General features: G+C 55.1%; 188 protein-coding genes, 2 tRNA genes, 1 other RNA gene and 2 pseudogenes. 94 read left to right on the top strand and 99 right to left on the bottom strand.

What is annotated here, in order from left to right; all coding sequences use genetic code 11:
• Positions 1 to 1,258: 1,258 nt before the first annotated feature.
• A complete protein-coding gene (locus EKL30_RS17660) occupies positions 1,259 to 1,735 on the bottom strand; it encodes an Lrp/AsnC family transcriptional regulator (RefSeq protein WP_126708563.1) in 477 nt (158 codons plus the stop codon).
• A gap of 147 nt (positions 1,736 to 1,882) precedes the next feature.
• On the opposite strand from EKL30_RS17660, the gene hppD reads away from it, so the two are divergent.
• Both hppD and EKL30_RS17650 read left to right on the top strand, forming a co-directional pair.
• A complete protein-coding gene (gene hppD, locus EKL30_RS17655) occupies positions 1,883 to 2,995 on the top strand; it encodes a 4-hydroxyphenylpyruvate dioxygenase (RefSeq protein WP_126708562.1) in 1,113 nt (370 codons plus the stop codon).
• Positions 2,996 to 3,095: 100 nt separating this feature from the next.
• Positions 3,096 to 4,064: a nucleoside recognition domain-containing protein gene (locus EKL30_RS17650; protein ID WP_126708561.1), complete on the top strand. Its 969-nt coding sequence runs from the start codon at positions 3,096 to 3,098 to the stop codon at positions 4,062 to 4,064.
• 9 nt (positions 4,065 to 4,073) lie between these two features.
• Here EKL30_RS17650 and EKL30_RS17645 read toward each other — a convergent pair whose 3' ends face one another.
• Positions 4,074 to 4,424 (bottom strand): c-type cytochrome, encoded by a 351-nt coding sequence (locus EKL30_RS17645; RefSeq protein WP_126708560.1) that lies wholly within the window; start codon positions 4,422 to 4,424, stop codon positions 4,074 to 4,076.
• A gap of 107 nt (positions 4,425 to 4,531) precedes the next feature.
• Here EKL30_RS17645 and lgt point away from each other — a divergent pair, with 107 nt between their 5' ends.
• Entirely contained in the window at positions 4,532 to 5,317 is a 786-nt protein-coding gene (gene lgt, locus EKL30_RS17640; protein WP_126708559.1) for a prolipoprotein diacylglyceryl transferase, read from the top strand.
• Position 5,318: 1 nt separating this feature from the next.
• Here the strand turns inward: lgt and EKL30_RS17635 are convergent, their stop codons facing one another.
• Positions 5,319 to 6,242, bottom strand: coding sequence for a LysR family transcriptional regulator (locus EKL30_RS17635; protein WP_126708558.1), 924 nt, complete (start codon positions 6,240 to 6,242; stop codon positions 5,319 to 5,321).
• An 87-nt stretch (positions 6,243 to 6,329) separates the two neighbouring features.
• Between EKL30_RS17635 and EKL30_RS17630 the strand changes: the two genes are divergently transcribed.
• The 5 genes from EKL30_RS17630 to EKL30_RS17610 all read left to right on the top strand — a co-directional run bounded on the left by EKL30_RS17630 (position 6,330) and on the right by EKL30_RS17610 (position 11,181).
• On the top strand, positions 6,330 to 7,304 hold the full coding sequence (locus EKL30_RS17630) for a hydroxyacid dehydrogenase (protein ID WP_126708557.1): 975 nt from the start codon (positions 6,330 to 6,332) through the stop codon (positions 7,302 to 7,304).
• Between the two features lie 17 nt (positions 7,305 to 7,321).
• Positions 7,322 to 8,014: an RraA family protein gene (locus EKL30_RS17625; protein WP_126708556.1), complete on the top strand. Its 693-nt coding sequence runs from the start codon at positions 7,322 to 7,324 to the stop codon at positions 8,012 to 8,014.
• A gap of 65 nt (positions 8,015 to 8,079) precedes the next feature.
• On the top strand, positions 8,080 to 9,060 hold the full coding sequence (locus EKL30_RS17620) for a tripartite tricarboxylate transporter substrate binding protein (protein ID WP_158618438.1): 981 nt from the start codon (positions 8,080 to 8,082) through the stop codon (positions 9,058 to 9,060).
• 91 nt (positions 9,061 to 9,151) lie between these two features.
• The gene (locus EKL30_RS17615) at positions 9,152 to 10,351 is read left to right on the top strand and encodes a CaiB/BaiF CoA-transferase family protein (protein ID WP_126708554.1); all 1,200 of its coding nucleotides are present in this window, start codon (positions 9,152 to 9,154) and stop codon (positions 10,349 to 10,351) included.
• Positions 10,348 to 11,181 (top strand): citryl-CoA lyase, encoded by an 834-nt coding sequence (locus EKL30_RS17610; protein WP_126708553.1) that lies wholly within the window; start codon positions 10,348 to 10,350, stop codon positions 11,179 to 11,181. Before EKL30_RS17615 ends, EKL30_RS17610 begins: the two co-directional genes overlap by 4 nt.
• A gap of 40 nt (positions 11,182 to 11,221) precedes the next feature.
• On the opposite strand, the gene EKL30_RS17605 is transcribed toward EKL30_RS17610, so the two are convergent.
• From EKL30_RS17605 to EKL30_RS17590, 4 genes are all read right to left on the bottom strand, one after another.
• Complete coding sequence (locus EKL30_RS17605; protein ID WP_126708552.1) at positions 11,222 to 11,953, bottom strand: SIMPL domain-containing protein; 732 nt, start codon at positions 11,951 to 11,953, stop codon at positions 11,222 to 11,224.
• A 51-nt stretch (positions 11,954 to 12,004) separates the two neighbouring features.
• A non-coding RNA gene (ssrS, locus tag EKL30_RS17600) (6S RNA) lies at positions 12,005 to 12,187 on the bottom strand.
• 49 nt (positions 12,188 to 12,236) lie between these two features.
• Positions 12,237 to 12,557, bottom strand: coding sequence for a cell division protein ZapA (locus EKL30_RS17595; RefSeq protein WP_126708551.1), 321 nt, complete (start codon positions 12,555 to 12,557; stop codon positions 12,237 to 12,239).
• A gap of 6 nt (positions 12,558 to 12,563) precedes the next feature.
• Complete coding sequence (locus tag EKL30_RS17590) at positions 12,564 to 13,037, bottom strand: hypothetical protein (RefSeq protein ID WP_126708550.1); 474 nt, start codon at positions 13,035 to 13,037, stop codon at positions 12,564 to 12,566.
• A gap of 264 nt (positions 13,038 to 13,301) precedes the next feature.
• On the opposite strand from EKL30_RS17590, the gene EKL30_RS17585 reads away from it, so the two are divergent.
• The 3 genes from EKL30_RS17585 to EKL30_RS17575 all read left to right on the top strand — a co-directional run bounded on the left by EKL30_RS17585 (position 13,302) and on the right by EKL30_RS17575 (position 16,323).
• Complete coding sequence (locus EKL30_RS17585; RefSeq protein ID WP_126708549.1) at positions 13,302 to 13,763, top strand: tripartite tricarboxylate transporter TctB family protein; 462 nt, start codon at positions 13,302 to 13,304, stop codon at positions 13,761 to 13,763.
• Between the two features lie 13 nt (positions 13,764 to 13,776).
• Positions 13,777 to 15,282, top strand: coding sequence for a tripartite tricarboxylate transporter permease (locus EKL30_RS17580; protein ID WP_126708548.1), 1,506 nt, complete (start codon positions 13,777 to 13,779; stop codon positions 15,280 to 15,282).
• A 132-nt stretch (positions 15,283 to 15,414) separates the two neighbouring features.
• Positions 15,415 to 16,323 (top strand): NAD(P)-dependent oxidoreductase, encoded by a 909-nt coding sequence (locus EKL30_RS17575; RefSeq protein WP_126708547.1) that lies wholly within the window; start codon positions 15,415 to 15,417, stop codon positions 16,321 to 16,323.
• A 9-nt stretch (positions 16,324 to 16,332) separates the two neighbouring features.
• Here EKL30_RS17575 and EKL30_RS17570 read toward each other — a convergent pair whose 3' ends face one another.
• The 3 genes from EKL30_RS17570 to EKL30_RS17560 are packed head-to-tail and all read right to left on the bottom strand — an operon-like array spanning position 16,333 to position 19,063.
• Complete coding sequence (locus EKL30_RS17570; protein ID WP_126708546.1) at positions 16,333 to 17,835, bottom strand: sensor histidine kinase; 1,503 nt, start codon at positions 17,833 to 17,835, stop codon at positions 16,333 to 16,335.
• Between the two features lie 3 nt (positions 17,836 to 17,838).
• Positions 17,839 to 18,516, bottom strand: coding sequence for a response regulator (locus EKL30_RS17565; protein WP_126708545.1), 678 nt, complete (start codon positions 18,514 to 18,516; stop codon positions 17,839 to 17,841).
• Positions 18,497 to 19,063, bottom strand: a complete 567-nt coding sequence (locus EKL30_RS17560; protein ID WP_126708544.1) for an RNA pyrophosphohydrolase — start codon at positions 19,061 to 19,063, stop codon at positions 18,497 to 18,499. Before EKL30_RS17560 ends, EKL30_RS17565 begins: the two co-directional genes overlap by 20 nt.
• Before the next feature lie 65 nt (positions 19,064 to 19,128).
• On the opposite strand from EKL30_RS17560, the gene EKL30_RS17555 reads away from it, so the two are divergent.
• The 11 genes from EKL30_RS17555 (at position 19,129) to EKL30_RS17505 (ending at position 29,108) form a co-directional block, all read left to right on the top strand.
• A complete protein-coding gene (locus tag EKL30_RS17555; RefSeq protein ID WP_126708543.1) occupies positions 19,129 to 20,862 on the top strand; it encodes a proline--tRNA ligase in 1,734 nt (577 codons plus the stop codon).
• A 96-nt stretch (positions 20,863 to 20,958) separates the two neighbouring features.
• Positions 20,959 to 21,384: a tol-pal system-associated acyl-CoA thioesterase gene (ybgC, locus tag EKL30_RS17550; protein WP_126708542.1), complete on the top strand. Its 426-nt coding sequence runs from the start codon at positions 20,959 to 20,961 to the stop codon at positions 21,382 to 21,384.
• Positions 21,385 to 21,386: 2 nt separating this feature from the next.
• Entirely contained in the window at positions 21,387 to 22,064 is a 678-nt protein-coding gene (gene tolQ, locus EKL30_RS17545) for a protein TolQ (protein ID WP_126708541.1), read from the top strand.
• The gene (gene tolR, locus EKL30_RS17540) at positions 22,064 to 22,507 is read left to right on the top strand and encodes a protein TolR (protein ID WP_126708540.1); all 444 of its coding nucleotides are present in this window, start codon (positions 22,064 to 22,066) and stop codon (positions 22,505 to 22,507) included. Before tolQ ends, tolR begins: the two co-directional genes overlap by 1 nt.
• 48 nt (positions 22,508 to 22,555) lie before the next feature.
• Positions 22,556 to 23,812: a cell envelope integrity protein TolA gene (gene tolA, locus EKL30_RS17535; protein ID WP_126708539.1), complete on the top strand. Its 1,257-nt coding sequence runs from the start codon at positions 22,556 to 22,558 to the stop codon at positions 23,810 to 23,812.
• Positions 23,813 to 23,827: 15 nt separating this feature from the next.
• A complete protein-coding gene (gene tolB / locus EKL30_RS17530; RefSeq protein WP_126708538.1) occupies positions 23,828 to 25,138 on the top strand; it encodes a Tol-Pal system beta propeller repeat protein TolB in 1,311 nt (436 codons plus the stop codon).
• Positions 25,139 to 25,172: 34 nt separating this feature from the next.
• Positions 25,173 to 25,673: an OmpA family protein gene (locus tag EKL30_RS17525; protein ID WP_126708537.1), complete on the top strand. Its 501-nt coding sequence runs from the start codon at positions 25,173 to 25,175 to the stop codon at positions 25,671 to 25,673.
• Positions 25,674 to 25,746: 73 nt separating this feature from the next.
• Positions 25,747 to 26,439, top strand: a complete 693-nt coding sequence (gene ybgF / locus EKL30_RS17520; RefSeq protein WP_126708536.1) for a tol-pal system protein YbgF — start codon at positions 25,747 to 25,749, stop codon at positions 26,437 to 26,439.
• Positions 26,439 to 27,485 (top strand): iron ABC transporter permease, encoded by a 1,047-nt coding sequence (locus tag EKL30_RS17515; RefSeq protein WP_126708535.1) that lies wholly within the window; start codon positions 26,439 to 26,441, stop codon positions 27,483 to 27,485. Before ybgF ends, EKL30_RS17515 begins: the two co-directional genes overlap by 1 nt.
• Positions 27,486 to 27,488: 3 nt before the next feature.
• Positions 27,489 to 28,286 carry an ABC transporter ATP-binding protein gene (locus EKL30_RS17510; protein WP_126708534.1) on the top strand — a complete coding sequence of 266 codons (798 nt, stop codon included), beginning with the start codon at positions 27,489 to 27,491 and terminating at the stop codon, positions 28,284 to 28,286.
• Between the two features lie 3 nt (positions 28,287 to 28,289).
• A complete protein-coding gene (locus tag EKL30_RS17505) occupies positions 28,290 to 29,108 on the top strand; it encodes an alpha/beta fold hydrolase (protein WP_126708533.1) in 819 nt (272 codons plus the stop codon).
• A gap of 89 nt (positions 29,109 to 29,197) precedes the next feature.
• Here the strand turns inward: EKL30_RS17505 and EKL30_RS17500 are convergent, their stop codons facing one another.
• Together EKL30_RS17500 and EKL30_RS17495 are read right to left on the bottom strand one after the other, a co-directional pair.
• Complete coding sequence (locus EKL30_RS17500) at positions 29,198 to 29,764, bottom strand: copper chaperone PCu(A)C (RefSeq protein ID WP_158618437.1); 567 nt, start codon at positions 29,762 to 29,764, stop codon at positions 29,198 to 29,200.
• A gap of 53 nt (positions 29,765 to 29,817) precedes the next feature.
• Positions 29,818 to 30,261 carry a hypothetical protein gene (locus EKL30_RS17495; protein WP_126708531.1) on the bottom strand — a complete coding sequence of 148 codons (444 nt, stop codon included), beginning with the start codon at positions 30,259 to 30,261 and terminating at the stop codon, positions 29,818 to 29,820.
• A gap of 98 nt (positions 30,262 to 30,359) precedes the next feature.
• Between EKL30_RS17495 and EKL30_RS17490 the strand changes: the two genes are divergently transcribed.
• A complete protein-coding gene (locus EKL30_RS17490) occupies positions 30,360 to 30,785 on the top strand; it encodes a PaaI family thioesterase (protein WP_233583232.1) in 426 nt (141 codons plus the stop codon).
• A 40-nt stretch (positions 30,786 to 30,825) separates the two neighbouring features.
• On the opposite strand, the gene EKL30_RS17485 is transcribed toward EKL30_RS17490, so the two are convergent.
• On the bottom strand, positions 30,826 to 31,743 hold the full coding sequence (locus EKL30_RS17485) for a LysR family transcriptional regulator (protein ID WP_126708529.1): 918 nt from the start codon (positions 31,741 to 31,743) through the stop codon (positions 30,826 to 30,828).
• Between the two features lie 136 nt (positions 31,744 to 31,879).
• On the opposite strand from EKL30_RS17485, the gene EKL30_RS17480 reads away from it, so the two are divergent.
• The 4 genes from EKL30_RS17480 (at position 31,880) to EKL30_RS17465 (ending at position 36,307) form a co-directional block, all read left to right on the top strand.
• Entirely contained in the window at positions 31,880 to 32,869 is a 990-nt protein-coding gene (locus EKL30_RS17480; protein WP_126708528.1) for a hydroxymethylglutaryl-CoA lyase, read from the top strand.
• A gap of 14 nt (positions 32,870 to 32,883) precedes the next feature.
• Positions 32,884 to 34,152: a CaiB/BaiF CoA transferase family protein gene (locus EKL30_RS17475; RefSeq protein WP_370246284.1), complete on the top strand. Its 1,269-nt coding sequence runs from the start codon at positions 32,884 to 32,886 to the stop codon at positions 34,150 to 34,152.
• Between the two features lie 64 nt (positions 34,153 to 34,216).
• Positions 34,217 to 35,203, top strand: a complete 987-nt coding sequence (locus EKL30_RS17470) for a tripartite tricarboxylate transporter substrate binding protein (RefSeq protein WP_126708527.1) — start codon at positions 34,217 to 34,219, stop codon at positions 35,201 to 35,203.
• 96 nt (positions 35,204 to 35,299) lie between these two features.
• On the top strand, positions 35,300 to 36,307 hold the full coding sequence (locus EKL30_RS17465; protein ID WP_126708526.1) for an aldo/keto reductase: 1,008 nt from the start codon (positions 35,300 to 35,302) through the stop codon (positions 36,305 to 36,307).
• A 55-nt stretch (positions 36,308 to 36,362) separates the two neighbouring features.
• Here EKL30_RS17465 and EKL30_RS17460 read toward each other — a convergent pair whose 3' ends face one another.
• The 5 genes from EKL30_RS17460 to EKL30_RS17440 are packed head-to-tail and all read right to left on the bottom strand — an operon-like array spanning position 36,363 to position 41,167.
• Positions 36,363 to 37,454, bottom strand: a complete 1,092-nt coding sequence (locus EKL30_RS17460; protein WP_126708525.1) for a BMP family ABC transporter substrate-binding protein — start codon at positions 37,452 to 37,454, stop codon at positions 36,363 to 36,365.
• Positions 37,455 to 37,462: 8 nt separating this feature from the next.
• Positions 37,463 to 38,380: an ABC transporter permease gene (locus EKL30_RS17455; RefSeq protein WP_126708524.1), complete on the bottom strand. Its 918-nt coding sequence runs from the start codon at positions 38,378 to 38,380 to the stop codon at positions 37,463 to 37,465.
• Entirely contained in the window at positions 38,380 to 39,441 is a 1,062-nt protein-coding gene (locus tag EKL30_RS17450) for an ABC transporter permease (protein ID WP_126708523.1), read from the bottom strand. The genes EKL30_RS17455 and EKL30_RS17450 overlap by 1 nt, the downstream gene beginning before the upstream one ends.
• A complete protein-coding gene (locus tag EKL30_RS17445) occupies positions 39,434 to 40,969 on the bottom strand; it encodes an ABC transporter ATP-binding protein (RefSeq protein ID WP_126708522.1) in 1,536 nt (511 codons plus the stop codon). The genes EKL30_RS17450 and EKL30_RS17445 overlap by 8 nt, the downstream gene beginning before the upstream one ends.
• Positions 40,970 to 40,975: 6 nt before the next feature.
• Positions 40,976 to 41,167 (bottom strand): YqaE/Pmp3 family membrane protein, encoded by a 192-nt coding sequence (locus EKL30_RS17440; protein WP_126708521.1) that lies wholly within the window; start codon positions 41,165 to 41,167, stop codon positions 40,976 to 40,978.
• A 73-nt stretch (positions 41,168 to 41,240) separates the two neighbouring features.
• Here EKL30_RS17440 and EKL30_RS17435 point away from each other — a divergent pair, with 73 nt between their 5' ends.
• Positions 41,241 to 41,777, top strand: a complete 537-nt coding sequence (locus EKL30_RS17435; RefSeq protein WP_370246285.1) for an MgtC/SapB family protein — start codon at positions 41,241 to 41,243, stop codon at positions 41,775 to 41,777.
• A 42-nt stretch (positions 41,778 to 41,819) separates the two neighbouring features.
• Here EKL30_RS17435 and EKL30_RS17430 read toward each other — a convergent pair whose 3' ends face one another.
• The 3 genes from EKL30_RS17430 to EKL30_RS17420 form a co-directional block, all read right to left on the bottom strand.
• Complete coding sequence (locus EKL30_RS17430; RefSeq protein ID WP_126708519.1) at positions 41,820 to 43,922, bottom strand: AsmA family protein; 2,103 nt, start codon at positions 43,920 to 43,922, stop codon at positions 41,820 to 41,822.
• A gap of 108 nt (positions 43,923 to 44,030) precedes the next feature.
• A complete protein-coding gene (locus EKL30_RS17425) occupies positions 44,031 to 45,017 on the bottom strand; it encodes a diaminopimelate dehydrogenase (RefSeq protein WP_126708518.1) in 987 nt (328 codons plus the stop codon).
• Between the two features lie 61 nt (positions 45,018 to 45,078).
• Entirely contained in the window at positions 45,079 to 46,569 is a 1,491-nt protein-coding gene (locus EKL30_RS17420) for an acetyl-CoA hydrolase/transferase family protein (RefSeq protein WP_126708517.1), read from the bottom strand.
• A gap of 208 nt (positions 46,570 to 46,777) precedes the next feature.
• Here EKL30_RS17420 and EKL30_RS17415 point away from each other — a divergent pair, with 208 nt between their 5' ends.
• Entirely contained in the window at positions 46,778 to 47,689 is a 912-nt protein-coding gene (locus tag EKL30_RS17415) for a LysR family transcriptional regulator (RefSeq protein WP_126708516.1), read from the top strand.
• On the opposite strand, the gene ahpF is transcribed toward EKL30_RS17415, so the two are convergent.
• The 4 genes from ahpF to EKL30_RS17395 form a co-directional block, all read right to left on the bottom strand.
• The gene (ahpF, locus tag EKL30_RS17410; RefSeq protein WP_126708515.1) at positions 47,690 to 49,285 is read right to left on the bottom strand and encodes an alkyl hydroperoxide reductase subunit F; all 1,596 of its coding nucleotides are present in this window, start codon (positions 49,283 to 49,285) and stop codon (positions 47,690 to 47,692) included. It lies immediately after the preceding gene.
• 121 nt (positions 49,286 to 49,406) lie between these two features.
• Positions 49,407 to 49,970, bottom strand: coding sequence for an alkyl hydroperoxide reductase subunit C (ahpC, locus tag EKL30_RS17405; protein WP_126708514.1), 564 nt, complete (start codon positions 49,968 to 49,970; stop codon positions 49,407 to 49,409).
• A 228-nt stretch (positions 49,971 to 50,198) separates the two neighbouring features.
• A complete protein-coding gene (locus EKL30_RS17400; RefSeq protein ID WP_126708513.1) occupies positions 50,199 to 50,975 on the bottom strand; it encodes a TorF family putative porin in 777 nt (258 codons plus the stop codon).
• Positions 50,976 to 51,213: 238 nt separating this feature from the next.
• Entirely contained in the window at positions 51,214 to 52,383 is a 1,170-nt protein-coding gene (locus EKL30_RS17395) for a PHB depolymerase family esterase (protein ID WP_126708512.1), read from the bottom strand.
• Positions 52,384 to 52,540: 157 nt separating this feature from the next.
• On the opposite strand from EKL30_RS17395, the gene EKL30_RS17390 reads away from it, so the two are divergent.
• Positions 52,541 to 52,990 (top strand): DUF2214 family protein, encoded by a 450-nt coding sequence (locus tag EKL30_RS17390; protein WP_126708511.1) that lies wholly within the window; start codon positions 52,541 to 52,543, stop codon positions 52,988 to 52,990.
• A 76-nt stretch (positions 52,991 to 53,066) separates the two neighbouring features.
• Here EKL30_RS17390 and EKL30_RS17385 read toward each other — a convergent pair whose 3' ends face one another.
• Both EKL30_RS17385 and EKL30_RS17380 read right to left on the bottom strand, forming a co-directional pair.
• Positions 53,067 to 54,116, bottom strand: coding sequence for an NADP-dependent oxidoreductase (locus EKL30_RS17385; RefSeq protein ID WP_126708510.1), 1,050 nt, complete (start codon positions 54,114 to 54,116; stop codon positions 53,067 to 53,069).
• 30 nt (positions 54,117 to 54,146) lie between these two features.
• On the bottom strand, positions 54,147 to 55,376 hold the full coding sequence (locus tag EKL30_RS17380) for an MFS transporter (RefSeq protein WP_126708509.1): 1,230 nt from the start codon (positions 55,374 to 55,376) through the stop codon (positions 54,147 to 54,149).
• 216 nt (positions 55,377 to 55,592) lie between these two features.
• Between EKL30_RS17380 and EKL30_RS17375 the strand changes: the two genes are divergently transcribed.
• Together EKL30_RS17375 and EKL30_RS17370 are read left to right on the top strand one after the other, a co-directional pair.
• Complete coding sequence (locus tag EKL30_RS17375; RefSeq protein WP_126708508.1) at positions 55,593 to 56,216, top strand: sigma-E factor regulatory protein RseB domain-containing protein; 624 nt, start codon at positions 55,593 to 55,595, stop codon at positions 56,214 to 56,216.
• A 3-nt stretch (positions 56,217 to 56,219) separates the two neighbouring features.
• Entirely contained in the window at positions 56,220 to 56,699 is a 480-nt protein-coding gene (locus EKL30_RS17370) for an SRPBCC family protein (RefSeq protein ID WP_126708507.1), read from the top strand.
• Between the two features lie 21 nt (positions 56,700 to 56,720).
• Here the strand turns inward: EKL30_RS17370 and EKL30_RS17365 are convergent, their stop codons facing one another.
• Entirely contained in the window at positions 56,721 to 57,164 is a 444-nt protein-coding gene (locus tag EKL30_RS17365; protein WP_126708506.1) for a universal stress protein, read from the bottom strand.
• A gap of 125 nt (positions 57,165 to 57,289) precedes the next feature.
• On the opposite strand from EKL30_RS17365, the gene purT reads away from it, so the two are divergent.
• Positions 57,290 to 58,495 (top strand): formate-dependent phosphoribosylglycinamide formyltransferase, encoded by a 1,206-nt coding sequence (purT, locus tag EKL30_RS17360; protein WP_126708505.1) that lies wholly within the window; start codon positions 57,290 to 57,292, stop codon positions 58,493 to 58,495.
• Here purT and queD read toward each other — a convergent pair.
• The 5 genes from queD to EKL30_RS17335 all read right to left on the bottom strand — a co-directional run bounded on the left by queD (position 58,492) and on the right by EKL30_RS17335 (position 61,185).
• Positions 58,492 to 58,935, bottom strand: a complete 444-nt coding sequence (gene queD / locus EKL30_RS17355) for a 6-carboxytetrahydropterin synthase QueD (RefSeq protein WP_126708504.1) — start codon at positions 58,933 to 58,935, stop codon at positions 58,492 to 58,494. The genes purT and queD overlap by 4 nt on opposite strands.
• Positions 58,928 to 59,638 carry a 7-cyano-7-deazaguanine synthase QueC gene (queC, locus tag EKL30_RS17350; RefSeq protein WP_126708503.1) on the bottom strand — a complete coding sequence of 237 codons (711 nt, stop codon included), beginning with the start codon at positions 59,636 to 59,638 and terminating at the stop codon, positions 58,928 to 58,930. The genes queD and queC overlap by 8 nt, the downstream gene beginning before the upstream one ends.
• Before the next feature lies 1 nt (position 59,639).
• Positions 59,640 to 60,272: a 7-carboxy-7-deazaguanine synthase gene (queE, locus tag EKL30_RS17345; RefSeq protein ID WP_126708502.1), complete on the bottom strand. Its 633-nt coding sequence runs from the start codon at positions 60,270 to 60,272 to the stop codon at positions 59,640 to 59,642.
• A 116-nt stretch (positions 60,273 to 60,388) separates the two neighbouring features.
• On the bottom strand, positions 60,389 to 60,736 hold the full coding sequence (locus EKL30_RS17340) for a cupin domain-containing protein (RefSeq protein ID WP_126708501.1): 348 nt from the start codon (positions 60,734 to 60,736) through the stop codon (positions 60,389 to 60,391).
• Positions 60,737 to 60,777: 41 nt separating this feature from the next.
• Positions 60,778 to 61,185, bottom strand: a complete 408-nt coding sequence (locus EKL30_RS17335) for a cytochrome c family protein (RefSeq protein ID WP_126708500.1) — start codon at positions 61,183 to 61,185, stop codon at positions 60,778 to 60,780.
• A 147-nt stretch (positions 61,186 to 61,332) separates the two neighbouring features.
• Between EKL30_RS17335 and EKL30_RS17330 the strand changes: the two genes are divergently transcribed.
• Both EKL30_RS17330 and EKL30_RS17325 read left to right on the top strand, forming a co-directional pair.
• A complete protein-coding gene (locus tag EKL30_RS17330) occupies positions 61,333 to 62,679 on the top strand; it encodes a sorbosone dehydrogenase family protein (RefSeq protein ID WP_126708499.1) in 1,347 nt (448 codons plus the stop codon).
• A gap of 28 nt (positions 62,680 to 62,707) precedes the next feature.
• The gene (locus EKL30_RS17325) at positions 62,708 to 63,022 is read left to right on the top strand and encodes a DUF3303 domain-containing protein (protein ID WP_126708498.1); all 315 of its coding nucleotides are present in this window, start codon (positions 62,708 to 62,710) and stop codon (positions 63,020 to 63,022) included.
• Between the two features lie 60 nt (positions 63,023 to 63,082).
• Here EKL30_RS17325 and EKL30_RS17320 read toward each other — a convergent pair whose 3' ends face one another.
• Genes EKL30_RS17320 through EKL30_RS17310 form a run of 3 tightly spaced genes read right to left on the bottom strand, consistent with a single transcriptional unit; the run spans position 63,083 to position 66,604 of the window.
• On the bottom strand, positions 63,083 to 63,478 hold the full coding sequence (locus EKL30_RS17320; protein ID WP_126708497.1) for a VOC family protein: 396 nt from the start codon (positions 63,476 to 63,478) through the stop codon (positions 63,083 to 63,085).
• Positions 63,479 to 63,499: 21 nt separating this feature from the next.
• The gene (locus EKL30_RS17315) at positions 63,500 to 64,846 is read right to left on the bottom strand and encodes a hypothetical protein (protein ID WP_126708496.1); all 1,347 of its coding nucleotides are present in this window, start codon (positions 64,844 to 64,846) and stop codon (positions 63,500 to 63,502) included.
• A gap of 33 nt (positions 64,847 to 64,879) precedes the next feature.
• A complete protein-coding gene (locus EKL30_RS17310) occupies positions 64,880 to 66,604 on the bottom strand; it encodes a S8 family peptidase (protein ID WP_126708495.1) in 1,725 nt (574 codons plus the stop codon).
• A 270-nt stretch (positions 66,605 to 66,874) separates the two neighbouring features.
• Between EKL30_RS17310 and EKL30_RS17305 the strand changes: the two genes are divergently transcribed.
• On the top strand, positions 66,875 to 67,261 hold the full coding sequence (locus EKL30_RS17305) for a VOC family protein (protein ID WP_126708494.1): 387 nt from the start codon (positions 66,875 to 66,877) through the stop codon (positions 67,259 to 67,261).
• Between the two features lie 101 nt (positions 67,262 to 67,362).
• Here EKL30_RS17305 and EKL30_RS17300 read toward each other — a convergent pair whose 3' ends face one another.
• Positions 67,363 to 69,837: a beta-glucosidase gene (locus EKL30_RS17300; protein ID WP_126708493.1), complete on the bottom strand. Its 2,475-nt coding sequence runs from the start codon at positions 69,835 to 69,837 to the stop codon at positions 67,363 to 67,365.
• A 310-nt stretch (positions 69,838 to 70,147) separates the two neighbouring features.
• Here EKL30_RS17300 and EKL30_RS17295 point away from each other — a divergent pair, with 310 nt between their 5' ends.
• Both EKL30_RS17295 and groL read left to right on the top strand, forming a co-directional pair.
• A complete protein-coding gene (locus EKL30_RS17295) occupies positions 70,148 to 70,435 on the top strand; it encodes a co-chaperone GroES (RefSeq protein ID WP_126708492.1) in 288 nt (95 codons plus the stop codon).
• A gap of 30 nt (positions 70,436 to 70,465) precedes the next feature.
• A complete protein-coding gene (gene groL / locus EKL30_RS17290; RefSeq protein WP_126708491.1) occupies positions 70,466 to 72,115 on the top strand; it encodes a chaperonin GroEL in 1,650 nt (549 codons plus the stop codon).
• Between the two features lie 114 nt (positions 72,116 to 72,229).
• Here the strand turns inward: groL and EKL30_RS17285 are convergent, their stop codons facing one another.
• Complete coding sequence (locus EKL30_RS17285) at positions 72,230 to 73,195, bottom strand: tripartite tricarboxylate transporter substrate binding protein (RefSeq protein ID WP_126708490.1); 966 nt, start codon at positions 73,193 to 73,195, stop codon at positions 72,230 to 72,232.
• A 107-nt stretch (positions 73,196 to 73,302) separates the two neighbouring features.
• Positions 73,303 to 74,319, bottom strand: a complete 1,017-nt coding sequence (locus EKL30_RS17280; RefSeq protein WP_126708489.1) for a LacI family DNA-binding transcriptional regulator — start codon at positions 74,317 to 74,319, stop codon at positions 73,303 to 73,305.
• 161 nt (positions 74,320 to 74,480) lie between these two features.
• On the opposite strand from EKL30_RS17280, the gene EKL30_RS17275 reads away from it, so the two are divergent.
• Positions 74,481 to 74,879 carry a diacylglycerol kinase gene (locus tag EKL30_RS17275; RefSeq protein WP_126708488.1) on the top strand — a complete coding sequence of 133 codons (399 nt, stop codon included), beginning with the start codon at positions 74,481 to 74,483 and terminating at the stop codon, positions 74,877 to 74,879.
• 35 nt (positions 74,880 to 74,914) lie between these two features.
• Complete coding sequence (pyrF, locus tag EKL30_RS17270; RefSeq protein WP_126708487.1) at positions 74,915 to 75,730, top strand: orotidine-5'-phosphate decarboxylase; 816 nt, start codon at positions 74,915 to 74,917, stop codon at positions 75,728 to 75,730.
• On the opposite strand, the gene EKL30_RS17265 is transcribed toward pyrF, so the two are convergent.
• Genes EKL30_RS17265 through ribBA form a run of 6 tightly spaced genes read right to left on the bottom strand, consistent with a single transcriptional unit; the run spans position 75,714 to position 79,962 of the window.
• The gene (locus EKL30_RS17265) at positions 75,714 to 76,220 is read right to left on the bottom strand and encodes a CinA family protein (RefSeq protein WP_126708486.1); all 507 of its coding nucleotides are present in this window, start codon (positions 76,218 to 76,220) and stop codon (positions 75,714 to 75,716) included. The genes pyrF and EKL30_RS17265 overlap by 17 nt on opposite strands.
• Positions 76,217 to 76,741 (bottom strand): phosphatidylglycerophosphatase A, encoded by a 525-nt coding sequence (locus EKL30_RS17260; protein ID WP_126708485.1) that lies wholly within the window; start codon positions 76,739 to 76,741, stop codon positions 76,217 to 76,219. Before EKL30_RS17260 ends, EKL30_RS17265 begins: the two co-directional genes overlap by 4 nt.
• Before the next feature lie 28 nt (positions 76,742 to 76,769).
• Positions 76,770 to 77,729, bottom strand: coding sequence for a thiamine-phosphate kinase (gene thiL / locus EKL30_RS17255; protein ID WP_126708484.1), 960 nt, complete (start codon positions 77,727 to 77,729; stop codon positions 76,770 to 76,772).
• 18 nt (positions 77,730 to 77,747) lie between these two features.
• The gene (gene nusB / locus EKL30_RS17250; protein ID WP_233583230.1) at positions 77,748 to 78,248 is read right to left on the bottom strand and encodes a transcription antitermination factor NusB; all 501 of its coding nucleotides are present in this window, start codon (positions 78,246 to 78,248) and stop codon (positions 77,748 to 77,750) included.
• The gene (ribH, locus tag EKL30_RS17245) at positions 78,235 to 78,777 is read right to left on the bottom strand and encodes a 6,7-dimethyl-8-ribityllumazine synthase (RefSeq protein ID WP_126708482.1); all 543 of its coding nucleotides are present in this window, start codon (positions 78,775 to 78,777) and stop codon (positions 78,235 to 78,237) included. The genes nusB and ribH overlap by 14 nt, the downstream gene beginning before the upstream one ends.
• A 15-nt stretch (positions 78,778 to 78,792) precedes the next feature.
• Positions 78,793 to 79,962: a bifunctional 3,4-dihydroxy-2-butanone-4-phosphate synthase/GTP cyclohydrolase II gene (gene ribBA / locus EKL30_RS17240; RefSeq protein ID WP_126708572.1), complete on the bottom strand. Its 1,170-nt coding sequence runs from the start codon at positions 79,960 to 79,962 to the stop codon at positions 78,793 to 78,795.
• Positions 79,963 to 80,061: 99 nt separating this feature from the next.
• Between ribBA and EKL30_RS17235 the strand changes: the two genes are divergently transcribed.
• The 6 genes from EKL30_RS17235 (at position 80,062) to EKL30_RS17210 (ending at position 86,178) form a co-directional block, all read left to right on the top strand.
• Positions 80,062 to 80,880, top strand: coding sequence for an IclR family transcriptional regulator (locus tag EKL30_RS17235; RefSeq protein WP_126708481.1), 819 nt, complete (start codon positions 80,062 to 80,064; stop codon positions 80,878 to 80,880).
• A 94-nt stretch (positions 80,881 to 80,974) separates the two neighbouring features.
• Entirely contained in the window at positions 80,975 to 81,970 is a 996-nt protein-coding gene (phnD, locus tag EKL30_RS17230; protein ID WP_126708480.1) for a phosphate/phosphite/phosphonate ABC transporter substrate-binding protein, read from the top strand.
• 6 nt (positions 81,971 to 81,976) lie between these two features.
• Positions 81,977 to 82,747: a phosphonate ABC transporter ATP-binding protein gene (phnC, locus tag EKL30_RS17225; RefSeq protein ID WP_126708479.1), complete on the top strand. Its 771-nt coding sequence runs from the start codon at positions 81,977 to 81,979 to the stop codon at positions 82,745 to 82,747.
• Positions 82,735 to 83,613 (top strand): phosphonate ABC transporter, permease protein PhnE, encoded by an 879-nt coding sequence (gene phnE, locus EKL30_RS17220; RefSeq protein ID WP_126708478.1) that lies wholly within the window; start codon positions 82,735 to 82,737, stop codon positions 83,611 to 83,613. The genes phnC and phnE (EKL30_RS17220) overlap by 13 nt, the downstream gene beginning before the upstream one ends.
• Entirely contained in the window at positions 83,610 to 84,428 is an 819-nt protein-coding gene (gene phnE / locus EKL30_RS17215) for a phosphonate ABC transporter, permease protein PhnE (RefSeq protein ID WP_126708477.1), read from the top strand. Before phnE (EKL30_RS17220) ends, phnE (EKL30_RS17215) begins: the two co-directional genes overlap by 4 nt.
• Before the next feature lie 145 nt (positions 84,429 to 84,573).
• On the top strand, positions 84,574 to 86,178 hold the full coding sequence (locus EKL30_RS17210) for a CYTH and CHAD domain-containing protein (RefSeq protein ID WP_126708476.1): 1,605 nt from the start codon (positions 84,574 to 84,576) through the stop codon (positions 86,176 to 86,178).
• A 64-nt stretch (positions 86,179 to 86,242) separates the two neighbouring features.
• On the opposite strand, the gene ftsY is transcribed toward EKL30_RS17210, so the two are convergent.
• On the bottom strand, positions 86,243 to 87,502 hold the full coding sequence (gene ftsY, locus EKL30_RS17205) for a signal recognition particle-docking protein FtsY (protein WP_126708475.1): 1,260 nt from the start codon (positions 87,500 to 87,502) through the stop codon (positions 86,243 to 86,245).
• Between the two features lie 57 nt (positions 87,503 to 87,559).
• On the opposite strand from ftsY, the gene rsmD reads away from it, so the two are divergent.
• The 3 genes from rsmD to EKL30_RS17190 all read left to right on the top strand — a co-directional run bounded on the left by rsmD (position 87,560) and on the right by EKL30_RS17190 (position 89,093).
• Positions 87,560 to 88,228 (top strand): 16S rRNA (guanine(966)-N(2))-methyltransferase RsmD, encoded by a 669-nt coding sequence (gene rsmD, locus EKL30_RS17200; RefSeq protein ID WP_126708474.1) that lies wholly within the window; start codon positions 87,560 to 87,562, stop codon positions 88,226 to 88,228.
• The gene (gene coaD / locus EKL30_RS17195) at positions 88,225 to 88,737 is read left to right on the top strand and encodes a pantetheine-phosphate adenylyltransferase (RefSeq protein ID WP_126708473.1); all 513 of its coding nucleotides are present in this window, start codon (positions 88,225 to 88,227) and stop codon (positions 88,735 to 88,737) included. Before rsmD ends, coaD begins: the two co-directional genes overlap by 4 nt.
• 104 nt (positions 88,738 to 88,841) lie before the next feature.
• Complete coding sequence (locus EKL30_RS17190; protein WP_126708472.1) at positions 88,842 to 89,093, top strand: YfhL family 4Fe-4S dicluster ferredoxin; 252 nt, start codon at positions 88,842 to 88,844, stop codon at positions 89,091 to 89,093.
• Positions 89,094 to 89,127: 34 nt separating this feature from the next.
• On the opposite strand, the gene EKL30_RS17185 is transcribed toward EKL30_RS17190, so the two are convergent.
• Entirely contained in the window at positions 89,128 to 89,511 is a 384-nt protein-coding gene (locus tag EKL30_RS17185; protein WP_126708471.1) for an MOSC N-terminal beta barrel domain-containing protein, read from the bottom strand.
• Positions 89,508 to 92,183 (bottom strand): AsmA family protein, encoded by a 2,676-nt coding sequence (locus EKL30_RS17180; RefSeq protein WP_126708470.1) that lies wholly within the window; start codon positions 92,181 to 92,183, stop codon positions 89,508 to 89,510. The genes EKL30_RS17185 and EKL30_RS17180 overlap by 4 nt, the downstream gene beginning before the upstream one ends.
• A gap of 267 nt (positions 92,184 to 92,450) precedes the next feature.
• Here EKL30_RS17180 and EKL30_RS17175 point away from each other — a divergent pair, with 267 nt between their 5' ends.
• Positions 92,451 to 93,728: a bifunctional O-acetylhomoserine aminocarboxypropyltransferase/cysteine synthase gene (locus EKL30_RS17175; protein ID WP_126708469.1), complete on the top strand. Its 1,278-nt coding sequence runs from the start codon at positions 92,451 to 92,453 to the stop codon at positions 93,726 to 93,728.
• A 52-nt stretch (positions 93,729 to 93,780) separates the two neighbouring features.
• Here EKL30_RS17175 and EKL30_RS17170 read toward each other — a convergent pair whose 3' ends face one another.
• Positions 93,781 to 94,194, bottom strand: a complete 414-nt coding sequence (locus tag EKL30_RS17170; protein ID WP_126708468.1) for a YidB family protein — start codon at positions 94,192 to 94,194, stop codon at positions 93,781 to 93,783.
• Between the two features lie 129 nt (positions 94,195 to 94,323).
• On the opposite strand from EKL30_RS17170, the gene EKL30_RS17165 reads away from it, so the two are divergent.
• Genes EKL30_RS17165 through EKL30_RS17155 form a run of 3 tightly spaced genes read left to right on the top strand, consistent with a single transcriptional unit; the run spans position 94,324 to position 97,192 of the window.
• On the top strand, positions 94,324 to 95,442 hold the full coding sequence (locus tag EKL30_RS17165; RefSeq protein WP_126708467.1) for a Re/Si-specific NAD(P)(+) transhydrogenase subunit alpha: 1,119 nt from the start codon (positions 94,324 to 94,326) through the stop codon (positions 95,440 to 95,442).
• On the top strand, positions 95,442 to 95,759 hold the full coding sequence (locus tag EKL30_RS17160; protein WP_126708466.1) for an NAD(P) transhydrogenase subunit alpha: 318 nt from the start codon (positions 95,442 to 95,444) through the stop codon (positions 95,757 to 95,759). Before EKL30_RS17165 ends, EKL30_RS17160 begins: the two co-directional genes overlap by 1 nt.
• Entirely contained in the window at positions 95,756 to 97,192 is a 1,437-nt protein-coding gene (locus EKL30_RS17155) for an NAD(P)(+) transhydrogenase (Re/Si-specific) subunit beta (RefSeq protein WP_126708465.1), read from the top strand. Before EKL30_RS17160 ends, EKL30_RS17155 begins: the two co-directional genes overlap by 4 nt.
• A gap of 48 nt (positions 97,193 to 97,240) precedes the next feature.
• Here EKL30_RS17155 and EKL30_RS17150 read toward each other — a convergent pair whose 3' ends face one another.
• Positions 97,241 to 98,746: an aldehyde dehydrogenase family protein gene (locus EKL30_RS17150; protein ID WP_126708464.1), complete on the bottom strand. Its 1,506-nt coding sequence runs from the start codon at positions 98,744 to 98,746 to the stop codon at positions 97,241 to 97,243.
• Between the two features lie 163 nt (positions 98,747 to 98,909).
• Here EKL30_RS17150 and lhpI point away from each other — a divergent pair, with 163 nt between their 5' ends.
• The 3 genes from lhpI (at position 98,910) to EKL30_RS17135 (ending at position 101,950) form a co-directional block, all read left to right on the top strand.
• The gene (gene lhpI / locus EKL30_RS17145; RefSeq protein ID WP_126708463.1) at positions 98,910 to 99,839 is read left to right on the top strand and encodes a bifunctional Delta(1)-pyrroline-2-carboxylate/Delta(1)-piperideine-2-carboxylate reductase; all 930 of its coding nucleotides are present in this window, start codon (positions 98,910 to 98,912) and stop codon (positions 99,837 to 99,839) included.
• A 95-nt stretch (positions 99,840 to 99,934) separates the two neighbouring features.
• On the top strand, positions 99,935 to 100,696 hold the full coding sequence (locus EKL30_RS17140) for a flagellar brake protein (protein ID WP_126708462.1): 762 nt from the start codon (positions 99,935 to 99,937) through the stop codon (positions 100,694 to 100,696).
• Positions 100,697 to 100,975: 279 nt separating this feature from the next.
• Positions 100,976 to 101,950, top strand: coding sequence for a quinone oxidoreductase (locus EKL30_RS17135; protein WP_126708461.1), 975 nt, complete (start codon positions 100,976 to 100,978; stop codon positions 101,948 to 101,950).
• An 11-nt stretch (positions 101,951 to 101,961) separates the two neighbouring features.
• Here EKL30_RS17135 and EKL30_RS17130 read toward each other — a convergent pair.
• The 6 genes from EKL30_RS17130 to EKL30_RS17105 form a co-directional block, all read right to left on the bottom strand.
• Positions 101,962 to 102,036, bottom strand: a tRNA-Val gene (locus EKL30_RS17130).
• Positions 102,037 to 102,111: 75 nt separating this feature from the next.
• The gene (gene dnaQ, locus EKL30_RS17125; RefSeq protein WP_126708460.1) at positions 102,112 to 102,819 is read right to left on the bottom strand and encodes a DNA polymerase III subunit epsilon; all 708 of its coding nucleotides are present in this window, start codon (positions 102,817 to 102,819) and stop codon (positions 102,112 to 102,114) included.
• A gap of 49 nt (positions 102,820 to 102,868) precedes the next feature.
• A complete protein-coding gene (locus EKL30_RS17120; protein WP_126708459.1) occupies positions 102,869 to 105,943 on the bottom strand; it encodes an efflux RND transporter permease subunit in 3,075 nt (1,024 codons plus the stop codon).
• Positions 105,944 to 105,957: 14 nt separating this feature from the next.
• On the bottom strand, positions 105,958 to 107,061 hold the full coding sequence (locus tag EKL30_RS17115; RefSeq protein ID WP_126708458.1) for an efflux RND transporter periplasmic adaptor subunit: 1,104 nt from the start codon (positions 107,059 to 107,061) through the stop codon (positions 105,958 to 105,960).
• Positions 107,062 to 107,110: 49 nt separating this feature from the next.
• Entirely contained in the window at positions 107,111 to 107,581 is a 471-nt protein-coding gene (gene rnhA, locus EKL30_RS17110) for a ribonuclease HI (RefSeq protein WP_126708457.1), read from the bottom strand.
• 52 nt (positions 107,582 to 107,633) lie between these two features.
• Positions 107,634 to 108,392: a class I SAM-dependent methyltransferase gene (locus tag EKL30_RS17105; protein ID WP_233583228.1), complete on the bottom strand. Its 759-nt coding sequence runs from the start codon at positions 108,390 to 108,392 to the stop codon at positions 107,634 to 107,636.
• Positions 108,393 to 108,410: 18 nt separating this feature from the next.
• Here EKL30_RS17105 and gloB point away from each other — a divergent pair, with 18 nt between their 5' ends.
• Genes gloB through fabI form a run of 3 tightly spaced genes read left to right on the top strand, consistent with a single transcriptional unit; the run spans position 108,411 to position 111,405 of the window.
• Entirely contained in the window at positions 108,411 to 109,199 is a 789-nt protein-coding gene (gene gloB, locus EKL30_RS17100; RefSeq protein ID WP_126708456.1) for a hydroxyacylglutathione hydrolase, read from the top strand.
• 7 nt (positions 109,200 to 109,206) lie between these two features.
• Positions 109,207 to 110,592 (top strand): transglycosylase SLT domain-containing protein, encoded by a 1,386-nt coding sequence (locus tag EKL30_RS17095; RefSeq protein ID WP_126708455.1) that lies wholly within the window; start codon positions 109,207 to 109,209, stop codon positions 110,590 to 110,592.
• 30 nt (positions 110,593 to 110,622) lie between these two features.
• Complete coding sequence (gene fabI / locus EKL30_RS17090; RefSeq protein WP_126708454.1) at positions 110,623 to 111,405, top strand: enoyl-ACP reductase FabI; 783 nt, start codon at positions 110,623 to 110,625, stop codon at positions 111,403 to 111,405.
• A gap of 71 nt (positions 111,406 to 111,476) precedes the next feature.
• Here fabI and EKL30_RS17085 read toward each other — a convergent pair whose 3' ends face one another.
• The 4 genes from EKL30_RS17085 to EKL30_RS17075 all read right to left on the bottom strand — a co-directional run bounded on the left by EKL30_RS17085 (position 111,477) and on the right by EKL30_RS17075 (position 115,489).
• Entirely contained in the window at positions 111,477 to 112,163 is a 687-nt protein-coding gene (locus tag EKL30_RS17085) for a glutathione S-transferase (protein WP_126708453.1), read from the bottom strand.
• A 30-nt stretch (positions 112,164 to 112,193) separates the two neighbouring features.
• Positions 112,194 to 113,213 (bottom strand): rhodanese-related sulfurtransferase, encoded by a 1,020-nt coding sequence (locus tag EKL30_RS17080; protein WP_126708452.1) that lies wholly within the window; start codon positions 113,211 to 113,213, stop codon positions 112,194 to 112,196.
• Between the two features lie 63 nt (positions 113,214 to 113,276).
• Positions 113,277 to 113,444 carry a hypothetical protein gene (locus EKL30_RS18875; RefSeq protein WP_158618436.1) on the bottom strand — a complete coding sequence of 56 codons (168 nt, stop codon included), beginning with the start codon at positions 113,442 to 113,444 and terminating at the stop codon, positions 113,277 to 113,279.
• A gap of 200 nt (positions 113,445 to 113,644) precedes the next feature.
• Complete coding sequence (locus EKL30_RS17075) at positions 113,645 to 115,489, bottom strand: phosphoenolpyruvate carboxykinase (GTP) (RefSeq protein ID WP_126708451.1); 1,845 nt, start codon at positions 115,487 to 115,489, stop codon at positions 113,645 to 113,647.
• Positions 115,490 to 115,695: 206 nt separating this feature from the next.
• Here EKL30_RS17075 and EKL30_RS17070 point away from each other — a divergent pair, with 206 nt between their 5' ends.
• From EKL30_RS17070 to EKL30_RS17060, 3 genes are all read left to right on the top strand, one after another.
• On the top strand, positions 115,696 to 116,475 hold the full coding sequence (locus EKL30_RS17070) for a FadR/GntR family transcriptional regulator (RefSeq protein WP_233583226.1): 780 nt from the start codon (positions 115,696 to 115,698) through the stop codon (positions 116,473 to 116,475).
• Between the two features lie 187 nt (positions 116,476 to 116,662).
• Complete coding sequence (gene kdgD, locus EKL30_RS17065; RefSeq protein WP_199748600.1) at positions 116,663 to 117,580, top strand: 5-dehydro-4-deoxyglucarate dehydratase; 918 nt, start codon at positions 116,663 to 116,665, stop codon at positions 117,578 to 117,580.
• A gap of 263 nt (positions 117,581 to 117,843) precedes the next feature.
• Complete coding sequence (locus EKL30_RS17060; RefSeq protein WP_126708450.1) at positions 117,844 to 118,824, top strand: tripartite tricarboxylate transporter substrate binding protein; 981 nt, start codon at positions 117,844 to 117,846, stop codon at positions 118,822 to 118,824.
• Positions 118,825 to 118,980: 156 nt separating this feature from the next.
• Here EKL30_RS17060 and EKL30_RS17055 read toward each other — a convergent pair whose 3' ends face one another.
• Positions 118,981 to 121,389, bottom strand: coding sequence for a S8 family serine peptidase (locus tag EKL30_RS17055; protein ID WP_126708449.1), 2,409 nt, complete (start codon positions 121,387 to 121,389; stop codon positions 118,981 to 118,983).
• A gap of 329 nt (positions 121,390 to 121,718) precedes the next feature.
• Here EKL30_RS17055 and EKL30_RS17050 point away from each other — a divergent pair.
• The 6 genes and pseudogenes from EKL30_RS17050 to EKL30_RS19505 all read left to right on the top strand — a co-directional run.
• A pseudogene (locus EKL30_RS17050) lies at positions 121,719 to 121,844 on the top strand (transposase); the annotation flags it as partial.
• Between the two features lie 825 nt (positions 121,845 to 122,669).
• The gene (locus EKL30_RS19515) at positions 122,670 to 122,945 is read left to right on the top strand and encodes a DUF4224 domain-containing protein (RefSeq protein ID WP_126708448.1); all 276 of its coding nucleotides are present in this window, start codon (positions 122,670 to 122,672) and stop codon (positions 122,943 to 122,945) included.
• Positions 122,946 to 123,057: 112 nt separating this feature from the next.
• Positions 123,058 to 123,249, top strand: a complete 192-nt coding sequence (locus EKL30_RS17040) for an AlpA family transcriptional regulator (RefSeq protein ID WP_126708447.1) — start codon at positions 123,058 to 123,060, stop codon at positions 123,247 to 123,249.
• Between the two features lie 91 nt (positions 123,250 to 123,340).
• Complete coding sequence (locus EKL30_RS19510; protein WP_126708446.1) at positions 123,341 to 123,643, top strand: DUF4224 domain-containing protein; 303 nt, start codon at positions 123,341 to 123,343, stop codon at positions 123,641 to 123,643.
• A 12-nt stretch (positions 123,644 to 123,655) separates the two neighbouring features.
• Positions 123,656 to 123,853 (top strand): DUF4224 domain-containing protein, encoded by a 198-nt coding sequence (locus tag EKL30_RS17030; RefSeq protein WP_126708445.1) that lies wholly within the window; start codon positions 123,656 to 123,658, stop codon positions 123,851 to 123,853.
• A gap of 78 nt (positions 123,854 to 123,931) precedes the next feature.
• On the top strand, positions 123,932 to 124,156 hold the full coding sequence (locus tag EKL30_RS19505) for a helix-turn-helix domain-containing protein (protein WP_126708444.1): 225 nt from the start codon (positions 123,932 to 123,934) through the stop codon (positions 124,154 to 124,156).
• A gap of 132 nt (positions 124,157 to 124,288) precedes the next feature.
• On the opposite strand, the gene EKL30_RS17020 is transcribed toward EKL30_RS19505, so the two are convergent.
• Positions 124,289 to 124,675, bottom strand: coding sequence for a hypothetical protein (locus EKL30_RS17020; RefSeq protein WP_126708443.1), 387 nt, complete (start codon positions 124,673 to 124,675; stop codon positions 124,289 to 124,291).
• A gap of 236 nt (positions 124,676 to 124,911) precedes the next feature.
• Positions 124,912 to 125,556, bottom strand: a complete 645-nt coding sequence (locus EKL30_RS17015) for a hypothetical protein (RefSeq protein ID WP_126708442.1) — start codon at positions 125,554 to 125,556, stop codon at positions 124,912 to 124,914.
• Positions 125,557 to 125,716: 160 nt separating this feature from the next.
• Here EKL30_RS17015 and EKL30_RS17010 point away from each other — a divergent pair, with 160 nt between their 5' ends.
• From EKL30_RS17010 to EKL30_RS17005, 3 genes are all read left to right on the top strand, one after another.
• Positions 125,717 to 126,349: an ATP-dependent Clp protease proteolytic subunit gene (locus EKL30_RS17010; protein WP_126708441.1), complete on the top strand. Its 633-nt coding sequence runs from the start codon at positions 125,717 to 125,719 to the stop codon at positions 126,347 to 126,349.
• A 269-nt stretch (positions 126,350 to 126,618) separates the two neighbouring features.
• Positions 126,619 to 126,747: a hypothetical protein gene (locus tag EKL30_RS19345; RefSeq protein ID WP_255414713.1), complete on the top strand. Its 129-nt coding sequence runs from the start codon at positions 126,619 to 126,621 to the stop codon at positions 126,745 to 126,747.
• A 41-nt stretch (positions 126,748 to 126,788) separates the two neighbouring features.
• Positions 126,789 to 127,283, top strand: a complete 495-nt coding sequence (locus EKL30_RS17005) for an SOS response-associated peptidase (RefSeq protein ID WP_233583224.1) — start codon at positions 126,789 to 126,791, stop codon at positions 127,281 to 127,283.
• Between the two features lie 187 nt (positions 127,284 to 127,470).
• Here EKL30_RS17005 and EKL30_RS17000 read toward each other — a convergent pair whose 3' ends face one another.
• The 3 genes from EKL30_RS17000 to EKL30_RS16990 all read right to left on the bottom strand — a co-directional run bounded on the left by EKL30_RS17000 (position 127,471) and on the right by EKL30_RS16990 (position 129,104).
• On the bottom strand, positions 127,471 to 127,893 hold the full coding sequence (locus EKL30_RS17000) for a hypothetical protein (protein ID WP_126708440.1): 423 nt from the start codon (positions 127,891 to 127,893) through the stop codon (positions 127,471 to 127,473).
• Positions 127,894 to 127,982: 89 nt separating this feature from the next.
• Complete coding sequence (locus EKL30_RS16995; protein ID WP_126708439.1) at positions 127,983 to 128,369, bottom strand: hypothetical protein; 387 nt, start codon at positions 128,367 to 128,369, stop codon at positions 127,983 to 127,985.
• Between the two features lie 489 nt (positions 128,370 to 128,858).
• A complete protein-coding gene (locus EKL30_RS16990; RefSeq protein WP_126708438.1) occupies positions 128,859 to 129,104 on the bottom strand; it encodes a hypothetical protein in 246 nt (81 codons plus the stop codon).
• 14 nt (positions 129,105 to 129,118) lie between these two features.
• On the opposite strand from EKL30_RS16990, the gene EKL30_RS16985 reads away from it, so the two are divergent.
• The gene (locus tag EKL30_RS16985) at positions 129,119 to 129,343 is read left to right on the top strand and encodes a hypothetical protein (protein WP_126708437.1); all 225 of its coding nucleotides are present in this window, start codon (positions 129,119 to 129,121) and stop codon (positions 129,341 to 129,343) included.
• Positions 129,344 to 129,764: 421 nt separating this feature from the next.
• On the opposite strand, the gene EKL30_RS16980 is transcribed toward EKL30_RS16985, so the two are convergent.
• From EKL30_RS16980 to EKL30_RS16970, 3 genes are all read right to left on the bottom strand, one after another.
• Positions 129,765 to 130,490 (bottom strand): hypothetical protein, encoded by a 726-nt coding sequence (locus tag EKL30_RS16980; protein WP_126708436.1) that lies wholly within the window; start codon positions 130,488 to 130,490, stop codon positions 129,765 to 129,767.
• Between the two features lie 191 nt (positions 130,491 to 130,681).
• Positions 130,682 to 130,993, bottom strand: a complete 312-nt coding sequence (locus EKL30_RS16975; protein ID WP_126708435.1) for a hypothetical protein — start codon at positions 130,991 to 130,993, stop codon at positions 130,682 to 130,684.
• A 27-nt stretch (positions 130,994 to 131,020) separates the two neighbouring features.
• On the bottom strand, positions 131,021 to 131,302 hold the full coding sequence (locus EKL30_RS16970; protein ID WP_126708434.1) for a hypothetical protein: 282 nt from the start codon (positions 131,300 to 131,302) through the stop codon (positions 131,021 to 131,023).
• Between the two features lie 122 nt (positions 131,303 to 131,424).
• Here EKL30_RS16970 and EKL30_RS16965 point away from each other — a divergent pair, with 122 nt between their 5' ends.
• A complete protein-coding gene (locus EKL30_RS16965) occupies positions 131,425 to 132,378 on the top strand; it encodes a site-specific integrase (protein WP_199748599.1) in 954 nt (317 codons plus the stop codon).
• A gap of 100 nt (positions 132,379 to 132,478) precedes the next feature.
• Here the strand turns inward: EKL30_RS16965 and EKL30_RS16960 are convergent.
• The 7 genes from EKL30_RS16960 to tyrS form a co-directional block, all read right to left on the bottom strand.
• A tRNA-Ser gene (locus EKL30_RS16960) sits at positions 132,479 to 132,569 on the bottom strand.
• Between the two features lie 106 nt (positions 132,570 to 132,675).
• Positions 132,676 to 133,299: a riboflavin synthase gene (locus tag EKL30_RS16955; protein ID WP_126708432.1), complete on the bottom strand. Its 624-nt coding sequence runs from the start codon at positions 133,297 to 133,299 to the stop codon at positions 132,676 to 132,678.
• Between the two features lie 48 nt (positions 133,300 to 133,347).
• Complete coding sequence (gene ribD / locus EKL30_RS16950; protein WP_199748598.1) at positions 133,348 to 134,493, bottom strand: bifunctional diaminohydroxyphosphoribosylaminopyrimidine deaminase/5-amino-6-(5-phosphoribosylamino)uracil reductase RibD; 1,146 nt, start codon at positions 134,491 to 134,493, stop codon at positions 133,348 to 133,350.
• Positions 134,490 to 134,951 (bottom strand): transcriptional regulator NrdR, encoded by a 462-nt coding sequence (nrdR, locus tag EKL30_RS16945; protein WP_126708431.1) that lies wholly within the window; start codon positions 134,949 to 134,951, stop codon positions 134,490 to 134,492. The genes ribD and nrdR overlap by 4 nt, the downstream gene beginning before the upstream one ends.
• A 39-nt stretch (positions 134,952 to 134,990) precedes the next feature.
• A complete protein-coding gene (gene glyA / locus EKL30_RS16940; protein WP_126708430.1) occupies positions 134,991 to 136,235 on the bottom strand; it encodes a serine hydroxymethyltransferase in 1,245 nt (414 codons plus the stop codon).
• A 124-nt stretch (positions 136,236 to 136,359) separates the two neighbouring features.
• Positions 136,360 to 136,995, bottom strand: coding sequence for a YbhB/YbcL family Raf kinase inhibitor-like protein (locus tag EKL30_RS16935; protein WP_126708429.1), 636 nt, complete (start codon positions 136,993 to 136,995; stop codon positions 136,360 to 136,362).
• A 26-nt stretch (positions 136,996 to 137,021) separates the two neighbouring features.
• Positions 137,022 to 138,251 (bottom strand): tyrosine--tRNA ligase, encoded by a 1,230-nt coding sequence (gene tyrS / locus EKL30_RS16930; protein WP_126708428.1) that lies wholly within the window; start codon positions 138,249 to 138,251, stop codon positions 137,022 to 137,024.
• A 248-nt stretch (positions 138,252 to 138,499) separates the two neighbouring features.
• Between tyrS and EKL30_RS16925 the strand changes: the two genes are divergently transcribed.
• A complete protein-coding gene (locus EKL30_RS16925) occupies positions 138,500 to 139,873 on the top strand; it encodes a M23 family metallopeptidase (protein ID WP_126708427.1) in 1,374 nt (457 codons plus the stop codon).
• 18 nt (positions 139,874 to 139,891) lie between these two features.
• A complete protein-coding gene (locus EKL30_RS16920) occupies positions 139,892 to 140,998 on the top strand; it encodes an anhydro-N-acetylmuramic acid kinase (protein WP_126708426.1) in 1,107 nt (368 codons plus the stop codon).
• A 7-nt stretch (positions 140,999 to 141,005) separates the two neighbouring features.
• Here the strand turns inward: EKL30_RS16920 and erpA are convergent, their stop codons facing one another.
• The 7 genes from erpA to pmbA form a co-directional block, all read right to left on the bottom strand.
• On the bottom strand, positions 141,006 to 141,374 hold the full coding sequence (gene erpA, locus EKL30_RS16915) for an iron-sulfur cluster insertion protein ErpA (protein ID WP_126708425.1): 369 nt from the start codon (positions 141,372 to 141,374) through the stop codon (positions 141,006 to 141,008).
• Between the two features lie 59 nt (positions 141,375 to 141,433).
• Positions 141,434 to 142,147, bottom strand: coding sequence for a DUF6776 family protein (locus tag EKL30_RS16910; protein ID WP_126708424.1), 714 nt, complete (start codon positions 142,145 to 142,147; stop codon positions 141,434 to 141,436).
• Positions 142,148 to 142,279: 132 nt separating this feature from the next.
• Positions 142,280 to 143,344 carry an N-acetyl-gamma-glutamyl-phosphate reductase gene (gene argC, locus EKL30_RS16905; RefSeq protein WP_126708423.1) on the bottom strand — a complete coding sequence of 355 codons (1,065 nt, stop codon included), beginning with the start codon at positions 143,342 to 143,344 and terminating at the stop codon, positions 142,280 to 142,282.
• Between the two features lie 150 nt (positions 143,345 to 143,494).
• Positions 143,495 to 143,887, bottom strand: coding sequence for a 30S ribosomal protein S9 (gene rpsI / locus EKL30_RS16900; protein ID WP_126708422.1), 393 nt, complete (start codon positions 143,885 to 143,887; stop codon positions 143,495 to 143,497).
• Between the two features lie 9 nt (positions 143,888 to 143,896).
• On the bottom strand, positions 143,897 to 144,325 hold the full coding sequence (gene rplM, locus EKL30_RS16895; RefSeq protein WP_126708421.1) for a 50S ribosomal protein L13: 429 nt from the start codon (positions 144,323 to 144,325) through the stop codon (positions 143,897 to 143,899).
• Positions 144,326 to 144,560: 235 nt separating this feature from the next.
• Entirely contained in the window at positions 144,561 to 145,661 is a 1,101-nt protein-coding gene (locus tag EKL30_RS16890) for a TRAP transporter substrate-binding protein (RefSeq protein WP_126708420.1), read from the bottom strand.
• 139 nt (positions 145,662 to 145,800) lie between these two features.
• The gene (gene pmbA / locus EKL30_RS16885; protein ID WP_126708419.1) at positions 145,801 to 147,168 is read right to left on the bottom strand and encodes a metalloprotease PmbA; all 1,368 of its coding nucleotides are present in this window, start codon (positions 147,166 to 147,168) and stop codon (positions 145,801 to 145,803) included.
• Between the two features lie 60 nt (positions 147,169 to 147,228).
• Between pmbA and yjgA the strand changes: the two genes are divergently transcribed.
• Together yjgA and EKL30_RS16875 are read left to right on the top strand one after the other, a co-directional pair.
• Positions 147,229 to 147,789 carry a ribosome biogenesis factor YjgA gene (gene yjgA / locus EKL30_RS16880; protein ID WP_126708418.1) on the top strand — a complete coding sequence of 187 codons (561 nt, stop codon included), beginning with the start codon at positions 147,229 to 147,231 and terminating at the stop codon, positions 147,787 to 147,789.
• Positions 147,786 to 148,457 carry an alpha/beta hydrolase gene (locus EKL30_RS16875; protein ID WP_126708417.1) on the top strand — a complete coding sequence of 224 codons (672 nt, stop codon included), beginning with the start codon at positions 147,786 to 147,788 and terminating at the stop codon, positions 148,455 to 148,457. The genes yjgA and EKL30_RS16875 overlap by 4 nt, the downstream gene beginning before the upstream one ends.
• Positions 148,458 to 148,461: 4 nt before the next feature.
• On the opposite strand, the gene EKL30_RS16870 is transcribed toward EKL30_RS16875, so the two are convergent.
• Positions 148,462 to 150,933, bottom strand: a complete 2,472-nt coding sequence (locus EKL30_RS16870) for a GNAT family N-acetyltransferase (RefSeq protein WP_126708416.1) — start codon at positions 150,931 to 150,933, stop codon at positions 148,462 to 148,464.
• 108 nt (positions 150,934 to 151,041) lie between these two features.
• Here EKL30_RS16870 and gltX point away from each other — a divergent pair, with 108 nt between their 5' ends.
• A complete protein-coding gene (gene gltX, locus EKL30_RS16865) occupies positions 151,042 to 152,451 on the top strand; it encodes a glutamate--tRNA ligase (protein ID WP_126708415.1) in 1,410 nt (469 codons plus the stop codon).
• A gap of 4 nt (positions 152,452 to 152,455) precedes the next feature.
• Here gltX and EKL30_RS16860 read toward each other — a convergent pair whose 3' ends face one another.
• Positions 152,456 to 152,953 carry a hypothetical protein gene (locus EKL30_RS16860; protein ID WP_126708414.1) on the bottom strand — a complete coding sequence of 166 codons (498 nt, stop codon included), beginning with the start codon at positions 152,951 to 152,953 and terminating at the stop codon, positions 152,456 to 152,458.
• Positions 152,954 to 153,217: 264 nt separating this feature from the next.
• On the opposite strand from EKL30_RS16860, the gene EKL30_RS16855 reads away from it, so the two are divergent.
• Positions 153,218 to 153,658 (top strand): CopD family copper resistance protein, encoded by a 441-nt coding sequence (locus tag EKL30_RS16855; protein ID WP_126708413.1) that lies wholly within the window; start codon positions 153,218 to 153,220, stop codon positions 153,656 to 153,658.
• Here EKL30_RS16855 and EKL30_RS16850 read toward each other — a convergent pair whose 3' ends face one another.
• Positions 153,659 to 154,111, bottom strand: a complete 453-nt coding sequence (locus tag EKL30_RS16850) for an Lrp/AsnC family transcriptional regulator (RefSeq protein WP_126708412.1) — start codon at positions 154,109 to 154,111, stop codon at positions 153,659 to 153,661. It abuts the gene before it with no gap.
• Positions 154,112 to 154,222: 111 nt separating this feature from the next.
• Here EKL30_RS16850 and EKL30_RS16845 point away from each other — a divergent pair, with 111 nt between their 5' ends.
• From EKL30_RS16845 to EKL30_RS16825, 5 genes are all read left to right on the top strand, one after another.
• Positions 154,223 to 157,711, top strand: coding sequence for an indolepyruvate ferredoxin oxidoreductase family protein (locus EKL30_RS16845; protein WP_126708411.1), 3,489 nt, complete (start codon positions 154,223 to 154,225; stop codon positions 157,709 to 157,711).
• A 292-nt stretch (positions 157,712 to 158,003) separates the two neighbouring features.
• A complete protein-coding gene (locus tag EKL30_RS16840) occupies positions 158,004 to 160,931 on the top strand; it encodes a ribonucleoside-diphosphate reductase subunit alpha (RefSeq protein ID WP_126708410.1) in 2,928 nt (975 codons plus the stop codon).
• Between the two features lie 19 nt (positions 160,932 to 160,950).
• Entirely contained in the window at positions 160,951 to 162,060 is a 1,110-nt protein-coding gene (locus EKL30_RS16835) for a ribonucleotide-diphosphate reductase subunit beta (protein ID WP_126708409.1), read from the top strand.
• Between the two features lie 152 nt (positions 162,061 to 162,212).
• Positions 162,213 to 162,974 carry a histone H1 gene (locus EKL30_RS16830; RefSeq protein WP_126708408.1) on the top strand — a complete coding sequence of 254 codons (762 nt, stop codon included), beginning with the start codon at positions 162,213 to 162,215 and terminating at the stop codon, positions 162,972 to 162,974.
• Positions 162,975 to 163,142: 168 nt separating this feature from the next.
• A complete protein-coding gene (locus EKL30_RS16825) occupies positions 163,143 to 163,706 on the top strand; it encodes a YggT family protein (RefSeq protein WP_126708407.1) in 564 nt (187 codons plus the stop codon).
• A 143-nt stretch (positions 163,707 to 163,849) separates the two neighbouring features.
• Here EKL30_RS16825 and EKL30_RS16820 read toward each other — a convergent pair whose 3' ends face one another.
• The 9 genes and pseudogenes from EKL30_RS16820 to EKL30_RS16785 form a co-directional block, all read right to left on the bottom strand.
• The gene (locus EKL30_RS16820) at positions 163,850 to 164,350 is read right to left on the bottom strand and encodes a glycine zipper 2TM domain-containing protein (RefSeq protein ID WP_126708406.1); all 501 of its coding nucleotides are present in this window, start codon (positions 164,348 to 164,350) and stop codon (positions 163,850 to 163,852) included.
• 58 nt (positions 164,351 to 164,408) lie between these two features.
• A complete protein-coding gene (locus EKL30_RS16815) occupies positions 164,409 to 165,350 on the bottom strand; it encodes a carbohydrate kinase family protein (RefSeq protein ID WP_126708405.1) in 942 nt (313 codons plus the stop codon).
• Positions 165,351 to 165,358: 8 nt separating this feature from the next.
• Positions 165,359 to 166,231: a DUF3426 domain-containing protein gene (locus EKL30_RS16810; RefSeq protein ID WP_233583222.1), complete on the bottom strand. Its 873-nt coding sequence runs from the start codon at positions 166,229 to 166,231 to the stop codon at positions 165,359 to 165,361.
• A 231-nt stretch (positions 166,232 to 166,462) separates the two neighbouring features.
• Positions 166,463 to 166,567 (bottom strand): annotated as a pseudogene (locus EKL30_RS19500) (MJ0042-type zinc finger domain-containing protein); the annotation flags it as partial.
• A 24-nt stretch (positions 166,568 to 166,591) separates the two neighbouring features.
• Positions 166,592 to 167,524 carry a 50S ribosomal protein L11 methyltransferase gene (gene prmA, locus EKL30_RS16805; protein WP_126708404.1) on the bottom strand — a complete coding sequence of 311 codons (933 nt, stop codon included), beginning with the start codon at positions 167,522 to 167,524 and terminating at the stop codon, positions 166,592 to 166,594.
• A gap of 69 nt (positions 167,525 to 167,593) precedes the next feature.
• Positions 167,594 to 168,940, bottom strand: a complete 1,347-nt coding sequence (accC, locus tag EKL30_RS16800; RefSeq protein WP_126708403.1) for an acetyl-CoA carboxylase biotin carboxylase subunit — start codon at positions 168,938 to 168,940, stop codon at positions 167,594 to 167,596.
• Between the two features lie 3 nt (positions 168,941 to 168,943).
• Positions 168,944 to 169,381 (bottom strand): acetyl-CoA carboxylase biotin carboxyl carrier protein, encoded by a 438-nt coding sequence (accB, locus tag EKL30_RS16795; protein WP_126708402.1) that lies wholly within the window; start codon positions 169,379 to 169,381, stop codon positions 168,944 to 168,946.
• A gap of 82 nt (positions 169,382 to 169,463) precedes the next feature.
• Positions 169,464 to 169,898: a type II 3-dehydroquinate dehydratase gene (gene aroQ / locus EKL30_RS16790; RefSeq protein WP_126708401.1), complete on the bottom strand. Its 435-nt coding sequence runs from the start codon at positions 169,896 to 169,898 to the stop codon at positions 169,464 to 169,466.
• Between the two features lie 146 nt (positions 169,899 to 170,044).
• Positions 170,045 to 170,575, bottom strand: coding sequence for a TlpA disulfide reductase family protein (locus EKL30_RS16785; RefSeq protein WP_233583220.1), 531 nt, complete (start codon positions 170,573 to 170,575; stop codon positions 170,045 to 170,047).
• Positions 170,576 to 170,698: 123 nt separating this feature from the next.
• On the opposite strand from EKL30_RS16785, the gene mpl reads away from it, so the two are divergent.
• The 8 genes from mpl to EKL30_RS16745 all read left to right on the top strand — a co-directional run bounded on the left by mpl (position 170,699) and on the right by EKL30_RS16745 (position 179,187).
• Complete coding sequence (gene mpl / locus EKL30_RS16780) at positions 170,699 to 172,063, top strand: UDP-N-acetylmuramate:L-alanyl-gamma-D-glutamyl-meso-diaminopimelate ligase (protein ID WP_126708400.1); 1,365 nt, start codon at positions 170,699 to 170,701, stop codon at positions 172,061 to 172,063.
• A gap of 9 nt (positions 172,064 to 172,072) precedes the next feature.
• A complete protein-coding gene (locus EKL30_RS16775) occupies positions 172,073 to 172,672 on the top strand; it encodes a YqiA/YcfP family alpha/beta fold hydrolase (RefSeq protein WP_126708399.1) in 600 nt (199 codons plus the stop codon).
• Between the two features lie 58 nt (positions 172,673 to 172,730).
• Positions 172,731 to 174,617 (top strand): ribonuclease catalytic domain-containing protein, encoded by a 1,887-nt coding sequence (locus EKL30_RS16770; RefSeq protein WP_126708398.1) that lies wholly within the window; start codon positions 172,731 to 172,733, stop codon positions 174,615 to 174,617.
• A 24-nt stretch (positions 174,618 to 174,641) separates the two neighbouring features.
• Positions 174,642 to 175,523, top strand: coding sequence for an energy transducer TonB (locus tag EKL30_RS16765; protein WP_126708397.1), 882 nt, complete (start codon positions 174,642 to 174,644; stop codon positions 175,521 to 175,523).
• Positions 175,520 to 176,371, top strand: a complete 852-nt coding sequence (aroE, locus tag EKL30_RS16760) for a shikimate dehydrogenase (RefSeq protein WP_126708396.1) — start codon at positions 175,520 to 175,522, stop codon at positions 176,369 to 176,371. Before EKL30_RS16765 ends, aroE begins: the two co-directional genes overlap by 4 nt.
• On the top strand, positions 176,340 to 177,098 hold the full coding sequence (gene mtgA, locus EKL30_RS16755) for a monofunctional biosynthetic peptidoglycan transglycosylase (RefSeq protein ID WP_370246283.1): 759 nt from the start codon (positions 176,340 to 176,342) through the stop codon (positions 177,096 to 177,098). Before aroE ends, mtgA begins: the two co-directional genes overlap by 32 nt.
• A gap of 77 nt (positions 177,099 to 177,175) precedes the next feature.
• Complete coding sequence (gene lptG / locus EKL30_RS16750) at positions 177,176 to 178,354, top strand: LPS export ABC transporter permease LptG (protein WP_126708395.1); 1,179 nt, start codon at positions 177,176 to 177,178, stop codon at positions 178,352 to 178,354.
• Complete coding sequence (locus EKL30_RS16745; RefSeq protein WP_126708394.1) at positions 178,351 to 179,187, top strand: symmetrical bis(5'-nucleosyl)-tetraphosphatase; 837 nt, start codon at positions 178,351 to 178,353, stop codon at positions 179,185 to 179,187. Before lptG ends, EKL30_RS16745 begins: the two co-directional genes overlap by 4 nt.
• A gap of 50 nt (positions 179,188 to 179,237) precedes the next feature.
• Here EKL30_RS16745 and EKL30_RS16740 read toward each other — a convergent pair whose 3' ends face one another.
• The 4 genes from EKL30_RS16740 to EKL30_RS16725 are packed head-to-tail and all read right to left on the bottom strand — an operon-like array spanning position 179,238 to position 181,224.
• Complete coding sequence (locus EKL30_RS16740) at positions 179,238 to 179,996, bottom strand: 1-acyl-sn-glycerol-3-phosphate acyltransferase (RefSeq protein ID WP_126708393.1); 759 nt, start codon at positions 179,994 to 179,996, stop codon at positions 179,238 to 179,240.
• 28 nt (positions 179,997 to 180,024) lie between these two features.
• Positions 180,025 to 180,429: a Holliday junction resolvase RuvX gene (gene ruvX / locus EKL30_RS16735; protein WP_126708392.1), complete on the bottom strand. Its 405-nt coding sequence runs from the start codon at positions 180,427 to 180,429 to the stop codon at positions 180,025 to 180,027.
• Positions 180,422 to 181,015, bottom strand: coding sequence for a YqgE/AlgH family protein (locus EKL30_RS16730; protein ID WP_126708391.1), 594 nt, complete (start codon positions 181,013 to 181,015; stop codon positions 180,422 to 180,424). The genes ruvX and EKL30_RS16730 overlap by 8 nt, the downstream gene beginning before the upstream one ends.
• Positions 181,016 to 181,059: 44 nt before the next feature.
• Positions 181,060 to 181,224, bottom strand: a complete 165-nt coding sequence (locus EKL30_RS16725) for a rubredoxin (protein WP_073102607.1) — start codon at positions 181,222 to 181,224, stop codon at positions 181,060 to 181,062.
• A 128-nt stretch (positions 181,225 to 181,352) separates the two neighbouring features.
• On the opposite strand from EKL30_RS16725, the gene EKL30_RS16720 reads away from it, so the two are divergent.
• Entirely contained in the window at positions 181,353 to 182,168 is an 816-nt protein-coding gene (locus tag EKL30_RS16720; RefSeq protein WP_233583214.1) for a bifunctional hydroxymethylpyrimidine kinase/phosphomethylpyrimidine kinase, read from the top strand.
• Positions 182,168 to 182,815 carry a thiamine phosphate synthase gene (thiE, locus tag EKL30_RS16715; protein ID WP_199748601.1) on the top strand — a complete coding sequence of 216 codons (648 nt, stop codon included), beginning with the start codon at positions 182,168 to 182,170 and terminating at the stop codon, positions 182,813 to 182,815. The genes EKL30_RS16720 and thiE overlap by 1 nt, the downstream gene beginning before the upstream one ends.
• The last annotated feature ends 1,116 nt before the right edge of the window (positions 182,816 to 183,931 follow it).

Genomic DNA, 183,931 nt, shown 5'->3' with positions numbered 1-183,931 from the left:
AAGGTTGCACACTCATTCCAAGCGCCCACACTTATCGGCTGTTAAATTGTTAAAGAGCGGGTGACATCAAACGGTAACGTCTGGCGTCGATACTGCGTATTCGGTACTACGGGTACTGCCTATCTGGTACCGCTGCTTCGCTGTGTGAGCCGAGCCTGCCAGTGTACCACAGTTTTGTCACTGCGGGTGGGGCGTAACCTAAAAACCGGTGCTGCCCTGCCTGCGGTGTCTGCAGAGAAACGAGATTATGAAGGAGTTCGTGGGGCTTGTCAAACCGGGGGGAGGCCTAGACCGCACCGCCAACCTGCCACTTACCGCCCTGCCTTCACTGCTCTTTTCCTGCCCTTCGCTACCCTCCAACATCCGGGTAAACCCGAGTGCGTTGTGCGGCGAAGAACGAAACTATAGCACAGGTTTTTTACGCCGTGCAAGCGGCTTTGGGGCAAAATCGGTCAGCGGTGCGCGCCAAACGCAGAGCCGCGCGCCTAAGCCATTGAAACAATGCTGAAATATAAATACCGCCCCCACAAAAATAAATTGGCGACGTCGCCGCTTTGAAAGCGAAACGTCTGAAAACCTAGACGAACCCGCGATTCTTTTTCGTTTAAAACGGATTACAACCCCCAGATCATGCATTCCCAGGAGATTCATCAGCTTGCTGCTGGGATTCTGCGTGCCGATATAAACTCAGCGGCATTCGGGACAGTTCCACATCTGAAAAGACGAAGCCTTTCGCGCATCTATATAGAACCTCTATAGTTAGTCAGGCACGAACTTATAGGCTTGGCTTTGCCCCGGTCCTATAGCGAAGATCTTAGGCACATAGATTTGTTATTTCTGTGCACTATATTGAAGTGTTTCGCGCACAACGATATATCCGCCTCTATATATATATAAGCGGGGCGTGTAGAAGTTAAGCGCCCCGCCCTGCAGGCTAGGTGCATTCCCGGTCTCTCTATATAGATACCAAGCATGACGAAACGCATGAAAATCAGCAGCTCTCTATTGATCGCCCCGACTAATAATAAAAAGGAGACGTATATATAGAGAGAGAGGAGACGGCGAAGCAGTTCGCTCTTTTCGACGTAGATGTCTTGCCTATAGCAAACCGATTCTAAGTAGACAGGCCGCAGTCCGCACACACGGTCCGAGTTGGCCCCCCAATACCTCTCTATGTACTCTATATATATAGAGAGAGACCACAAACACGAAAACAGAATGCTCGCACACCGCGGCGGCCTCACCTGATGTCAGCTCGTCATACCGAAAGCTCGGTCGTCTCTTTGATTCGCTGCAATGTAAAGCTGGAGCGCATATCGACCACTGCGGGATGCTGCATTAGCTTGTCCATTGCGAAGCGCGAAAATTGCGTTAAGTCTTCTACCTGTACCCGCAACAAATAGTCCATGTCTCCGGACATTGCATAACACTCCACCACCTCAGGCCAGGCTTGCACATCTTGAGCGAAGTCCGAAATGGGCGCATGGCTTGCTCGGTGTATTTTATTCAGCCTTATCGTTACGTAAGCGAGCAACTTAAGGCCCACTTTCTCAGGATTGACCAAGGCGACATAATTCCGGATATAGCCTTCCTCTTCCAGGCGCCTGACGCGGCGCAAGCAGGGGCTGGGGGACAAGGCAACCCGGTCAGCGAGATCCTGATTACTGAGGCGTCCGTTGCGCTGAAGTTCCATAAGAATTTGTTTGTCTATCCTGTCGAGCTCATTTTGGGCCATTAAGCACTCCAAATTTATGAATAATAGGCATTAGATTGCGCAACGGGCAATATATCAAGCATAGTTTGCAATCTAATGCCAAGCGTTTTTACTTAGAATCTGCTATTGCAATGTCTATCAACAAACACTGTTCAGTCCGGAGTCAATATGAGCGCAAACGTCCAACCTTGGGACAATCCCATGGGTACCGCAGGTTTTGAATTTATTGAATACACAGCACCAGACCCGCAGGCGCTGGGCAAGGTATTTGAATCGTTGGGCTTCAAGGCCATTGCTCGTCATCGAAAGAAGGATGTCACGCTTTATCGTCAGGGTGGCATCAATTTCCTGATTAATGCGGAGCCGGACTCGTTTGCCCAACGCTTTGCCCGGCTGCATGGGCCTTCTATCTGTGCCATCGCGTTCCGGGTAGAAGACGCCGGTAAAGCGTACAAGCGTGCCCTGGACCTCGGCGCCTGGGGTTTCGATTCGCACAGCGGCCCTATGGAGCTGAATATTCCTGCCATCAAAGGTATAGGCGATTCGCTTATTTATCTTGTTGACCGCTGGCATGGAAAACAGGGTCATGGCGGTATCGGCGACATCAGCATATACGACGTCGACTTTGAGCCCATTGATACGACGACAGCCCAGACCGACGTCAACCATATCGGCGCGGGCCTGACAATAGTTGATCACCTTACCCATAACGTGCACAAAGGCCGCATGGAAGAATGGGCTGAGTTTTACGAGCGTCTGTTCAATTTCCGGGAGGTGCGCTACTTTGACATAGAAGGCAAGGTCACAGGAGTGAAGTCCAAAGCCATGACGTCTCCTTGCGGCAATATACGCATTCCGATCAATGAAGAAGGCACTGAAGAAAAAGGCCAGATTCAGGAATATCTGGATCTGTATCGCGGCGAAGGCATACAGCATATTGCTTTGGCGACCAACGACATTTACGCAACGGTGGAACAGCTAAAGAGCTCTGGCTTGCAGTTTCTTGATACCCCGGATACCTACTACGAACTGCTGGACCTCCGATTGCCCAATCACGGCGAAGATGTGGACCGCCTGAAGGCCAACAAAATTCTGCTCGATGGCGCAGCAGAAGGCGGCTTGCTTCTTCAGATTTTTACCGAAAATCAGATCGGCCCGATTTTCTTTGAAATCATTCAGCGCAAGGGCAACGAGGGCTTCGGTGAGGGCAACTTTAAGGCTCTGTTCGAATCCATCGAGCTCGACCAAATGCGGCGCGGCGTGCTCAAGAATGTTGATTAAACCGGCTCGGCTTCCTAGCGTGCCGACCAGGGTGCCAATGTAAAAGCGTTAGACACAGGAAACCGATAGAATCGCTTCATTTATCGTTCAGAGAAGCGCAATGCTATCGTATCCTGTGGTCATGCTGCGGCGCAGCTGGAGAATGTTTGCTACGGTAAGCAAGGTTATGCTGCCCGTCATGATTCTTGTGCAGATCGCACAAGTGTTCGGGCTGGTCGAGCTTGCCGGACGCCTCCTTGCTCCAGCAATGTCCTTACTGCATTTGCCGCCCGAAGCGGGAATTATCTGGGCCACCACCCTGCTTATCGGCATATACGGGGGCTTGGCGTCGTTAAGCAGTCTGGCAGGAACGATGGACATGAGCGCCGGGCAGCTAAGCGCCCTTTGCGCCATGATGCTTTTCGCACATAGCTTGCCTGTAGAACAAGCTATCGTACGACGCGCTGGCGCTGGGTTCTGGGCAACGGCAGCGCTACGAGTCGGAACCGCGCTCGCATACGGCGCCGCGGTGTCATGGACCTGCTATTTGACGAATACTTTGTCCGAGCCGGTATCCATGGAATGGCTGCGTGGGCCTGATGGCATCGGGAGCAGCACGGCGAACCCCTATTTCGCATGGATACAGGCGACCGCGTTTTCGCTGGCGCTGACTTTCGTGATCATTGCCGTGCTCGTGGTCGCGCTCGACGCTCTCGATCGACTCGGGATCACGCGGCGCATCACCGACGCCATGATGCCGCTGTTGCGGGCATCAGGCCTAAACGCCCAAGTTGCGCCCGTCACAACCGTTGGTGTATTGCTCGGACTTACCTATGGTGGAGCACTGATCATCGAGGAAGCCACAAAGCAGAATTTTTCCGCACGAACGCGCTTTCTGGCGTTATCGTGGCTGTCGTTGTCGCATTCGCTGATCGAAGACACGCTTTTGCTGATAGCTTTGGGCGCCGACGTATGGGTGGTGCTGGTGGGACGTGTCCTGGTGACGCTGGCTATTGTGGCGGCTCTAGCCAAATTAACGGATCGCGGTAACTGGAGCACGCGCCCCGTGAGCGCCGCTGAACGCGTGTAGCAACGGGTGCTATTTGGTTTCCGGAGCCTTATTATTAGCAAGGGTAAGGATCCATGCCGCAATAAGCTGCGCATTTGCCGGGCTCACTTGTGGCTGGGCAGGCATGGGCACAGCACCCCAGCGGCCGCGCCCGCCTTGCCGAATAGTGGTGGCCAAGTAGTCCAGAGCCCCGTCTTGATTGGCGAACCGTTGTGAAATGAGCTTGAATGACGGACCTACGCGCTTCTGATCTATTTGGTGACAGGCCAAGCAATTATTACTTCGTGCCAGATCGACGCCTATGCTATCGGCGGCAGCAAGTGTGCTGAAGCTAATACCAAGCACACTTGCTAAAGAAGCGAAGAAAAAACGAAAAGACATAAAACCGTACCTGACCCCGTATAAAAAAAGACGCCATTGCCAAGGCCGGTTTGCTTGGCGGCATATCGCGGTATTATCGGCGATATTTCATCAACGTAGAAAAAGACATGCTTCACTATCCACAGATCGATCCCGTCGCGCTGCAAATCGGCCCGGTGGCCATACATTGGTATGGGTTGATGTACCTGATAGGATTCGCCCTTGTATGGCTGCTTGGCCGGTGGCGGATTCAACATGGTGAAACCGACCTAAGCCTGCGCGATCTTGAAGATATTATCTTTTATAGCGTGCTAGGCGTGGTCGCGGGTGGACGGCTTGGCTATGTCCTGTTCTATAAGCCCGCCGAATACCTGGCTCATCCGATAGAAATCTTCTACCTATGGCAGGGCGGCATGTCATTTCATGGCGGCCTTATTGGCGTGATCGTCGTGCTGCTGATTTTTGCCCGCAAGCGGCAAAAAACTTTACTCGAAATTGGCGACTTTGTTGCGCCGCTCATTCCGCTAGGCTTGGCGGCGGGGCGTATGGGCAATTTTATTAACGGTGAACTATGGGGTCGCCCCACTACTTTGCCATGGGGGATGGTATTTCCACAAACCGCGGATGGAATCGCGCGCCACCCATCCCAACTATATGAAATGGGCCTGGAGGGCTTCGCGCTGTTTGCCCTGGTATGGTTGTTCGCGCGCAAGCCCCGCCCTATCGGACAAGTCAGTGCCATGTTTCTGATGGGTTATGGGGTGTTCAGATTTCTGGCCGAGTTCACCCGCGAGCCTGATACCTATCTTGGCCTGCTGGCTGGTGGATTGTCCATGGGTCAGTTGTTATCTATGCCCATGATCTTAGCGGGCATCCTTATCTATGCGTGGAGTTCAAACAAAGCCGTTCGGTAGTTCACGCACTATCGCCGCGCGGCCCAGACGAATGGTACTCATCCAACAATTCAATAAGTCGCAGAGTCGCCGGCGTCAGGGACCCGTGCGGATAGGTAATCCCTAATTGCCGCGTCATGGTCGTTTCTTCGAGCGCAACCTCCTGCAGAAGGCCGCGGGTCTTCGGGTGCTCCAGCGTTAATCTGGACAGGAAGCACAACAGATCCGTGCTCCCTATCAGATCGTGAATCGAAGGAAGGGAATTCGTTTCAATGTGCGCCGCCGGTTTCGCAAGCTTGCGCGATGCAAAGGCATTATCCAGCCATTTTCGGCTCTCGACCGGCGGTGTCGGCAGAATCCAGTGGTAGTTCAAAAGATGCTCGAGACTCAAACGCGGCATATCGAACACTGGATGCCCTTTACGTGCCGCAACCACGACGATATCGTCAATAAATGCCTGACTGACGAACTCGTTGTCGTCTGACACGACGCCAACGATCAGATCCAGCCTCTCTTGCCGAATTTGTTCTTTCAGAACGTAATTGGTGCCAATCATAATTTCCAGCGCTACATTCGGGGCATGCTTCAAGGCGAGATTACAAATGATGGGCAGCAGGTAGTCTGCGGTAATTGGGCCGCATCCGACTCGCACTTTACCCGTCGATCCTTCGATAAAGCCCTTCATGTCGCTTAAATAGCGGTCGTTGGTTTCGCAAATTTTCTTCGCTCGCAGATAAAACTCCTTGCCCACCGCAGTCAGCTCCAGCCCGCGGCCCTTGCGTTCGAACAGAGCGGCCCCTAGCTCGTTCTCTAGCCGCTGCACGCACTTGGTAAGCGCCGGTTGGCTGCGATGCAGCACTTCGGAAGCCTGGCCCAGGTGCTTAAGTTCCGCGATAGTTTCAAAATAGCGCAGATCGCGTATCTCAATGTTTAATTCATTACTCACAGGAATCGTTTGATCAATATTATTGAATAGACGGTTATATCAACAATTGCGTTTAATGACAAACATCGACCCTGACTATCGCCTCATATGCCTTACACAATCTTTGTTACCGCGCGCACCTTAAGCCCTGAAGGCATGTTCTTGCTTGAAAACGAGGGTTGCAACGTAGTATTCCTGAAAGGTAATGCAGACAGCGCCGAGGTAGAGGAGATACTCGGGTCGGAAAATATCGACGCAGTTATTTCCCGAACAACAACGTTGTCAGCCCGGGCGATAGCATCTTGCAGCACCCTGAAAGTCGTTTCCAAGCACGGAGTGGGCGTGAGCAATATCGATGTCCAGGCTTGTACGGATCGCGGCATCCCTGTCTTTGTGACCCCCGGAGCCAATGCCCAGTCGGTCGCCGAAATGACCCTCGGTTTGATGCTCGCTACCGCCAGGAACATACCGTACATGGACAGCGAAATAAGGGCTGGGCGCTGGTCGCGTTTGCAAAATGGACTGGAGCTTAAAGGCAGGACGGTGGGCCTGGTGGGGTATGGGCAAGTAGGCCGGCTGGTGGCTTCCTTCTGCAATGCCCTCGGCATGCAGGTGCTGGTTTACGACCCCTACGCTAATGCCGGTCAGATGCAAAAGGACGTCCGGCTGCTGACCGATCTGGACACCATGCTTCGCAGATCCGACATATTAAGTCTGCATATACCGTTGACCGCCGAGACACATGCGCTGATTGGAGCAAAGCAATTGGCGCTGTTGCCCGACGGGGCAATTCTAATTAATACGGCTCGTGGCGAAGTAATCGATGAACCGGCACTTATCGAGGCATTGGTCAGTAGGAAGTTGGCGGCGGTGGGGCTCGATACGATGGCCGAAGAACCCCTCGCAGCGTCTAGCGCGCTGCGCAGTATGAACAATGTCGTCCTGACCCCTCATGTAGGCGGCTCCACTTCGGCGGCGCTAAGCGCAATGGCGGTGGCGGCGGTAAACAACATTCTGGCTTATCTAAAGAATGGGACTCTACCCCTCGACAAAGTAATCAATATCAGCGGTTTGCATCAATGACATCACCAGGAGATTAAATGTCTAGTACCCGTGAATGGCCGCAGGGTTATCGCATCAACGAGATGCCGAGGAAGCTTCAAGACAGTTTGATTCGCTCGTTTACAGACGTTCCGGTGGCGGTCGCCGGCGACTGCATGGGTCGTTCGTTGGGCGCCATGGGTTTGAAGGCCTACCATAACAATCTGCAGCAAGGCCTGTGCGGCCTTGCGCTAACCGTGCAAGTCCGACCTGGCGATAATTTGATGATACATAAAGCGTTCATGATGGCGCAGCCGGGCGACATTATTGTGATCGACGGAGGAGGAGATGTCACCCAAGCACTCATCGGTGGCTTGATGCGCACAACGGCGCTCACAAAGAAAATCGGCGGCTTTGTTATCGACGGAGCAATCCGGGATTTGGTCGAATGGGCCGATGGCAAAGTGCCCGTATTTGCAAAAGGTCATACCCATAGAGGACCAAGCAAAGAAGGACCCGGGCAGATTAATGTGCCCATAGCGTGTGCGGGCCTTGTTGTGCGGCCCGGAGACTTGATGCTGGGCGATGCGGATGGCGTGATTTGTATTCCCTCTGAAGAGGTTCAAGCTTTGTTGCCCCGCGTGCAAGCGCATTTAAAAAAGGAAGAGTTGATTCGTTTATCGAACGAGCAAGGTAGCTCGGATCCCGAAAGGTTCAACGCAGTATTGCGGGCAAAAGGCTTACCTGTTTAGTGGTTGCCCCAATGGGCGTCTATATCTTTATCTTTAAGCATAAACATAATAAATCAGGAGATATCATGATTAACTTGCGAAAATTCGTTGCCGCGACGTCGGTGATGCTGGCTGTTATAGCCGTGGCGCCAGCAAGCCAGGCAGCCGATGCCTATCCCACCCAACCTATCAGGCTCCTGGTGCCTTTCCCCCCAGGCGGTGGCACTGACACCATGGCTCGTTTTGTAGCAAACGCCCTGACTGACAAGTTCAAATGGAACATTATCGTCGAGAATCGACCTGGCGCAGGCGGCACTGTTGGCATGGGAATACTTGCCCGCTCAGCGCCTAATGGCTACAACATAGCCTTGGGTCAAACGTCTAACTTATCGATTAATCCCTATCTTTACGACAATATTTCGTACGACGTCGCCAAAGATTTCGCGCCGGTGGTCTCGATCGCATCGCAACCCATGGTTCTGGTGGTTCGCTCGGACCAACCATATAAATCGGTAGCCGAATTGGTCCAATACGCCAAAGCCAATCCGGGAAAATTGACAGTAGGCAATGCCGGCACAGGCACCGTGGGCGATATCGCCGGCCGCTTTTTCGCGAGCGAGGCCGGAATCGAAGTATTAAATGTCCCGTACAAAGGGGCAGCGCCTGCCATGAACGATCTGCTGGGCGGGCAGGTCGACGCCTTTTTTGCATCGACTCCCGCAGCAATATCGCAGTTGAAAAATTCCAAGATCAATATGTTGGCGATTACAACCTTGGAGCCGATCCCCCAGCTGCCGAACGTGCCTCCGTTAGCAGAGACGCTGCCTGGTTTCGAGGCGGCGTCCAAGACTGGCATTCTGACACCGGCCGGCACGCCTAAAGGGATTATCGAGGTATTGAACAAGCAAATTAATGAAGTTCTCAAAACGCAGGATTTGCGCGAAAAAATCATGGAAGAAGGCAACGTGGTCCTTGGAGGGACGACCAAAGAATTCAACGAACTTATCTCCAATGACTCCGCCAAATGGTCAAAAATTATCAAAGACGGCAATATCAGCATCAAGTAACAAATCAAAGTCCTTGCTTATCAAACACAGGGTGGCGGCAACGCAAATAGCGGTAGCTTGGCCGGCTCCCTGGCATTCGAAATATCGCTTCATGGACAAACCACTAAAAGAAATACGAGTGCTTGATCTGACGAATGTGCTGGCCGGGCCATTTTGCTGTCATCAGCTTGCGCTAATGGGAGCCGACGTCATCAAGGTAGAGACACCCGGAACTGGCGACCTGGCCCGTCAGCTTGGCGCCGATCCAGAGTTGAATATTGGCTTGATGGGCCTTTCCTTCCTGGCGCAGAATGCAGGGAAACGCTCGATCACGGTCAATCTAAAAAGCCCTAAAGGTAAGGAGATCTTCCTCCGCCTCCTGGAAAGCGCCGACGTGGTGGTAGAGAATTTCCGGCCAGGCGTGATGGATCGCCTGGGGCTGGGCTTTGAGGTTTTGCGTCAACATCAACCCCGTCTGGTGTACTGTGCTATTTCAGGCTTTGGTCAAGAGGGACCGCTCAAAGGCTTGCCTGCGTACGATCAGATCATTCAAGGCATGTCGGGAGTCATGAGCATTACAGGCGAACCTGAAACAGCTCCTTATCGTGTCGGGTACCCGATTGCCGACACCATCGGAGGCTTGACCGCAGCTTTTGCGCTGACCGCGGCACTGGCCGATACGTCCCGCACAGAAGCACGTTTTATCGACGTATCGATGCTGGAGTCCGTTATTGCCACAATGGGATGGGTTACGTCGAATTATCTGAATGCGGCCCATGCGCCCTGCCCCATGGGTAATGAGAATTTTACGGCGAGTCCGTCAGGCACATTCAAAACAGGCAGCGGTCTGTTGAATATTGCGGCCAACAAACAAGAGCAATTCGAGGCCTTGTGCCACCTGCTTGAAAGACCCGACCTGATTACAGACGGCCGTTTTTCCAAACGTCAATCGCGCTTGCAAAATCGAGGCGCGCTAAAGGAACAACTGGAACTGGCGCTGGCAACGCGCTCAGCCCCAGACTGGTGGCCGCTGCTGACGGCGAAGGGGATCCCATCGGGGCCTGTTTATTCCGTACCAGACGTGCTGGCGCACCCGCAAATACGTGATCGTGGACTGATCTCCAATTTCGTAGCGGTACCCGGAGTAGGGCGCGATATCGAGATGGTACGCAGCGGCTTCAAAGTCAATGGCACGGCTCCGGGAGTAGACCTCCCACCTCCCATGCTGGGCCAGCATACCGACGAACTACTAACACAACTCGGCTACGACGACGATGAAATAATTCAATTGAAAAAAGAGGGAGGAGTATGACCGAGACCAAAACGGACGACGGCACAGCCAGCAAAAATTGGTGGCACACCGAAATCATTGATATGAAACCGGGCAGCATCCGATATCGTGGCTACGCTATTGAAGACTTGATCGGCAATCTTGGATTCGCCGAGATGGTATGGCTGATGCTCCGAGGAGATCTACCTGAGCCCGGTCAGGGCGCCTTACTCGAAGCCGCCCTGGTGTCGGGGGTTGATCACGGTCCTCAGGCGCCAAGCGTCGCCATCGCCCGTATGGCCATTACTTGCGGAGTTGGATTGAACAACGCCATGGGGTCGGCGGTAAACGTATTGGGTGATGTACACGGCGGCGCGGGACAGCAGGCTGTCGGCTTGTACCAGGACGTTGCCGGCTACATCAACGCAGGCATGAGCAAAACCGATGCAGTGCGAAAGGGTTTGGACGAATTTATTCAAGAACACGGCAAATACGTAGCCGGTTTCGGTCATCGTTTTCACCCCATCGACCCCCGTGCTCCGCGTTTGCTTGAGCTGGTCGATAAAGCGACGGACCAAGGCGTTGTATCGGGCAAATATGCGGCGATAGCCCGAGCGATAGAACGCGAACTAAACACCGGAAAAGCAAAGCCCATCCCCCTGAACATCGACGGAGCGACGGCGATCATTTATGCTGAGCTCGGCTTTCCAGCGGCGCTGGCTCGCGGCCTATTTTGCCTTTCGCGATCGGTCGGCATCCTTGCCCACGCCTGGGAGCAGTCACAACAAGGAGGACGCAATAAGGGCCCAATACCGCGCCAGTATCTACCCACGTACGAAGGCCATTCCCCGCGCGAATTTCCCCTGCCTTAAGCGCGATTCAGCCTGCCAGGCAGGCGTAGGCTCTCCACTCTTATTGCGAGGACTGCAAAAAAATGGAGCCGCGAATCAACACACTGACGCGTTCGGTACCGCCTTCCAGTGGCACACTGGCCTTATCGGCAGCCATGGACATCATCCGGGGAGCCGATTCGTATCGCGCACCAGCTCCGCCCAGATCGATATTGCGTACGGTGTAAGTGGCGAAACCGAAGGCTTTGGTCAACGCTTCAGCGCGGTCTCGGAATGCCTGGGCAGCCTCTGATAACAAGGCCTCTTCCTGTTTGGCCCTTGCCTGCGGCGACACCGAGAAAGCCAGATTGGCAATAGGCATGCGATCGCTTAATTTGCCGGCCAATTCAGACGCGGCAGCGAAATCTTGGGACTCGAGGAAGATTTCGCCTCGTCCACGCCAGTTCGTTATTTTTCCCTGTTCGTTATTCATGGGCCACACGTGATAGTTGCCGCTACTGACCTTGACGGCGGGGTCACCCTTCGCGTCTTTCATGACACTATCGAGCGTCTTCGAAAGGGCTTTGGCCACCGCCGTCTGGCTCGTGTCGCTCATTTCGGATGCCAAGGTGATCTTGACCGTATCCTGAGAGATTTCTGCGCCTGCTTCGGCCTGCAGGCTGGCCTGAGGCCACTTTCCGCCACGGACTTCTGTACTATCAAGGGGCTGCGCCATTGCCGGCAGCGCCATAGCGCTCCCTACACATAGAACGAGTGCCGAGAACCATTTCCGCTGTTGCTGGGAAAAATTCATTTTTTCGGTCCTATAAAAGAACAAAGCTCGTCCGAAGACGAGCTTTGAAAAAATTGCCCCGCCTGTGCCGTCAAGGCCGGCATCCTGGAACCGAGGGTTCAAGGTGGTCGCCTTCAGTCAAGCTTCGGGTTGTCCATAAATGGAAAGCACACCTACTTGTCAATCCAGCAACCTGCATGCCATAAGCATTGGTTCAAGGAATGTATGGCCAAGTCACGAGCACGGCAGGGACTAACTGTTGAATATTGAAAAAAACAATACTCGAAAACTTATACAAAAAAACTTACCGGACATTTTGGTTTTGACTTGCTGGCCCAACGACCTCATCCAGCATATCGTTCATGTCATCAATTTTACGCTTGAAATCGCCCAACGCAAGGTTACTTAATGGTCCGTCGGGGGCTCGCATGGATAAAAGCTCGATTGCGATCTGAATTGCGGCCATGACGGCGATGCGCTCATTACTTGCAATCTTACCTGATCCTTTGACGCCCAGCATACGCTGATCTACGTGACGTACAGCTGCCAACAATGCTTCTTTCTCGGCGGGCATACACGCCAGTGAATAATCTCGCCCCAAAATGGATACGTCGATACGTTCCATAATACTCTACTCCTGCGATGCGCCGGGCAGGCGCATTAATATTGAATCGATACTGTCCCGCGCTTTGTCGGCAACCACGCGCAGGCGATCGGCGTCGGCCTGACTGACGGCCAGCCGCTGCCTGATGCTTTCACATTCAGACTTGTACTGGGTCGCTTCGATCTGAAGCGTGGCTTGGCTGGCCTCGGCTTCGGCCCGCACGGCCTGGAGCTCGGCTTCGTGGATCGCGATGCGCTCGTTCATTGACGACGAGTCGGCCTCGCGGCGCATGAGCTGATCGCGCAGCGCATCGCGCTCTTGCTCGAGATTTTTCAGGCGAGCCTGCAAGGCAGTGCGTTCAGTCTGGAGTTGACGAGCGAACTGCACCATTTGCCCGATACGGGCAGCGAGAGAATCAAGATCTTGCAACATGGGCGTTATCGTAAACCATCCAGCCATCAACTGGATAGGGAAAAATGAAATCCGATCATAACCTTTCACCGCTCTTTCCAATACCTTTCATTTTTCTTTCAAAACGATGAAAAACGAGGTGACAGGAGTGCTTAAATATGTAAAAAGTGGCCTCCTCTAGGGTAAACCCCAGACCACCAAGGGCAAATCGGGGTTTTCAGTCGAGGCTTCGTCTATTACGATGCTTCACCTTTGGTAGTTAGGGCTTTGAATCGTTATGGCTTCTCGCGAAGCTGCAGCAACCCGGGCCTTTAACTATCAGTTTTATCATGCTGTCAGGGAGATTTCGTCAACATGCAGCTCAGAAATAAGCAGGACTTTTGGTCCGGTATTATGTTCGTCGCCTTGGGTGTCGGATTTGCGTTGGGCGCTACCAACTACTCAATGGGCACGGCGGCTCGAATGGGCCCCGGGTACTTCCCCTTCTGGTTAGGCGTGTGCCTGGCCGGGCTAGGAGCAATCGTTGCGCTAACGGCCTTATCGCCTAAAGCACACGAGACCCATGTAGAAAAATTCGATTGGAAGATTGCCTTCGTCATCGTTGGGTCAGTTGCCCTCAGCGGAAGCGTCATGGATTTCCTGGGTGTTTATATCTCGGTATTTCTCTTGGTCGTTATCAGCAGTTTGGCAAGCCACGTATTCAGCTGGAAGGTTGCAGTCGCCAATGGCATATTTATGGTCCTGTTCGTCTGGCTGGCATTCATCAAGGGTTTAGGTTTGATCTTCCCCTTGTGGCCTAGCTTTCTAGGCAATTAAAGGAGAAGCTGAAATGGAACTATTCGAACACTTGGCGCTAGGGTTCTCCGTAGCCTTTACGCCCGAAAATTTGGCGTATTGTCTACTTGGCTGCGTCCTTGGCACCCTGATTGGCGTATTGCCTGGCATTGGCCCTGTACCTACCATTGCCATGCTGCTGCCTATTACTTATGTGCTGCCACCCGTTGCTGGCCTGATCATGCTTGCCGGTATCTATTATGGCGCTCAATACGGAGGGTCCACCACTGCGATCCTTGTGGCGCTTCCGGGCGAAACATCGGCGGTGGTGACCGTCCTCGACGGGCACCAGATGGCCCGAAACGGCCGGGCCGGCGCTGCACTGGCAATCGCGGCACTGGGTTCTTTCTTTGCGGGTTGCGTCGCCACCGTCTTGCTGGCGGGCTTTGCTCCTCCTTTGGCTGAAGTGGCCTTCAAGTTCGGTCCTGCGGAATACTTTTCTCTGATGGTATTGGGCCTGATCGGCGCGGTTGTATTGGCGTCGGGTTCCTTGCCCAAAGCAATCTGCATGATCTTGCTTGGCCTGTTGCTCGGCATGATCGGTACTGACGTTAACTCTGGCGTGGCTCGTTTCGACTTTGGTGTTCCAGAGCTTCAAGATGGCATCGACTTTGCCGTTGTGGCCATGGGCGTGTTCGGCTTCTCCGAAATCATGACCAATCTGGAACTGAAAGACCAACGCGTCGACATTACTGGCAAAGTTGGCTCGCTATACCCCAACAAGCAGGAATTCAAGGAAGCGTGGCCTGCAGTCGTTCGTGGCACGGCCTTAGGCTCGGCTCTGGGCATCCTGCCCGGCGGCGGCGCGGTGCTGTCATCTTTTGCCTCGTATACGCTCGAGAAAAAGATATCCAGGAATCCCGAGCGCTTCGGCAAGGGCCACCCGGCGGGTCTTGCGGGTCCGGAATCCGCCAATAACGCGGCTGCCCAGACATCGTTCATTCCATTGCTTACACTGGGTATTCCGGGTAATGCGGTTACGGCGCTGATGATTGGCGCCATGACCATCCACAACATTCAGCCTGGCCCTCAGGTCATGACCAGCCACCCAGAGCTGTTCTGGGGCCTGATCGTGTCGATGTGGATCGGCAACATGATGCTGGTTATTTTGAACCTGCCGCTGGTTGGTTTGTGGATCAAACTGCTTAAAGTGCCATATCGGATTCTGTTTCCGGCCATTCTGGTATTTTGTACGATCGGTGTGTATTCATTGAACTACAACGTATTCGATATCTGGATGACAGCAGCATTTGGCTTTATCGGCTATGTATGGGCAAAACTCAAATGCGAGGGCGCGCCATTGTTGCTGGGTCTGGTGCTTGGACCAATGATGGAAGAAAACTTCCGTCGTGCCTTGTTGCTGGCTCGAGGTGATTACACCACCTTCGTAACCCGCCCCTTGTCCTTATCGCTCCTGATTGGTGCAGCCATTCTGGTTGCTATCGTAGCGCTACCTTCGATCAAGAAGAAACGCGAAGAAACCTTCGTCGAAGAAGGCTAAGAATCCCGGGTCTCGCAGTACGAAAAAGGCGCCTTTCGGCGCCTTTTTCCATGGGCGCTCGCAGACATGGCTTATGAGGTAATCTATTGCCCGGAGCAATGTATAACCCATTAAATTTCGGAGAATAACGATATGCCTTCAATCAACGCCCGGCCTTATGATTCACACCCCTCCACCCGTGTAGCCTTTCTGGGCCTGGGCGTAATGGGGCACCCCATGGCTGGGCATTTGGCCAAAGCCGGCCACACCGTTTCGGTCTACAACCGCACATTCGAAAAGGCGGAAGCATGGGCTGCCGAGTTCGGCGGCGAAGCGCACAGAACACCCAAAGAGGCCGCACAAGGGGCCAGCATCGTTTTCAGTTGTGTGGGCAACGATGACGATCTGCGCAGCGTCGTACTCGGCGAGAACGGTGCTTACGCGGGCATGGCGGCCGGAACGATCTTCGTGGACCACACCACTGCCTCGGCAGACGTCGCCCGAGAACTATATAGAACAGGCAAGCAGCAAGACATCAGTTTCGTCGACGCGCCTGTCTCGGGCGGCCAGGCAGGCGCCATCAATGGCGCACTTACCGTCATGTGCGGCGGCGACCAAGCAAATTTTGACACAGCGAAACCGCTCATTCACGCTTACGCGCAAGCGGTCACTTTGCTGGGCGAATCCGGTGCGGGGCAATTATGCAAAATGGTCAACCAAATTTGCATCGCCGGGTTGGTGCAAGGTTTGTCCGAAGCCATTGCGTTTGGCCAGGCAGCCAAGCTCGACATGAAGCAGGTTCTCGGCGTTATCAGCAAGGGTGCCGCCCAAAGCTGGCAGATGGAAAACCGCGGCACCACCATGATCGACGATAAGTTCGACTTTGGCTTCGCGGTGGACTGGATGCGTAAAGATCTGGGGCTGGTGCTGAACGAAGCGAAACACAACGGTGCCCGTCTTCCGGTAACGGCGCTGGTTGATCAGTTTTACGCCGACGTTCAGCAAATGGGCGGCAGCCGTTGGGATACATCCAGCCTGATCAAACGTCTGCGAACTAAATAATTGCCAGGCTTAGGCTGGCGCCGAACTTCTAGGCATTTGCAGTACCGCGCACAGCCCGACCCCGCCATGCAACGAGGGGTCGCCGTCTTTCAAGACTATCGTGCCGCGATTGCGCTCAGCATAGGCGAGCGCAATCGCGAGCCCCAGCCCGGAGCCACTGCCGCGCGAACCTTTGCGAGCCGTACCGCCCCGGTCGAATCGTATAAATACGCTCTCGCGTAACGAAGGGTCCAGACCCACCCCATTGTCGCGGACGCTTACCCAAGCCCGGTCGTCGGTCACTCCGGCGGACACAGTGATCGTGCTACCGTTGCCGGAGTGATTGATCGCGTTATGAACCAGGTTCGCAATCGACTCATGGATTTCGGCATCGCTGCCCAGGACCCACGGCCTATGAGCCTGGACGTCGTTGTCACCTTCGCTACTGTCCGCCCAGCCAAGATCTTGGTGTTTTTCGCGCGCTAACGGCAAGTACAGCAGCACCACCTCACGCGCCAAAGTATTCAGATCGACTTGCGCCTGTGGTGCAATATCGTTGCGGCTTGCATGCGCAAGAGATAATAACTGCTCCGTCAAGCGCGATGTTTGGCCGAGTTGACGAATAATCGCAACAAGGGTTTCACGCATGCGCACGATATCGGGCTCACGTCTGGCGTACTGCGCCTGCGTACGCATGATCGCCAACGGCGTGCGTAGCTGATGCGATGCATCGGCCAGGAATCGTGCCTGCTTGTCGAGGACCTGGCGATATAGATCGATGTGGTGATTGATCGCCTTGACTAGCGGAACGACCTCGCGGGGAACGTGATTCTCATCGAGTGGCAACAGGTTATCTACGTCGCGAGCCCTGATTTCGCGCCTCAGTTCGCTTAGCGGCCGCAAGGCCAGTTGCACACTAAACCAAACGAGCAAGGCGGCCAATATCAGCATTCGTCCATCGCGAAACAGGCCTTCCCGCCAGGCGTGCTGTTGCGTGCGCAAACGCAGGTCTATGCTTTCGCCAACGAGCACAATTACCTGACGGTGCACCCCTTCATAATAAAGATCGCGCCACAACGCCACCATACGCACTTCATCATTACGATACATGGCGTTATAAAAGACGGGCATGCCCTCGTTGTCGGCCAGGGTTGGCGGGCGCGGCAGCCCCTGCATACCCAACAAAACCTTCCCTTCCAAATGTTGCGCGCTGGATCCGGCCAGACTAGATGTTCCTGACACGACCTCCTCGACGCGAAAATATTTCCGATTGCCTGCGCGAGACTCGAGCATGACCTGCGCATAAAACGGCGGATCGATACGCAAAGTGCCATCGGAATTGAATTCAACGCTGTTCTCGAGAACTTTGGCCGGTTCCAGCAGTGCACTATCGTAGACTTCCTGCGTAACGATATTCAGGGCTTGATAATCGCTGCGACCATCGACAATTAATAACGTCACGACGCCCGGAATCAGCATCACAAGCAACCAAAACCGGATACTGCCGCGATATTTTTGAGTTAGTAGCGCCATGTATCAGGCTTCATTGAGGATGCTTTCGAGCATATAACCTAAGCCCCTGACGGTCACAATATGCACATCGCTACCCGCCAGCTTTTTTCGCAAGCGGTGTAGAACGACCTCGATGGCGTCTGGACTGGAATCGCTATCGTGCTCGAACACCCTCGAGAATAAATGACTTTTTTCAACCGGCACGCCACTTCGCGTAACGAGCACCGCTAACGCAGCATGCTCGCGCGGCGTCAGATGCAGGATAGCGCCGTCTAATGAGAACGCGCGGCTTTCGCTGTCGTAGACCAGCGTTCCGCATTCTATTCGAGGCGGCTTGCGTCCCCTGCTGCGCCTTACTAGCGCAGCCAGGCGCGCCTCGAGCTCCTCGAGCGCGAAAGGTTTGGTCAGGAAATCATCGGCACCCAGGTTCAGGCCCCGCACGCGATCCTGCAAAGCGCCCTGCGCCGTCAGAATAAGGACCGGGGTGACGTCGCCACGAGTACGCATTTCGCGTAGCAAAACGAGCCCATGCTTGTCAGGCAGGCGCAAGTCCATTACTACAGCGTCGTATGACGAGCTTGCCAACATGTGCTCGGCGGTTTGCGCATCGGGCGCGTGCTCGGGTTCAAAACCACTTTGAGCCAGCGCCCGCTCGAGCCATGCTGCCATTTCACGTTCGTCTTCAACCAGAAGTATGCGCATGACCCTTGTTTTCCGTAGACTGCACGCCGCGGTGACTTTGCACGCGCTGACGTAAATAGCGGGTTTCTTGCCCCCTTTTGAATAAAATCGCTGCCAGTTCGTTGAGTGCCTGCGTATAGACATCGCGCTTGAACTCAATGACAGCATCCAGTGGAACCCAATATTGGCTCCAGCGCCAAGCGTCGAATTCCGGACTATGGCTGGCACGCAGACACACGTCAGAATCGCGCCCGACCATTCTCAACAAAAACCAGATCTGTTTTTGCCCTTTATAGTGACCGCGCGAATCGCGCCGAACAAAATTGCTCGGGACGTTATAACGCAGCCAATCACGTGTCCGACCTAATATGCGAACATGTTCGGGCCGTAACCCCACCTCTTCGTGAAGTTCACGGAACATGGCCTGAACAGGGCTTTCCCCATATTTAATGCCACCTTGTGGGAATTGCCATGCATGTTCCCGAATACGTTTACCCCAGAAAACCTCGTTTTTTTGATTTACGAGGATAATGCCGACATTAGGACGGTAGCCTTCACGGTCTAACATGGGCCACCCCAAAGCGAATTCAATACAATTACCGTTGATTATACGTATCTGTCGAGATCCTCACCATGCATGCAAGCAAGTATCACATCAATACCCTTAAAGAAGCACCTGCGGAGGCCGAAGTAACGAGCCACCAGCTTATGACCCGGGCCGGCATGATCCGCAAGGCTGCCGGTGGAATCTACACTTACATGCCTTTAGGACTAAAGGTTCTGCGCAAGATCGAAGCGATTGTGCGAGACGAAATGGATCGCGCCGGCGCGATCGAATTGTTGATGCCCGTGGTACAGCCCGCCGAACTTTGGGTTGAATCGGGCCGCTGGGAACAATACGGCGCTGAACTGTTACGGATGAAGGACAGACATGGCCGTGATTTCGTATTGCAACCCACGTCCGAAGAAGTCATCACCGATATCGCTCGTAATGAAATTCACAGTTGGCGCCAGTTGCCGTTGAATTTTTATCATATTCAAACCAAATTTCGCGACGAACGACGCCCACGTTTTGGATTGATGCGGGGCCGCGAATTCACAATGAAAGACGCCTATTCGTTTGATCGCGATGAAGCGTCGGCACAGGCCAGCTATGACACCATGTTTGATGCCTATATGCGGATTTTCTCGCGCCTGGGCCTTGAATTCCGAGCCGTCGCAGCCGACACCGGTTCAATCGGAGGTTCACGCAGCCACGAGTTCCAGGTCATTGCCGACACCGGTGAAGACTTGATTGTCTATAACCCTGACTCGCAATATGCTGCGAACATCGAACTGGCCGAGGCACCGTGCTTACTCGCAGAACGCGGTCCTGCTAGCAATGTGCTCGCTAAAACCGCCACGCCCGATGCACCCAAGTGCGAAATTGTTGCACGTCAGCTGAATAAGCCGCTGACAGATACCGTCAAATCGATTGTGCTGGTTACCGAGGCTGAAGGTCAACCTGCACAGTCCAAAGTATGGCTGCTGCTTTTGCGTGGCGACCACGAATTGAATGAAGTCAAAACTGGCAAGCTACCTGGCTTTGAAAACGGCTATCGTTTTGCAACGGAAGACGAAATTCTGGACAGCTTTGGTTGCGTGCCGGGCTACCTGGGCCCAGTCAGCCCCCTGAAGCCAATCACCATCATCGCCGATCGCACCGTCGCAAATATGAATAATTTCATTTGCGGCGCTAATGAGGAAGGCTTCCATTACACCGACGTTAACTGGGGACGTGACCTGCCCGAACCAACAATTGCTGACTTGCGCAATGTTGTGGCGGGCGACCCTGATCCACTAGGCGGACAACTGGCGATTCAGCGAGGCATTGAAGTAGGTCACGTATTTTTCCTGGGCGACAAATACTCCAAATCCCTGGGTGCTACTTTCCTGGAAAACGATGGCAAGCCCGCCATGCTGCAAATGGGCTGCTATGGAATTGGTATCAGCCGCATCGCCGCTGCGGCCATCGAGCAGAACCACGATGACAAAGGCATTATCTGGCCCAGATCTATCGCTCCATTTGAAGTGGTCATTTGTCCGATGGGCTTCCATAAAAGTGAAACAGTCCGCAACGCTGCGGAATCACTCTACGCAGAACTGAAAGCTCACGGAGTAGACGTAATGCTGGACGATCGTGACACCCGGCCCGGCATCATGTTCGCTGACTGGGAGCTGGTGGGCGTGCCCGTGCGTGTGACGATAGGCGACCGGGGACTGAAAGAAAACATCATCGAAATCCAGACACGGCGACAGGACGCCGCCAATAAGGTGCCGTTGTCGCAAGCGCTCGCCCACACGCTTGAACAGTTAAACTCAATGTAAGGCAGTGACGCTGCCGGCTGCTTCCAGGTATCGTGCGGCCATCATTCCCCCCATGCCGCCGCGCTGGTGGGAATGTCACACCACTTAACGAAAGACATGGCGATTGAAACACCCACACCATTATCCACCCTTGATATTCGCGTATATTACGAGGACACTGACGCCGGCGGCGTTATGTACTATGCCAACTACTTGAAGTTTTTTGAGCGGGGCCGAACAGAATGGCTACGACGACTAGGTGTAAACCAATCAGAACTTGCCGCCAAAGAACATCGGCTATTCGTTATCAAGAAGGTTGAAATACAATACCGTATACCAGCAAGGCTCGACGACTTGCTTTCGATCCACAGCAGGATTACCCGGCTTGGCCATGCGTCGATCACTTTCGACCAATCGGCCCTGCGCGGTAATGAGCTGTTGTGTCAAAGCGGTATTCAAGTCGCATGCGTTGACGCACGTACCTATCGTCCCGCCGCGCTTACTCACGAACTTAGAACCCTACTGGAAAAGGCTCAGAACTAACCATGCAAGCCTCTAGCGACCTGTCGCTGATCACCTTACTCATCGATGCCAGCATTCCCGTACAAGTGGTCATGCTTGTGCTGCTAGGCATTTCAGTTTTGTCGTGGACTTATATCTTCAGCAAACGCGCTGCGCTCAAGCGTGCCAATGAACAAACCCGTCGATTCGAAGACGACTTCTGGGCAGGCGGAGACCTTTCTGTCCTGCAGCAGGCCGTCGCGACACGACGCGCCGAACATGGCGCACTGGCTCGTATTTTCGACGCCGGCATGACCGAATTCGTAAAGGCCCGGCGCAACAGTGGCGGTGGTGGCGACGCAATGCTCGACGGCCCACGCCGCGCCATGCGTGCCACTTATCAGCGGGAAATGGACAGTCTGGAATCGCACTTGAACTTTTTGGCGTCGGCCGGTTCAGTCAGTCCCTATATCGGTCTACTGGGCACGGTATGGGGCATCATGCATGCTTTCATTGGTTTATCGTCAATGCAGCAGGCCACACTTTCCGCCGTTGCGCCAGGTATCGCCGAGGCCCTGATTGCCACAGCCATCGGTTTGTTTGCTGCGATACCAGCCGTAGTGGCCTACAACCGCTACACCAACGAAATCGATCGCCTATCGATACGCTTCGATAGCTTCATCGACGAATTTCTGAACATCTTGCAACGGCAGGTCCGCTAATGCCTTCTGCTCGCGGTAGCAGCCGCACCCGTCGCCTGAAGAATGAAATCAACGTCGTGCCGTACATCGACGTCATGCTAGTGCTGCTGGTCATCTTTATGGTGACCGCACCGATGATCACACCGGGCTTGATCGAACTTCCTTCCGTCGGAAGCGCTTCTGAAGTCACAGCCAAGCCCGTAGAAGTCGAAATCGCCGAAGACGGAGCCATTTCATTGCGCGTACGCGATGCTGGCAACGGTTTCCAGAAGATCAACAGCGAAAACCTGGTCTCCGAGGTCAAATCCCGTATTTCCGCCGACACCCCGGTTGTCATTGCCGCCGATGGACGAGTTCCTTATGACCAGGTCATGAGGGTTATGGACCAATTGCGCAGCAATGGCGTCACCCGGCTTGGATTGCTGGTGGATCAAAAGTCCAGCACGGAACCGTTAAAAAAATAGGCATCACCCCGCCTCGTGGCGGGGTGATGGCCAACCTTGCGCAACTTGATGAAGCAAAAAAAACACCACATTAGCAACGCAGCAGAACGCACCCCAGAGCAGCAGGACGAGCGGCGAGGGTTAACCTATGCCGTTGCCATACATGTCCTGTTATTCCTGTTCATGGTGATCGGGTTCATTGCCGCTCCCAGCCAACCCAATCCAGTGCAGGTAGAGCTTTGGACCGATGGCACGACGCCGACCGCTGCCGAGCCCGAAGCTGAACCCGAAACGGCCGACGAGCCCCAGGAAACGCCACCCGAACCTGAGCCTGAGCCGCAACCTGAGCCCGAGCCGACCCCGGCGCCCGAGCCACCGCCTGCGCCTGAACCCCCGCCTCCCCCACCGCCGCCACCCGCCCCTCAGGCGCCTCCGGTGGCCGAACCTCAACCCGAAATAGATCCCGACATCGCAATCGAAAAGGCTCGTAAAGAACGCGAGCAAAAAGAGCAGGCTGAGAAGGCCGCGCAGGAAGCAGCTCAGAAGGCGGCGGCCGAAAAAGCGGCCGCAGAAAAGGCGGCCGAAGCGAAGAAGGCCGAGGAAAAAAAGAGGGCTGACGAAAAGGCTGCGGCTGACTTGAAGGCTAAGGAAGAAGCGGCTAAGAAAGCCGAGGCCGCGGCTGAACAGAAGGCCAAAGAACGGGCTGCCGAAAAAGCTGCCGCCGAACAGAAAGCCCAGGAAGAAGCCCAGCGCAAGGCAGTAGCCCAAAAGGCGGCCGCCGAAAAAGCAGCCGCCGAAAAGGCTGCTGCCGCTGCCGAGCAGAAGGCAAAAGAAGCGGCTGAAAAAGCCAGTGCCGAAAAAGCAGCTGCGGAAAAGAAAGCAGCTGCCGAGAAAAAAGCTAAAGAGGACGCCGCCAAGAAAGCCGCTGCGGAAAAAGCCGCAGAAGCCAAAAGGGACGCCATACGCGCCGCCATGCGTGGGGATGCGCTGGGTGCAGCAGGTCTGCCCGGCGGCAGCGCCGATCGCAATCAGGCAGGCGGCGGAGGCAATGATAACGGCTACGCCTCGAAGGTGCGTGCCTGCATACGGCCACGCGTAATTTTCAATGTGCCCCCACGCCAGGGTCGCGCTAACCCGACAGTACAATACAGAGCTAATCTCAGTTCTGATGGTACCGTTGAGAAAGTCCTTGTGAAAGGCTCTTCAGGCGATTCCCGCTTTGATGAAGCCGTGAAAAAAGGGATCGAAGCCTGCTCCCCATTCCCTAAACCGCCTAGCGGCAAATACCCGTCCTATATTGACGGTGATTACCGAATGTACGACTAACAGGAGATCACAGATATGACAGCCGTCACTCCAGCCATAACCACCGTACCGACCACATTACGCGTATGGGCTTTCGGAACGATTGTGCTGGCCGTCAGCCTTGTCGCTGCCCGGCCGGCCGATGCTCAATTGCGTGTCGATATTTCGGGTGTAGGCGCCACCCAGTACCCGATCGCTACTGCCGACTTCACCGGTGACGCCAAGGGACAGGCCATTGCGGAAGTTATCCGCGCCGACCTGACCCGTTCCGGACAATTCCAGTTGATCAATGCCGCCGGTGCAAATCTGAGCACTGAAAGCTCGATCGCCTACGACGAATGGCGAAACAAGGGAGCGGACTACCTCGCGTACGGTTCCGTCACACATTCCGGGGGGCAATACAGCGTCAGCTATCGTCTGGTTGATTCGGTGCGAAAGACTCAGTTAGACGGGGTGGCATTCACCGGCACCGAAAAAGAGCTACGACGCGTATCCCACCAAATAGCCGATCGTATTTACGAAAAAATCACCGGGGTGCGCGGCGTATTCTCGACCCGCATCGCCTATGTGTTGCAAACAGGCAACAACTATGAGTTACAAATTGCAGATGCCGACGGCCAGAATCCCCAGGTAATGTTGCGGTCGAAACAATCGATTATTTCACCCGCATGGTCTCCTGACGGTAAGCGTTTGGCCTATGTCAGTTTCGAAGCCAACAAGCCAGTCGTCTATGTTCAGACCCTGGCAAGTGGCCAGCGCGTCCCCATTGCCAATTTCAAGGGCAACAACAGCGCGCCGGCATGGTCGCCCAACGGCCAGCAATTAGCTGTCGTGCTGTCACGTGACAGTATCTCGCAGATATATACCATTAACGCCGATGGATCCGGCCTGCGCCGTATCATGCGTTCGCCCTTGATCGACACCGAACCTCACTACACTCCAGACGGTTCATCGCTGGTATTTACAAGCGATCGGGGCGGTAGCCCGCACATTTACAAGGTGCCTGTTTCGGGCGGTGATGCGCAGCGAGTCACCTTCAATGGTAGTTACAATATCTCACCGGCCATGTCGCCAGACGCAAATAACCTGGTGTACGTTACACGAAGAGATGGTGCATTCCGTATTGCAATACAAAACATGGGGTCCGGATCTGAGCAATTATTAACCGCCGGTCCCGATGATGAGTCACCAAGTTTTGCACCGAATGGAATGCAAATCCTATATAGTTCCGTACAAGGTGGTCGTAGCGTTTTGGCTGTTACTTCTGTTGACGGCCGCGTCCGCCAAACACTGTCAGCGCTTAACGGCAAAGTACGCGAACCTACCTGGGGACCATTTACTAATTAATTTTCAGTGTGACTCTTTTTTCAAAGGAACTTAAATGAGCTCGCGCATCGCAAGACGCCTCACAATAGCCGCTCTTGTTGCCACGTTGGCAGCATGTAGCTCTGTACCACTCGACCAGTCCGGCGCCGGAACTGGTGGTAGTGGCGCAGGTTCGGCCAGCTCGGGGCAAATCATGGACCCGTTTAACCCGCAAAGCCCACTCGCTCAACAGCGTTCGGTCTATTTCGATTTCAACAGCTTCACAGTCCCTGACCAATACCGTAGCTTGGTCGAAATGCACTCCACATATCTTACTGGCCACGGCCAGCAGAAGATCCGCATCGAAGGCAACGCCGATGCACGTGGTGGCTCTGAATACAATCTGGCTCTTGGCCAGCGCCGCTCCGACGCAGTTGCGCGTATGATGACCCTGCTAGGCGTCAACAGCAACCAAATCGAAGCGATCAGCTTCGGCAAGGAAAAACCCAAAGCCATGGGTAATACCGAAGCCGACTACGCTGAAAACCGTCGTGCGGATATTGTTTATCAACAATAATATCTGATCACTCAGACTGTAACGCCGTGGCGGCATCCCGCCGCGGCGTTTTTTTATTTCAACGGAGCCTGAAATGAGCGTTTACTCCATGCCTTTGCGCGCCGCCGTACTGGCCACGACACTCTCGCTGTCTGCCCTGTTTGCGGCCCCCGCACAAGCCTTTTCCGATGACGAAGCGCGTCGCGCGATCCTAGAGTTGCGCGAACAAATCAAGCAGCTGACCGAACAAAATCGCCAGGCGCGGCTTCAGCTAGCAGACCAGCTTGAGACCATACAGCATGAGATGGCAAGCATGCGCGGGCAGATGGAACAGCTCAACATGAAAGCGGAACTCCAAAGACGTGCGAACCAGGATAAATCAGGCAGTACCACTGACACCAAAGTGGCTGATCCCCAGGAACAAGCCGCTTATGAGGCAGCCATGGAACTATTCCGCGGCGGGAAATATAAAGAAGCGGCCGGTAGCCTCGCCACTTTCATCCAAACGTATCCGAACAGCGCACTGACTCCCGAAGCACGGTTCTACCGCGGTAGCAGCATGTACGCCAGTAAAGACTTCAAGGGATCCATACAAGGACTCCAAGGCCTGATCAAGGCAAGCCCAGACGACCCGCGGGCACCCGATGCACTGCTTGTCATCGCGGCCAGCCAGATCGAACTCAACGATATGGCCGGCGCAAAGACTAGCCTGCAAAAAATCGTTAAAGATTATCCTCAGGCAAATGCCGCCGAGACGGCCAAAAGCCGCCTTAAGCTGCTGCAGTGATGCCGACACGTGCGCTGGCCAGCACGCTTGCCTACGAACGCACGTGGCGCCAAAGAAAGCTTTTCCTGGCCATATTGCTGGCTGCCATCCTGGCGCTGGTCTGTATCGACCTGGTGCTGGGACCCGCGGAAGTGGGTTGGGCCGCCTTATGGCGCACCCTATCGGGGTCTTCGCCGGCTGATCCAACGCTTGACGTCATTGTCTGGCAGATCCGCTTGCCTCAAGCCTTGATGGCGATTATGGTGGGCGCCGCACTGGGGTTAGCCGGAGCTGAAATGCAAACCGTGCTTAACAACCCGCTCGCCAGCCCTTTTACCCTTGGCGTATCATCCGCGGCAGCACTGGGAGCCGCCCTTACACTTGTATTTGACTGGCACCTTCCCATGGTCCCGATGCAATACGTGCTGGTGATCAATGCGTTTATCCTCGCTCTGCTTTGTGTGTACATGCTCGATGCCGTCGCACGCCGAGCCCGGATAGGCACCGCGGGCATCGTACTTTTCGGCATCGCCCTGGTATTTACGTTCAACGCCTTGCTGTCGCTGGTTCAGCTGACTGCCAGTTCAACGGCATTGCAAGACCTGGTGTTCTGGATGATGGGAAGTCTGGAACGCAGCGACTGGACAAAGTTGGGCCTGATGGGCGTGGCGCTACTCGTGGTCTTTCCCTTTGCCTTGCGCAACGCGTGGCAGCTTACCGCGCTGCGATTCGGCGACGATCGTGCGGCCAGTTTTGGGGTCGATCCGCACCATGTGCGGCGAGGCGCGCTGCTTCGAGTCAGCATTCTGGCTGCGCTGGCAGTTTCATTGGTGGGGGTGATCGGCTTTATCGGCCTTGTTGCGCCTCATATTGCCAGAAAGCTTTGGGGTGAAGATCACCGGTGGTATTTGCCCGCCAGCGCCTGTATTGGCGCCGCGATATTGATCGCTGCATCGGTTGCAGCCAAACTGCTTAGCACGCACACGGTTATCCCAGTGGGTATCGTGACTACGCTAGTGGGCGTACCCTTTTTCATCATCACATTGATGCGACGAACCGTACAATAATTCATGGCGACCGAAATACCCAGAACCACTTTGACGGTACGAGGTATCAGCTGTACGCTCGGTACTAATAAGGTGCTGCGCGCGGCGACCCTGCCAGCATTGCATGGCGGCCAACTTGTAGCCCTGCTAGGCCGCAATGGCAGCGGCAAATCGACATTGCTGCGCAGCATTGCCGGACTAGTACCGGTGCGTGCGGAGTCCCTGATGCTCGACGAGGTTGATCTAACCGAACTTACCGCGCGCGCCCGAGCCGAGAATATTCGCTACCTGCCCCAAAACCTGCCCGACTTCGTTCACCTTACCGTTACCGAGGCTGTTCTGGTAGCGTTGAAAGCCCGCAAACCTATCCGTACCTCGACGGCCCTGCAAAAGGTTGCCGGTATCCTGAGCAGCCTGGGCATCGAGCATTTAGGCGCCTGCTTCCTTGACGAGCTTTCCGGCGGGCAAAAACAACTCGTCGGTCTGGCGCAAGCCTTGGTACATGAACCCAGCGTGCTGCTTCTTGATGAACCCTTGGCATCGCTCGATCTGAACTACCAGCACCATGTCATGCAAATGCTGAACGGACTCGCACGCGACAGAGGGCTGCTGATTATTATTGTTCTGCATGACTTGAATATTGCGCTGCGCTATGCCAATGCGGCCCTGCTTTTGCACAATGGTACGCTGCTGGCCAGCGGAGCCCCGCAGTCAGTCATCACGCCCGAGCATTTGGCACAGGCTTTCCTGATCCGGGCCCGTGTCGAGCACTGCAGCCTGGGCCAGGCCAGTGTACTTGTCGATGACCTTATTCAACTCTAACTCATGCCGTCTACTCACACGCTTGCGCCCTTTCAGACCCGGATTGCGGATTCGTCGGTTCACTACACCCAGGCAGGCAGCGGCGAGCTTCTTCTGCTTATACATGGCTCTTTGTGCGACTACCGTTATTGGCGCTGGCAGATTCCTGCATTAAGCCAACACATGCATGTCGTCGCTCCCAGCTTGCGCGGTTTCTGGCCGCAAGCCTTTGACCGCGAGGAATCGTCATTCAGTGTGGCTCAGCATACGTGCGACATGATCGCCTTCGCCCAACAACTTGCCGACGGCAAGCCCCTGCACCTACTGGGGCATTCGCGTGGCGCACAGATCGCGCTGGAGCTGGCTTGTGTGGCGCCAGAGCTCGTGCGCAGCCTGACCTTGGCGGACCCCGGCTTCAGAATAGGCGATGAACCGCCGAATTCCCCCTTCCACATGAACGTCGCCACGTTGCTCGAGCAAGGCAAGGTGGAAGAAGCATTGTCGCAGTTCATCGATACGGTGAACGGTGCGGGAACCTGGCGCCAGATGGTGGGATGGTTCAAGGCTATGGTCACTGACAACGCATACACCTTGCTCTCACAAGTCCGGGAAATTAATCGTCCAGTCGACCTTGAGCGAGCCAGCCATTTGAGATGCCCCATCCTTTTAGTCGGCGGAGCCAATAGTCCGGCGCGCTATGGCAGCCGCATCGATATTCTGGAACGTGCGTTTACCGATGTATCACGGGTTTCGATACCCTTGGCATCGCACGGAATGAACCTCGCGAACCCAAAAGCGTTCAATCAAGCCCTTCTTAGCTTTCTTACTAAGACAAGCCGCTGACCAACCCGCCGCTAATAATGACTCGACCCCAAAACGGGTGACGAGGTCGAGTCAACGCAACATCGGCAAGAACTGGCTTGGCGATGTGCTTAGTGAGACATCGGCGCCTGCGTATTGGGCGCCTTGATCTCGCAGTCCGCCGACGCTTTTTCACCCGAGTCAAACACAAAGTCCATCTTGACCTTGCTGCCGATTGCCGGAACGTTTGCAGGATTTTCCAGCATGGCGTGATAGCCGCCCGGCTTGAACTCCAGCTTTCCGCCCGCCGGAATGGCAATATCGTGCGTGGCTGACATCCTGCTCATCCCGCCTTGATGGGTTGTTTGATGCAGCATCACCATGCCGTAAGCAGTTGATGACGCACTTTGCAGCTTGGCTTCTTTGGACCCGCTGTTTTCAATAACGAAATAGCCGCCCGAGGGTGCGGGTAGGGGTAAAGACCGTATCCAGCAGCCGGAAACCACCAGCGTGCTCGACACTTTAGCGTTTGCGGCGTTGTCGGCGACTGCCTGCTTTGCGTGGGAAGGCGTACCGTGATCATGTCCCGCGTGGGCCAGTAATACGGTAGGCTCAGGCAGAGCATTGGCATGGCTGACGGAATTTGCCAGCGCCGCGCCCGTGAATGACATGATGCCGACGATAACTATGTTTTTCATGAAGTACCCCAAAATGATTGTCTGGTTATTAAATCGATAGAATTTCAGCACAATCAGAAAGGTGGAGCTCGCGATCCTAAAGGAGGTCCACGCACCGCGAGTTGCACGGTCTCGACCGCCGTCAGCCATAGTGCGAACTGCAGATCAGCAACGACGGAAATAAAAGCAGGCGCTGCCGTGAACGACAAGGCCGCCTGACTAGTTACGAAGCCCACAGCGCAATCAAGCATCTGCGGTTCAGTTTGACGCTTCTCTTCGAGAGCCAGAATTCTTTTGGTGCTGGCCGATAAGCCTTGCACACAAATAGTCATGCCCGGCAGGCTGCCGCCCTTGACCAGGAAGTGCGCTGGCATGTAGCCCGCGGGAATCACGGCGCGCACTAGGTATACAAGCAACAGCACGCCCGACAGGGCACGCCAGTATGTCGCAGAAAAGTGTAGCGGTAAGCGCCTATTCATGGTGGGCAAGTGTACTACGCTGTCGCCTGCGGCCAGCATGATCCTTCGCAAGCAATAGTCCCTGTGGCACACTAGCCGAACTTCCTGCAAACGTTACATTTTGCCACTTCATCACCTTGCGAGCTATGGAACCTATTGTGCAGAACACACTGCCTAAAATCAGCGTAAGCGAATTCAACCAGTTGCTGGCAGACCAGCACCCGTTTGCCTCGCTGCTCGAGATCGAAGTCGTCAGTATTGGCCACGGCTCTGCCGTTTTGCTATTACCAAACCGCAGCGCGCATCAACGACTAGGCGGCATCATCGCCGGCCCGATGTTAATGGGCCTGGCCGATCTGGCTTTGTACGCAGCGATTGTCGGAGCCACAGGCAATCCCGAAGCGGTGACAGCCAGCCTAAGCATAAACTTTCTGCGCAAAGCGCCTCCCGGAGGAGTTCTTGCACATGCCACCATTCTAAAAACAGGGCGGCTAGCATCTGGCGATGTGTTGCTGGTCCCGGCGGTGGGCGGCAATCCTGTAGCGCAGGTCATCAGCACATGGTCCTTACCGCGCGAAAAGTAAGAAAAGTCCAGGGCACCATTGCAAGCCCCAATAGCCAGACCTATGGCTCCCGACTATCAGGCCGCGCAAACGCCGCCAGATGATCAACCAGCAAACGAGCCGCGGGCGACAGCGAGGATTCACCTCGAAAGCAGATGGCAAAACGCCGCTGAGCCCAAGTATCTGTCAAGGGAATCACACGCAGTCCTTTGGCGTCGGCATAAACCTGCGCCACCTCGATGGGTACTACGCTAATGGCCAGATTTGCCAGCACCACCCGTAATACTGCATTTAGGTTAGACACGAATATGCGTTCGACAAGTTGGCGCCCCGCCAGAGACGCCTGGCGTTTCAGTATGATTTGTACCGCACTTGCCGACGACAAGCTGACATGCTCGTAATCCAATGATGCTTCGAAAGCCATCGTCTTCAGAGACGCCAAAGGATGATCGGGGTGAACCACCACGGCCAGACGATCGGTGCGATACGCCCGGGTTTCAAGGCCCTGAAAATCGGCTAGGTCCCAGCATATTCCCACCGAAGCCACGCCTTCTTTGATGCCCCGGACGACATCAAGGCTTAGACGCTCTTCGATGTCGATCTGGATATTTCGATAGTCCGGCTTTTGGAGAAACGCCGCGAGGTCTTCGGGTAGAAATTCTGCCAGCGAAGAAGCCGTCGCCAGTATTCGGACTTGACCCCTGACTCCCGTTGAATACGCTGCCATATCCCGCCGTATGCGCTCCGCGCTTGCCAGCATGGCGCGAGCATGTTCCAACAGCGTTTCGCCTGCCGCAGTTGGACTCACCCCGTGGCGCCGGCGTGTAAGGAGGCTTACGCCGACGTTTTCTTCGAGAGCAGCAAGACGCTTGCTGATCGCCGAACCGACAATATTGGATTGTTCGGCCGCGCGTGCAATGCTGCGCATCTCGCATACCGTAACGAACATTCGCAGCGTCGTGAGATCGAGGTCACGCATTTTTAGTTATACCGCCAGTGGTCGGAGACCAGATCATGATATTCCATTCGGGAAGCGTCAAGCTTCTAAAATTGAATCATATCCGTTTCTGGAATATCTAAAATGGGCAAATAGTATTTCACATGGTGAATTCAATATGTCGGTATCTCTCTCCGAATCGGCAAACTGCTCAAGGCAGCCGTGGCCAGAAAAGGTCACGGTCCGCGAAGTAGGCCTGCGCGATGGCTTGCAAAGCATTACACGTACACTACCCACAGCAAACAAGCTAGACTGGATTCGCGCGGCCCATGCCGCTGGCCAACGCGAGATCGAAGTGGGCTCGTTCGTACCGGCGCGTCTACTGCCGCAACTGGCCGATACCCGCGAACTCGTCCGCTTTGCCAAGACCCTTCCCGGTCTGTTTGCGTCAGTGCTCGTGCCAAACCTGAAAGGCGCGGAACATGCAGTCGAGGCAGGTGCCGACCTTATGATTATTCCACTTTCGGCCAGTCACGCACACAGTCTGGCAAACCTGCGCAAGACACCTGATGAGGTCGTCGCCGAGGTCGCCAGAATACGTAGCATGCGCGACGCGGCGGGCTCCAAGATTGTTATCGAAGCCGGCATTGGCACCGCATTCGGATGCACCTTGCAAGGCCATGTTGAACCCGGCGAGGTATTGCGTTTAATGCAATCACTACTCGATGTCGGGGCCGATCGGGTCAGTCTCGCCGACACAGTTGGCTACGCCAATCCGGCCACCGTCGACAGCCTCTTTTCCCAAGCACTGAAAATTGCCGGAGATCGGCTGCGCGTGGCACATTTTCATGACACAAGAGGACTGGGCCTTGCCAATGTGGTCGCAGTGCTGAGACTGGGCGTTACCTCGTTTGACGCCTGCCTGGCTGGTATAGGCGGGTGCCCTCACGCACCTGGCGCGAGCGGTAATGTCAGCACCGAAGACCTGGTCTTCATGCTTGAAGACATGGGTATCGCCACCGATATCGACGTCAGTCAATTACTGACGTTGCGTAATAAGTTGGCCCAATGGCTGGACGGCGAGACCTTGCACGGAACGCTCTGGCGTGCCGGCCTGCCCAAGACGTTCAAACCGGCATCAACTCTGCATTCTCTTTCTATCCAATAAGGTTTGAAATCCACATGCCCACTGACATGAATGGCGTGGCAAGCGATGCCATCGCGCAACCGCCTGCCCAGAATTTGACGACAAGCGCAAAAGCGGGCCGGCGCCTTCCGTTAACTGGACTGCGCGTCGTCGAATTCACTCATATGGTGATGGGGCCCACCTGCGGACTGGTGCTGGCTGACCTGGGTGCCGAGGTAATAAAGGTGGAGCCCGTCGAGGGTGACCGCACGCGACATTTACTGGGCGCTGGCGCAGGCTTTTTCCCCATGTTTAATCGCAACAAGAAGAGCATCGCCATTAATCTCCATACTCCGGAAGGGGTGGCAATAGCGCATAAACTGGTCAGTAGCGTCGATGTCGTGGCTGAAAACTTCCGCCCCGGAATGATGGAAAAATACGGCCTGGATTACGCCAACTTGAGCATTGAAAATCCTCGCCTGATCTATGCCAGCCTTAAGGGATTTCTGCCGGGCCCCTATGAGCTGCGGACCGCATTGGACGAAGTGGTGCAAATGATGGGAGGCCTTGCTTACATGACCGGTCGCCCGGGCGACCCCCTACGCGCGGGCACTAGCGTGAACGACATTATGGGCGGCATGTTCGGCGCTATCGGCATCATGGCCGCCTTGATTGAACGCGGCATTACAGGTCAAGGCCAGGAAGTGCAGTCTGCCCTGTTCGAAAATAATATTTTCCTGGTCGGACAGCATATGCTTCAGTATGCCATCACAGGCGAGGCGGCTGCGCCGATGCCAGAGCGCATCTCAGCCTGGGCGCTTTATGACGTGTTCACCGTCAAGAATGGCGAACAGATATTTCTTGCCGCCGTCAGCGATGCGCAATGGAAGGTGTTCTGCAAGGCAATGGGGTTTGCCGACCTGCTGACACGCCCGGAACTCGCCACCAATAACGAGCGTGTTCGCGTCCGCGCGACGCTTCTGGCAGAGCTTCGGCCCCGACTGGCCACTTATACCGCAGCAGAGCTCGCCGCCATTTTTGAAAAGCATGGCCTGCCGTTCGCCCCTATTGTGAAGCCAGAGGAATTGTTTGATGATCCCCACCTGCAGGCGACCGGCGGCTTGGCCGAAATAAGGCTTACCGACGGCGAGCGTGCCGGGCAAACCGCACGGGCTGCCCTGTTGCCTCTTACCCTGACCGGCGAACGATTGGGAGTTCGGATACATCCTCCGAAACTTGGGGAGCACACTAAGGAAGTGCTGGAAAGCATTGGCTATGACGATGCAGAGATTGGAGAACTGTTGAAGCTTAAGGCAGTCGGATAGTAAGTTCGGGACGCGTAACGATTCGCGATTGGCAATCTACATTATAAAAACTCAGGAGACATCCATGACAACGTTCAATACCAGCACAACTCGGCGCCACTTTTTAGCGGCACTAGGGGCAGCCGCTGTAAGCAAACCGTTCTCGGTATTTGCGCAAAACGACCGACCTATTAGCTTCATCCTTCCAGTGGGCCCGGGCTCCGGCGTTGATACCATCGTTCGTGCTGCTGGCCCAGCGTTGTCCAAAGCGCTCAAGCACACGGTCGTAATCGAAAACAAGCCGGGCGCCGGCGGAATTCTCGGGACGTCCGCGCTGGTGAAGTCAGTTGCCGATGGCTTCACGCTTAGTGTGGTATCGAACAACCACGTCATATTTCCCAGCGTCTACAAGTCGCTACCCTTCGACCCTATCGCCGATATCACGCCAATCTCGGTTATTGGTTCGACGCCCTTGCTGCTCGTGGTGAATCCCCGCAAATTGCCTGTCGCAAATGTCCAGGAGCTGATTGCAGCGTTGAAGAAGCGCCCCGGCGAATACAACTTTGCATCGTCCGGCAACGGTACCATTCTGCATCTGGCGGCCGAAATGTTCGTCGATCAGGCCAACGTACAGGCCCGCCATATTCCCTACAAAGGCGTCGGCCCCATGATCACCGATTTGTTAGGCGGCCAGGTCGACTTCGGGGTGCTGTCTTTGCCTTCAATCCTTGCCCATCTTCAGAGCGGTGGACTACGCGCGGTAGGCATGGGCAGCAAGACACGAGCGTCGGCAATGCCCGACTTGCCGACGCTCGCAGAACAAGGGCTGCCCGATTACGACATGGCGGGTTGGTTTGCCGTTGTCGGCCCCGCGGGTTTGCCTGAAGCGAAGGTCAAGGAAATTTACGCCGCCTTCACTGAGGCTTTCAATGCCCCGGATGTGCAAAAGAGCATGAAGACTCAAGGCAACACCATACAAATGATGCCGCCTGAGGACACTGCCCGGTATTTCCAATCGGAACTGAACAAATATGCCGCCGTTGTAAAAAGTGCCGGCATCGAACTGCAATAAGTCTCGCACCCGCTGGTTCTCATTGCACGGCAAGTTCCCTGGGCGGCTCTAACTAGGTAATATGTGTGCTCGACATCCTCATGCTTAGGGAACGCAATGCAATATCGACGCCTTGGTACCAGTAATTTAAAAGTCTCAGCCCTATGCTTGGGCACAATGATGTTTGCAGACCAGACCGACTTCGCCGAGGCACGGAATATTGTCGCTTCGGCAAGCGAACATGGTGTCAATTTCATCGATACGGCCGACGTCTATAGCAAAGGTCTCTGCGAAGAAATGGTTGGCAAGCTGATCAATGAAAAGCGGAACGACTGGGTACTGGCGACCAAGCTTGGAAATAGCATGAGCAAGGCCCCCAACCGCTCGCACTATTCGCGCCACTGGATGATGCGCGAGGTGGAAAACAGCTTGAACCGCCTCAGTACGGACCATATCGATATCTTGTATATGCACCGCGATTTCCATGAGGAAAATCTGGACGAAGCCGTGCGTACCATGGGCGACCTGATCCAATCGGGCAAAATCCGAGCGTTTGGCGTGTCGAACTTCAGGGGATGGCGTATTGCCGAGATCGTGCGTTTGTGCGAAAAGGCCAACGTGCCGCAACCTGTCGTATGCCAGCCGTATTACAACCTGCTGAATCGCGGCCCGGAAGTCGAAATTCTGCCGGCCTGCGCACATTATGGGTTAGGAGTGGTCCCGTACAGCCCGATCGCGCGCGGCGTGCTAACCGGGAAGTACCTACCCGGCCAGGCCCCGGCACAAGACAGCCGTGCGGGCCGTGGCGATAAACGCATCCTGGAAACAGAATTTCGTGAAGAATCGCTTGTCATCGCGCGAAAGCTGCAAGAGCACTGCGACGAAAAAGGAATAAAGTTGGGGCAGTTCGCAACAGCATGGGTTCTTGCCAATCCGCATATTTCTGCCGTTATTGCCGGACCAAGAACTTTGCTGCAGATGGAAGATTATTACCCCGCCGTCGCTATCGAGATTACTGCCGAAGAAGAGTCCATGGTCGATGATCTGGTAACGCCGGGGCATGCCTCTACCCCGGGCTACAACGATCCGACCTATCCCTTTTTTGGCCGGCCACGGCCAGCATAAATCCGGGCGAATCGCCCGCTACGAATTTACGTTGTCCCCGGCCGGCCGCCCTCTTTTACTTAGTGGGCAGCTTGCCAGCCACCCCTTCAACGTAGTAATTCATTTTGTTCAGGCCAGCATCATCCAGCACACCCGTCTGTAGTTGAACCTTGCCCTGATTGTCTTTAAGTGGGCCCGTAAATGGAGATAAGGTACCGGCGACGATTTCGGACTGCTTTTCCGCCACCAACTTTCTCAGGTCTTCCGGTACCGCAGATCCGAATCCTTCGAGAGCGGCCATCCCTTGCTTGATCCCGCCCCAGGTGCTATCCGGTTTCCACGTTCCGTCGAGAACCTCGCGTGCCTCTTGAGTGAAGTATTCGCCCCAGTGATGCGTAACCGCAGCCAACTGTGCGTTCGGGCCGAACTTCTTCATGTCGGAATGGTAAGCAATCGCATATTTTCCTTTCTCTTCGGCGGCTTGCACCGTCGCCGTCGAATCGGTGTGATGCGTGACCACGTCGGCGCCCTGGCCGATCAGCGCCAAAGCGGCATCACGCTCCTTGCCCGGATCAAACCAGCTATTGACCCAGATAACGCGTACTTCAGCATTTGGATTTACGCTGCGCATTCCTCGGGTAAAAGCATTAATGCCTTGTAAGACTTCGGGAATGGGAAAGGCGCCGACGTAACCGGCCACGTTCGATTTCGTCATTTTTCCGGCGATGATGCCCGACAAATAACGAGCTTCGTAAAAACGCGCATTGGTTGTCGCCACATTCGCAGCGGTTTTGTAGCCGGTGGAGTGCACGAACTTCACGTCAGGGAATTGCTTCGCCACTTTGAGGGTGGGGTTCATGAAACCAAACGAAGTCGTAAAGATGAGCTTGTTACCCTGCTGGGCCAAGTCACGAATGACACGTTCGGCATCGGCGCTTTCCGGGACATCTTCCACGTATTGGGTCTTGACCCGATCGCCCAGTTGCTTTTCCATTTCTTTGCGCCCCAAGTCTTGTTGCCAGGTCCAGCCGGCTTCACCGATGGGACTGACATAAACAAAACCCACTTTCAGTGGCTCTTTATCGGCCGCCATCGCGGAAGGCGACATTGCCATGGCGGGCATTACCGCCAATGCACATAATGCTTTGCGTATTGAATTTACAGACATGATGATCCTCAGGTGTCCGGGTTAAAGTTTTTGCCTAATGAAGCAGGCATGTTGAGCCTGATCCAGTTTGCATTTCGTGAAATCAGAACCAGCACCAGAATCGTCGCGAGATACGGCAGCATGGATAGAAGCTGGGAAGCGATAGGCACACCAAGTGCCTGCATATGATAGGAAAGAATGGTGATTCCACCAAACAGGTAAGCTCCTATCAGAACCCTGGCAGGCCGCCACGTGGCGAAGGTGGTCAGGGCAAGAGCGATCCAGCCGCGCCCGGCCACCATATCTTCGACCCACATCGGCGTGTAGACCAACGACATGAACGCGCCGGCAAGCCCGCAGCATGCACCGCCGAACAATAACGCTCCAAGACGAATGCGGCGCACGTTGTACCCGAGCGAGTGCGCCGAAGTGGGTGACTCGCCCACCGATCGCAAGATTAGGCCGGCACGCGTGCGGTTCAGCATCCAGGCAATGGCAATGCAAAGCAGCAATGAAAAATACACCATGGGGTGATGTTGAAACAGCGCCTCACCAAGGAAAGGAATGTCTTGCAGCAGTGGAATTCCGAATTTGTTTGCTTGCAGGCTCTTACCGGAATAGTCAATGCCCAGATAAGCAGATGCGCCCCCTCCGAATAGGGATAAGGCGAGGCCAGTGGCTACCTGGTTGGCACCCAGCCATACGGTAAGCCAGGCAAAAAAGCCTGCCAGGATCATGCCGGCGGAGGCACCCACCAGAAATCCGACTGCAACATTCCCGCTATGAATCGTTGCGGCGAACCCCAAGACGGCGGCTACCAACATCATGCCCTCAGAACCCAGATTGATCACGCCGGATTTCTCGTTAACGAGCAAACCCAGCGCTGCCAGCATAAGGGGGGTGCCGGCGATAATTGCGGAGGCAACAAGAGGAGCTAAAGCATCCATTATTTTCTCCAGCGCAATTTGTTATTGATCAGGACATCACAGGCCAGAAGCGAGAACAGTAGAATTCCCTGGAAGATGCCGGTGATAGCGCTGGGCATGCCCAAACGGCTTTGCGAGAGCTCTCCACCTATGTAGAGCAAGGCCATCACAAAGCTCGAGAATATGACGCCGATAGGGTGCAGGCGCCCCACGAACGCGACGATAATGGCGGCAAAACCGTAGCCGGGAGAAATAGACGGAGTCAACTGTCCGATGGGGCCCATGATTTCGGATGCCCCTGCAAGCCCGGCCAAGCCGCCGGACGCCAGCATGCAAGTCCAAAGCGACCGTCCTGCTGAAAACCCGGCGTAGCGTGCAGCTTGCGGAGCGAGCCCGCCGACTCGGAGTTTGTATCCGGAGAAACTGCGCGACAAATAAAGCCAGCCCAGAAAGGCGGTCAACAACGCCAACGCAATGCCAATATGCAGGCGAGTTCCCTGCACTATTATGGGCAGAAGAAAACCGTCTGAAAAAAGTCGTGACTGAGGAAACCCAAAGCCGTCAGGATCAATAAGCACCCCATGCACCAGATAGCTAAGCAGCAACTCCGCGACGTACACAAGCATCAATGACACCAGTATTTCATTGGCATTGAAACGATCGCGCAAACAAGCGGTAATGGCGGCCCAGAACATGCCACCGGCTACGCCCGCAAACAGGGCCAGCGATATCAGCCAAAAACCACCATTACTGCCATCATCGAAGTATAAGATCACGCTACCGGCGGCAATGGCGCCCACGACCAGTTGCCCCTCAGCGCCAATGTTAAAAACGTTGGCCCGGAAACACATCGCCAGACCAACGGAAATCAGCAGCAAAGGCGCCACTTTGACGCCGACTTCGGACCAGCCTTGCACGTCTTTAATCGGTTCCAGAAAGAACACGGCAAGGCTAGCCCAAGGGTCTTTCCCGACAGCAAGAAATAACAATATGCCGCAAGCCATCGTTAACAATACCGCCAGCACGGGCGAAAGCCACGACATCAATACCGACGGGGCCGGGCGTGGCTCCAGCTTAAACATGCAGTAGCTCCGGATTATCTGGCTGCCCGGCTGGCTCCCATAGGCCGCTCATCCAGCGTCCAATGAGGTCCAGGCTTGCCTGCGTCGCCTTTATGGAAGGCGACATCCGCCCTTTCGCCAAGACCACCAGACGATCTGAAATCTCGAACAATTCGTCCAGCTCTTCGGAAATCACCAGCAAGGCACAGCCTGCATCGCGTAAAGCGATGAGCTCGGCTCGTATCTGGGCAGCCGCGCCTACATCAACGCCCCAGGTAGGCTGAGCAACCAGCAGCACTTTAGGATGGCGCATGACTTCACGCCCAATAATGTATTTTTGCAGATTGCCTCCGGACAGGCTTGATGCAATGGCCTGTGGCCCCGGCGCCTTAACCTTGAAGCGGTGGATAATGTCGGCGGCAAGCTGCTGGATAGCGCTATTCCTGACGAAACCCTTGTTCACCGTGTTAGTGGTCTGATGTGACAGCAATATATTCTGCGCGAGAGAAAGCTCGGGGACAGCACCCCGCCCCAGGCGTTCTTCAGGCACGAAGCCCACGCCGTTAGCCCTGCGCCAAGACGTCGAACGATGCCCGATGGCTACGCCATCGAGCATAATCGCATCGCGATCTGCGCGGGTATCTTCGCCCGACAATACCGCCAGCAGCTCCTGCTGGCCATTACCCGACACGCCGGCTACACCCAGGATCTCGCCGGCCCTGACTTCGAAGTCGATATTACGTAGCGGCGTCGCGAAAGGATGCGACTTTTCCAGCGACAATCGTCGCGCCTGCAACATAGTCTTGCCGGGCGCCCGTTCGTGATGTGTTATCACAAGCGGCTCTGCGCCGATCATCATGCGCGACAGACTAGCCTCGGTTTCGGCGCGAGGGTCGCACACCCCCGTCACCTTTCCACCGCGCATCACTGTACAGGTGTGGCACAAGGCTCGTATTTCGTCGAGCTTGTGGCTGATATAAAGAATACTGCAGCCCTCGGCAGCCAAGACGCGCAAGGTATCGAATAGTGTATCGACGGCCTGCGGGGTTAAAACCGACGTAGGTTCGTCGAGTATCAGCAACTGAGGCTTGCCCAGCAAAGCCCGGACAATCTCAACGCGCTGGCATTCGCCGACCGATAGAGTATGCACGTGACGCTGCGGTTCAAGGTCGAGGCCATATTGCCGGGCGGTCTCGGCGATGCGCTGCTCGAGGTCGGCAAGACGGGTCTCGGCGGGCAAGCCCAAGGCTATGTTTTCCGCGACCGTCAGGGTGTCGAAAAGCGAGAAGTGCTGAAATACCATACCTATGCCCAATTGCCTTGCGGCAGCCGGGCTGGCAATATGGACGTCGTGCCCATTCCACAGCATTTGGCCGTGGTCGGGCTTGGTCACACCGTAAATGATTTTCATCAGGGTGGACTTTCCCGCCCCGTTCTCGCCAAGAATGGCATGAATTTCACCGGGCAATACGGTGAGATCAACATTATCATTGGCGATCACTGCCGGATAATGCTTGGTGATCTGTTTCAGCACAAGGCGACTTGTCATATTGGGCTAGCGTCGCCGCAAAGCGTTTTCTATTTTTTTATCAGTTTTATATTGACTTAAGGCATACACTGCCCAGATAGCGGCCGGCACCCAACCAATCAGCGTGATCTGCAAAATCAGGCAGACTATCCCTGCAATAGGCCGCCCTATTGTGAAAAATGTCAGCCAGGGCAATAAAAGCGCAATGATCAATCGCATTATGTAGAACCGCTTATTCGAAAATTCCGGAACCTGCTATTCTAACCTCTGCCCAGCTCGAAATTCGCAAATGATCGATACCGCCTCCAGTATCTGGACCACGATTGTTCTAGAGTTCTCCGATATACCGGATGTGGCCGAAGCCACGCGTGTTGTGTTGCGCCTGACTATGGCGACAATCCTGGGGGCCGCGATTGGCTTTGAACGCGAACTGCGGGGCAAGGATGCCGGCCTGCGTACCCACATGTTGGTGTCGCTAGGGGCAGCCATCTTCATACTGGTACCCCTTCAAAGCGGCATGGAAATCGACGATGCCAGCCGCGTCCTGCAAGGTATCATTGCCGGCATTGGTTTTCTGGGTGCTGGCGCGATTATCAAGTTTAGCAATCGCGGAGAAATCAAAGGCCTTACCACAGCAGCCAGCATCTGGGTCGCGGCCGGAATCGGCATTGCGGCCGGGATGGGCCGGGAAGCCACTGCCGTTGTCAGCACGCTGGCAGCACTCTTCATACTGGTCGTATTAAGGCGTGTAGAAGAGGATCTCAGCCCGCCGGACGATGCTAACGACGAAGATGATGATGACCAAGACTTCAATGACGGCAAGCGGTAAATTTGCACACTGAAGTTGCGCCGCAACCTTCAGTCGATATCATCAGGGATTAGGTTGGTTCGAGGGCCAGTTTTCACGTTCGCTGCCAGCCTTGCCATTCGCCCCTGATGGCGCCATTTCGATAGACTTACCTTTTTCGTCCTTCGCGACGGAGATTCTATTTTTTTTGGCCTTTTCTCCGAGCATCGGCGCGCAATCATTGCTTTCGTTACTGCCCACATTCAGCAATGGCAGTAGCGCGGCGAGCGGCGTCGCGACAACGCCCAATGCAACCGCAGCTCCGGCCCGGGCCGCAAGCGGACCCATCTGGACGCCCACTTCAGGATCCTTGAAAGTACCTTTTGCGTACAAGGGAGACCGCAAGGTAAAGATACGCACAGTCCTGTTTTCCGGACGTATATCAAGATCCATGACTTCTGTGCGCATGTTGATGGTGCCAGTAATGTCAACGGTAGTATCGTCTGTTTCCAGTTTGAATACCTTGGCCGTCATGAGCCCGTCGGTTACCGTAAAGTCTGTTGCGACACAGTTCAAGACCACTTGCTCGTCGCCGAACAACTTCGCCAAGACCATATTGGCGACGTTCAAGCCAGCGGCCTCTAGCAAAAACCGGCTGACTGTCCCGCGGCTTACCAGCGCCTTGAATTGACCATTTGAATGGCCCAATAGCTCGGCTATCGAGCTTCCTTGAGCTTTAAGATTCGCATCGCCGTGAAGTTCGCCAAAGCTGGCTTTCATGGTTTCGGCGCCGGGGAATAGTTTTTTAAGCTTGAGGTGCCGTGCAGCGATGACCATCTCGGCTTGCATCTTTTCACCCCGACCATCAAGAGTAATGGTATTGCTGAGCGTCCCGCCTGCGAAGCCGAAATTCAAGGGAACTAGCGAAAGCACACTGTCGTTCAACTTTATATGGGCGTCAATATTCTCTAATGGCAAGGCTTCGATCCGCAATATCTTTACCCCTCGAAACTTTACATCGGCATCCATCGCCCCCCAGACTTTGGTATTAATAGGCGCAACCGGCAGGGCTTTGCCGGGTGGCTGCTTCACTTTATCGTCTTTCGCCCCCGCGCCCTTCACGTCACTGGTATCGGCGCCGATGAGCGGGCCTAAATCCTTGAAACGCAAGAGTCTCGACTGGACGTCGCCAGTCAGCAGTGAGCGGGGTTTGCGCGCCAGGTATTCAACAGTGCCCTCGAGGTCGCTTTCGCCCATAACACCCTTGAATTCTTCATAGCGCCATTTGTCGTTGTCACCTTCAAGCAGACCAATAAGGCGCCCTTCAGTACTGTACGGCGGCGTCTGAGGCAGCGAGACACCTATCAAGGGAAACAAATCGGCCATGCTGTCGCCTGCCAAGGTCAAACGGACATCTAGCGAGGCAAGCTGTTGCGGCTTGGTAAGTGAGCCTTCTATGCCTATCGAGGTTTGTCCTACGCTGACCTTGCCTTGCAAGGGAAAGGGTTTACTGCTATCCCGCAATGACAGAATGTCGCCGGTTTGCCCTTCGCCGCTGATATCCGCCTTGTTGTAGCGGCCTTTTGCCTTGAAGGCGATGCCGTAACCTTCTTTGCTGGCTTCCTTCAAGCTGTCGAGCTCGGCATCAAGGGCCAGTTCGCTGGCCGCGTCGGCCACCTGCACCTTCACTTGCTCGAGCATCACCTTCTGGAGATCGAACTTCCAGTTTGACGGGGTTTTATCTGGGTCGTCTTTCTTCAACGTCCAGTTATTGGCGCCCTGTGCGTCACGATTCAGTAAGACATTAGCCTCTTGCACCTGCAATCGCGATATCTGGACAGTACGACCCAACAACGCCAACGGATTGACGACGGCCGTAAGGTTTTTGACCTCGGCCATATTACCTTGAAGTCCGCTGCCTTCGGGGTTTGCCACAATGATCTGGCCGGCGGAGATCTCGGGCCATGGCACCCAGCCGCGCCAGCCGTCCTGGTCTTGGGGTCGCAGCCATTTAACTGACAAGTCGCCCTGTATTTGCACCGGCCGATCCAGTAGTTCGGTCGCCTGCCGATTGATCCAAGGCCTCGCATAGTTCAAGTTGAATGTGCTTAGCAGCGCCACAACCAGAACCATTGCCATGAAAAGACCAAAACATACCCACAGAATTATCTTTACGTAACGTGGCATGTTCGTTCCCCTTGGTCCGACACCAGAATATCAAAACGATGGCAGCGTCATCAGCGCAGACAAATTGCAGTGTCCGCCGTAACGACGGACAATACGGTCAACGTTGGTTTACAGCAACTGCTCACGCAATTCAGCGGCTGTCTTAGGCGAGAGCAATCCGGGTGCCACGTCATAGACACTTTTAGCGCCCGCAATACCTTGTTGATTAAGTCGAAAGGCAGCCCGCGCGTAAGCAACCAGCACGCTGGACGTAAATTCGGGATTGCTATCCAGCTTAAGCGAGTATTCGATCACTTGTGCCGTACCCTTGGCCGTCGTACCGCTGCGTATCACAAAGCCCCCATGTGGCATGGCCGCATGATCGCGTTTTAGCTGTTCTTCAGTGATAAAGCTGACCGAGGTATCGTAGTCATCAAAATAGTCGGGCATCGTGATGATGGCATGCTTCACCGTTTCTCGGTCGACACCGGGTTCCAGCACAACGTAACAGTCACGCGTGTGTTTGTCGCGCGTCGATAATGCAGGAAGTTCGCCCCGACGTACGCGGTCTACGGCTTCGGGTACGGGTATCGTATATTGCACGGCGCCCTTGACACCGGCAACCCGCCGAATGGCGTCCGAATGCCCCTGACTAAGCCCTTTACCCCAGAATGTGTAGGTCTGACCCTGCGGCAGTATTGCTTCTCCGAATAGACGATTCAATGAAAACAAGCCAGGATCCCAGCCGACCGAGATCAGTGCGGTGTTGCCACCTGCCTCAGCCGCCTGATTAACTGCCTGAAAGTATTCGGGGATCTTCGCATGCGTATCAAAGCTGTCGACCGTGTTGAACATCGCTGCTAGCGCAGGACCTTGTTCAGGCAGGTCGTTCTTTGAACCGCCGCATAGCACCAGCACGTCGATATCGTCTTGATATTCGCCAACGGAATCCAGCGCGCGCACCGGCACGCTGGACTGCAGCAGTCTGAGACTGGCAGGGTCTCGCCGGGAAAACACGCCAACGAGCTCCATATCGGCGTTCTGCATAATGGCAGCTTCAACACCGCGGCCGAGATTTCCGTATCCGACGATACCAATTCTAATTTTTTTGCCCATCGCGAAATGCATCCCCATAATTAGAAAACGATGGGGAGATTGTACCCAGACTACGTACCGCTCAGGGCAACATGGACCGATTATGTTGATAACGCACGTGCCACGATAGGGCTTCTTCCAGTAAATGGGGAGTGTGCCCGCCACGCTTGCACGCCCGCGTGTAATAGCTGTTAAGCTCGTCACGGTAGTCGGGATGGACGCAGCGTTCAATAATCAATGCCGCCCGTTCGCGCGGAGCAAGGCCGCGCAAATCGGCCAAGCCCCATTCCGTGGCTACGACATCGACATCGTGTTCAGTATGGTCCACATGCGCGACCATAGGCACGATACTGGATATCTCGCCATTCTTGGCGACCGACTTGGTGACAAAAATGGATAAATGGGCATTGCGGGCGAAATCGCCGGAGCCGCCTATTCCGTTCATCATGTGTGTACCGCCAACATGCGTGGAGTTCACATTGCCAAATATATCGAACTCTAGCGCTGTATTGATGGCGATCAAACCGAGCCGGCGAACGACTTCCGGGTGATTGCTGATTTCCTGCGGCCGCAACACCAATCGTGAACGATAGCGTTCGATATTGTCCAGGAAATGCTGATGCATCTTCTCGGAAAGGGTAATGGACGACGCGGACGCAAAAGCCAATTGGCCGGAGTCCAGCAGTTCGAACGCGCTGTCTTGCAGAACTTCCGAATACATCGTCATGCCCTCGAATGGAGACTCGAGTAAACCGTGCAATACGGAATTGGCGATGGTTCCGATGCCGGCTTGCAAGGGCAACAGTGCTGGCGTTAGACGGCCAGCCTGGACTTCGTCAGCGAGAAAACTGATGACATGCCGAGAGATGGCCTGGGTGTCGGCGTCGGAGGGCAATATCGTCGACGGGCTGTCGGCAGAATTTGTAATGACAATACCGGCAAGACGCTCCGCGTCGAGCAAGATGGCGGGCGTGCCGATACGCTGATCCACCGCGAGGACAGGTATGGGCTCGCGACCAGGTCGCAGCTGGGGTACATAAATATCGTGCAAGCCCTCCAGCGACAAAGGCATGCCAAGATTCAATTCAATAATTACTTGCTTTGCCTGTTCAATGAAGCTGGCAGAATTACCAACCGAGGTGCTCGGCACGACGCCGCCGTCTTCTGTGATGGCAACCGCCTCGATGACGGCAATATCAATAGGCCGAAGATTGTGGCCTCGCAGCTGTTCTACCGTTTCTGACAGGTGTTGGTCGATAAACATGACCTCGCCAGCGTTAATTTTTTTGCGGAGGCTTGCGTCAGCCTGAAACGGCATACGGCGTGCAAGCAGACCCGCATCCGCCATAACGCCATCGCTGTCATTGCCCAGAGATGCGCCTGTGATCAAGGTCAGCTTCAGTTCTTCGCTCCTGGCGCGCTCGGCGAGCGCATCGGGCAAGGCCTTGCAGTCTCCGGCCTTAGTGAAGCCGCTCATGCCAACTGTCATTCCATTCTTGAATAATCGTGCCGCCTCTTGGGCCGACATTATTTTTCGTTCCAACCCGGGCTGCCGAATTCTGTCCTTATACATGTCTTTCTCGCTAGTTATGCACGTGCACGGCTTGGCAGTGGACCGCCTGAGCGCCTTCTACCGGTAACGCCTGGTTCTTGCCAATGCGAATCAACGGTACGTGCACGGTTTTGTAAGTGATATGTAAAGGTTATCATTGACAGTATGAATAAAAATCACTGCTTTCAGTCGTATTATTCATGTTCAGAGTCTATCGACAGGAGCTATTTTGGACATACGATCTTTACGGTATTTCGTGGAAACCGTTCAGCTAAACAGCTTCACGCAAGCGGCTGCATCGCTGCAAGTGACCCAATCGACTATCAGCAAAATGATCCGTCAACTGGAAGGGGAAGTCGGTGAAGCACTGCTGATTCGCGACTCACGTCAACTTGTCCTGACCGACACAGGACGTGTGATGTATGAGCGTGCTCAGGATGTATTGGGGGCCATGCGACGACTGACGACGGAAATTCACGACACACAGGCCTTGAATCGAGGCACGTTGCACGTAGGAATTCCGCCGATGATCAACCTTTTGTTTACACCGGTTCTAAAGATGTTCCGTGAAAAATATCCCCATATCAGCCTGACGCTGCATGAAGATACCGGTCAGGAAATTGAACGGCAAGTGGCGGCAGGGGAACTGGAAATCGGTATGAGCATAATGCCGACGGATTCCTCCCTGGACCTTGTCTCGGTGCAAGTAGCGTCCCACGACGTATGGGCCGTTGGAGCAGCCGGGACCTTCCGGCTTCAGAAAGACACCCTACGTTTGGAGGCTTTGCGCAACATGCCATTGGTACTGTTGAAAGATGATTTTGCGCTGACGCGCCGCTTGCAACGCGAATTCCGCCAGGCGGGCTTCGAACCGAATGTTGCGGCGCAAAGCAGTCAATGGGATTGGACCGTAGAAATGGCCAGGGCGGGCATGGGCGTAGCGCTGCTGCCCGAACCATTCGTCAAGAAGCTAAACCCCGAGGGCCTTGTGCTGGCAAGAATTGTCGATCCTGAAATCCCGTGGCAAGTGGCACATATTTGGAATGGCCGCTACTTATCGCATGCTGCCCAAGCGTGGATCGAAATATGCCAAGACATATTAGGGGGTCATTGGCTGGATGAGTCCAGCCACAGTCGTTAATCAAACTGTTGCGCTTTCAACCGCGACTGCCTGGTCTTCTTCATCGGATACCGAACTGCGTATCAGGTGATCGAAGGCGCTGAGCGCTGCCTTTGCACCATCACCCGCCGCGATAACGATCTGCTTGTAGGGCACCGTAGTAACGTCACCCGCGGCGAATACGCCCGGAAGCGAGGTCTGACCTTTGGCATCTACTTCGATCTCACCATGGCGTGATAAAGCCAATGTGCCCTTGAGCCACTCGGTATTAGGCACCAGACCGATCTGGATAAAAACCCCTTCCAATTCAACGTTCTTGATTTCGCCGGAGTCACGGTCTTTATAAGATAGACCATTCACTTTTTTGCCATCACCGTGAATTTCGGTGGTCAAAGCCGATTTGATCACGGTAACGTTAGGCAAACTGTATAACTTGCGCTGCAGCACCGCGTCGGCGCGCAAGGCATCACCGTATTCGATCAACGTTACATGCTTGACCAAGCCAGCAAGATCGATCGCCGCTTCGACTCCCGAATTGCCACCACCGATAACCGAGACGCGCTTACCCTTGAATAGCGGCCCATCGCAGTGTGGGCAATAGGCAACCCCGTTGTTACGGTATTCGCGTTCGCCTGGCACATTGATTTCGCGCCAGCGTGCACCCGTCGACAGAATAACGGTTTTGCTTTTCAGTACGCCGCCATTTTCGAGCTTTATTTCGATAAGCTTGCCAGGCACAAGACTGGTGGCCTGCTGCAAATTCATAATATCCACATCGTATGCCCTGACATGCTCTTCAAGGGCAGCGGCAAATTTGGGCCCCTCGGTTTCCTTCACGGAAATAAAGTTTTCGATCGCCATGGTGTCAAGCACCTGGCCGCCGAAGCGTTCACCCACCACACCCGTACGTATCCCTTTACGCGCGGCGTAGACCGCTGCGGCAGCGCCAGCAGGACCACCGCCAACCACCAGAACATCGTACGGTTCTTTGGCACTGAGTTCTTCCGCCTTGCGGCTGGAAGCGCCCGTATCAAGCTTGGCGAGTATCTCTTCGACACTGGAGCGGCCTTGCCCGAACACTTCACCGTTTACATACATCGTCGGAACCGACATAATTTGACGGGCTTCGACTTCGTCCTGGTACAAAGCGCCGTCGATCGCAACGTGCTGAATACGTGGATTGATGACCGACATGGTATTGAGCGCTTGCACGACATCTGGGCAATTCTGGCAGGACAGCGAGAAATAGGTCTCGAACTGGTAGTCGCCATCGAGATTGCGAATTTGTTCAATGACCGCTTCATCCAGTTTGATCGGATGTCCTCCAACCTGCAGCAGGGCCAACACTAGCGACGTGAACTCATGTCCCATTGGGATACCGGCGAACTGTACGCGGATATCGGTGCCACTGCGACTGATGCTGAATGAAGGCTTGCGTTCATTGCCGTCGTTACGTTCTGTTAGCGTGATCCGGTCAGACATCAGTTCGATCTCTTGCAGCAATTCGCGCAATTCGCGCGACTTGGCGCTATCGTCGAGCGAAGCGACGATCTCGATAGGTAGCGAGACCATTTCCATATAGGATTTCAACTGAGTTTTGAGATTTGTATCTAACATAGCGTATCGACCTTCATGATAAGAGGATTCGGGGAATATGCCACGCCACCGGCTCATGGCCAGGGCGCAGCGGGTACGTATTAACTACCTGCTTATCGCAAGCGGAATAGCTAAGTAACGCTTAGATTTTGCCAACAAGATCAAGCGAAGGAGTCAACGTTTTGGCGCCTTCTTCCCATTTTGCGGGGCAAACTTCACCTGGGTGAGCAGCAATATACTGAGCAGCCTTGACCTTGCGCAGGAGCTCGCTGGCGACACGGCCGATACCGTTGTCGTGCACTTCCATGACTTTGATCTCGCCTTCAGGGTTCACAACAAAAGTACCGCGAAGTGCCATGCCTTCTTCTTCGATCAGAACTTCGAAATTACGGGCCAGAACATGGGTGGGGTCGGCGATCATGGGGTACTGTACCTTCCCGATTGCGGCGGACGTATCGTGCCATGCTTTATGCGAGAAATGCGAGTCGGTGGAAACGCTGTAAATTTCAACGCCAATCTTTTGGAATTCAGCATACTGTTCAGCCAGATCTTCCAATTCTGTCGGGCATACGAAAGTGAAATCGGCGGGATAGAAAACGAACACCGACCACTTGCCAGCCACTGAGTCACTGCTTACGTCAACGAACTTGCCGTTGTGGAATGCGGTTGCTTTGAAAGGTTTGATTTGCGTATTGATCAGGGACATTATGTATTCCTTTTGGTGGTTAAAAACTGAGCACAACTGCAGTATAGGTCACAACTATCATTTTCCATAATTGATAGTTTTTATATACTCGATTGCTTTTGGCTATAAGCAACAAATAAAAAACCAAAAAGCCTACTGCCGCCATGCCACTATTAAAGTACATGAGGACTGCAGGCTAGTTTTCAACCAGAAGAAAGGAATACGGCCCTTTGAACGGGCCCGTTGAACTTAAAAACTCTTGGTCAATGTTAGCAGGGCCGTAGAGCTGCCAATGTATTTTCCCTTGGTGTTCGTATAGACGTTCCGCTTGGCATTGGTATCGATATAGGCTAGCGTGGTCGAGAAACCATGACCCCAATCCTTGCTGACACCCAACAGCCAATCGGTATATGAACCGTCGTCCAGGTTTCGCACCTTTTGATAGCCCACATGAGCGTTCACAGTCAGTCCCCACACCCCGGTATCAAACTTTCCGCTTAAATCGTAATATTGGCTGTTTTTGCTATCTGGTACGCCGAATAAGTTACTGAGCGAATGCGAATATTTTGCGGTGATGGGACCATAGCCCAGCGCCACGTAAAGTTCGGTGGTATCCGGGCTGGTATAACCGCCGGGATAGCTACCCGGGTAGTAGTACTGCAAGGCGCCAACATCAAATGTGAGGTCTTGCCCAATGGTGCCCTTATAGCCACCGTAGAAGTCCATTTCGACCGCCGCTGATACATCAGGATTTGAATCATCCAGCCAACTGATACTTGAATTCCAATTTCCTATGTAAAAACCACTAGAGTGTGCGACATCGAAACCACCTTGTATGGCGGGCTTATTATTGGTTTGCATAATGCCGCGATAGCGATACTGAGTGGCCAGGGTCACATTCGCGCTCACCGTAAAATCGGAGGCGGCAGCAGGATCGGGGCTTGTTTGGGCAAGCGCTGGATTTATCGCGGCGATGCCAAGACATGCGGTTACGATTCCAGATGCTAAAGGAGAACGCTTACTCATGGATCAAACTCCTGAAAGAAGGAAAGAGGTATCCACGCTTACGCAAAGTCCGTGCCAAAAAGCCGTACATCATTAGCTGCAAAATAGCAGCCGATACCCCGAGTTCTGCTTCGGTTTAGTGCACGGGCGATGCCTCTCGGCGGGGCGTTCGCGCAGTCGACGCTTATGTCCAAAATGGCCAGCCACAGGATTGTTGGCGTGCGCACCGTGCTTTTCAGCATTTAAGCCTATGCACGCGCTAGAGAAGGCGCTGGTGCATAGTGAAGAATTGCCAGATTACGGCGCTGGCTTTCGGGCCATCCTTGGCATGGAATTTCAATTTGCCGTCTCCACCACTCCAGGCATGCCCGACTGATTTAATCAAACATAACCGTACAATCGGTTTACGCCCGCGAATGTAATCTTCTCGCAGATATTCCCGTTCTGTACCTGCTGCCATCACGCCCTTCCTGGGCGGTGGGTCGACAAGGCCCAGCGCAGACACAGAACGACGCGGTATTCCTGTAGTCGGGACCAGCGGGTCATTCGTTAGCTGCCAGTTTATATGTACGAACTGTTGTGTCAGCTGACGTGCATTGCGTGGCGCCACCACACGATCTTGCTGGCCATGAAGAATCATGGCCGGCATTCCGGGAAAGCGAACGTGACCGTTAAGAATCTGCGGCGTTAGGCTTAACGGATCCTTGAGGGTTCCGCGTCGCATGGCTTGCAGTCCGGTTGCCGCGTTATGCGCTTCGCCCAGAACGGCGCCAGAATGCATTGCAACCGCTGCAAAAACATCTGGCCTGCGTAGTGCCGCCAGCGCTGCCATACCTGCCCCGGCCGATAATCCCGCCACATAAACCTTGCTGCCATCAAGCTTGTACCGTGCCACGATGTCGCTTGCCAGATCAGCGATGGCGTCGGCTTCGGCACAACCATGCGGACCATCTGGTTGAAACCAGCGCCAGCAACGCATGGCCTGAACTCGTTTACTTTGTTGTGGGTACAGCACCACAAAACCTTTACTGTCTGCCAACTTATTCATTCTTGACCCCATGGCCATTTCGTAGGCAGTCTGCTGACAGCCATGTAACATCACCACAAGTGGCATACCGGCGGTCGGTTGTATTGCTGGCCTATATAACGAATACGCCAGCCGCCCCAGCAGTTCAGTTGACGAGGGCAAGGTTTTGAAATTCAAGTTCTGCCATGTGCCGGATCCGGCTGGCACCTGCCCAGATGGCAGCCGGGTAGTGGTAGCGCGGGCCCGTTTGACGGGTTTTGCAGATTTGGCTTTCGCCGTCTTGACGACTTTCGCTTTCGCACGTTTGACGGGAGGCCGTATAGTCAGTTTCAGCGCTTGCCGCTGCATGCGCCCTATGCGTTTGACGGTAGAAAAAAATAGATTGCTCAGTTTTTTTGCCATATACCCTCTATACTGGCCCGCGTCCAAAGTGAATACACTATCCCATACATCGGGCAGTTTTTGACAATTTTGCGTGTTACCGAAATGAAACGAACTGTCCGACGCAAAGTCGATTTATATTGCAGAAGCGCGTCAACAATAACTAAGGAGGCTCGCCATGAACTCGTTGTTCGCCTTTCTGCATCATATTGCCGCCTTTACGCTGGTGGCGGCCCTGGCGATGGAGTTAGCGCTGATACGGGAAACTCTCTCCACCTCTATCGCTCGAAAGCTGCAGCGCGCCGATCTCATTTTCGGCCTGTCTGCCGCAGCGGTATTGGTCATAGGCTTATTGCGAGTGGTTTACTTCGGCAAAGGGGTCACGTATTACCTTAGTAACGTTCCTTTTATGGCGAAACTGACACTTTTCATTATTATTGGCGTCTTGTCGATTTATCCGACCCGCGAATTCTTGTCATGGAGGCACACGTTGAAAGCGGGCAGAATTCCCTATGTTGCTCCCGATAAGCTGCGAAAGCTTCGTGTCACCATTTATCTTGAATTGGCCGCATTGCCTGCCTTGATACTATGCGCCGCATTAATGGCACGAGGCGTCGGAAGCCTTTAGGCGGCATCAGCTTCTGACGCCGCCTTGCAAGCGTCGCTTCGGTGTAGCCACGAACGGTCGACGAAGGATTAGCCCGCTACGATGTGGGACTGTCGTCGGCCCCCACACGTATGACCACCTTGCCGAAATTCTTGCCTAGCAACATGCCTATGAAGGCATTGGGGGCGTTCTCCAGCCCCTCGGCCAGATCCTCGCGATACTTGATTTGGCCTGACGCAAGCCAGACCTTCATGTCCTGCGCGAATTCCTCGTAGCGCGACGCATAGTCTTCGAAAATAATGAAACCCTGTATTTTCAGCCGTTTGGTCAGAACAGTGCGCATAAACTGAGCCAGGCGATCTGGACCTTGGGGCGGCGACGTCATGTTGTAGTAAGAGATCAATCCACACACCGGAATTCGCGCCGAGGTATTCAACAAGGGAAGCACGGCGTCGAACACTTTGCCTCCGACATTTTCATAATAAACATCGATACCGCCAGGGCAGGCGTTGGCCAACTGCTCGGCGAAATCGTCCGCCTTATGGTCTACGCAGGCGTCAAACCCCAGCACTTGTATAGCGTGCCGGCATTTTTCTGGACCACCCGCTACGCCGACAACATGGCAACCCTTCAGTTTCCCGATTTGGCCAACCGTAGCGCCAACCGGACCGGTACATGCCGCGACCACAAGGGTTTCTCCACGCTTGGGTTGACCAATGTCTAGCAACCCCATATAGGCAGTGAATCCTGGCATGCCCAATATTCCTAACGCATAGGAGGGATGATCAGGATTGCTGCCCAGACGCGTCAGCCCAGCCCCATTCGAAATGGCATAGTCTTGCCAACCACCCGGCGCTACCACCCATTCACCAGCAGCATAATCAGCATGGTTCGAGGCGACAACACGGCTGACCGTCCCCGCGCCCATGACGGCACCGACCTGCACTGGTGCCGCGTAAGATGGTGCATCGCTCATGCGTCCTCGCATATAGGGATCTAGCGATAGGTAAACCGTGCGCAGCAATATTTCGCCATCTTTCGGTTGTGGAAGTGGAGCGTGTTCCAGCCGGAAGTTGTCTGCTGTCGGAACTCCGTGAGGACGCGATGCCAGGACAATGCGACGGTTAATTGTGTTGGATTGAGTCATACTTCGCCCTTTCAGTTAATAGCGGAATATTCAAGAACGCCGATGCGGCCTTACATAAGCAGCGCGGCCGGCCTGCCAACCACTCGCAGCCACCCCTAAACCGAGCGCTGCAAAAACCCACCCTGAAGCACTATACCCGCCAGTTATGCCGTGTAACAGCCCTATCAGTAAAGGCCCGGAGGCAGCGAGCAAATATCCGATACCCTGCGCCATTCCCGATAGTTGGGCGGCGACCATAGGATCTGGAGACCGCAGTACGATGACCGTCATTGCGATAGCGAAGAGTCCGCCCTGCCCTATGCCCTGCAAAATCGCCCAGGCCCACACCGTGGACAAGGGCGCAAAAAGCAAGCCGAGCAATGCCGTTGCGGCGATAACCGCCAGCACAACGTTGAAAATTCGTTGATCCTTGCAGCGAACGGCCAGCGGAGGAACGAGCAAACAGGTGACGACCTGCACCATAATGGACACGGAGACGATCAATCCGGTTGTCAGTCCATCAAGGCCACGATCTCGTAGAATTGGGGCCAGCCACCCCATAAGACAATACGCCAAAGCAGATTGCAAGCCCATGAAAAAAGTCACGTTCCATGCCAAGGGATCGCGCCACAAGCCGCCCGGTCGATGTGCGGCGCGACCTGGCCCCGGAGCGCTGCGCAGAGCCAGCGGTGCCCAGATTAGCGCCACCAAGGCAGCCGGGACGGCCCAGAAAGCAAGACCGACAGACAACGAGCCATTGAACAAATCTGAAACAGGCAGGGTAAATGCGGCGGCCGACGCGGCGCCCCCACATAAGGCCATGGTGTACAAACCGGTCATTAAGGCGGCATGCTTGGGAAAGTCGCGCTTTACAACACTGGGCAACAAGACATTCCCGATGGCGATGGCGCCGCCAGCCATGGCTGTTCCAGCGAACAGCGAATAGATGTCCCCCACGCCGCGCAACGCTGTTCCTGCCGTCAGAAAAACCAGTGCAATTAGCAAGGTGCGTTCAGGGCCAATGCGCCGCGCAAGCCTCGGAGCAAAAGGTGCAAATAGACCCAGACACAACACAGGAAGCGTGGTCAGGTAGCCCGCGCCCGACGATGACAGGTTGGTCTGCCGGATGACTTCGGGCAGCAATACCGACAGGCTGGGGAATACGGGCCGTAAATTAAAGGCAATAAGCATTAGGCTAAGACCAAGCAAGAGCTGTCCGGCCAGTCTTTTTTTGGCTGATGTGATGGGCGCCTTTTCGGCGCAATTTTCAGCGGGGATCATGTCGACATTCTTATAATTCTTGCTTCGATTGCAGTTACAGACTTCGTCGCAACTTTGGAAGCCCTATCATAGCCGGGCGTAAGTGCCGCTGCCCGGCACGAGGCTGCTGTGAACCTCACTTAGGACCGATGCTTGCTACGGGGACCATCATGCGGTGCTGCCTCCTCAGCCGACCGAGCCTCCGGTTCCGGTAGACATTCAGGACATCGAATAATTATGTTCGGAGAACTTTTGATGGTCTCGTTGTTTCTTTCGGGCGCCACCGATCCGCTCCAGAGCGCCGTCGAGCACTATCGGCGGGTCGATTCCTATCAAATGAAAGTACAGACCAGCAGTGGTAGCAGCACCGACGTCATGCTGTACTCCTTCAAGAAGCCTGGCTACGTCCGGGTCGATTTTGAGAAGCCCTTCAAAGGAGCGGTACTCATTTATGATCCGACCCAAAAAAAAGCCAAGCTTTGGCCGTTCGGCTTTCAACGCTTGCCAGTATTCACTCTGGATCCCGATAACCGCATGATCAAGAGTCCGTCGGGGCAGCGCATCGACCGATCAGATGTCGGCTACCTATTCGAGAATGCCAAGTTACTGGCGTCCCGCGGAAGCACAGAACGGGTCGGCACCCAGTCCATCGAGGGACAAAATGCCATACACCTTGTGATCAAAGGAGACGGCAAGTTTTCGTTGGGCGAAATACACCAATACCAGCTTTGGCTGGATTCGGCGACGGGTTTTCCCGTCAGGGTAGCGAGTTACAACGCTGGAGGGCGATTGCTGGAACAGGTCGAAATAAGCGGCCTGCTTGTCGACCCCGAGTTTCCTCTTGGCTTTTTTGACCTCTAGACCATGGCTGAATTTCGATTCATCACGATCTGGCGCATTGAAGCGCCGCTGGCACAAGTATCCGATGCCATTTTCTGCTGCTCCGAATGGCCAACGTGGTGGAAGAACGTCGAAAAAGTCGATGAAATCAACCCAGGCGACCCCGAGGGAATCGGCGCATTATGGCGCTTTACGTGGAAAGGCCATCTTCCATATCGATTGACATTCAACATCTGTGTACTGCGCGCGGTACCCCTGCAGGTACTGGAAGGACTTGCCACCGGGGAACTCGAGGGAACAGGCTGCTGGTATTTCGTCGATGAATCGCCTGTTACGGTCGTACGATATGAATGGCGCGTGCGCACAACTCGAACCTGGATGAATCTGCTCGGGCCTGTGGCAAGGCCACTGTTCACGTGGAACCATAATCAAGTCATGCGGCAGGGAGCCGAAGGCCTGGCTGTTCTACTGAAAACACGTCTAGTCGGCCTGACACACAGCTAAACCGCATAGGTCGACAGCGACCTACAATTCCCGGTAAACAAGCACAGGTATCCGACTATGAATCAATACCTTTTGCGTTTCGCTGCCTAGCAAAAGACCCTTGATCCCTTTTCGGCCGTGCGATGCCATGGTAATCAGGTCGCATTGATTATCTTTCGCTACCTGGATAATGGCGTCGTAGGGATCGTCGGATACGACATACATGGTGCTGCAGCTGACACCCGTCTTTTGGGCCATCTGATCAATCGATGACAGGATTTTCTTGGCTTCCAATTCGCTTTCCTTGTCATATCGAGCCCGGGTGTCTTCCAGCATTTCAGTCTTATAAGTAAACGTATGGAACTCCGGAATCACATACAGCCCGGTGATTTTGGCATTCAATTGCTGGGCGAGCTGGAAGCTCGCCTGGATGGCGGCTTCAGATGCCGTAGAGCCGTCGGTAGGCAAAAGAATATGCTTGTACATTGACATCTCCTTTCTTGGACTTATGGGTTTATCAGGCCGCCATGAAGAAACACGGTTTGATTGTAGATCGCGACTCCTAAGCTCCACGTACAATTTACACTTTCACCCGGCCTGGAGAGCGCCATATGACCACTATCGGAACCCCACTATCCCCTTCTGCCACCAAAGTAATGCTGCTGGGATCTGGCGAGCTCGGCAAGGAAGTGCTGATCGCACTGCAACGGCTCGGGGTGGAAACGGTAGCCGTCGACCGCTATTCGAATGCACCGGGGCACCAGGTCGCCCACCATGCCCGAACCATTGCCATGAGCGATCCTGCACAACTCACGGCGCTCATCACGACAGAAAAGCCAGATATCGTCGTACCCGAAATCGAGGCCATTGCTACATCAGTCCTTGAAACCCTGGAAGCCGCGGGACAGGTACGCGTCATACCGAACGCACGCGCCGCGCGCCTGACGATGGACCGTGAAGGCATTCGACGGCTGGCCGCTGAAACGCTGGGTCTTTCCACCAGCCCGTACCGCTTTTGCGATTCCATAAACGAGTTGCAGGCGGCCATTGACGATGCCATCGGCTACCCCTGCGTCGTGAAACCCGCCATGAGCAGCTCGGGCAAAGGTCAAACCAAGATCGATGGTCCCCAAGATGTTCAGGCTGCATGGGATTACGCAATGGCTGGCGGACGGGTCAGCGGCGCACGCGTCATCGTGGAAGGCTTCATCGACTTTGACTACGAGATTACGCTTCTGACCGTGCGGGCGCTTGGGCCGGATGGCCAGGTAGAAACTCACTTCTGCGAACCCATCGGGCATACCCAGGTCGCGGGCGATTATGTGGAAAGTTGGCAGCCCCATCCCATGCACCCCGCAGCTCTGCTTAAAGCGCAGCAAATCGCGCGGAGCGTAACGGATAACTTAGGCGGTCAAAGCATATTTGGGGTCGAGCTGTTCGTTAAAGGCGAAGAAGTCTGGTTTAGCGAGGTCAGTCCCCGTCCCCACGATACGGGTCTGGTAACCATGATCACCCAGTGGCAGAACGAATTCGAACTGCACGCCCGTGCCATTTTGGGCCTGCCCGTCAGTACCGCGCTTAAAAGCCCAGGCGCCAGCGCAGTGATATACGGCGGCCTCGACGCGCAGGGCGTCGTCTTTGAAGGGGTCGACGAAGCATTACGCGTTGCGCAAACTGAACTGCGCTTGTTCGGCAAGCCGGAAAGTTTCAAGAAGCGCCGCATGGGCGTTGCCCTGGCTTATGACGACGATGTAAACGCGGCCCGCGAACGCGCAAAAAAGGCGGCGCTATGCGTAAAGGTCAGGGCTGCCAGCTAGGCAACAACATCGACCCAGCAGTTGGGTGTTTCATACAACCGCACACGGCTTAGATGCAGATTACCGCCGAATTTATGGGCGTATTCGGGCGCAAGGGTATCGAAAGCCAAGTGCGCCAAATTTTCGGCGGTAGGTATGCTGTCGACGATAACGGTCTTGTGATTACCAAGCGATTCAAGAAAGTCGACCACCGCCGTATCGCCCCGAAATACCAGAAAGGCATGATCCCACCGGTCGACAATATGCTCCTTCGCAATTGCCTTGATTTCGGAGAAATCCATCACCATGCCGTTGTCGGATTCGCCAGGGGCCGCAATCACCTCGCCTTCCAGGGTAATTTCCAGGACATAGCGGTGTCCATGCAGATTCCTGCATTGGCTACGATGATCGGGTATGCGGTGGCCTGCGTCAAATTCCAGCTTGCGAGTAATACTAGTCATGGCTGGACCCACCCTGCGCAACGAACTGCTTGTAACCGCGTGCGCGCAGCTCGCACGCCGGACAGGTTCCGCAACCATAGCCCCAGTCGTGTCGGACGGAACGATCCCCGAGGTAACAGCTGTGCGTATATTCCTGCGTCAAGGCAATAAGTTTATTTCCGCCAATGTCTTCCGCAAGGCGCCATGTTGCGGCCTTGTCCAGCCACATCAGGGGCGTTTCAATACGGAAGTGTTGTTCCATTCCCAAGTTCAACGCCAGTTGCAGCGCTTGCATCGTGTTGTCACGGCAATCTGGATAACCGGAATAGTCGGTCTCGCACATTCCAGCCACTAAGGCATCGATACCACGGCGATAAGCCAGCGCTGCGGCATACGTCAGGAAAATCAGGTTGCGCCCGGGAACGAAGGTGTTGGGCAGTCCGTTGTCGGCAAAGGCTATTTCCTTTTCCGCGGTAAGCGCGCAGTCTGATAACTGACCCAGCAGACTAAGATCGAGCACATGATCATCGCCCAGACGCTCAACCCAGTCAGGGAATTGGCTTTTGAATTCACCCAGTACGTTCTGCCGGCATTCCATTTCAACGACATGGCGTTGACCATAGTTGAAGCCTACGGTTTCAACCTTCGAATACCGGTCCAGAGCCCAGGCCAAGCATGCGGTCGAATCCTGACCGCCAGAAAAAAGTACAAGTGCGCGGGACATACTATCGAATTCCGATTAATTTATGAGTTTGAATGCTCAAGCGCCAACGTGGGTGCGACAGGCAATATTCGATCGCCGCCTGGGTATTGGCCGCCTGATCGGGTCCGTCCATCGGTTGCAGCCAGAACTCATCGAAGGGCAGCTCTTCGAAATCGGCCGGATCGATGCCCGGCTGCGGAAAAACCAGCTTGAGTTCTTGCCCCTGACGAAGAATCCAGTCGGTGCCCGCCTTGGGGCTGGTGCAAAGCCAATCGATGCCAGGCGGCGGCAGAACCGTTCCGTTAGTTTCCACCGCGATTTCGAACTCGCGCTCATGAAGCGCATTTATCAATGACGTGTCAAGTTGAAGCAAGGGTTCGCCGCCAGTGAATACGACGAAGCGGTGTCTGGGATTCACCCCCCAAGTGGCCTGAATAAGGTCAGCCAGTTCATCCGCAGTTTTATATTTGCCGCCCAATGTGCCGTCTGTGCCGACAAAGTCAGTATCGCAAAATTGACATTGCGCCATGGCGCGATCCTGTTCACGTCCTGTCCACAGGTTGCAGCCTGAAAACCGACAGAAGACGGCGGGCCGCCCGGCCTGGGCACCTTCCCCTTGCAGGGTAAGAAAAATCTCTTTAACCGAATAAGTCACAGCTACTTTACCGTTTCAATCAAGCCTCGAGGGATGGGCTTGCCTTGATAACGTTATTGTATATGGCGATTCCGTAACCCGTTCCCGGGTGCTGCCGGATCGGACGGGTTACTGTGTCAGGATACGTGCTCACCGGCGAGGACGACTTGCCGGTGAACAGCCAGCCAGATCGTAGGACCATCATGCGACGTGCGAACGACACGATGCCTGCAACCGGTTGGCAACCAATAATGGTCGCCCGCCCTAAGCTGCGCCAAATTCTCCTTCCCTTCGATCTGTAGCGTGGCTTGCCCTTTCAAGACGATCACCCACTCATCCCAGGACTGTTGATACCAAAATCCCGGAGGACTTGCCTGGCCGTGAGAGACAATGCGTTCAATTCGCAAGCCGGGCACATTGAGCATTCCGTCGAAGGTCTCTTGTGACGTATCCAAGGGCAAATTATCAAACAAATTTACTAACATGATTCCCCTTAGGAAAAACTGTCGCACGGGCACCTGATTCGCTATTCCTTCTTACCAAGCGTATAGAAGAAGGCCGCCATGTCGCGCGCATCTTTTTCGGTCACGCCCAAGTCCGGCATCGCCGACAAAGGGGCGATGGCGCTGGGCTTCTGTATCCATTGCACCATATTAGCTGGCGTATTAGGCAGTACGCCGGCGATGTATTGGCGATCAGCAATACCACTGAGAGAGGGACCAATATGGCTATTTGCCCCCACGATTCCCGGGATTACATGACATGTTGTGCATAAGTACTGCTGCAGCGCCTGCCGCCCGGCCGCTATGTCGCCGAGTGGCTGATCCACCATCGGCGCTGTTGCCGGAAATTCGGGCGACCGCGCCGACACCGGAGCATGCCGTTTGTCCCAATCGGCGTAATCAGATGGCGACAAGCTTGGCAGGACTTTCATGAATGCCACCACGTCCCATATATGGGAAACCGATGCAGGTCCCAATCATCCGCCCGGTATTTAGCTTCAGCGAGTCGCACTACGAGTACGGCGAAGGAGCATGGCATGCAACCTGCTGCTTCAGACATCAAGATACCGGAGAAAAACATGAAAAAAGCACACGCGCTCTGGCAAACTCCGCGCACAGGATTGTGTACCTTAGTCGCCGTGACGGCTCTGACCGTACTGGGGGCTTGCGCGCAGACGTCGCGATTGCCAGAAAACGCCGGTTATGGTCCCGATCCTCAGCTTCCGGAGCCGCAGAGAGCCCTCATACCCACCGTCAACGTGGCCGAAGCTGTGGGTTGGCCGGAAGGAGCCGCTCCGCTACCTGCGCAAGGCCTGCAAGTCAGCCGATATGCAAGCGGCCTCGACCATCCGCGGTGGCTTTACGTCCTGCCTAATGGCGATGTGTTGGTTGCCGAAACCAATGCGCCCAAGCGCCCCGCTGAGGACGAAAAGTTCAAGCTCAAGATCATGGGCCACTTCATGAAAAAGGCGGGCGCCGGCACACCCAGTGCCGACCGCATCACACTGTTGCGCGATCAAGACGGCGACGGCCATGCGGAGATCAAGCAGCCGTTTCTGGAGAAGCTGACATCACCCTTCGGTATGGCGCTAGTCAAGAACCATTTATACGTCGCGAACACAGATGGAGTAGTCCGTTTCCCCTACACGGAGGGCGATACGCGCATCGACGCCGCTGGCGAAAAAGTGACCGATCTGCCAGCGGGGCCATTGAACCATCACTGGACGAAGAACATCGTTGCGTCATCAAATGGACAGCGGCTGTATGCGACAGTCGGGTCCAACAGCAACGTCGGCGAGAACGGTCTGGATCAAGAAGAGGGCCGAGCCGCCATTTGGGAGATCGACCTTCCAGGAGGAGAAAAGCGCCTATTCGCCACGGGACTCCGAAATCCTAATGGCATGGACTGGGAGCGGGAATCGAATGAGTTATGGACGGTCGTCAATGAACGAGACGAACTCGGCAGTGATCTGGTTCCTGACTATCTCACCTCGGTGAAAAAGGGTGTTTTCTACGGCTGGCCCTACAGCTACTACGGCAATATCGTTGATACGCGTGTGCAGCCGCAGCGGCCTGACCTCGTCGCGAAAGCCATAAAGCCAGATTATGCCCTGGGAGCCCACACGGCGTCGCTGGGTCTCGCGTTTTATAACGCGGAGTTATTTCCCGAACGGTATCGCGGAGGTGCTTTTATCGGCATGCACGGTTCTTGGAACCGAGAGCCGCCGAGCGGATACAAAGTCGTATTCGTACCCTTTAAGGACGGCAAGCCGAACGGCATGCCTCAGGACATTCTGACAGGCTTTCTCAACGGCGAAGGGAAAGCACAAGGCCGACCCGTGGGTGTGGCGATCGACAACCGAGGCGCCTTACTGGTCGCGGATGATGTGGGCAATGTCATATGGCGTGTCGCTCCAGAGCAATGAGTTGCCGCCACTAATTAGGAGAACACTAATGAAGTACATGATCAGTTGGTACGAACGTCCGCAAGGATCAGCTATGGAGTATGAGAATGCTCAACGGCGCATACTCGAAGTATTCACTCAATGGAAAGCACCGGACAGTTTCAAGATTGAGCTCTTCGTTGTGCGAGTGGGCGAGTGGGGTGGGCACATGTTGGTGGACTGTGACGATCCGTTGGCCGTTCATAAAGCCTGTTCCACCTGGCCCGCGTTTGAGTTCCAGGCACGACCGGTGATCCCCGTCGAGGATGCGGTGAGGGTCGAACTGGAAGCAATTGCCTGGCGCGATGGACTACAGCCTAAGTGAGCTTCGATAGGTGTGACCTCACGACATCAAGGTTCCAACCGGGCACAGCATTGAAGCCAGTTAACGATCTGCGGCTAGCGGTGTACGGCGCAGCGGCCGTGCAAAACTTAACTCATGCCCGTCGGGATCGTTAACGTGAAAGTAACGCTCTCCCCACGGTGCATCGCTCGGAGCAAATGCCGGCTTGAGCCCCAGAGCCAGCACCTTCCGGTATAACGCGTCCACATCCGAAACGTAGATAATCACCCTACCCCACCCATTGATCGGCGCGTGCGCTTGCGCGATCAGATTAAGGTAAGACGTGCCGATTTTAAATGAAGTGAATGCCTCGTTAGGGCCTCCGTATTCCATGGGAAATCCCAGCGCCCCATAAAAGCGCAGCGCCCGTTCCATGTCGCTCGTGACCAGCGTGATCGCGCTCAGCGCTTCAAAGCGCGGTTCCGATTCTGTTTCCATAGTAAACCACCAAACCGCGCCCTAAATGGCTTTTACTGCATTCAATACGGCATAAGCGACCGACTCGTTAGTAACATCGCCATGGTCGGTAATGATGTCGTCCGCGTTCAGGTTATAAACCTGGCCCGACACAAAAGCGTATTGCTGACCGGGCCTGAGCAATGTGCCGGCAATCGTTTCGGGCCCCATTTTTTGGGCTCCATTACGCCCCATCCCGCCGTAGGGATCGTTCTCATCGCCTAAAGCACTGGCCTGATCCAGCGAAATTCGCGACGCCAGCGGATAGGCAACGCCTACGGCGCGATCATTCTTGGTATGGGTAATGATGATGGGACCGGAGGCGCGTTTTTCAGCGACCAAGGCGCTAAATTGACCGTCATGTTTGTCATCGAATTTGGTTGCCAGACCATTATGCGAAAACGCGGCTTGCAGCAACGAAACGGAAACCGAAGGTGTGCCTTTGGGCAAGGCGTTTGCCGCGGCTGTCACAAGGCGCCCTCCAAAACTATGGCCGACAAAATGCACCTTAATATCTTTTTTTCGATCGCGAATGCGGCCTATTAATGGTGCGACGCCGCTTGACCCGACCAAGCCTGCACGCTGCTTCATTTCGTTGTAAGTGGCAAAGTTGGCGATTCGCCGCGCCGCGGCTTTAATGCCGCTGACCATATCCGCAATAGCGGCATCGCCGCCATGGGCGGGCCTCGCCGAGCCGACCACGGCTCTGGCACCACCGAATTCGGCGCTCGCAGAGAGCGGTGCCACACCATCCGAAAACGCCTCGAACAATTCCTCTGGCTTCAACGCAAAGAACTCCTTGGATCCATCATCGGTATGGGCAAATGACGGATCCTGAATGGAGCGCAGCAGCGTTACGAATTTGCTCCGCGCGCTCTTGTCGGTCTCCAATTTCGGCACCAGGGCCTGCGCCGCATTGATGGCGGTCACCCGCTTTTTGTTCGGCACGTGCTTGTCAGTTTTCCCAGGGCCGCCCAGGCGTGCCGGATCAGATTTCATACGTTCAAGGAAGACAATCAATGAATCGTCACTCTGGCGTATGGCACTGGCAGCGCCGCCGCCTGGTAGCAGATCCTCATCGGCGAACTTTTTGCTGGGCCAGAACAAGCGAATTACCCCGAACTTCCGTTCGGCTAGCCCTTCTACCGCCTTGATGTCGAGAAGCTGGTCAACGCTCTTGAAAAAATTTTCGTACAGCAGCCTGGCTTCCTGCATGTCGTTATTCCAGCCATGCGACACGACCAACAAGTCAGTGAAGTTCGGCAGGCTGGTTAGCACCGCATCGACCTGGGCGTTATCGAAGACGTTACCGTCCTTGGTGAACTCGACATCAAAGTGCGTAAACGACATATTGCCCCCCTATTTTGGATAGCTGTGCAAACCTTAAACCAGTTGAAGAGCCCGCATAAGATCAACAAGCCCATGCCCCTCGAAGTATCGTTCACGACCTAAAGGCGTGGCGCTATCAAGAAAAATTCGTTTCACCTCAAGTGGCTTACCGATAAACTCGCGCCGCACGGACAAAAATGCGGCGATCGCGCCAGAGACATGCGGGGCCGCCATGCTGGTGCCGCTATCGTCAACGTAATACGCCACGTTCCCGTTGATATCCCTTTTGCTGTCGACGAGCGCTTGAGCCAGTTTTTCACCTGCCGCACACGAGGTGATACGCTCCCCGGGCGCAACCAGGTCTGGCTTTAAGCGGCCATCGCCAGTCGGGCCTTTTGATGAGAAATACGATACGCCATACGTATGCGGCGAGTCGCGATGTGTCGAGCCCACAGTAATGGCTTGAGACGCATTCCCGGGGTCGTTGATGCTATTGGAAATGCCCAGGCTCGTCGTGTGTATCCCAACGGCAACCGTGCCGAAACCCGTATTGCCTGCCGCAACAACCACGACAACACCTTCTTGCACCAATCTATCAACAGCTACGCATAACGGGCTTTGCCCGGCGGCGAACATTTCGGGATCGAACTCGTACCCTACGCTTAAATTGACACCATGCACGCGCATGAGCTTTGGATTGTCATTTATTTTTTCACGTAGGTATTCAAGAGCCTGGATCACATCACTGGAACGGCCTTTTCCAAGTCGGTCCAAAACCCGCAAACTAATAATCTTGCATTTTGGAGCGACGCCCCGCGGTTTAGTGTTCGACAACGAACGCTCACCAAAGCTTTGCGACGCCTTGCCTCCCTCGGCATCCATCGTGTATTGGCGCTCGAGTGCACAAATGTCGATGCCGCCGCCGGGCGCCTCGCCAGCGATAATGCCCGCAACATGTGTACCATGCCCATAATGGTCGCTTAACGCCCACTTCCTGTGTTCGTCCATCAGTTTGTCGCGCTGATCGGCAGTCAAGGCGGGATCCCAATCCGGGCTCGCCAATACGCCTTTATCCAGGAAGCTGCCTTTGACTTCTTCGTGGATGCTGCTAAAACTGCGATGCAGATCGGCCACCTCTTTGGACAATAGCGCATGATTTTGACGATCCGGACCGCGATCGCCTCTGCCAAAATGCGGATGGCTGGCATCGACGCCGGAATCAATGACCGCCCAGGTTATTTGTTCGCCAGTCGCAGCAAATGACCTAAGGGCGGCATCCCCTTTAATTGTCGCAACGGATCTATCTGTGTTGGCTTTTACCGGAAAATCAGGCCATATTCTGTAGATCGCGCGCTCGGACATTGGCTTCTGCTCGTCGAGCCCGACAATGCGGCGCCACTCCTGCTCTTTGAAATCGCATCGAAAATAGGACTTGGCAATCTGAAGCGGCACCCGATTCCGAACGCCAGGTGAATTGGCCTTCGTCCTAGGTTTGCCCGGCCTTTCGTCGGGGCGAACAACGCGATCGTAGAGACCAATAAAATCATGGGCGGCTCCCGCCAAGCCCAAGGCGTGCTGTACATTTAACTCAATAATATATGAGCCGGTTTCGTCTGGGCTATCAAGGTCGGGTAGATTCCATTGAGCCCTTTTTATCGGATCATCGAGCTGGCGCGGCGCCGTAGTACGCGCTATCCGGTCGCCAATTCCATCGTCTGCCTGGAAAGCTTCCAATTTCTTCTTGGGTGGACGTCTTTTTGATTTCTTTTCAGTAACCATTACGACTCCTTGTTGAAGAAAAGGCGCCATTGCATTGGACCGCGTGTGCCCCGCCCAAATCTCTGCATATCAGCATAAATCCACTCGGCGATGTTACGCAACGTCAATTCGCCGCAGTGCTGAAAGCGGCTGGCCTGCGAGTGTTACCATCGTCGATAGCGGCCCCAAGCTCCTTTCAGGCCGGGCGGCCTGCGGCACCAGGTCCGGTTGTCAAGGTGTGAGGTCCACCCTTGGCAAACAGGATTCCCGCATTAATACGAGGAGAAATCTATGAAGATTGTTGTAACGAGTGTGCTCGTTGACGACCAGGCGAAAGCATTGGCCTTTTACCGGGACGTATTGGGCTTTGAAGTAAAGCATGACATTCCTATGGGCGAGCATCGGTGGATCACTCTGACTTCGCCTGGCGATCCCGATGGCGTTGAGTTGCTGCTAGAACCTGACGGTCATCCTGCTGTGAAACCGTTCAAGTCTGCGCTGAAGCAAGACGGAATTCCGTATACGTCCTTCGGCGTCGAAGATGTGCAAGCCGAATATGCCCGGCTTTGCGATGCTGGTGTTTACTTTACTCAGGCACCGATTGCCATGGGTTCGATCACCACGGCAATTTTCGACGACACCTGCGGGAATCTCATTCAGATCGCCCGGCAAAACTGAATTGTCGCGCGTACGGCAAGGCACTGACGGAGCCATCGTTCCTTACGAGCCCTGGCTTCGATCTTTAGGAGACGAACCGTCCACCCTTGCCGAATTTCCTGCTAGCGCTTGAAGGTTCCAGCGTTAACCAGACGGTCGGAGGCGTTGCCGACCCATACCGTATAGATGCCTGGCGGGATTACGAATGCCCTTCGCGACGCATCCCACACGCTCAGCGGATGGTGGCTGGCGGCTGGATCGATATTGATGCTTACGCGTTCGCTGGCGCCGGGCTCGAGCACGACCTTGCTGAAGCCGACAAGCCGCTTCGGTGGCTGCGGCAGGCCCGAGCCTGAAGGCACAGACAGGTAGACCTGTATCACCTCCGCGCCTGCACGGTCACCGGTATTGCGCACTGTCGCCTCGACGCGATAGGCAGCGTTTTGGCTAGTAGGCGCATGCAGCCGCGGCGCCTGGATCGCAAACGTGGTGTACGACAGGCCATGGCCAAAAGCGAACGCGGCCTGCTTTTTATTGGCGTCGTACCAGCGGTAGCCGATTTGCAGCCGTTCGCTGTAGTCGACATGGGGAATGCCTTTGCCGTCCATCACGCCGGGGTACTGGCTGGCGGAGATGGTCTCCATGAAACCCTGCCCCTCGATGGGAAACGTCACGGGCAATTTGCCCGAGGGGTTGTGGATGCCCAGCAGCAGATCGGCCACGATGTTGCCGTCCTCTTGTCCTGGGAACCAGACCTCGAGCATCGCTGGTCCGCGCGCGCCAAGCCAGCGTGCCGGTAAGGGAACGCCGGCATTGTCCTTGAGCACCAGTGCTGTCTTGACATGCATCGGGCGCGTGGTCGCAGATCTCGTTCCCAACAAGCGGTCGATCATCGCGATGCTGCGGCTGTCGCGGCCCGCATTGTCCCCGCCGTTATATGAAATCGCCTTGGGTATTGGCGCATACCAATCCAGGGAATCGCCTCGTGCGGTAAGCGTTGCGCCCGTCTTGTCACCGAAGCTGGCGCGGTCGGCGCCTTCTTCGGCGACGGTGCCAGCCATGATCACGACCGCGTCTGCGCTGGCCGCCGCCTTCAGCACATCGTCGAAACGGGCGGCTTTGCCATCAAGTGTGGCGCCGCGATTGGCGTCGTCCACCAATGCGAGTTGCACTTGAACCGATGCATTGCCGGACCGGGAAAAGACATTGCGTAGGCCTTCGACGGGCGTGACGGTGTAAAACGGTACAACATCAGAGCTGCCGCCACCGGCCCCCATCACCTTGCCTACCATTGATCCGCCGGCCACCGCCTGCTGTGCGTAGATCTGGCTCGACTTGCCGACCAGCAGCACCTCTCGCACATCGCGCGCTAAAGGCAGGGCGCCGTTGTTCTGCAGCAGCACTGCAGTCTGGACCCCCATGGCACGCCCCTTCCTGCCGCCGTCCTCGACGTCCAGCGACCGCTGCACGATCGGGCGGTCAAAGACACCGAACTTAAACATCTGCACGTACCGGCGCCGCAACGCGATGTCGATGTCGGCCATCGTTAGCTCACCGGCATCCAACGCGGCGCGCAGCTTGTCCGGCGCGAAAAACTGCGGCAATGGCATTTCGTGGTCGAGTCCAGCGCGCATCGCCTTGGCGGTGCTTTTGGCAGCGAAGAAGTCCGACTGCACGTAGCCCTGGAAGCCCCACTGGCGGCGTAGGATCTCGGTAAGCATCTCCGCGTTTTCGCAGGCAAACGCTCCGTTGAGCGCGTTGTAGGAGCACATGACGGCGCCGGTTTCGCCATCTTTCACCGCCATCTCGAAGGGCAGCAAGTACAGTTCATGCAGCACCTGCGGATGGATGCGCTCGGATACCGACATCCGGTTTACTTCTTGTTCGTTGCCGACGTAATGCTTGGCGACGGCAATGAGGCCCTTGCCCTGCACGGCGCGCGTCTCGGCCACGGACATGACGCCAGCCAGGTACGGGTCTTCGCCCTTGTACTCGAAGTTACGGCCAGCCAGCGGCAGGCGCGCCAGATTCATGCCGGGCGCCTCGAACACGTGCAGCGCCAGACGGCTGCCCTCTTCGCCGATCAGTTCGCCGAAGGCGGTGGCCACCGTCGGGTCGAAAGAGGCGGCTACGGCAATCGATGAAGGGACGGCTGTTGCCTTGGCCGAAGAGGCGTCGAAATAAACTGCTTCATCAACATGCAGGCCATTCAGGTAAACCATCCGGGGGGGCGTGTCGAGTGCGACGCAATCGTTCTGGCCGATACCGACCGGACCGTTAGTGATGCGCAGCGTAGGAATGTGCAAAGCAGGAATGCCCGTGACATGTCGCGCGCCTTTGCATTGGGGCAGTTCGGGAACGATCTCGGGCATTGCGCCGGTCAACTGTTGGGCCTTCTGCTCGAAACTCATGCCCGCAAGCAGCAAGTCGGCACGCTGCTCGGGCGCCAATGACTTTACCATCCACGGCACGGCATCGGGGGAAGTTGACAGTTTGCCATGGGGCACCGGACCGCTCGCGCACCCGGCTAAAGCGATCGCAGCAATGAACACTGCACCAGGAAACGCGCGCTTGCGGCATAGCGGGAAGGATCCCATAAGAGCTCCGGTCCAGGGCTTACGCGTCTGTGAAAGCGGCGCGAAATACGAGTCTAGCACCGGGCGCCGGAGACAAGTCGATATATTTTCTGACGTGCCGTAGGTCGCGCAGGCCGGCCTGGTTAACGCAGTATCTGGATTCGGCACTCAATGAAAATCAACCGAGGACTTGCATCAAAACGTAACAGATCGAGCTTACCCCCTTGAAGATCCCAACATCGTCCTTATAATTAGCACTCGAAGGGGTTGACTGCTAACACCCTGAACAACGCTTATTTTTCATCAATACATATAAAACAGGAGTTCCTTCATGGCACTGCGTCCTTTGCACGATCGCGTGATCGTCAAACGTCTGGACAACGAGCGGACAACCGCCTCGGGTATTGTTATCCCTGAAAGCGCCGCTGAAAAGCCCGATCAAGGTGAAGTCATTGCAGTTGGTCCCGGTAAAAAAACCGATGACGGCAAAGTGGTTCCAGTTGATTTGAAAGCGGGCGACAAGGTTCTATTCGGCAAGTACGCCGGCCAATCCGTCAAGATTGATGGCGAAGAGCTCCTCGTCATTCGCGAAGACGAAATCCTCGCCGTAGTCCTGTAATTACAAACGAATCAAGTAAGGAATTCTACAATGGCTGCTAAGCAAGTTCTATTTGGTGATGACGCACGTGTACGTATCGTCCGTGGCGTTAACACTCTCGCAAATGCTGTTAAGACCACATTGGGCCCCAAGGGTCGCAACGTAGTTCTGGATCGCTCTTTCGGCGCCCCTACCGTCACTAAAGACGGCGTGTCGGTTGCTAAAGAAATCGAACTCAAAGACAAATACGAAAACATCGGCGCACAGTTGGTGAAAGAAGTCGCTTCCAAGACTTCCGACGCTGCTGGCGACGGTACCACTACAGCTACTGTGCTGGCTCAATCCATCGTTGAAGAAGGCCTCAAGTACGTTGCCGCCGGCATCAACCCAATGGACCTGAAGCGCGGTATCGACAAAGCCGTTGCCGTGGCTGTTGAAGAGCTGAAGAAACTGTCGAAGCCTTGCACAACCAGCAAAGAAATCGCCCAAGTTGGCTCGATTTCGGCTAATAGCGATGCTTCGATCGGCGAAATCATTGCCAACGCAATGGACAAGGTCGGCAAAGAAGGCGTTATTACCGTCGAAGACGGCAAATCGCTGGAAAACGAACTTGACGTCGTCGAAGGCATGCAATTCGACCGCGGCTACTTGTCGCCTTATTTCATTAACAACCCTGACAAACAAGTTTCCGTGCTGGAAGACCCGTATGTTCTGATTTTCGACAAGAAAATCACCAACATCCGCGACCTGCTTCCTATTCTGGAACAAGTTGCCAAGTCCAGCCGTCCTCTGTTGATCGTTGCTGAAGACGTCGAAGGCGAAGCGTTGGCTACCCTGGTTGTGAACAACATCCGCGGCATCCTCAAGACTACAGCGGTTAAGGCTCCTGGTTTCGGCGATCGCCGCAAGGCCATGCTCGAAGACATCGCCATCCTGACCGGCGGCGTGGTTATCTCCGAAGAAACCGGCATGTCGCTTGAAAAAGCTACGCTGGCAGAATTGGGTTCGGCAAAACGCATCGAAGTGGCCAAAGAAAACACCACTATCATCGACGGCGCTGGCGACAGCAAATCGATTGAAGCGCGCGTTAAACAAATCCGCACTCAAATCGAAGAAGCCTCTTCCGACTACGATCGCGAAAAACTGCAGGAACGCGTCGCCAAACTGGCAGGCGGTGTTGCGGTGATTCGTGTCGGTGCAGCTACCGAAATCGAAATGAAGGAAAAGAAAGCTCGCGTTGAAGATGCTCTGCATGCAACACGCGCTGCTGTCGAAGAAGGTATCGTTCCTGGCGGCGGCGTAGCACTGATCCGCACACGCGCTGCTGTTGCTTTGGTCAAGGGCGACAACGCCGACCAAGACGCTGGTATCAAGCTGGTTCTGCGTGCTATTGAATCTCCATTGCGCACCATTGTGGCTAACGCTGGCGAAGAGCCAAGCGTGGTTGTCAACAATGTGGCCAACGGTACGGGCAACTACGGTTACAACGCTGCAACTGGCGAGTACGGTGACCTGGTTGAGCAAGGCGTGCTGGATCCTACCAAGGTTACCCGCACTGCGCTGCAAAACGCTGCCTCCGTTGCCAGCCTGTTGCTGACGACTGAAGTCGCTGTTGCCGAAATCGTGGAAGACAAGCCAGCAGGTGGCGGTATGCCCGATATGGGTGGTATGGGCGGTATGGGTGGTATGGGCGGCTTCTAAGCCAGCTTGTTCTACTCTCTGTCGGCCCGGTTCTAGTATCCGGGCCACCCAGAAAAAAGGCCCTCGATTCGTCGAGGGCCTTTTCGTTGCTCTTTTTTGTTGGACTAAATCCGCTTAACTCGGCTGTATGCCAGCCGACTCAATCACTTTTTTCCAGCGGGCCAGCTCTTCGGCCTGGAATTTTTCAAACTGCTCGGGTGTATTTCCCACAATTTCGAACCCGACTCCTAGAAGATTCGACTTTACCGTCGGATCGTTCATGGCTTCGACCACGCCATCGCGAAGCTTGTTCCGCACGTCAGCCGGCAATCCCTTGGGGGCCGCCATGGCTTGCCAGGAATTGACGACAACGTTCTTGACGCCGGCCTCTTCCATGGTCGGTACGTCGGGCAACAGGGGTGATCGCTTCTCGCTGGTTACAGCCAGCGCCTTCATTTTGCCACCGCGAATGTGCCCGATGACCGCGTTTAGATTCTGGAACGAGTAAGCCACTTGCCCGCCCATCAAATCGGCTTGCGCTGGAGCACCGCCTTTGTACGGTACGTTGACCCCTTTGGTGCCCGTTTCCTGCCAGAATAGCTCGGCAGTAAGGTGGTCAGAAGATCCATTGCCCGACGTCGCGAAAGTGACTTGATCGGGATTTTTCTTCATGTACTTGACCAGGTCTGCAACCGAATCCCCACCTTTGGCGGCAGGCCCTGCAACGAGCACGTTAGGCGCCTGCACCGCAACGGTGATCAAGTCGAAGTCTTTGGTGGGATCGTATTGCAAGGTCTTTTGCAAATGCGGGTTCACGACAAAAACCGACAGCGACGATACCAGCAACGTGTAGCCATCGGCTGCTGCGCGCTTTACCTGAGCTGCCCCGATGGCGCCTGTTGCGCCGGGTTTATTTTCGATGGGGAACGGCTGATTGAATTTGGTCGACAGCTTGGCTCCAATAATCCGGGCAATATTGTCAGTGGATCCGCCGGGTGGAAACGGCACCACTATCGTGACGGGGCGTGTAGGATAGTCGGCGGCGTGAGCCAGCCCGCTCGTTGCAAGCAGCAACGCACCGAAAATGTACCGTAGCTTCATGAGGTCTCCTCTCTATTGTTAACGTTAACATTTTCACTTATATTAACTTACCAACTTGAAACCTCAAGTAAAACCAGCCTATGGTTTTCCCTTATGCGAGAACGGCCTTAGCTGCTGTCCCGCTCCATGATCGAAAAACCAATATCAACAATGTGCCGCTCTGAATGCACGCCATCCGCACGAGCAATAATAAACCGCGCCGCCTGCTCGCCAATCGCTTTGCCGTCGATGCGCACGGTTGTCAATGCCGGATACAGGCTTGCCGCAAAGTCCAAGTCGCCAAAGCCGACGACGGACAACTCCTCGGGTACTTTCAGGCCTCGTGCCTGGGCTTCGGTCAACACGCCTAAAGCCAACATATCCGAACTGCAGAAAACACTATCGACATCAGGATGGGCGGTCAATAGTTCGTTCAGGCCGACCCGCCCTATCGCCAAGGTGGTCGGCGCCGGCAAAGCAATGAGGCGCACCGGCCCCATCCCCAACTCAGCGGCGCGGTGAATGAAAGCATCGCTTCGCCGCTGCGCGCGAGCGTCCTCGGCCGCCAGCAAACCCGGACGCTGGCGCCCCCGCTGGTGAAGAAATTCGCACACTTTTGCGCCAACCTGCTCATGTGAAAATCCGACCAGCATATCAATCGGATTGTCGCTCAGATCCCAGGTTTCGACGATGGGGATGCCCGATGCCTTAAGGCGCTTGCAGCCAAGTTGGGAGTGCAACACGCCAGTCAGTACGATGCCGTCGGGACGCCGGCCGATAAGTGCGTTCAACAATGCATCTTCCTGGGAATCGCCGTCGTAGCCGCTCTGGCCTAAGATCAATTGATACCCATGCTCGGTAAGTTTCTGGGTCAACGCCTGTATCGTCTCAGAGAAGATGGGTCCTGAAAGGGTTGGAATAAGGGCCGCCACCAAGCGTGTGCTTTTATTGGCATTGAGACCTTTGGCAAGCAAGTTGGGTACGTAGCCTGTTTCCTCGATCGCCTTGAGTACTCGCGCAAGGGTAGACGCCGAGAGTTGATCCGGGTTATTCAGAGCGCGCGACACGGTGATCGCCGAAACGTCGGCCACACGCGCTACGTCGTGCACAGTCACACTGTTCGTACTTCGATAAGGTCGTGTCATGGGCGCGGGACGCCGCAGCACCCCGATAACGCAAGGATGGCCGCCGGGGCTCTGGGTTGATCGCAAGCGGGCATCTTAGCATGCCGCATCACGGTAAAACCCCAGGTACGCGTTGCTGGCGTGAACCGGCAATTTCGGTTTAACAGGCATAATATCAATCCATGACTCCGAACGACTCTCCGTATAAAAGCAAAGGCGGCTTTGCCCGCGTGTTTAATGCCACACGCTATTCGGCCCAAGGGCTAGCCGCCGCATTCAAGCACGAAGCGGCGTTTCGCCAAGAGCTTCTGCTGGTGGCCTTGCTGCTACCAGTTGCTGTCTGGATCAGTCGCAGCATCGGAGAATTGCTTCTTCTTATCGGCGCCCTGCTTCTGATCCTCGTTATTGAACTATTGAATTCGGCGCTTGAAGCACTCGCCGACACGATCACCGTCGAACATCACCCGATGATAGGTCGAGCCAAGGATCTGGGCAGTGCCGCGGTAATGCTGTCTATCCTATTTTGCGGTCTCGTATGGTTGTGCGTTATTGCCTCGCATATCTGGCAAATGAAACTCTGATACCGTAGTCAACATACAATATTCTGCACGCACTCATGACTTTTATACAAAAACTCGAACACGCCTGGACATCCTCTCACTCGCTGCTGATGGTGGGCCTGGATCCCGACCCGCAGCGCTTTCCGGCAGAACTGCAAGGGCGGCCCGACGCGATATTCGAATTTTGTCGCGCTATTGTCGACGTCACCGCCCAGTATGCTTGCGGAGTCAAACCGCAGATCGCTTACTTTTCGGCGCAGCGGGCTGAAGACCAGCTGGAGGCATTGTGCGAATACATACGCGAATACCATCCCACCCTTCCGATCGTGCTCGATGCCAAGCGTGGCGACATTGGATCTACATCGGAACAATACGCCAGTGAAGCGTACGAACGTTATCAGGCGGACGCCGTAACCGTTAATCCCTATATGGGCTTTGACACGATCGAGCCGTACCTCGCCTGGAACACTAAGGGAGTCATCGTTCTGTGCCGCACCTCAAACAAAGGCGGCTCTGACCTCCAGTTTATCGAGTCCAAAGACAATGTCCCTTTGTACCTTCACGTCGCTGGGTTGGTCGCTGATAAATGGAATACCAATGGTCAGTGCGCGCTAGTGGTAGGCGCGACTTTCCCCGACGAGATCGCCAAAGTACGCGCACGCGTGGGCGATATGCCTTTACTGATCCCGGGCATTGGTGCGCAGGGCGGCGATATAACGTCCACCGTCCAGGCAGGCGCCAATAGTCGCGGAACCGGAATGATGATCAATTCCTCGCGGGCGATTCTTTATGCCAGCGGTGGCGACGACTGGCGTGAAGCGGCGGCGCTTGCTGCGCGCGCGACCCGAGACGCGATTAACGCTGCCCGATAAGTTCGATGGCAGTGCTCAGGGCGAAGGCGACGGCATCGTTGCGTATTTTTCTGCGATCGCCTTCGAATATTTTGGTCATGGCTCGGGTCGTTACCCCTTCCGACGTGCGCTGTGCAAAACCGAAACACACCATGCCGACTGGCTTGCCGGGAGTACCCCCGTCAGGGCCTGCAATCCCGGTGGTTGATATAGCCAAATGCGCGGCCTCGGCAACCGTTAGCACGCCCGAGGCCATTTCCATCGCGGTTTCTTCACTGACGGCACCAAAGCGCTCGAGCGTATCCTCGTTGACCAATAACTGTTCAACCTTGGCCACATTGCTATAGGTGATGAACCCACGGTCGAACCATTGGCTGGAGCCTGGAGTATCTGTCATGGCTGCTGCCAGCAAGCCCCCTGTGCAAGATTCAGCGCAGGCAAACATCCACCCGTGATCAACCAACAGTTTGCCCAGGACCGGCGCATGCATCAGAGAATCGTTACCGCTCATGTGAACACCTCGAGTCTGACCAAAATGGCGATTACCAGCAAGCTGTAGGCCGCTGCCACGATATCGTCCCACATGACACCAAAGCCATTCTTGAAGTGCCGATCGAAAAAATGAATAGGCGGCGGTTTCACGATATCGAAAGCGCGAAATAGGGCAAAGGCAAATAGCTGCGCTACAAAGGAATCAGGGGTAAGCCAAAGCACCAGCCAGAAGGCAACGATTTCGTCCCATACCATTCCGCCGGCATCCGGCCTGCCCATCTCCTTGCCGACATGGTGACATGTCCAGCAGCCGAGCACAAAAGCAGCAGGCAACAGTATGGCAATATAAATGTCCGGCAGACGCTCAACCAGCACAACCCAAAGCAGCCATCCCAGTAACGTGCCCCACGTGCCGGGAGCCGGTCGTATCAGACCGCTGCCAAAACCAAATGAAACGATGCGCGGGAAAGAACGGAAAACCCACGCAGCGGTAGGCGTAAAAGTCGACTGAGCGGAATGATCGGTATCAGTAGCCGGCATACAAGGATTGCATAAACGCTAGAAAGTTTCAGGAAAAATGGTCAAAACCACCATTGCCAACCGTTATAAGGGCTCCATCCGAAGCGCGCACGCGCAGACCTGGTTCGGCCACAATCTGGCCGACCCGTGCAAGCTGCACCGAGGCACGACCCGCTAATGCCATTATGCGCTGGCGGTCGGCCGCCGAGGCCGTAAAACAAAGCTGGTACACATCGCCTCCTGTGAGGACGGCGTCCTGTATCAACCGCGCATCCAAACCCAGCAGGGCCGGCGCAATCGGCAAGGCCTCGTAATTAATTTCGGCGCCACAGCGGCTTGCTTTCAGGATATGGCCAAGGTCCTGCACCAGACCATCCGAGATATCAAGGCCAGCGTGCGCGACACCTGCCAAATACTCACCGAAAGTCCAGGGGGGCAAAGGCTTTTCCAGTGCGCTACGAGTGTTAGCGAGCAAAGATGGGTTCGCGGGCAATTTTCCTTGCAGAAGCCGCAATGCAATGTCAGCAGCTCCCAACGTGCCGGTGATCCAGATATCGTCGCCAACCATCGCCGCGGAACGGCGCAAAGCCTCCTGCGGCCTGACCTGCCCCATTACCGTGACACTGATAACGGTCCCTGTCACACTGCGTGTCGTATCGCCCCCTATCAGCGGACACGCCGATTGGTCTGCCAGGGCGTAGAAGCCCTCGGCAAACGCAGCAAGCCAATGATGATCGACAGCAGGCAGGGACAGGCTTAGCAGGCAGGCGACCGGTTGAGCCCCCATGGCGGCCAAATCGGACAAATTAACTGCAAGGGATTTATGACCAAGGGCAGCCGGGTCTACATCGGCAAAAAAATGCCGACCCTCTATCAGAAGGTCGGTACTAGTGGCCAAGTGATATCCGGGCTTCACAGGAAACAGGGCACAGTCGTCACCCACTCCCAGGAAACCGGGCGGCGCCGGGCGCGAAAAATAGCGCGCGATAAGGTCGAATTCGATATTCAAAAGCCTCTCGCAGCGCGCTTAACGACGCGCAGCCGCCTGTACCTCGTGAGGTCGTACATCGGCGGCCATTTTATCGAGCACGCCATTGACGAACTTAAAACCATCAGTGCCGCCGAACGACTTGGCCAATTCCACGGCCTCGTTAATGGCAACTTTATAGGGCACCTCGGTGTGGTGCACAAGTTCGAAGCTTCCGATCAGCAAGATACCGTGCTCGATGGGGGAAAGCTCGTTAAGCGGACGATCGACATAGGGCATGAAGCTTTCCCGCAATGACGGGGCCTCGCGAAGGACCCCATGCAGCAAGGTCTTGAACCATACTGCATCGGCTTCGTGGAATTCTTCGTCGTCTCGGATATGGGCATCGATTGCGCCCGCTTCCTGCAAGCCGTCGTCGCCGCGAATTAACCATGAGTAAACGCCCTGCAGGGCGAACTCACGCGCACGCCGGCGTGCGCTGCGAGCGTTGACTCGGGAAGGAGCGCCCGCAGGGGCGCCCGGCGTTTTATTTGTTGTCAAAATCTTCGTCCTCGTCCTCATCTTCGTCGTCTTCGTCTTCGTCCTCGAAATCTTCATCGTCTTCGGTTTCGGGCTCGAGAGCGGCGACCAGATTGGCCATTTCTACAGCACTGCGTGCGCAATCACGACCCTTTTCGGTAGCGCGCGCCTGTGCCTGTTCGTCGGTGTCGGTCGTCAGGACGCCATTGGCGACCGGAATACCGGTTTCCAGCGCTACGCGGCTGATGGCGGATGCGCTTTCATTGCTGACGATCTCGAAGTGATACGTATCGCCACGGATGACTGCACCCAAGGCGATCAGTGCATCGAACTCGAAGGTTTCAGCCATTTGAGCTAAAGCAACGCCCAGTTCCAATGCCCCCGGGACCGAGACCAGCATGACATCACGCTCGTCAACGCCCAATTCGGCCAACTCGGCCAGGCAGGATTCCAGCTCGGCTTGCCCGATTGGCTCGTTGAAACGAGCCCGCACAATGCCTATATGCAAACCTTCCCCGTTTAGATCGGGAGACAAAGTATATGGGTTCATAGTCAGTAATTCCTGTTATGGGGTGGAAAGAGGTTCAGTATCGTAACCCGTTATGGTCAGGGAAAACCCTGTCATGCTTGGCATTTTTCGTGGACGCGCCAATAAACGCGCCCGCCCTACGTTCAGGTCGCGCATAATCTGCGCGCCGATGCCGTAAGTAAGGAGCCCATATCGGCTTTCCCGATCGGCGGCTTGTGCGCCTTGGCCAGGCGGCTGATTCCAGGACTCGAACTGATTGAACAGCAAATCGGAAGACCCCTGACAGTTCAACATCACAAGCACTCCGGAAGGCGCCGCCGTGATCGCTTTCAGGGCATCGGAGACGCTCCAGCTGTGCGTCGTAGCCCCGGTGAACAATACATCGAGCATCGTCGTAGGCTCGTGGACGCGCACCAGCGTTTCGGTGTCGGGCGTAATGGTGCCGTGAACCAACGCCATGTGCGGCGCTCCGGATGACAAGTCGCGATACGCCACCGCCTGGAATTCACCCCAGGGCGTTTGCATCGAACGACTGGCTAGCCGTTCGATCATGGATTCGTGCTCGCTACGGTATTGGATCAGGTCGGCGATGGTGCCGATCTTCAATCCGTGTTCGCGCGCGAAGATCTTCAGGTCGGGCAAGCGTGCCATCGTGCCATCGGGCTTGAGGATTTCACAGATGACGGCGGCCGGCGTCAGGCCGGCCAATGCAGTCAAGTCGCAGCCCGCTTCGGTATGCCCAGCGCGTACCAGCACACCCCCACGCACCGCTTGAACTGGAAAGATATGGCCGGGTTGCACGAGATCGGCAGGCTTCGCGTCGCGCGCTACTGCCGCCTGTATGGTGCGGGCGCGGTCAGCTGCCGAAATACCGGTGTCGACGCCCTCGGCCGCTTCGATGGACATCGTGAAATTGGTACCGAAGCGAGTGCCGTTGCGGCTGGCCATTAACGGCAGGTCAAGCAGACGACAGCGCTCTTCGGTAAGGGTCAGGCACACCAGTCCGCGCGCGTGAGTGACCATGAAATTGATGGCTTCCGGGGTGACGTATTCGGCAGCCATGACCAGATCGCCTTCATTTTCGCGATCTTCTTCGTCGACCAAGATAACCAACCGCCCGGCACGCAATTCAGCGACAATTTCGGTAACGGAAGAGATATCGGAAGATAGTGTTGGGTCGGAATCTACCGCGTGTGGCTTGCTCATGACTATAGGCTCAGTAAAAAGTTGAATCATTTTAACGCCTTCGCGAACTTGACCGTTTAAACACGGGTAACATCCTTCGAAAACATAACATGACTATCAATGCGCGAACAGAAAACAATGGCCAAACCTGAGAATGATGGGCGACGCAGCATCCAATCAGTAGAAACCGGATTCCCCTTGCTGGCGGCATTGGTCGATTCAGGCAAGTCAATGACTTTGCGCGACCTCGCTTCGAGCGCCGGCATGACTTCCGCCAAGGCACATCCTTACCTGGTCAGTTTCACCCGGGTCGGACTGGTTCAACAAGACGCCAGCACCGGGCAATACGAACTTGGCCCCTTCGCCCTGCAGATGGGACTCGTCAGCCTGCAAAGGCTGGATCCGGTCCGGGTTGCGATGCCCGAAGTCAATCAATTGGCAAGCCAGATCGGACATACCCTGGCCATTGCCGTATTGGGCTCACATGGCCCGACCATGATTCACATCTCAGAAGCCAGCTACCCCATACACGTCAATATGCGCAAAGGCACGGTCATGTCGATGCTGCATACTGCCACCGGCCACGTATTTGCGGCGTGGCTGCCGCCCAAAATCGCGCAGCACTATATAGAACGCGAAGCCGGCGATACGGCTGTCGTGACGAGTATCAGTCCTTTGCGGCCCAGCGCACAAGCATTGGCTGCGCAGCTGGATAAAGTCCGACAAGCAGGCATCGCTCAGGCGTTAGGCAACCCCCTGCCGGGAATCGATGCCCTCTCGGTCCCCGTCTTCGATCATTCCGGCAATATCGTCCTTGCCCTGACCAGCCTGGGGCCGGCCACGCTTTTTGATGCCAGTCCGCGGGGTACCATCGCCCATGCGCTAAAAAGCTGCGCCTCGGCCATCTCGGAAAAACTCGGGTATCGGTCCGACCGATAAACCGCTAAACTCCGCCAGCAAGTTACGTTTTTCCAGACCATGTCCAATCATGGCTCTTGCATAAATCAATAATTACCGTAATACGGGAGACAAAATGAAATCATCAAGCGTGCTCTTGGCGAGCGCATTCCTTGCCATTTTAGGTGCCTCATCGGCGACCTATGCACAAGACAGCTGCACCAATCGCGGCGATCTCGACAATATGTATTGCGACGCCAATAACGACCTCGTGGCTGACACCCCTACCGATCCAGCGAAACTAAAAACGCCGTCGACTATCGTATTTACCTACACTCCGGTGGAAGATCCGGCGGTGTACGCAGAAATATTCTCACCGTTCACCAAGCATTTGTCCGAATGCACCAAGCGCAAGGTGGTTTTTTATCAGGTACAAAGCAACGCCGCAGAAATCGAAGCAATGCGATCGAACCGGCTGCATGTAGGGGGTTTCTCCACCGGGCCCACCAACTTCGCCGTTAACCTGGCCGGGGCGGTACCTTTCGCCGTCAAGGGCGACGCCAACGGGTTCCAGGGCTATAACCTGATCCTTATCGTCAAGAAAGACAGCCCCTACAAGTCGATTGCCGACCTAAAAGGAAAAAAGGTTGCCCACACGTCGCCATCATCCAATTCGGGCAACATGGCGCCCATTGCCCTTTTCCCCAAAGAGGGACTGGTTCCCGGCAAAGACTACGACTTCCTTTACTCCGGAAAACATGATCAGTCCGTCATGGGCGTGAACTCGGGCGATTACGACGCTGCGGCAGTCGCCTCCGACGTGTTTTACCGCATGGCGGAACGGGGGCAAGTCAAAAAAGACGATTTCCGCGTTCTTTACACCAGCGAGAAGTTCCCTACGTCCTCGTTCGCCTACGCCTACGACCTCGAACCCACGTTTCGCGACAATATGCTGAAGTGCTTTTACGACTACCGGTTCCCGGCAGCAATGAAAGAAGCCTTTAACGGCGCCGATCGCTTCTATCCGGTTACTTACGAGAAAGACTGGGCGATTGTGCGCGATGTCGCCAAGGCGGGCGGCGAAAGCTTTACTCGCTCCGCGTACGACAAAGCCAGTAAAAAGGCGAATTGATCCGCCATGGGTGCATCTCTGCATATAAAAAATCTCGTAAAAGAGTACAAGGCGAGTCAACCCGTTCTGAAGGGCATTAATCTCGACCTCACCGATGAAGGCCTCACAGCCATCATCGGGCCTTCCGGAACGGGCAAAAGCACCCTGTTGCGATGCATTAACAGGCTGATCGAACCCACCTCGGGCAAGATCCTGCTCGAGGACGCAGGCGTATCGACCGACCTTGCCAATGTACGCGGCTCGGCGCTCCGGCAGGCACGCCGCCGTATTGGCATGGTTTTCCAGGAATACAACTTGGTGGAACGGTTGACCGTAATGGAAAACTTGCTGACAGGCCGGCTGGGGTACACCTCCGCGTTCAATGCATGGCGGCGCCACTTCGAACCCCGCGACATTCAGTATGCCTTCGAGCTACTGAAAACCGTGGGGCTCGGGGGCTTTGCCGATCAACGCGCCGACGCGCTCTCAGGTGGACAGCGCCAAAGGGTGGGCATTGCCCGGGCACTCATGCAGCGGCCTCAATTACTGCTCGCCGACGAGCCGACCTCTTCCCTCGATCCCAAAACGTCCGTCGAAATCATGGAACTGCTTATCGAGCAAGGCCATGCCTTTCATATCCCGGTCATCGTGAATATCCACGACGTCGAACTGGCCAGGCGATACGCTACGCGGATCATCGGCATGTCAGACGGCAGGGTCGTCTTCGATGGTCATTCAGACGCCCTAAGCACAGGCGTCCTGAAACAGATTTACGGAGGAGAATCGTGGCTGGAATAATTACCGCGAATCCGGCCGGTTCGGCCAAGCCTTTCGCCCTATCAGCCCGTGCGAAACTGGGTATTATTGTGGTTGTGGCCTACGCCATTTTTGCCGCGACACAACTCGGCTTCTCGTGGGACAGGTTTGAAGCCGGGCTCGGGCATGGCGCAAAATTCCTTTCACGCATGTTCCCGCCCAACATCGAACGCGGCGCCATGCTGTGGAAAGGCATCGCCGAAAGTCTGGAGATCGCCGTACTGGCCACCACCCTGGGAATCGCGTGCGCGCTGCCGCTCAGCCTATTGGGTGCACGCAACATGATGCCTGCATGGGTCAGTTGGCCCGCCCGCGCGATCATCTCTTTGTGCCGGGCGCTGCATCCGGTGATCGTAGCCATCATTTTCGTAAAAGCCGTAGGATTCGGTGCCTTGGCAGGGGTCTTGGCACTAACCGTTGCGTCCATCGGATTCATCGGCAAGCTGTTTACCGAAACCATCGAAGAGATATCACTAAAGCAGGTCGAAGCCGTGCGGGCAACTGGGGCGTCGTTTGCCAACGTTATTATTTTTTCCGTCATGCCCCAGGTCTTCGCCCGCTTCGTCGGTTTTTCAACGTATCAGCTCGATTCCAATCTGCGCAACTCGACCATGGTCGGCATCGTAGGGGCTGGCGGTGTCGGCGGCACGCTGTTTTCCGCATTCCAACGCTTCGATTACGATTTTGTCTGCTCTATTCTTATCGCGATCATTGCCATCATCATGCTAGGCGAACTGCTGGCTGGCGTCGTGCGCTCCATTTTGCTTGATAACGTGTCTCCTGCAGCGCTGTTTCGGCCGAAGGCATACGCAGCCAGGCCGCTGCGGCCCGTCGAGGACGACGCATGAACCAGTCCAGCATTCTGCCAGGTCATGCGGGTAAGACGTGGGTCAGGTACACGCCTGGACAGCGCCTGCTTCGCTTTGCCTTGTACTTTTTGTTCGTTTTGGCCATTGTCCAGTCGGCGCGTACGATCGATGTTATTCCAGAGTTCCTGTACGACGCTCCGGCGCAAATGGCCGACCTGCTAAACCGTATGTGGCCGGTTTCATGGCAAAGTTTCCAGGGTTCTATTCAACGAGCACTGATAGAAACCCTGCATATGGCTACGCTTGGTACGATTCTAGCTGTCATCATGGCAATCCCCATAGGGCTGCTTGCGTCCGGAAAACTTACGAAGAATAAGTTCATCAACTTCCTGGCACGATTAATTCTGGTGTCCAGCCGGTCCATCAATTCGCTTGTCTGGGCATTACTTTTTATCGCTATTTTCGGGCCCGGCCCGCTTGCCGGCACCATTGCAATCGCCTTTCGATCCATTGGCTTCATCGGCAAGCTGCTGGGCGAGGCGCTTGACGATGCGCAACCCGGTCCAATCGAAGCCATCATGGCCACCGGCGCCAGTACCGGCTCATTGATCGGCTATGCCTATTGGCCCCAGATCCGACCGGCGTTCTGGTCAATTGTGCTACTTCGATGGGACATCAACGTTCGCGAATCCGCCGTGCTGGGACTGGTCGGCGCAGGCGGAATCGGCATGGCCCTGAACAGCGCCATGGACTTGTTCCAGTGGGATAAGGTAGCCTTGATACTTATTTTGATTTTCGGCATTGTCATATTGGCTGAAATCATCATCACACGAGCGCGAAAGACATTGCTTTAGTAATGGAATATATACCGGTTCCACGGCTGACGATTGCGCCGCCGATCGTCAGCAATGGTTTCAATAACCCACCGGTGTCACAAAACAATCAAATTATTATGGAAATAAAACGGTAAGATCGGCCCATACACAGCAAAGGGTCAATATGCTAGAACGCGAACTTAAATTCCACGTACCGCTTCATAAGCGCGCGGCACTGGAAAAAGAACTGCGCCAATGGCATGCCACGCACGTTCCCTTGCATGCATGCTATTTCGATACTGAAGATCACGAACTTGCGACGGCCAAAATTGCGCTGCGCGTGCGTAAAGAAGGTGATCATTGGATCCAGACGCTAAAAAGCCCAGGTCCCGATGAACTCTCCCGTAACGAGATCAATCATCCACGTCCTGATCGCACGCTTGATCTAAGCCTGTACGAAGGGACCTCTGTTGAAAAAACGCTGACCAAACTGCAAGCGCCGCTGACGCTGCGCTATGAAACCGTGGTCGACCGCCTGGTACTGATCAGGAAAACCAAAACCTCTACGATCGAATTTGCTTACGACCAAGGCATCATTAAAGCGGGTGAGCTAGAACTTCCTATATGTGAGCTTGAGCTGGAATTGATGGCTGGCGGTACCGACCCGCTATTCGAGGAGGCCGAACAATGGCTCAGAAAATTCGGGCTGATACTCGATCTGCGCAGTAAAGCCGAGCGTGGTGATGCGCTTGCACGTGTGGCATCGTCAATCGACGCTACGGCGCCCCGGGTTCAATCGCTTTCCAGCGCTGTGCAATTCGCGCCACTATGCAAGCCGCGCCGCGCGGGCACGATCACGCTGGAGCCCGAACTGTCCATGCCAGCAGCCTATCGCCTATGCGCCAACGACTGTATGAATCAAATCATCCGCAATGCCACGTTTCTGGCTGGCGTGGATGCGTCCGATACAGCCGAAATCACGCGAGTTGAGTACGTCCACCAACTACGAGTAGGTATCCGTCGAATTCGATCGTGCTGGAGGTTCTTCAAAAAATGGGTAGACATCAATGAAGCGGAACTAGGGGCGGAACTACACCGCCATTTTCTGGTATTGGGGCAGGCGCGCGATGCCGATGTCGTCGAACTGGTTGTGACGCCTCGCTTGATAGCAGCGGGAATGCCTGCCTTGACCTTGCCGACTCACGACCTTATCGACCACACCCAAGCTCTTGCCGCCAGCGCCGATTTTCAAGCCATATTGCTGACTTTACTCAATCACCTTTTGGTGGTGGATGCCCCTGGCGGACTCCAGGAAAGCGTCGAGAGCCGTCTTCCGGTAGACCAGAAGATTCAAGACAAGGGCGAGACTGCAAAGCCCTCCCAAACAGAGTCAGGTAAAAAGCTAGGCAAAGAATTCAGCAAACGACTGAATAAACGGCTCGACGCCTTATGCCAACAAGGGATTCACTTTGTGCACCTGCCAATAGAAGGGCAGCATCGCTTGCGAAAACGAGTAAAGGGATTGCGCTACAGCATGGAATTCGCTGCAAGCCTGTTGTCGAATAAAAGCTTCAGTGCTTTGCGCGACACGCTTACCGACGCGCAGCACACAATGGGCGACCTGAACGACCTTTATATGGCAGAAGACTACTACCTGCGCCTTGCCGAATCTCAAACACAAGCGTTGTTCGCTGTGGGCTGGCTGCGCGCCATGCAGGAACAGAAAAAAGCCGAAGCCGAGGAAAAATTTATCCGTTTGTCGAAGGCGGGCCACTTCAAGAAAGCGTGATTTCGGCCGCCATAGTGCACAGTACCCATAACAGCGGCCCTTTACGTGACACCCAGCCAACCACCTAGTCGCCTATTAGCGCGGTTGCAAACTCACGTGCCACGAAGGGCTGCAGATCATTCAAACCTTCGCCTACGCCGATCCAATACACGGGCACCGGCCGCACGCCTTGACTACCGGCAGCTACTGCAGCCAGGGTACCGCCCTTTGCGGTGCCATCAAGCTTGGTTACGACCAAACCCGTAAGAGTGATTGCTGCATCGAACGCACGAATTTGAGCGATCGCATTCTGACCGGTATTACCATCGATAACCAGCAGAACCTCATGCGGCGCTGCTCCGTCCGCTTTGCCGATCACGCGTTTGATCTTTTTAAGCTCTTCCATCAAATGTAACTGAGTCGGTAAGCGTCCGGCCGTATCCACCATGACGACATTCGCTTCGCGCGCACGCCCGGCGTTCACAGCGTCGAAGGCCACGGCGGCAGGATCCCCGCCATCTTGCGCGATCACCGACACATTATTACGCGCGCCCCACTCCATCAACTGCTCACGTGCCGCCGCGCGAAAAGTATCGCCCGCCGCTAGCAATACCTTGGCACCTTGCGCCTGAAACGCATAGGCGAGCTTACCAATCGAGGTGGTCTTGCCTGCCCCGTTCACACCGGCAATCATGATGACCAGCGGCGAAGCCTTACCCAACGGAAAACTCTTCTCGAGGGGTGCCAGATGGTCAGCCAGAATATCGCGCAGCGCGGCCTTGACTTGCGCACCATCGGCAAGACGTTCTTTTCGCACCCGAGCTCGCAAGGCTGTTAATAGCTTTTCGGTGGCTTCGATGCCGGCGTCGGCCATAATAAGAGCAGTTTCCAGGTCTTCGAAAAGGGCTTCATCGACTTTGACGCCGACGAACAAACCGCCAATGCTCTGCCCAGTGCGCGATAGCCCCTTTTTCAGGCGTGTCAGCCATGAAGCTTTTTCTGTACCGGCAGGCGACGCAACGACAGGCTCGGCCTCCGCGTGCGTATGATCTGCTTGCGGTGCCTCAAAAGCTTCCGGCGCCCGTTCCGACACCGGTGATTCGAAATCCGGAATGTCGGCCACGACGTCTGGCAAGGGTTCGGTCGCCGCTAAACCGTCCACTGCATCTATGGTGGTAACAACAGCGTCCTTGTGATCGGCGGGAGTTGACGGCGCATGCTCGGCAGACTGTTGCGGCGCGGGCTCCGCATCGATCGCCTCTGCCCCGTGCTCGGTTGGCGCGGCATCAAGCTGCTCGTTGCTTTCGGCAGGTGAAGATTTCTTTCGTTTAAAAAAGCTGAACATACGTTTTACACTACCCGAATATATTGATTAACACCACTGACCGTTCCCAGACCGCGAATGAAAAAACATGTAGTACGTATTGTAGGCGGTGATTACCGCCGGACCCCCATACCGGTTATCGATGCCGAAGGGCTGCGCCCGACGCCAGATAGGGTGCGAGAGACCTTGTTTAACTGGCTGCACCATTTATGGGCAGGGGATTTCTCGCAAAAACGTGTACTGGACCTGTTTGCCGGAACCGGTGCTCTTGGCTTTGAAGCCGCTTCACGCGGAGTGGCGCATGTACAGATGGTTGAAAATAACCCGCAGGCCATTGCCTTATTGCGAAGCCTGCGAACTCGCCTGAAAGCAGACCATGTACGTATCCACGCCGGCAACGCTTTGGTGGTACTGGATCGACTCAACGACACCCCTTTCGACTTGATCATGGTGGATCCGCCATTTGATCAGGGCTGGCTCGAAAGGCTATGGGCCAAATTGCCCCTGGTTCTCAGACAGGACGGCTTGTTGTATATTGAATCAGAAGCGCCCGTACTGCCGCCCGAATCATTCGAAATTTTGCGTCAGTCTCGCGCGGGCCACGTGCACTTTCATCTGCTTCGGTTTGCTGCATTGCAAAAAACAGTCAATAATCGCGATATCAGTGAAAATAATAAGCTTAAGCGTGGCGATACCCAAGAGGGTGTGCCATTTACTACCCCTTTTGAAAATTCGGAATCCGCATGATTACTGCCGTCTATCCCGGAACGTTCGACCCCCTGACGCGGGGTCACGAAGACTTGGTGCGTCGCGCTGCCGGCCTGTTTGACCACGTTGTCGTGGGCGTAGCCCATAGTCATGCAAAAAAACCCTATTTTTCAGTCAACGAGCGTGTAGAAATCGCCCACGAAGTGTTGGGGCATTACCCCAATGTCGAAGTCAAAAGCTTCGCCGGCCTTCTTAAAGATTTTGTGCGCGAACAAAACGGCCGCGTCATCGTGCGAGGCTTGCGCGCCGTATCGGATTTTGAGTATGAATTCCAGATGGCCGGCATGAACCGGCATTTACTGCCCGAAGTTGAAACGTTGTTCATGACGCCATCGGACCAATATCAGTTCATCTCCGGAACCATCGTGCGTGAAATCGCCATTTTGGGGGGCGACGTAAGCAAGTTCGTCTTTCCGTCCGTCGAGCGATGGCTGCATAGCAAGGCGAAAGCCCGCCGCGAAGAGCAGGAACAGGAAACTTCCCGCTAGGGTTAATACGGCGCTTTGGGCGATTGGCTATTACACTAGTGCTTTGCCTTGTCATGTCGCTGACATTACAGGACTAGTGTTGTTTGTTTTAGCAGGAAGAAGCCATGGCTCTACGTATTACCGAAGAGTGCATCAATTGCGATGTTTGCGAGCCGCAATGCCCTAACAATGCGATCTCAATGGGGCTCGAAATTTACGAAATCGAACCATCGCATTGCACCGAATGTGTCGGACACTTTGATGAACCCCAATGTCAGGTCGTGTGTCCCGTCGAATGCATTGTGTTCGATCTTGATCAGCCGGAAGACCACGATATGCTATTGGCCAAGTACCAACGCCTGACCGCCAGCGCCTGATCAAAAAAGTGGCCTGCGACGCCGCGTGCGGCCGCTACGGCCATAGCACGGGGCCAAATTCCGGGTGTACCTTAACCAAGCGACATGATCGATTTAGGAATGTAGATACCCAGGTGGCGACCAGTTCGCCTTCGTCGACGACATCCACTTGCTGTCGGCCTACCATGACCTGCCGGCGCACACTATCGTCGTCCTCGAGCACATCTAGCGGGATATCCAGCCGCAGCATCCCGTCGGCTCGCATTACCAAACAGCCCATGCTGATGTCGACCTGAATTTCGGCCAATTTGTCGCAGTCGTCTTGGGAAAGCCAGTTGCCGGACTCGTCCACCACCAGCCACCGCTTGTCGTATTGGGCTGCTTCGGGCTTTGAGACGCCGCTGCAAGACGCAATAGGGAAATAGAGTACGGTATTCATTGTCCGAGAAGTCCTTTTAATGCATCGCCTATGCTTTTGACTGGATCCATCGGCTTTTTCGGGGGCGGAGGAATTGGGGAGGCAGGCGGCGGTTCTTCCAGCTTGATGCCAGCCTTGTTAGATAGCATATCAATTAATCCATCCCGCACGGCCGCTTTCACTGCCTTGCTACCGATATCCTTCCATTGAACCTGATAAGTCAGCTTATCGAAAGGGCCAGAAATCCGTACAGGAACCGTCGCGTTCTTCAGTTCGGCTAACTCTTTACCATCTTGCTCAGTAGATGTATTGACGACCCTTACATTGATGCTTAGATCCAATTGGTTATTAACGATATCCAGAGAGGCTGGCGTCCCCTGAGAGATACGTAGCAAGGGTCCCACCAGGCTGAGTCTCTTTACGGTACCCTGACCATGGTTGAAGTCGATGTCTGCGTCGAGCGTCGTGAAATCAGTCTGTCTGCCCAGATCGAATTCGGTCGCGACATCGGGCAACTGGCCGCTGAACATATTGCGTACGACGGCCGTGGCTTCCCGCAGGGTTTGGCTTACGTTAAGGCCTTTAACAGCGCCGTCACGTACTCGCGCCTGAACCGTACCGGTAAGGCCAGATTTTAGCGCGGGCACCGTCAGACCCTGGGAATTTACCAGGACGTTAACGCTGCCTTGGCCGGTCAGGCGATTCTCTTGGGCCAACCCCTGCAAGAAAGGACCCAGCGCAATATTTTGAAGCGATAGATCGGCGCCCACTTCGTTGTTCGACGTAGCCGTGATTTTTCCATCAAGCTTTCCATCGTATAAGTTAGCCGTGATCCCGCTAATAGTAAGTTCGCCATCCGCGGCACGAAGCGCTGCCGCAAACTGCCCGGCCTCAAGGTCCTTGACCTTGATCTCGCCAATGGCGATGTTGCCAATGATGTCTACCGAGTTCAAAAAAGATAGATCGAGTGTGCTTGCGGGGACAATGATGGGGGTACGCGCTGTCGTGGCTGCCGCCGCTTTTTGGGCGGGCTCGGCAGCCGGTTTTGTACCTTCCTTGACTGGCGTCTCAGTCGGTACCGCCTTAACGACTGGAGGCGGGAACATTGTGTTCAGGTCCAGTCTGTCGGCAGAGAGGTCGAATGCCACCTTGGGATTAGCAAGTTGCGTCGCCTTGACGCGAAAATTTAGCTTGCTGCTGCTGAGTACTGCATTAATTTCACTGACAAGCTCGTCTTTGATGAGATCAGTCTGCAGACTGCCAATGAACGGAACCTCGACAGTGCCGCCAGGCAGCGCCGCATCTTCTATCCTTACATCCCCCTTCATTGCAGACAGAGCCCCCTTTTTCTGCAACATATCCCAGTTGGCCGGTGACGTCATCTTAAGCTGCACTAGCCGGTCGCCCTGCTTCAAACCACCATCAACCTTCAGCTCTTTAAGCGTCAATTTCTGGGCATTGCCGCCGATGCCATTCAGACCGAGAGCGACCCCAAGAACTTTGTCCTTGCTGCGTAGCTTGACCGTACCCGATATGGGTTCGCCTTTGGCCGACCCAGGCGATACCGATAAACGCGGCGCATCGAAGGCGATGTCAAAATTATCATCAGGCCGGTTACCCTTCGCCCGGTAGGTCATTTTTTCGACTTGCAGTTCGGCCTGGCTGCGATCGATCTTGAGCTGAGGAACGATGAGGCTCGTTTCAAGGTTTTTGACGGGCTTATCGCCAACAAGCTCGCCCTGCACGAGGAATTCAACGTTGCTCGCGCTGAACATTTGAGAATACGCGCTATAAGCCAGGTTGCCCCGTAACGTTGCCGACTTGGCCTCAAGCTGACCGAGCTTGCCATTTACCAGCACATTGATTTTTTGAGCGGAATACGTTTGTTGCTCGGGATTGAACTTGACCACCGCCTGCCCTTCGAGCCGGGCATCGGCCACGGGAAAGTCACCGATAAGCTTACCTTTCAGGGCAACATCGAATGCCTGATCGTAGGTCATGCGGCCAGTATTGACGTCAAGCTGCACGACGCGCGCGACAGAGCCGGTAACCTTATCAAAGAGGTGGATCTCGCCATTCTTGAGGTCAAGTCCAGCGATGTCGATCTGAAAATCGGTGCCCGAGGCGGCGTGGCCGGAAAGCGCCGCCGGCATTTGCCTGGCAGCGGCGACAGGAACGGAGCCTGACGCCGATGCCGTGGATGGCGCCACAGTTGCCGAAGCGGCTGACGCTTCCGGCAGCACCGCCGCAGCAACGGCTGCAGCAGGCGCCAAAAGAGCCGCAACCGGCGAGCGCCGCTCGATCAGGTCGCGAAAATTGAAGTCACCCTGTTCATCTCGTATGAGCCAGGCTTTAAAACCCGTGACGGCAACATGGTCGACAACCAGACGATTAGACATTAGCGGCCAGATCGCCACGGCAAAGCGCGCACTATCGATAGAAGCGAAGGTGTCGGAGCTATCTCGATCAGACAGGGATACGCCTTGAACGGACAAGCCAATCCGGGGAAACAGCGATAACTCGATATCACCCTTGATCGACAAGGTGCGTTGATATCGGTCAAACACGATTTCCTCAAGCTTGCTTTTATAGGCGTTCGGGTCGAATGTCAGGAGAAAGATTGCAATTCCCACCAGCGCAACCAAAAACACCACGACGATACTTATTAGTATTCGTTTAAACCAGACTTTCATTTACGGCCTCTAGAACCACGGGAGAGCCCCCCGGCACAATACACTGCGAATATCATGAATGCTAACCCAACTTAGATGGATTGATCAGGACCAACAGTCTTTTGGGCAGTAAGCACACGTAAAGTTCTACGACTAGCACTGCGATCGGAGTTTTATTACTATGGGATATATGAAAATGAAACATAACTCTATCGGCTCGTCTGCCAAGGCCGGTACGATATACCCGTCGTTTCACGTCGATAAACTCTAAACTAAAAGACAATACACATGAAATTTGAAACACTTGCGATTCACGCCGGATACCAGCCAGACCCTACGACGAAGTCGGTCGCTGTACCCATTTACCAGACCACATCTTACGCGTTCGACAGCACGCAGCATGGGGCCGATTTGTTCGACCTTAAAGTGGCCGGCAACATCTACACCCGCATCATGAACCCTACGAATGCGGTCCTTGAAGAGCGCGTTGCCGCGCTCGAAGGCGGGGTCGCTGCCCTGGCTGTGGCGTCTGGCATGGCAGCAATCGCGTATGCCATACAGACAATTGCGCAGGTAGGCGATAACATTGTGTCAGTCAGCAAGCTATATGGCGGCACGTACAACCTGTTTGCCCACACTTTTCCACGCCAGGGAATCACCGTCAAATTCGCACCGCACGACGACGTCGCGGCGCTTGAGGCCCTGATCGACGAAAACACCAAAGCCGTATTTTGCGAAACGATAGGCAATCCAGCCGGTAATATTGTCGATATACAGGCAATCGCCGACGCCGCGCATCGCCATGGCGTGCCCCTGATCGTCGATAACACCGTCGCCTCGCCCGCATTATGCCGGCCGTTCGAGCACGGTGCAGACATCATTGTGCATGCACTGACAAAATATATGGGCGGCCACGGAACGACCATCGCTGGCGCCGTGGTCGATTCCGGGAAATTCCCCTGGGCCGAGAACAAAAAGCGCTTTCCCATGCTGAACGAACCCGACCCGTCTTACCACGGAGTCGTGTACACCGAAGCCTTCGGTCCTGCCGCTTTCATAGGGCGCTGCCGCGTGGTGCCGCTACGCAATACCGGCGCGGCTCTATCGCCATTCAATGCCTTTTTGGTCTTGCAAGGCATCGAAACCCTGTCGCTTCGCATGGAACGTCACACCGAGAATGCGCTGAAAGTGGCGCAATTTCTTCAGCAGCACGACCAGGTTTCATGGGTGCAATATGCCGGCCTCAGCGACCACCCAGAACATGCGCTGGCGCAAAAATATCTTAACGGCAAGCCCGCCAGCATTCTGTGCTTTGGCATCAAGGGCGGCAGCGCTGCCGGCGCCCGCTTTATCGACGCGCTTCAGCTGATCCTGCGACTGGTAAATATTGGGGACGCCAAATCGCTGGCATGCCACCCGGCATCAACGACCCACCGGCAGTTGAACCCCGACGAGCTGGCCAGTGCAGGGGTAGGCGAAGACATGGTCCGCCTGTCGATAGGTCTTGAACATATCGACGACATTCTTGATGACCTTACACAGGCATTGAACGCCAGCAAAATCTAACGGGTTTGAAGTCGATTTGCAGAATAGGGCCTTGTGCCCTTTTCGCAGTGCGCTACAGCTTGCCCAAAATTCCGGACAAGGAATTGATCAATGACGTGCCGCCATCCTGCGAGGCGTCTAACGCGCCGGCCGGAGTGGCCTGATCGACCAGGCTCGGCAACATTATGCTAAGGCTGTTTAATACCGTACTAGTGTCAAGGCCGGACCGCGTAGCCAAGGTATTGACCACATCGTCACCCAACACGGCATTCAGCTGCTTGGGCGATACCGGCTCGTTCTTCCCGCTGCTTACCCACGATGCAATGATTTCACCCAGGCCGCCTTGCTGGAATTTATCGATTAACCCCGGCAAGCCGCCTGGATAGCCTTTGACCAGTTCAATCAACGCCGGCAACAACGATGCCTGCGCGCGCGCCTGCGCATTGTCGCTTCCCATGGCGGAAACGATTGAATCTAACAACCCCATTTTTTGCCCCTCCAAACATTTGATCGCTTTAAGTCTAACGCTTTTCATTCAAATGACTGTAAAGCGCTGCCTGTAGTTCGGGTATAGTAGCTTTCATTAAAAATAGAATCATTATGGTGGAGAGGCTTTATGCTGATAGGAATCCCTCGGGAAAGCCTTGCCGGTGAAGCGCGGGTGGCGGCAACGCCCGAAACGGTAAGGAAGTACCTGGCTGGCAAACATACCGTTGTGGTCGAGCGCGGAGCCGGTGCCGGCTCGCACTATCCCGACGACGCTTATGCAGAAGCAGGCGCGCAACTGGTCGACAGCACTGAAGCGCTGGGCGCCGATATCGTGCTCAAAGTTCGCTCGCCCAACCATCTCGAACGCCAGCACATGAAAGCTGGCGCCGTGCTGGTCGGCATGCTGGATCCATTCGATCCGGCCGGTATCAGCGATCTGGCCGGCGCCGGCCTGACGGCATTCGCGCTGGAGGCCGCACCGCGCATTACGCGCGCGCAAAGCCTGGACGTGCTCTCGTCACAAGCCAACCTGGCGGGATACAAAGCCGTTTTGCTTGCCGCCGACCATTACGGCCGCATGATCCCCATGATGATGACAGCGGCCGGGACGCTCAAAGCGGCCCGCGTCGTGATACTGGGTGCCGGAGTCGCAGGCCTGCAAGCCATTGCCACCGCCAAACGGCTGGGCGCGGTGGTCGAGGCCTCTGATGTCCGACCCGCGGCAAAAGAACAAATCGAATCCTTGGGCGCCAAGTTTATCGACGTCCCCTTTGAAACCGATGAAGAACGCGAAATAGCGCAAGGCGTGGGGGGCTATGCGCGCCCCATGCCAGCGTCATGGATGGCGCGGCAGGCAACGCTGGTGGCAGAACGCTGCCGCCAGGCCGACATCGTCATCAGCACTGCTCTTATACCGGGGCGCCCGGCGCCCGTACTGATCAGCGCCGAAACCGTCCAAGCCATGAAGCCGGGGTCGGTCATTGTCGACCTTGCCGTCGAAAGGGGCGGCAACTGCCCGCTTTCGGAAAAAGACGTGATTGTTGAAAAGCATGGCGTCACCCTGATTGGGTTAAGCAATCTGCCAGCGCTCATCGCCACCGACGCATCGGCGCTATATGCCCGCAACGTACTTGACTTCATGAAACTCATCACCGATGCCGATGGTCAGCTGGCCATCAAGCAAGACGACGAAATCATCACTGCCTGCCTGATGTGCACAGACGGCAAAGTCTTAAGGAGCGCCTGATGGAAGCCGTAAGCCCTACCCTGATTAATTTTATTATCTTCGTGCTGGCTATCTATGTTGGCTTCCATGTCGTGTGGAACGTAACTCCCGCCTTGCATACTCCGCTTATGGCCGTCACCAACGCCATCTCGGCGATCGTGATCGTGGGCGCCATGCTCGCGGCCGCGCTGACCGAAAGCAGCCTGGCGCGCTACATGGGTGTATTTGCCGTAACGCTTGCCGCAGTGAACGTATTCGGCGGCTTTCTCGTCACCCGCCGCATGCTCGAAATGTTCAAGAAAAAAGACAAAAAACCCACTAGCGGAGGCGCGGCATGATCTCCATCAATCTGGTCACGCTGTTCTACCTGATCGCATCGGTATGTTTTATCCAAGCGCTCAAAGGCTTGTCCCACCCAACTACATCAAGGCGAGGCAATGCGTTTGGCATGGCCGGTATGGCGATCGCAGTCGTTACAACCGCCGCACTTATCGTTAGCCTGGCCACCGAAGGCAAAGCCGGAATAGGTTTGGGCTGGGTGCTATTGGGCCTCCTGGTTGGAGGCACCGTGGGCACCGTCATGGCCAAGCGGGTCGAAATGACCAAGATGCCGGAACTCGTCGCCTTCATGCACAGCATGATTGGTCTGGCCGCTGTGGCCATTGCCGTGGCGGTCGTCGCCGAGCCGCATGCCTTTAACGTGGCGGCGGTGGGTGCCCCAATCCCAGTGGGCAACCGGCTGGAACTGTTCATCGGCACCTTTGTTGGAGCCATCACGTTCTCGGGCTCGGTCATTGCGTTTGGCAAGCTCTCAGGCAAATACAAGTTTCGCCTTTTTCAGGGCGCGCCTGTGGTGTTTTCTGGCCAGCATATGGTCAACCTAGTGCTGGCGCTGACCATGCTGGGCTGCGGCCTGTGGTTCATGGCCACGCAAGAATGGCTACCGTTCATCATCATGACGGCCCTGGCCTTCGTGCTGGGGGTGCTGATCATTATTCCGATTGGCGGCGCGGACATGCCCGTGGTGGTATCCATGCTTAATAGCTATTCCGGCTGGGCCGCTGCAGGTATTGGGTTCTCTCTTAATAACCCCATGCTGATAATTGCCGGATCTCTGGTGGGGTCGTCGGGTGCCATTCTGTCCTACATCATGTGCAAGGCCATGAACCGGTCCTTTTTCAATGTGATCCTGGGCGGCTTTGGCGCCGAACCCGGCACTGGCGCATCGGCAGACCAGACGCAGCGCAACGTGCGCTCGGGCAGTGCCGACGACGCTGCATTTCTGATGAGCAATGCCGAAACAGTCACCATCGTCCCAGGTTATGGCCTGGCCGTGGCACGCGCCCAGCACGCCCTGAAGGAGCTGGCCGAAAAGCTCACTGCCAATGGCGTGACGGTCAAATACGCCATTCACCCTGTCGCGGGACGCATGCCCGGGCACATGAACGTGCTGCTGGCCGAAGCCGAGGTGCCCTACGATCAGGTATTCGAAATGGATGATATCAATAGCGAATTCGGCCAGACCGATGTCGTATTGGTGCTGGGGGCCAACGACGTGGTCAATCCCGCGGCGAAGAACGATCCGCAATCGCCTATCGCTGGCATGCCGATTCTGGAGGCCTACAAGGCCCGTACCGTCATCGTGAACAAGCGTTCCATGGCAGCAGGGTACGCTGGGCTGGACAACGAATTGTTCTACATGGATAAAACAATGATGGTCTTCGGCGACGCGAAAAAGGTCATCGAAGACATGGTAAAGGCGGTGGAATAAGAATAACCGGCATCGTTTTCCTGGGGCCCGCTTTGGGCCCCAATGCTTTTATGCGTCGATGCCGAATTTGATCCCCTGCGCCAAGGGTAATTCGCGTGAGTAATTCACCGTGTTCGTCGCCCTGCGCATGTACATCTTCCATGCATCCGAACCCGACTCACGACCGCCACCGGTTTCCTTTTCGCCGCCAAAAGCGCCCCCGATTTCGGCACCCGAGGTCCCAATATTGACGTTTGCGATGCCGCAGTCCGATCCTGCCGACGACAGGAAGAACTCCGCTTCGCGCAAATCATTGGTAAAGATGGCAGACGATAATCCCTGCGGTACATCGTTTTGCATCTGCACGGCGTCTTCGAAGTTTTCGTAACGCATCACGTACAGTATCGGCGCAAACGTTTCGGCGCTCACCAACCGCGTTTGCGCGGGCATCTGGACCAGCGCAGGCGCCACGTACCACGCATCGGGAAATTCGTCAGCCAATTGCCGCTGCCCACCGAAAACATCGCCGCCAGCGTCCTGGGCCGCCTTCAATGCCAGCTGCATAGAGTCGAATGCGGACTTATCTATCAAAGGACCCACCAGAGTGTCGGCATCCAGGGGATTACCGATGCGCGCGCTTGCATAGGCTTTCTTCAAGCCCGCCACTAACTCGTCGGCGATACGTTGATGCACGATTAGCCTACGTGTCGAAGTACAACGCTGCCCAGCCGTTCCCACGGCTCCAAACAGAATGCCGCGCATCGCCATTTCGATATCGGCGGTAGGAGTAACAATGATCGCGTTATTGCCGCCCAGCTCGAGCAACGACCGCCCAAAACGAGCCGCAACCCGGGGAGCGACGGCGCGGCCCATACGCGTGGAGCCAGTCGCCGACACTAGCGCTACGTGACAGTGATCGGCCAAGGCCTCACCTGCCTGACGTCCGCCGATCACAACCTGGGACAATCCTGGGGGAGCATCACCGAATTTTTTCACGGCCCGTTCGAACAAGGCATGACACGCCAAAGCGGTCAATGGCGTTTTCTCGGAAGGCTTCCAGACGACAGAATCACCGCAAACAATAGCCAGCGCCATGTTCCATGACCATACCGCGACCGGAAAGTTGAAAGCGGAAATCACGCCCACGACACCCAACGGATGCCAGGTTTCCATCATGCGATGACCAGGCCTTTCAGAAGCGATCGTCAAGCCATACAACTGTCGCGACAACCCGACCGCGAAATCGCAAATGTCTATCATTTCCTGAACTTCGCCTTCGCCTTCTGCCAGTATCTTGCCCGCTTCGACGGATACAAGTCGACCCAGCGCTCGCTTGTTGGCACGCAGTTCGTCGCCAAGTAAACGTACCAGCTCGCCGCGCCGCGGAGCTGGCACTGACCGCCACACCTTGAATGCCTCTTGCGCAGTATCTACCGACGCGCTCACCTCGGCCATTGTGTGTTCGTGCAAGTGCGCAATGATGGCCCCGTTAATAGGCGATCGCGCGAGCACGGTTCCGCCAGTCAATACAGAGGGGGCGATCCCAAGGGAGGCCAATAGTTCTTTAATGTCCATGGGTTTCCTGATCGAGTGCCGGGGCTGATTGACGCTGCCGGCACGATTCAATTCTGAGGTGTTCCGGCATGAGTTAACCTGTAAAGAAAAAGCGAATGCGCTATGGGTCATAGCATAATCTGATGCATGTGCCGATAGTTCAACCTCTTCAAAGCGAATTCTAATGACAACCCGTTCCATCCACGCTTTCAATGCTCAAGAAACTGCTGAACTGCTACCTTTTGCCGAACTGGTCACCGCGCTTGCCAACGCCTGCACTCAGTATGCCAACGGCGACATTTGCGCGCCCGAACGCCAGGTAGTGCCATTCCCGCTGGGCGGAGTGATGCTTTCCATGCCTGCCACGGCCGACGATATTGGCATCCATAAACTGGTCAATGTTGTCCCGAGCAATCGCGCATTGAACCTGCCCACAATACATGGCGTCGTGTCAGCCTACGATAGCCGCACCGGCCGGGCACTATTCATACTTGATGGCCCCACTGTTACGGCGAGACGCACTGCAGCAGTATCCATGCTGGGACTCAACGTATTCCTTCCATCAACCCCGCGCCGAATTGCCCTTATCGGTACCGGCACACAATCGGTGGGACACATCGAGGCACTTGCCGCGCTCTACCCAGGACTGCGTGTCACAGTGACTGGAACAAGCCTGGAAAAGGCGCAGGCCTTCGTGAAAACGCAGCAATGTCTGCCATTGCAATTAGAAGCCACCGCCATCCCCCCTGACGACGTCGATGCCATCATTACGCTCACCACCAGCGCAAGTCCCGTCTACAACAAGCCTGCCAATGCAGGCATATTGGTCATTGGCGTGGGCGCGTTCAAGCCCGAGCTTGCCGAAATTGGTCCCATTACGCTCGGCGGCAGCCGCATTTACGTTGACGACCCCGCTGGCGCGCGACACGAAGCGGGCGACCTTATACAGGCCAACGTGGACTGGTCCATGGTGCAGGCCTTGTCATCCGCCCTAGCGGAAGGCGTGAACCGCGATCGGCCTATCGTATTCAAGACCGTAGGATGTGCCGCATGGGACTTGGCTGCCGCACGCTGCGCGCTGCACATGGCCAGCATGCGTGAACTGGCCATTTAACGAGAATAGTCATGGAAACGACTCGATATTCGGGTAGACTATTCCGGCGCCGCTGTTCTATGCTCGCCTGTGTCCTTTAGTAATGATCTACATCAATGTCTACTGCCAACTTTAGCAACACCGATGACGAAGACGATCCTTTCCTGGTGACCTCTTCGCTGGAAATTCTGTCTGTCCTGCGTTCCATCGAATCCAGGCGCGCCCTGTTGCGCATGCACGTCGAGGGTCGGGAGGTCGCCATCATTACGACCATTCTCGAAATCGACGCAGCCAGCAACTCATTCATTGTGGACAATTCCGCCGACGAGGATTTCAACCGGCGCATTACGTCGGCAGAGCTTGTCAATTTTGACACGAACATCGATAAAGTTCGCATCCAGTTTTCCACCGCTCAGGTAACCGGCTGCATGCAAGACGGCATGCCCGCATTACGAGTACCTATTCCAGATTCGCTGCAGCGCATACAGCGGCGCGAATACTACCGGGTCGACATACCGGTAAGTAATAGGGCCTCGGCGACCTTTACCATAAGGGATGACAAGGGCGAACGAACCGTCAAGTTCGAACTTAAAGACATCAGCGCCGGCGGCATCTCGGTTTTCGACAACACCCACGTGCTGGATAATGCGCTGGGAACGTTATACAGAGACTGCAGAATCGAGCTGCCAGAAGCCGGCGTGGTGGTTACCGATCTCATGATAATGAGGTCGCTCGACGAGATCTTGCTCAACGGCAAGGAGTCACGACTGATTGGCTGCAGGTTTTTCGAGCTGTCCAACCCAATGAATTTCATCGTCCAGCAATACATAGGCAAACTTGAACGTAAGCTCAACGCGAAGCGTCGGGGTTTCGAATAGACGATTAGGGTGACCCCTTATGGTGCAGCGAAGGAAGCTGCGTTGCACCATGACCCATCAAAATAGCTCACGAAATAACGCCCTCGCGAGGGTGTTATTTTAAATATTCCTTCGCGATTAGCGCCCTACGAAGTAGCTGATCTACTGGCACAGCATTTGCGTTAGCTCTATTGATTCGTCGCTCAAGTGGGGGCCGACAATGGCGCCTAGCCCACCTTCGGTATTCCAACCGCGTTTCCATGCTATTAATGATGGTCCTTGATACGCGATTGGATTGCCATGCCTTCAGCCATTGTCCTGCATCAAGCCGGCCCGGCGGAGAACCTGAAATTTGAGCCGGTTGCGGTTCGAGCACCTTTACCCGGCGAGATCCGGCTCAGGCATACCGCCGTCGGCGTAAACTTCCACGACGTCTACGTCCGTTCAGGCTTGTATAAAACGTTGGCTCTACCCGGCATTCCAGGGATAGAAGGCGTCGGAGTCGTGACTGAGCTGGGGAACGAGGTCGAACATCTGAACGTAGGCGATCGTGTCGCATACATTCATGTTGGCTACGGCGCTTATTCAGAAGAACGGACGTTACCCGCCGAGGCAGCGATTCGACTATCTGCTGGCATTGACGACCACATCATCGCCGCCACCTTGCTCAAGGGCCTTACCGCGCAAGTTCTGGTGCATGAGGTTTACGCCGTCAAACCCGGAGACTGGGTGCTGGTTCATGCGGCCGCCGGGGGTGTTGGTTCCTTGCTGTGTCAGTGGGCCAGCCACTTGGGTGCCCACGTCATTGGCACGGTGGGCTCACTGCATAAAGTGGAACTGGCACAGCGCTATGGGTGCAACCATGTCATTCAATACCGGCAAGAAGATTTTGTCGCCCGGGTGAAAGACATTACGAACGGCGAAGGGGTGCAAGTGGCATACGACGCGGTTGGCAAAGACACCTTTTTCGGATCCCTGGCATGCCTGGCGCCGTGCGGACATCTGGCCAATTACGGACAGGCATCCGGGCCTGTGCCGCCGTTTGAAGTTTCCGCCTTGTTCGCCAAGTCTAATTCCTTGTCGCGGCCGAGCGTATTTCAGCACCTGAAGAAAGTCGAAAAACGGCAGGCTGCCGCGGCCGCGCTCTTTGAAGCGCTGAATGACCATGTCTTGCAGCCTGGCCACATTGCAACGTTCGGCCTTGCCAACGCAGCGCAAGCACATCACGAGATGGAATCAAGGTCGCGACAAGGGTCAGTGATACTGACGATATAGGGGGGGAGTTATGGTGGGCGGTACAAGGTTCGAACTTGTGACTTCCACCGTGTGAAGGTGGCACTCTACCACTGAGTTAACCGCCCGAAGTTGTCGTTCCCAAGCTTGAAGACAGCCTGCTTTACGACCAACTGCGAAGGCAAGAATTGTACACTAAACTATCATGCCTCGACGGCGCGCCACAAGCAAGGCTTGCCCGCCGTCTTGTCCAACGTTGTCAAATACGCGTCGTGCTCTTGAAGTTCCGCTTCATTGGCCAACAACACCGTCAAGACCGAGGCGTCGAAGCGTTCGACCCGCAGGCCGTTGGCATCCATGCCGCTGTCTTCCTCGAAATCCATTAGCAAGGCATCTTGCCCGCGCGTCATGGCCAGCCATACGTCGGCCAAAAGTTCTGAGTCGAGCAGCGCACCGTGCAGTGTACGGTGGGCGTTCGAAATTCCGTAGCGTTCGCACAGGGCATCAAGCGAATTGCGTTTGCCCGGGTGCAGTTCACGCGCATATAGCAAGGAATCGGTCACTTTGGCGCATAGCTTGTCGAATGATGGCAAGCCGACTCGTGCGAGTTCCGCGGTCAGAAATTTGGTGTCAAAGGCAGCGTTATGAATGATGACTTCCGCGTCTTTCACATAATCCACCAACTGTGCAGCAACGTCTTCGAAACGGGGATGCGAGGACAGGAAATCGGTGGTCAGGCCGTGTATAGCCAACGCTTCCGGATCACTGTCGCGGTCAGGATTCAAGTACAAATGCAGGTGCCGGCCGGTAAGACTGCGGTTCACCATTTCCACACACGCAAGCTCAACCACCCGGTGCCCCCTGGAAGGGTCCAGCCCTGTGGTTTCCGTATCCAGCATAATCTGACGCATAACTATTTTGTTCCTTTACTACTAATAACTATTTCCGGCCCGGCTAAGCTTAACGATCCAACGCCAGAGGCAATTCACCGGTTTCCTGAACGCCTTGGGTTTTGGTCTTGCGGGCAATCAGGGTATAGGCAACGGGCACCACGAACAACGTCAGCAAGGTGCCTAAGCTTAAACCACCAACCAGCACCCAACCGATTTGCTGTCGTGACTCCGCGCCGGCACCTGTGGCATAGGCTAAGGGCAAAACCCCCAATACCATCGCGCCCGTAGTCATAAGTATAGGCCGCAAGCGCAATACGCTGGCTTCGGTCACTGCCTCGAATAGCTCAGCCCCTTCGGCGCGCAATTGGGTCGCGAACTCAACAATCAGAATGCCGTGTTTCGTAATCAGCCCGACCAGAGTAATCAGCCCGATCTGGCTATATATCGACAAGGTGCCCCCCGACAGCCACAAGGCGAGCAAGGCGCCTGTCATGGACAAGGGTACCGAAAACATGATGATGAGCGGATTGCGCCAGCTTTCGAACTGCGCCGCAAGAACCAGGTAAATGAACACCAGCGCCATCAGGAAGACCAAATAGATACTCCCTGAAGAATCGCGGAATTCGCGCGACTGCCCGTCAAGGTCGGTCTGCACCGTATGCGGCAGCGTGTCGCGCGCAACCTGATTCATATGCTCGAGGACTTCACCAAGCGCATAGCCGGAAGCGATGGATGCCTGCACCTTGACCGCACGAAGGCGATTGAAGTGATTCAACGATTGCGGCGAGACGCTTTCGGAAACGGTAAGGAAATTGGACATCTGGACCATGCTGCCTTGCCGCGTGCGCACATAGATATCAGAAATATCGGCCGGGTCGGCACGGTCGGCTTTTTTGACCTGCACGATGACATCGTACTGCTCACCGCTGTCCTGGAAGCGAGTCACTTGGCGTCCGCCGAGCATGGATTCGAGTGTGCGCCCGACGTCACCGACGTCTACGCCGACATCTGCCAGTTTGTCTCTGTTGATCACCACTTTGAGCTCCGGCGTGTTCAGCCGCAAGTCGGTGTCGATATTCTGCAATCCAGGGTAGCCGCGCAGCTTGGTGACGAACTCATCCACCAGCCTGGCCATTTCCGGGTAGCTGGCCTGGCTCATGACGACAAAATCGACCGGTTTGGAGGTTGCCCGCTCTCCCAGTGAAGGCGGATTAGTGGGAAAGGCACGTACGCCTGGAAGCGCCGCAAACGTTGGTTGCAACGCGCGGGCAATGCTTTGCTGCGACTGATCGCGGTCGCCCCATGGTTTGAGCCGCAAGATGGCAATGCCGTCGGTCACCGTGGGAAAACCAATGATTGTTTGGTTCCCGCTCGATTCCGGAACTGATGCATACACCCCTTCAATCTGTTGCACGCTTTGAAGGGTGTAATCGAGCGTGGAACCTTCCGGCGCGCTGACCATGCCGTAAATCACACCGCGGTCTTCAATGGGTGCGAGTTCGCTTTTCACCGTCTTGAATAACACCACACTGCCGGCGGCGACTACGAGTCCAAGAAGGAGAACAATGACGCGATGACGCAGGGCGCGTGCCAGCCCATTTCGATAACGGTGGGTAAGCGACACCAGGAAATTCTCGACGAGGGTATAAAACCGCCCATGCCCAACTTCGTGTTTTAGCAATGCGGCGCACATCATGGGAGTGAGGGTAAGCGCGACAAAGCCCGATACCAGCACGGCACCGGCAAGCGTCAAGGCGAACTCAATAAACAGGCGCCCTGTCCGGCCCGTCGCGAACGCCAATGGTGCATACACCGCCACCAGGGTCAGCGTCATGGCGACAACCGCAAAACCGATTTCCTTGGATCCGAGCAACGCCGCCTCAAGCCGCGTCTTGCCTTCTTCGATGTGCCGGTAAATGTTCTCAAGCACAACAATAGCGTCGTCAACCACCAGACCGATAGCCAGCACCATGGCAAGAAGCGTCAATGTATTGATTGAGAAGCCGAACAAGTACATGATTCCGCAGGCGCCGATCAGCGATACGGGTATGGTGACAATCGGGATCAAGCTTGCGCGCCAATTACGCAAGAAAAAGAAGATCACCAGCACGACAAGCAGAATGGCCTCACCTACCGTGTGGTAAACAGACTTGATCGATTCCTGAATAAATACTGAACTATCGTATGCAATGGTCAGCTGCATGCCCGCCGGTAAATTTTCATTTATCAACGCCACTTCTTTGTGCGCTTCGCGGGACAAGTCCAGCGGATTGGCTGTCGACTGCTTGGTAATGCCAATGGTCAAGCTGGGCTGGCCATTGAATCGCGCCAGCACCCGGTCGTCCGCTGGCCCAATCTGGACATCGGCCACATCGCTCAAGCGTACTGGATACCCGTTTACGGTAGCGACAATGACCCGGTTGAATTGTTCCGTGGTTTGTAAATCAGTGGACGACACTACCGAAAACTCGCGGGCGCGAGATTCTATTCGCCCAGCCGGTATCAACACGTTTTGCTGGCGCAACGCCGATTCGACATCTTGCACGATCAGGCCATAGGCCGCCATTTTGGCGCGGTCGATGTAGATCCGCATGGATGGGAGGCGCTCGCCGAACACTCGCACCTCGGCGGCGCCAGGCAAGACGGACAGGCGCGTCTTGACGTATCGATTAATGTAGTCGGACGCCTGCAATTGCGAGTAATCGCCCACCCCGACACCGATGTAAATAATAGGCGTGGAATCGGCTTCCACTTTGCTGATAATAGGTTCGTCAATTTCGTCTGGCAAAAATCGGCGCGCCCGCGAGACCTTGTCGCGAACTTCTGCTGCCGCCGCATCGGGGTCGCGCGACAGGTTGAATTTGACATTAATGAGGCTGCGTTCGGAGCGACTTCGGGAGGTCATGACATCCACCCCTTCAATGCCGGCCAACTGGTCTTCCAAAGGTTTGGTCACCTGGGACTCGACCACTTCCGGCGAAGCGCCTTTGTAGACGGTTACCACTGACACCACCGGCTCGTCGATCGCGGGATATTCTCGCACCGAAAGCCGCTCGTACGAGATCAAGCCCACCAACACAATGATCAGCGACAGGACCGTCGCAAAAACTGGACGCTTGATACAGATTTCAGAAAGAATCATGGGAGCACCCGAAATCAGGAGGCTGCGGTTTTTTCGGCGGATGGCAAGATCTCGACGGCAACACCGTCGGCTACTTTTTGCAGCCCGGACACGACGATCTTGTCCCCTTCTTGCACGCCACTTGTAATTTCTACTTTCCCTTCGCGGCGCTGCCCAACTCCAACAGCCAGTCGCTTGACGCGACCTTGTTCGACACGGAAAACATACTGCGACTCGCCCGAGGGAACAAGTGCTGTTTCCGGTACGACAAGCGCCTGGTCATCGGCAAACTGCAACTGCACCCGTGCAAACATGCCGGGACGCAGGGCCCCATCGGTATTAGGCACATTGGCCCGCAACAATAAAGAGCGACCGCCCACGTCGACCAGCGGACTTATCGCCCCCACGACGCCCTCTCGGGTTTGACCCGGCAGCGCATCGAAACGCAAGGCAAGCTTGATGCCCTCGCGGACCTGCCCCAGGAAATGCTCAGGAATCCGAAAATCCACCTTAAGTGGATCGATTGACTCTACGGTGACCAGGTCGATACCCGGACTGACGTAGTCGCCCACCGACACATTGCGTAACCCTATAAGGCCGTCAAAAGGGGCACGTATTGCTGTTTTATCAAGATGAGCCTTGGCGAGGGCCGCCGCCGCTTGCTGCACCTTCAACTGGCTGGCAGCCTCATCGCGGGCCTGCTTGCTGATGAACCCCTGTTTACTAAGTTCGGTTGCCCGCCGGTACTGGCTATTTGCCAGGCTTAGATTGGCCTGCGCTTGCTGCAACTGGGCCTTTACAACGCTATCGTCCAGTTGAACCAAGACTTGGCCCTTGGTGACCTTACCGCCGTCGTTGAAGTTTATTTCGGCAATCCGTCCGGTGACCTCGGGGCGCAACATCACCGAGTTCTCGGATCGCAAGCTACCGACGGCCGACACGCCGCGCATCCAGGGCACGCGTACCACAGGCGCTACTTCGACCGCGATTTTTTTCTCAACCGGGGCTGTGGCCGCGGGAGCTGCGGTGGGAACTTTCGCAGATGAAGCATTTTGATTCGCAAGCCAATTTGCCCCGGCGGCGCCAAGTACTACGCCGGACACGAGAACCAGCACGAAACCTATGGTGGAGTTTTTCATCAAGTCTAGACGGATTCAGACACAATTTGTGACTGTAGCATTGGATTGTTCATCGCTGCATGCTTTTATTTGTCATCGCGGCACGCGCGTGCTCGACGCCCATATTGGCAAGTTCGTCAGCACGTTCGTTACCTGGGTCTCCGGCGTGGCCGCGAACCCACCGCCACGTCAATACGTGCTCGGCCACCAGGACGTCCAGCTCCTGCCATAAATCGGCATTTTTCACGGGTTTTTTGTCGGCCGTTCGCCATCCACGCCGCTTCCAGTTAGCAAGCCATTCGCTCATGCCTTTCTGAACATATTGAGAATCGGTATGCACCACTACGTCGCAGGGGCGCTTTAGAGCCTTAAGGGCCTCGATGACCGCCTTGAGTTCCATGCGATTATTCGTCGTGTCAGGTTCACCGCCATACAGCACCTTTTCGTGGCGTCCCTGGCGCAACAAAGCGCCCCATCCGCCCATTCCGGGGTTGCCTTTACAGGCACCGTCGGTCCATATTTCAACTTGACTGCTATTCATTGATTTGTTCTGCGCACGCAATGGCAAAATAAGTAATAGTGAAAGAACCGCCTCACGTCTTTAGACCGGAATGACGCCCCGTTACCACTGCCTGGCTGCGCACCCTTTTACTGGCCGTTTTCCATGCGGGCCCGACCAGGCGCAACGCGGTTACGTGCTTGACCGCAGAGACCACATAAACGGCACCGCATACCGGCCACCAGCGATCGCCTGCGGCCTCCATGAAAGACCACCTGTCCAGCCATACTTTATTGAGGCAAGGGGGCGCATAGCATCCGAAACGTCCTCGATCGAGCTCCAGCGACAGCAGCTTGAACCAATCTTTGAGGCGAGCGAGCGACACTTGCATGTGAGCCGGTACCGGCATAAGCGGATCAAGTCCCGGGATGCGTTCGCGTCCCCCCCAAAGGCTCCAAGGATTAAAACCGGATATCACCACACGCCCCTCGGGCATCAGCACGCGTTCGACTTCGCGCAAAATCTGGTGCGGCGCATTAGAACATTCAAGAACATGTGGCAGCACCAGCAGATCGATGCTTTGGGTATCGAAGGGCAAATATTCAGGATCGTTAATGACGACAGCGGATTGCCCGAGTGCATTTTCGAACGGACTGCAGCTGCGTCCCTTGAACGGTATGCGATTTGCTTGCAATAAATCCCAATGCGGCAGCCCAATTTGTATGGCATGATAACCGAACACATTGGTAACCATGCCGTCTATTTGTTTTTGTTCCCACGCTTGAACATACTGGCCCGGCGCAGTGGCCAGCCATTGGGCAAGCTCTACATTCAGTGGTTGTTCCGCCTGCACATCAACTCCCTTGGCTTTATGGTAAACATTAAACTAATCCCAATTCCTGCCCTGTCCGATAACTATATATGGATGGTGCACAAGAATGGCCATGCCATTGTGGTCGATCCCGGGCAGTCAGCCCCGGTGGAAGCAGCACTGGAGCACCATAATCTGGTGCTGGATGCCATTTTACTGACCCACCATCACGCCGACCATGTCGCAGGCGCGCCGGCATTACAACAGCGAACAGGGGCTATCGTCTATGGCCCGGCTTCCGAGCAGCTACCGGCTTGCGACCAGCGCCTTGCGGAAGGTGATACGGTACAACTGCCGCGCCTGGATTTGACGCTTACTGTGCTCGACATCCCCGGGCATACCGCCGGTCACATTGCGTATTATGGCTCATGCCGATCCGGGAAGCCCTTGCTTTTCTGCGGCGACACCTTGTTTGCAGCGGGTTGTGGTCGTTTATTTGAGGGCACGCCCGCCCAAATGGTCAATTCTCTGGGTAAACTAAGCGATTTACCGCTAGATACACTTGTGTGTTGCGGTCACGAGTACACTCTAGCGAATTTGCGTTGGGCGCTTCAGGTAGAGCCCGATAACCTGGCTTTGCAGCAACGGTGGGAAACGGTTTCGCAACTCCGTTCAGAAGGCGCGCCTTCTTTGCCCTCTACCATAGGTGCCGAGCACAAGACAAACCCGTTTTTTCGTACTTCGCAAGCTACCGTATTAAATGCTGCCTCGCGCTATGCGGGAAAGCCGCTGGATTCAGCTGTGGCCGTTTTTGCCAGCTTGCGCGAATGGAAGAATAACTTTAAATGAATTCCCGATGAACTGCCTACGACTATTCATTCTGCTAATCGTAGCAGTACTAGCGGGCTGTGCCACCAACACCTCCCAGAATCCTTACGCCCCGGCAAAGAAGTTCTACACTGCTGCCGAAACGTCGCGCACGATCGATCTTACCCACCCCCCACGCGATATGTGGGACCGCGTAAGGCGCGGGTTTGCCATACCGAACCTGGACAATGAATTAACTGCACGCTGGACCGAATATTACGCGTCCCACCCCGAGTCCGTTCTGCTCATGAGCAAGCGGGCCGGAAAATACCTGTATTACATTGTCGACGAGCTCAACCGCCGCGGGCTACCAACCGAACTCGCACTGCTTCCCTTCGTAGAAAGCGCCTACAACCCGACTGCTTATTCTCGCGCCAAGGCGTCTGGGTTGTGGCAATTTATTCCCAGCACCGGACTGCATTACAACCTTCAACAAGACGCATGGCGCGATCAGCGCCGCGACCCCGTGGCGTCTACGCACGCTGCCCTCGACTACCTGGCCTATCTGTACGACTTCCAGGGCGACTGGTATCTGGCGCTGGCCTCGTATAACTGGGGCGAAGGATCGGTTAAGCGGGCGATGGAGAAAAATGCAGCAGCGGGCATTCCTGCCGATTACGCAGCACTCAAAATGCCCGAAGAAACACGTAATTACGTACCTAAGCTGCAAGCGATCAAGAACATAATTACCAACCCTAAAAAGTATGGCATTACTCTGCCGGAAGTCAGCAATACGCCGTATTTCACCAAGGTTCAGAAAACTGACGACATCGATATCGAGGTGGCGGCCAAGCTTGCGGAAATGCCACTGGACGAATTCAAATTGCTTAACGCATCGTTCAACCGGCCTATTATTCTCGCCGAGCACCAGCCCGCCTTACTCCTGCCTTTGAATCGCGTTGACATATTCAACGCCAATCTGGAAGCTTACAAAGGCCGGCTGAGCGCATGGCGAACTTACAAAAGCCAGCCTGGCGAGTCATACGTGGACATTGCCAAGCAATACGGCATCAGCACTGCGCAGCTACGTGCCATCAATGGCCTGGGAAGCAAAGCGACCAAAGCCGTGGCACAGACACTGTTAGTGCCTGCCGAAGGCATGCAAGGCAGCATTCAGCTGGCCTCGCTTCAGGTGTCCGAAAGCCAGACTGACGCGCCCCGTTCCACGCCATCGCGTGGCAACAAGGATGTCGTCGTCATGCGCCGCAAGGCCAATGTCCGAACTCATACTGTCAAGGGCGGCGACACGCTGTTCTCCTTGGCTAAGCAGTACAACACCTCGGTTAACGAATTGCGCAAGCTGAACAATCTGAAGGACAGCAAGCTAAGCAAGGGTGACCGGCTGCGTGTTCCCGGAACGAGCATACGCGGCTAACTCTCATATATAAAAGAAAGGATTTTTCACATGGGTTTCCTAAACGGTAAACGCATTCTAATTACAGGCGTCATATCGAATCGGTCTATTGCGTACGGCATTGCGCAAGCCTGTAAGCAGCAAGGGGCGGAACTCGCCTTTACTTACGTTGGCGATCGCTTCAAAGATCGTGTCACTGAATTTGCCGCCGCGCTGGGCACCGATATTGTCATTCCCTGCGACGTCGCCGACGACGAGCAAATAGAAAACACCTTTACCGAGCTGCAGACGCGCTGGGACGGCCTTGACGGACTGGTTCATTCGATTGGATTCGCCCCACGCGAAACGCTGAGTGGCGACCTGCTCGAAGGATTCTCGCGCGAAGGCTTCCGAATTGCGCACGATATTTCGGCCTACAGCTTTGGAGCCTTGGCCAAGGCAGCATTGCCGATGCTGAAAGGCCGTAAAAGCTCCGTGCTGACCCTTACCTATATGGGCGCAGAAAAAGTTGTCCCGCACTACAACACCATGGGTCTGGCTAAAGCGTCGCTCGAAGCCAGCGTACGCTACCTTGCATCGGCTCTCGGTCCACAGGGCATACGCGCCAATGCCATTTCTGCTGGCCCTATCAAGACGCTGGCAGCCAGCGGTATCAAAGACTTCTCTTCGATTTTCAAATATGTCGAAGCACACGCGCCGTTACGCCGCAATGTCACCATCGAAGACGTAGGCAACGTGGCAGCGTTTTTGATGTCGGATTTGGCTGGCGGCATTACTGGCGAAATCACCCATGTTGATGGCGGATTCTCGACTGTCATTCCTGGAATGGAATAAGCGCGCTAAATAATAAATAGGAAGTCATTCATGCAGGCCCGCCGCGTTGCAACGCGGCGGGCCTGCTTCGTTTATTGCGCTATTTCAGCCAGACGGGAAGACGGGTCAGGGAACACTACTATCGAAGCACCGGGTTCCCAAGGTGGGTACTTATCCATAATACGATCGAATAAACTTGATTCGGACCACTGCAATAACCAAGCCTGTAGATGCGGCCACGACTGGCGCGCAAACCACTCCAGGTCGGTATGGGCAAACTGGCGCACGAACGGTGCAATGGCCGCGTCGGCCAGGCCCATGCGGTCGCCAAACAAAAAACGATGCGTAGCCAAGCGGGATTCCAGTTGCTCCAGCCATCGCCCCGCTTCGGCGCGATGCTCTTGGCCGTCGACATTCTCATAGCGCTGGGGGTACTTGTAGCGATCAAGGTGAAACTTAAACTCATCATCACACTCGCCGATCAACTTCAGCATGCCGGTCAGATCGCCTTGAGCTGGACGCAGCCACGCCAACGGATCATTTCGTTCCAGAGCCCACAACATGATATCGAGGCTTTGATCGATGACACGGCCTGCCACATTTACCAACACTGGCACCGACGCCTTGGGCGATGCGTCCAGCAAGGCTTGGGGCTTGTTTCGCAACACCACCTCGCGCAACTCGCACACCTGACCGCTGACAACGATTGCCGAGCGCGCCCGCATGGCATAGGGGCACCTTCGGAATGAATAGAGTACGGGATATGTTTGAGTCGTCATTTCGCTTGCCGAAAATCGGCGCCACGCCAACTACACGGTTGTAGCGGCGCCTTTCTTCTTCAGCTGCTGTTGCCGATGCGATTCTGCTTCGGCATCGGCTTTTTCCTTGGCGGCTTTTTTTAGCTCTACGCGCACACCAATGTGTCGTTCAGCGCGTTGCTTGGCCAATTCAACCTGTTTTTGCCGTTCGGCGAACCGCGCTTTTTGTTCATCGGTGTGCGTATCGTGGCAATGCGGGCAACTGACGCCCTCGACGAAATGCTCGGAAAGCTTGTCGTCAGCGCTAAGGGGCAAACGGCAAGCCCGGCAGAATTCGTAATGGCCAGGTTCCAGCCCATGCATTACCGATACACGCTCGTCGAAGACAAAACACTCGCCGTCCCAACGGCTATCTTCCTGCGCGACGGTTTCCAGATACTTTAGGATGCCACCTTCCAAGTGATAAACCTCGTCGAAACCTAGCGTGCGCATGTAAGCGGTTGACTTTTCGCAGCGAATCCCGCCAGTGCAGAACATGGCCAGGCGGGGCTTGTTATGCAAAAGACCGCCTTCCCCAGATTGTTCTTTTACCCACTGCGGAAATTCGGTGAAGCTTGTCGTTTGCGGGTTAACAGCGCGTTTGAACGTGCCAATCGAAACTTCATAATCGTTGCGGGTATCGACCACTATTACATCGGGATCGTCGATCAGTGCGTTCCAGTCCTCGGGCTTCACGTAGGTGCCTGCCATGGTTTCGGCCTGGACATTAGGCACGCCCATGGTAACGATTTCCCGCTTGAGCTTTACCTTCATGCGGTAGAACGGCATTTTCTCGGACCAGGATTCCTTGTGGACAAGGGAAGCCAATCGACGATCGCTGCGCAAGTAATCCAGCACAGCGTTGATCCCGTCAGAAGGTCCGGCAATCGTACCGTTGATACCCTCTTCAGCCAAAAGCAGCGTTCCCTTCACCTGGTTGACTTCGCAGCATGCCAATAAAGGCGCCTGCAACGCCTTGAAGTCAGGTAGGTGAACAAATTTGTATAACGCCGCAACCAAAAAATTTGCCATAATCGTTAAAGAACATTCTAGAGATCAGAATGTTCTATTTTAACGCTTATCGAAAAGGCCCTGTCAGCTTGGAGATTTGACGTGCTTCTTGCCATAGCGTTCGTTACCGACTCCGCTCATGCTGATAATATTTTTGGCCGACGCCTGTTTTGCGCGCTCTTCGTTGATGAGCTGCTGGGTATCCGACTGCAATGGTCGGAACGGTGTTGGCGTACGTGGTTTAACTAGCATACTGGCCTCACAATCAAAACTATCGTTGGAAACGATTTTCGAACTGGGTCATCCCTAATGAAAGAAAGGGTCAAAAACCCAGGCTACCCCTTTAAGATACCCTGTTTTGATGAAAGTTTCGCGAAAATAAGGGTATATGCTAATTAGGATTTCAATCACCCTCCCCTAATGAAGGCAAGATTCATGCCACGCGCCGACCCCTATGCGTTAAGGCGAGTCTGCAGACGCGCATGTAAAGCGGACAATTCTGATGGCAGGCGCTGCTTTAGCTTCTCGAACAGCTCAGCGTGCAATGCGAGCTCTGTACGCCACGCGGCTTGATCGATTCCCGTGATGCTGCGGTATTTCTCCGCGTCGAAATCCAGGCCATCCCACGTGATATCCTCGTAGCGCGGCGTAATGCCGAACAAATTGTCTTCGCCTTTGGCTTCGCCCGCGATGCGCTCGATCATCCATTTCAGGACACGCATATTTTCGCCGAACCCCGGCCAGATAAACTGCCCATCGGTATCGGTCTGGAACCAGTTGACGCAAAACACAGAAGGCAACCTTGCGCCCGTAGCGCTTAGTTTGCTGCCCATGTCGAGCCAATGAGCGAAATAAGAGCTCATGTTGTAGCCACAGAACGGCAACATGGCAAACGGATCGCGTCGCACTACACCCTGCTCTCCGGCTGCCGCCGCCGTGGTTTCAGATCCCATGGTGGCGGCCATATATACCCCTTCGAGCCAACTGCGAGCTTCCGTTACCAACGGAACCGTGCTTGAACGGCGGCCGCCAAAAATGAAAGCGTCAATCGGCACACCCTGTGGGTTGTCCCATTCGGGGTCTATGACGGGATTCTGTACTGCAGCCACGGTAAACCGGGCATTAGGATGCGCCGCTTTGCGTCCGCAGCCCGGGGTCCAATCCTTACCTTGCCAATCGATGCAGTGTTCAGGTTCCTGGCCCATTCCTTCCCACCAGACATCGCCCTCGTCGGTGAGCGCGACGTTGGTGAAAATAACGTTTTCGCGTAACGAAGCCATGCAGTTGAAGTTCGTCTTCTCATTGGTGCCGGGGGCTACGCCGAAATAACCGGCTTCCGGGTTAATGGCATGCAGGCGACCATCTGTTCCGGGCTTGATCCAAGCGATATCATCGCCAACGGTCGTGACCTTCCAGCCCGACAAAGATTCTGGAGGAATCATCATCGAAAAATTGGTTTTCCCGCAAGCCGAAGGAAAGGCCGCCGCCAAGTGCAATTTTTTGCCTTCCGGTGTGGTGACGCCCAGAATAAGCATGTGTTCGGCCAACCAGCCTTGATCAAAGCCCATCGTCGAGGCGATTCGTAAGGCCAAACACTTCTTGCCGAGCAGGGCGTTGCCCCCATAACCCGAGCCGAAAGACCATATTTCGCGCTTTTCAGGAAAATGCACAATGTACTTGGTGTCGTTGCAAGGCCAGGCAACATCGGCGACGCCCGCCTCTAGCGGCTTGCCCACGGAATGCACGCAGGGCACAAACTCGCCATCCCGCCCCAATACGTCGTAAACCTTCTTGCCCATACGCGTCATGAGCCGCATATTGACCACCACATAAGGCGAATCAGAGAGCTCTACACCAATATGAGCGATCGGTGAGCCAAGAGGCCCCATCGAAAAAGGTATCACGTATAAAGTACGACCGCGCATGCAGCCCGCGAAAAGCCCATTCAGGGTTTCGCGCATTACCGCAGGGTCCGTCCAATTATTGGTCGGGCCTGCATCATCTTCCTTTTCAGAACAGATAAACGTGCGGTCTTCCACCCGAGCCACGTCGCTGGGGTCAGACCAGGCCAGATACGAGTTGGGCCGCTTAGACGGGTTAAGTCGACGCAAGGTGCCCGATTCCACCATCAGATTACACAGCCTGTCGTATTCTTCTTGCGAGCCGTCGCACCACTCGATGCGGTCCGGCTGAGTAAGCGCTGCAGTTTCTTTCACCCAGGCCAGCAGGCGCGGGTGCTGCACCCAGCTGGGAGCATTCAGGTCGGCTAATAGATTGTGGCTGAGTACAGCATTCATGGGAAGTCATCTCCGTTATGAGCCATATCGCACCTTAAATGGTAGAGGCGCAGTCTATGGGCAGCGGCTTAGGATCGAAAAGCTGGATCCATGCGCGAGTAAGCGTTGTCAATGGGGCATTCTAAAGCCTAAATTCGAAGACGTCTGCTAGTGCGTTAGGCCGGGGGCTTGCTATGTCGTCAGACAAGCAGACAGGTATAATCGCAGTGTCTCCCTCTTTTTTATTAGCCATGGTCAACCTTCATCGTCCTTCCGTTTCAGTACAACGACCGCAAAGCCTATCCGTACAGGTTGCCAAAAGTCTCTCCGAGCGCATTGCACGCGGCGAATTAAAGCCCGGCGACAAACTGCCCAGTGAACACGAAATGGTGGCGTCGTATGGCGTCAGTCGGACGGTCGTGCGCGAAGCCGTCTCGAGCCTTAAAAGCTCCGGATTGGTAACGTCCCGGCAGGGCGTTGGCGTGTTTGTGCTCCAACCATCTACAGCAATGCCTTTTCGCATCGACGCCGAAGACCTAGGCACCGTGAACGAAATCATCAATTTGCTCGAGTTGCGTATCAGCCTCGAGTCTGAAGCCGCAGCCCTTGCAGCGGTACGTCGCACCGATGTGCACCTCCGCAATTTACGTGTGACTCTTGACCTAATGGCGCGCGGTATCGAGGCGCAGGAAGATGCCGTCGACGCGGATTTCCGCTTTCACCAGGAAATTGCGCAAGCGACCGGCAACCGCTATTTTATGGAGCTCTTTACTTATTTAGGCATGATGGCAATTCCGCGCGCGCAGATCGGAATGTTTAAAACTGACCCGCAGTCTCAAACGGCTTACCTGAACAATGTGCATCACGAACACAAAGCCATCTATCAGGCTATCGTTGCTCAGGATGCAGAGGTTGCTCGCGCAGCAATGCGAATGCACTTAAGTAATAGCCGGGCCCGTTTACAGACAGCAAGCGAAATAGCAACAAGACCAAAAGACGAACGCTAACGTGTCATCGCCTACAATCCAGTTCACTACGTACTTGTCTGACAACTGACAAGTGTTTATGATAGAAGCGGAGACGAATTCCCACGCGGTCCAGCGTCGGCCCACCATCGCTAGTGCGATACGCCACGAGCAAACACGTAGTACGCGGATCGCTGCTCTGTCAACCTCACTGCTTATAAGGAAACATATGCCAATTGACGCCCAAGAACTAAAAAAAGTGATCGGTTCGGGTTTGCTGTCTTTTCCATTGACGGATTTTGACGCCCAGCAAAACTTCAACCAGCCTTCGTATCAGAATCGGCTCGAATGGCTAAAGTCCTATGAAGCTAGCGCCCTTTTCGCCGCCGGCGGCACCGGTGAGTTCTTTTCCCTGGCCAAGGACGAGTATGCCAACATCATCGGCGCCGCAGTCGACGTCTGCCGGGGCGAAATGCCGATAATTGCCGGCACAGGCTATGGAACTCGCATAGCCATCGAATACGCTATAGAGGCCGAACGCCAGGGTGCTGACGGCATCCTGATTCTTCCCCATTACCTGACCGAAGCCGATCAAGAAGGTCTCCGTCGTCACGTCGTGGCGATCTGTAAATCCGTTTCGATCGGCGTCATCGTGTATAACCGCGGCCTGTGCCGCCTAAGTGCCGAAACCGTTGCGAAGATTGCGGACGAATGCCCCAACTTGGTGGGATTCAAGGACGGTTTTGGCGATATTGAACTCATGATGTCGATCCGCTCGCGCTTGGGCGATCGCCTGGCCTACATCGGTGGACTTCCTACGGCAGAAGTGTTCGCTTCGGCTTGCAAGGCCATGGGCGTCTCCACGTACTCGTCGGCTGTCTTTAACTTTATTCCCCGTACTGCTGTCGAGTTTTATAACGCGTCGATCAATCACGACAGCGCCACGATGGACCATTTGCTGAAGACCTTCTTTTTTCCGTACCTCGACATTCGTAATAGCGGGCAGGGCTATGCGGTCAGCATCGTCAAGGCCGGGGCGACCATAGTCGGAAGATCAGCGGGTCCGGTACGCACGCCGCTGTGCGATCTAAGCCCGGCGCAATGTGAACAGCTTGCTGCCCTGGTCGAACAGCTTGGACCCCAATGACAAGGCGCGTAGTATTGTCATGCCTTGATAGGTTGATTGCTGGCGCGGCGTCTGCGTAACGCAGCAGTTGGTCGCTGGTAAACAAGATGGCGCGACTGATTTGAACCCGATGGGTGAATGATCAGACGCACTAAAGAACTACGTGACCGGTGTCACGTAGAAATAAACTAACCAAAGGAGTTGGATCGCTAGCAGGTTATGCAGGTAGACCGTCAGCACCGAGTGTCTCTTGCCGAACCCGGGAGCGCCCAAAAAAGGACGACATGAAGCTTATAAAAACCGCTATCGCTGCTTGCTGCATTGCTGCCTTTGCCGTTCCGGCATTTGCTCAATCCGGCGCCGCAAACTTTCCGAACAAACCCATTAAACTCGTTATTCCCTTCCCCGCTGGAGGAACCTCGGATGTGCTGGGCAGGCTGGTCGGCGACAAATTAGGCAAAGCGCTGGGCCAAACCGTTGTAGTCGAAAATCGCGCAGGCGCCGGCGGGAACATTGGTGCTGATTATGTCGTGCGATCGCAGCCTGACGGCTATACGCTTGTGTTGCTCGATCTGGGCAACCTTACAATCAGCCCTAGTGTTTATCCCGCACTTCCCTTTGATCCTATCAAGGATCTGGCCCCCGTCTCAATGCTGGCTTATTCACCGCACTTGCTCGTGACCACGAACTCGCTGCCCGTCAACACACAGGAAGAGTTCGCCGCCTATGCCAAGAAAAACAATGGCAAAGTGAACTTCGCAGCCGCGGCCGGCATAGGAAGCGCGACGCACTTGGCCGGGGTATTATTCGCTCAGAAAAGCGGAATTGAATGGAACTACATCCCTTATAAGGGTGGAGCTCAGGCGTTAACTGACCTCGTCGGCGGACAAGTCGACGCCACGATGAATGGCATGGTCGCCACGTATCCACACGTCAAAAGCGGCAAAATAAAGCTATTGGCTGTCACGAGCAGCAAGCGCCTGGCGCAACTGCCCGATGTTCCGACCGTAAGTGAAATGATCCCCGGTTTCTTGACGGGCAGCTGGCAGGGTATTCTTGCGCCAGCCGGCACGCCAAAGCCAGTGATTGAAAAGCTACATACCGAAATAAGCAAAATAATCCAATTACCGGAAGTGCAGGAAAAGTTGACGACATTAGGCGCCGAGCCGATCGAGATGACGCCGGACGAATTCGGTACCTGGATGAAAACTCAGGTTGACGACTGGGCCAAAGTCGTGAAGGCCGCTGGCATCAAGATCGAATAAGGCAACGTTATAAGTCCGGGGTCAGACCATAGACTCGCCGTTCATGGCGACCCTTATTAGCCTAGTTGGTAGTACGACTCTGCAATGATAAAGACCCGCGATGCTGACAAGCATGCGGGTCTTGCACGTCTACCCGTTAATCGTTAATTCCTCGCCTCACGCCCACATGTCCGCGCTTAGTGCCACGATCTCCCGACCTTCGTGCACCCCATGGAGCAAGAAATGCTGCAGAGGATTCGCCTGAGCGGCAGCCACGTCGGGGTTTTCCGTCAGGTAGGCCGCCGTGTCCATCCAGGCCGACGGGTTTCGGCCTTCGGTCCAGCCCCAGGCTTGGAAGTGCTGGTAGCCGCTGACCAGCACGCCGCCGTTCACCGCCGCAGCGACGTCGGCGTTTGTCGCCAAGTATCCTTGTTCATCGAACAGGGCATTGGGATTGCGCCCTTCTGCGGCGCCCCACTGCGTGTAATGGTCGAAGCCGCTGGCCAGCCAGCTCGTCAGGACGGCGGCCTGGACGTCAGGGTTCTGCGCTAAGTACGAGGCTTCGTCGAAGAGGTCGGGCCCCAGATTCACCGGAGTGCGCGCCAGCACCACTTGGTCGGTGAAATGCAGCAGCTCAACGTTGTGCAGGACGTCCACACCGCCATCGGACAGCGTCTTGCTGCGCACGGATAGCACGTCGTCATGGCGTTCGATCCCGTAGTTACTCCGGTCGCCGATCAAGCGCACGACGTCCAGCCCGGCGCCGCCGTCCACGTGGTTGTTGCCGCGCCCGGCCATGAGGATGTTGGCCGCGCCGTTGCCGATCAAGGTGTCGTTGCCATCACCCGACACCAGATGCCGGAAGCCGCTGGTATCTCCCAGCGTGATTTCCGTGGCACCTATCCAGGATAGGCCGTTGGCCAGGTCGAAGCGCACGCTGCTTGTGATGGCCGCCGCGTTCAGGGTGGTGCCGTTAGCCGCATCCAGCATGACACGTTCGGATTGGGTATCCGAGAAGCGGGCAAATTCATCCGTGAAAATCTGGGTGCCGCCCCCCACGTTGCCGGCCGTGTAAGCCAGTATGGACCAGTCGTTCAGGCGGAGAGTGCCGGAGTCCGCGGTGTTGCCGATCTCCAGCGTCCATTCCCCACCCAGATCCGACCCCCAGTTCAGTACGGTATTGAAGGTGTAGTGCAGCGTGGTGTTGTCATCATCATCATCACCATCATCACCATGATCATCATCATCTGAATTGAACGGGGTCTTCATCAGCTGGCTAACCATGCCATTGGGCGAGATTAGTTTGATGACGATGCCGTCCAGGGAGTCCGCCTCGATGTCGACCGTCACCGTCATTTGCTCTACGCGGTAGTCCGGCGCGAAGCTGGCGGTCGCCGTGGCCTGCTGGCCCGCGCCCACCGTGAGGGAGTGCTGCGCGACCCGCCCCTGTTCCAGCACCAGATTCGAGACCGTGCCCAGCTTCATCCAGCTTTCCGCTAGTCTTACAGCCGCGAGGGCGTCGATGTGGCCATAGCCGAAATCGTGACTGGCCAGTAGCGCGCCGCCGTTCCAGTCGCGCGCGCCATTGAAGGCATGGTCGTATTCGCGGTTCAAGAAGGTCGCGCGCTTGGCGGAGTAGGCAAGGATCTCCTGCACATCGCGGTAACCCAGGCCTGCGTTGGCTTCCAGCATGAGGGCCACGACGCCGGCGGCCACCGGGGTGGCGGCCGAGGTACCGTTAAAGCCATGTGTGTAGTTGCCAGCTTCGCCAGGCGCCCGGTTGTATCCGTCGGTGCTCTGGCGATCCGTGGTCACCATGGAATTGTAGGGATCCAGCTCGTTGCCGAGCCCCGATCCGGGTGCGCTGATAAGGATGGACGCGCCCTCGGTAGAATAGGAGGCGATGCCGCCATTCTGATGACTGGCCGCGACGATGATGCCCCAAGGCGAGTTGTCGGTCGGGTCGTAGTTGGTGTTCATTCCCGTCGTACGGTCGTTTCCTCCGGCGAACAGCGCCACGATGCCCAGCCCGTCCCGCCCAGCTTCGGCCATGTGGCGGCCTACGGCATGGTACTTAGACAGAGTTTCCTGATCCAATAGGGGCCCCGGCCCCCAGCTGTTCGAGGAAATGTCGATACCGTCGGCCACCTTCTTTTCAGCCGCCTGCTGGAATTCAGAAAGAACTTTATGAGCGTCGGTGGCATGCAGATCCATGCGGTACATCGTGAATTCGGAACCCCAGGCAACCCCTACTCCCCCGATGCCGTTTCCCGTCGTCGCGGCGATCAGGCCCGATACGGCCACCCCGTGCGCGTCGCTAGGATTACGCACCGTGGCGCCAGGCTCGTTCAGCGAAACATCCCAGGCTAGATCCGAGCGGTAGTTCGCCAGAAGATCGGGGTGGGTATTGTCCATGCCGTCGTCCAGCACGCCGACCAGTACCTCCCGACCAGTGTAATCACGCCAGACCGGTATCACGTTGATGTCGTAGCCGGCCACGCTGCCCGGGGTATTGCCTAGATTGAGCAGATGCCACTGTATCGGGAACAGCGGGTCCGAGGGAATATAAACACTGGTTTTTTTCATTGCTGATTTATGTGAGGTATGGCCTGGAAACGCGAGAATGGTAACTAGATATATCGTAATTTACCAGAACAAACATAGATCAGAATCAGACTCCACCAGTCACTCGCGGTAGAAAGCGCAGAGTGACAGAGCTTTCGCGCAGCCCCCGCCCTCCAAAAATGCTAGGCATCGACGAGCGCTTTTTAGCCGTAAGCAGGGCTACGCCATGACGCTGGTGGACGTGAAGAATCACAAAGCGTTCAATATCGTGTTGGGGCGCTCCCAGCCCAGCCTGCGCCGGTATTTGAGCCAATTGTCGGGATGAGGCGGTTCTCGAATCCAACGGCACCACAGAAGGCTTCCACGCGAAGATGGAAATGATCTCGCGACGGGCGTATGGCGTTAGATACTTTGACAATTACCGCATGAGGGCCTTGGCCCTGTGCGGCTGGAACGGTGTGATTAACCGTTTTTGATGAGTGCCCATCCCTCGTTAAAGTGGAAGAGCCTATTAATTTTATTGAATTTCTTGGCGGACAGAGGGGGATTCGAACTCCCTCTGTAGCCTTATTCTATGCGGGTTACGTGACTTACCGTGGCGCAATCGTGTCATTCTTGGTTTTTGATCGTCAGCCAAGGCAACCCCAATCAGCCCCACCCCTCGCTTATTATTGATGCCGATAAGCTCGCTAAGCGGCGTGCATGACCCGGCATAGAAGCTGGCAATTAGAGTGAAAGATAAATGCATGATTACCGAATCATCCACGTTCGGCCAGGATGTGGCAATGGCTCGTGCCAGGGGAATTTTAATTGCCTGCGGGCGATCCTCCTTCTTTGTGAATATGAAGTCAAGCTTAGCGACGGGGCTTGGGGCGGTATGACTATCGCCTCATTTAAAGCTCCGCATCCCCTCCCAGACCATTTTGAAAAGCAGATTCTCTCGTTCTGCGTGCCGGGCAATACTAGTACTGACTATCTCGTAAAATGCAGCTGATTAGGACGGCCCTTCCATTTCATTACTAAGCCCGCAGCAAAACCGACCACGCACATCGACCATGAGCCCAATTTCAGCGATCTACGAAAATGAAGAGGTCGAATGACCCTTGAAGGTAACTACGCCAGAACAATTTTTCCAGTTGCCTGAGTCCGATCGTATCGGGAGTGAGCAGATCATTCGCGACATGATTAGCGGGAAGAGTTCGAAGCATTAAGGCGTATAAAATTGCCATAAACGCGATTCGCGAATCCGGCGCGCGACGACGGTTCAGCGGCTCAATGAGTGTCGCTAGATCTAGAGGAGGATGCCAAACATGGCCGAGTTCTTTTTAACCGATGAGGAAATATGCATTCTGACCGGCATATCAACCGGTCGCGACGGCAGGCGTCGCGAAGAGTTGCAATGCGAACACCTACGCAAGCAAGGCATCGCATTCTACATAAATGCTCGAGGTAAGCCGGTAGTCGTCCGCGAATCACTGTTGCCCTACAAGGCTACGCCAGCAACTAAGCCATCATGGCAACCAAAGGTATTGGAACCGGAGAGCCTGCAGCGGGCCCGTCGCACCCCGCCTCGCTAAGGTTGTGCGATGCTGAGCTAAGGAGTTTAGCTACATTTAGATATCTGCTTCAATCGGAATTGAGCGCGCAACGCGATCGCATCCCTTGCTTTATGCGGGGAGGTAACAAACGATGAAACCTGAAAAACTGGTGTACCGCATACACGAAGCGATGGAAACCCTTGGGGTATCTCGTACGACCATATACCGGCTGGTGAAGCGCGGAGAATTACGTCTAATTAAAATCGGCAGCACTACATCTAGCGGGATAACGGCCGCATCCATCAAGGCCATGATGGAGCGGTCAAGCGCGCCAGACCCATGAGCGTAGAAGATCGCTACAAGTGGATCGACACCGACGCCCTTCAACGCTCGTTGGGCGCCACGGCAGTGAACTCGAAATTAGAGGTGCAGCAATGATATCGCCCATAACTTCCCCCATCCTTTCGGATGAAGAAATCAGAATCATATGCGACCCGCTTCAGCAGCCCATCGCACAGATTCGATTCCTGCGCTCGCTTGGACTTCTAGTAAATCGCAAGCCAAATGGCCGTGCCCTTGTGGCCAGATCGGAGTTTGAACGGGTGCTTGGTGCGCAACGCTTCGCTCCCGATGACAGTGCACGCATCGGCCCAAATCTCGAAGCCATCCGCGAACGCTGGGCCAATAAGAAACGCCCAGCGCATACTATTAATGGTAAGAGCCTTCAAAAGGAGTAGGATTTGGGCCTCATGTTGACACCCGCTGACCTGGAAGAATTGACAGGCTATCGTCGTCCAGATCTGCAACGGCGCATGCTCGATGTGCACGGCATCCCATACAAGGCAATCGGACACCGCACTATTGTAATAAGTGCCCATGTGGTTGCCTGGGTTGAGGGCCGGCCGATAGGCCGCTTTTTGGAGCCGGACCTCTCGAAGGTTAGGTAGCCTGCGGGTAATGGACACCCATGCCTCGCATCTGCCGGCTGGACACTTTCCGTAGAATGAACCTTTTTCGGAGGTCGTATGATGTCCGTTCTAGAGGTGGTAAAGCATCTAGGGGTGTCGCGGCGAACGGTTTACGGCCTCGCCGCGCCATCCGGCCCGATCCCATGCTATCAGATAGGCCGCAGAGTTCTGTTCTCAGACGGAGACATAAAGGAATATCTCGAGAAGTGTAGATATACCAAAACGACAATCTACCTTCGTGCGCCCTCATACTCCGCGGTGCCATTGAAACGCAAGGCCTGAGATTTATTAGGCTACTTCCGCAAGCTTGGGGTCAATCCAAAAATGACACCTGGCGTCAACGCACCGAAGCGCGGGTCGAAGCGCACCGACATCCCAAAAAAATAGCCGCGCTAAGCGGCCATGGAAGTCCATCTAATTTTTAGGTGGGTACGAACTTCTCATTACAGTTTGCATTCCCCTATCTAGGCAGTCTCGATATTTCAATTCGACCTCCGCGCCGCTCAATGAATCGATTTGATACCCAAGTTTGATTGCGTCGATAGTTTCGGCCGACAAGTCGCTGCGAACCCTCTTAATAAGAACGTCCACTGGGATACCTTTTGCTTTCTCCTCCTGCGCGACCGAGGTCATTTGCACCATCTGGAAGCAATTTCTTGCTGACTGCACCATCGTAAGAAGCTGGAGGGTCGCTACCGTCCGGGCGGTGTCTTCCGAGTACATTACTTGAGAGGTCGCCACGCTAGGGAATGGCATCACCAATAAGGCTGCGGTTATCTTGATTATGAGTTTTCTCAACATTCCCAACTCCTATTACGATTCGTAATCAAGTTAACTAACCAGGCGTTTTGCATTCACTCGGCAAAACAGCCTACACCACGTTCATTAGGATCAATAGCCGCCGACTCCATGACCCGCGAATCAGAAAAGCCTAAGCGGACGCACTCATTTGACAGGCCTCACTCAAAAAATAGCCCCGCCGAAGCAGGGCTGCTGCCCAGATTACTCGCCAATAGCTATTCTTTGCGTGCCGTGACTTAAATCGGCTTTTTCGCGGAAGTGATCTCGTCCATTGGTCGCTCATAGGCAATTTCTGTCAAGCGGACATAAGCGCGATCAAACCAATATTGACTAGCTCTCACGTCTTGCTTATACACTGCGATAGGGTTCCCATCCTTGAAATTCGCCCCAACTATGGAGATCGTATTTTGGATTCCCTTTAAAGTCCTCACGCAGCGCGCTAGGTCAGCAGCCGACGCTTGTGATGCTTTGGATATTTCTCCCAAGCTCCAGCTCATAGCGACCTGGATCACTTTGGACACAGCATCATTGAGAGAAGCCAACGTTTCTGGGCGTCCCGCTCTGATGCCCGGGACGGAGTTCTCGGCGCCTTTTAGCGCACTGCTCACGGCCGTCATTTCTCCATTAATAATCATTACATAGAGCCGGGCGATTTCCTGCTCTTTTTTTCGCTCCGCCTCACGCCACCGAACCTCTTGCGCAGAAATCCTCAGCGTTGCGATGATAGCTCCAGCTGTAGCTATAGCGGCTGCTGCCTGCCAAAGCGTTCCCCATGAAAACTTACTGTTTTCTGGAAAAAAAGCAGTAAGGACGATGATGACCGCGAGCAAGAGAAGCGCAGCGATCATCCAGCCTGTACCCCAGGCGTCGTTTTTCTCCATCACTCATCCCCGTATCTTTTTGACACCGGATCATAGCAGGCAATAAAAAGGCGGCTCCGAAGTATCGCCCTCGCTGTGTTTTCGAACAGAAGGGTAAACGCCCAATGGCAGTTTCGCTTTGTTGCTGTATGTTTCGACGTCACTATTTATAAAGAAACCTATGGACACCCTGCAGCATCAGAGCCTTCAAAGCCACGCGACACAACCCCAAAATATTCCCGTAGAAACCGTACATGTCATCCACATGGCATGCCCTATAACTCCAGCCTCCATTCAGCAGCTGCATAACTGCACACTACTTGCACTGCAAGAAGGGGCGCAGCGCCTGGAGCTGCGCATTTCAAGCCTGGGCGGATGCCTTGCATCTGGCTTCGCTGCGTACGGATTGCTTCGCTCTCTGCCTGTCCCCGTTCGGACCCACAATAACGGCAACGTGGAGTCCGCCGCCGTTGTGATTTATTTAGCCGGCTCAGAGCGGACGGCGGCCACACATAGCCGCTTCGTCATCCACCCGCTTAATTGGGGCACTGGAAATGGCAGCGTCGACCATAATCGTATCGTCGAGTGGGCCGACAGCTTGAACTTTGATCGCGACCGGTACCGCACCATTTTCGATGAGGCAACGGATGGCGCGCAGATTCCCATTGATATTTTGAAGCACCTCAACCAAGAGGCGATCATTATTGGTCCCGCCGACGCCGAATCCGCCGGAATAACCACCAGGACAGTTGCCGCAGATACTCATAAGCTTCCCTTTCATAACGTAAGGCATTTATGGATTTCGGGGTTTTAGTCCAGCTGAGCTTTACTTGCAGTTTCGCCCGCCTGCGCATTCAGCCAAGCGTTATCCAACAATTCGAGCAAGGCCCCTCACACCAAGCGCGAGATCCGGCGTCAGCACGAAATCATCCTGGCTGCGGAACAGCTTCGGGAGACGATAGATCGAGCGTGGAAGGAAGAAAGCGGTAGCCAATTAGCAGGGCTGCATTCACTTCGCGCCCTGCTTCAGCCAGAGCTAGGCAAATTCGGGAAGGGGTAAGATAGCCATTCAAGGAGGCGGCTATGTGCGGACGAATACGGCAGGCTGGCGATGGCGAGCAATACGGGGAGACGCTGAACTGGAATCCCCGGTCTATCTTCGATGATCCGAAGGCGCCTAAATATAACGTGCGCCTGGTACCAGGCCACTGAAATTGCACCGGCTAGGCGATGGATCGGAGCAGGCGCAACGAATGTTTTGGGGATACAAGCCACCCTGGTACAAACGAGGCCCGGCGAGCAATGCGCGGCTCGATACCGTACTCAAAAGCTCGCCTTTCTGGAAACCGCTATTGACCAGGCGCATTCTCGTTCCCGCCGAGGGCTGGTACGAGTGGACCGGTGAGAAAGGAGCAAAGCAGCCTTGGTTCATCCAAGCGAAAGATGGTGCGCCAATTCTTATGGCCGGGATCGCAGGTTGGTATCCAGATGCAGAGATGGACGCGGCACGAGGGTTCGCGATCGTGACCGAAGATGCTGCGGGCGGAATGGTGGATATTCATGATCGGCGGCCAATATCGCTCGCCCCGGATGATGCGTTGGCCTGGGTCGATCCTGAGACGCCAGTAGAGGACGCGCTGGAGCTGCTGTCGACTTCCCGGCCTGGGTCGGCGTTCGTCTGGCATCAGGTGACGCCAGCGATGGGGAATAGTCGGTATCAATTGGCGGATGCTAGCGAGCCGATTTGACGTAAGCGGAAATCCCACAAGAGGACTTCGCCAAGTCGTGACAATATGCTTGAGCCAACTTAGTTGCCGGACTCGGCACCATGAGATGGCTAAAACACGCGACCGATCTTATCCGATTTTTCTATTGGGCATTCCGCTTATGGGAAGCTATACGTTAAGCGCAGCGTTGGCGGGTTGATTACGGTCTTCACGCATAACGCTGGTTGATGTAATTCAAGCTCACGAACATCGGATCAAACGATCCTTCTTTGGAGTCATGCAGCATCAGAAACCCTCTCCAATGCTTATTGCCCTGCGGCCCGAGATAGTCCTCGTTGTGTTCATAGCTGCTGCCAGCGATGATACTGGTGATCATGCTCCTATTCGCCTTAAATCCCGTAGCGATCTGCAGGCCCTGCTGATGCCCTGCGATACAGCTTTGATGCTTCTTATTAAGCTGCGCCTGCGCCGACGATGCCGGACGCCCCATTACGCCAGTCTGGAAGTAATGCGCGAAGGCGATACCGGCGATTTCCACCACCTCTAGGAACGGGTATACCTTCCAGCCGTAGCCCTCATAGCCTAAATCGTCTACAGACAAAACGCCGTCCAGCTTTGAGTCGTCATTCACAGCCCGATTGATTTTGTCCTCATGGTTGCCAAGGGTTAGTATCTTGATCGATCATAAAACTTTAAATAGATCACGGGCAGCGGTTAAGCTCAGTCCTCCCCGTCCTCGCTATCTTGGGTATCACCAATAACATCGTCAAGAAGCTCCGCCGCTTCGTCTTCAGTCAGCGGGCGGCCCGTTCGGATTGACGAGCGCAGCCAGTCATCACCGGCATGGTTCTTTACCGTAATCGACTTTGCCCCCCTCAGCGACTGAGCTGGCATGATTCCATATCCGCCGGTCTCGAGTTCCGGAAACAATATTCCCAAGTCTTCCATTTCTTGCTGTAAGCGCGCGACAAAGGACGCCTTAATCACCTTGCGAGCCGACACTAGCTCGAGCGTTTTCTTACTTATCCTCGCCCTTTTTTCTGCAGACCTCTGAAAGATTGCGGCAATTATCAATGCGGTTTGATCGGCTGGTCGATTTTTCTTCATAGCTGTTCCTTGGCGGCAGTTTAGGTAAAGCTATATTAATCCCTATACAACATTGTGTCAATCCCAATTTAGGATTATTTATCAACTGACATCTTATCTAATCGCTGAGGCTCTTTTGGCCCACTCCACCACCTCCATCACCACGCTATACCCCGATCAATGCCGCCCTACGATCTCGCAAGCGCCTATGCCTATCAGTAGACCGATGAATCCGTAGATCATTCGCTATCCTTCGTTTCTATAGCGCCGTGCTCTGCGACATACTGCCACGCGACCATTCGATCATCCGAGTAAGCGTCCAGATCTTCGTCGCAGTCGTCGTCGTGAAATGGGGTGCTGTCAGCCATCATTCATGGGCCGGCAGTAACCAGCTCCATCGATAGCGCCGCCGATACCTTCAATGCTCGCGTCGCCAATCATCAGTAGTCCCATGTATCAGTGATAGACCAAGGGCGAACATCATCAATGCTTGCGGCGGTATCCAAAGCCTTACTCCGGATGCCCGACCGTATCCGTAGGGGATAGCGTGCCGCCAACCGGAACAAGGTGGAATTTGCCGGCCACTTGCGCGAAGCCGTCGCCGGCATTCCTCGCCTCTGGAATGAATTCACATTCGACAGGAGGGGGTTTACTCGCATTCAGTGTCAGGACCAAGCGTGTAACATTCTGTGGCAGGCCAAGCACAGGGATCAAACTGTTGGCCAGCTCATTAGCTGGATTCATAGCTTTACTCATAAAGGCATCCTTAAATGACACGAAGAGAAGCGGTAGAGACATTCGCAGTTATCGACCCAAATGGCACGAGACTCCAAGCCAGGCGAGTCACCGTCTACGAGACGGGCCGGTTGATAGGCGGCGGTGAAATGCCCACGAGTACCAGCACAGAGCTGGCGAACGGCATGACCCTGACGGCAACGATCGAGGATGATAAGTTTCTAGACCTGAACACCGGAACCACCTATAAGCGAGGCTAGCGACCTAAAAAGTAAGCCCGCCAGTCTTGCGAGAGGCGGGCGACGGTAAAAATTGAAAGTCCTAAGTAGTAGTGCGGCAATAAACAATCCGATTAACACCGCGCAACTACAAGGCAACGAAGCCGTGAATAACGAAGTAACAACGCACATATTCCCCGTTCCACCAAAAGCACCTCTCATTCACCGACTGATACGAATGATCCAGAGAATTCGCTTCATGGAGTCGACGGGCTTAGCCCTATCGCTATGGGCGGCATTCGGCCAAACTGCTTGGGGTCTTCTGCTGCAGAAGTGCGGGCACTATTGGTTGTGTTGGTTCGCTGAAGCCTGTGTGTGGATATAGTCCACTTGCGTTTCACTACGCCAGGAAGCAGAGAAATATCGTCAGTCTATAAACAGGCGTCGCACCGGCAGCGAATATTTAAACCTGGGTCCGCGGGAATTCGTCCTTTAACCCCATGTAAAAGTAAGCGCTGTGGAGCTTCATTGCGTCGCCGAACCATTTCAGGAGATAGGCCGACGTCTGGACCGACCATTCGGCACAGCCATGCCCGAGGAGCTTATGTGGATAGAACGAGTTCCCTTCGCCGGTAAGCTTATTTTCGGCAATCTTGGACTGAAGATGATCTCTTACTCTTTTGATATCCTTTTCGCCCCCGTCGTCGTCCCCTCTGATCGTAAGCGGCCGGTAGTGCATTAAAAGATTACGCAGGTCCAGAAGACGCTTTACGTCCGCCCATTGGGTTTGCCTCGTAAAATTAGCGAACTGATGCCTTTCATGGTCGCCGCCGCATATGCGGATGACCGTTTTGTACTTCTCTATCGCGGACTGTCGCTCCAGATTATCCGGTCCGGTCCAAAGCAGACTCAAATCCTTTTTAGAATCTGACGACACGGGCTCATCCGAGTTGCTATAGCCATCTATAGCATCGCAACAAATCTCATTAATCGCTGCCTCAATCGCAGCCGCGCTCATAATTACAGCGGTTACAACGAATTGCTTATGCTCATCGAACCGGAATCGGTCCTTCTCGATGACCTCAATCGCGTACGCGCCCCGTGCCGCACGCGCTGCGGAGTCCGAATAAGTCGCTGAAAAATAGGTGCGCGACGAATGCGTCATCGAAACTTCGATGCCAGCGCTCAATGCACCTTCCAATTCGATATGCGCTATAACTAACCCCTTATATTCTTGGAGTTAAGCATTATGGCGGTATCGACGATGAACGGCACGCAAAATGAAACCCGCTCAATTTCTTGGCGGGTTTCTGTAGGCGCAATTACCAACGTGACTAATTAAGACGCATTGTTGCACTGTTTTTTCATACAGTCAATTTTTCATTGAATAAACCCACCAAGTCGCAATGTTTCTTCGGCTATTGCTAGAGCAATCACCTCCACCCCTTTAGGTAGCGCTGGTATCTTTTTCCCGGCAAGCACCTCTTCAGGCACTGCATCTGCGCGCAACAGCCAGTTAAGGGCGGTGCGCTTGTAATTCGTGCACGAGCCGAGCGACAGCCCCAGGTCTGTACCAATATCGGTTAACGCGACCTTGCGTTGCCCGTACTCTCGCAACAAGATCTCTGTCACGTACCGAACGTACAGCACGTCCAATCCTGTCAGGGCTCGGTACAGCATCATAAAGGTCATGTAAATCTTCTATTTGGATATCAACGCTCATTCCGTCGCCTCCCCGTTTTCAATACGCTTGTATGCCTTGACGGCTGTTTCCAATCGGCGCTTGGCGTTGTAGGTCGCGCGTTGGGCACGCGCAAGGACGGTGTACTCGCTGACGGTGGCCTCGCACATCTCATCCCATTCCGGGGTGTGTTTCGTCACGAAGTCGATGTCGTTACTCCGCTTGAAGCGGAGGTAAGCTAGTTCCACAATCGCTCGGGGCTCAGCTTCGGCCGCTTTAGCGTCATGCCATTCGATAGTCTTCTGCGCGATGGCCAGCATGGCGTTGAGTGTTTGACAGGCCGGCCGGTAAGTGCGACGCGCCTTCCTTTGGCCGGCAATGACGCGACATTTGATCCGGAGCCGCCGACCGACACAAGAACATGGATAGGGAGCGGCCACGCATGAGGATTCCCTACATCGTCATCACTATCGGCCTGGTGCTCATTACCGGGTGGTTGGTTTCGCGCAAGCGAGAACTTAAAGCATCCACTCATCAACGATATCGCAGGATAGTTGATAACTTGCTGATCCCTAAGTTCGGCAAGACCATGCTCGCCTCATGGAAACGCAAGGACGTGAAGGAATGGCTCGCGGGTTTCAATTGCACCAATAAGCGGCTGACAAATGTTCAAAACGTTATCCGCAAAGCGCTTGCAGACGCGGTGGATAGTGAGCTCATCGACGACAATTTTATAGTGGGCTGGAGCTACAAGATAAAGGAGGCACCCAGGCTAGAGAACGATATTGACCCATTCTCGCGGGAAGAACAGATAGCCATCCTAGCCAAATGCAGCCCTTCTATGGCAAACCAAGTGCAATTTTCATTTTGGACCGGTCTTCGGACGAGCGAGCTGGTAGCGCTTGACTGGGCTGATATAGATTTTGTGCGATCCAAAATCATGGTGCGCAAAGCAATGACCAGTGCAGCGAAAGGCAAGATCGAGGACACCAAGACTGCGTCGGGAAAGCGCGAGGTAAAAATACTTGCCCCCGCGATGCGAGCCCTTAAAGCGCAGAAGCCACATACGTTCCTGGCTGGTGATCCTGTCTTCAGGAATCCGAACACTGGCGAACGCTGGACCGGGGATCAGCAGATACGGGAGGCATGGGTGCGTGCACTAAAGCTTGCCGGTGTTCGATACAGATATCCATACCAGACTCGGCACACCTATGCGTCCATGCTACTGTCGGCTGGCGAACACCCAATGTGGGTTGCCAAGCAAATGGGGCACGCTGATTGGACGATGATTTCCAGAATTTATGGACGTTGGATGCCGTCTGCAGATACCGATGCTGGCGGCAAGGCTGAAGCGCTATTTGGTGTTGCCGAACCGGCAGCCAGCAAGGTCAGCTGATCGTGTCATTAAACGTGTCATTGTGGAGCCAAAACAGGCCCAAAACACCCCAATTTAATGACATGCCGACTTTTCAAGCCTTTGATTTCATTGATATTCTTGGCGGACAGAGGGGGATTCGAACCCCCGATACGCTATAAACGTATACACGCTTTCCAGGCGTGCGCCTTCAACCGCTCGGCCACCTGTCCTACTCTTCGACTTCTTACCAAAGCGAAGTCCGCTATTCTAACAGAAAGACAAGCATTTGGTTTTTAACGCTCAACCGAAGGTCGTTTTCTTTGGCGTGGCTACGCATCAGGCGATATTTCGATAGTTGAGCATACGCTCACAATAGCGAGCGATCGTATCGACTTCCAAATTTACACGGCAGCCCGACCTAAGATCTTTCAGCGTCGTCATCTTGACCGTGTGAGGGATCAGGTTGATGCTGATTTCACAACCATCAACAGAATCGTCCACCCGGTTCACGGTAAGGCTGACACCATTGACAGTAACCGAACCCTTGTACGCCAGATATCTGGCAAGGCTTGCCGGTACCTTGATGCGCAGCTCCCACGATTCGCCTGCGGGCTCAAACCGACTTACCTCGCCCAGCCCATCGACGTGGCCCGATACCAGGTGACCATCCAACGAATCGCCCATTCGTAGGGCATGTTCAAGGTTGACTTCTCCTACCGCATCCAGCCCGGCGGTGCAGTCCAGGCTTTCGCGCGAGACGTCGACACTGAAACGATCCGGGCCAAGCTGGACCACCGTCATGCAAGCGCCTTGTATGGCAATGGAATCACCAAGCTTGGTCGTCGGGCGCAGGAAATCCTCAACATGAATTTCAAGACGCACGCCGGAATCGGCCTGCCCCGCGTTGAATGGGCTGACACCTGCAATTTTTCCGATAGCGGCAACGATGCCTGTAAACATTTTTTGGTATCTCTTAATAGGGTTGGCCGTGAACAAACATAATGCGCTTCATGCCTGCCTGGGTTGCACCGCTCGCAATAGCGCCCGCCAGCGTTCCGTATGACGCGCACGTACGCGCAAGTCGGGCGTGACGGCCTGTGTTTCAACAAACTCAAATCGCTGAGCTAAGCCCAGCTGGTCCAGCGCCGGCATGGAAATCATGCCCATACCCTCGCCCAATAATAGCGGCGCAATATACAGCAATAATTCGTCAACAAGCCCGGCTTGCAGCATAGCTCCGCTAAGCCGGGATCCGGCTTCGACATGGACCTCATTGACATCGTGATCGCTCATCCATCGCATGACGAATCCCAAATCCACATGCTGCCCTGAAGCCGGCGCCTCGACAACCAGCACATTGCGGCTCGCGAGTCGGGCCGCCTTGGCTGAATCGTAGGCGCAAGTAAACACCCAGGTCCTCGTCCCGTCGAAAATTCGGGCATCTTCAGCGACTTCGAACCGCGTGTCGACCAGAGCCTTGATGGGCGGACGAGACGTATCGACATGCCGCACGCTCAGCAGAGGGTCGTCGGCCTTCACTGTACCCGAGCCCGTCAGCACCACACAACTGCGAGCACGCCAGTGATGGCCATCGGCACGCGCCGCCGGGCCGGTAATCCATTTCGACTGACCATTGTTCAGTGCAGTACGTCCATCAAGCGAGGCCGCGAGCTTCAGCCACACCCAGGGCGTCTTGCGCGTCATGCGTGCGACAAAGCCCGGGTTCATGGCCAGGGCCTCGTCTGCGCAGACCATGGCTTCGACCAATATGCCAGCCGCACGGAGCTTCGCGACGCCTTGGCCACCCACTAAAGGATTAGGGTCGTACATGGCGACCACGACACGAGCGGGGCGGGCCGCAATCAAGGCGTCGACACACGGAGGTGTGCGACCAAAATGACTGCACGGTTCGAGTGTCACATAGATCGTGGAGCCGGTGACATCGACATGGCGCTCGGCCGCCTGACGCAAGGCCATCACTTCAGCATGGGGACCGCCTGCGATCTGCGTGGCGCCCGAGGCGAGCAATTGACCGTTACGCACGATAAGGCAGGCTACGCGCGGATTGGGTGCGGTGATATACATCACGCTTTCAGCCAGCGTCAAAGCCTGACGCATCCAGCCTTCGTCGTCAGTCGCCGTACTGATCTTCACGGTTTCAGAGGCACCTGGATTTCGTCAATAGCCTTGACGAATTCACCTATGTCTTCAAAGCTTTTATAAACCGAAGCGAACCGCACATAAGCTACCTGATCGAGTTTCCTGAGTTCGCTCATGACCAGTTCTCCCAGGTAGCCAGTGCCGATCTCCCGCAAACCACTGACCAGCAAGCGTTCTTGGATCCGTGCCACCGCCGCATCGACGTCTTCAGTGCTGACGGGCCGCTTGCGCAAGGCAAGATTCAGGCTGCCGCGCATCTTGTTGACGTCGAATTCGACCCGAGTGCCATTTCGTTTCACTACGGTAGGCATGACGAGCTCGACCCGTTCGTATGTAGTAAAGCGCCGTTCACAGCCCGCGCAGCGGCGACGACGACGTATGGTGTCGCCCTCTTCCGAAACGCGAGAATCAATAACCTGAGTATCGAAGCTGCTGCAGAACGGGCATTTCATGGCTGGCAGGCCCCAGGCGACCCCGGGGCTGTCCCTGTATTAACGGTAAACCGGCAAACGTGCCGTCAATTCGTTGACACGCTTGCGAACATCGGCAATTGCGTCGTCATTGCGAGGGTTGTCGAGCACATCGGCGATCAGGTGCCCGGTGAGTTCGGCCTCGGCTTCTTTGAAGCCGCGAGTGGTCATGGCGGGGGTGCCAAGACGAATACCGCTAGTCACGAACGGCTTTTCAGGATCATTTGGAATCGCGTTCTTGTTGACCGTGATGTGGGCCTGGCCCAGCGCTGCCTCGGCTTCCTTGCCGGTAATGCCTTTGGACCGTAGGTCGACCAGCATCAAGTGGCTTTCTGTCCGGCCCGAAACAATGCGCAAACCGCGCTCGACCAGGGTACGAGCCAGCACGTCGGCGTTTTTGACGACTTGCGCAGCATAGGTCTTGAATTCAGGTGACAGTGCTTCTTTGAACGCTACCGCCTTGCCAGCGATAACGTGCATGAGAGGCCCGCCTTGAATGCCGGGGAAAATTGCCGAGTTCACGATTTTTTCAAATTCGGCTTTCATCATGATAACGCCGCCGCGAGGGCCGCGCAGGGACTTGTGCGTGGTCGACGTAACGAAGTCAGCATATGGCACAGGGTTCGGGTAGGCATCGCCGGCGACCAGACCCGCGTAGTGGGCAATGTCCACCATGAACAAGGCGCCGTTATCGTGCGCAATGCGGCCCATACGTTCAAAGTCGATACGAAGCGAGTAAGCGGAGGCGCCACCGACAACCAGTTTTGGCTTGTGCTGCTTGGCAAGGCTTTCAAGCTGGTCATAGTCGATTTCTTCGTTGGCATCCAAACCATACGAAATGAAGTTATACAGCTTGCCCGATGCGTTGACCGGCGAACCATGTGTAAGGTGTCCGCCTTCAGCGAGGCTCATGCCCAGAACCGTATCGCCCGGTTTGAGCACCGCCATATATACGCCCTGATTAGCCTGCGAGCCGGAGTTAGGCTGTACGTTAGCTGCCTCGGCGCCGAAAATTTCCTTCAGGCGGTCAATAGCCAACTGTTCGACGATGTCGACGTATTCGCAACCACCGTAATAACGCTTACCTGGATAGCCTTCGGCATACTTGTTAGTGAGCTGGGTACCCTGAGCCTGCATGACGGCGGGACTGGTGTAATTTTCAGAGGCAATCAGTTCGATGTGCTGTTCCTGGCGGACATTTTCTTTCTGAACGGCAGCCCAAACTTCGGCATCGACTTGATCAAGGGTACGTGAACAATCAAACATTAGCTATCCTGGTGTGTGATTTGGCAATGGGGACAAACGCTCCTATTCTAACGCGAATACGCGTTTTCCATGGAGAATAGACGGGGGCCGCACTGCCCGCGGCCAAGCCCCGATGGCCAGTGCGTCAGGATTGCTTCACAAGCCGCGGATTAAGGGTGTAAGTTCCGGTTATAGAGGCCTGCGCAAGAATATGGCCTTGCATGGCGTTGATGACATCGGCAGAAGTAAATTTTCCTTCGAACGGCAACTCGGCGATATCCAGGGCATACACGGTAAAAATATAGCGGTGCGGGATGGCATCATTCCAGGGCGGGCATGGTCCGTCGTACCCAAAGTAGTCACCATTCATGTCGTGGTCCGCAGCAAACCAGTTAGTGAAGTCGTTCACGCCTTGCCGGGTGCCATCGAGCGCAAGTGGCCCTGCTTTGCCGCGCGGCGTAATTCCATTGGAATAAGCGCCTTCGGCGATCTCTGTCGTGGTGGCCGGGATATCGATAAGCGACCAGTGATAGAAATCGACACGTGGAAGATCAGCGGGCACCTCGCGGTCTTGCTGATTGACGTCGTCGGGCTTGCTTGGCACGTCGGGGTCATGGCAGATGACCACAAACGACTGCGTGGCGTCCGGCGCATCTGACCAGGCCAGATGCGGGTTGGCATTGCCGGCCAGTGCGATATGGTTATGCCCATCGGGCTTGCCGAAAGCATTGCGTTCGGGAATGACCCCGTTGTCCGTAAACGACTGACTGGTAAGCTTCATAACTCACTCCTGCAAAGAATTAACGTTTAGCCTGTCAACGTGACGCGCGCGAACTTGCGCTTACCCACTTGTACGACATACGTGCCGGCTGGAAGTTGCAACGCCTTGTCTTCGATCCGGTCGCCGTCGACCCGGACACCGCCCTGCTCGACGTTACGTTGAGCCTCAGCACCCGAGGCTACCAGGCCGGCTTCGCGCAGGACTTTAAGTATGCCAAGGGGAGCTGCACCCAATTGAACCTCGGGCATTTCGTCGGGAATTGCGCCATCGCGAAAGCGCGCTTCAAAACCAGACAGTGCATCACGTGCCGCTTGTTGCGAATGAAAGCGCGCCACGATTTCCTGGGCCAATGCCACTTTAGTGTCACGCGGATTCATCCCTTCTTGTACTTGCTTTTGTAACTGAAGGATATCGTCCATTGAGCGGAACGAAAGCAGTTCAAAATACTTCCACATCAGCGTGTCGGAGATCGACATCAGCTTGCCGAACATGGATTCCGGTGATTCAGTAATACCGATGTAGTTAGCTTTCGATTTCGACATCTTGTCGACCCCATCGACGCCTTCAAGCAAGGGCATGGTAAGGACGCACTGAGGCTCCTGACCATATTCTTTCTGAAGTTCACGGCCGACAAGTAGATTGAATTTCTGGTCGGTTCCGCCCAATTCCAGGTCGGCCTTGAGGACAACCGAATCATAACCTTGCAATAAGGGGTACAGAAATTCGTGCACTGAAATCGGGACGCCGCCCTTGAAGCGCTTGGTGAAGTCGTCTCGTTCCATCATGCGGGCCACGGTGTAGCGGGAAGCCAGCTGGATCAGCCCGCGGGCTCCGAGAGGATCGCACCACTCAGAGTTATAGCGTATTTCGGTTTTAGCGGGATCAAGCACCAGGCTTGCCTGCGCATAATACGTTTTGGCATTGTCGTGAATCTGTTCGGCAGTAAGCGGCGGACGCGTAGCATTACGGCCGCTAGGGTCGCCGATCATCGAAGTGAAGTCGCCGATCAAGAAGATAACGGTGTGTCCGAGATCTTGCAGCTGCCGCATTTTATTCAGAACGACCGTATGCCCAAGATGGATGTCGGGAGCGGTAGGATCGAGCCCCAGCTTGATACGAAGGGGCTTGCCCGTTGCGTGGCTGCGCGCAAGTTTCCGGGTGAATTCAGACTCGACTAGCAGCTCGCTGCAGCCTCGCTTGGCGATCGCCAGATCAGCTTCGACTTGTGGGGTGATAGGGGCTTCGGTCGACGACATATAAATGCGCTTATAAGAATATATACAAAAAAAAGCTCGAAATTCCGGAATTAATACGCTAGCATAACGGGCGAGCGCGGTCCCCGCTAGTTGCGATGGCCACCAGAAAAGACGGATGGCGCCATCTTATCAGAGCGCTCGACCCTGTAAAACAGGCCTCGCGTTTTCTGGTCGCAACCTTATCAGCGGTTCTTTCCGGCCCGATACATTTTTAAAATACAGCAGCGCATTTCTAGGTTTCAGTTTTTATGTTCAAAAAAGGGACAACAGGCACGCCCTCGTTTCGTGACACCCTTCGCTCACATCGCAAACCTCACCACTTCATTCGCAATGGCGTCGCACTTGTAGCGCTTGGCTTGTTTGCAGGTGCTGGCGCGCTGGCAGTGGTTCAACCGCCCCCAGCCCCCATCGTTTATCAGGCACAACAGCGGCTTACGCTACCCGACCCCTTCCCTGCGCCCCTGTCCGAATCCACAGCGCCGTTCATCGCCGAAACCCAGATTCGCCGGGGCGACACTCTTGCAGCCCTATTGCAACGTCTGCGGATCCAGGAGCGCGGGTTGCAGCAATTTTTGGTCCAGAACGAAGATGCTCGTTCAATTTACAAGCTCTATCCCGGACGCACCGTCCAGGCAGCACTGGACAACGTCGGGAACCTGATCTGGCTACGCTACAACCATACCCCAGGCGTCACTGAAAAAGACGGCTACGTAAGCAAATGGTTGGAAGTGTCTGTTGATGGCAAAGGTGGTTTTCTAGCTTCAGAACATAGCACGGTTGCCGATACGCATGTCCGTATTGCCGAGAGCGAAATCAAAAGTTCATTGTTTGGCGCCGCCGACGACGCAGATATTCCCGATGCGATCACCATACAGATGACCGAAATCCTTGGCAGCAAGATCGACTTCATACAGGATCTGCGCAAAGGGGACCGCTTTCGCGTCATATACGAAACCTATTCGCACGACGGACGTGAAATCGGCGTCGGCAAGATACTGGCGCTGGAATTCATCAATAAGAGCAAGGCCTATGAAGCCGTCTGGTTTGCACCGGAAAAGTCCTCGGGCAGTTATTACGACTTCGATGGCAAGAATCTGAAGGGTGCCTTTTTACGCACAGCACTGAAATTCTCGCGCATCAGCTCTACTTTCGGTATGCGCAAGCACCCGGTGCACGGCGGCTGGCGCGGACACAAAGGCGTGGATTACGCCGCGGCTTCCGGCACACCTATCCATGCGACCGCAGACGGTCAGGTGGAATTCATCGGCCAGCAAAACGGCTATGGGAATACCATTATTTTGAAGCACCACGGCAAGTTCAGCACGCTGTATGCGCATCAAACCCGATTCGCCAAAGGGCTGAAAAAAGGCGATTCTGTCAAACAGGGCGAACTTATCGGCTATGTGGGCGCTACGGGTTGGGCCACAGGGCCGCATCTGCATTACGAGTTCCGAGTCGACAACAAACAGATAGACCCGCTCTCGGTCGACCTTCCGGTGGCCCGCTCGCTCGACGGACCGCAGCGCAAGATGTTTGAACAAACTGTCGCACAATACCGCGAGCACATCGATTTGCTGGCCACCCTGCAAACTAGCGACAACACCAAAGTCGCAAGCCGTTAAAGCGGCTTATTGCAGATCATGCCGCAGACACTGTTTATTGGATTGATGTCCGGCACCAGCACAGACGGGGTGGATGCTGTGCTGGCCGATTTTTCAACACCCGATCGGCCATGCATTTTGGCCTCTTCGTCTTTGGCCATGCCGGACGCCCTCAGACGAGAATTTCTCGCTTTGAACATTACTGGGCCGGACGAACTGCTGCGGTCGAGCTTGGCGGGCAACGCACTGGCCGAATTGTATGCCGGCGCTACCAGAACGCTCCTGACACAGGCAAACCTTGGCCCCGATAAAATTTGCGCGATCGGTGCGCACGGGCAGACTGTCAGGCATGATCCAGCGGCAGGCTTTACCATACAAATCAATGCACCTGCCCTGCTCGCTGAACGCACCGGCATTGCCGTAGTCGCCGATTTCCGGTCGCGTGACGTTGCTGCAGGCGGCCAGGGTGCACCCTTGGTGCCGGCATTTCACCATGCACTATTTTCCCATTCGGAAGCACGGGCTGTGCTCAATCTTGGCGGCATAGCGAACGTGACCCTATTAAGCCCCGACGGCGATATTCGCGGCTTCGATACGGGCCCCGCCAATGTTCTAATGGATTTATGGGTGCAGCATAAGACCGGCGTCGCGTATGACGCCCAAGGCTCGTGGGCAAGTACCGGTCAAGCCAACCAGACCTTGCTGGACTTTCTGCTGCGCAGCGAACCGTGGTTCGAGCTGGCGCCGCCCAAGTCAACCGGACGGGATTTATTCAACTGGAAATGGCTGATGCAGCGACTTGATGCGTTCGAAGGCCCACCGCTGGCCGATAACGACATTCAAGCAACCCTGCAGCAGCTGACAGCCGCCACGATTGCTCACGGAATCAAGCGTTACGCCCCGGATACCCGGGATGTACTGGTATGTGGTGGAGGTGCGCTAAACGATGGCCTGATACGAGACCTTCAACGCGTCCTGCCATGTCCTTTACGAACGACAGCCGATTTTGGCGTGCCCGTTCAGCTGGTGGAGGCGCTTGCTTTTGCCTGGCTGGCGTGGGCCCACGTTAATGGCTACCGCGCCGGGTTGCCCAAGGTAACGGGCGCCCGCCATGCCAGCATTCTGGGGTGCACATACCCCGCCTGACGGGATGTCAGGGCGAGAACGACGACCCGCACCCGCAAGTGGAATTGGCGTTAGGATTACGGATGACAAATTGCGATCCTTCCAGATCGTCTTTGTAGTCGATTTCCGCGCCCACCAGGTACTGGAAGCTCATGGGATCAACCAATAGCTGTACGCCCTCTTTGTCGATAGTGGTGTCGTCGTCGTTAATGGTTTCATCGAAGGTGAAACCATACTGGAAGCCCGAGCAACCACCGCCTTGCACAAACACCCGCAGCTTGAGCTCGGGGTTGCCTTCTTCGGCCAGCAAATCTTTGACTTTAGAAGCTGCAGCATCGGTGAAGAGGATAGGCGTTGGCGGAGCCTGCAGGTTTACTGATTCGGTAAGGGTATTCATATGGGTACTCCATGGCAGCCGTAAGGGCTGCCCAATAATCAACTATAACACTCAAGCCGCTATTCGGCGGCTGATACATTTACCGTGCGCGAAACTCGTACCCTGGTGCCTTCCAGCACATTCAGGGTGATCGTCTGTGGCAGGAACCCGTCAGGGATGCTCAGCAAACCTCCGCTGCGCTGGAATTGATCGAAGTTGAGCTCGAAGCCGCTTGTTAAGGGATCGACGTTAGCGGTAACAAGATTGCCAGGCAACTGGGGAGCCTGAAGAACGATTTTAACTGCTTTTCCCTGACGACTTCCTTTAGCGACAAACTGCATAAGGCCTTTAAAGGGCAGCTCTTCTGCGCTATTGCGCATTAACAACACCCTGTAATGCAAGTTGGGGCCTCGCTGCTCAATATCAAGAGCCCGTATGCTGACAGAGCCAGCAGGCCCCGGGGGAAGCAACTGATCAAAGAAAGCAACCTGGTCGCGCGCCAGGCCCAATTCAGCTTGTGCTTGCTGTAAAGAGGCCTCTAACCCTTTGCGGGTGCTTTCCTCGACGGTCAATTGGCCTTGCAAGGCGTCAATCCGGGCATGAGTCTGAAAAAGCTCCGCCCGCGTTTCAGTAAGCAGTACCGCAAGCGACTCTTGCGTGGCATCGTTGGCTCGCATAGCCTGACTGGCGACCCAGAGATGCACCGACGCCGCCCCTACTACCAGCCCCGCTACCAAAGCGAGCATAATCAGCACGTATGTGTTGCGCTGCGTAGTCGGCGGTACTGCAGGCACTGGCCAAGTCGACGAATTGCTTCCGTTTGGCTTTGGGGCGATGGCGGGTTCCCCAGCAGCAGATACTTTTCTCTTCATCGTTAAACAGACAAGTTTTGAAGCGAACAGTTCCGCAATGCTGACGGCCCACTGTTACGGCAAGATAGCGATCTGCTCGAGACCTGCCGACTCCGGAAAACCAAACATCAGATTCATGTTTTGCACGGCTTGGCCCGAAGCGCCCTTGACGAGGTTATCTTGCGCTACCAGAATAACCAGCTGATTGCCCCCATCAGGGCGGTGGATGGCGATCCGTAAATGGTTGGATGCGCGTACCGACCGGGTCTCGGGCAAGCTACCCGCGGGCATGACGTCGATAAACGGCTCGTTGGCGTAACGTTGCTCGAACAAAGCCTGAAAGTCGGTATCAAGGGCGTCAGGCAAAATGCGAGCATACAAGGTCGAGAACATACCGCGCACCATAGGCACCAGGTGCGGGACAAAAATAAGGCCGACAGGCCCGCCAGCGATCGTTTCAAGCTGCTCGGAAATTTCCGGGTGATGCCGATGCCCGGCGACACCATACGCCCTGAAGTTATCGCTCGCTTCTGAAAATAATGAACCGACCTCAGCCTTGCGGCCTGCGCCTGATACGCCTGATTTGCAGTCAGCAATTATATTTGACGTATCGATCAGCTTGCTTCCGCCTTCAAGTAGCGGAGCCAACCCCAGCAACACGGTGGTGGGATAGCAACCGGGATTACCGATGACTTTGGCACCCGCAATTTTTTCCCGATTGAGCTCGACCAGACCGTAGACCGATTGCTTGAGGATCGCTGGGCAGGAATGCGGTATTTTGTACCAGTGTTCGAATATGCCGGTGTCTTGCAAACGGAAGTCGGCCGCCAGATCAATGATGCGCACATTGTTCTTTAGCAGCGATTCGGCCTGGCTCATGGCGACCCCATGAGGGGTGGCGAAAAAGACCACATCGCATTCGTCGAGCGCCGCTTTCTCGGGTGTTTGAAATTGCAAATCGACACGGCCACGCAGATTGGGGTACATGTCCGCCACAGGCATGCCGTCTTCCTTGCGGGACGTAATCGCCGTAAGTTCTGCATTAGGATGCTGCGATAACAAACGCAAGAGCTCGACGCCCGTGTAGCCTGTACCGCCCACAATACCTACCTTGATCCGTGTTGCACCTGCCGAAGTCATAGTCATTCCCGAGAACATGTCATTAACAATAAGATTATGCAGCAAGCTTGACGCTTGCAGGCAATTTACCTGGACAATCCAGCCTTATAAAAACAAAACCCCGGCCATGGCCGGGGTTTTGTTGTCGCAAGGCCGAAGCCCTGTGCAGAATTAGCGTTTGCTGAACTGCTTCCGACGACGAGCTTTGTGGAAACCGACCTTTTTACGTTCGACTTCACGAGCATCGCGTGTGACAAAACCGGCATGCTTCAACGGCGACTTAAGTGTTTCGTCGTAGTCGATTAGCGCACGAGTAATACCATGGCGAATTGCACCTGCCTGACCGCTTTCGCCGCCACCATGGACGTTGACGTGAAAATCAAACGATTCCAGATGGTTTGTAAGCGCCAGAGGCTGACGTACAACCATGCGGCCCGTTTCACGAGCGAAGTATTCGTCAACAGGCTTGCCATTGACAACGATCTTGCCCGATCCTTTCTTCAAGAACACGCGAGCCACCGACGTTTTGCGGCGGCCTGTTCCATAATTCCAATTACCGATCATGACCTATCCTTAGAATTCCAGCGGTTTGGGCTGCTGAGCAGAGTGGGGATGCTCGGCGCCGGCATAAACCTTGAGCTTCTTGGCCATTGCATAACCCAGCGGCCCTTTGGGCAGCATGCCTTTAACGGCTTTCTGGATCGCACGACCAGGAAAACGCTGTTGCATTTTCTCGAAGGTGGTTTCAGTTATGCCACCAGGGTATCCCGAGTGACGATAGTATTTTTTGTCTTGTGCCTTGTTGCCAGTGACAACAATTTCCGATGCATTGATGATGACGATGTAATCGCCGGTGTCAACGTGGGGCGTGAATTCTGGCTTGTGCTTGCCGCGCAAACGACGTGCGACTTCGCTGGCCACACGACCGAGGACTTTGCCCTTGGCGTCAATCACGTACCAGTCACGTTGGACTTCATGCGGCTTGGCCACAAAGGTCTTCATGATGGTTCCTAAATATCAAAATAAGCCCGACGGAACATCCGTAAGGCAAATTTCTGGTGACAACAATGCCTAAGCGTTGTACTTCGCCCGTGCAAATCAGCCAGAAAAGCCCACAATCTTAGCATATCTTGTGATTTTTCAAAACCTTGAGTCCTTTGGCATCTGCTGCATGCTGCCGCCGACCAACAAAAAAGCCACCGATGGTGGCTTTTTTGTGGTTCAAGCAGCAATGAGCTTATTTCTTCTGGCCTGCCAGTGCAATACCCAGATAATTGTCATAGGAACCTTCGGCCACTCGGAACCATGGCACGATACCGTCGCGGAAGCCCATGTAATTATCGTAGATTTTCTTGAACATGGCGTTTTTGTCGCAAAATTCTTTATAGACTTCGTTCGAGGCCTTGAACGAGGCGTCCATTACGTCGCGCGGGAAGGCCTTAAGAATGGCACCGGCGCCGATAAGGCGGCGCAACGCGGCCGGATTATTGGCATCGTAGTCGCCCAGCAATTTGCCGCCAGCAGCACGCGAAGCAATATCAATGAGCGTCTGGTAGTGCTTGGGAAGCCCGTTGAAGGCTGCATCGTTGACGTACAGGGAAACCTGAGCGGAGCCTTCCCACCAGCCAGGATAGTAGTAATACTTGGCGACCTTCTGGAAACCTAGTTTCTCGTCGTCGACAGGACCCACGAACTCAACGGCATCGAGGGTGCCCTTTTCAAGCGATGGATAAATATCGCCAGGTGGGATTTGCTGAGGCACGACACCCATGCGCGACAGCACTTCGCCCGCAAAGCCGGCCGTACGCATTTTAAGACCTTGCAGGTCGGCGATGGACTTGATTTCTTTGCGATACCAGCCACCCATTTGTGTGCCGGTATTGCCCAATGGAAAATTAATGATGTGACGTGGCGCGAAAAGTTCGCGCATAAGCTTCATGCCATCGCCTTCGTACATCCAGGAATACATCTGGCGCGCGTTCAAGCCGAAAGGAACCGCGGTATCGAAACAGAAGGACGGGTCTTTACCGTAGTAATAGTACGAAGCCGTCTGGCCGCATTCGACCGTGCGGTTACTGACTGCATCCATGACGCCGAAGCCTGGCACAATTTCGCCCGCAGGATAGAGGCGTATCGAGAAATTGCCGTCGGAAGCCTCTTCGACCATTTTGCAGAAAGTCTGCGCCGTACTATAAAGCGGTGGTGTCGAAGGACCAAAAGTGGAAGTCATTTTCCAGCTGATCTTGGGATTGCTTTGTGCAAATACGGGGGCGGCTACGACGGCTGAACCCGCCATGGCGCCCAAGCCTGCTTTCTTTAAAAATGAACGACGCTGCATTACGAGTTCTCCTTTGGGCATTCGAATTTTTATTGCAATAAAATTGCTATCGTCGATATTACACTGTGTAGCAAGTCTTGTAACGCGGGTAAATCCCTTAGACCCGCGTGCTTTATTTATTGGCGTAACAACGAATGCTTTACTGGCCCGCGATCGACATTTGTTCTATCAAAATCGAACCGCTGGACTTTGAGCCCCGGGTGATGACGTCAGAGCCGACTGCGACGATCTGCCGGAACATGTCGGCCAGGTTGCCGGCGATGGTGACCTCTTGGACGGCATGTCGAATTTCCCCGTTCTCGACCCAGTATCCAAACGCGCCACGCGAGTAATCGCCGCTGACATAGTTGACGCCCTGACCTATTAATTCCGTTACCAGAAAGCCCGTGCCCATTTTTTTCAGCATGCCTGGAAAGTCGTCTTGAGCGCGCGTAAGGCGAGAGCCAAGATGCAAATTATGCGAACCGCCAGCATTCCCGGTCGTTTGCATACCTAATTTGCGAGCCGTATAGGTAGATAGGAAATACCCATTAAGCACCCCGGCCGCGACCAGTTCGCGCGCCTGGGTGCGGACGCCTTCGTTATCGAACGGCGAACTGCCCATGGCACCGGAGATATGCGGATTTTCCGAGATATCAATATGATCCGACATAATCTGCTTGCCAAGCGAATCAACCAGGAAGCTGGCCTTCCGATACAGGGCGCCACCACTGGTGGCTTGCACCAGCGCACCCAAAAGACCCACAGCCAGTGGAGCTTCGAACAGAACGGGGAAACGCCCCGTCTTGATGCGGCGTGCCGACATGCGCGACAGGGTACGCTCAGCGGCGTAACGCCCCACAGCAGCAGGATCCGACATATCAGACGCATCGCGAGCCGATGTGTACCAGTAATCGCGCTGCATATTGACACCACGGCCGGCGATGGGCGCTACGGATATGCTGTGCCGAGAGTAGGGATACCCGCCCATGAACCCGCGGCTATTTCCAAGTACAAAATGACCTTCATACGTATCAACAGAGGCGCCGTCCGTATTGGTGATCAGTGGGCTGATATCGCGCGCCGCCGTTTCAGCCTTGATCGCCAACGCGGCGGCGTCTTCGGCGGAAATATCCCATGGATGATGCAATTTCAGGTCTGGATAATCGTGGGCCAACTGGTCGGCCTCGGGCAGTCCGGCGGCGGGATCGGCAGCGGTATAACGTGCAATATGCCAGGCGGCCTCCACTGTCTCACGTAGCGCTTGTGCGGAGAAGTCGGAAGTAGATGCCGAGCCTCGACGTGTGCCGGCGAATACAGTAAGGTCCAGCGACCGATCGCGGGTTTGCTCGACGGTTTCGATATCTTTGTTGCGGACCGACACCGACAGGCCGCGACTTTCGGAAATCTCGGCAGCAGCGTCCGATGCTCCTAGCGCCTTGGCATGATTCAGTGCATCGTTCACCAGTTCGCGGAAGCGGCTTTGGTTTTCAGAGATAGGTAAATATGATATGGATTGCTCAGTCATTGCTGCTCTTTCAGGTTAGACGGTTATCATAGCTAATTAAAGAATACTTTTTCGACTTCCATGCCAAATACCCCAGAAAACGACTCAAACGAATTTGAAGACGATGGCTACGATAGGCCCAGCAAGTCGCAAATCAAGCGCGACATGCTTGTGCTGCAGGATCTGGGCAAACAACTTGTCGAGTTGTCTAACGACAGGCTCAAACAATTGCCACTGCCCGAGATGCTTTACGAAGCCATTCGGCAGGCGCAAAAGACCACCAGCCGTGAAGGTTTGCGCCGGCAAATCCACTATGTCGGCAAACTTATGCGCAATGTGGATCCTGACCCGATACGCACGCAGCTGGACATATGGGAGAACGGTTCACGCGAGCAAACCCTTGCCATGCACCGACTCGAAGCACTACGCGACTTGCTGCTCCGAGACGATGACGCACTGACAGGCCTGCTGAAAGAATATCCTGGCGCCGATATTCAGCAACTTCGTACCTTGATACGGGCCAGCCGCAAGGAAGCACAGAACAACGCTGCGCTGCATGCCGGGCAGGATCCCCAACGCAAACATTACCGCGCACTTTTTCAGGCCATCAAGGCGCTTAACGATTCCACGGAAGAAAAATGAGCTCTACCCTACTTGAATCCATCGAGATCGAAACCGGACCTCACCCGAGTCACGCCGTGATATGGCTGCACGGCCTGGGCGCCGATGGCAACGACTTTGCTCCTCTGGTGCCCGAGCTTAAACTGCAGGACGCTCCCGCGATTCGTTTCGTATTCCCCCACGCTCCCGTAAGGCCAGTCACTATCAATAACGGCATGTCGATGCGTGCTTGGTACGATATTTTCATGCCGCAAGGGGTTCTGCGCGAAGATGACGCGGGGCTGCGCGATTCACAGGCCGCCATCGAAGCCTTGATATCCCGCGAAAATGCGCGCGGGGTTCCGACCGAAAATATCGTCCTGGCAGGATTTTCGCAGGGCTGCGCCATGACACTCCAAACCGGCCTGCGCCTGAAGCAGAAACTGGCCGGGATGATGTGCTTATCCGGCTACCTACCGCTGGCTAGCCTGATCGATGCCGAACTGCATCCCGCCAACCAGCAAACGCCGATCTTTCTGGCGCATGGAACCATGGATCCTGTAATAGTCCTTGAACGGGCTCAGGCAAGCCAGCAAAAACTGATAGCGCTGGGTTATGACGTAAGCTGGAAGACGTATCCAATGCAGCATTCTGTTTGCTTTGACGAGGTCCAGGATATCTCAACATTCCTGCGTAAGGTTCTGGTGTAATGCTTTACGCCTGATGGGCTTCACCCAGATCCAGCCATACACGCCGCATGGTGGGGTCTTCGTTATCGGGATCATTCCGAAAACCCAGATGCGCCATAAGACTTAACATGGGGCGATTAGCCGCTAGAACGACGCCATCGATATAGGTCAAGCCTTGCAGCTGGGCGGCTTCAATCAAGCCTCGCATCAACTGTGAACCCAGACCTCGGCGCTGCCATGCATCGCCAATGACTAACGCATATTCTGCGCCGCGCCCATCTGGGTTACGAAGGTAATGAGCAAATCCAATGATTTGTTCGCGCGGGTGCCCGCGATGTTCAGGATTAGGCACTTGCACCGTTGCAATCAATGCAAGTTCGCGGTCGTAATCAATACGCGTGTAGCGCGCCAGCATGCGGGGAGTCAGTTCTCGCATCATGGAAATAAAGCGCATGTAGCGCGCCTCGTCGGAGAGGCCTCGCACGAACTCTTGTAAGGGCTCTGCATCTTCCGGACGTATAGGCCGCAACATCCAGGGATTGCCATCCTTAAATTTTTTAGTCTGCACCAGGCGTCGTGGATATGGATGAATCGCCATGTGCTCGTAGCGGGTCGTTTCGGGAAGCACCAGCATCGATTGAGTGGTGAGTTCGATCCGGACTGAATGTGCGACTAATCGCATGTCATCGGCAAACACGGGATCGATCAGCAAAGAATCCACGGAGGGCATTTCGCTGACCAGGCCAGAGATTCGTTCCAGTGACTCCTGAAGTATTGCGAATGCGGCTGGCGTCACTTGGCGTGACAACCCACGCTGCCACACCGCACTTCGTACCACTAGCTGCCGCGCCAGGTAACTATTAAGCGGAGGCAGCTGCAAGGCATTGTAGGGGTCCGAAAACGTGGCATCTTGCCCCCCGCGCCCAAACGTAATGTACGGGCCGAACTTAGCGTCGCGGCTTACCTTGATGAACATCGGAATGCCGTCGTCGTGCTCGCCTGGCGCAAGGCCTTCTTCGATGTCAGCGAAATGCATCGGCACATGAAAACAATCCAGCAATTGACGGCACTCTTCTAACGTAAGGCAAGTTCTACGCTGGCTTTGGGCTGCACGCACTAAAGCCCTGGCTTCGTCAAGTCGTGGCGGCTTGCTTAACGCTTCGGGGGGCAGGGTTTGCTGAGACAGCGTTTGGTTGTAGTGATAGGCGGCAAGAATTCCGAAAGCGTTGGCCGCTGACTCGGGTGTTCGAAATGCAGGCGTTCCAACGCTATCGAGAATGTGGCGCAAAGGTCGCATCGTCGCGTCGCCCATGAAGCACGTAATGATAGGTTTGCGCGAGTCGGGCGAGATGTCCGCCAGTTGTCGTGCGACGCTCTGCAGGTCGGAAAGAGGATCGGGCGCCAGCAGTACCAGCACCCCATCAACTCCGGGATCATCTACCAGAACAGTAACGATCTGACGGACCTTCTGTGGCGTAAGCGGCCCATACGTGACAACCGGGTTGTTATTGGCCGCGCCGTGTTCCATTAGCTCTTCCAGCAGCTTCACGGTAGGCAGAGCCAGATCGGCACGAAACACTTCAGCAGTGTCTCCCATGACGTCCAGGGCAAGCTTGGCTGCCCCGTCGCCATTGGAAAAAAGTGCAATCTTGCGCCCTCGGGGACGCCTGGTGTAGACCAGCACTTTGATGGCCGAGAACAGTTGAACAAAATAGCGTATGCGAACCGCTCCGGCGCGGCGCAATAAAGCGTTAAACACCGCGTCTTCGGCCGAAGCTGCATCGGCATTTTGGCCAACCTTCAGGACAATCACCGGCTTGACACTCGCGGCAGCACGCAAGGCACTGGTAAACCGCCGTGAAGATGAGGCTTCTTCCAGGTACAGCGCAATGCTGTCCGTGCGCGGATCCATGGCTAAATAATCGAGCACATCGGCGACATCGACCGTGCCCTCGTCCCCCAACGATACGACCGCCGAGAAACCCAGCCGGACGTCTTCCGCCCAGTCGAGCACCGATGCCGTTATGGATCTGGACTGTGCCACCAAAGCGACGCGCCCCCCCAGCCCTACGTGTGATTCATGAGTGAGGTTGATGCCCAGGTGAGGCCTTTGCACACCAAATGAGCGCGGACCGAGAATCAAGCAATCGTTGAGCTCGCCCCAAGTACGGCAGAAGAACATGTCTTCGATTGGATTGGCCGGCGGTATGCTGTGCGGCAAGATGGTCAAAATTCTGGGACGGCAGCTTTTAAGCGCAGCAAGCGCTTCATGCATGCGCCGGGGTGCCACGCAAACCAGGGCCTGATCTATACGAGACCCTGACGCCACCCCATTAAGGGTTTCAGGCAAGCGAATGGACGCGCCCTCGCTTGCGTCGACGATCGTTAATGTATCTTGCAGCGAGCGAGGCACGCTTTGAACGATGGGCAGAGGACGGTCGGACAACACTAAAAGCGTGTTCGGTTCAAACAATGCGGCAAGGCGGTGTCGCAGCATACTGTATCCGTTTCAAACGAAAATTATTGTGTACTCTAAAATAGACCATTGCTTCCAATTCTGTGCATGCTAGCTGAACCGGCACATGCCAAAGCCTAACGACTCTCAATGACCACGTCTACTCCTTCTGCAGTTCGCACACGTTTCGCACCCTCCCCTACGGGTTACCTTCATTTGGGCGGCGCTCGCACTGCCCTGTTTTCATGGGCTTTTGCGCGCCACCACAAGGGCATATTTGTTCTGCGCATCGAAGACACCGACGTAGAACGATCAACGCCCGAAGCAGTTCAGGCCATCTTAGACAGCATGGCCTGGCTAAACATGCAACCCGATGAGGGGCCGTTTTATCAGATGCAGCGTATGGACCGTTACCGGGAAGTCGTTCAACAGATGTTGGCCGACGGTACAGCCTACTACTGCTACAGCAGCCCAGCCGAAGTCGAAGCCATGCGCGAGAAGGCGCGCGCGGCCGGATTGAAGCCGCGCTACGATGGTACTTGGCGGCCGGAACCGGGTAAAAGCCTGCCCGCCGTGCCGACTGACCGCAAGCCGGTTGTGCGCTTCAAGAATCCATTGGACGGAGCCACTGGCTGGAACGACCTGATAAAGGGCCCCATCAGCTTCGACAATACCGAACTCGATGATCTGGTCATTGCCCGACCAGATGGCACTCCCACCTACAACTTCTGTGTGGTGGTCGACGACTGGGACATGAAGATCACCCATGTGATCCGTGGCGATGACCATGTCAATAACACGCCTCGCCAAATCAATATTCTGCGCGCGCTAGGCGCCACATTGCCCGAATACGGACATGTACCCATGATTCTTGGTCCTGATGGCGAGAAGCTCTCCAAGCGCCATGGCGCGGTCAACGTCATGGAGTACGACAAGGAAGGCTACCTGCCCGAAGCCATGGTGAATTACTTGGCCCGGCTGGGCTGGAGCCACGGCAACGACGAAATTTTTACAAGAGAGCAACTGGTCGACTGGTTCGATACCAGGAATCTCAGCAAATCGGCGGCGCAATGGGACCCCAAGAAGCTGAACTGGGTCAATGCCCATTACATCAAGAACAGCGACGATGCGGATCTAGCCGAACGCGTAGCGCCACGCATCGTGCAACGGTGTGGGAATCCACAGGCAGTCGATTTGACGGCCGTTATGTCGCTGCTTAAGGATCGCGCCGAAACGCTTAACCAGCTTGCAGATGGAGCCATGCTCTTCTGCGGACCTTACATCCCTGCCAATACCGAATTGCGTGCCGAGCATCTCGATGAACACGCGGTCGCATTGCTATCCGATTTTAAAAAGCAGGCCGAAGCGCTGTCAGACTGGACCAGCGCTTCGCTCGATGATCTGATCAAATCGATATTGGCCCAGCATGGCGTAAAGATGCCCAAACTGGGGGTACCCTTGCGCCTGGCTGTGACCGGTCAAAAGCAGACTCCCGCTATCGGCGCGGTTCTGGCCATTTTGGGCCGCGATCTGGTGCTGGAACGGCTGGGAGCGGTATAAAGCACTAAAACGGCAAGCGGTAACCAGGCGACATCCGCTTGGCCCTGATCGTTGTGCCATCCGAAGCTTTCAGCGTCATAACGTTGCCGCTGGCTGAAACGATGGTATAGCGGTTGGTGTAAATGGGGTCGTTCACATCGACCGGCGCGCCATTGGATTCTAGCGTTTGCAGAGTCAGAGCTTGTTGCTTGCGCTGCCAGCAACCGGTCTCTTCAAGGCCTTGCGATGGATTCTTGCCCCGTTTCAACTGTTCCGTATAAGACATTGCGCCATCAGCATGCAAAGTGAACAGCGTGCGGAGCTCTCCCGCCACGCCCTTCTGCTTGCGCACGTTGAGCCAATTGCCTGTGAGCGCTTCACCCGCAGCAGCAGCCTGACATTTCACCTCGGGTTTTGCGGGCGGTTTGGGCGGAGCCGTGACCGGCGCCACACAACCCGCAATGAACACCATAGTGGCGGCCGCCATCAATAGTGTGCGCTGACGGAGCAAGAAATCGTACATGAGTGGCCTTCCTATAAACTTGAAACGTGAACGATTTTAGCCGGATCGTAACAACTCATACGAATAGAATTTTTGGAAGCTGCGCAGATCCGACGGACCCTTGCCGGTTTCCTGCAAAACCACAAAGACATGATGTAGCGCAAGACCAGCAACCGGGGGGTGGGCCTACACTATCCGAGACCGTTGGTACTCGGTCGCCGGTATTGCCCGCCACGCATCACGCGGACAAATCTTTTTTTCGCTGCCCCAGGAGCCGCGCTTCTCATGAGCTATTCTGTCTTGATTACCTTGCATTTGTTCGCAGCACTGATATTTGTCGGGACGGTGTTCTTCGAAGTATTGATACTTGAAGGAATCCGCAAGCACGTAGGCCGGGAATCCATGCGCGAGGTCGAAACGGCAATCGGCAATCGCGCACGTCAGATCATGCCCTGGACGCTACTGGTGTTATATGGCGCCGGCATTGGTATGGCGTGGAATTATCGAACGATTCTGGCCCACCCACTCGCCAGCAGTTTCGGTACGCTGTTAACGATAAAAATCGTACTGGCATTGAGCGTGCTCGGCCACTTTATCACCGCCATGATATTGGGCAACAAAGGCCTGCTGAAAGGCCGCTATGTGCAGCGCATACACGTCAGCGTTTTCATTCATATGATAGGAATTGTGCTTTTGGCCAAGACCATGCTGTACCTTAAGTGGTGATCATAAGGGCAGCTTTATATCGTGTTTGATTTCACGTAGCGCAACGATGGTGCGGGTTTGCCGTATGCCGGGCAAATTGAACAGGAAACGATGCAGAAATTTATCGTAGGCTTCCGGACTGGCCACGACAATTTTCAGCAGGAAATCGGAATCGCCCGTTACGGCATAGCATTCCAGTATTTCCGGCGCATCACGCACTGAACGTTCAAAATTTTCAACAATGTCTGCCGAATGTCGTTCCAGACTGATTTGCGCGAACATACAGCCTTGCAGGCCCACTTTATTGCGGTCGACTTGAGCGTAATAGCCCTGTATGACGTGACTGGCCTCGAGCGCCTTGACTCGACGCCATACAGGCGCAGCAGACAGGCCCACCTTTTCGGACAGCTGCTGTGCCGATGAGCGCCCGTCTTCCTGCAGCTGTTTCAGGATTTTTATATCGGTTTTATCCATATTAGGCCCGTTTACGAAACGTTCATTTCGATAGTCAGGGATTTTACGTGATAACAACGCAATAAAAACACTGCGCTATCTGTCTATCATGATCCTGGAGGAGGCCCCACCATGCCCGCCACTACGATAGCCAGCCAATACCAACTTGCCGACAACCTGACCGCCACATCGGGTCGCATATTCCTGACCGGCACGCAGGCCTTGATACGCATGTTGCTTGCCCAGCGTCGCGCCGACCAGCAGCACGGTCTGAATACGGCTGGATTCGTCACCGGCTACCGCGGCTCGCCCCTGGCTGGAGTCGATCTGGCAATGTGGCGTGCCCAGAATCTGCTTAATGAAAAGAAAATTTCCTTTCTTCCCGCCATTAATGAAGATCTTGGCGCCACCATCGTGATGGGTACACAACAGGCAGGAGTACGTGAGGACCGCAGCGTCGATGGGGTATTTGCCATGTGGTATGGCAAGGGCCCAGGCGTGGATCGTGCAGGCGACGCATTGCATCACGGCAACGCCGCCGGCGCATCAAAGCAAGGTGGAGTCCTACTTATAGTCGGGGATGACCACACGGCGGCGTCATCTTCCATACCGCATGCCAGTGAGGCATCGTTGGCGGCATGGAGCATACCGATTGTGCACCCCGCATCCGTGGACGAATACGAACTTTTCGGCCTTTGGGGCTGGGCATTGTCGCGCTATTCAGGCGCTTGGGTGGCATTCAAAGCCGTAACCGAAACGGTCGAGAGCGGCCGCTCATTCATGCTGGAGCCTATGCCCGATTTGTCCAGCAACGAAGACGATCACTTCAATGGCGCGCTGGAGTACAGCGCGCGCGAATTCCTTACGCCAGGCATCGAAAACCGGATCGCTGAGCGCCTGCTGGCTGTGAATGCTTTCTCCCGCAAACACTCTCTGGACCGGATAGTGAATTCGGCCGACACAGCGAAATTGGGCATAGTAAGCACCGGTAAAGCCTACCTTGACACCCTGGATGCCCTCAAACTTCTGGCAGAGGACGGCCATGAGGAAGGCCTGCCGCCCTTGCGCCATTACAAGATAGGCCTGAGCTGGCCAATGGATCCAGCAGGATTTGCACGGTTCGCTACCGGACTGGAGCACATCCTGGTTGTTGAAGAAAAAGGACCGCTGATTGAAGGCCAGATTAAAGACCTGCTATTCAATCAAGCGGTGCGCCCCAGTGTCTCGGGCAAGCGCGATCTGGAAAACGCGATACTGGTTCCTGCAACCGGGCAGCTGCGTCCGGCCCTTGTAGCCAACTGTTTACGTCGCTGGCTTAAGCAAACGATCGGAATGGGCGACCTTGAATCGGCCAGCGAGCTGAAGCCTGCACTACCGGGACGGCCTGCAACGCTGAGCCGACGACCGTACTTCTGTTCGGGTTGCCCGCATAGCACTTCAACGAAAGTGCCTGAAGGCAGCCAGGCCTTGGCAGGCGTCGGCTGCCACTATATGGCTACCTGGATGAACCGGGAAACCAGCGGCCTTACACAGATGGGAGGAGAAGGCACCGACTGGATAGGCTTGTCTCGCTACATCCGCATGCCGCACATTTTCCAAAACATGGGCGAAGGCACTTACTTTCATTCCGGCTATCTGGCTATTCGCCAGGCCGTCGCGGCTAACGCCAACATTACGTACAAGATTCTATTTAATGATGCGGTTGCAATGACTGGGGGCCAGCCAGTAGACGGAACACTGTCCGTACCCCAGATTTGCCAACAAATGCTGGGCGAAGGCGTCAAGCGCGTAGTGATCACAACCGACGATCCCGCAAAATACCAGGACATCAAATTGGCCGATGGCGTCAGCGTGCACGAGCGGCATGAGCTTGACCGCCTGCAACGCGAGCTGCGCGAGATTGAAGGCGTTACGGTGCTGATTCACGACCAAGTCTGTGCTGCCGAGAAGCGCAGGCGGCGCAAGAAAAAATCGTTACCGGACCCTGCGCGCCGCCTGTTCATCAATACAGCAGTGTGTGAGGGCTGCGGCGACTGCGGAACACAGTCCAACTGCCTATCCCTTGTCCCAGTCGAGACACCGTTTGGAAGGAAACGCGCCATCGATCAGTCCAGCTGCAACAAAGACTACTCCTGCCTGGACGGATTCTGCCCCAGCTTTGTATCGGTGATAGGCGGCTCTCTTCGCAAGGGCAGCACAGCAAGCAAAACCATTGACCGTGATCGGGTTCGGGCCATGCTTTCCCAATTGCCCCCACCTGCCCGCGAAATCGGCGCGGCTGGCTGCAATATACTCGTGGCGGGCATTGGGGGCACCGGGGTGATTACGGTGGGCGCCATTCTGTCAATGGCGGCACACCTGGAAGGCCGGGCGGCCTCGGTTCTGGACATCACGGGCCTCGCGCAAAAAGGCGGCACGGTAATCAGCCACATTCGTTTGTCAGAAAGCGCGCAGCCGACCGGAGCGGTAAGGATAGACGCGCAACAAGCCGATGTCGCAATATTTTGCGATGCAGTCGCGGCAACAAGCGAGGAGGCATTGAAGACGTTGCGGCGGGATCAAACCGTGGTCGCGTTGAACACTTATCTGGCGCCGACAGCAGAGTTCACCCATAACCCACAAATAAACCTGGACGCCCGGCCCTTTATCGATACCGTACGTGCAACCGCCGGATCGGCGAACACCTGGTTGCTCAATGCACACAGCATCGCAGAACAACAATTTGGCGACAGTATCCTGGCCAATATGATGATGCTGGGCTTCGCCTGGCAGCGCGGTGGCATTCCCCTAAGTGAAGCGGCCATAATGCAAGCGCTCAGGCTGAACGGCGTTGCGGTCGAGCTTAACCAACAAGCCTTTTTAGTGGGACGCCTGGCCGCCTGGCAACCCGCCGTCCTGGACGTATCGGCTTCAGTCGACAAAGCCGCGGTGATAGCTATGCCTGAATCGCTGGAGACGATTGTGAAGCGATGTCGCGCAGCACTGACCGGCTATCAGGATGCCGCTTACGCGCAAGAATATACCGACGTGGTTGAGGCAGTCCTCGCCGCCGAGCAGACGCTGTGGGCGGGAACCAGGCCGCGTCTGGCCGTCAAGGTGGCGCAATCGCTTTACAAACTGATGGCCTATAAAGACGAGTATGAGGTCGCCCGGCTATTTACCAACGGTGACTTCCACAAAGAACTGCACGAGAAATTCGAAGGCGACTTCAGCCTGCGTTTCCATCTGGCCCCGCCACTGCTGGGCAGGCGCGATCCTGCCACCGGCGTGGTCAGAAAAATGACATTTGGTCCAGGCACCGAGAAAATTTTCAAGGTTCTTGCCCGGGGCAAGCTGCTGCGGGGCTCATGGCTCGACATTTTTTCGTATACTGCTGAACGTAAAATGGAGCGCCGGCTGATCAAGGAATATCGCTTAACCGTTCTGAATATGATCAGCGACCTCAGAGCAGATAACTTTTCCACAGCGCTCGAACTGGCGGAACTTCCGCAAATGGTTCGGGGCTATGGCCATATCAAGGCGGCGAACGTCGCACATTACGAACGTCAGCTGGCGCAGCTCCGATCGCAACTGAAAGCACCTGTAATGGACGTTAACCCTATTTCGCGCGCGAACGCTTAAGCAACACACGCTCTGCCCGCCTGACTGCCTCGCTTGGCATAGGGACATCGCCGACTTTCTGGCCGAAAACAGCAGGCGACAAAAAAATAAAGCGGCTTCAGCGCTTGATTCAACGTAAAAGCACTACTACAATTAGTGCCAACCCAAACATAAACCACAATATATAGTGGTTCTAAGAATAATACAGGCTTGCTTGACTCAAGCCGCTATCCACCTGCTATTTGCAGTCCACCATCACTAAGTTGCGGTTAAAACGTAGTTAACCGTAAGCTAATAACGCCCAGGAGCATTCATGCAAAGCCAACAGAACGCTGAAGCCAGGTCCGAATCCGCCCATCAAACGCCAACAGCCAACCCGACCGAAAATGCGGGCGAGTCCTCGCAATGGGATAGTTTCCATATCATCCGGCGCAATGGTGCCGTAGGTGGTTTCGAGCCAGGCAAAATCGCCATCGCCATGACCAAGGCATTTCTCGCCGTCAAAGGCGGACAGGGCGCAGCCTCAGCACGCATACGCGAACTGGTTGAAAGTCTTACTGAACAAGTCACCAATGGCTTGGTGCGCAACCGCCCCAGCGGCGGAACCTTCCACATTGAGGAAATCCAGGATCAGGTAGAGCTGGCGTTGATGCGATCTGGCGAACACGATGTTGCTCGCGCTTATGTGCTGTACCGCGAAAAGCGTTCACAGGAGCGCGCGCTGAAGGCCACCACCCAACCTGTTGTCGAACATCCCACCTTGAGCGTAAACGACAATGGCGTTAAGCGACCTCTGGATCTCGGCCGTCTACGCTCGACGATCGCCGAAGCCGGTAAGAACCTGCCGCACGAAATCGATGCCGACGCCATCCTGAAAGAAACCGTCAAGAACCTGTACGACGGCATTCCTGTCGACGAAGTGTTCAAGTCTGCCATTTTGTCAGCTCGGGCCATGGTCGAAAACGACCCTTCGTACAGCCAGGTAACGGCGCGGCTGCTGCTGCATACAATCCGCAAGGAAGTCCTGGGCGAAGAAGTCTCACATGCGGCAATGGACACTCGATATGCCGAGTATTTTCCGCAATTCATCAAAACCGGAATCGACGGCGGGTTGCTTGACGCCAAGCTCGAGCAGTTCGACTTGGCGAAACTTGGCAATGCCCTGAAGGCAGAGCGCGATCTGCAGTTCAATTACCTTGGCCTGCAAACCTTGTATGACCGGTATTTCCTGCACATACGCGGGCGGCGCATCGAATTGCCACAAGTGTTCTTCATGCGCGTGGCCATGGGCCTCGCGCTCAATGAATCCGAGCGCGAAACCCGCGCTATCGAATTCTATGAAATTCTGTCTTCGTTCGACTTCATGAGTTCGACCCCCACGCTGTTCAATTCGGGCACCGTGCATTCGCAATTGTCGTCGTGCTACCTTACGACCGTCTCGGACGACCTCGCGGGCATCTACGACGCCATCAAGGACAACGCCTTATTGGCCAAGTATGCCGGCGGCTTGGGCAACGACTGGACCCCGGTACGCGCCCTGCGCAGCCATATTAAAGGCACCAATGGCGAGAGCCAGGGCGTAGTGCCCTTCCTTAAGGTTGTCAATGACACCGCCGTCGCCGTCAACCAGGGTGGCAAGCGCAAAGGCGCCGTCTGCGCCTACCTTGAAACGTGGCATCTGGACATCGAAGAGTTTCTGGAACTGCGCAAGAACACAGGCGACGAACGACGCCGCACTCACGACATGAACACCGCCAATTGGGTTCCTGATTTATTCATGAAGCGCGTCATGGAAAACGGCGACTGGACATTATTTTCGCCGTCCGACGTCCCCGACCTGCACGACAAATACGGCCGAGCCTTCGAAGAGGCCTATGTTGGCTACGAAGCCAAGGCTGCAAGCGGTGAATTGCCGCTATTTAAAAAGGTTCCTGCCAACTCGTTGTGGCGCAAGATGCTGTCCATGCTGTTCGAAACCGGACATCCCTGGATCACATTCAAGGATCCCTGCAATATCCGTTCGCCGCAACAACACGTCGGCGTGGTCCATAGTTCGAACCTGTGCACAGAAATCACGCTGAACACCAGCGACACCGAAATTGCGGTGTGCAACCTTGGCTCGGTCAATCTTGCCGCTCATCTTAAACGGCAAGCCGACGGCCAGTATGTGCTGGATCACGACAAGCTCCAGCGCACTATCACCACTGCCATGCGCATGCTCGATAACGTGATCGACATTAATTACTACGCGGTCGACAAGGCGCGAAATTCAAACGTGCGGCATCGTCCGGTCGGCATGGGCGTCATGGGTTTTCAAGACTGCCTGCAAATTATGCGCGTGCCATTTGCCTCGGACGCGGCCGTTGAGTTTTCCGACCGGTCAATGGAAGCAACGTGCTATTACGCTTACTGGGCTTCCAGCAAGCTGTCCGCCGAGCGCGGCCATTACGAAACCTTCAAGGGCTCTTTGTGGGATCGGGGCATATTGCCCCAAGACACATTGGCCATGTTGCGCGAAGAGCGCGGTGGCTACGTCGAGGTCGACGACAGCAGCACACTCGACTGGGACAGCCTGCGCGCTCATATCAAACAGCACGGCATGCGCAACTCAAATTGCGTAGCGATTGCTCCAACAGCCACCATTTCAAACATCATTGGCGTGTCGCCATGTATCGAGCCCAACTACCGCAATCTCTACGTCAAATCCAACCTGTCAGGCGAATTTACTGTCGTCAACGATTACTTGGTGCGTGACCTGAAAGAACGGAATCTATGGGACGAGGTCATGGTCGCCGACCTGAAGTATTTTGATGGCAGCCTGGCCCGTATCGACCGCGTCCCGGCCGATTTGCGCGAGCTTTACGCCACCGCCTTCGAAGTCAATCCAACCTGGGTTGTCGAATGCGCGTCACGCCGCTCAAAATGGATAGACCAGGCGCAATCGCTGAATATCTTCATGACAGGCGTCTCGGGCAAGAAGCTTGATGACACCTATAAGCTGGCATGGCTGCGCGGCTTGAAAACGACGTATTACCTGCGTTCGAATGGCGCCACCAATGCCGAAAAATCAACTGGCCGGGGCGGCGAACTCAATGCCGTCGCGAACGGTACCCACTCGGCTGCCACTGTGGCAGCCATGGCAGCAGAAGCATCACCGTTACCCGAAGCCGAACTGATGGGCGTCGCCTGCACCATGCGACCCGGCGACGAGGGATTCGACGAATGCGAAGCCTGCCAATAATCTGATACGGACACTTATTATGTTGAACTGGGACGAAACCCCCACCACCCCACCCGCGGCAGCAAGCGGCAACGCAGCCGCGCCATCGGACACGTCCCCGGCCAATGCCAGCGCACGCGTTCGTGCCGCGGACAAGCGCATCATCAATGGCGAGACGGACGTCAATCAGCTCGTACCTTTCAAGTACAAGTGGGCATGGGAAAAATACCTGGCAACTTGTGCCAACCACTGGATGCCACAAGAGATCAATATGTCGCGCGACATCGCTCTGTGGAAAAATCCGAACGGGCTCACGGAAGACGAACGACGTATCGTCAAACGCAACCTGGGGTTCTTCGTCACGGCGGATTCGCTGGCTGCCAATAACATTGTGCTGGGTACTTATCGGCATATCACCGCACCCGAATGCCGTCAATTCCTGTTGCGCCAGGCCTTTGAAGAAGCCATTCATACGCACGCCTACCAGTACATTGTGGAAAGCCTGGATCTCGACGAAGGCGAGATTTTCAACGCCTACAACGAAGTACCCTCGATACGCGCCAAAGATGAATTTTTAATTCCGTTCATTAACGCTATCGCAGATCCGCACTTCAAGACCGGCACGCCTGAAGACGATCAGACCTTGCTTAAATCGCTGATCGTATTTGCGTGCCTGATGGAAGGCTTGTTCTTTTATGTTGGATTTACGCAAATTCTTGCATTGGGCCGGCAAAACAAAATGACCGGCGCCGCCGAGCAATATATGTACATATTGCGCGACGAATCCATGCACTGCAATTTCGGTATTGATCTCATCAACACGATCAAACTCGAGAACCCGCATTTATGGACGCCAGCCTTTCGCGAAGAGATACGCGAATTGTTCCAACAGGCTGTAGACCTTGAATATGCTTACGCTGAGGACACCATGCCTCGCGGTGTACTTGGTTTGAATGCCTCGATGTTCAAGTCGTATTTGCGATTTATTGCGAACCGCCGTTGCCAGCAAATAGGCCTTGATCCCCTGTTTGCGCAAGAAGAAAATCCATTCCCCTGGATGGCTGAAATGATCGATCTCAAGAAAGAACGCAACTTTTTCGAGACACGAGTAATTGAATATCAGACGGGCGGTGCTTTAAGCTGGGAATAATGCTTGGAATAGAGTAAGAGCTTACGTTAGACTCTAGGCGTGCAAAGCATAAAGAAACTATTGCTTTGCACGCTTGCGCCATTTGAGATGGGTCGCACCCAACGTGGGGGCCATATCAAATGGGTGGACGTTCTCTTTCAAGGAGCATTACTATGGCAACAGCCAAAAAGGCCGCGTCAAAAACGGCCAGCAAAAAAGCTGCACCCGCCAAGAAGGCAGCACCCGTTAAAAAAGCCGAACTGAAAAATCCTGTAGCCGCCAAAAAAGCGGCGCCCGCCAAGAAGTCCACCGCCGTTGCAAAGAAAGCAGTCGCCACTAAAGCGACGCCCGCTAAAAAGGCAGCAAGCAAAGCAGTCGCTAAAAAGGCCGCGCCCGCCCAAAAAACAGTAGCCAAGAAAGCCACAGCAGCTAAAAAAGCTCCCAGCAAAACGGTAGCGAACAAAGCGACGCCAGCCAAGAAAGCAGCGGCTAAGACCGCCACAAAGCAATCAGCTCCTGCCGAGAAAGCAACGACTAAATCCGTCGCCAAAAAAGCAGCGCCAGCTAAAAAAGCCGTCGCGAAAAAAGTTGAAGCGAAGCCTGCAGCGACTAAAACCGTTGCTAAGAAAGCTGCCCCTGCGAAAACAGTTCCTGCCAAGAAAACAGTTCCTGCCAAGAAAACCGTTGCGGCCACCAAGGCTGTTGCCAAGAAATCAGCTCCAGCAGCTAAAGAAGCTTCTGTGAAAGCTGCGCCGGTAAAAGCGGCGCCAGCCAGCAAAGCTGAAAGCAAGCCCGCGGCAAAAAAAGCCGCTCCAAAAAAGGCTAACGTCAAAGCAGCAGCCAAGGCGAGCAAGGCCGCGACCGCTGCTCCTGCCAGTAAGAAAACAGTCAATCCCGCTGCCTCGTGGCCTTTTCCCACAGGCGGCCGTCCCTGACTGGATTATACCGGTGCCCACTTTGGCCCATGCTGGGCTGATTTCGAGCTCTATCGAACCCACACCAACTGCCCGATCATGTCGGGCAGTTTCACTTCTTGAACATTACTTTCGCCCCATGAGCACTCATGCGACAATGGCGCTTCCGAATTTCCAAGTGGCCGAACCATGCTCAGCGAAGTCCTGCACTTTCTTATAAGTATTGTCTTTTCCCTGTTCGGGATTGCGCTGATTGTCCGCGCATGGATTTATGCGATCCGTCTGCATCCATTCAACCCCTATTCGCAAGCAGTCCTGCGAACCACCGACTGGCTGATTCAGCCGATACGCAAAATCGTGGCTCCTGGAAATCGAATCGACTGGCCGAGCTTGCTGGCATGCTGGCTGACTTCGCTTGTATTTCTGGTGCTGACCATACTGATATTGACCGGTCAACCACCGTCACTCGATAGCGCGCTGCCACTGCTTCTGACCGCATTTCTGACAATGTTGAAATGGACATTCAATCTGATTTTATGGGTCACGTTGATACAGGCCGTTCTGTCATGGGTGAATCCCATGGCGCCGGTGATGCCGGTGCTGCAAACCCTGACTGCGCCATTGCTCGATCCTATCAGGCGGATTCTGCCGAATTTGGGTGGACTGGACTTGTCGCCGTTAGTACTTCTGGTTCTGGCCCAGGTGGCCATGATGGTTCTGCAGAGCTTTACGTTCGCATTGTTCGGCGTATAGCCGCACAAGATACTCTAAGGAAAATAAAAACACCCCAAAGGTTGGAATGTCCAACTTTTGGGGTGCCATAGAGGGGCGAGCTAATTTTGTTGATGTCAGCCGCGTGATGGTCTTATCAGGCTATGAAACCATACACGCGTGGATTACATAGGTGCGACACGCGTTGGACCATTACCGCTAATCAAACGCACACGCTGCCCTATCCCAATCGGGACATCTGCGGCTTGCGCAATGACGCGCGTTTCGCCGTTATCCAGACGCACGGTGATTTCGTGCCCCTTCGTCTTGCCAGCTTGATTTTCGATGGCATTGCCTGCCATCGCACCAAGGATGCCGCCACCTATAGTTGCCAGGACATTACCCGTTCCGCTGCCTATGGTGTTAGCCGCCACGCCACCCAGTGCGCCGCCCGCCAGCACGCCTGCGCCAGTAGTCGCTTCTTGCTGGATTGTGACGTTCCGGACGGCTTCGACGGTGCCGGTACGCACGATTTGCTCGCGTTGTGCCTGTCCGTAGTTATAGACCGAGCCAGAGGCGCTATCGTTGACGCAGCCTGCTAATACAACGGTCGAACCTGCCAGAACAACCATGGCAATAACGCGTGTTGTGCGCTTACCCGAACGCTGTAAATATGTTGCTATCATGAAAAAACTCCTAGTATGACGATTCGCCCGGCGACGACCGCAGTAGGCGGTCTGTCAGTCAACCCATTAAATCTACACCGTAATTCTGTTTGAGGGCTGCGCTGATGTCGGCGCGCGAGGGGCGATGATTCTGAGGGCCCCGTGATGCAATTTTAAAGCCGCCCATCACGTTCGCCAAGCGGCAGGCGTCAACCAGGCTCCATTTCTGTGTAAGGCCATATAACAGCCCTGCACGATGGGCGTCACCGCATCCCGTGGGGTCTACGACGTCGGTCACCTGGGTCGGCGGGATTTCGGTTTCGTGCCCGTCCGCGTATAGCATGGCACCTTCAGCGCCGTGTGTCACGATAACCGCCCGCAACGACCGTGCGATTTCAGCCATGCTCCGACCGCTGCGCTGAGCCACGATTTTGGATTCGTATTCGTTCGCCGTAAGCATCTGGGCAAGCCCGAGCATCTCGTTAAGATCATCGCCTGAAAAAAGCGGCATGGCTTGTCCGAGATCGAACACGAAGGGAATGCCCTGGGCATGCAACCGACGTGCATGGGCAAACATGCCTTCTTTGGAATCGGGCGCCACAATGCCCCAGGCGGCAGGCTGCCCGGTAATGTCGTTCTCCGCCGAAAAGGACATCGCGCCAGGGTGAAACGATGCGATCTGGTTATTATCCAGGTCAGTCGTGATGAAACATTGCGGTGTGAACATGTCCGGCAAAACGCGTATCAAGCGGGTATCGATGCCCAGTTGCTGCAAGTACACCAGGTAGTCGGTGGCATCGGCGCCTACCGTCCCCACGGGCAGAGGGTGCCCGCCAAGAAGTTGCAGATTATAGGCAATGTTGCCAGCGCAGCCACCGTATTCCTTGCGCATATTAGGCACAAAGAAAGATACGCTTAGCGACTGTATATTATCAGCCAGGATGTGATCTTTGAAGTGCCCTTCGAAAACGGCGATGGTGTCGAATGCAACCGATCCGCAGACTAAAATCTTGTCAGACATTACTTCCCTTATGGAAAAAATTTACCCAGTTGATAGCCGTTGACCTTGATGTCATTCAGTACGATAGGAACGCCTGCAGCGACTTCGCTCTCGGCCGCAAAGGGCCCTTGCAACGTCTCCGACGGTAAATATGCCGCCGGCGGAAGATTCTTTCTGACAACTACGGTGCCTGAAAAATCGGTCAAGTCCAGCACGAGAGTCGGCCATTCCTGTGGCTTATCCAACGTATTTCGCAAGGTCAGGCGTAATGTCATGGAATCGGGTGCGTCGCTCGCCGCACCCGGTGACGCACGCAGCGATGAACTCATGATGGAAATCATGTCGATGCGCCTTGAGTAGGCCACCCGGCAATTCAAGGCCTCGCAAGCTTGCGTCAGTACAGGCCGCAAGGCCGGAATTTGATTGGCTATTTGGGAACGATAAACATAGGCGAGCTGCGCCAGAAGCAACAATAAGCCTATAACGATCAGGACGCTCCACAGCAGCTTCAGTACGCCCGCATAACCGGGCGCACGGTCATTAAGAAATTTGGGCGCGTCTGGCTCTTTACTGACGTATGGTCGTCGTGGTTCAACATATAACGGTGGCGGCGAAGCGCCCACCGCTGGTTTCTGGCTACGGTCGGGACCTGCAACAATCGGGTCAGGACGCTTAACGACAGAATCCGGGCGTCTGGCGATATCTGGATGAATAGGATCGGGCTTCACATGCGCAGCATCGCCGATCCGAAAGACAGGATCCTGGCGGCGTGCCTGATTTGCCTCGCGTCCTGGCGAAATAGTAAATGCCGGCTGAGATTCACGTACCGATGTGGTCGGCTTGGACACAACGAAAGGCGCTGGCTTATCGCGCGTTGCCCGTTGACGTACTACGCTGGGCATGACAGCGGGTGCCGGTGGTTGCGCCGCAGGCGCTGGCGGTGGTGCGGATACGGGTTTTATCGGAGACTGTGGCGTAGGCGCCGAAGCCTGAGCTTGCACGGGTCGAGGAGCGGTCCGAAGCGGCGCCGGTGGAGGCGATGACCCTGCATGGGAAGCTGGCTGGCCCATAACCGACGGTTTCGAGGCAGGTGCCTCGCCGGCAGGAACCACGGAATCGTAGCCGTCAAATATATGCGCACAATTGATGCAACGAATATAGCCTTTGCGCAACTGCAGCTGTTCAAGGCTTGCTGAAAAAATTGTGCCACATTGGGGGCAGCGCGTGGTCAGGTCCATATACGTAAGATGTTGGTCTGGCCCTTAGCCGGTTCTTTGGCCATGCAAACAAACCCATCCTTCCCGAGCTCGCCAAACATTCATTGTGAGCCACGGTGCATAAGCCTGCGCGACGTCGTCGGCCTGGCGTTCGAGGACTCCCGATAACACCAGGTGACCGCCCGGCAGCACGCGATTGGCAAGCATAGGTGCAAGCACCTTTAATGGATTCGACAGAATATTGGCCACGACCACCTGCGATTGTCCTGCAGGCAGTTCATCGGGAAGCATTGCAAGCAGCTCGACCCGATTGACCTTTGCATTGTAGCGGCTGGACTGGACGGCCTGTTCATCGATATCGACAGCATGGACAGACGTCGCACCAAGTAGCCGGGCTGCAATGGCGAGTATGCCCGAGCCGCAGCCGTAATCCAGTAACGTTTCATTACCATGTAAATTTTCGGCCAGCCACTCCAGACATAAATGGGTCGTGGGATGGCTGCCCGTTCCGAACGCCAAACCTGGATCGAGCTCAATATGAATGATGCCTTTTTCGTCGGCAATCTGGCGATCGGCCGCGACTGGAACGTCGGGATCTCCTCGGTGCCAGCTTGGAACGATCCAGATACGTTCGCCCACCTGAATCGGACCAAATTGGGACTGGGTCAATCGCACCCAATCGGCGTCGGGCACGTCCTGAAGGAACCATTGCCCGTCTTGGTAGTCCGCCACGCCAGCATCGCGCAGCTGTTCCAGTATCTGCCTGGGATCCAACCCGTCGGGCAAAAGGGCCACCACACGGTTTCGGTTCCATGCGTGGACTTGTGGCTCCATGCCAGGCTCGCCGAACAAAGGGCTTTCGTTCTCGGTATCGCCATCGGCGTCTTCGACCGACACAGATAACACGCCGGCTTCCAGCAAGGCGTCCGAAAGCGCTTCGGCCTGTGCCTCAGGGCAAATTAGCACGAGTTCGCGCATAGTCATTTCCATCAGTAAAACAGGGGCAATGCCCCCGTTTGTAAAGCAGCATCAAATAACGTCGCTTGATTACGGCTTTTGAGCCAGTTTATTCTCTAGGTAGTGAATGCTGGTTCCACCTTCGACAAAGCGGGCGTCTTGCATAAGCTCGCGGTGCAAGGGAATATTCGTCAAAACACCTTCGACCACCATTTCCGACAAGGCGATTTCCATGCGCGCAATAGCTTGCTTGCGTGTGTCACCGTATGTGATCAGCTTGGCAATCATTGAATCGTAGTTTGGCGGAACCATGTATCCGCTAAACACATGGGAATCCATGCGCACGCCAGGCCCGCCGGGGGTGTGCCAGTTCGTAATACGACCTGGGCTGGGCGTGAACTTGAACGGATCTTCGGCGTTGATGCGGCACTCGATCGAATGACCACGAATTTCCACATCGCGCTGACGCAAGGTGAATTTTTCGCCCGCGGCGATAAGAATTTGCTGCTGCACGAGGTCGATACCGGTGACCATTTCAGTAATGGTGTGCTCAACCTGAATGCGGGTGTTCATCTCGATAAAGAAGAATTCACCGTTTTCGTACAGAAATTCGAAAGTGCCCGCGCCCCGGTAATTGATTTTTCGGCATGCCTCTGCGCATCGTTCACCGATACGCTCAATAAGCCGGCGCGGAATACCCGGCGCCGGGGCTTCTTCGATGACCTTTTGATGACGCCGCTGCATCGAGCAATCGCGCTCGCCCAGCCAGATCGCGTTACGACCGCCGTCAGCCAATACTTGAATTTCGATATGGCGCGGATTCTCAAGAAATTTCTCGAGATAGACTTCGGGATTATTGAAAGCGGCTCCGGCTTCGGAACGGGTCATTGTTACCGCATTCAGCAACGCTGCTTCGGTATAAACGACTCGCATGCCACGACCGCCGCCACCGCCCGCCGCCTTGATAATAACGGGATAGCCCACTTCGCGGGCGATCCGGATAATCTCCTGCGGGTCTTCGGGCAAAGCCCCTTCGGAGCCTGGCACGACAGGTACGGCCGCTTCGATCATGGCGTGCTTGGCACTGACCTTGTCGCCCATAAGCCGTATCGATTCCGGACGCGGGCCAATGAACACAAATCCGCTTTTTTCGACGCGATCAGCAAAATCGGCGTTTTCAGCCAAAAAACCGTATCCCGGATGTATGGCTTCGGAATCGGTGACCTCAGCAGCCGAGATAATCGCCGGCATATTCAGATAACTATCGCGCGCAGCAGCGGGTCCTATACATACCGACTCGTCGGCAAGGCGCACATACTTGGCGTCGCGGTCGGCCTCCGAATGGACAACGACCGTTTTAACGCCGAGTTCGCGGCAGGCCCGCTGAATACGCAGCGCGATCTCTCCGCGATTGGCAATAAGAATTTTTTCAAACATGAATTAGCCAATAACAAACAAAGGTTGGCCGTACTCGACCGGCTCGCCGTTTTCGACCAGGATTTCCTTGATAACGCCCGACTTGTCGGCTTCGATTTCATTAAGAAGCTTCATCGCTTCGATAATGCAAAGGGGCTCGCCCTCTTTTACGGACTGGCCCAACTCGACAAACGGCGAGGCGCCGGGATTGGGTGCCCGATAGAAGGTGCCAACCATGGGCGCTTTGACAGTATGGCCTTGCGGCACTACCGGGGCGGCAGGAGCAGCCGGCGCGGCGGCAGCCACAGGCGCCGGAGCAGCTTCAGGGGCATACGCCACAGGCTGCACAGTCTGGGAAAATTTGACGATTCTGACCTTGCCTTCGCCTTCTGTAATTTCGAGTTCGGCGATGCCTGACTCTGCTACCAGGTCGATTAAGGTTTTGAGTTTTCTTAGGTCCATACGAACTTCCCGTGACATTACTCTGCTGCCATTGCACAGAGCGAACGTAATAGTTAAAAGTTAAAAGAGAACTGCCAGGTGCTCAATTTGCAAAAGCATAGCGCAAGGCTGCTTCGTACCCGAATGCACCCAGGCCGGCCACTACCCCTATCGCCGAACTGGATAGATACGAGTGATGGCGAAACGGCTCGCGCTTGTACACATTAGACAGATGCACTTCAATGAAAGGAATATCAACTGCAGCCAATGCATCGCGAATGGCGACGCTGGTATGGGTGTAGGCGGCCGCATTGATAATGATGCAATCCGTAAGATCCTGCCGGGCGACTTGAATACGATCGACAAGCTCTCCTTCGTGATTGCTTTGGAACGCGGTACAGCTTACCCCGTTATCGGCGGCCAACTTAAACAGATGCTGGTTAATATCGGCCAAGGTCTGCCGGCCGTAGACCTCTGGCTCGCGTGAGCCGAGTAGGTTCAGATTTGGACCATGCAAAACAAGGATGTGCTGCGCCATTGCGGTTATTCTATGAAGACAGACCGCCTTTTTACGCTAAAAAGACGCATTTGTCCATTAAAGCCTCGGTATGACAAGCAGGAAAAAGGCCGCAAACCGCTTACGACACATGGCCCGGCCCATAGCAAAAATAGCAAGAAATAGCGTCAGATCAAATGTTTTAGACGCTGTTCGAACTCGACTGGTTTAATTGCCCCAAGTACCCTCTCGACGATATGCCCGTTCGCGTCAAAAACCACGGTAAACGGCAGGCCACCCTGTTTGTTGCCCAGCGCACGCATCAGCTGTATGGCACCATGGCCTCCTATAAGAAGGGGATAGGACACTTGAACTTTCTTGATGAATTTTTCTACGTTGACCGGCGTATCCACGGCAAGGCCGACAAAATTCATGTCCTTGTAGCGAGAATGGAGCGCATCAAGATCGGGCATTTCCTTTACGCATGGGGCGCACCACGTCGCCCAGAAATTCATTATCAACGGCTTGCCCAGATACTGCGAAACGTTAACGTGACGGCCTTCCAGGTCGGTGAATGCATTCGCGTAGAAAGGATCCGCATTCGGCGTGGCGGCCCCTGCCAAGCGCAGCGGCACCAGCATCGCCGCAAGCGTGGCGCCGGTCGCAGCCCAGCTGGAGTGTCTTAGAAATTCTCGCCGTTTCATGTCGGTTGAATCCATAAAAATTGTGCCAATCCAATGATAGCACCCGAACTCTGAAGGCCCGCACAGCGGGAGAGGCAGAACCATTATCCCGCCCAATCATGACGCTCAACTGACTACAATAAGCGCCGGAGGATAACAATGCACTTACACATTCTTGGCATCTGCGGCACATTCATGGGCGGCTTGGCGCTGATTGCCCGCTCGGCGGGCCATACCGTCACCGGCTGCGATACCGCGGTCTATCCCCCCATGAGCACGCAGCTTGAAGAACAAGGAATACGGTTGATTGAAGGCTTCGATGCCCTTCAGACAGATCTTAAACCGGATCTTTACATTATCGGCAACGTCGTAACGCGCGGTAATCCCCTGATGGAAGCCATACTCGACAAGGGTTTGCCCTACACTTCCGGCCCACAGTGGCTGGGCGCAGAAATATTGCAGGGCCAACATGTACTTGCCGTCGCCGGCACGCACGGTAAAACAACGACTAGTTCCATGTTGGCATGGATTCTCGATTACGTCGGCTTGAAGCCGAACTTTCTTATAGGCGGCATTGCGGCCGACCTGAAGGTCTCCGCACGCTTTCAGGCGGATCAAAAAGCGTTCGTCATTGAAGCCGACGAATATGACACCGCATTTTTTGATAAACGATCGAAATTTGTTCATTATCGGCCGCGCACGGCTATTTTCAATAATTTAGAATTCGATCATGCGGACATATTCCCCGATCTGACTGCTATCGAAACTCAGTTCCATCACCTGGTTCGCACCATGCCCTCGCAAGGCCGCATCATTCGGCCGACAAACTGTGAGTCGCTTGATCGCGTCATAGCCCGCGGATGCTGGACCCAGGTCGAAACATTTGGGCCCTCTGGCCGCTGGCAGGCAGTTTCTGGCATACACCCTTCACATTTTGAGGTAATCCAAAACGAAACGGCACTGGGCACAGTAAAATGGGAACTGACTGGCGAGCACAATCGCATGAATGGGTTGGCGGCGTTGGCAGCGGCAGAGCAGCTAGGCGTTCCGGCTCAGTCCGGAATTGAGGCCCTTTCCGTATTTGCTGGTGTCAAGCGCCGCATGGAACTGCGCGGCACGGTGCGCGATATCAACGTATACGACGATTTCGCGCACCACCCGACGGCTATCGCCACAACCTTGGAAGGCTTACGCAAGCAAATTGGCAACAAACGCATACTAGCCGTCATTGAACCGCGCTCCAACACCATGAAACTAGGCACCATGGCGGCACGCCTGCCTCAGGCCCTGGAAAACGCCGACCTCACCTTCTGCTTTGGTGCAACTAGCGGAAAACACGCCCTGGGCTGGAACCCGCAATCGGTGTTTGCGCCATTGGCAGAGCGTGCTTCAGCCTACGATGATCTGGATAAAATGATCGATGCGATATGCTTGTCAGCAAGTCCAGGTGACTCTATCCTGATAATGAGCAATGGCAGTTTCGGTGGCATACATGAAAAAATCCTGGATCGATTACAACACTGAAGGCAACCCATGATCCTTTATCTGCACGGTTTCCGTTCTTCGCCCAAATCGCAAAAGGCCACCCTTATGGCGCAGGCTATGCGAGAAAAGGGCCTGGAAGACCAGTGGCTATGCCCGCAATTACCGGCGAGCCCAGAACGGTCCTGCGCCTTGGCTACTTATCTTATAGAGCAAGCCGTGCAAAACAGGGATCTCGACCCAGAACGCGACTTGACCCTTATAGGGTCGTCCCTTGGAGGCTATTACGCTACATGCCTGGCCGAATACTGGAAATGCCGCGCTGTGGTACTTAACCCCGTGGTCTATGCATCGCGCGACCTGGCCACGCAGGTCGGCGAGCACACGCTGTATCATTCAGACGATTCATTCGCCTTCTTGCCCGAATATGTCGACGAGCTTGCCGAAATGGCCGTGGGAAAACCGGCACATCCTGAGCGCTACTATTTGCTGGCGGCCAAGGGCGATGAAGTCCTAGACTGGCAAGAAATGGCCGACTGGTACGCGGGAAGCCAGGGCCGCATTCTGGAAGGCGGTGACCATGGCCTGTCCGATTTCGAGCAATGGCTTCCCGAGGTCCTGACATTCGCCCTCACCGGCAGATGCAATTGATCTGAACGCCCTATACCCACAATCCGACGCGCCATAGTGCGTGTCTCGATGGAAAATTATGTACGTTCTTTACGACGACAACGGAAATTTCAAGGCGGAAAGAATCTTTTCGCAAAGCGACTCCACCATGCAGGTCGAGTCGGAGTCCGGCAAACGCAGCAAGATAAAGAATGCCAGCGTATTGTTCAGCTTCGAGCAACCCGCACCGGCAGCCATGCTCGAACAGGCGCACGCACTTGCCAAGACGCTCGAAATAGACTTCCTGTGGGAATGTGCCCCGCAAGAAGAATTCGACGCTGCCACATTTGCACAGGACTACTTCGGACACCCCCCGACGGCCGTCGAGAAGGCAGGGCTGATTTTTGCCTTGAACAGCGCGCCAGCCTATTTCCACAGACGAGGCAAGGGGCACTATCGCCCTGCGCCGCCGGACATCCTGGCGGCCGCGCTCGCCGCAATCGAGAAGAAACAAAAACAAGCGGCGCAGCAACAGGAATGGACCGATCAAATGGTTGCCGGCCAGCTCCCACAGCCGATCGCCGAAGTCGCACTTTCCTTTCTTACACGACCGGATAAGAATACGCTGCAGTGGAAAGCCTTTGACGCCGCCCTTGAACAACTGCACACCAGCCCCGAAAAGCTCCTGCTTAAGCTCGGTGCGTGGCCCCATGCCCTGGCCGTGCACCAGCACCGCTTCATGACAGCGAACTTTCCAAAGGGAACCCAGTTCCCCCCCGTTCAGGTCGGCGAAGCAGGCCTCGAACTTCCGCTCGCTGAGGTCATCGCGTATTCCGTCGACGACTCAAACACAATAGAAGTAGATGACGCCTTGTCGGTGACTCCACTGGACGACGGCCTGGTAATAATCGGCATCCACATCGCCGCTCCGGGGCTGGGCATAACGCAAGGGGGTGACCTGGATAAACTGGCCAGGTCCCGCATGTCGACGGTTTACATTCCTGGTCTGAAGATCCCGATGCTGCCGAGCGAACTCATTAGCGCGTTCTCGCTGGACGCCGGCATGCCTCGGCCTGCTTTGTCGCTGTACGTGACCGCTAATCTCGCGACTGGCGAACTGGTGTCGACGGAAACACGTCTGGAGCGTGTACAAGTACGCGAGAATCTGCGCCACGATGTCCTGGATGAAATCATTACTGAAGAAGCACTGGGCGATCTACATTCCGACTTGCCCTACAGCGAATGGCTGCGGCCACTATGGACCTTCGCCCAACATTTATCGGCCCAACGCGACCTGATCCGAGGCAAACCCGAAAATAACAACCGGATCGATTATTCTTTCGTTCTGGATGGACCGCACGACGATCCCGACACGCCAGTACAACTGGTGCCGCGCCGCCGCAACGCACCGCTGGATCGGCTGGTGGCCGAGTACATGATACTGACCAATAACGTCTGGGGCGGATTATTGGCGCAGCATGGCGTGCCTGGAATATACCGGTCTCAACAGGCTGGTCGTGTACGCATGTCTACGCACGCTTTGCCGCATGAAGCGATCGGCGTGCCTCAATATGCGTGGTCCACCTCGCCGCTGCGGCGTTATGTCGACCTGGTCAACCAATGGCAATTGATTGCCACTGTCCAGCATGGTGTTTCCGCTCGGTTGGTTGCCCCATTCAAACCGAAAGAGGCCGATCTGTTCGCCATAATCGGCGCCTTCGATGCACAATATGCAACATGGAGCGACTATCAGTCGACGATGGAAAGATATTGGTGCCTGAGATGGCTGCAACAGCAAAAGCTAAGCACAGTTCAAGGCAGTGTGCTGCGCGATGACCTGGTACGGCTTGACTGTGCTCCCCTGGTGACTCGCGTGCCGGGATTACCCGAATTCGAGCGCGGCCAAATCATTACGCTTGATATCCTGGGATTTGACGAACTAGCTCTTGAGCTGGATTGCCGGCTGCGTGAAACTGCAATAGCCTGATCCTTTTCTTGATTCGGGCCAGACATGTCTATGCTTTCCGCCCTGCTGCTACGGGTCCGTATGCCCCGTAACGACTATTTGCGCATAGCGATGGTATTGTCGCTGGGAATACACGCGGCTATCCTTGCCGTACACTTTTCCACGCCGCCGGCCCCCAAGCCGCTGGCCAGCACTCTGGAAGTCACGCTGGTTAACGCCCGTAGCGAAGTCGCGCCGTTAAAACCAAAAATTCTCGCTCAAGAGACGACCGATGGGGGCGGAGAGGCCCAGACGGGGCAAGCCAGCTCGCCGCTGCCGCGAACCGTCGCAGAATCTGCCGATCAAGTTGTTCTAGCTGCGTTGCAAAAACGTCAGGAAGAGTTGGAAGCCGAGCAGCTTCGGCTTTACACGCAGCTGCTGGCCATGGAAAAGATCAGGCCGCAACGCGAAAGCGCTACTACTGCCGAGGAATCCCAAGAGCCGGGGCATGACGACAGTGAGCAAGAAAGCCTGGTACTGAATTCGCAAATCAGTACACTGAAGGAACGCATCGAGCGCTATAACGCGCGACCTCGACTACAGTTTTCCGGGCCTTCGGCCAAAGCGGTGGACTATGCCGAGTACGTCGAAGCCTGGCGCCAGAAGATTGAGCTCATTGGAACCGAACACTATCCCGAGGAAGCCCGCGGCAAAGTGTATGGCAGTCTGCAGCTCACCGTTTATATCCGCAAGGACGGCGCGCTTGAACGTATCGAAATCGATCGGCCTTCGAATCACGCCATATTGAATTTGGCCGCCTCGCGCATTGTGCAGCTGGCGGCGCCTTTTTCCCCTCTTCCGCCTTCCATAGCGAAAGACACTGATGTGTTTGCGATTACGCGGACCTGGAATTTTATGAACCAGCAATTGGAAACTACAACGCCGTGATCCGAGCCGTTCCGTTTAAACGCTATGCCGTTATCGGCAATCCTATTGAACATAGCCGCTCGCCATTCATCCACGAGGAATTCGGGCGACAAACCGGGCTGCCCGTACGCTACGAAAGAATCCAAGCGCCACTCGACGAGTTCGCGCGCGTGGTCAGTGAATTTTTCGAAGATGGCGGCGGGCTCAATATCACCGTCCCGTTCAAACAGGAAGCCTTTGAATTGGCTCAAGGACACTTAAGCACTCGGGCCAGGCTGGCTGGCGCCGTCAACACGCTGTGGATGGAGCAGGGGGTTTTGCACGGCTGCAATACCGACGGACTAGGCTTGTTGAACGACCTTGAGCGTCTTGCCCGTGCGCCGTACAACAAAAAAATACTGCTGGTGGGCGCGGGCGGCGCCGCCCGCGGTGTGGTGTTTCCTCTGCTGGACGCAGGATGTGCAGAATTGCGTATCGTAAACCGTAGCGCTGAACGGGCTCACGAATTGCGTCAATATATGCTGGGCAACATGCCTGAAGCGGCCTCGCGCTTATCTGCAGGTTCGCTTGCTGAAGTCGAGGGATCCTGGGACATCGTTATCAATGCAACCTCTAGCAGTTTGGCCCATACGGCGCCCAGACTGCCCGCTGGCCTTTATAGGCCCGGGGCCCTTGCCTACGATATGGTCTATGCCTCACGTCCTACGCCGTTCATGCAGCAGGCCTTGGAAGACGAAGCCGATCACGTCGCAGACGGCCTGGGCATGCTGGTGGCACAGGCCGCCGCAAGCTTTGCCATCTGGCACGGCGTAAGCCCCAAAGTCGAACCAGTGCTGCATGCCTTGCGACAACAACTTCTTGCTGCCTGAGCTTATGGCCGCAAAACAACTAAACAAATTTAAAGTCGCTAGCGTTGCATTGTTATTGGCATTCGCTGCGCTACTGTTATATCAATTCGTCCTGTTCGTCATGGTGCTTTGGCTCAGCGTGCGAGATCCCGGCAGCAGCGCCTTTATGGACGCCGCCTTGAACCGACTTCGTCAGGACGATCCCAAAGCGACCTTGAAGTACCAATGGGTGCCTTACAAGAATATAAGCACGTCTCTGAAACGCGCGGTGGTCGCATCCGAAGACACCAATTTCAATGACCATGAAGGCGTCGAGTGGGACGCGATACGCAAGGCTTGGGAATACAACCAGACTCAGGCCCAGCAGGGCAAAGCCAAAATACGGGGCGGCTCGACCATTACGCAGCAACTGGCAAAGAATCTTTTCTTGTCAGGCTCCCGCAGTTATTTGCGGAAAGGGCAAGAGTTGATACTGGCTTACATGATTGAATTTGTTATGAGCAAAGAACGCATACTCGAGCTTTACCTGAACGTCGCGCAGTGGGGTGGCAACGTTTTCGGTGCCGAAGCGGCAGCACGGCACTATTATCGGGTAAGCGCTTCGAACTTAAGTTCGTATCAGGCCGCACAACTGGCAGCCATGTTGCCTAATCCTGCTTATTACGACGCCCATCGCAATACGTCCTATTTGCGTTCACGTACTGCCACGATACAAAAACGCATGCGTCTAGTAGAAATCCCCGGGTAAAGCGACTGCGCCACAGCGGCAAATGTTAAGCTTCTGCTTCGTACGTTACTTCCTCGTTTTAGGTCTCAAGCTCTTTCATGCGCACCGCCAGACGTTATCTTGCCAGCGAAATTTATCGCTCCAGCGCCGTAGTTTTAATGGCGCTGGTCGGCCTGTTCACGTTTTTTGCGCTAATCGAAGAGCTGGATAACGTCGGCACCCAATTCACCTTGCTTAACCTGTTCTACATGCAGGCACTGGCTCTGCCTACCCGCTTGTACGACCTGTTACCCATCGGTCTTTTAATTGGCGCCATCCTGGCTCTGGCAGGCTTGGCGCAGCGCAATGAACTCGTAATTCTTCGGGTTTCGGGTGTCAGTGGTATGAAACTACTGATCATGCTCTGGATCGTCACGATACCGCTGGTCATAGGGGCATTTTTGTTATCGGAAGTCATTACACCCGCTGCTGAGATCAAAACCAGCGAAGCAAGCATGACCTTGCTCGGGAAGTCCGATGGAAGCCGCCTGAACAGCGGCTATTGGTTCAAAGAGACCGATGCCAATCAGGGCAAGCGCATCATCAATATTTCCACTTTGAAAACCAACGGCGATGTCTCGGGCGTGACGCTCTACGAGTTCCGTAAAGGGCAGAAACTGGCGGCCTTTTCCTACGCCGAACATGGCCACTTCACCAATGGGACCTTGGTGTTGCGGCAATTGACTGAAACGCAAATCGATGCCACCTCGGTGTCTGCCCTTGCCGACGCAAAAAAGCCCGATGCGCCACTAACCTATATCAAAACGCTGCCAAGCCGTGTTGTTAAAACATCGCTCACCCCTGAAAGACTGATTGCCCGCATCCTTACCCCGGAACGCATGTCTATCATCGATCTTTTAGACTATATCGACTATCTAAAAAGCAATAAGCTTCAAACCGAACGTCAGGTGGTGGCACTGTGGCGGAAGATGGCCTATCCATTCACCCTTCTTGTAATGATCACGATCGCCGCCCCTATCGGTTTTATGCAAACGCGCCGCGGCGGCGTCGGGAGCAAAGTATTTATCGGTATATTGCTTGGTGTAGGCTTTTTCATGCTGAATCAGTTGGCGCTTAATGTAGGCATGCTCAGCAAATGGGCGCCATGGGTGACCGCATTGATACCAAATCTTGGCGCGCTGGCACTCGCGCTTGGGTCGCTGATCCTAATGGAGAATCAGCATAACGTCCGTCGTTTCAATCAAACGCGCTGGCCATGGAGCAAATCGGCGGCATGAACTCACAACCGGGAATCTGGATGATCGGCGACCTACAGGGCTGCTATCAACCCCTTCACGAATTACTTACTCATCCTGAAATCAGCAGCGACCCCGATGCGCAGTTCTGGTTTGCCGGCGACCTCGTTAATCGGGGCCCGGATTCTTTAGCGACACTTAAAACGGTGATGGCCTTGGGGGACAGGGCAATTTCGGTATTGGGCAACCACGATCTCAATCTGCTTGCCGTCGCGGCGGGCGTTCGGAAACAGTCAAAATCCGATACCCTGGACGACATACTGAACGCCCCTGATGCGCAGGAGATGCTGGATTGGCTACGACACTGCCCCTTGGCCCATTACGAACACAACCACCTACTGGTTCATGCTGGTGTACTACCCAAGTGGAACGTCGAAAAGACCCTGAAACTGGCGTCGGAAGTGGAAACCGCCTTGCGTGGGCCAGACTGGAAGATACTGCTGAGCAAAATGTACGGCAATGAACCGGTGCACTGGAAAGACGAATACGAAGGAAGCAAAAGGCTGCGAGTCATCATTAACGCACTGACCCGCATGCGGATGTGTGATAGCCACGGGCACATGGAGTTTTCCCACAAAGATGCGCCTATCAATAATGGCCGCATCATGCCGTGGTTCGACGTCCCGAACCGGGCCATCAAGAATGAAACCATCGTATTTGGTCATTGGTCTACGCTCGGCCTGATGATACGACCTGACGTCATCTGCCTGGACTCAGGTTGCATTTGGGGGCGGCAGCTGACCGCCATGCGCCTGCAGGACCATAAGTTGGTTCAAATCGCTTGCCATCAATACAGAACCCCTCATCAGCCCTGAACACCCCAGAGATCCATCGGCACCCTAAGGCAGCGTTTTCCAGTAAAATCTCAAGGCCTTAAGTCCTCCTTAGGCAGGACAGCGTTACGGATCACATGATAGGCGTGCTCCGCGACCTTGCCACGACCCTGCTCCTCGCAGTATTCGCTGGCCATTACGGGCAAAAATTCAAGCTCGACGACCACGCCGGTAGTGGCCAGCAAACGCCATAGATTCTGCACAAGGTTTTGATCGCCTACAAAGGCTACATGATCGCTGCGCTTGCCATGCAGCAAAAATCGAAGCGCGACTGGCTGGATATCCACCTGCGCCCGAATTGCAGCATCGAAGAGACTGGAATGAAAATGTGCCACGTCTAGCCCCGGCGACGTGGTGCCCTCAGGGAACAAGCCTATAACCTCGCCCTGATCAAAACGCGACCTCATCTGATGTCCTACTGCACGCACGGCGTGCCGATGACCTCGCTCAATAAACAGGGTCCCGGACCCGGCGACCAGCCAACCGATGACGGGCCAGCGCCGAATTTCGCTTTTAGCGATAAATACGGTCGGGCGGACCATATTCAACACAAAAATATCAATCCAGGAAACATGGTTAGCAACCCATAGTGCGGCACCCTGCCGCTTTGGTTCGCCAAAAACCCGAATCTTGACGCCGCATACATACATCAGCGCACGCGACCAGCATTGATTGCAAGCCGAACGAGCCGACAACGAAAGAAAAGGAAAGATAAATAAAACCAGGCACAAGCTGAGCACAATCCAGGCGACGACAAAGATTGCTCGCAACATAAATAACAACAAGCTCAAATCATTCTCTCGGTGAAGGCAGGGGAATTTACGCGGAAGGGGCCAGTGCATCGAGATAACGTTGCAAAATCACAGCGGCTGCGACGGCATCGTCAGGGGCATTCGTACCCAACAGCTCCTGCGCTTCCATACTGGACCCTCGTTCATCGACAAGCTCCACGAGTAACCCAAAGCGCCCATGCAACTGGTGGGCAAACCGGCGGCATCGCAGGCTGGAGTACTGTTCCTCGCCGCCGGTGGCTAACGGCAGACCCACTATTACCCGTTCCGGTTGCCAGGTTTCGAGCAATTCGGCGATAGCTGCGAAGCGCTGCTCGCGAGTCGTCGACATTACGATATCAAGCGGCCTGGCCACCCGCGTCAGGGTATTGCCGATGGCGACCCCAATTTTTTTTGTTCCATAGTCGAATGCCAGTAGGGTTTCCTCAGGCATGGCCAGCGTCGCCAGCGAGCATAAGGGGATCGATTCCCAATTGAGCCAAAGCGGCCCCGTAGCGTTCCTCGGACGGTATATTGAAAAGGATGTCGGTATTGGCGGCTACATTAAGCCATGCGTTCTGCGACATTTCACTTTCCAGCTGCCCCGCTCCCCAACCTGCATAACCCAATGTAATCAGTAGCATGGCAGGCCCGCGCCCTTGCGCAACGTCTTGCAAGACATCCCGCGACGTCGTCAAGGCTACGTCGCCAAGCCGGATGCTGGAACTGTAGCCCCCCACAGGCGCATGAAGCACAAAGCCACGGTCGGTTTGCACTGGGCCACCGAAGAACACCGGCTTGTTTTGAACGGGCCCGATCTCGAGCGCCAGATCAAGATCAATGCGCTTCAGAAGATCGCCCACCGTCAGGTCGGTGGGCCGATTGATAACCAATCCAAGCGCGCCGTGTTCAGTGTGTTCGCATACGTAGATAACCGTATTGGCCAAATTTCCAGATACTTTTCCGGGCATGGCCACTAATAACTGTTGGGACAAGTCGACGCTTGATTCGGCATCGGACCGATTGATTGTTGAAACCATGACTCGCCCTCCTGGCCCAAGTGCAAACCACGCACTTGAGAAGCTTAAACCTCAATCAATTCAAAATCTTCTTTCCGCGCCCCGCATTCCGGACAAACCCAATTAGGAGGAACATCTTCCCAGAGCGTGCCAGGAGCGATACCTTCTTCGGGCAGTCCTGCCTCTTCATCATATATCCAACCGCAAATCAAACACATCCACGTACGCATTTTTTCTTACTCACTGAAAATTTGACCCAAAACCAACAGATTCTGGATGCTTCTATTAGAATGGGGCTAATGTTACTAAACCCAATAGCAACGTCCCGTGCATTCGCGCCGGGTGTTGCAAATCTTTTGTGATAATCGACGCTGTGCAAGCATCAATTCCACCATTAGTGCTTATTTTCGGCCCTTTCGATCCAAGTGGCGCGAGTAGTCTTCCGGCCGATGCGGTTACTTGCGCTGCCATGGGGTGCCATGCGCTTAGTACGTTAACCGCCATCCTGGTACAAGATACTGCACGCACCGAAGATATTCAGCCCATAGCGCCAGAACTCATCGACGACCAGGCTCGCTGCCTGCTCGAGGATATGAGCGTGCAGGCTATCAAGGTCGGCCCACTTTATACAACGGAATCGATCAGTGTGCTCGCTCAAATAGCGGCCGATTACAGCCATGTACCGCTGGTTCTGCAACTAGGACGCCTGCCCGATGAATCGCTTATCGCCGACATCGACATCGAAGACGTCCAGATGGCCCTCTTCGAATTATTGTTGCCGCAAACCGACATTGTAGTGGCTGATCATCATCTGCTTGAACAATGGCACTCCCAGGGGGCATTTAGCGACTACGAGGCGGCCACTCCCGCCGAGGCGTTACTGCAGTCTGGCGCCAAATGGATTCTTACCAGCGGTGCACCGTTGCGTCCAGGACATGGCAGCTATATGCTGCAAGGGCAACAGAACCAAACCGCCAGTTGGGTATGGCAGGCGCCGGCCGCGCGCCTGAGCGACGCCGATGGGCCATTGGCCTGTGCCATTACAGCGCAACTTGCCCGCGGGCAAGATGTTCAGCAAGCGGTCGAGTCGGCACTGGCTATCGTCAACGCCTCAGGGGCCCGCTCGTTCCAACCTGGCATGGGCAATCGACTGATCAACAGGTCCACACCATGATTTCCGGATTACGATTCCCTCGCGGGCTCTACGGCGTTACACCCGAGTGGTCCGACACCGACCGTCTTTTAGACGCTATCAGCGCCGCCGCAAGCGGCGGAATGGTAGCACTGCAATGGCGCCGCAAGACGGCAACGCCTGAAGAGGGGTTGGCCCAGGTCCGCCAGGTAGGTGAACGTTGCAAGGAACTCGGCGTGCTGTTCATGGTGAACGACGACTGGCGATTAGCTGCCATGGTTGACGCCGATGGTGTGCACCTGGGCCGTGACGACGGCAGCATAGGCGACGCGCGTCTGGCACTGGGTTCAGGCAAAATCATAGGGTGCTCGTGCTACAACCAGCCGGCACTGGCTGCCATGGCACTTAAAGCGGACGTGGATTACGTGGCGTTTGGTGCAATGTATCCGTCTAGCGTGAAACCTGACGCTGTCCAGGCGACGCTGGAAGACATCGAACAAGGTCGCATGCTGGTGGAAAGCAGCTTGGTACGCCCACGTCCGGCCGTTGTCGCAATCGGCGGCATCACCGCCGACAACGCCGGCCCGGTAGTACACGCAGGAGCCGACAGCATTGCGCTGATCAGCGGCTTGTTCGAAAGCGACGACATCCGGGGTGTGGCAGAAAGATGTTCTGAGTTGTTTTATTAGGGATTTTGTTTTGTACACTGGTGAGGGGCTTGTGGGCCAGGTTCCGGTCCCCGTGACCGGTTCGGCGCCCAGCGCGCCGAACACCGCATCGCCTCGCTCGTCCGCCCGTTCGGGCTCCCTTCGCGTACGGCTTGCTCGGCCCCGAAGGTCCCTCCACCCGGCCCACAAGCCCCTCCCCACTGCAGAATATCAATACGCCAGTCCGTAGGGACATTCAGCGTGCTTGGGGTTTTTATGAAATCTTTCGGCGGGTCGGGAGCAATTACAGCGCCGTCTGAAAAGCGCTCCCCTGCGGACCGCCTTTCAGACATTCAGGCTGATTTATTAAGCGGGTGTGGGGTTTTTGATGCTCGTTCCCGGGTTAACAACGCTTGGTCTATTTGGCGTCGAGCGGATTTTTATTGAAGCTTGCACAAGAGCCCCAGTGTGCTGACTGTAAGGCGTTTCGTTCGCCCCGTTCAACCGCTCTCCTGAATCTCTAGAGGGTGTGCGTAGTTTCCGTAGCTCACTTTTGGATTAACAACGCTTGTTCTGCCTTACGTGATTTCCTCTCTATAAGAAACCGGCAAGGATCGGAAGGAATCGTGAAAATGTACGAAACGCCGAATCATTCCGAACATCTTCACGATTCCTTCCTGAGCGAACATATTGAGGGACGCAACGCATAAACCGGAATACGCGTACGTCAATTAACACAAACAACTATGAGCATTTAACGCCCGCCGCCGTACCAGCTCCGATGCTCAAAGTGGCCCGGCAGGCGGGCCACTTTCAGCGAGCGTGTTAACCCCTTCTCTCTTCCCTAATGGGAGGCAAGGAGGCCAAGCACACAAACCCTGGCATCGACCGAGGCATTGGATCAATATCCAGTCTCGGGGGTACTGGTGCCGGGGGATGGGCCTTACGGGGCCGAGCAAGCCGTACGCGAAGGGAGCCCGAACGGGCGGACGAGCAAGGCGATGCGATGTTCGGCGCGCAGGGCGCCGAACCGGTCACGCGGGAGTGTCAGAATTTTTGTGTTTGGGCGGTTTTGATAAATCATTGATCCGCCTGTTTTCCGTACAACTGAGAGTCTAGCTGGCCATAGCCTTGCGTGAATCGATCCTCGTATAGGAT

Origin of the sequence: Candidimonas sp. SYP-B2681, from assembly GCF_003971065.1 — a bacterium.
In the GTDB taxonomy this organism is placed as follows: Bacteria; Pseudomonadota; Gammaproteobacteria; order Burkholderiales; family Burkholderiaceae_B; genus Pollutimonas.
This window is presented reverse-complemented; position numbering and strand designations above follow the sequence as displayed.

What these genes read in the sequence shown, in the direction of transcription:
- EKL30_RS16815 (WP_126708405.1), bottom strand. Translation starts at nt 165,350, where the DNA reads ATGTCTGACAAGATTTTAGTCTGCGGATCGGTTGCATTCGACACCATC.
- hppD (WP_126708562.1), top strand. Translation starts at nt 1,883, where the DNA reads ATGAGCGCAAACGTCCAACCTTGGGACAATCCCATGGGTACCGCAGGT.
- pyrF (WP_126708487.1), top strand. Translation starts at nt 74,915, where the DNA reads ATGACTTTTATACAAAAACTCGAACACGCCTGGACATCCTCTCACTCG.
- EKL30_RS17385 (WP_126708510.1), bottom strand. Translation starts at nt 54,116, where the DNA reads ATGACTCAATCCAACACAATTAACCGTCGCATTGTCCTGGCATCGCGT.
- EKL30_RS17330 (WP_126708499.1), top strand. Translation starts at nt 61,333, where the DNA reads ATGAAAAAAGCACACGCGCTCTGGCAAACTCCGCGCACAGGATTGTGT.
- EKL30_RS17295 (WP_126708492.1), top strand. Translation starts at nt 70,148, where the DNA reads ATGGCACTGCGTCCTTTGCACGATCGCGTGATCGTCAAACGTCTGGAC.
- phnC (WP_126708479.1), top strand. Translation starts at nt 81,977, where the DNA reads ATGGGTGCATCTCTGCATATAAAAAATCTCGTAAAAGAGTACAAGGCG.
- EKL30_RS17625 (WP_126708556.1), top strand. Translation starts at nt 7,322, where the DNA reads ATGTCTAGTACCCGTGAATGGCCGCAGGGTTATCGCATCAACGAGATG.
- EKL30_RS17460 (WP_126708525.1), bottom strand. Translation starts at nt 37,454, where the DNA reads ATGTCTGTAAATTCAATACGCAAAGCATTATGTGCATTGGCGGTAATG.
- kdgD (WP_199748600.1), top strand. Translation starts at nt 116,663, where the DNA reads ATGCCAATTGACGCCCAAGAACTAAAAAAAGTGATCGGTTCGGGTTTG.
- EKL30_RS17470 (WP_126708527.1), top strand. Translation starts at nt 34,217, where the DNA reads ATGACAACGTTCAATACCAGCACAACTCGGCGCCACTTTTTAGCGGCA.
- groL (WP_126708491.1), top strand. Translation starts at nt 70,466, where the DNA reads ATGGCTGCTAAGCAAGTTCTATTTGGTGATGACGCACGTGTACGTATC.
- EKL30_RS18875 (WP_158618436.1), bottom strand. Translation starts at nt 113,444, where the DNA reads ATGCTAGTTAAACCACGTACGCCAACACCGTTCCGACCATTGCAGTCG.
- lptG (WP_126708395.1), top strand. Translation starts at nt 177,176, where the DNA reads ATGCGCACCGCCAGACGTTATCTTGCCAGCGAAATTTATCGCTCCAGC.
- EKL30_RS17630 (WP_126708557.1), top strand. Translation starts at nt 6,330, where the DNA reads ATGCCTTACACAATCTTTGTTACCGCGCGCACCTTAAGCCCTGAAGGC.
- EKL30_RS17515 (WP_126708535.1), top strand. Translation starts at nt 26,439, where the DNA reads ATGCCGACACGTGCGCTGGCCAGCACGCTTGCCTACGAACGCACGTGG.
- EKL30_RS17115 (WP_126708458.1), bottom strand. Translation starts at nt 107,061, where the DNA reads ATGAAAAACTCCACCATAGGTTTCGTGCTGGTTCTCGTGTCCGGCGTA.
- EKL30_RS16830 (WP_126708408.1), top strand. Translation starts at nt 162,213, where the DNA reads ATGGCAACAGCCAAAAAGGCCGCGTCAAAAACGGCCAGCAAAAAAGCT.
- EKL30_RS16765 (WP_126708397.1), top strand. Translation starts at nt 174,642, where the DNA reads ATGTCTATGCTTTCCGCCCTGCTGCTACGGGTCCGTATGCCCCGTAAC.
- EKL30_RS17620 (WP_158618438.1), top strand. Translation starts at nt 8,080, where the DNA reads ATGATTAACTTGCGAAAATTCGTTGCCGCGACGTCGGTGATGCTGGCT.
- EKL30_RS17610 (WP_126708553.1), top strand. Translation starts at nt 10,348, where the DNA reads ATGACCGAGACCAAAACGGACGACGGCACAGCCAGCAAAAATTGGTGG.
- EKL30_RS16855 (WP_126708413.1), top strand. Translation starts at nt 153,218, where the DNA reads ATGAGCTATTCTGTCTTGATTACCTTGCATTTGTTCGCAGCACTGATA.
- EKL30_RS17185 (WP_126708471.1), bottom strand. Translation starts at nt 89,511, where the DNA reads ATGAATACCGTACTCTATTTCCCTATTGCGTCTTGCAGCGGCGTCTCA.
- EKL30_RS17170 (WP_126708468.1), bottom strand. Translation starts at nt 94,194, where the DNA reads ATGGGGTTGTTAGATTCAATCGTTTCCGCCATGGGAAGCGACAATGCG.
- EKL30_RS17310 (WP_126708495.1), bottom strand. Translation starts at nt 66,604, where the DNA reads ATGGTTACTGAAAAGAAATCAAAAAGACGTCCACCCAAGAAGAAATTG.
- EKL30_RS16925 (WP_126708427.1), top strand. Translation starts at nt 138,500, where the DNA reads ATGTTCAAAAAAGGGACAACAGGCACGCCCTCGTTTCGTGACACCCTT.
- rnhA (WP_126708457.1), bottom strand. Translation starts at nt 107,581, where the DNA reads ATGAATAGCAGTCAAGTTGAAATATGGACCGACGGTGCCTGTAAAGGC.
- tolR (WP_126708540.1), top strand. Translation starts at nt 22,064, where the DNA reads ATGCCTTCTGCTCGCGGTAGCAGCCGCACCCGTCGCCTGAAGAATGAA.
- EKL30_RS16840 (WP_126708410.1), top strand. Translation starts at nt 158,004, where the DNA reads ATGCAAAGCCAACAGAACGCTGAAGCCAGGTCCGAATCCGCCCATCAA.
- EKL30_RS17305 (WP_126708494.1), top strand. Translation starts at nt 66,875, where the DNA reads ATGAAGATTGTTGTAACGAGTGTGCTCGTTGACGACCAGGCGAAAGCA.
- EKL30_RS17335 (WP_126708500.1), bottom strand. Translation starts at nt 61,185, where the DNA reads ATGAAAGTCCTGCCAAGCTTGTCGCCATCTGATTACGCCGATTGGGAC.
- EKL30_RS16850 (WP_126708412.1), bottom strand. Translation starts at nt 154,111, where the DNA reads ATGGATAAAACCGATATAAAAATCCTGAAACAGCTGCAGGAAGACGGG.
- EKL30_RS17095 (WP_126708455.1), top strand. Translation starts at nt 109,207, where the DNA reads ATGAACTGCCTACGACTATTCATTCTGCTAATCGTAGCAGTACTAGCG.
- EKL30_RS16835 (WP_126708409.1), top strand. Translation starts at nt 160,951, where the DNA reads ATGTTGAACTGGGACGAAACCCCCACCACCCCACCCGCGGCAGCAAGC.
- EKL30_RS17560 (WP_126708544.1), bottom strand. Translation starts at nt 19,063, where the DNA reads ATGTTAGACCGTGAAGGCTACCGTCCTAATGTCGGCATTATCCTCGTA.
- EKL30_RS17525 (WP_126708537.1), top strand. Translation starts at nt 25,173, where the DNA reads ATGAGCTCGCGCATCGCAAGACGCCTCACAATAGCCGCTCTTGTTGCC.
- EKL30_RS17010 (WP_126708441.1), top strand. Translation starts at nt 125,717, where the DNA reads ATGGACACCCTGCAGCATCAGAGCCTTCAAAGCCACGCGACACAACCC.
- accC (WP_126708403.1), bottom strand. Translation starts at nt 168,940, where the DNA reads ATGTTTGAAAAAATTCTTATTGCCAATCGCGGAGAGATCGCGCTGCGT.
- gltX (WP_126708415.1), top strand. Translation starts at nt 151,042, where the DNA reads ATGACCACGTCTACTCCTTCTGCAGTTCGCACACGTTTCGCACCCTCC.
- EKL30_RS16785 (WP_233583220.1), bottom strand. Translation starts at nt 170,575, where the DNA reads ATGGATTCAACCGACATGAAACGGCGAGAATTTCTAAGACACTCCAGC.
- EKL30_RS16860 (WP_126708414.1), bottom strand. Translation starts at nt 152,953, where the DNA reads ATGTACGATTTCTTGCTCCGTCAGCGCACACTATTGATGGCGGCCGCC.
- EKL30_RS17210 (WP_126708476.1), top strand. Translation starts at nt 84,574, where the DNA reads ATGCTAGAACGCGAACTTAAATTCCACGTACCGCTTCATAAGCGCGCG.
- EKL30_RS16845 (WP_126708411.1), top strand. Translation starts at nt 154,223, where the DNA reads ATGCCCGCCACTACGATAGCCAGCCAATACCAACTTGCCGACAACCTG.
- phnE (WP_126708477.1), top strand. Translation starts at nt 83,610, where the DNA reads ATGAACCAGTCCAGCATTCTGCCAGGTCATGCGGGTAAGACGTGGGTC.
- EKL30_RS19505 (WP_126708444.1), top strand. Translation starts at nt 123,932, where the DNA reads ATGATGTCCGTTCTAGAGGTGGTAAAGCATCTAGGGGTGTCGCGGCGA.
- dnaQ (WP_126708460.1), bottom strand. Translation starts at nt 102,819, where the DNA reads ATGCGTCAGATTATGCTGGATACGGAAACCACAGGGCTGGACCCTTCC.
- EKL30_RS17575 (WP_126708547.1), top strand. Translation starts at nt 15,415, where the DNA reads ATGCCTTCAATCAACGCCCGGCCTTATGATTCACACCCCTCCACCCGT.
- EKL30_RS17500 (WP_158618437.1), bottom strand. Translation starts at nt 29,764, where the DNA reads ATGAAAAACATAGTTATCGTCGGCATCATGTCATTCACGGGCGCGGCG.
- EKL30_RS17370 (WP_126708507.1), top strand. Translation starts at nt 56,220, where the DNA reads ATGGCTGAATTTCGATTCATCACGATCTGGCGCATTGAAGCGCCGCTG.
- EKL30_RS17650 (WP_126708561.1), top strand. Translation starts at nt 3,096, where the DNA reads ATGCTATCGTATCCTGTGGTCATGCTGCGGCGCAGCTGGAGAATGTTT.
- EKL30_RS16965 (WP_199748599.1), top strand. Translation starts at nt 131,425, where the DNA reads ATGAGGATTCCCTACATCGTCATCACTATCGGCCTGGTGCTCATTACC.
- lgt (WP_126708559.1), top strand. Translation starts at nt 4,532, where the DNA reads ATGCTTCACTATCCACAGATCGATCCCGTCGCGCTGCAAATCGGCCCG.
- EKL30_RS17285 (WP_126708490.1), bottom strand. Translation starts at nt 73,195, where the DNA reads ATGAAGCTACGGTACATTTTCGGTGCGTTGCTGCTTGCAACGAGCGGG.
- EKL30_RS16870 (WP_126708416.1), bottom strand. Translation starts at nt 150,933, where the DNA reads ATGCTGCGACACCGCCTTGCCGCATTGTTTGAACCGAACACGCTTTTA.
- EKL30_RS17015 (WP_126708442.1), bottom strand. Translation starts at nt 125,556, where the DNA reads ATGGAGAAAAACGACGCCTGGGGTACAGGCTGGATGATCGCTGCGCTT.
- EKL30_RS17365 (WP_126708506.1), bottom strand. Translation starts at nt 57,164, where the DNA reads ATGTACAAGCATATTCTTTTGCCTACCGACGGCTCTACGGCATCTGAA.
- EKL30_RS17300 (WP_126708493.1), bottom strand. Translation starts at nt 69,837, where the DNA reads ATGGGATCCTTCCCGCTATGCCGCAAGCGCGCGTTTCCTGGTGCAGTG.
- EKL30_RS17425 (WP_126708518.1), bottom strand. Translation starts at nt 45,017, where the DNA reads ATGGGCAAAAAAATTAGAATTGGTATCGTCGGATACGGAAATCTCGGC.
- rsmD (WP_126708474.1), top strand. Translation starts at nt 87,560, where the DNA reads ATGAAAAAACATGTAGTACGTATTGTAGGCGGTGATTACCGCCGGACC.
- mpl (WP_126708400.1), top strand. Translation starts at nt 170,699, where the DNA reads ATGCACTTACACATTCTTGGCATCTGCGGCACATTCATGGGCGGCTTG.
- EKL30_RS17555 (WP_126708543.1), top strand. Translation starts at nt 19,129, where the DNA reads ATGCATGCAAGCAAGTATCACATCAATACCCTTAAAGAAGCACCTGCG.
- argC (WP_126708423.1), bottom strand. Translation starts at nt 143,344, where the DNA reads ATGACTTCGGCAGGTGCAACACGGATCAAGGTAGGTATTGTGGGCGGT.
- EKL30_RS16775 (WP_126708399.1), top strand. Translation starts at nt 172,073, where the DNA reads ATGATCCTTTATCTGCACGGTTTCCGTTCTTCGCCCAAATCGCAAAAG.
- EKL30_RS17235 (WP_126708481.1), top strand. Translation starts at nt 80,062, where the DNA reads ATGCGCGAACAGAAAACAATGGCCAAACCTGAGAATGATGGGCGACGC.
- EKL30_RS17080 (WP_126708452.1), bottom strand. Translation starts at nt 113,213, where the DNA reads ATGGCAAATTTTTTGGTTGCGGCGTTATACAAATTTGTTCACCTACCT.
- nrdR (WP_126708431.1), bottom strand. Translation starts at nt 134,951, where the DNA reads ATGAAATGCCCGTTCTGCAGCAGCTTCGATACTCAGGTTATTGATTCT.
- EKL30_RS16810 (WP_233583222.1), bottom strand. Translation starts at nt 166,231, where the DNA reads ATGCCCAGCGTAGTACGTCAACGGGCAACGCGCGATAAGCCAGCGCCT.
- EKL30_RS17150 (WP_126708464.1), bottom strand. Translation starts at nt 98,746, where the DNA reads ATGGACATTAAAGAACTATTGGCCTCCCTTGGGATCGCCCCCTCTGTA.
- EKL30_RS17315 (WP_126708496.1), bottom strand. Translation starts at nt 64,846, where the DNA reads ATGTCGTTTACGCACTTTGATGTCGAGTTCACCAAGGACGGTAACGTC.
- EKL30_RS17375 (WP_126708508.1), top strand. Translation starts at nt 55,593, where the DNA reads ATGTTCGGAGAACTTTTGATGGTCTCGTTGTTTCTTTCGGGCGCCACC.
- EKL30_RS16770 (WP_126708398.1), top strand. Translation starts at nt 172,731, where the DNA reads ATGTACGTTCTTTACGACGACAACGGAAATTTCAAGGCGGAAAGAATC.
- EKL30_RS17020 (WP_126708443.1), bottom strand. Translation starts at nt 124,675, where the DNA reads ATGTTGAGAAAACTCATAATCAAGATAACCGCAGCCTTATTGGTGATG.
- ybgF (WP_126708536.1), top strand. Translation starts at nt 25,747, where the DNA reads ATGAGCGTTTACTCCATGCCTTTGCGCGCCGCCGTACTGGCCACGACA.
- EKL30_RS16935 (WP_126708429.1), bottom strand. Translation starts at nt 136,995, where the DNA reads ATGAAGCTTACCAGTCAGTCGTTTACGGACAACGGGGTCATTCCCGAA.
- ftsY (WP_126708475.1), bottom strand. Translation starts at nt 87,502, where the DNA reads ATGTTCAGCTTTTTTAAACGAAAGAAATCTTCACCTGCCGAAAGCAAC.
- EKL30_RS17395 (WP_126708512.1), bottom strand. Translation starts at nt 52,383, where the DNA reads ATGGCAAAAAAACTGAGCAATCTATTTTTTTCTACCGTCAAACGCATA.
- EKL30_RS17075 (WP_126708451.1), bottom strand. Translation starts at nt 115,489, where the DNA reads ATGAATGCTGTACTCAGCCACAATCTATTAGCCGACCTGAATGCTCCC.
- accB (WP_126708402.1), bottom strand. Translation starts at nt 169,381, where the DNA reads ATGGACCTAAGAAAACTCAAAACCTTAATCGACCTGGTAGCAGAGTCA.
- EKL30_RS17645 (WP_126708560.1), bottom strand. Translation starts at nt 4,424, where the DNA reads ATGTCTTTTCGTTTTTTCTTCGCTTCTTTAGCAAGTGTGCTTGGTATT.
- coaD (WP_126708473.1), top strand. Translation starts at nt 88,225, where the DNA reads ATGATTACTGCCGTCTATCCCGGAACGTTCGACCCCCTGACGCGGGGT.
- EKL30_RS17325 (WP_126708498.1), top strand. Translation starts at nt 62,708, where the DNA reads ATGAAGTACATGATCAGTTGGTACGAACGTCCGCAAGGATCAGCTATG.
- erpA (WP_126708425.1), bottom strand. Translation starts at nt 141,374, where the DNA reads ATGAATACCCTTACCGAATCAGTAAACCTGCAGGCTCCGCCAACGCCT.
- ybgC (WP_126708542.1), top strand. Translation starts at nt 20,959, where the DNA reads ATGGCGATTGAAACACCCACACCATTATCCACCCTTGATATTCGCGTA.
- EKL30_RS16745 (WP_126708394.1), top strand. Translation starts at nt 178,351, where the DNA reads ATGAACTCACAACCGGGAATCTGGATGATCGGCGACCTACAGGGCTGC.
- EKL30_RS17280 (WP_126708489.1), bottom strand. Translation starts at nt 74,319, where the DNA reads ATGACACGACCTTATCGAAGTACGAACAGTGTGACTGTGCACGACGTA.
- tolQ (WP_126708541.1), top strand. Translation starts at nt 21,387, where the DNA reads ATGCAAGCCTCTAGCGACCTGTCGCTGATCACCTTACTCATCGATGCC.
- phnD (WP_126708480.1), top strand. Translation starts at nt 80,975, where the DNA reads ATGAAATCATCAAGCGTGCTCTTGGCGAGCGCATTCCTTGCCATTTTA.
- purT (WP_126708505.1), top strand. Translation starts at nt 57,290, where the DNA reads ATGACCACTATCGGAACCCCACTATCCCCTTCTGCCACCAAAGTAATG.
- EKL30_RS17005 (WP_233583224.1), top strand. Translation starts at nt 126,789, where the DNA reads ATGTTTTGGGGATACAAGCCACCCTGGTACAAACGAGGCCCGGCGAGC.
- EKL30_RS17140 (WP_126708462.1), top strand. Translation starts at nt 99,935, where the DNA reads ATGTCTACTGCCAACTTTAGCAACACCGATGACGAAGACGATCCTTTC.
- EKL30_RS17565 (WP_126708545.1), bottom strand. Translation starts at nt 18,516, where the DNA reads ATGCGCATACTTCTGGTTGAAGACGAACGTGAAATGGCAGCATGGCTC.
- pmbA (WP_126708419.1), bottom strand. Translation starts at nt 147,168, where the DNA reads ATGACTGAGCAATCCATATCATATTTACCTATCTCTGAAAACCAAAGC.
- tolB (WP_126708538.1), top strand. Translation starts at nt 23,828, where the DNA reads ATGACAGCCGTCACTCCAGCCATAACCACCGTACCGACCACATTACGC.
- EKL30_RS17570 (WP_126708546.1), bottom strand. Translation starts at nt 17,835, where the DNA reads ATGGCGCTACTAACTCAAAAATATCGCGGCAGTATCCGGTTTTGGTTG.
- queC (WP_126708503.1), bottom strand. Translation starts at nt 59,638, where the DNA reads ATGTCCCGCGCACTTGTACTTTTTTCTGGCGGTCAGGATTCGACCGCA.
- EKL30_RS16985 (WP_126708437.1), top strand. Translation starts at nt 129,119, where the DNA reads ATGACACGAAGAGAAGCGGTAGAGACATTCGCAGTTATCGACCCAAAT.
- EKL30_RS16920 (WP_126708426.1), top strand. Translation starts at nt 139,892, where the DNA reads ATGCCGCAGACACTGTTTATTGGATTGATGTCCGGCACCAGCACAGAC.
- EKL30_RS16995 (WP_126708439.1), bottom strand. Translation starts at nt 128,369, where the DNA reads ATGAAGAAAAATCGACCAGCCGATCAAACCGCATTGATAATTGCCGCA.
- EKL30_RS17615 (WP_126708554.1), top strand. Translation starts at nt 9,152, where the DNA reads ATGGACAAACCACTAAAAGAAATACGAGTGCTTGATCTGACGAATGTG.
- EKL30_RS17450 (WP_126708523.1), bottom strand. Translation starts at nt 39,441, where the DNA reads ATGTTTAAGCTGGAGCCACGCCCGGCCCCGTCGGTATTGATGTCGTGG.
- EKL30_RS17340 (WP_126708501.1), bottom strand. Translation starts at nt 60,736, where the DNA reads ATGTTAGTAAATTTGTTTGATAATTTGCCCTTGGATACGTCACAAGAG.
- EKL30_RS19345 (WP_255414713.1), top strand. Translation starts at nt 126,619, where the DNA reads ATGTGCGGACGAATACGGCAGGCTGGCGATGGCGAGCAATACGGGGAG.
- EKL30_RS16725 (WP_073102607.1), bottom strand. Translation starts at nt 181,224, where the DNA reads ATGCGTACGTGGATGTGTTTGATTTGCGGTTGGATATATGATGAAGAG.
- EKL30_RS17400 (WP_126708513.1), bottom strand. Translation starts at nt 50,975, where the DNA reads ATGAGTAAGCGTTCTCCTTTAGCATCTGGAATCGTAACCGCATGTCTT.
- EKL30_RS17160 (WP_126708466.1), top strand. Translation starts at nt 95,442, where the DNA reads ATGGAAGCCGTAAGCCCTACCCTGATTAATTTTATTATCTTCGTGCTG.
- EKL30_RS16875 (WP_126708417.1), top strand. Translation starts at nt 147,786, where the DNA reads ATGAGCTCTACCCTACTTGAATCCATCGAGATCGAAACCGGACCTCAC.
- EKL30_RS17265 (WP_126708486.1), bottom strand. Translation starts at nt 76,220, where the DNA reads ATGAGCGGTAACGATTCTCTGATGCATGCGCCGGTCCTGGGCAAACTG.
- EKL30_RS17485 (WP_126708529.1), bottom strand. Translation starts at nt 31,743, where the DNA reads ATGCGTGACCTCGATCTCACGACGCTGCGAATGTTCGTTACGGTATGC.
- EKL30_RS16955 (WP_126708432.1), bottom strand. Translation starts at nt 133,299, where the DNA reads ATGTTTACAGGCATCGTTGCCGCTATCGGAAAAATTGCAGGTGTCAGC.
- ribH (WP_126708482.1), bottom strand. Translation starts at nt 78,777, where the DNA reads ATGAACCCATATACTTTGTCTCCCGATCTAAACGGGGAAGGTTTGCAT.
- EKL30_RS17510 (WP_126708534.1), top strand. Translation starts at nt 27,489, where the DNA reads ATGGCGACCGAAATACCCAGAACCACTTTGACGGTACGAGGTATCAGC.
- lhpI (WP_126708463.1), top strand. Translation starts at nt 98,910, where the DNA reads ATGACAACCCGTTCCATCCACGCTTTCAATGCTCAAGAAACTGCTGAA.
- EKL30_RS17475 (WP_370246284.1), top strand. Translation starts at nt 32,884, where the DNA reads ATGCCCACTGACATGAATGGCGTGGCAAGCGATGCCATCGCGCAACCG.
- ahpF (WP_126708515.1), bottom strand. Translation starts at nt 49,285, where the DNA reads ATGTTAGATACAAATCTCAAAACTCAGTTGAAATCCTATATGGAAATG.
- EKL30_RS17120 (WP_126708459.1), bottom strand. Translation starts at nt 105,943, where the DNA reads ATGATTCTTTCTGAAATCTGTATCAAGCGTCCAGTTTTTGCGACGGTC.
- EKL30_RS17040 (WP_126708447.1), top strand. Translation starts at nt 123,058, where the DNA reads ATGAAACCTGAAAAACTGGTGTACCGCATACACGAAGCGATGGAAACC.
- EKL30_RS17495 (WP_126708531.1), bottom strand. Translation starts at nt 30,261, where the DNA reads ATGCTGGCCGCAGGCGACAGCGTAGTACACTTGCCCACCATGAATAGG.
- EKL30_RS17660 (WP_126708563.1), bottom strand. Translation starts at nt 1,735, where the DNA reads ATGGCCCAAAATGAGCTCGACAGGATAGACAAACAAATTCTTATGGAA.
- EKL30_RS16730 (WP_126708391.1), bottom strand. Translation starts at nt 181,015, where the DNA reads ATGGTTTCAACAATCAATCGGTCCGATGCCGAATCAAGCGTCGACTTG.
- EKL30_RS17420 (WP_126708517.1), bottom strand. Translation starts at nt 46,569, where the DNA reads ATGTATAAGGACAGAATTCGGCAGCCCGGGTTGGAACGAAAAATAATG.
- EKL30_RS17275 (WP_126708488.1), top strand. Translation starts at nt 74,481, where the DNA reads ATGACTCCGAACGACTCTCCGTATAAAAGCAAAGGCGGCTTTGCCCGC.
- prmA (WP_126708404.1), bottom strand. Translation starts at nt 167,524, where the DNA reads ATGCGCGAACTCGTGCTAATTTGCCCTGAGGCACAGGCCGAAGCGCTT.
- EKL30_RS17260 (WP_126708485.1), bottom strand. Translation starts at nt 76,741, where the DNA reads ATGCCGGCTACTGATACCGATCATTCCGCTCAGTCGACTTTTACGCCT.
- EKL30_RS16890 (WP_126708420.1), bottom strand. Translation starts at nt 145,661, where the DNA reads ATGCAGCGTCGTTCATTTTTAAAGAAAGCAGGCTTGGGCGCCATGGCG.
- EKL30_RS19515 (WP_126708448.1), top strand. Translation starts at nt 122,670, where the DNA reads ATGCCAAACATGGCCGAGTTCTTTTTAACCGATGAGGAAATATGCATT.
- EKL30_RS17165 (WP_126708467.1), top strand. Translation starts at nt 94,324, where the DNA reads ATGCTGATAGGAATCCCTCGGGAAAGCCTTGCCGGTGAAGCGCGGGTG.
- EKL30_RS17320 (WP_126708497.1), bottom strand. Translation starts at nt 63,478, where the DNA reads ATGGAAACAGAATCGGAACCGCGCTTTGAAGCGCTGAGCGCGATCACG.
- EKL30_RS17440 (WP_126708521.1), bottom strand. Translation starts at nt 41,167, where the DNA reads ATGCGATTGATCATTGCGCTTTTATTGCCCTGGCTGACATTTTTCACA.
- EKL30_RS16820 (WP_126708406.1), bottom strand. Translation starts at nt 164,350, where the DNA reads ATGATAGCAACATATTTACAGCGTTCGGGTAAGCGCACAACACGCGTT.
- tolA (WP_126708539.1), top strand. Translation starts at nt 22,556, where the DNA reads ATGAAGCAAAAAAAACACCACATTAGCAACGCAGCAGAACGCACCCCA.
- EKL30_RS17175 (WP_126708469.1), top strand. Translation starts at nt 92,451, where the DNA reads ATGAAATTTGAAACACTTGCGATTCACGCCGGATACCAGCCAGACCCT.
- EKL30_RS16970 (WP_126708434.1), bottom strand. Translation starts at nt 131,302, where the DNA reads ATGCTGGCCATCGCGCAGAAGACTATCGAATGGCATGACGCTAAAGCG.
- EKL30_RS17605 (WP_126708552.1), bottom strand. Translation starts at nt 11,953, where the DNA reads ATGAATTTTTCCCAGCAACAGCGGAAATGGTTCTCGGCACTCGTTCTA.
- EKL30_RS17480 (WP_126708528.1), top strand. Translation starts at nt 31,880, where the DNA reads ATGTCGGTATCTCTCTCCGAATCGGCAAACTGCTCAAGGCAGCCGTGG.
- EKL30_RS17030 (WP_126708445.1), top strand. Translation starts at nt 123,656, where the DNA reads ATGTTGACACCCGCTGACCTGGAAGAATTGACAGGCTATCGTCGTCCA.
- EKL30_RS17580 (WP_126708548.1), top strand. Translation starts at nt 13,777, where the DNA reads ATGGAACTATTCGAACACTTGGCGCTAGGGTTCTCCGTAGCCTTTACG.
- ruvX (WP_126708392.1), bottom strand. Translation starts at nt 180,429, where the DNA reads ATGCCTGAGGAAACCCTACTGGCATTCGACTATGGAACAAAAAAAATT.
- EKL30_RS17445 (WP_126708522.1), bottom strand. Translation starts at nt 40,969, where the DNA reads ATGACAAGTCGCCTTGTGCTGAAACAGATCACCAAGCATTATCCGGCA.
- tyrS (WP_126708428.1), bottom strand. Translation starts at nt 138,251, where the DNA reads ATGTCGTCGACCGAAGCCCCTATCACCCCACAAGTCGAAGCTGATCTG.
- queD (WP_126708504.1), bottom strand. Translation starts at nt 58,935, where the DNA reads ATGACTAGTATTACTCGCAAGCTGGAATTTGACGCAGGCCACCGCATA.
- EKL30_RS17180 (WP_126708470.1), bottom strand. Translation starts at nt 92,183, where the DNA reads ATGAAAGTCTGGTTTAAACGAATACTAATAAGTATCGTCGTGGTGTTT.
- rplM (WP_126708421.1), bottom strand. Translation starts at nt 144,325, where the DNA reads ATGAAGACCTTTGTGGCCAAGCCGCATGAAGTCCAACGTGACTGGTAC.
- EKL30_RS17190 (WP_126708472.1), top strand. Translation starts at nt 88,842, where the DNA reads ATGGCTCTACGTATTACCGAAGAGTGCATCAATTGCGATGTTTGCGAG.
- EKL30_RS17055 (WP_126708449.1), bottom strand. Translation starts at nt 121,389, where the DNA reads ATGAAAAAAACCAGTGTTTATATTCCCTCGGACCCGCTGTTCCCGATA.
- EKL30_RS17505 (WP_126708533.1), top strand. Translation starts at nt 28,290, where the DNA reads ATGCCGTCTACTCACACGCTTGCGCCCTTTCAGACCCGGATTGCGGAT.
- EKL30_RS16975 (WP_126708435.1), bottom strand. Translation starts at nt 130,993, where the DNA reads ATGACCTTTATGATGCTGTACCGAGCCCTGACAGGATTGGACGTGCTG.
- fabI (WP_126708454.1), top strand. Translation starts at nt 110,623, where the DNA reads ATGGGTTTCCTAAACGGTAAACGCATTCTAATTACAGGCGTCATATCG.
- EKL30_RS17585 (WP_126708549.1), top strand. Translation starts at nt 13,302, where the DNA reads ATGCAGCTCAGAAATAAGCAGGACTTTTGGTCCGGTATTATGTTCGTC.
- EKL30_RS17390 (WP_126708511.1), top strand. Translation starts at nt 52,541, where the DNA reads ATGAACTCGTTGTTCGCCTTTCTGCATCATATTGCCGCCTTTACGCTG.
- yjgA (WP_126708418.1), top strand. Translation starts at nt 147,229, where the DNA reads ATGCCAAATACCCCAGAAAACGACTCAAACGAATTTGAAGACGATGGC.
- EKL30_RS17380 (WP_126708509.1), bottom strand. Translation starts at nt 55,376, where the DNA reads ATGATCCCCGCTGAAAATTGCGCCGAAAAGGCGCCCATCACATCAGCC.
- mtgA (WP_370246283.1), top strand. Translation starts at nt 176,340, where the DNA reads ATGCCTTGCGACAACAACTTCTTGCTGCCTGAGCTTATGGCCGCAAAA.
- aroQ (WP_126708401.1), bottom strand. Translation starts at nt 169,898, where the DNA reads ATGGCGCAGCACATCCTTGTTTTGCATGGTCCAAATCTGAACCTACTC.
- EKL30_RS17465 (WP_126708526.1), top strand. Translation starts at nt 35,300, where the DNA reads ATGCAATATCGACGCCTTGGTACCAGTAATTTAAAAGTCTCAGCCCTA.
- ahpC (WP_126708514.1), bottom strand. Translation starts at nt 49,970, where the DNA reads ATGTCCCTGATCAATACGCAAATCAAACCTTTCAAAGCAACCGCATTC.
- EKL30_RS16825 (WP_126708407.1), top strand. Translation starts at nt 163,143, where the DNA reads ATGCTCAGCGAAGTCCTGCACTTTCTTATAAGTATTGTCTTTTCCCTG.
- EKL30_RS17155 (WP_126708465.1), top strand. Translation starts at nt 95,756, where the DNA reads ATGATCTCCATCAATCTGGTCACGCTGTTCTACCTGATCGCATCGGTA.
- EKL30_RS17595 (WP_126708551.1), bottom strand. Translation starts at nt 12,557, where the DNA reads ATGGAACGTATCGACGTATCCATTTTGGGGCGAGATTATTCACTGGCG.
- EKL30_RS17135 (WP_126708461.1), top strand. Translation starts at nt 100,976, where the DNA reads ATGCCTTCAGCCATTGTCCTGCATCAAGCCGGCCCGGCGGAGAACCTG.
- glyA (WP_126708430.1), bottom strand. Translation starts at nt 136,235, where the DNA reads ATGTTTGATTGTTCACGTACCCTTGATCAAGTCGATGCCGAAGTTTGG.
- rpsI (WP_126708422.1), bottom strand. Translation starts at nt 143,887, where the DNA reads ATGATCGGTAATTGGAATTATGGAACAGGCCGCCGCAAAACGTCGGTG.
- EKL30_RS19510 (WP_126708446.1), top strand. Translation starts at nt 123,341, where the DNA reads ATGATATCGCCCATAACTTCCCCCATCCTTTCGGATGAAGAAATCAGA.
- EKL30_RS17430 (WP_126708519.1), bottom strand. Translation starts at nt 43,922, where the DNA reads ATGCCACGTTACGTAAAGATAATTCTGTGGGTATGTTTTGGTCTTTTC.
- EKL30_RS17085 (WP_126708453.1), bottom strand. Translation starts at nt 112,163, where the DNA reads ATGACGACTCAAACATATCCCGTACTCTATTCATTCCGAAGGTGCCCC.
- ribBA (WP_126708572.1), bottom strand. Translation starts at nt 79,962, where the DNA reads ATGAGCAAGCCACACGCGGTAGATTCCGACCCAACACTATCTTCCGAT.
- EKL30_RS17060 (WP_126708450.1), top strand. Translation starts at nt 117,844, where the DNA reads ATGAAGCTTATAAAAACCGCTATCGCTGCTTGCTGCATTGCTGCCTTT.
- EKL30_RS17455 (WP_126708524.1), bottom strand. Translation starts at nt 38,380, where the DNA reads ATGGATGCTTTAGCTCCTCTTGTTGCCTCCGCAATTATCGCCGGCACC.
- EKL30_RS16990 (WP_126708438.1), bottom strand. Translation starts at nt 129,104, where the DNA reads ATGAGTAAAGCTATGAATCCAGCTAATGAGCTGGCCAACAGTTTGATC.
- gloB (WP_126708456.1), top strand. Translation starts at nt 108,411, where the DNA reads ATGGTAAACATTAAACTAATCCCAATTCCTGCCCTGTCCGATAACTAT.